General features: G+C 56.1%; 188 protein-coding genes and 7 tRNA genes (2 of these 195 running past the window's edge). 82 read left to right on the forward strand and 113 right to left on the reverse strand.

Annotated elements, in window-relative coordinates; all coding sequences use genetic code 11:
* From nuoE to NIZ92_RS13900, 10 genes are all read right to left on the reverse strand, one after another.
* On the reverse strand, window positions 1–31 hold the start of the coding sequence (gene nuoE / locus NIZ92_RS13855; RefSeq protein ID WP_026483139.1) for an NADH-quinone oxidoreductase subunit NuoE. The gene continues 464 nt to the left of window position 1, outside the view; 31 of the gene's 495 nt are visible here — the first part of the coding sequence; the start codon lies at window positions 29–31; the stop codon falls past the left edge of the window.
* A gap of 29 nt (window positions 32–60) precedes the next feature.
* On the reverse strand, window positions 61–1,314 hold the full coding sequence (locus NIZ92_RS13860) for an NADH-quinone oxidoreductase subunit D (RefSeq protein ID WP_003801056.1): 1,254 nt from the start codon (window positions 1,312–1,314) through the stop codon (window positions 61–63).
* Between the two features lie 5 nt (window positions 1,315–1,319).
* The gene (locus NIZ92_RS13865) at window positions 1,320–1,931 is read right to left on the reverse strand and encodes an NADH-quinone oxidoreductase subunit C (protein WP_009456690.1); all 612 of its coding nucleotides are present in this window, start codon (window positions 1,929–1,931) and stop codon (window positions 1,320–1,322) included.
* Window positions 1,932–1,957: 26 nt separating this feature from the next.
* Complete coding sequence (locus tag NIZ92_RS13870; protein WP_003801059.1) at window positions 1,958–2,434, reverse strand: NADH-quinone oxidoreductase subunit B family protein; 477 nt, start codon at window positions 2,432–2,434, stop codon at window positions 1,958–1,960.
* A 147-nt stretch (window positions 2,435–2,581) separates the two neighbouring features.
* Window positions 2,582–2,941, reverse strand: coding sequence for an NADH-quinone oxidoreductase subunit A (locus NIZ92_RS13875; RefSeq protein WP_003801061.1), 360 nt, complete (start codon window positions 2,939–2,941; stop codon window positions 2,582–2,584).
* Between the two features lie 604 nt (window positions 2,942–3,545).
* Window positions 3,546–4,754, reverse strand: coding sequence for a porin (locus tag NIZ92_RS13880; protein ID WP_254002114.1), 1,209 nt, complete (start codon window positions 4,752–4,754; stop codon window positions 3,546–3,548).
* 622 nt (window positions 4,755–5,376) lie between these two features.
* Window positions 5,377–5,461 (reverse strand) — tRNA-Leu (locus NIZ92_RS13885).
* Between the two features lie 226 nt (window positions 5,462–5,687).
* On the reverse strand, window positions 5,688–6,095 hold the full coding sequence (gene secG, locus NIZ92_RS13890; RefSeq protein WP_009456694.1) for a preprotein translocase subunit SecG: 408 nt from the start codon (window positions 6,093–6,095) through the stop codon (window positions 5,688–5,690).
* 18 nt (window positions 6,096–6,113) lie between these two features.
* A complete protein-coding gene (gene tpiA, locus NIZ92_RS13895; RefSeq protein ID WP_060186464.1) occupies window positions 6,114–6,854 on the reverse strand; it encodes a triose-phosphate isomerase in 741 nt (246 codons plus the stop codon).
* A gap of 158 nt (window positions 6,855–7,012) precedes the next feature.
* Complete coding sequence (locus NIZ92_RS13900; RefSeq protein ID WP_035272457.1) at window positions 7,013–7,987, reverse strand: NAD(P)H-quinone oxidoreductase; 975 nt, start codon at window positions 7,985–7,987, stop codon at window positions 7,013–7,015.
* A gap of 233 nt (window positions 7,988–8,220) precedes the next feature.
* Here NIZ92_RS13900 and NIZ92_RS13905 point away from each other — a divergent pair.
* Window positions 8,221–8,310 (forward strand) — tRNA-Ser (locus tag NIZ92_RS13905).
* Window positions 8,311–8,322: 12 nt separating this feature from the next.
* Window positions 8,323–8,408: transfer RNA gene (locus NIZ92_RS13910), tRNA-Leu, on the forward strand.
* A gap of 226 nt (window positions 8,409–8,634) precedes the next feature.
* Here NIZ92_RS13910 and NIZ92_RS13915 read toward each other — a convergent pair.
* The 7 genes from NIZ92_RS13915 to ilvB form a co-directional block, all read right to left on the reverse strand.
* Complete coding sequence (locus tag NIZ92_RS13915) at window positions 8,635–10,350, reverse strand: amidohydrolase (protein ID WP_254002115.1); 1,716 nt, start codon at window positions 10,348–10,350, stop codon at window positions 8,635–8,637.
* A gap of 377 nt (window positions 10,351–10,727) precedes the next feature.
* Window positions 10,728–12,866, reverse strand: a complete 2,139-nt coding sequence (pnp, locus tag NIZ92_RS13920; protein ID WP_035272454.1) for a polyribonucleotide nucleotidyltransferase — start codon at window positions 12,864–12,866, stop codon at window positions 10,728–10,730.
* A gap of 89 nt (window positions 12,867–12,955) precedes the next feature.
* Window positions 12,956–13,225: a 30S ribosomal protein S15 gene (gene rpsO, locus NIZ92_RS13925; protein ID WP_003801068.1), complete on the reverse strand. Its 270-nt coding sequence runs from the start codon at window positions 13,223–13,225 to the stop codon at window positions 12,956–12,958.
* Between the two features lie 166 nt (window positions 13,226–13,391).
* Window positions 13,392–14,159: a CDP-diacylglycerol--serine O-phosphatidyltransferase gene (gene pssA / locus NIZ92_RS13930; RefSeq protein ID WP_035272453.1), complete on the reverse strand. Its 768-nt coding sequence runs from the start codon at window positions 14,157–14,159 to the stop codon at window positions 13,392–13,394.
* 406 nt (window positions 14,160–14,565) lie between these two features.
* Window positions 14,566–15,582: a ketol-acid reductoisomerase gene (gene ilvC, locus NIZ92_RS13935; protein ID WP_009456705.1), complete on the reverse strand. Its 1,017-nt coding sequence runs from the start codon at window positions 15,580–15,582 to the stop codon at window positions 14,566–14,568.
* 215 nt (window positions 15,583–15,797) lie between these two features.
* Entirely contained in the window at window positions 15,798–16,289 is a 492-nt protein-coding gene (ilvN, locus tag NIZ92_RS13940; protein ID WP_003801075.1) for an acetolactate synthase small subunit, read from the reverse strand.
* 10 nt (window positions 16,290–16,299) lie between these two features.
* Window positions 16,300–18,021 (reverse strand): biosynthetic-type acetolactate synthase large subunit, encoded by a 1,722-nt coding sequence (gene ilvB / locus NIZ92_RS13945; RefSeq protein ID WP_254002116.1) that lies wholly within the window; start codon window positions 18,019–18,021, stop codon window positions 16,300–16,302.
* Between the two features lie 440 nt (window positions 18,022–18,461).
* Here ilvB and NIZ92_RS13950 point away from each other — a divergent pair, with 440 nt between their 5' ends.
* The gene (locus tag NIZ92_RS13950) at window positions 18,462–20,747 is read left to right on the forward strand and encodes an FUSC family membrane protein (protein WP_254002117.1); all 2,286 of its coding nucleotides are present in this window, start codon (window positions 18,462–18,464) and stop codon (window positions 20,745–20,747) included.
* 273 nt (window positions 20,748–21,020) lie between these two features.
* Here NIZ92_RS13950 and yaaA read toward each other — a convergent pair whose 3' ends face one another.
* The 3 genes from yaaA to NIZ92_RS13965 form a co-directional block, all read right to left on the reverse strand.
* On the reverse strand, window positions 21,021–21,806 hold the full coding sequence (yaaA, locus tag NIZ92_RS13955; RefSeq protein WP_009456706.1) for a peroxide stress protein YaaA: 786 nt from the start codon (window positions 21,804–21,806) through the stop codon (window positions 21,021–21,023).
* 79 nt (window positions 21,807–21,885) lie between these two features.
* Complete coding sequence (locus tag NIZ92_RS13960; RefSeq protein ID WP_060186460.1) at window positions 21,886–22,668, reverse strand: 3-hydroxybutyrate dehydrogenase; 783 nt, start codon at window positions 22,666–22,668, stop codon at window positions 21,886–21,888.
* Between the two features lie 360 nt (window positions 22,669–23,028).
* Window positions 23,029–23,118 (reverse strand) — tRNA-Ser (locus tag NIZ92_RS13965).
* 299 nt (window positions 23,119–23,417) lie between these two features.
* On the opposite strand from NIZ92_RS13965, the gene NIZ92_RS13970 reads away from it, so the two are divergent.
* Window positions 23,418–23,828 carry a hypothetical protein gene (locus NIZ92_RS13970; RefSeq protein ID WP_026483205.1) on the forward strand — a complete coding sequence of 137 codons (411 nt, stop codon included), beginning with the start codon at window positions 23,418–23,420 and terminating at the stop codon, window positions 23,826–23,828.
* A gap of 176 nt (window positions 23,829–24,004) precedes the next feature.
* On the forward strand, window positions 24,005–24,313 hold the full coding sequence (locus tag NIZ92_RS13975; protein WP_026483206.1) for a hypothetical protein: 309 nt from the start codon (window positions 24,005–24,007) through the stop codon (window positions 24,311–24,313).
* An 80-nt stretch (window positions 24,314–24,393) separates the two neighbouring features.
* On the opposite strand, the gene serS is transcribed toward NIZ92_RS13975, so the two are convergent.
* From serS to NIZ92_RS13995, 4 genes are all read right to left on the reverse strand, one after another.
* Window positions 24,394–25,740: a serine--tRNA ligase gene (gene serS, locus NIZ92_RS13980; RefSeq protein WP_083053253.1), complete on the reverse strand. Its 1,347-nt coding sequence runs from the start codon at window positions 25,738–25,740 to the stop codon at window positions 24,394–24,396.
* A 141-nt stretch (window positions 25,741–25,881) separates the two neighbouring features.
* Entirely contained in the window at window positions 25,882–27,195 is a 1,314-nt protein-coding gene (locus tag NIZ92_RS13985) for a replication-associated recombination protein A (protein ID WP_009456739.1), read from the reverse strand.
* Between the two features lie 123 nt (window positions 27,196–27,318).
* Window positions 27,319–27,945 carry an outer membrane lipoprotein chaperone LolA gene (lolA, locus tag NIZ92_RS13990; RefSeq protein ID WP_060186456.1) on the reverse strand — a complete coding sequence of 209 codons (627 nt, stop codon included), beginning with the start codon at window positions 27,943–27,945 and terminating at the stop codon, window positions 27,319–27,321.
* Entirely contained in the window at window positions 27,935–30,310 is a 2,376-nt protein-coding gene (locus NIZ92_RS13995) for a DNA translocase FtsK (protein WP_254002118.1), read from the reverse strand. The genes lolA and NIZ92_RS13995 overlap by 11 nt, the downstream gene beginning before the upstream one ends.
* 43 nt (window positions 30,311–30,353) lie before the next feature.
* Between NIZ92_RS13995 and trxB the strand changes: the two genes are divergently transcribed.
* Entirely contained in the window at window positions 30,354–31,310 is a 957-nt protein-coding gene (gene trxB, locus NIZ92_RS14000) for a thioredoxin-disulfide reductase (RefSeq protein ID WP_009456742.1), read from the forward strand.
* Entirely contained in the window at window positions 31,297–32,064 is a 768-nt protein-coding gene (locus NIZ92_RS14005; protein ID WP_247966588.1) for a Smr/MutS family protein, read from the forward strand. Before trxB ends, NIZ92_RS14005 begins: the two co-directional genes overlap by 14 nt.
* Before the next feature lie 249 nt (window positions 32,065–32,313).
* Here NIZ92_RS14005 and NIZ92_RS14010 read toward each other — a convergent pair whose 3' ends face one another.
* From NIZ92_RS14010 to NIZ92_RS14025, 4 genes are all read right to left on the reverse strand, one after another.
* Window positions 32,314–32,640 (reverse strand): tetratricopeptide repeat protein, encoded by a 327-nt coding sequence (locus NIZ92_RS14010; RefSeq protein WP_009456744.1) that lies wholly within the window; start codon window positions 32,638–32,640, stop codon window positions 32,314–32,316.
* Window positions 32,641–32,855: 215 nt separating this feature from the next.
* On the reverse strand, window positions 32,856–33,902 hold the full coding sequence (locus NIZ92_RS14015) for a peptidase M29 (RefSeq protein WP_254002119.1): 1,047 nt from the start codon (window positions 33,900–33,902) through the stop codon (window positions 32,856–32,858).
* 68 nt (window positions 33,903–33,970) lie between these two features.
* Window positions 33,971–35,302: an MFS transporter gene (locus tag NIZ92_RS14020; RefSeq protein WP_247966587.1), complete on the reverse strand. Its 1,332-nt coding sequence runs from the start codon at window positions 35,300–35,302 to the stop codon at window positions 33,971–33,973.
* 59 nt (window positions 35,303–35,361) lie between these two features.
* A complete protein-coding gene (locus NIZ92_RS14025) occupies window positions 35,362–35,859 on the reverse strand; it encodes a flavin reductase family protein (protein WP_009456753.1) in 498 nt (165 codons plus the stop codon).
* Window positions 35,860–36,150: 291 nt separating this feature from the next.
* Between NIZ92_RS14025 and NIZ92_RS14030 the strand changes: the two genes are divergently transcribed.
* Together NIZ92_RS14030 and NIZ92_RS14035 are read left to right on the forward strand one after the other, a co-directional pair.
* The gene (locus tag NIZ92_RS14030) at window positions 36,151–36,456 is read left to right on the forward strand and encodes a Dabb family protein (RefSeq protein WP_083053248.1); all 306 of its coding nucleotides are present in this window, start codon (window positions 36,151–36,153) and stop codon (window positions 36,454–36,456) included.
* A 147-nt stretch (window positions 36,457–36,603) separates the two neighbouring features.
* Window positions 36,604–37,500, forward strand: a complete 897-nt coding sequence (locus tag NIZ92_RS14035) for a PaaX family transcriptional regulator C-terminal domain-containing protein (protein ID WP_083053247.1) — start codon at window positions 36,604–36,606, stop codon at window positions 37,498–37,500.
* 14 nt (window positions 37,501–37,514) lie between these two features.
* Here NIZ92_RS14035 and NIZ92_RS14040 read toward each other — a convergent pair whose 3' ends face one another.
* The 3 genes from NIZ92_RS14040 to icd form a co-directional block, all read right to left on the reverse strand.
* Window positions 37,515–38,849, reverse strand: a complete 1,335-nt coding sequence (locus NIZ92_RS14040; RefSeq protein WP_254002120.1) for a carboxylesterase family protein — start codon at window positions 38,847–38,849, stop codon at window positions 37,515–37,517.
* 3 nt (window positions 38,850–38,852) lie between these two features.
* On the reverse strand, window positions 38,853–40,088 hold the full coding sequence (locus NIZ92_RS14045) for an acyl-CoA dehydrogenase (RefSeq protein WP_035274528.1): 1,236 nt from the start codon (window positions 40,086–40,088) through the stop codon (window positions 38,853–38,855).
* Between the two features lie 308 nt (window positions 40,089–40,396).
* Window positions 40,397–41,653, reverse strand: coding sequence for an NADP-dependent isocitrate dehydrogenase (gene icd / locus NIZ92_RS14050; protein ID WP_026483219.1), 1,257 nt, complete (start codon window positions 41,651–41,653; stop codon window positions 40,397–40,399).
* A 267-nt stretch (window positions 41,654–41,920) separates the two neighbouring features.
* Here icd and NIZ92_RS14055 point away from each other — a divergent pair, with 267 nt between their 5' ends.
* Window positions 41,921–42,349 carry a DUF1841 family protein gene (locus NIZ92_RS14055; protein WP_009456762.1) on the forward strand — a complete coding sequence of 143 codons (429 nt, stop codon included), beginning with the start codon at window positions 41,921–41,923 and terminating at the stop codon, window positions 42,347–42,349.
* Between the two features lie 14 nt (window positions 42,350–42,363).
* Here NIZ92_RS14055 and NIZ92_RS14060 read toward each other — a convergent pair whose 3' ends face one another.
* Window positions 42,364–42,732, reverse strand: a complete 369-nt coding sequence (locus tag NIZ92_RS14060) for a c-type cytochrome (RefSeq protein WP_254002121.1) — start codon at window positions 42,730–42,732, stop codon at window positions 42,364–42,366.
* Between the two features lie 16 nt (window positions 42,733–42,748).
* Window positions 42,749–43,090 (reverse strand): c-type cytochrome, encoded by a 342-nt coding sequence (locus tag NIZ92_RS14065; protein WP_031232637.1) that lies wholly within the window; start codon window positions 43,088–43,090, stop codon window positions 42,749–42,751.
* A gap of 231 nt (window positions 43,091–43,321) precedes the next feature.
* On the opposite strand from NIZ92_RS14065, the gene NIZ92_RS14070 reads away from it, so the two are divergent.
* From NIZ92_RS14070 to NIZ92_RS14080, 3 genes are read left to right on the forward strand one after another with little or no spacing between them, the layout of a single operon-like run.
* Window positions 43,322–44,179, forward strand: a complete 858-nt coding sequence (locus tag NIZ92_RS14070) for a MoxR family ATPase (protein WP_009456767.1) — start codon at window positions 43,322–43,324, stop codon at window positions 44,177–44,179.
* Window position 44,180: 1 nt separating this feature from the next.
* Window positions 44,181–44,801: a GNAT family N-acetyltransferase gene (locus tag NIZ92_RS14075; RefSeq protein ID WP_254002122.1), complete on the forward strand. Its 621-nt coding sequence runs from the start codon at window positions 44,181–44,183 to the stop codon at window positions 44,799–44,801.
* Complete coding sequence (locus NIZ92_RS14080; protein ID WP_009456769.1) at window positions 44,791–45,963, forward strand: VWA domain-containing protein; 1,173 nt, start codon at window positions 44,791–44,793, stop codon at window positions 45,961–45,963. Before NIZ92_RS14075 ends, NIZ92_RS14080 begins: the two co-directional genes overlap by 11 nt.
* Window positions 45,964–46,089: 126 nt before the next feature.
* Here the strand turns inward: NIZ92_RS14080 and NIZ92_RS14085 are convergent, their stop codons facing one another.
* The 15 genes from NIZ92_RS14085 to NIZ92_RS14155 all read right to left on the reverse strand — a co-directional run bounded on the left by NIZ92_RS14085 (window position 46,090) and on the right by NIZ92_RS14155 (window position 60,639).
* Window positions 46,090–46,803, reverse strand: a complete 714-nt coding sequence (locus tag NIZ92_RS14085; protein ID WP_235332504.1) for a DUF2968 domain-containing protein — start codon at window positions 46,801–46,803, stop codon at window positions 46,090–46,092.
* 61 nt (window positions 46,804–46,864) lie between these two features.
* Window positions 46,865–48,268, reverse strand: coding sequence for a sigma 54-interacting transcriptional regulator (locus NIZ92_RS14090; protein WP_009456771.1), 1,404 nt, complete (start codon window positions 48,266–48,268; stop codon window positions 46,865–46,867).
* Between the two features lie 20 nt (window positions 48,269–48,288).
* On the reverse strand, window positions 48,289–50,361 hold the full coding sequence (locus NIZ92_RS14095; protein WP_083053243.1) for a pilus assembly protein TadG-related protein: 2,073 nt from the start codon (window positions 50,359–50,361) through the stop codon (window positions 48,289–48,291).
* A gap of 34 nt (window positions 50,362–50,395) precedes the next feature.
* The gene (locus NIZ92_RS14100) at window positions 50,396–50,884 is read right to left on the reverse strand and encodes a DUF3613 domain-containing protein (protein WP_254002123.1); all 489 of its coding nucleotides are present in this window, start codon (window positions 50,882–50,884) and stop codon (window positions 50,396–50,398) included.
* 25 nt (window positions 50,885–50,909) lie between these two features.
* Window positions 50,910–51,908 carry a tetratricopeptide repeat protein gene (locus NIZ92_RS14105; RefSeq protein WP_254002124.1) on the reverse strand — a complete coding sequence of 333 codons (999 nt, stop codon included), beginning with the start codon at window positions 51,906–51,908 and terminating at the stop codon, window positions 50,910–50,912.
* A 5-nt stretch (window positions 51,909–51,913) separates the two neighbouring features.
* Window positions 51,914–52,894 (reverse strand): type II secretion system F family protein, encoded by a 981-nt coding sequence (locus NIZ92_RS14110; protein ID WP_009456782.1) that lies wholly within the window; start codon window positions 52,892–52,894, stop codon window positions 51,914–51,916.
* A 9-nt stretch (window positions 52,895–52,903) separates the two neighbouring features.
* Window positions 52,904–53,827 carry a type II secretion system F family protein gene (locus NIZ92_RS14115; protein WP_060186403.1) on the reverse strand — a complete coding sequence of 308 codons (924 nt, stop codon included), beginning with the start codon at window positions 53,825–53,827 and terminating at the stop codon, window positions 52,904–52,906.
* Window positions 53,828–55,162 (reverse strand): CpaF family protein, encoded by a 1,335-nt coding sequence (locus NIZ92_RS14120; RefSeq protein ID WP_051316243.1) that lies wholly within the window; start codon window positions 55,160–55,162, stop codon window positions 53,828–53,830.
* Window positions 55,163–55,189: 27 nt separating this feature from the next.
* Window positions 55,190–56,467: a pilus assembly protein CpaF gene (locus NIZ92_RS14125; protein ID WP_230940642.1), complete on the reverse strand. Its 1,278-nt coding sequence runs from the start codon at window positions 56,465–56,467 to the stop codon at window positions 55,190–55,192.
* A 17-nt stretch (window positions 56,468–56,484) separates the two neighbouring features.
* Window positions 56,485–57,819 (reverse strand): type II and III secretion system protein family protein, encoded by a 1,335-nt coding sequence (locus tag NIZ92_RS14130; protein WP_009459514.1) that lies wholly within the window; start codon window positions 57,817–57,819, stop codon window positions 56,485–56,487.
* 84 nt (window positions 57,820–57,903) lie between these two features.
* A complete protein-coding gene (gene cpaB / locus NIZ92_RS14135) occupies window positions 57,904–58,857 on the reverse strand; it encodes a Flp pilus assembly protein CpaB (protein ID WP_203145587.1) in 954 nt (317 codons plus the stop codon).
* On the reverse strand, window positions 58,857–59,345 hold the full coding sequence (locus tag NIZ92_RS14140) for a TadE/TadG family type IV pilus assembly protein (RefSeq protein ID WP_247966580.1): 489 nt from the start codon (window positions 59,343–59,345) through the stop codon (window positions 58,857–58,859). Before NIZ92_RS14140 ends, cpaB begins: the two co-directional genes overlap by 1 nt.
* Entirely contained in the window at window positions 59,342–59,881 is a 540-nt protein-coding gene (locus NIZ92_RS14145) for a TadE family protein (protein WP_080748068.1), read from the reverse strand. The genes NIZ92_RS14140 and NIZ92_RS14145 overlap by 4 nt, the downstream gene beginning before the upstream one ends.
* Window positions 59,863–60,372: a prepilin peptidase gene (locus tag NIZ92_RS14150; RefSeq protein ID WP_321217347.1), complete on the reverse strand. Its 510-nt coding sequence runs from the start codon at window positions 60,370–60,372 to the stop codon at window positions 59,863–59,865. The genes NIZ92_RS14145 and NIZ92_RS14150 overlap by 19 nt, the downstream gene beginning before the upstream one ends.
* A gap of 66 nt (window positions 60,373–60,438) precedes the next feature.
* Window positions 60,439–60,639, reverse strand: a complete 201-nt coding sequence (locus tag NIZ92_RS14155) for a Flp family type IVb pilin (RefSeq protein WP_254002125.1) — start codon at window positions 60,637–60,639, stop codon at window positions 60,439–60,441.
* A gap of 683 nt (window positions 60,640–61,322) precedes the next feature.
* On the opposite strand from NIZ92_RS14155, the gene NIZ92_RS14160 reads away from it, so the two are divergent.
* The 7 genes from NIZ92_RS14160 (at window position 61,323) to NIZ92_RS14190 (ending at window position 72,303) form a co-directional block, all read left to right on the forward strand.
* Window positions 61,323–63,074 carry a ShlB/FhaC/HecB family hemolysin secretion/activation protein gene (locus NIZ92_RS14160; RefSeq protein WP_238441761.1) on the forward strand — a complete coding sequence of 584 codons (1,752 nt, stop codon included), beginning with the start codon at window positions 61,323–61,325 and terminating at the stop codon, window positions 63,072–63,074.
* A gap of 338 nt (window positions 63,075–63,412) precedes the next feature.
* Window positions 63,413–65,137: a collagen-like triple helix repeat-containing protein gene (locus NIZ92_RS14165; protein WP_254002126.1), complete on the forward strand. Its 1,725-nt coding sequence runs from the start codon at window positions 63,413–63,415 to the stop codon at window positions 65,135–65,137.
* On the forward strand, window positions 65,134–65,724 hold the full coding sequence (locus NIZ92_RS14170) for a MarR family winged helix-turn-helix transcriptional regulator (protein ID WP_254002127.1): 591 nt from the start codon (window positions 65,134–65,136) through the stop codon (window positions 65,722–65,724). Before NIZ92_RS14165 ends, NIZ92_RS14170 begins: the two co-directional genes overlap by 4 nt.
* A 232-nt stretch (window positions 65,725–65,956) precedes the next feature.
* Window positions 65,957–67,768, forward strand: a complete 1,812-nt coding sequence (locus NIZ92_RS14175) for a collagen-like triple helix repeat-containing protein (RefSeq protein ID WP_254002128.1) — start codon at window positions 65,957–65,959, stop codon at window positions 67,766–67,768.
* A 103-nt stretch (window positions 67,769–67,871) separates the two neighbouring features.
* On the forward strand, window positions 67,872–68,750 hold the full coding sequence (locus NIZ92_RS14180) for a hypothetical protein (protein ID WP_254002129.1): 879 nt from the start codon (window positions 67,872–67,874) through the stop codon (window positions 68,748–68,750).
* A gap of 12 nt (window positions 68,751–68,762) precedes the next feature.
* Entirely contained in the window at window positions 68,763–69,287 is a 525-nt protein-coding gene (locus NIZ92_RS14185) for a MarR family winged helix-turn-helix transcriptional regulator (protein ID WP_254002130.1), read from the forward strand.
* Between the two features lie 175 nt (window positions 69,288–69,462).
* Entirely contained in the window at window positions 69,463–72,303 is a 2,841-nt protein-coding gene (locus NIZ92_RS14190) for a pitrilysin family protein (protein ID WP_254002131.1), read from the forward strand.
* A 115-nt stretch (window positions 72,304–72,418) separates the two neighbouring features.
* Here NIZ92_RS14190 and dnaJ read toward each other — a convergent pair whose 3' ends face one another.
* From dnaJ to hrcA, 5 genes are all read right to left on the reverse strand, one after another.
* Window positions 72,419–73,552, reverse strand: coding sequence for a molecular chaperone DnaJ (gene dnaJ, locus NIZ92_RS14195; RefSeq protein WP_009459542.1), 1,134 nt, complete (start codon window positions 73,550–73,552; stop codon window positions 72,419–72,421).
* 102 nt (window positions 73,553–73,654) lie between these two features.
* The gene (gene dnaK / locus NIZ92_RS14200) at window positions 73,655–75,580 is read right to left on the reverse strand and encodes a molecular chaperone DnaK (RefSeq protein ID WP_035272098.1); all 1,926 of its coding nucleotides are present in this window, start codon (window positions 75,578–75,580) and stop codon (window positions 73,655–73,657) included.
* 185 nt (window positions 75,581–75,765) lie between these two features.
* On the reverse strand, window positions 75,766–76,356 hold the full coding sequence (gene grpE / locus NIZ92_RS14205; protein ID WP_009459546.1) for a nucleotide exchange factor GrpE: 591 nt from the start codon (window positions 76,354–76,356) through the stop codon (window positions 75,766–75,768).
* 116 nt (window positions 76,357–76,472) lie between these two features.
* Window positions 76,473–77,558, reverse strand: a complete 1,086-nt coding sequence (hemH, locus tag NIZ92_RS14210) for a ferrochelatase (protein ID WP_254002132.1) — start codon at window positions 77,556–77,558, stop codon at window positions 76,473–76,475.
* A gap of 63 nt (window positions 77,559–77,621) precedes the next feature.
* Window positions 77,622–78,635, reverse strand: coding sequence for a heat-inducible transcriptional repressor HrcA (gene hrcA / locus NIZ92_RS14215; protein WP_009459549.1), 1,014 nt, complete (start codon window positions 78,633–78,635; stop codon window positions 77,622–77,624).
* A 127-nt stretch (window positions 78,636–78,762) separates the two neighbouring features.
* On the opposite strand from hrcA, the gene NIZ92_RS14220 reads away from it, so the two are divergent.
* Window positions 78,763–79,662: an NAD kinase gene (locus NIZ92_RS14220; protein ID WP_254002133.1), complete on the forward strand. Its 900-nt coding sequence runs from the start codon at window positions 78,763–78,765 to the stop codon at window positions 79,660–79,662.
* Between the two features lie 6 nt (window positions 79,663–79,668).
* Window positions 79,669–81,318, forward strand: a complete 1,650-nt coding sequence (gene recN / locus NIZ92_RS14225) for a DNA repair protein RecN (RefSeq protein ID WP_254002134.1) — start codon at window positions 79,669–79,671, stop codon at window positions 81,316–81,318.
* A 175-nt stretch (window positions 81,319–81,493) separates the two neighbouring features.
* On the opposite strand, the gene fur is transcribed toward recN, so the two are convergent.
* A complete protein-coding gene (fur, locus tag NIZ92_RS14230) occupies window positions 81,494–81,949 on the reverse strand; it encodes a ferric iron uptake transcriptional regulator (protein WP_035272094.1) in 456 nt (151 codons plus the stop codon).
* A 146-nt stretch (window positions 81,950–82,095) separates the two neighbouring features.
* Here fur and NIZ92_RS14235 point away from each other — a divergent pair, with 146 nt between their 5' ends.
* The 3 genes from NIZ92_RS14235 (at window position 82,096) to NIZ92_RS14245 (ending at window position 84,667) form a co-directional block, all read left to right on the forward strand.
* A complete protein-coding gene (locus NIZ92_RS14235) occupies window positions 82,096–82,563 on the forward strand; it encodes an outer membrane protein assembly factor BamE (protein ID WP_226348990.1) in 468 nt (155 codons plus the stop codon).
* 25 nt (window positions 82,564–82,588) lie between these two features.
* A complete protein-coding gene (gene dapB / locus NIZ92_RS14240) occupies window positions 82,589–83,380 on the forward strand; it encodes a 4-hydroxy-tetrahydrodipicolinate reductase (protein ID WP_026483245.1) in 792 nt (263 codons plus the stop codon).
* A 468-nt stretch (window positions 83,381–83,848) separates the two neighbouring features.
* Window positions 83,849–84,667 carry a sterol desaturase family protein gene (locus NIZ92_RS14245; RefSeq protein WP_009459555.1) on the forward strand — a complete coding sequence of 273 codons (819 nt, stop codon included), beginning with the start codon at window positions 83,849–83,851 and terminating at the stop codon, window positions 84,665–84,667.
* A gap of 14 nt (window positions 84,668–84,681) precedes the next feature.
* On the opposite strand, the gene NIZ92_RS14250 is transcribed toward NIZ92_RS14245, so the two are convergent.
* Window positions 84,682–85,404, reverse strand: a complete 723-nt coding sequence (locus NIZ92_RS14250) for a GntR family transcriptional regulator (protein WP_026483247.1) — start codon at window positions 85,402–85,404, stop codon at window positions 84,682–84,684.
* A gap of 136 nt (window positions 85,405–85,540) precedes the next feature.
* On the opposite strand from NIZ92_RS14250, the gene NIZ92_RS14255 reads away from it, so the two are divergent.
* The 3 genes from NIZ92_RS14255 to NIZ92_RS14265 all read left to right on the forward strand — a co-directional run bounded on the left by NIZ92_RS14255 (window position 85,541) and on the right by NIZ92_RS14265 (window position 89,026).
* Entirely contained in the window at window positions 85,541–86,266 is a 726-nt protein-coding gene (locus NIZ92_RS14255) for an alpha/beta fold hydrolase (RefSeq protein ID WP_254002135.1), read from the forward strand.
* A complete protein-coding gene (locus tag NIZ92_RS14260) occupies window positions 86,263–87,510 on the forward strand; it encodes an iron-containing alcohol dehydrogenase (protein WP_254002136.1) in 1,248 nt (415 codons plus the stop codon). The genes NIZ92_RS14255 and NIZ92_RS14260 overlap by 4 nt, the downstream gene beginning before the upstream one ends.
* 154 nt (window positions 87,511–87,664) lie before the next feature.
* A complete protein-coding gene (locus tag NIZ92_RS14265; protein WP_254002137.1) occupies window positions 87,665–89,026 on the forward strand; it encodes an MFS transporter in 1,362 nt (453 codons plus the stop codon).
* Window positions 89,027–89,126: 100 nt separating this feature from the next.
* On the opposite strand, the gene NIZ92_RS14270 is transcribed toward NIZ92_RS14265, so the two are convergent.
* Complete coding sequence (locus tag NIZ92_RS14270; protein WP_088450611.1) at window positions 89,127–90,416, reverse strand: C4-dicarboxylate transporter DctA; 1,290 nt, start codon at window positions 90,414–90,416, stop codon at window positions 89,127–89,129.
* Between the two features lie 172 nt (window positions 90,417–90,588).
* Between NIZ92_RS14270 and NIZ92_RS14275 the strand changes: the two genes are divergently transcribed.
* Window positions 90,589–91,260 (forward strand): GntR family transcriptional regulator, encoded by a 672-nt coding sequence (locus tag NIZ92_RS14275; RefSeq protein ID WP_247966566.1) that lies wholly within the window; start codon window positions 90,589–90,591, stop codon window positions 91,258–91,260.
* Here the strand turns inward: NIZ92_RS14275 and murB are convergent.
* Window positions 91,257–92,267: a UDP-N-acetylmuramate dehydrogenase gene (gene murB, locus NIZ92_RS14280; RefSeq protein WP_254002138.1), complete on the reverse strand. Its 1,011-nt coding sequence runs from the start codon at window positions 92,265–92,267 to the stop codon at window positions 91,257–91,259. The two genes, NIZ92_RS14275 and murB, sit on opposite strands and share 4 nt — an antisense overlap.
* Window positions 92,268–92,582: 315 nt before the next feature.
* Here murB and NIZ92_RS14285 point away from each other — a divergent pair.
* The 4 genes from NIZ92_RS14285 to NIZ92_RS14300 all read left to right on the forward strand — a co-directional run bounded on the left by NIZ92_RS14285 (window position 92,583) and on the right by NIZ92_RS14300 (window position 95,299).
* A tRNA-Gly gene (locus NIZ92_RS14285) sits at window positions 92,583–92,658 on the forward strand.
* Between the two features lie 42 nt (window positions 92,659–92,700).
* A tRNA-Cys gene (locus NIZ92_RS14290) sits at window positions 92,701–92,774 on the forward strand.
* Window positions 92,775–92,811: 37 nt separating this feature from the next.
* Window positions 92,812–92,887 (forward strand) — tRNA-Gly (locus NIZ92_RS14295).
* Between the two features lie 444 nt (window positions 92,888–93,331).
* Window positions 93,332–95,299, forward strand: coding sequence for a triacylglycerol lipase (locus NIZ92_RS14300; RefSeq protein ID WP_254002139.1), 1,968 nt, complete (start codon window positions 93,332–93,334; stop codon window positions 95,297–95,299).
* A gap of 51 nt (window positions 95,300–95,350) precedes the next feature.
* On the opposite strand, the gene NIZ92_RS14305 is transcribed toward NIZ92_RS14300, so the two are convergent.
* From NIZ92_RS14305 to NIZ92_RS14335, 7 genes are all read right to left on the reverse strand, one after another.
* A complete protein-coding gene (locus NIZ92_RS14305; RefSeq protein ID WP_254002140.1) occupies window positions 95,351–96,757 on the reverse strand; it encodes an efflux transporter outer membrane subunit in 1,407 nt (468 codons plus the stop codon).
* Complete coding sequence (locus tag NIZ92_RS14310; RefSeq protein WP_238441756.1) at window positions 96,754–97,938, reverse strand: HlyD family secretion protein; 1,185 nt, start codon at window positions 97,936–97,938, stop codon at window positions 96,754–96,756. The genes NIZ92_RS14305 and NIZ92_RS14310 overlap by 4 nt, the downstream gene beginning before the upstream one ends.
* A gap of 15 nt (window positions 97,939–97,953) precedes the next feature.
* A complete protein-coding gene (locus tag NIZ92_RS14315; protein WP_254002141.1) occupies window positions 97,954–99,606 on the reverse strand; it encodes an MFS transporter in 1,653 nt (550 codons plus the stop codon).
* Window positions 99,603–100,202, reverse strand: coding sequence for a TetR/AcrR family transcriptional regulator (locus NIZ92_RS14320; protein ID WP_254002142.1), 600 nt, complete (start codon window positions 100,200–100,202; stop codon window positions 99,603–99,605). The genes NIZ92_RS14315 and NIZ92_RS14320 overlap by 4 nt, the downstream gene beginning before the upstream one ends.
* 216 nt (window positions 100,203–100,418) lie before the next feature.
* Window positions 100,419–101,003: a hypothetical protein gene (locus NIZ92_RS14325; RefSeq protein ID WP_254002143.1), complete on the reverse strand. Its 585-nt coding sequence runs from the start codon at window positions 101,001–101,003 to the stop codon at window positions 100,419–100,421.
* 120 nt (window positions 101,004–101,123) lie between these two features.
* The gene (locus NIZ92_RS14330) at window positions 101,124–102,290 is read right to left on the reverse strand and encodes an MFS transporter (protein ID WP_254002144.1); all 1,167 of its coding nucleotides are present in this window, start codon (window positions 102,288–102,290) and stop codon (window positions 101,124–101,126) included.
* A gap of 62 nt (window positions 102,291–102,352) precedes the next feature.
* Complete coding sequence (locus tag NIZ92_RS14335; RefSeq protein WP_254002145.1) at window positions 102,353–102,868, reverse strand: MarR family winged helix-turn-helix transcriptional regulator; 516 nt, start codon at window positions 102,866–102,868, stop codon at window positions 102,353–102,355.
* A 158-nt stretch (window positions 102,869–103,026) separates the two neighbouring features.
* Here NIZ92_RS14335 and NIZ92_RS14340 point away from each other — a divergent pair, with 158 nt between their 5' ends.
* A complete protein-coding gene (locus NIZ92_RS14340; RefSeq protein ID WP_254002146.1) occupies window positions 103,027–103,551 on the forward strand; it encodes a DinB family protein in 525 nt (174 codons plus the stop codon).
* A 175-nt stretch (window positions 103,552–103,726) separates the two neighbouring features.
* Here the strand turns inward: NIZ92_RS14340 and NIZ92_RS14345 are convergent, their stop codons facing one another.
* The 3 genes from NIZ92_RS14345 to NIZ92_RS14355 all read right to left on the reverse strand — a co-directional run bounded on the left by NIZ92_RS14345 (window position 103,727) and on the right by NIZ92_RS14355 (window position 108,299).
* Window positions 103,727–105,925 (reverse strand): TonB-dependent siderophore receptor, encoded by a 2,199-nt coding sequence (locus NIZ92_RS14345; RefSeq protein WP_254002147.1) that lies wholly within the window; start codon window positions 105,923–105,925, stop codon window positions 103,727–103,729.
* A gap of 106 nt (window positions 105,926–106,031) precedes the next feature.
* The gene (locus NIZ92_RS14350; RefSeq protein WP_254003223.1) at window positions 106,032–107,207 is read right to left on the reverse strand and encodes a Bcr/CflA family efflux MFS transporter; all 1,176 of its coding nucleotides are present in this window, start codon (window positions 107,205–107,207) and stop codon (window positions 106,032–106,034) included.
* Between the two features lie 147 nt (window positions 107,208–107,354).
* Window positions 107,355–108,299: a helix-turn-helix transcriptional regulator gene (locus NIZ92_RS14355; protein WP_083053909.1), complete on the reverse strand. Its 945-nt coding sequence runs from the start codon at window positions 108,297–108,299 to the stop codon at window positions 107,355–107,357.
* A gap of 481 nt (window positions 108,300–108,780) precedes the next feature.
* Between NIZ92_RS14355 and NIZ92_RS14360 the strand changes: the two genes are divergently transcribed.
* Window positions 108,781–109,683, forward strand: coding sequence for an alpha/beta hydrolase (locus tag NIZ92_RS14360; RefSeq protein WP_254002148.1), 903 nt, complete (start codon window positions 108,781–108,783; stop codon window positions 109,681–109,683).
* A gap of 51 nt (window positions 109,684–109,734) precedes the next feature.
* Here NIZ92_RS14360 and NIZ92_RS14365 read toward each other — a convergent pair whose 3' ends face one another.
* The 11 genes from NIZ92_RS14365 to NIZ92_RS14415 all read right to left on the reverse strand — a co-directional run bounded on the left by NIZ92_RS14365 (window position 109,735) and on the right by NIZ92_RS14415 (window position 122,015).
* On the reverse strand, window positions 109,735–111,522 hold the full coding sequence (locus NIZ92_RS14365) for a DUF4153 domain-containing protein (RefSeq protein WP_254002149.1): 1,788 nt from the start codon (window positions 111,520–111,522) through the stop codon (window positions 109,735–109,737).
* A gap of 156 nt (window positions 111,523–111,678) precedes the next feature.
* A complete protein-coding gene (locus NIZ92_RS14370; RefSeq protein WP_254002150.1) occupies window positions 111,679–112,374 on the reverse strand; it encodes an RES family NAD+ phosphorylase in 696 nt (231 codons plus the stop codon).
* Window positions 112,367–113,041: a hypothetical protein gene (locus tag NIZ92_RS14375; protein WP_254002151.1), complete on the reverse strand. Its 675-nt coding sequence runs from the start codon at window positions 113,039–113,041 to the stop codon at window positions 112,367–112,369. Before NIZ92_RS14375 ends, NIZ92_RS14370 begins: the two co-directional genes overlap by 8 nt.
* Window positions 113,042–113,120: 79 nt before the next feature.
* Window positions 113,121–114,188, reverse strand: a complete 1,068-nt coding sequence (locus NIZ92_RS14380) for an HNH endonuclease (RefSeq protein WP_254002152.1) — start codon at window positions 114,186–114,188, stop codon at window positions 113,121–113,123.
* 255 nt (window positions 114,189–114,443) lie between these two features.
* The gene (locus NIZ92_RS14385) at window positions 114,444–115,598 is read right to left on the reverse strand and encodes an iron-containing alcohol dehydrogenase (RefSeq protein WP_088450643.1); all 1,155 of its coding nucleotides are present in this window, start codon (window positions 115,596–115,598) and stop codon (window positions 114,444–114,446) included.
* Window positions 115,599–115,609: 11 nt separating this feature from the next.
* Entirely contained in the window at window positions 115,610–116,272 is a 663-nt protein-coding gene (locus NIZ92_RS14390; protein ID WP_009459228.1) for an ABC transporter ATP-binding protein, read from the reverse strand.
* Window positions 116,262–117,011, reverse strand: coding sequence for an ABC transporter ATP-binding protein (locus tag NIZ92_RS14395; protein WP_009459230.1), 750 nt, complete (start codon window positions 117,009–117,011; stop codon window positions 116,262–116,264). Before NIZ92_RS14395 ends, NIZ92_RS14390 begins: the two co-directional genes overlap by 11 nt.
* A complete protein-coding gene (locus NIZ92_RS14400) occupies window positions 117,008–117,994 on the reverse strand; it encodes a branched-chain amino acid ABC transporter permease (RefSeq protein ID WP_021446921.1) in 987 nt (328 codons plus the stop codon). The genes NIZ92_RS14395 and NIZ92_RS14400 overlap by 4 nt, the downstream gene beginning before the upstream one ends.
* A complete protein-coding gene (locus tag NIZ92_RS14405) occupies window positions 117,991–118,887 on the reverse strand; it encodes a branched-chain amino acid ABC transporter permease (RefSeq protein ID WP_035272061.1) in 897 nt (298 codons plus the stop codon). The genes NIZ92_RS14400 and NIZ92_RS14405 overlap by 4 nt, the downstream gene beginning before the upstream one ends.
* 253 nt (window positions 118,888–119,140) lie before the next feature.
* Entirely contained in the window at window positions 119,141–120,439 is a 1,299-nt protein-coding gene (locus tag NIZ92_RS14410; RefSeq protein WP_254002153.1) for an ABC transporter substrate-binding protein, read from the reverse strand.
* Window positions 120,440–120,539: 100 nt separating this feature from the next.
* The gene (locus tag NIZ92_RS14415; RefSeq protein WP_009459235.1) at window positions 120,540–122,015 is read right to left on the reverse strand and encodes an NAD-dependent succinate-semialdehyde dehydrogenase; all 1,476 of its coding nucleotides are present in this window, start codon (window positions 122,013–122,015) and stop codon (window positions 120,540–120,542) included.
* 325 nt (window positions 122,016–122,340) lie between these two features.
* Between NIZ92_RS14415 and NIZ92_RS14420 the strand changes: the two genes are divergently transcribed.
* The 3 genes from NIZ92_RS14420 (at window position 122,341) to NIZ92_RS14430 (ending at window position 125,636) form a co-directional block, all read left to right on the forward strand.
* On the forward strand, window positions 122,341–123,114 hold the full coding sequence (locus NIZ92_RS14420) for an IclR family transcriptional regulator (protein WP_009459238.1): 774 nt from the start codon (window positions 122,341–122,343) through the stop codon (window positions 123,112–123,114).
* 376 nt (window positions 123,115–123,490) lie between these two features.
* Complete coding sequence (gene dbpA / locus NIZ92_RS14425) at window positions 123,491–124,879, forward strand: ATP-dependent RNA helicase DbpA (RefSeq protein ID WP_031232692.1); 1,389 nt, start codon at window positions 123,491–123,493, stop codon at window positions 124,877–124,879.
* A 310-nt stretch (window positions 124,880–125,189) separates the two neighbouring features.
* Entirely contained in the window at window positions 125,190–125,636 is a 447-nt protein-coding gene (locus tag NIZ92_RS14430; RefSeq protein ID WP_254002154.1) for an OsmC family protein, read from the forward strand.
* A gap of 45 nt (window positions 125,637–125,681) precedes the next feature.
* On the opposite strand, the gene NIZ92_RS14435 is transcribed toward NIZ92_RS14430, so the two are convergent.
* Entirely contained in the window at window positions 125,682–126,635 is a 954-nt protein-coding gene (locus NIZ92_RS14435; protein ID WP_009459251.1) for a LysR substrate-binding domain-containing protein, read from the reverse strand.
* A gap of 385 nt (window positions 126,636–127,020) precedes the next feature.
* On the opposite strand from NIZ92_RS14435, the gene hcaE reads away from it, so the two are divergent.
* The 18 genes from hcaE (at window position 127,021) to NIZ92_RS14525 (ending at window position 149,939) form a co-directional block, all read left to right on the forward strand.
* Window positions 127,021–128,379, forward strand: a complete 1,359-nt coding sequence (gene hcaE / locus NIZ92_RS14440) for a 3-phenylpropionate/cinnamic acid dioxygenase subunit alpha (RefSeq protein WP_009459253.1) — start codon at window positions 127,021–127,023, stop codon at window positions 128,377–128,379.
* On the forward strand, window positions 128,376–128,924 hold the full coding sequence (gene hcaF, locus NIZ92_RS14445; RefSeq protein WP_035272051.1) for a 3-phenylpropionate/cinnamic acid dioxygenase subunit beta: 549 nt from the start codon (window positions 128,376–128,378) through the stop codon (window positions 128,922–128,924). The genes hcaE and hcaF overlap by 4 nt, the downstream gene beginning before the upstream one ends.
* Before the next feature lie 28 nt (window positions 128,925–128,952).
* Window positions 128,953–129,273, forward strand: a complete 321-nt coding sequence (gene hcaC, locus NIZ92_RS14450) for a 3-phenylpropionate/cinnamic acid dioxygenase ferredoxin subunit (RefSeq protein ID WP_060186504.1) — start codon at window positions 128,953–128,955, stop codon at window positions 129,271–129,273.
* Window positions 129,270–130,085, forward strand: coding sequence for a 3-phenylpropionate-dihydrodiol/cinnamic acid-dihydrodiol dehydrogenase (gene hcaB / locus NIZ92_RS14455; RefSeq protein WP_115633969.1), 816 nt, complete (start codon window positions 129,270–129,272; stop codon window positions 130,083–130,085). The genes hcaC and hcaB overlap by 4 nt, the downstream gene beginning before the upstream one ends.
* The gene (gene hcaD / locus NIZ92_RS14460; protein ID WP_021446923.1) at window positions 130,085–131,371 is read left to right on the forward strand and encodes a 3-phenylpropionate/cinnamic acid dioxygenase ferredoxin--NAD(+) reductase subunit; all 1,287 of its coding nucleotides are present in this window, start codon (window positions 130,085–130,087) and stop codon (window positions 131,369–131,371) included. Before hcaB ends, hcaD begins: the two co-directional genes overlap by 1 nt.
* 14 nt (window positions 131,372–131,385) lie before the next feature.
* A complete protein-coding gene (locus tag NIZ92_RS14465) occupies window positions 131,386–132,333 on the forward strand; it encodes a 3-carboxyethylcatechol 2,3-dioxygenase (protein ID WP_254002155.1) in 948 nt (315 codons plus the stop codon).
* A gap of 32 nt (window positions 132,334–132,365) precedes the next feature.
* Entirely contained in the window at window positions 132,366–133,220 is an 855-nt protein-coding gene (locus NIZ92_RS14470; RefSeq protein ID WP_060186368.1) for an alpha/beta fold hydrolase, read from the forward strand.
* Between the two features lies 1 nt (window position 133,221).
* A complete protein-coding gene (gene mhpD / locus NIZ92_RS14475; RefSeq protein ID WP_115633973.1) occupies window positions 133,222–134,019 on the forward strand; it encodes a 2-keto-4-pentenoate hydratase in 798 nt (265 codons plus the stop codon).
* A gap of 25 nt (window positions 134,020–134,044) precedes the next feature.
* Complete coding sequence (locus NIZ92_RS14480; protein ID WP_254002156.1) at window positions 134,045–134,989, forward strand: acetaldehyde dehydrogenase (acetylating); 945 nt, start codon at window positions 134,045–134,047, stop codon at window positions 134,987–134,989.
* Between the two features lie 17 nt (window positions 134,990–135,006).
* Window positions 135,007–136,041: a 4-hydroxy-2-oxovalerate aldolase gene (gene dmpG / locus NIZ92_RS14485; protein ID WP_045930316.1), complete on the forward strand. Its 1,035-nt coding sequence runs from the start codon at window positions 135,007–135,009 to the stop codon at window positions 136,039–136,041.
* Between the two features lie 139 nt (window positions 136,042–136,180).
* Window positions 136,181–137,425: a 3-(3-hydroxy-phenyl)propionate transporter MhpT gene (mhpT, locus tag NIZ92_RS14490; protein ID WP_254002157.1), complete on the forward strand. Its 1,245-nt coding sequence runs from the start codon at window positions 136,181–136,183 to the stop codon at window positions 137,423–137,425.
* Window positions 137,426–137,790: 365 nt separating this feature from the next.
* On the forward strand, window positions 137,791–138,408 hold the full coding sequence (locus NIZ92_RS14495; protein ID WP_207875516.1) for a hypothetical protein: 618 nt from the start codon (window positions 137,791–137,793) through the stop codon (window positions 138,406–138,408).
* Window positions 138,409–139,035: 627 nt separating this feature from the next.
* Window positions 139,036–139,599 carry a fimbrial protein gene (locus tag NIZ92_RS14500; protein ID WP_207875517.1) on the forward strand — a complete coding sequence of 188 codons (564 nt, stop codon included), beginning with the start codon at window positions 139,036–139,038 and terminating at the stop codon, window positions 139,597–139,599.
* Between the two features lie 65 nt (window positions 139,600–139,664).
* Complete coding sequence (locus NIZ92_RS14505; RefSeq protein WP_254002158.1) at window positions 139,665–140,417, forward strand: molecular chaperone; 753 nt, start codon at window positions 139,665–139,667, stop codon at window positions 140,415–140,417.
* 133 nt (window positions 140,418–140,550) lie between these two features.
* Window positions 140,551–143,226, forward strand: coding sequence for a fimbria/pilus outer membrane usher protein (locus NIZ92_RS14510; protein WP_254002159.1), 2,676 nt, complete (start codon window positions 140,551–140,553; stop codon window positions 143,224–143,226).
* The gene (locus NIZ92_RS14515) at window positions 143,223–146,021 is read left to right on the forward strand and encodes an ATP-binding protein (protein ID WP_254002160.1); all 2,799 of its coding nucleotides are present in this window, start codon (window positions 143,223–143,225) and stop codon (window positions 146,019–146,021) included. Before NIZ92_RS14510 ends, NIZ92_RS14515 begins: the two co-directional genes overlap by 4 nt.
* Before the next feature lie 96 nt (window positions 146,022–146,117).
* A complete protein-coding gene (locus tag NIZ92_RS14520; RefSeq protein ID WP_254002161.1) occupies window positions 146,118–149,255 on the forward strand; it encodes a hybrid sensor histidine kinase/response regulator in 3,138 nt (1,045 codons plus the stop codon).
* Between the two features lie 24 nt (window positions 149,256–149,279).
* Window positions 149,280–149,939 (forward strand): response regulator, encoded by a 660-nt coding sequence (locus NIZ92_RS14525; protein WP_207875522.1) that lies wholly within the window; start codon window positions 149,280–149,282, stop codon window positions 149,937–149,939.
* Here the strand turns inward: NIZ92_RS14525 and NIZ92_RS14530 are convergent.
* Window positions 149,936–150,820, reverse strand: coding sequence for an EAL domain-containing protein (locus NIZ92_RS14530; protein WP_254002162.1), 885 nt, complete (start codon window positions 150,818–150,820; stop codon window positions 149,936–149,938). The two genes, NIZ92_RS14525 and NIZ92_RS14530, sit on opposite strands and share 4 nt — an antisense overlap.
* A gap of 298 nt (window positions 150,821–151,118) precedes the next feature.
* The gene (locus NIZ92_RS14535; protein ID WP_254002163.1) at window positions 151,119–152,246 is read right to left on the reverse strand and encodes a fimbrial protein; all 1,128 of its coding nucleotides are present in this window, start codon (window positions 152,244–152,246) and stop codon (window positions 151,119–151,121) included.
* Between the two features lie 385 nt (window positions 152,247–152,631).
* On the opposite strand from NIZ92_RS14535, the gene NIZ92_RS14540 reads away from it, so the two are divergent.
* Both NIZ92_RS14540 and NIZ92_RS14545 read left to right on the forward strand, forming a co-directional pair.
* Window positions 152,632–152,814, forward strand: a complete 183-nt coding sequence (locus NIZ92_RS14540) for a hypothetical protein (RefSeq protein ID WP_026484623.1) — start codon at window positions 152,632–152,634, stop codon at window positions 152,812–152,814.
* Window positions 152,807–154,219, forward strand: a complete 1,413-nt coding sequence (locus NIZ92_RS14545) for an amidase (protein ID WP_207875525.1) — start codon at window positions 152,807–152,809, stop codon at window positions 154,217–154,219. Before NIZ92_RS14540 ends, NIZ92_RS14545 begins: the two co-directional genes overlap by 8 nt.
* A 592-nt stretch (window positions 154,220–154,811) precedes the next feature.
* On the opposite strand, the gene NIZ92_RS14550 is transcribed toward NIZ92_RS14545, so the two are convergent.
* Window positions 154,812–156,149 carry a PLP-dependent aminotransferase family protein gene (locus tag NIZ92_RS14550; protein WP_254002164.1) on the reverse strand — a complete coding sequence of 446 codons (1,338 nt, stop codon included), beginning with the start codon at window positions 156,147–156,149 and terminating at the stop codon, window positions 154,812–154,814.
* Between the two features lie 200 nt (window positions 156,150–156,349).
* Between NIZ92_RS14550 and NIZ92_RS14555 the strand changes: the two genes are divergently transcribed.
* The 3 genes from NIZ92_RS14555 (at window position 156,350) to NIZ92_RS14565 (ending at window position 159,464) form a co-directional block, all read left to right on the forward strand.
* Entirely contained in the window at window positions 156,350–157,546 is a 1,197-nt protein-coding gene (locus tag NIZ92_RS14555) for an MFS transporter (RefSeq protein ID WP_254002165.1), read from the forward strand.
* A gap of 308 nt (window positions 157,547–157,854) precedes the next feature.
* On the forward strand, window positions 157,855–158,217 hold the full coding sequence (locus NIZ92_RS14560; RefSeq protein ID WP_207875528.1) for a hypothetical protein: 363 nt from the start codon (window positions 157,855–157,857) through the stop codon (window positions 158,215–158,217).
* Window positions 158,214–159,464 carry an FKBP-type peptidyl-prolyl cis-trans isomerase N-terminal domain-containing protein gene (locus tag NIZ92_RS14565; protein ID WP_207875529.1) on the forward strand — a complete coding sequence of 417 codons (1,251 nt, stop codon included), beginning with the start codon at window positions 158,214–158,216 and terminating at the stop codon, window positions 159,462–159,464. Before NIZ92_RS14560 ends, NIZ92_RS14565 begins: the two co-directional genes overlap by 4 nt.
* Window positions 159,465–159,577: 113 nt before the next feature.
* Here NIZ92_RS14565 and NIZ92_RS14570 read toward each other — a convergent pair whose 3' ends face one another.
* The 10 genes from NIZ92_RS14570 to NIZ92_RS14615 all read right to left on the reverse strand — a co-directional run bounded on the left by NIZ92_RS14570 (window position 159,578) and on the right by NIZ92_RS14615 (window position 174,088).
* Complete coding sequence (locus tag NIZ92_RS14570; protein ID WP_207875530.1) at window positions 159,578–160,330, reverse strand: SDR family NAD(P)-dependent oxidoreductase; 753 nt, start codon at window positions 160,328–160,330, stop codon at window positions 159,578–159,580.
* Between the two features lie 37 nt (window positions 160,331–160,367).
* Window positions 160,368–163,172, reverse strand: coding sequence for a DUF3141 domain-containing protein (locus tag NIZ92_RS14575; protein ID WP_367881694.1), 2,805 nt, complete (start codon window positions 163,170–163,172; stop codon window positions 160,368–160,370).
* Between the two features lie 73 nt (window positions 163,173–163,245).
* Window positions 163,246–164,430: an acetyl-CoA C-acetyltransferase gene (locus NIZ92_RS14580; protein ID WP_254002166.1), complete on the reverse strand. Its 1,185-nt coding sequence runs from the start codon at window positions 164,428–164,430 to the stop codon at window positions 163,246–163,248.
* A 70-nt stretch (window positions 164,431–164,500) separates the two neighbouring features.
* Window positions 164,501–165,247, reverse strand: a complete 747-nt coding sequence (gene phbB, locus NIZ92_RS14585) for an acetoacetyl-CoA reductase (RefSeq protein WP_026484632.1) — start codon at window positions 165,245–165,247, stop codon at window positions 164,501–164,503.
* Between the two features lie 5 nt (window positions 165,248–165,252).
* A complete protein-coding gene (locus NIZ92_RS14590) occupies window positions 165,253–165,693 on the reverse strand; it encodes a phasin family protein (protein ID WP_230940634.1) in 441 nt (146 codons plus the stop codon).
* Between the two features lie 54 nt (window positions 165,694–165,747).
* A complete protein-coding gene (locus NIZ92_RS14595) occupies window positions 165,748–166,872 on the reverse strand; it encodes an ABC transporter permease (RefSeq protein WP_021446932.1) in 1,125 nt (374 codons plus the stop codon).
* 1 nt (window position 166,873) lies between these two features.
* Window positions 166,874–169,612 carry a ribosome-associated ATPase/putative transporter RbbA gene (rbbA, locus tag NIZ92_RS14600; protein ID WP_035272018.1) on the reverse strand — a complete coding sequence of 913 codons (2,739 nt, stop codon included), beginning with the start codon at window positions 169,610–169,612 and terminating at the stop codon, window positions 166,874–166,876.
* A gap of 3 nt (window positions 169,613–169,615) precedes the next feature.
* The gene (locus NIZ92_RS14605; RefSeq protein ID WP_009459316.1) at window positions 169,616–170,695 is read right to left on the reverse strand and encodes an HlyD family secretion protein; all 1,080 of its coding nucleotides are present in this window, start codon (window positions 170,693–170,695) and stop codon (window positions 169,616–169,618) included.
* Window positions 170,692–172,197 (reverse strand): efflux transporter outer membrane subunit, encoded by a 1,506-nt coding sequence (locus tag NIZ92_RS14610; RefSeq protein ID WP_254002167.1) that lies wholly within the window; start codon window positions 172,195–172,197, stop codon window positions 170,692–170,694. Before NIZ92_RS14610 ends, NIZ92_RS14605 begins: the two co-directional genes overlap by 4 nt.
* Before the next feature lie 136 nt (window positions 172,198–172,333).
* On the reverse strand, window positions 172,334–174,088 hold the full coding sequence (locus NIZ92_RS14615; RefSeq protein WP_254002168.1) for an alpha/beta hydrolase: 1,755 nt from the start codon (window positions 174,086–174,088) through the stop codon (window positions 172,334–172,336).
* Between the two features lie 465 nt (window positions 174,089–174,553).
* On the opposite strand from NIZ92_RS14615, the gene NIZ92_RS14620 reads away from it, so the two are divergent.
* The 3 genes from NIZ92_RS14620 (at window position 174,554) to queC (ending at window position 176,854) form a co-directional block, all read left to right on the forward strand.
* A complete protein-coding gene (locus NIZ92_RS14620; protein WP_035272014.1) occupies window positions 174,554–175,219 on the forward strand; it encodes a TetR/AcrR family transcriptional regulator in 666 nt (221 codons plus the stop codon).
* Between the two features lie 250 nt (window positions 175,220–175,469).
* A complete protein-coding gene (locus NIZ92_RS14625) occupies window positions 175,470–176,144 on the forward strand; it encodes a 7-cyano-7-deazaguanine/7-aminomethyl-7-deazaguanine transporter (RefSeq protein ID WP_022983354.1) in 675 nt (224 codons plus the stop codon).
* Entirely contained in the window at window positions 176,141–176,854 is a 714-nt protein-coding gene (gene queC / locus NIZ92_RS14630) for a 7-cyano-7-deazaguanine synthase QueC (protein ID WP_060186348.1), read from the forward strand. Before NIZ92_RS14625 ends, queC begins: the two co-directional genes overlap by 4 nt.
* Window positions 176,855–177,017: 163 nt before the next feature.
* Here the strand turns inward: queC and NIZ92_RS14635 are convergent, their stop codons facing one another.
* The 3 genes from NIZ92_RS14635 to serC form a co-directional block, all read right to left on the reverse strand.
* Window positions 177,018–177,662, reverse strand: coding sequence for a DUF6216 family protein (locus NIZ92_RS14635; RefSeq protein ID WP_254002169.1), 645 nt, complete (start codon window positions 177,660–177,662; stop codon window positions 177,018–177,020).
* Window positions 177,663–177,715: 53 nt separating this feature from the next.
* Window positions 177,716–179,005 carry a serine hydroxymethyltransferase gene (gene glyA / locus NIZ92_RS14640; RefSeq protein ID WP_203145541.1) on the reverse strand — a complete coding sequence of 430 codons (1,290 nt, stop codon included), beginning with the start codon at window positions 179,003–179,005 and terminating at the stop codon, window positions 177,716–177,718.
* 73 nt (window positions 179,006–179,078) lie between these two features.
* Window positions 179,079–180,161: a 3-phosphoserine/phosphohydroxythreonine transaminase gene (serC, locus tag NIZ92_RS14645; protein ID WP_254002170.1), complete on the reverse strand. Its 1,083-nt coding sequence runs from the start codon at window positions 180,159–180,161 to the stop codon at window positions 179,079–179,081.
* 126 nt (window positions 180,162–180,287) lie between these two features.
* Here serC and NIZ92_RS14650 point away from each other — a divergent pair, with 126 nt between their 5' ends.
* Window positions 180,288–181,793, forward strand: coding sequence for a PLP-dependent aminotransferase family protein (locus tag NIZ92_RS14650; RefSeq protein ID WP_021446938.1), 1,506 nt, complete (start codon window positions 180,288–180,290; stop codon window positions 181,791–181,793).
* 11 nt (window positions 181,794–181,804) lie between these two features.
* Here NIZ92_RS14650 and glyA (NIZ92_RS14655) read toward each other — a convergent pair whose 3' ends face one another.
* Window positions 181,805–183,100, reverse strand: coding sequence for a serine hydroxymethyltransferase (gene glyA / locus NIZ92_RS14655; RefSeq protein WP_052159405.1), 1,296 nt, complete (start codon window positions 183,098–183,100; stop codon window positions 181,805–181,807).
* 666 nt (window positions 183,101–183,766) lie between these two features.
* Here glyA (NIZ92_RS14655) and NIZ92_RS14660 point away from each other — a divergent pair.
* The 5 genes from NIZ92_RS14660 to NIZ92_RS14680 all read left to right on the forward strand — a co-directional run bounded on the left by NIZ92_RS14660 (window position 183,767) and on the right by NIZ92_RS14680 (window position 189,466).
* Complete coding sequence (locus NIZ92_RS14660; RefSeq protein ID WP_035272004.1) at window positions 183,767–184,720, forward strand: diiron oxygenase; 954 nt, start codon at window positions 183,767–183,769, stop codon at window positions 184,718–184,720.
* Complete coding sequence (locus tag NIZ92_RS14665; protein WP_254002171.1) at window positions 184,717–185,769, forward strand: 2Fe-2S iron-sulfur cluster-binding protein; 1,053 nt, start codon at window positions 184,717–184,719, stop codon at window positions 185,767–185,769. Before NIZ92_RS14660 ends, NIZ92_RS14665 begins: the two co-directional genes overlap by 4 nt.
* Before the next feature lie 32 nt (window positions 185,770–185,801).
* Window positions 185,802–186,524: a glutamine amidotransferase gene (locus NIZ92_RS14670; RefSeq protein WP_083053174.1), complete on the forward strand. Its 723-nt coding sequence runs from the start codon at window positions 185,802–185,804 to the stop codon at window positions 186,522–186,524.
* Window positions 186,521–187,390: a pyridoxine/pyridoxal/pyridoxamine kinase gene (gene pdxK / locus NIZ92_RS14675; protein WP_035271999.1), complete on the forward strand. Its 870-nt coding sequence runs from the start codon at window positions 186,521–186,523 to the stop codon at window positions 187,388–187,390. The genes NIZ92_RS14670 and pdxK overlap by 4 nt, the downstream gene beginning before the upstream one ends.
* Before the next feature lie 84 nt (window positions 187,391–187,474).
* On the forward strand, window positions 187,475–189,466 hold the full coding sequence (locus tag NIZ92_RS14680) for a choline BCCT transporter BetT (protein WP_035271998.1): 1,992 nt from the start codon (window positions 187,475–187,477) through the stop codon (window positions 189,464–189,466).
* Here the strand turns inward: NIZ92_RS14680 and soxR are convergent.
* Window positions 189,463–189,939, reverse strand: a complete 477-nt coding sequence (gene soxR, locus NIZ92_RS14685; protein WP_009459330.1) for a redox-sensitive transcriptional activator SoxR — start codon at window positions 189,937–189,939, stop codon at window positions 189,463–189,465. The two genes, NIZ92_RS14680 and soxR, sit on opposite strands and share 4 nt — an antisense overlap.
* A 281-nt stretch (window positions 189,940–190,220) precedes the next feature.
* Between soxR and NIZ92_RS14690 the strand changes: the two genes are divergently transcribed.
* The 3 genes from NIZ92_RS14690 to NIZ92_RS14700 are packed head-to-tail and all read left to right on the forward strand — an operon-like array spanning window position 190,221 to window position 195,837.
* Window positions 190,221–191,294, forward strand: a complete 1,074-nt coding sequence (locus NIZ92_RS14690; RefSeq protein ID WP_009459332.1) for an efflux RND transporter periplasmic adaptor subunit — start codon at window positions 190,221–190,223, stop codon at window positions 191,292–191,294.
* Window positions 191,291–194,407, forward strand: coding sequence for a MexW/MexI family multidrug efflux RND transporter permease subunit (locus NIZ92_RS14695; protein WP_254002172.1), 3,117 nt, complete (start codon window positions 191,291–191,293; stop codon window positions 194,405–194,407). Before NIZ92_RS14690 ends, NIZ92_RS14695 begins: the two co-directional genes overlap by 4 nt.
* Window positions 194,404–195,837 (forward strand): efflux transporter outer membrane subunit, encoded by a 1,434-nt coding sequence (locus NIZ92_RS14700; RefSeq protein ID WP_083053172.1) that lies wholly within the window; start codon window positions 194,404–194,406, stop codon window positions 195,835–195,837. The genes NIZ92_RS14695 and NIZ92_RS14700 overlap by 4 nt, the downstream gene beginning before the upstream one ends.
* A gap of 2 nt (window positions 195,838–195,839) precedes the next feature.
* Here NIZ92_RS14700 and NIZ92_RS14705 read toward each other — a convergent pair whose 3' ends face one another.
* From NIZ92_RS14705 to NIZ92_RS14720, 4 genes are all read right to left on the reverse strand, one after another.
* On the reverse strand, window positions 195,840–196,268 hold the full coding sequence (locus tag NIZ92_RS14705) for a hypothetical protein (protein ID WP_254002173.1): 429 nt from the start codon (window positions 196,266–196,268) through the stop codon (window positions 195,840–195,842).
* A 170-nt stretch (window positions 196,269–196,438) separates the two neighbouring features.
* A complete protein-coding gene (locus tag NIZ92_RS14710; RefSeq protein WP_026484656.1) occupies window positions 196,439–197,128 on the reverse strand; it encodes an ANTAR domain-containing response regulator in 690 nt (229 codons plus the stop codon).
* 3 nt (window positions 197,129–197,131) lie between these two features.
* Entirely contained in the window at window positions 197,132–198,286 is a 1,155-nt protein-coding gene (locus NIZ92_RS14715) for a transporter substrate-binding domain-containing protein (protein WP_035271988.1), read from the reverse strand.
* Between the two features lie 132 nt (window positions 198,287–198,418).
* A complete protein-coding gene (locus NIZ92_RS14720) occupies window positions 198,419–198,901 on the reverse strand; it encodes an AmiS/UreI family transporter (RefSeq protein WP_060186338.1) in 483 nt (160 codons plus the stop codon).
* Window positions 198,902–199,578: 677 nt separating this feature from the next.
* Here NIZ92_RS14720 and NIZ92_RS14725 point away from each other — a divergent pair.
* Complete coding sequence (locus NIZ92_RS14725; protein WP_009459353.1) at window positions 199,579–200,439, forward strand: DMT family transporter; 861 nt, start codon at window positions 199,579–199,581, stop codon at window positions 200,437–200,439.
* 1,092 nt (window positions 200,440–201,531) lie between these two features.
* Here NIZ92_RS14725 and NIZ92_RS14730 read toward each other — a convergent pair.
* The 3 genes from NIZ92_RS14730 to NIZ92_RS14740 are packed head-to-tail and all read right to left on the reverse strand — an operon-like array spanning window position 201,532 to window position 204,384.
* A complete protein-coding gene (locus tag NIZ92_RS14730; protein WP_254002174.1) occupies window positions 201,532–202,122 on the reverse strand; it encodes a cytochrome c in 591 nt (196 codons plus the stop codon).
* Window positions 202,119–202,727 carry a cbb3-type cytochrome c oxidase subunit II gene (locus tag NIZ92_RS14735; RefSeq protein WP_254002175.1) on the reverse strand — a complete coding sequence of 203 codons (609 nt, stop codon included), beginning with the start codon at window positions 202,725–202,727 and terminating at the stop codon, window positions 202,119–202,121. The genes NIZ92_RS14730 and NIZ92_RS14735 overlap by 4 nt, the downstream gene beginning before the upstream one ends.
* Window positions 202,728–202,731: 4 nt before the next feature.
* Window positions 202,732–204,384, reverse strand: coding sequence for a cbb3-type cytochrome c oxidase subunit I (locus NIZ92_RS14740; RefSeq protein WP_026484662.1), 1,653 nt, complete (start codon window positions 204,382–204,384; stop codon window positions 202,732–202,734).
* A 233-nt stretch (window positions 204,385–204,617) separates the two neighbouring features.
* Here NIZ92_RS14740 and NIZ92_RS14745 point away from each other — a divergent pair, with 233 nt between their 5' ends.
* The gene (locus NIZ92_RS14745; RefSeq protein ID WP_226349819.1) at window positions 204,618–206,045 is read left to right on the forward strand and encodes a PLP-dependent aminotransferase family protein; all 1,428 of its coding nucleotides are present in this window, start codon (window positions 204,618–204,620) and stop codon (window positions 206,043–206,045) included.
* Window positions 206,046–206,161: 116 nt separating this feature from the next.
* The gene (locus NIZ92_RS14750; protein ID WP_035271977.1) at window positions 206,162–206,578 is read left to right on the forward strand and encodes a lipocalin-like domain-containing protein; all 417 of its coding nucleotides are present in this window, start codon (window positions 206,162–206,164) and stop codon (window positions 206,576–206,578) included.
* A gap of 50 nt (window positions 206,579–206,628) precedes the next feature.
* On the opposite strand, the gene NIZ92_RS14755 is transcribed toward NIZ92_RS14750, so the two are convergent.
* Complete coding sequence (locus NIZ92_RS14755; RefSeq protein ID WP_088450695.1) at window positions 206,629–207,552, reverse strand: LysR family transcriptional regulator; 924 nt, start codon at window positions 207,550–207,552, stop codon at window positions 206,629–206,631.
* Between the two features lie 100 nt (window positions 207,553–207,652).
* Between NIZ92_RS14755 and NIZ92_RS14760 the strand changes: the two genes are divergently transcribed.
* The 5 genes from NIZ92_RS14760 (at window position 207,653) to NIZ92_RS14780 (ending at window position 215,424) form a co-directional block, all read left to right on the forward strand.
* Complete coding sequence (locus tag NIZ92_RS14760) at window positions 207,653–208,999, forward strand: aspartate aminotransferase family protein (protein WP_035271971.1); 1,347 nt, start codon at window positions 207,653–207,655, stop codon at window positions 208,997–208,999.
* A 163-nt stretch (window positions 209,000–209,162) separates the two neighbouring features.
* Window positions 209,163–209,999 (forward strand): glutamate racemase, encoded by an 837-nt coding sequence (gene murI, locus NIZ92_RS14765; protein WP_035271969.1) that lies wholly within the window; start codon window positions 209,163–209,165, stop codon window positions 209,997–209,999.
* A 932-nt stretch (window positions 210,000–210,931) separates the two neighbouring features.
* Window positions 210,932–213,010: a LamG domain-containing protein gene (locus NIZ92_RS14770; RefSeq protein ID WP_254002176.1), complete on the forward strand. Its 2,079-nt coding sequence runs from the start codon at window positions 210,932–210,934 to the stop codon at window positions 213,008–213,010.
* A 20-nt stretch (window positions 213,011–213,030) separates the two neighbouring features.
* Complete coding sequence (locus tag NIZ92_RS14775) at window positions 213,031–213,225, forward strand: hypothetical protein (RefSeq protein ID WP_035271967.1); 195 nt, start codon at window positions 213,031–213,033, stop codon at window positions 213,223–213,225.
* Between the two features lie 21 nt (window positions 213,226–213,246).
* On the forward strand, window positions 213,247–215,424 hold the full coding sequence (locus NIZ92_RS14780; protein ID WP_254002177.1) for a phosphocholine-specific phospholipase C: 2,178 nt from the start codon (window positions 213,247–213,249) through the stop codon (window positions 215,422–215,424).
* Window positions 215,425–215,584: 160 nt separating this feature from the next.
* Here NIZ92_RS14780 and NIZ92_RS14785 read toward each other — a convergent pair whose 3' ends face one another.
* From NIZ92_RS14785 to NIZ92_RS14805, 5 genes are all read right to left on the reverse strand, one after another.
* Window positions 215,585–216,061 carry a hypothetical protein gene (locus NIZ92_RS14785; RefSeq protein WP_035271962.1) on the reverse strand — a complete coding sequence of 159 codons (477 nt, stop codon included), beginning with the start codon at window positions 216,059–216,061 and terminating at the stop codon, window positions 215,585–215,587.
* Window positions 216,062–216,085: 24 nt separating this feature from the next.
* Window positions 216,086–216,634, reverse strand: coding sequence for a hypothetical protein (locus tag NIZ92_RS14790; RefSeq protein WP_035272160.1), 549 nt, complete (start codon window positions 216,632–216,634; stop codon window positions 216,086–216,088).
* Between the two features lie 63 nt (window positions 216,635–216,697).
* Entirely contained in the window at window positions 216,698–217,471 is a 774-nt protein-coding gene (locus NIZ92_RS14795; RefSeq protein ID WP_254002178.1) for an OmpA family protein, read from the reverse strand.
* Between the two features lie 74 nt (window positions 217,472–217,545).
* Window positions 217,546–224,865: a YadA-like family protein gene (locus NIZ92_RS14800; RefSeq protein ID WP_254002179.1), complete on the reverse strand. Its 7,320-nt coding sequence runs from the start codon at window positions 224,863–224,865 to the stop codon at window positions 217,546–217,548.
* The gene (locus NIZ92_RS14805) at window positions 224,862–226,058 is read right to left on the reverse strand and encodes an EAL domain-containing protein (RefSeq protein ID WP_254002180.1); all 1,197 of its coding nucleotides are present in this window, start codon (window positions 226,056–226,058) and stop codon (window positions 224,862–224,864) included. The genes NIZ92_RS14800 and NIZ92_RS14805 overlap by 4 nt, the downstream gene beginning before the upstream one ends.
* Before the next feature lie 664 nt (window positions 226,059–226,722).
* Here NIZ92_RS14805 and NIZ92_RS14810 point away from each other — a divergent pair.
* A complete protein-coding gene (locus NIZ92_RS14810; RefSeq protein WP_035271953.1) occupies window positions 226,723–227,286 on the forward strand; it encodes a recombinase family protein in 564 nt (187 codons plus the stop codon).
* A 99-nt stretch (window positions 227,287–227,385) separates the two neighbouring features.
* On the opposite strand, the gene gspF is transcribed toward NIZ92_RS14810, so the two are convergent.
* The 3 genes in view from gspF to gspD are tightly spaced (at most 14 nt apart) and all read right to left on the reverse strand, a layout consistent with a single transcriptional unit that may run on beyond the window.
* Window positions 227,386–228,588: a type II secretion system inner membrane protein GspF gene (gspF, locus tag NIZ92_RS14815; protein WP_254002181.1), complete on the reverse strand. Its 1,203-nt coding sequence runs from the start codon at window positions 228,586–228,588 to the stop codon at window positions 227,386–227,388.
* Between the two features lie 14 nt (window positions 228,589–228,602).
* Window positions 228,603–230,021 (reverse strand): type II secretion system ATPase GspE, encoded by a 1,419-nt coding sequence (gene gspE, locus NIZ92_RS14820; protein ID WP_042487051.1) that lies wholly within the window; start codon window positions 230,019–230,021, stop codon window positions 228,603–228,605.
* Window positions 230,018–230,686 carry the 3' end of a type II secretion system secretin GspD gene (gspD, locus tag NIZ92_RS14825; protein ID WP_254002182.1) on the reverse strand. Its footprint extends 1,644 nt past the window's final position, so 669 of the gene's 2,313 nt are visible here — the last part of the coding sequence; its start codon lies beyond the right edge, outside the window — the gene reads right to left on this strand; its stop codon occupies window positions 230,018–230,020. The genes gspE and gspD overlap by 4 nt, the downstream gene beginning before the upstream one ends.

A 230,686-nucleotide genomic window follows, 5' to 3' on the forward strand; every position in this document is an offset into this window, starting at 1 on the left:
TCTGTTGGTAGGCTTTTTCGGAAAGCAACATAATTCGGTTCCGTTTTTCCAGGCGCGACCTTAGCGGTCGATCTCGCCAAACACAATGTCCTGCGTGCCGATGATCGTTACCGCGTCGGCAATCATGTGACCGCGGCTCATTTCATCGAGGGCCTGCAAGTGGACGAAGCCCGGAGCACGGATCTTCATGCGGTAAGGCTTGTTACCGCCGTCAGATACCAGATAAATGCCAAACTCGCCCTTGGGATGCTCCACACCGGCATACACTTCGCCAGTAGGCACGTGCATACCTTCGGAGAACAGTTTGAAATGGTGGATCAAGTCCTCCATCCCGGTTTTCATGCGTTCGCGCGATGGCGGCGCCACTTTGTGGTTATCCGTGATGACAGGACCGGGGTTGTTACGCAGCCACTGTACACACTGACGGATGATGCGGTTGCTCTCGCGCATTTCTGCGATACGAACCAGATAGCGGTCGTAAGAGTCACCGTTGCGACCCACAGGAATATCAAATTCGACGCGATCATAGACTTCGTAGGGCTGCATCTTGCGCAGATCCCACTCCACGCCCGAACCACGCAGCATGGGGCCGGTAAAGCCCAACGCCTTGGCGCGATCGGGATCAACCACGCCCACGCCCACCAAACGCTGCTTCCAGATACGGTTATCGGTCAGCAAGGTTTCGTACTCGTCGACACAAGCGGGGAAACGGTTGGTGAAGTCTTCGATGAAATCCAGCAAAGAACCCGAACGCGCTTCGTTCATGGCTTTCAGTTCTTTGTCGGAACGGTATTTGTTGGCCTTGTACTGAGGCATGGTGCCGGGCAGATCGCGGTAAACGCCACCAGGACGGTAGTAGGCCGCGTGCAAACGGGCGCCGGAGACCGCTTCGTAGCAGTCCATCAGGTCTTCACGTTCACGGAAGGCGTACAGGAACACGGCCATGGCACCCACGTCCAGCGCATGCGAACCGACCGACATCAGGTGGTTCAGGATGCGGGTGATCTCGTCAAACATGACGCGGATGTATTGAGCACGCAACGGCACCTCAACACCGACCAGACGCTCCACGGCCATACAGTAAGCGTGCTCGTTGACCATCATGGACACATAGTCCAGACGATCCATGTATGGCAGGGTTTGCAGGAAAGTGCGGTGCTCGGCCAGCTTTTCGGTGGCGCGATGCAACAGACCAATATGGGGGTCAGCACGCTGAATGACTTCGCCGTCCAGCTCAAGCACCAAACGCAACACACCGTGTGCGGCTGGATGCTGAGGACCAAAGTTCAGGGTGTAGTTTTGAATTTCTGCCATGATGCTTATCGCCCAATTCCGTAATCGTCCTCGCGCACCACTCGTGGCGTGATTTCACGCGGTTCGATGGTGACGGGCTGGTAAATGACCCGCTTCTGCTCGGTGTCATAGCGCATTTCGACGTAGCCGGAGATGGGGAAGTCTTTGCGGAACGGATGACCGATGAAACCATAGTCGGTCAGGATGCGACGCAGATCAGGGTGGTTCTCGAAAATAATGCCGTACAGGTCAAACGCCTCGCGCTCGAACCAGTTCACCGACGGCCAGACCTCGAACAGGGTTGGCAAAGCGGGGAAATCGTCGTTGGGCACAAAGCAGCGCACACGCAGGCGCCAGTTGTGCTTCAAGGACATCAGGTGCAGCACAACGGCAAAGCGATGGGGGAACTGAGCCGAGGCAGCCTGATAGGTGGGCGCTTTCCAGGCGGAATAATCAATCCCGCACAAGTCGATACAGGTCTCAAAGCGCAGATCAGCGTGGTCGCGAAGCAATGTGCAAGTGTCGACCCATGCATCAGCGGGCACTTCCAAAGTGAGTTCATTGCGCGCTTGCGTCAACGCAGCCTGCTCGCCAAGGATAGAGAGCAAGTTGGTTTTTAAAGTTTCTAGCCGTGTCATAGTCTTGTTTAGCCTGTTCTAACCGTTCAGCGTGCGATGGTATTGGTCAAGCGGATCTTGTTCTGCATTTGCAGCAAGCCGTAAACCAAAGCCTCAGCAGTCGGAGGGCAGCCTGGCACGTACACATCTACCGGCACGATGCGATCACAGCCGCGAACGACCGAGTAGGAGTAGTGGTAGTAACCGCCACCGTTGGCACAGGAGCCCATGGAGACGACCCAGCGTGGCTCGGCCATCTGGTCGTACACCTTACGCAAGGCGGGTGCCATCTTGTTGCACAGGGTGCCCGCCACAATCATCAAGTCAGATTGACGTGGGCTGGGACGGAAAATAATGCCGAATTGGTCCAGGTCATAACGAGCTGCACCAGCGTGCATCATTTCCACTGCACAACAGGCCAGACCAAATGTCATGGGCCACATGGACCCTGTTTTTGCCCAGTTCAGAAACTTGTCTGCACTGGTCGTCACAAAACCTTCTTTGAGAATGCCGTCGATAGCCATAGTAGTTGCCTTTTGCCGGATCAGACCCTGGGAAGCCCCGGCCTATCCTGTTGCTGACCAAACCCGCTGTCATCAAGACGCATCCTCGTGCCCCTTATGCCCAGCAGCAGACGCGAAAACCCCTAGCAGGGTTCTCTATGGATGGGTTTACTCCCAGTCCAGAGCGCCTTTTTTCCATTCGTAGATAAAACCGACCGTCAAAACGGCCAGAAACGCCATAACGGTCCAGAAACCGACCAGGCCTACTGTTCCATTGGCCATGGCCCAGGGAAACAGAAAAGCGATTTCCAGATCGAACATGATGAACAGAATCGCGATCAGGTAGTAACGAATGTCCACCTTCATGCGCGAATCGCCGAATGCTTCAAAACCGCATTCGTAAGGAGAGAGCTTTTCAGCATCGGGCCGGTTTGGACCGAGCACTCGACCGACTAAAAGTAGAGCCAGGCCAATCCCAGTGGCGACGATGATAAATAGCAAAACGGGAAAGTACTCTTGCAGGTTCATGCAAAGCATCCAATCGCAGTAAATAAACTCTTGGATTGTAGCATTTTGAGAGCACAGTTTTGGGGGATAACCCCAAACCATTACATCTATGCACGGGTGTTGCACCCATGCCGCAAAAACTGTCAGCTACCTGACCAAAAACCCTTCAACTATTGATTATTTACTTTATTAAGGGTTGCGATTTCAGGCAACGGTTAATTATCTTACCCGCTTTTGTAAGGAAAATGTCAGCGACAACAGCCAGGAAAACGATTTTTCGCGCTTATTTTGTAAGCAAGACAAACAAGACCGAGTAGTCGGAATAGTAGATAGGCAGGCACAACACACAAGCGATTCGGACGCCAGGCACAAGTGCGCCATCGCACCGCCCTACTCAACAGATCTGCACACAAAACCGCAAGAGCGAGGGCAAGCACATACCAACAACCCTAGAAGCAACAGCTTCAAAACAGCCCAAGAGCGGCAATCCAAACAGACTAATCTGAACACCCCAAATAGCGGGCAATAAAAAAGCCATCCCGAAGGATGGCTTTTTATACTTCTTCAGCTCAAGCAAGTCCGAAGACTTGCTCATCGCGATGCGTAGACATGCTACGCAAAACGATTAGAACTGGTGACGCAGACCAACGCCGATCAGAGTCGACTTAGCGTCAGGCATGAAGTACACGTTCTTGACGTAGGAGCCAATTGCGTACACGTTCGTGCGCTTGCTCAGTGGGTGGCTGTAACCCAGGCTGAAAGTGTGCTGTTTCTTCATTTCCCAAGAGTCGTTAGCGAAGTCTTGGTAGAACGAATCAGGAGCCTTGTCCGGATCAGCCATTGTCCAAGAACCCATCACAGTGCCAGCACCAACAGGAGCAGACAGACCGACCAGGTAGGAATTAACCTTCAGACCTTTACCCAGCAAAGATTGCTGGTTCAGCTCACCGAAGGTTTGACCTTCGAACAGGCCGTTACGAGTTTGACCAAAAGCCAAGTAAGCTTTCACAACTTCAAAGTCGTAGCTACCACCAATGTTCCAGGACTTGATAGTGGTATCGTCGCCTTGGGTGTAGTACTGCACACCACCAACAGGGCTACCGTCAGCACGCACACCGCGGTCACGGATCTGATCATATGTCAGAGCAATACCGATAGGACCGTTAGCGTAACGCAGACCGGTAGTGATAGCTTGCTTGTTCAGGTCTTTAGCGTTAACAGTGCCACCAAGCTTGGTATCCAGATCTTTGTCCCAGTGCTGGTTACCGTCAGCATTGAACGAGTAGCCAACGCCGAACTGGAAGCCGGAGAAGTTAGGGGTTTGGTACATGACCATGTTGTCGTAACGAACGGTGTTAGCAGCTGTGAAAGCGCCACCGATGTTAGCTTGGTCAAAGCCACCGCCGAAAGGATCAGCAACAGCGCTCAGGTACTTGGAAGCGATATTGGTTTGACGACCGAAGTCCAGTTGACCCCAGCTGTCGCCAGCCAGACCCAGAGTAGCTTGACGACCGAACAGACGATCACCTTGCTTGGACTTACCGGTGCCCATATCAAAGCCGCTTTCCAGAACGAACACAGCGCGCAGGCCATCGCCCAGATCTTCAGAGCCTTTCAGGCCCCAGCGGTTGCCGGACTGAATACCGTTGATCAGACCAGTGCGCTTGGAGTTGATTTCAGTTTGTGGACCGCTGGTAACGTAACCTTCGGAACCTTTAACTTTTTGGTAACCAATACCAGCGTCCAGAATACCGTACAGGGTGACAGACGTTTCTGCGTGTGCGACGCCAGCGAAGCCGGCCATCAGAGCAGCAGCGAGCAGAGTCTTTTTCATGTAAGAAATCTCCGTAGATTTGAGTAAATCAGAGCAGCCCAACTACAACAGTGCTGCTGCTCTTTCTAACTCCGCGATGGGAAGTTAACGCTATTGCATCAAAATTCCCGTCGCTTGACTACGAAACCCTTCGGAAACGTGAATCTTTGTGCACAGCTTGTTGGCTATACACAACAAAAACCCACTTGAAGCCGCTTTCCATGCCGCCTTGAGCAAGCACGACAATTAGCAGGCTAAAGCCGGAATCTTCTTAAGAAGTTGCTTTAAGTGATCCGAGCAATCGGTTGCCAATGCTGGTTTTCTGCAAACAAGGCAAAAAATGAAATCGGCACCGAAAAAGACAAGATCGCCGACCCCAGCCTATCGAGAGCCAAAGCTGGCTACTCAATCCACCTGATAAATTCTCACATTATGAGAACTAACACCAACATAGGATTCAGCATGCACTGACCCGGTTCAATCACTTTCCTGGCAATCAAGAACGGATTCCGGAAACCACAACGCAAGCAACTTACACAAGAAGGCAAAACACCCAAAAATTGGCGAAAAAAAAACCTGCCCTTGCCAGGATCAGGTTTTATTTCCAGGCTCCGCAATCGCAGAACTTTTCAACTTTTTTGTTTGGTGCCGACGACGAGACTCGAACTCGTACAGCTTTCGCCACTACCCCCTCAAGATAGCGTGTCTACCAATTCCACCACGTCGGCAAGCAATCAAGACAGCGATATTAGCATGACAAAAGTAAAGCTGTCAGTACAAAACAGCCCAAAACACCTAAAAAAGCACGTACTCAGGCATATTCCACACAAACAACGCCAAATAGACAAAGCCCGCCATTAGAGGCGGGCTTTGATATCGTATTTTCCGATCCTGCTTTTGATCCTTACCGTCTTCTATATATAGAGCAGCATTGAATCCCCAAGCAGATCGAACTTACTCAGCAGCAGGAACCGCAGGAGCGCTTTGCTCAGGAGTTGCTGAAGGCACAGCAGCTGGCACAGAAGCGTCAGGGGCCGGAACCGAAGCTGCACCCGATGGAGCTGCGCCAGGAACAGACGATTCGTAACCTTGCATCACGCCCGCATCCACTTTCTGCGCAGGATGGTGAGCAACCCAAGCCAAGCCACCGGTGGACACAAAAAAGACGATTGCCGCCCATTTGGTCATGCGCGACAAAAAGTTCGCCGCACCTGCCGCACCAAACACACTCCCTGCCGAGCCGCCACCAAAGGCCGAGCCCATATCAGCGCCCTTGCCTTGCTGCAGCAGAACCAGACCAATAATCAACAGCGAGGAGATAACCTGCACCGCCATCAGAACGGAAGACATCCAATCTTGCATTTAAAGACTCCAGACCCTTTAAGCGGCCACAATACGTAAAAATTCTTGCGCATCCAAAGATGCACCACCCACCAAGGCACCATCAATATCCGGCATCGCAAACAGCTCGGCGGCATTATCTGCCTTCACGCTGCCACCGTACAAAATACGCAACTGATCCGACTCCATATAGGCGCGAATCTGTTGATGCATTTGCTGCGCTTGCTCCGGCGTTGCAGTCAGGCCCGTACCAATAGCCCAAACCGGCTCATACGCCAGGACCAGTTTGGATACCACTTCAGCCCCAAGAGCTTTGATGGGTTCAAGCTGATCTTGCACCACACAGGTTTCCTGCCCCGCCTCACGATCAGCCAACTGCTCGCCAATACAGACAATGGGCGTCAAGCCCGCATCCAGTGCCGCAACCACTTTGGCGGCAACCTGAGCGCTACTTTCCTGGTGATACTGACGGCGCTCGGAATGCCCGACAATCACCCAGCGACAGCCGATATCAGCCAGCATTGCCGCCGAGATTTCCCCCGTGTATGCACCCTTGGCGTGGACACTGACATCTTGAGCGCCGACCGCTATGGTCGAATCTTTCAAGATACCTGCCACCTGAGGCAAATACACATAAGGAACGCATACAAGCACATCACAATCTGCCTGCGCACCAGGCTGAACGAGCAGTTCTTGCAGCAGACGGCTGTTGCCATCAAGCGAGCCATTTAATTTCCAATTACCCGCAACCAGTCGTTTACGCGAAGAATGTACGCTCATTGCTCCCTTGATGCCAGTCAAAAAGTTACACCAACGCCCACAATCAAGGCGCAGCTAACCGGCTATTGTAGCGCGTGCTAATCCATTTCGCGCATATTTGACAGAAAATTCGTTTCAGAACGGCAAGAAAAAGGGTGGCTATGCCACCCTTGCTGCTTTTATGGAACAAGAATGATCTTGCCCACCTGCTCACCAGCCTCCATCATGGCATGCGCTTCGCTCGCCTTTTCCAAGGGGAAAGTGGCATGAATCAAGGGACGTACCTGCCCTGCTTCCAGCAAAGGCCAGACACGCTCTTTTAGAGCCTGCGCCAACTGCGCCTTGAACTCGACAGAGCGGGACCGCAAGGTTGAGCCAGTGATAGTCAGGCGACGACGCAGGATCTCCCCACAATTAATCGTGGCCTTCACCCCACCCAGCAAAGCAATAATGACGATACGACCGTCATCAGCCAGACACGTCAAATCCCGGTTGATGTAGTCGCCAGAGACCATATCCAGAATCACATCAACGCCACGGCCGCCTGTTTTGCTTTTGATGACGTCTTCGTAAACCTCGGTTTTATAGTTGATGCCGATCCCTCCCAAGCGATTAATGGCCTCCACGCGCTCATCACTGCCTGCCGTGGCATATACCGTATGCCCCAGAGCCACTGCCAACTGGATAGCTGTTGTCCCAATTCCACTGGCACCGCCATGAACCAGCAGGGTTTCACCTTTGCTCAACTGACCACGGTCGAACACATTGCTCCAGACAGTAAAGAAAGTTTCTGGCAGCCCCGCCGCCTCCAGCAAGCTGAAACCCGCAGGAATAGGCAAGCATTGCTGTACTGGCACCACACAATATTCGGCATAGCCACCACCAGTGACCAACGCACAGACCTGATCCCCAATCTTGAACTCACTGCCCTGCACATCGCCCGATACGATTTCACCGGCCAGTTCCAGGCCGGGAATATCAGAGGCACCAGCCGGCGGCGGGTAAGCGCCTGCTCGTTGCAAGACGTCCGGACGGTTCACGCCCGCCGCCAGCACCTTGACCAGCACTTCACCCGGACCTGTTTGTGGCATGGGGCGCTCGCCCACTTGCAACACTTCCGGCTTTCCAAACTCGGTAATTTCAACAGCTCGCATACCTACTCCCTGATATCTAGACTATTTTTCCAGCGCGGCTGCAAGTACAAACCATAAGCAGCCGCCTTACCTGCTGCAATCTATCACAGGCACTGGCATCAACGCCCTATTCCAGCCATGAAAACAGATTATTTCGATGACGCTGGCAAATTTATACGTTACACTTTAAGGCTTTCCTGGCCTCCGTGCTTTTTTGCGTATGTGACTTGTCAGGAAGAAAAGCCCAACAGACAGGAAGCGTGCCAGAGCGGTTGAATGGACCGGTCTTGAAAACCGGCGATGGGGTAACCCATCCGTGAGTTCGAATCTCACCGCTTCCGCCATCATCTCCCGCTGCATCCATGGCGGAATTGGTAGACGCAAGGGACTTAAAATCCCTCGATCTTTGATCGTGCCGGTTCGATTCCGGCTGGATGCACCATAGACCTGAAGCGGTCTGCACTGATACATAAGCCTTGAATTTGCCCAAACCTGCGTTGGTTTTGCAGCAAAAACCAGGCGACAAAAAGCCCACTACGCATAGTGGGCTTTTTTGTTTCACCAACCATCGAATGGGGCAGTAACCATCTGCCGCTATATAAGCCGCATACGGCATACACACTGCCTGTTCAAACCCTGTCAATCAGAAAAACACTGCCAGGCTCCTTCTACGGAGCTGCGCCGTAGACCTGCCGACCGGCAAAGTAAGTCGCCAGAACCTGAGTGTCTTTCAAAGCCTCTACATCTACCTCCAGCACATCGCGATCCAGCACGATAAAGTCTGCCTGCTTACCCACCTCCAGAGAGCCAATTTCCCTCTCCATTCGGATAGCCCTGGCCGCGTTGATGGTATAGGCCCTAAACATACTGTCTTTACCCATACGCTCGCCTGCATTCAAACCGCCATCCGGCCCAGAGCGTGTCATTGCATGATGCATGGCTTCCCACGGATTCGCCGTAGAAATAGGCCAATCACTGGCACCCACAATCACCGCTCCATGCTGCTGCAGCGACCGAGCTGGATACTGACCCTGAAACTCCGAATCAGGAATATAAGGCTTGACCAGATCAAGCAGATAGTTATCAAGCTCGGCCCAGTGCAACTGCATGACAGCCATCACATCGAGCTGTTTAAAGCGGGGGTAATCAGCCGGACTTACCAACTGCAGATGCGTAATGGAATGCGGTACACCACTGCTACGCTTTTTGCGCGCCGACTCAATAGCATCCAAAGATACACGCACAGCCCGATCACCCAAGGCGTGGATATGCACCAGCCAGCCACGCTGATCAATAGCATCAACCAGCTGCGTCATTTTGCACTGCTCCAGCAGCAGCTCGCCCTGCTTGCCAGAATTTTCATAGCGGCCCAGCAAGGCTGCGCTTTGAGCCGGATACTCCAACACCCCATCAGCAAACACCTTGATACCCGGCAAACTCAGGTTAGGGATGTGCGCAAAGCGCTTTCGGACACCATCAAGCTGCTCCAGATCCGCAGCATCACTCTCCGGACTGGCCACCAGCAAGGCAGCAACATGAGCAGTTAATAAACCCGCTTCTGATAAAACCCGGTAAGCCGGCAATATGCCCTCTCCAACACTGCCAAGAGATCGAGAAAACAACGCTTCCCCCGGTCCGGCGTTGGCCGCCGGGTCCATCCAGGCCGTAATGCCATAGCGATTATTGGTTTCAACAGCGATTTTTGCAGCTGCCAGTAGCTGCTTTTCAGCTGGTTTGGGCAAGATCACCGTTACCTTATCCAGGCCAGCATCCACCAACACCCCATCAGGCTGTCCATTACTGGCCACACCGATGGTGTGTTGAGACTTCGCAGGCAATGACTGCACGTAAGCAGCGTCAATTCCTGCCTTTTCACGCATTGCCTGATTCGCCCAGGCCGTATGATAGTCAGCCCCCATCAGCAACACAGCCTGATGCTGCCAAGCCCCAGCATCCAGCAAATCGCTCAATGACTCGGGCGCAGACCACACCGCTGGATTCACCCCAAACACCACCATAGGCACATCTGGTCCGGACTCTTTTTCCACCAGCCAGGTTTGCAATCGCTGAGCGAGTTCAAGCGGACTGAGCTCTTGATCCTCCAGGTTTGGCGCCAAGGCAGCCAGGCCCGCAAAAATAGCGTGGGAGTGCGCATCAATCAGGCCAGGCATAACGCGTCGACCCTCAAGGCTTAGCATGCGAGTTTTCGCTCCCTGATAGTGCAAGATCTGTTCGCTCTTGCCTATGGCCAGAATTCGGCCGTGGCTCACGGCCATCGCCTCGGCATCAGGTGAATTGGCATTAGCGGTATAGATCTTCGCGTCCAGAAAGATCGTATCAGCGACTTCATTAGCGCCAACGCTCCCCGTAGACCCAACTAGCATCACAGCACACAAGCACCTTAATAGCCTGTTTATCCCCATCATTGACTGTCTCCTGCCTCAGCTTTTGATCATGCTCGGCCAGTACCCACCCAAGCGACAACTCAAACTTGGATCAGCATGACATCGCATCACTCTCTGTTTATGGATTTTATGATCTCGACATCCAGACAGCGCTTAATAAAGCCCTGCTAACCCAAGACAAGCGCTACCAAAACCCACGACAGATTTCCTCTCAAGCACGAAGACCAAGGCTTTAGCCAGAATGTACAACGTTTAAACAAGGCGCATTCAAACCAGTCCCCTCCAACCCCGGGCAATGCCAAACGCAAAAAACCCGCCTTGCAGCGGGTTTTTCTTCAAGCAGACTACAAGCGCTATCAGGAAGCAGCAGGAGCAGCTGGGCCGCCTTGAGCTTCGATACCACCAATAGCCTTGATCGACAGACGCAGACGACCTTTCTCGTCAGCTTCAATGACCTTGACCTTAACAACCTGACCTACTTTCAGCACGTCATTGATGTTGGCGATACGGTAGTTAGCAATCTCGGAGATATGCAGCAAGCCGTCACGGCCTGGCAGCACTTGCACAATCGCGCCAAAGTCCAGCAAACGCATCACAGGACCTTCGTATTCCTGACCCACTTCCACTTCAGCGGTCAGTTCCTTAATACGGCGCTCGGCTTCGCGGGCCTTGTCCAGATCAGCACTGGCGATCGTGATGGTGCCGTCATCCGAAATATCGATCTGTGTACCGGTTTCTTCGGTCAGGGCACGGATGGTTGCACCACCCTTACCAATCACGTCACGAATCTTCTCGGGGTTGATCTTCACGGTCAGCATGCGAGGTGCAAATTCGGACATCTCGGTACGGGAACCGTCGATGGACTCTTTCATCTTGCCCAGGATGTGCATACGGCCTTCGTGAGCCTGAGCCAATGCAACCTGCATGATTTCCTTGGTGATGCCCTGGATCTTGATGTCCATCTGCAAAGCAGTAATACCTTTCTCGGTACCGGCAACCTTGAAGTCCATATCGCCCAGGTGATCTTCGTCACCCAGAATGTCGGTCAGCACAGCAAACTTGTTGCCTTCCTTGATCAGACCCATGGCCACACCAGCCACGTGATCCTGCACAGGCACACCAGCGTCCATCATGGACAGGGAGCCACCACACACGGATGCCATGGAGGACGAACCGTTGGATTCAGTGATCTCGGACACCACGCGGATGGAGTACTGGAAGTCTTCAGCGGCTGGCAGCAAGGGAGTCAAAGCACGCTTGGCCAGACGACCGTGACCGATTTCACGACGCTTGGGAGCGCCGAAACGGCCAGCTTCACCAGTGGCGAATGGAGGCATGTTGTAGTGCATCATGAAGCGATCACGGTACTCGCCCATGATCGAATCAATGATCTGCTCGTCTTGCTTGGTACCCAGAGTGGTGACCACCAAGGCCTGAGTTTCGCCACGCGTGAACAAGGCGCTACCGTGAGCACGGGGCAGAACGCCCAAACGGATGCTGATAGGACGAACGGTACGGGTGTCGCGACCATCAATACGGGACTCGCCGCTCAAGATGCGCGAACGCACGATCTTGCTTTCCAGGTCGAACATCATGTTTTCGACGGCAACCATATCAGGCTGATCCTGACCGGCGGCTTCAGCTTGAGCCTTGACCGTTTCTTTAACCTGAGCGTAGACAGCGCGCACTTGCTCGGTACGAGCTTGTTTTTCGCGAGTCTGGTAGGCCTGTGTCAGACCTTCTTCAGCAGCAGCGGTTACCGCAGCCAACAGGCTTTCGTTAACAGCAGCAGGCTGCCAATCCCACTCGGGCTTGCCAGCTTCTTCAACCAGTTCGTGAATGCAGTTGATGGCTGCTTGCATTTGCTCGTGAGCAAACACCACACCACCCAGCATGACTTCTTCGGACAATTGCTTGGCTTCGGACTCAACCATCAGCACAGCCTGCTCGGTACCAGCCACAACCAGATCCAGAGCCGAAGATTTCAGCTGAGTAGCGGATGGGTTCAGCACGTACTGACCATCAACGTAACCCACACGGGCAGCGCCCACAGGACCGTTGAAAGGAATGCCGGAAATAGCCAGGGCAGCCGAGGCGCCGATCATGGCAGCGATATCAGGATCAATTTCAGGGTTGACCGATACCGTGTGAATGATGACCTGAACTTCGTTGTAGAAGCCTTCAGGAAACAGAGGACGCAGTGGGCGGTCGATCAGGCGGGAGATCAGGATCTCGCGCTCGGATTGACGGCCTTCACGCTTGAAGAAACCACCAGGGATCTTGCCAGCGGAGTAGGTTTTTTCGACGTAATCAACGGTCAGAGGGAAAAAATCCTGACCCGCTTTCGCTTCGCTTTTGCCAACAACAGTGGCCAACACAACAGTGTCTTCAATCGAAACCAGCACGGCACCTGACGCCTGACGTGCGATTTCGCCGGTTTCCAGAACGACGGTATGCTCGCCGTACTGGAAAGACTTGGTGACTTTATTGAACATTAGGAGAATCCTTACAATAAAAAAACCGTGCACACAGCGAAACCAGTTCGCCGAATGCACGGTTGTTTAGCGGGGAGCCAGCCCCGGTATCACTTACGCAGACCGAGTTTTTCGATCAAAGCACGGTAAGCGTCTGGATTACGACCTTTCAGGTAATCCAGCAATTTGCGACGACGGCTAACCATGCGCAACAGACCACGACGGGAGTGGTGATCTTTGTTGTGAGCCTTGAAGTGGCCGGTCAATTCGTTGATGCGAGCGGTCAGCAAAGCCACTTGCACTTCTGGGGAGCCTGTATCGCCTTGTTTACGCTGAAACTCGGAAACGATATCGACTTTTTTGATATCTGCAACTGCCATTTTATTTAGCCTCTAAGACTTGCGTTAGGACCGAGGTGCCCTAACGTGTTGAAAATGAGATTGAGTGCACCGGGCCCATCAGGCCAAGTGCAAGCAAACGATTATAACGAAAAACCGGACAAGGCGTTAAGCATTTCGGCCAGCTGGCCTGCCAAAGCCGGGGATTTTAGTTGTTTCCACGCCGAAGTCGTGCCAAAGCACGGGCTCGACGCCAGCGCCAGGCCATCACAAACCAGCCCGACAAGCCATACAGGCAGAACAGGCCAAACAGGAAGACTGGCGGATCTGTAGAGACAAACACGAAGACCAGCACAAAAAGCAGCATGACCCAAAATGGCACGCTACGGCTGATCGCAAAGGACTTACCGCTGTAGAACGGCGCATTGGAGACCATGGCCAGGCCGGCATAAATGGTTAAACCAAAGGCAACCCAGGGAATCACATTCACTTGCAAGGACAGTTTGTTGTCCACCGCCAGCCAGACAAAGCCAGCGACCAGAGCAGCGGCCGCCGGGCTGGGCAAGCCCTGGAAAAAACGCTTGTCGACCACTTCAATATTGGTATTGAAGCGGGCCAGGCGCAGCGCACCACCGGCTACGTAAATAAAGGAAGCCAACCAGCCCCAGCGTCCCAGGCCCTGCATGGCCCAGACGTACATGACCAGCGCGGGCGCCGCACCAAAGGAAATCATGTCTGCCATGGAGTCGTATTGCTCACCAAAGGCGGACTGAGTATTGGTCAAACGAGCAACTCGCCCGTCCATACCATCAAACACCAGCGCCAGGAAAATGGCGATGGCTGCCGCCTCAAAGCGGCCATTCATGGCCTGCACAACAGCATAAAACCCCGCGAACAAATTGGCGGTCGTAAATGCGTTGGGCAGAAGATAGATGCTACGCCGACGACGGGTTTCATCATTGAGCAAATTGGGCATAATTTATGCTTTAAGAGTTGTTGCTAAGGACTGAACACTCGAATGTAGCATTGTCCCCAAGGCTACAGAGTGCAAATAATTCCAGCATATATGAGCCAGAGCGAACAGAAATGGCCAAGAGGCCTGCGGCCAGGGAGTTCATGGATAAACAGTGGATTTTATCGAACCCGCTTGCGCACCACCCCAACAGGGGCACGATGGTCAAACCAAGCACTGCATTTTATCGCGCCCTCACCAATACGGCTATAAGACGAGAACAAGGCGCTTCCATCCTTTTCTCAGCCCAAGTAGAGGCGGCACTGAAAGCCAAATTCTTGCAGCAATAAAAAACCGGCTGACGCCGCAAGACGTCAGCCGGTTCAGGCTCAAGACCAGGGCAGCCTATGAGGTTGCCCCGATATCAAACTTAGTTCTTGGACTTGTCGACCAGCTTGTTAGCGGCGATCCAAGGCATCATGGAGCGCAGCTTGCTACCCACTTGCTCGATCTGCGATTCGGCGTTGATACGACGACGCGAGATCAGGGTAGGAGCGCCTGCGGCGTTTTCCAGGATGAAGTTCTTGGCGTACACACCAGTCTGGATGTCTTCCAGGCACTGACGCATGGCTTTGCGGGTTTCGTCGGTAACAATCTTCGGACCGGTCTCGTATTCGCCGTATTCGGCGTTGTTGGAGATCGAGTAGTTCATGTTGGCGATACCGCCTTCGTAGATCAGGTCCACGATCAGCTTCAGTTCGTGCAAGCACTCGAAGTAAGCCATTTCAGGAGCGTAACCAGCCTCAACCAGCGTGTCGAAACCAGCCTTGATCAGCTCAACGGCACCACCGCACAGAACAGCCTGTTCGCCGAACAAGTCGGTTTCGGTTTCTTCGCGGAAGTTGGTTTCGATGATACCGGCACGGCCACCGCCGTTAGCCGATGCGTAAGACAGAGCCACGTCGCGAGCAGCGCCGGTCTTGTCCTGGTAAACAGCGATCAGGTGAGGAACGCCGCCGCCTTGGCTGTAGGTGCCACGCACAGTGTGACCAGGAGCCTTGGGAGCAATCATGATGACGTCGATATCGTCACGTGGCACAACTTGGCCGTAGTGAACGTTAAAGCCGTGAGCAAATGCCAGAGCGGCGCCGGGCTTGATGTTCTCGGCAACCTGGTTGCGGTAAACCTCGGCAATGTTTTCGTCAGGCAACAAGATCATGACGACGTCAGCGCTCTTGACGGCTTCAGCCACTTCCTGAACTTTCAGGCCAGCGTTCTCGGCTTTGCTCCAGGAAGCGCCGCCTTTACGCAGACCAACAACCACGTTCACGCCGGACTCGTGCAGGTTCAGGGCGTGGGCGTGGCCTTGCGAGCCGTAACCGATGATGGCAACGGTCTTGCCTTTGATCAGGGAAAGATCACAATCCTTGTCGTAGAAAACTTTCATTTCAGGTGCTCCAAATTTAATAATTTCGCTTAAACAGCAATTCGAGAATGGCCGCTCATGCAGCAGCGGCACAAAAAGGACCTTGACTCATTACTTTCAGAACAGGGCCACCGCGGTCTACACAGCGTCAGGCCGTGTTTACCCTTTATAAGGAGCTGCCTTGAAAAGCAGCTCCTTGAATAAAAGCGGTAATTATGTCCTGAAAAAGCCTTGGCTTACAGCTTTAAGACACGTTCGCCACGGCTGACACCAGAGACCCCGGTGCGCACTGTTTCAAGAATGGCCGTACGATCCAGCGCATTGATGAAAGCAGCAATTTTGTCTTGAACACCGGTCAATTCGATGGTGTATGTCTTGTCCGTAACATCAATGATGCGACCGCGGAAAATATCCGCCATGCGCTTCATCTCTTCACGTTCCTTGCCCACCGCCCGCACTTTGATCAGCATGAGTTCACGCTCGATGTGTGGGCCTTCGGACAGATCCACCACCTTGACCACGTCAACCAGACGGTTCAAGTGCTTGGTGATCTGCTCGATGACGTCGTCCGCCCCTCGGGTAACGATAGTCATGCGAGACAGGGTGTCGTCCTCGGTTGGAGCGACCGTCAAGGTCTCGATGTTATAGCCACGGGCCGAAAACAGACCGACCACACGGGACAGTGCGCCGGGCTCGTTTTCCAGAAGGATAGAAATGACGTGTTTCATGATTCTCTCCTTACAGATCGTCCGGGCCCAAGAGCATTTCTGTCAGGCCGCGGCCTGCTTTCACCATCGGGAACACGTTTTCGGTTTGGTCCGTGATGAAGTTCAGAAATACCAGGCGGTCTTTGTGCGTGGTGAAGGCTTCGCGAATAGCGGGGACCACATCGGCTGGCTTGTCGATCTCCAGACCCACATGACCATAGCTTTCCACCAGTTTGACAAAGTCAGGCAGTGCATCCACGTAAGACTCGGAATAACGCGAGCCGTAGTCGATTTGCTGCCACTGGCGCACCATGCCCAAATAACGATTGTTCAGGCAAAGAACCTTGGGGCTCAAGCGGTACTGTTTACACGTAGACAGTTCCTGGATGTTCATCTGAATGGAGCCTTCACCCGTTATGACGGCAACATCCTGGCCAGGGTTGGCCATTTGCACACCCATTGCGTAAGGCAAGCCCACGCCCATCGTGCCCAGGCCACCGGAATTGATCCAGCGACGAGGCTTATTGAATTTGTAGTACTGAGCCGCCCACATCTGGTGCTGGCCCACATCAGAAGTCACGAAAGCGTTGCCGCCCGTCACTTCCCACAGGGATTCCACCACGTATTGCGGCTTGATCAGCTCGTCCGACTTGGCGTAGGCCAAGGAGTTCTTGCCCCGCCAGACATTGATCTGTTTCCACCAATCATTCAGGGAGGGCTGGTTCTGCGATTCCTGACGGCTTTGCGCATACAGCTCATTGAACTCGGTCAGCACGTCTTTGACACAGCCCACGATAGGCACATCAACTTTCACGCGCTTGGAAATTACCGAAGGATCAATATCAATATGAATGATCTTGCGTGGGTTCTGACCGAAGTGGCGGGTATTACCAATCACTCGATCATCAAACCGTGCACCCACTGCGATCAGAACGTCGCAATGCTGCATGGTCATATTGGCTTCGTAAGTACCGTGCATGCCGGGCATGCCGATGTACTGATCCGCCGTACCTGGATAGGCACCCAGACTCATCAAGGTAGTCGTGCAAGGAGCACCGCTTAACTTGACCAGCTCATTGAGCTCACTGTCAGCATTACCCAGCACCACACCACCACCAACATAAATCAGCGGGCGCTCGGCGCTATTGAGAATCTGGACGGCTTTCTTGATCTGCCCCTGATGGCCTTTGGTCACAGGTGCGTAGGAACGCATCTTGACCTCGCCACGCTTGGGCGTGTATTTGCACGTTGCAGTCGTAATATCTTTGGGGATATCAATCAGCACAGGACCTGGACGGCCCGTCGTGGCAATAAAAAATGCCTTGCGAATGGTATCGGCCAAATCACGAACATCGCGCACCAAGAAGTTGTGCTTGACGCAAGGACGGGTGATACCGATGGCATCACATTCCTGGAAAGCATCTTCACCAATTGCCTGGGTGCTGACCTGCCCACTGATGATGACCATCGGAATGGAGTCCAGGTAAGCGGTCGCAATACCGGTGACGGCATTGGTGACGCCCGGGCCACTGGTTACCAGTGCCACGCCAACTTTTTGGGACGAACGGGAATAGGCATCCGCAGCATGAACAGCAGCCTGTTCATGACGCACAAGAATGTGCTGGAAGCGGTCCTGCTTGAAGATTGCGTCGTAGATATAGAGAACGGCACCACCCGGATAACCGAAAACGTGTTCCACGCCTTCGTCCGCGAGCGTGCGCACAACAATATCTGCGCCATTTAATTCAGACATGAGTTTTCCTTTCAGTCTTGCTCTGCAATATCGACTGACCACGACGGTCCGAGCTTGAACCGATGTCAGCAACATGATCTGGCGCTTCATGGCCCACAGGACCACACCACCCAGACACATTACCGTCCGGCCTGCACTCTTCGACACCCAGTGCGTGCATACAAAAACGTATGCGTTAGCTTGAAACGGAAGTCCTGGCATCCCACGCTTGTGACGCGGCCAGCAACAAAGTTTTTAGGCGCAAAAAACCGGGCGGATGGCCCGGTTAACAGTGCCTCGCTACAATTTGCTCGGATAAGGAGCAAAAACACCTGGTTACTTTACCTTGACTGCACAAAGCGAGCAACTGTGATTGTTGGTAAAGTGCAAAAAAACAGGCTTAAAGCTTGCATACGTAAAACGATATACTGTCTACCTATGACGAGCTGTCCGGGTATTTTATGGCATCGCCCATCCCACAATTAAAACAATTCCTGTATAGCCACTATTTTTTCGGCGGACTGCGCCAGTCCATCGGTGTGCTGTTGCCGGTCATTATTTTGGGCCGCTTCTTTGGTCACTATGACATTGGCGTCATTGCGTCCATGGGTGCCACCTGCGTTGCCATCATTGACCAACCCGGCGGCCCACGCCGCTATCGCAACAATGAAATGCTGGGCGGTATTGCGCTGGGCACGGTCACCGTTGGCCTGACAGGTCTGGCCTCCAGCTCTCCCCTGCTGCTGGTCCTGTGTGTACCGTTTCTGTGCTTTCTGTACAGCATGTTCTCCGTCTTTGGTCGTCGCGGCGGGCTGATCGGCTTTGCCGCCCTGCTGCTGATGACCTTGACGATGCGCTTTCCCATGCAGCCTCACGAGGTATTGGCGCACACGCTGTATTCCTTTGCCGGTGGTCTGTCCTATTACTTGTTCAGCACCCTGTTCCGACGCTTGTTCTGGTATCGGGAAGAGCGCCAGACACTGGCGGTAGCCCTGTTTGCCACGGCTGAATACATGGAAGCGCGCTCGCAATTCTATGACTCCACCTCGGATCTGGACGCCTGCTATAGACGGCTGATCAATCTTCAATCCAATATGACCGAAAAGCACCAGGCCGCCCGCGACGTGGTACTGCGTGAATTGCCGCGCGGTTATGGACGAGGCGATCACCACCGCAAGGCACTGCTGACAATCTTCTTGAATATGGTCAGCATTCTGGACTCGCTGGTCGCGACCTATACCGACTACACCGTCCTGCGCCGTCAGCTTTCCGACAGCGATTTCATGGTTTTTGCGCGTGATGGCTTGCACAAGCTTTCGTTGGATATTGGCCGCATTGCCATGAATGTTTCACGAAGCGCTCGCACCACCCGTCGCTCCAGCGTCAAAGCGGAAATCCGTGCCATGGAATACGAGCTGGAGAAATACAAACGCCAGGGCATGTCGCAAACAGACCCGGAAACCTACGCCCTGCTAGTCCAGGTCTTGCGCCGACTGCGTAACCTGAACCGTATTGTGGACAGCATGGCAAGCCTGTCACATCGTGCCAGCCAGAACCTGCCAGTCGATCAGTACCTGAATAAATCGCTAAGCCGCATGCTCTCGCGTGAAGAACTGCGTTTGGGCATGCTCAGCAGCAATATGAAGCTGAAGTCCTCGCACTTCCGCTATGCGGCACGTGTCAGCATTGCGTCCATGGTGGCCCTGGGAGTTGGCGCACTCAGCGCCCATTTCCAAAGCGAACTGGGCCTGGTCAGCGCCCTGACAGCACACAGTTACTGGATCATCCTGACGATTCTGGTCATTATGAAGCCAGGCTTTGCCATCACACGCCAACGCAATGGCTGGCGCCTTTTTGGCACGGTACTGGGCTGCGGGGCGGCCTTCCTGCTCCTGAAGCTAACGGACAACCGCGAGCTGTATCTGATCGCCATGTTGCTGGCCTACCTGCTGGGTAACAGCCTGGTTCAACTGAACTTCCTGCTATCGGCCCTGTTCAACACAATCTTTGTGATTTTGTCCTTCCAATTCCTGTCCACGGGCGGCTCCTTCATTATTGGAGAACGTCTGGTGGATACGCTGATTGGTTGCGGTATTGCCATGGCCGCCAGTTATTTGCTCCCCAACTGGGAATCCAGCGCCATGACAGGCCTGGCCCGAGCAGCCTTGGCCGCCAACAAAGAATTCTGGCGTGCAGGGCTGGAATTCGCTCGCTTGAGCCGCCTGCATAACCAGATCCTTAAAAGCGGTCAGGAAGGCGAACCCACTATGACAGAGGCCCAGAAAAACCAGGTGGATCTGGACTTGATGGAAGCCGACACCGCCTGGCAAGTGGCAAACAAGAACGTACACATTGCCTTCAGCAACTTTGCCTCGGCCTTTTATCGCATGATGGATGAACCAGTTAGCCGACAAGCCAATGTATCCCTGCTGAATAATCTGCTGATTCAGAACCACGTGCTGGCCTCGCAGATCAGTGCCGCTGCCCCGCTTCTGGCTAATTTGAGTCAGATTCCGCCAGGCATCCAGAATTCCCTGGATGCCATTGGCGCACTGATTAACGACCAGGATGCCGACCCGCCTGCCTCCATCGAAACCGAAGGTGAGCTGGCCATGCTGGCCTACCCTATCCGTCAGATGGTCAAGGCCGCCCAACTGATACGTCAGGATATGAGAGGCCTGGAATACAGCGCTGGCCCGCAACTGCCGCCTGAGCGCAAGCAGGAACTGAAGCAGCAAGGGGCCTGATGGCCATGCCATGTCCTGTATACATGTGGAGCTCGTTGTCGGGACCAAATAAACAAGAACTCAAAGCACAAAGCACAAAGCACAAAGCACAAAGCACAAAGCACAAAGCACAAAGCAAAAGAGCATAAGGTGCCAAGCCCTCCTCAGTTCGCAGGACCAAAAATAAAAAGGCAAGGCGCAAATACATGGCCTTGCCTTTCCTTTTTTACCTGCAAGACCGCAGATCAGCTAAAGAGCTGTTCTTACGGCGCAAGCAACAACGCTAACTACTTATCAAGCCTTGGCATCCTGCTCGGAGCGACGGAACACCAGCTTGTCCTCGCTGGAGAGCTCAGGCTGGAATACATACCCCTCGCGATCAAACGCCTTCAAGCCTTCCACTGTTTGCACACGCTTGTCGATGACAAAGCGGGCCATCAAACCACGGGCTTTCTTGGCGTAGAAACTGATAATCTTCCAGACACCGTTTTTCTCGTCCTGGAAAACGCACTGAACCACACGGGCACGCAAGGCTTTTTGATCGACCGCCTTGAAATACTCTTCGGAGGCCAAGTTCAAGACAACGGGCTTGGCTTCGCCTTCCTGACGCTCGTTCAAATAATTGGCAATCCGGCTGCCCCAGTAAGCGTACAAATTGGCACCTTCGGGATTCTTCAAGCGAGTGCCCATTTCCAGACGGTAAGGACGCATCAAATCCAAAGGACGCAAAGCACCGTACAAACCGCTAAGAATCACAATGTGGTCCTGCGCCCACTTCAGCTCCTTGTCCGACAAATCCGTTGCAGCCATGCCCTCATATACATCACCATTAAAAGCCAGAATGGCCTGACGGGCATTGGAGCGGTCAAACTTGGGCTCCCACTCCTGGTAACGCTGGACATTCAAGCGCGCCAGGTCGTCGCTCAGCTTCATCAAGCCGGCAATATCCTCTTCGGACTGAGTGCGCAAAATATCAATCAAGCCTTGCGCCTGCTCCACAAACAGAGGCTGGGTTTCCAGCTGCGTGCGTACAGGGGAATCGTAATCCAGCTTTTTCGCTGGCGAGAGCAATAACAACATGCGCCTATATCCTTTCTATCCAAACAGATAAAGGGCCATGCCCTTTATCTGCCATCTACAAAACACGCTTTGACAGCAATTAGCGAGCCGTCCAGCCACCATCCAGACTTAGCGTCGTACCCGTCATTTGGTCTGCGGCGGCAGACGACAGGAACACAGCAGCACCGCCCAATTGCTCAGGAGTCACAAACTGCAGGGAAGGTTGTTTCTCAGCCAGCAGCTCGCGTGCGGCAGCTTCAATATCAATCCCTTTTTGCTGGCTGATAGCTTCGATCTGCTTTTCCACCAAGGGAGTCCGTACCCAGCCCGGGCAGATTGCGTTGCACGTAATACCCTTGCCAGCATTTTCCAGTGCGGTCACTTTGGTCAGACCCACGACACCATGCTTGGCAGCCACATAAGCCGATTTATTTACCGATGCCACCAGACCATGTGCCGAGGCGATATTGATAATGCGCCCCCAACCCTGCTTTTGCATGATGGGCAAGGCAGCCGCTGTGCCGTGGAAGACGGCTGACAGGTTCAAGGCAATGATGGCGTTCCATTTGTCGACAGGGAACTCTTCGATAGGCGCGGTGTACTGAATACCAGCATTATTGACCAGAATATCCAAACCGCCCAAGGCCTCTGCCGCCTTGGCAATAAAGTCACGCGTGGCCTGTGCGTCGCTCAAATCAGCATTCAGATAATAGGCTTTGACACCAAACTTGGACTCCAGCGTGCTGCGCTCGCGCTCGATATCTTCAGGCTGACCAAAACCATTGATCACCACATCTGCACCGGCTTTCGCCAACTCGGTGGCCATGGCCAGACCGATACCACTGGTCGATCCTGTTACGACCGCTTTTTTACCTTTCAGCATAGATACCTCGTGAGTATGGACAACAGGGAACTGAAACCCCAAGTGTACTCGCCGCCCCGCACTGCCGGGAAATGCAATGGGCTCGTTTTGTCCGCAATCATGAAGGCTTGCAAAACAAGGCCAAACACCATCGGACCACGTACTAGCGCATTACCCCCTAGAACTTCGGCCTGTGCGGGGAAAAGTCGGCCATACACAATGTTGCGGATGAGTTTTCCGAACATCGGCCGCGACTGACACTTTTACCTTAACGTTCTTATGTGACAAAACAGCAAATAAACCATGCTGAGGGAGCAGGACGATCAAACCAGCAGAAAACAAAAAAGCCCTTGAATAATCAAGGGCTTTCAAAATTCCAGGTGGCGGACAGGGTGGGATTCGAACCCACGGTACGCTTGCACGTACGCCTGATTTCGAGTCAGGTACATTCGACCACTCTGCCACCTGTCCGCGATTGCTTATATGGTTACAAGCAAGCCCATAAATATAGATCAAAGAACACTCTTTGACAAGCACTAAAGAGACATAGCACTTGCATCAAAGAGCGGAGTTTCCTGATAAGACCAGCCACTCAAACCAAAGAGCTCTTTCCAATCAAGGGTTTACCCTCTATTTTGGCCTAATTCACTTGTTCACCCTGAGCCGCAGGCCTATATTGGAAACACACATTGATGCATCGCAGCCCTGCCTCTCCAAGGCAGTCCTTGTAATTCCGGCGCAGCTTGCTGGACTTGATAAAAGGAATTGTCATGCAAACCTTCCAATGGATTATCGACGCCAACGGCGACGGCATATACAGCCTGAATGAGGTTCTCCAGACTCTGCGCTGGGCTTTTCGGATACCAGGCAGCCTGGTAGTTGAAACCTTGGGCTCCATCCCGGTTCTGTCTGATCTACTGCGTATCCAGGCTTCAGAAGCGACAGGCTACGCTTCTTTGAGAGGCGGACTGGTCAATATCCTGTCGTTATTCTTCTGGGCCGCACTCTGTCTCTGGTTTCTGGAAGTCAACTCCAAGCCACGTGCAGAGCCTGCGCAGCGCAACGTACGCCATGCGCCACACTTGAACAAGCAACTGGATTCTGTGCACGGTCGGCAACTACACGCGAACTACAACCGGCGCCCTGTCCGCCATCGTCAGGTTGAACGCCATACCTTCTAGATGCACTCATGCCCTCCTGCCGAAAAAGGAGAAACATGTGTTAAGAAAGGTAAACCCCTGGCATAGCGCATACGAGCCGTGTTGCGTTTGGAAGTGCTTTGCCAGGATTACCTAACGTTTGGACTACAGGTTTTAGGCAACAATCGCTGCAGCTAGTGTCATTAGAGGTGCAGCTTATGAAAAAACTACTATTAGCCGGTTTAATGGCCTTGAGCACCAGCGCCGCCTCTGCGGGCGGTGTAAATGTCGATATCAATGTCGGTATTCCGGGTATCGGTTACGGGCCGATCTACTACCCACCCGCTCATGTTGTGGAACGCCCGGTTTATGTCGCCCCACCCCCAGTGGTTTACCACCCGCCACGTTACGTCTATCGTCCCGGCTACGTGGAATATGGTCGCTCCAACAAGGAATGGCGCAAGGAGCAGCGACGCGCTCACAAGCGCTGGCGCAAACAGCAGGAGCGCTACTGGGATGATGACTAATCCATCACTACGGAACCATGAATGAAAAAGGGCTGAGGACCACACAGGTCATCAGCCCTTTTTCCATTCGGACAGATACTTTATTTGGCCGGCACCAGACGTTCCAGTCCGCCCATATAAGGACGCAGAACCTTGGGCACAATCACGCTGCCATCTTCTTGCTGGTGGTTTTCCAACACAGCCACCAAGGCGCGGCCTACGGCCAGGCCAGAGCCGTTCAGCGTATGCACAAACTCCGGACGTGCCTTGCTGTCGGCGCGGAAACGCGCCTGCAGACGACGAGCCTGGAAAGCCTCGCAGTTCGACACCGAGGAGATCTCGCGGAATGTGTCCTGGGCAGGCAACCACACTTCCAGATCGTAGGTTTTGGCAGCAGAAAAGCCCATATCGCCAGTGCACAGTTGCACTACACGGTATGGCAGTTCAAGAGCCTGCAGAACGTGCTCGGCATGACCGACCATGGACTCCAGCGCCTCGTAGGATTTTTCAGGATGAACGATCTGCACCATTTCAACTTTGTCGAACTGGTGCTGACGGATCACGCCACGGGTGTCTCGGCCACCGCTACCGGCTTCCGAACGGAAACAAGGCGAGTGAGCAGTCAGGCGGATAGGCAGATCGTCACCGGCCAGAATCTCGTCACGCACAGTACCGGTCAGGCTGATTTCGGAGGTCGAGATCAGGTACAGGTCTTCAGGCTTGGATTCGGTCGGATCGGCTGGCTCGTTGTCCTGACCACCTTTAGTGACCCAGAACATATCGTCCTTGAACTTGGGCAATTGTCCGGTGCCATACAGCGTGGACGCGTTCACGATGTATGGGGTGTAGCACTCGGTATAGCCGTGCTCTTCTACTTGGGTATCCAGCATGAACTGGGCCAGAGCACGGTGCAAGCGAGCCAGAGGACCACGCAGAACCATGAAACGGGCGCCAGCTAGCTTGCGAGCGGCTTCAAAATCCAGACCAAACTGCTCACCCAGATCCACGTGATCACGCGGCTCAAAGGTGATGTGCGCAGGCTTGCCCTGATCATCTTTAGGACCCGGGATCCAGCGACGTACTTCGACGTTGTCTTCTTCGGACTCGCCTACCGGCACGCTTTCGTGCGGCAGGTTAGGAATCGTGGCGAACCAGGAGGACAGCTCGGCCTGCACTTGGGACAAGTCCTGCTCCAGCTGCTTCAGGCGCACCGGAATTTGCTGGGATTGAGCCAATGCTTCGCTGGCGTCTTCGCCCTTGGACTTGAGCTGGCCGATGCGTTTGGCCAATGCATTGCGCTCGGCCTGCAAGGTTTCCGTTTCCACCTGTACCGCTTTGCGGCGGGCTTCCAGCTGCTGGAAACGCTCGGTGTCAAATTGCACGCCACGTTTCGCCAGGCCCTGTACCAGCGGCTCCAAGTCTTTGCGTAATTGGTTCAGATCTAACATTTAATAGCCATATAGGTGATGGTTCAATCCCGATTGATCTGGTGATTTTAACCACAAGCCACCGCAAGCGCAGCACAGCGCAAGCAGTACTGAGGTATCGGGAAATACGGGGGTGACAGGTCAGGCAACGCCTGTCCTGTCTTAGGTGTCTTTTTTACCGGCCTGCTCATCCAGCTGACGCAGGCGCTCCATTTTTTCAGCAATCTTGATTTCCAGACCACGAGGCACAGGCTGATACCAGTGGGGATCGGGAATACCGTCCGGCAAGTAGGTCTCACCCGCCGCATAAGCATTAGGCTCGTCATGCGCATAGCGATACGCATGACCGTGGCCCAGCTCTTTCATCAGCTTGGTGGGCGCGTTGCGCAAATGCACTGGCACTTCGCGGCTTTTATCCTGCTTCACAAAGGCGCGGGCCTGGTTGTATGCCATATAACCGGCATTGCTCTTGGCCGCGATCGCCAGATAAATCACGGCCTGCCCCAGCGCCAGTTCTCCTTCGGGGCTGCCCAGGCGCTCGAAGGTCAAGGCAGCATCGTTGGCAATTTGCATGGCGCGCGGATCGGCCAGACCGATATCTTCCCAAGCCATACGTATGATACGGCGCGACAAATAGCGGGCATCTGCTCCGCCGTCCAGCATCCGGGTCAGCCAATACAAGGCAGCGTCCGGGTTGGAACCACGTACCGACTTATGCAAAGCAGAAATCTGGTCGTAGAAGTTGTCGCCCCCCTTGTCAAAACGCCGGGAGTTCAGGGTCAGCGCATTTTGCAGGAAGTCTGTCGTGACCAGCTCGGTGCCGGAAGTCTTGGCGGCCGTATTGGTCTGCTCCAGCAGGTTCAAAAAGCGTCGGGCATCGCCGTCGGCATAACCGATCAAGGTGTCGACGGCTTGATCCTCAAACTCCAGGCCATCCAGGGCATTTTGTTCCTGTACACGGCGTAGCAGGAGTTTGAGCTCATCATCCGTCAGGGACTTGAGCACATAGACTTGCGCCCGCGACAGCAAGGCCGAATTAACCTCGAACGACGGGTTTTCCGTGGTGGCACCAATAAAGGTCACCAAGCCGCTTTCAGCATAAGGGAGCAGCGCGTCTTGCTGAGACTTGTTAAAGCGGTGTATCTCGTCCACAAACAGGATGGTGTGCTTGCCCATGGCCAGATTCTGCTGGGCCTGCTCCATGGCCGCTCGGATATCTTTCACGCCTGAAAAGACGGCGGACAAGGCGATGAACTCGCATTCGAATGCACTGGCCGTCAAACGTGCCAGCGTGGTTTTACCCACGCCGGGAGGCCCCCAGAAAATCATGGAGTGTGGTTTGCCGGACTGAAAAGCCAAACGTAGTGGCTTGCCCTCGCCCAGCAGGTGAGACTGCCCCACCACCTGGTCCAGGGTTTTGGGGCGTAGTGCTTCGGCTAAGGGTGCGGCGGGTTCCTGAGCGAACAAATCACGCATGGCGATCGCCCTTCCTAAAATGGCAAGACCTGGCCAAGCGGACCAGGTCTGTATTGAAAACTTGTTTTGTCAGAGCCAGCCAACACTGACCCTGACGATAGCTGCACAAAAACAGAATGTGCATCAAGGCATGGAGACGACATCCACTCCCGCAGGAGCCTTGAACGTGAAGGTACCCAAGGTAATCCGAGGGTTCGGTTCCAAGCCGGTGAAGTCGATATACGTGGTTTGCCCGAACGAGTCCTGCAATTCCAGACGACGTGGCTCACGATCCTTGAAGCCGATGTCTACGTAGGAAAAGCCGGCATCGCTTTGCAGAGGCGTGGCTCGGATCCACTCCAGCCCATCCCGTGCATCTTGCTCGACCAGACGGAAGGAGTCTTCCAGATTGCCAGTACCAAACAAGATCGCAGCAGGCGAAGCGCCGATGGACTGGTCCACCCCACGCTCGGTGACCTGGGCCAGATCCGGGTCGTATTGATAAAGCAGCTTGCCGTCAGACACGATCAACTGTTCATAAGGGCGTTGCACATGCCATTTGAACTGGCCAGGGCGCTGAAACACGAATTGCCCAGATTGCGGCGCACCTTTGGACTGGCCGTTGCTATCGACCGTACGCTGGGAAAACTCGCCTTTCGCAGCACGCACATCTTGTACAAAAGAGCGCAATTGCTCGCTGGCCGAAGCGGCCATGGTCAAGGCAGGTGTAGCGGCCAGCAACATGCTGACCAGCAGTGTCTTAATCTTCATCTTTGGCACCTCCTGCGGGGACCAGAATTTCACGGTTACCGTTAGGCTGCATAGCCGATACCAGACCGGCTTGTTCCATTTGTTCCAGCAGTCGGGCTGCCCGGTTGTAACCGATACGCAAATGACGCTGCACCGACGAAATCGAAGCGCGACGATTCTTGATAATGACTTGAACAGCCTGGTCGTACAGCGGGTCCGCTTCAGCATCGACCATGCCAGTAGCGGGGTTGACCCCCTCACCCGATTCGCCTTCGACAGCACCTTCCAGCAGGCCTTCGATGTAATCAGGTTCGCCGTGTTCTTTCAAGTGTTCAACCACGCGGTGAACTTCCTCGTCGCTGACAAAAGCGCCGTGCACTCGTTTAGGCAAACCTGTACCGGGCGGCAAATAGAGCATATCGCCCATGCCCAGCAAGGTTTCCGCACCCATCTGATCCAGAATGGTGCGCGAGTCGATTTTGGAGGACACCTGGAAAGCGATACGGGTAGGAATGTTCGCTTTGATCAGACCTGTAATCACGTCCACGCTAGGGCGCTGAGTAGCCAAAATCAGGTGAATACCAGCCGCACGGGCCTTCTGGGCCAAACGAGCAATCAACTCTTCGATCTTCTTGCCCTGCACCATCATCAAGTCTGCCAACTCGTCAATAATGACGACAATCATGGGCAGAACAGACAGCGGCTCGGGAGCGTCCGGCGTCAAAGAGAAAGGATTGGGGATAGGCTCTTCACGCTTTTGCGCCTCGCGTATCTTGGCGTTGTAACCAGCCAGATTGCGCACGCCCAGCTTGCTCATCAAGCGGTAGCGTTTTTCCATTTCGGCCACACACCAGTTCAAGGCGTTGGACGCCAGACGCATATCCGTGACCACCGGTGCCAGCAAATGAGGAATGCCTTCATAGACACTCATTTCCAGCATCTTGGGGTCGATCAGGATCAGGCGCACGTCTGCCGGGTCTGCCTTGTACAGCAGCGACAGAATCATGGCGTTAATCCCCACGGACTTACCGGAGCCGGTTGTACCGGCCACCAGCAAGTGAGGCATCTTGGCCAGATCCGCCACCACAGGCTTGCCGGCAATATCCTTGCCCAAAGCCATGGTCAGCAAGGAAGCGCTGCTGTGATAGGTTTGCGAGCCTACGATTTCCTCCAGACGCACCATTTGGCGGCGGGGGTTGGGCAGTTCCAGGCCCATCAGGTTTTTTCCGGGAATGGTTTCCACCACCCGTATGCTGACCAGACTCAAGGCACGGGCCAGGTCTTTGGCCAGATTCACGATCTGGCTGCCCTTCACGCCGGTGGCAGGCTCAATCTCGTAGCGCGTAATGACCGGCCCCGCCTGGGCGGTCACTACCGTCACCGCAACACCGAAGTCCGACAATTTCTTTTCAATCAGGCGCGAGGTGAACTCAATGGTTTCCGGCGACACCGTTTCTACATTGTCAGAGGCGGGGTCCAGCAGGGACAGCGGAGGCAAATCGCCCGCTTCGCCAGCCTGACGAGGCGCCTTGAACAAGGTCTGCTGCTTTTCTTTCTCGACGCGCTCCGATTTGGGCACAGCCACAAAAGCAGGTTCGATACGCACAGGCTGTTCGTGTACCAATTGCTCCTGCTTGGCGACCACGCTTTCCGTACGCTCGGCACGTTTGACCTCGCCCACGCGACGATCCTGACGGGCCGACCACAAAGTCATCACACGGCGAATCGCCCCTTCGATGAAGCCGCCCAGACGTTCTGCCAACGTCAGCCAGGAGAAACCGAAAAACAAACTGGCCCCACCGGCGAGCAGGCCCATCAGCACCAGAGAGGCTCCACCAAAGCCTATCGAAGTTACTAATAGTTGCGATAATAATTGGCCCAACTGCCCGCCAGCCCCCGCAGGGAGCTGCCATTGGTGGCCCAGGTCTTTAAAAAACAGCGATTCCAGGCCCATGCTGCCCAGAAACAAAAAGAAAAAGCCTATGCCAATTTCCCAGCGCACCCGAGGCAGAACATCCTCGTTTTTTGTGCTGGGCAAGAGCAAAGCAGTCAGACGGTAAAAGCCCACGGCCACGCGCTGCACCAGCAGCACCACCCAAAGCCAGGCCGTCAGACCAAATAGAAACAGGAGGAAATCGGCGATGTGGGCACCAAAGATGCCCCCGCCGTTTTGAGTCAGACCCGAGTGCACGGAATGCGACCAGCCGGGATCGCCCGGATCCCAGGTTGCCAGTACTAGGCCCAGCCAGGCTGCCAGAGCAGCGAAGATAATCCACCGTGCTTCGCGCAGCAGTCCTGTCAGGCGCTGTTGCAGAGCTGAAGGCCCATTACGCACATTTTTGGATGACCGGGACGAACGAGGGGATGTTGCAGGTATTCTTGCCATGGACTCATTATAATTGGAGATCGTCTTTTTCGGATTTTCTGTGATGTCGACTACTAAGCACGCAAAAGTACTCATTCTGGGCTCAGGCCCGGCCGGCTATACCGCAGCGATCTACGCAGCCCGCGCCAACCTCAACCCCGTCTTGGTCACTGGCATGGAGCAAGGTGGCCAACTGATGACCACCACGGATGTAGATAACTGGCCAGCCGATGCCCAAGGCGTCCAGGGACCTGATCTTATGGCACGTTTCCAGGCTCATGCGGAACGATTCGAAACAGAATTAATCTTTGACATGGTGTCCTCGGTTGATCTGTCCACCCGTCCCCTGACCCTGAATGGTGATAGTGGCACAGTCTACACCTGCGATTCGCTGATTATTGCGACAGGCGCCTCGGCCCAATACCTGGGCCTGCCAACCGAGCAGGAATTCATGGGCCGTGGCGTGTCCGGTTGCGCAACATGTGATGGTTTCTTCTACAAGAACCAGGACGTGGTCGTGGTCGGTGGTGGCAATACCGCCGTGGAAGAAGCTCTGTACCTGTCCAATATTTGCAAGACCGTGACCTTGATTCACCGTCGCGATACCTTCCGTTCCGAACCCATCCTGACCGACAAGCTGATGGACCGCGTCCAGAATGGCAATATCCAGCTGAAACTGCACAGCGAACTGCAAGAAGTGCTGGGCGATGCTTCGGGCGTGACAGGTGTGCGCATCATCAATAACCAGACCCAGGCCACTGAAGACCTGGCTGTGACAGGTGCCTTTATCGCCATCGGCCACAAGCCCAACACCGGGATCTTTGAAGGCAAACTGGAGATGCACGACGGCTACATCACGACTCGCAGCGGTCTGAAAGGCATGGCCACCATGACTTCCGTTCCTGGCGTTTTTGCCGCGGGCGATGTGCAAGACAATATCTATCGTCAGGCCATTACCAGTGCAGCCAGCGGTTGCATGGCCGCCCTGGACGCACAGCGCTGGTTGGATGAAAACAAATAAGCCCAAAGCCGTAGGGCGTAGTCTGGCAGACCTGAAGAAGTTACAAGGTCAGGTCCGCCAGGATCTCAATCCGCCCCCGGCCCCCGCCCGTCCCCAGGCTCGCAAGCGCCCCCGCCCACCGGATCCGGGTGGCAAGCCAGCCAAACTGGCTCCTGCCAGTAATGCTACAGCGGCCCAAGACCCCGTTTCCTTATTGGACCCCAGCGACAGGGCCTGGCTACGCCAGTCCATGCGGGACGTCGCCCCCTTGAAAAAACGTGGTCAAAGCGTAGTCATGAGCCGTCCTGCGGCTAGCCCGGAACAGTTGGAGCAACGTCGTCGCCACGCGGTAGGTGCGCCCACCAGTACGCCCGCCCTGCCCCAGGCCTCTGACCAATATGTCAGCGTGCAAGGTGAAAGCAACGATATACGACATTTGCGTGCTGGCTGTGGCACCGATGTCTTGCGCGATCTGGAACGCAACCGTTGGCCGATTGAGTCCAGCCTGGATTTGCATGGCTCGGATCTGGAACAGGCCCGCGAGCGACTGGACAACTTTCTGCGCTCCTGTCTGGAGCACGGCGTGCGCTGTGTACGAATTGTCCATGGCACGGGCTACGGCTCGCGCAATGGCGAACCCGTTTTGCGTCATGCCGTGCGTCGCTGGTTAACCCAGCTGCCCAGCGTTCTGGCTTATATGGAATGCGCGCCCAACGAAGGTGGGCAAGGTGCCGTCAAACTGGTGCTGCAAGCCATGTCCGAACCCGGCGTTTGATTTTTTCCATTAGGTACAGACGTAAAAAAGGCCAGCTTTCGCTGGCCTTTTTTTTGTTGTTGTTATGTTGTACTGCCTATTGCTTTTATAATAGTGACCGTTTTATTTCGGTCTTTATTGCCCAGCGTTGCGGGGCTATGTCTCCTCACCTGCATGAAACGTATTGTGCCCCATTTATAAAGCTGTCACACTTAGGGAATGCACTGATACCCGCATGGTAAGAAAATATCAGTCGCCCATTCGCAGTCTTTATTCTGCTGCCTGGTCCAAAGCCTTCACGGCCCGCTTCAAAAACACCTGCATTTCTTTCTCAGCCTGCTTGTCGCCCTGCTCTTGGGCAATCACCAAGCCCTGCTCCAGAATTTCCCTGGCCTGTTTGAATTGCTCCAGGTTCACCAGCACCCGGCCCAACAGCTTCCAGGCTGCGGTGTAACGCGGATTCATTTCCACGGCTTTGGACAAATGTTCGCGAGCCGCTTCCAAATCGCCCTCGCCCATACATGCATTGCCCAGGCCAAAGCGCAACAAAGCATTATCCTTGCCTGCCGCCAGTAGCTTCTCCAATCCTTCGCGCATAATCCGTACCCTTGAAAACAAAGCAAGGCTGGGTCGCGCCGCCTTCACACAAAACAAAATAGCAGCAACGACACGCCTGCACAGCTTGATGACTATTGAACCATCTAGCCATAAACCATTGAGCTTGGTTTTGTACCACGGAATATCAAAGGGCGGCCTCAGCCGGCCGGGCTCTGTAGGTCCATTCTCCTGCTGGTACCGCCCTGACTAGCGCTTTAGGCCAGATCGCCTTGCAACACCCCCTTGCTGACAACTTCACGGCCATCCAGGCTAACCGTGCAATTGCGCATTGGGTAGTCGAAGTGGCAATCGGAGAAACGACCCGCCGCTGGATTTGCGCCCGTAGAGAAAAGGAAGTTACCGGCAAAGGCGCGCAGCTCGGTTCCGTTGGTATCGCGCTTGTCATACATGGCCATGGAGTCCCAGCGTGCCGCCGGCGCCATGCCCCAGCCCACATGACTGACCGCATAGGCATCCTTGTCATTCCAACTGGCGTAATAGGAGCGGATCAAATCGGCATCCACGCCCTTGCCCTCAATAGCCACGACATAATCGTTTTCGATGCGCAGGGTCACCGCCGATTCCAGATAGCGCTTGAAGGTCAGGTTCACATCTCCACTATCCAGCACCAGCGTGCCATTCACACTGCCATTGCTGGGGTAGCAAATGCACAGGCCAGCAGGCCAATACCCAAAGCTGCCCGGCTTGTCGGCTATCCCGGCACTGCCGCGCCCGATCACACCCGCCAGGCTGACCGTCAGGTCCGTGCCGGCTTCGGAGCTAATATGCATGACACTGGCATCGGTAATCCGCTTGCCGCCAATATCGCACTTGCTTTGCAAATCAGGGCTGGGTTTGACCCGTTCCAGAATCTCGGGATGCTCGTCGCTAATCATCATGATGCGGGCACCTTTGGCCAGCAGTGCGGCACGCTCGGGCGAATGCAGCAGCCCTTCTACGGTGCAGTCCACAATGAACTGGCTGCCTGCCAAAGCCTGGACAATCGGATCCATACCTTCCAGCGCCAAAGACGTCCCGGTCGAGCGCAGGGCAATATTGCTTTTCAGACGTGGCGAGACCAGTTTCACATGGCAAACCCGTGCCCCCATTTGCGTCAGGGCCAACTCAGCCAGCTCGGCCAGCACGGAGCGCGATTGCGTCTCGGACAGCACGACAGCCATTTCGCCGGGTTGTACTTTGCATAGTCCAAACACTTCTACAAAATCAGCAATCCACTTACCTTCAATATGCTCACGCAACATCTCACTACTCCTAGAAAATTCAAAAAAGGCGCTGCGCGGCTCTTTCAGCCGGGCAGCGCCTATACACATCAGTCGTGCAAATCCTTGCCCTTGGTCTCGGGCGAGGCAATGGTGGCCCACAGGGCCAGAACGCACAGGCCAATCAGGTACCAGTCAAAAACCTGCTTTTGATTGATGGAATGCAGCCAGGCTTGCAAATAGGGAGCGGTCCCGCCCGTCAGGGCACCAGCGACCGAATAGGGCAAGCCCATGGCAACCGCACGGATACGAGTCGGAAACTGCTCGGGGAAAAAGGCCGGCATGATGGCGGTGGGTGCCGAGATCAACAGCATGCCGCCCGCCATGAACACCACCAGACGCCAGATCTCGCCCTGGCCGCCGGTCAGCACCATGGTCAGCGGGATGATGCTGATGATTGAACCGATGGAGAAGAAATACCAGTTCGCCTTGCGACCAAAACGATCCGAAAATGCGCCCCAGAAAATCAGGCACAGAATCAGAAAAAGATTGGCCCCTACCCCCACCCACATCACTTTGGCGGCAGGCATGCCCAGGGAGGTAATGGCAAAGGTGGGCGCCATGATGGCCCAGACGTAATACAGCACGGTGCCGCCGGCCGACAAGGCAAATACGCGCAAGCAGGCACTGCGATACTTCCAGACCTCCGACCAGAACACGCGTGCGCCCGGGCGCGCCGTTTTGCCTGCCGCTCGCGCTGCGGCCTGACGGGCTTTGAACATGGGAGTTTCATCCAGCTTTCTACGCAGATACAGCGCATATACCCCCAAGGCCCCACCCAAGACAAAAGGCACACGCCATGCCCAGGCCCGAACAACATCCTCACCCAGCAGACTGGTCAGGCAGGCACTGAGCAACACAGCCGCCAATACCCCGATCGTGACAAACACAAACACGGAGGAAGACCACAGCCCACGTTTATGAGCAGGTGCCATTTCGGTGACATAGGTGAAGGAAGAAACCACCTCCCCACCGTGGCCAATCCCTTGCAACAAACGGCCCATCAACAAAAACAAGGCGGCAATCGGCCCCACCATGTCATACGTAGGAGCAATACCAATCACCAAACTGCCCAAGGCTGTCACCAGCATGGACAGGGTCATGGTGAAACGCCGCCCCTTGCGATCGGCCAGCCAGCCAAAAAAGATGCCTCCCAGCGGGCGCATGAAAAAACCCACAGCAAATACCGCCAGTGTGCCCAGCAAAGCCGCCAGCGGGTCCTCACTATGGAAAAACTGCTTGGCAAAATAGGCGGCAAAAATCGAATAAGCCGTCCAGTCGTACCACTCCAGGGCGTTACCCGCCCCAACCCCCAAAATAACGCGTCGACGCTGCGCGGCAGTCATGGGCTGCTCGCGCAAAGATGGTGTATGTGCGTCCAAGAGATGTCCCCTTCACTGTGATAGTTATGCTTCTTGTTTATTGTTTTTGATCCGGTGGCTCAGGCCACCAACTGCGTGAAACGAGAACGATGAAAGATCAGTGGCGAGATTTCGCGCTCGATCTGCACATCGTGGATAAGCAATTGCACGGCATCGTGGTCCCCGGCGGGATGCACTTGAAAAACACTGCAGTCAAACCAGACTGATGCCCCTTGTATATGGACGGCCCCCTCCTCGGTCAGCTCGACCTCGATATCGCTGAATCGGCTGTCCTTGTCCGGTCCGGCCAGCTGACGGCAAATAGCCGCATGTTCAGCACTCAAAATTGACACCCCCAGACGCGAGGCGCGAGACAGCAGCGCCCAGGTCGAGGAACTTTTCTGCACAAAAAAGGCGGCCAAAGGCGGATCCAGCGAAACCCCTACGGAAAAACTGGACGCAACAATGACTTGCGGCTTGCCATCGAGTACGGCGGCAATGGCCGCTACCCCGGATGGAAAATGTCCGAAGGCTTCGCGCACCACCCTGGCTCCCAACCCACTTATGTTTTCTTTCATGACGATGACTCTGCTCAGGCGTTAAAGACCCAAAACCCAAAATGAGGCGAGCTCTACGACAACAAACTCGCTTGGCCTCAATTCTGTTTCGATCGTCATTTATTTGCAATAACAAAATAGGCAAACAAGGATGGTTTTTGTTGAATTTAGGTATTAACCCTATGAAAATTCGTCGCTTTAAAAGCTATAGGCCTATACAATTCAACCGAATATTATTGCGTATTATCTTTCATCATTATTTATTTGCAATAAGCAATGAGCTTAAAACCTCTCGGAATCCACAAGGACAGCATGTATCTACATATCGTTTTGATGGCACCCCACACCCCTGTCAGCCCGGAACTCGCACCCAAACTGGACCAGGCCTTTATCCGCATACATCAGGAATGCTCCGGCATAGAACGCTTTGAATGGGTGCCGAACCTGTCACGCAGCTCGGCGCGCTACAGCCATGCCCTGCTTTCTGTATTCCGCACTCAAGAAGCACTGGACGCCTACAGACAGAGTGATGCTCACCAGGCCATGCTGGATGCCATCGCCCCGCACATTCAGGACATCGTCGTGCTGGACAGCGTGCTGGAGAAAAGCCTGCCCTAAGAAGCTCAAGCTGGCGCCCTGGCAAACAGGACGCAAGCAGCCCCAGTGCGGCTACGCTAGCGCCGCCGGGGCACGCACGGTAAAATGGCCCGCTACAAACCTACTATCAAAAATGGGTAGCAATCAGCCCCACCACCGGAAAACAGAATGAAAGCAAGCGTCGCGATTGATGAGTTCATCGCTAGCCGAGACCATGGCGAGCACGAGCAACTTGCCCCGCACCACTACATTCTGACGCTCTACGGTCTGTTCGCCCGCCCCACCGGCGTCATCATTCCCGTGGCCAGCGTGGTTCAACTACTGGCCGACCTGGGTGCTGAACCGTCCAGCGTGCGCTCCGCCATTTCCCGGCTCAAGAAAAAAGGCGTACTAGTTAGCCAACAAGCCGCCTCGGGCAAAGGTTATGCCTTGGCGGCCGAACTGGAGCCGCATATGCAGGCCGGTGACGAGCGGATTTTTTCCTCCCCCTCCATGAACATTCGGGACCCCTGGCTGCTGGTCTCCTTCTCCGTTCCGGAAAGCGAACGCCAGAACCGTCACAAGATTCGTACAGGCTTGGCTCGCATGGGGTTTGGCACTGTAAATGCGGGCCTGTATATAGGTCCGGCGCGCTTGCAGGCAGAGGCTGTCGAGTACATACGCGAGCACCAGCTCTGGCCCTATATTGAGCTGTTCACCTGCGAACCCAGCGGCCTGAGCGATATTCAGGAAAAGATCTCCCGCTGGTGGAATTGGGACAAGCTGGCCAATGAGTACCAGTCCTTCTTGAACTCATATCAACACGAAGTTGAGGCGTGGCAAACCGCTTTACGCCAAGGCACGGCCGACCCTTTGGAAGCCTTCCGACTCTATATGCCTATGGTGACACGCTGGCGCAGGCTGCCCTTTCTGGACCCAGGCCTGGCACCCGAGCTATTGCCAGACAACTGGGTAGGCAATACGGCCCGCAAATTGTTCGGTGACTTGCATCGACTGCTTAGTCCCTTGAGCTCGCAACACGTGCAGCAGGCCATTCCAAACTGGAAGGCCCGCGGCACGGAGTAAACCTGCTCCTTTAGTCAGGCCCCCGCAAAGCGTGCGATGTCGCCCATCAAATCCTGGGCGACGCGCTCAAACCGCTCCGGCGTCACCCCCTGCATCATGGGTGCATCCTGCCAGGCCCGGAAGTTGCCAAACTGGAAAGGCAAATCAAAACAGTGCCCGCTGAACACCGCTTCAAGCGGACTTTGTTCCATGAAGTCACTCCAAACCACCGAGCGCCCCGCTGCTTTCAGACTAGCCGCATACTGCGTGGGAAAACGCTGAAACTGCAACCAGGACGATGCGGCCACCACTTGCTGATACGGCGTCAGACCCGATCCTGCTCCCTGATACACCCCATTTCGCAGCAGGCTGTCTGGCAAGTCTCCCACAGGCCATACACCCAAAGCCTGATCGACCTGCTCTTGCGTCGCCTGCCGATGAAAAGGCACATCAAAAAAGAACACCGAGGACTCTTGGGCAGTACAACGCAGATACACCGTCTGCGCATGGCAGGCTTGTGCCGCCCAGTCAGGATTCAAGAAGTCGGGCGGCATCCCGGCGCTGGCCACAGGCAAGAATGCCGAAGGAGCATGAGCCAAACGTGGCGGCTCTTTGTCCAAGGCCATCATGCCGTGCTGCATCAAGGTATCCACGTTCGCCGTCAGCCACTGATCACCCAGGCTTTGTCGCAGGCGCTCTGTGGTTTTTCTTTGTTGCTCGGGTGACCACGGCGTGCGCGTTCCCATGCTGAGCAAAGCAACACGATCAATCCAACCTCGTGTGGACTCCAGCACGCTGAGCAAATGCGCATACCAGCCGCCCGCCGATTGCCCCATCAAGGTAATCTTGTCCGGGTCTCCGCCAAAGGCATGGATACGATCTTTCACCCACTGCAGTGCCAAGAGCAGGTCGGCTGCCGGCAAAGGCAAATCGTCAGCTTGTGCATCGCCCAGGTGCCCCAAGGCACCCAGACGGTAATTCACATTGACCACCACCATGCCCTGCGCTGCCAGGCGGTTGCCGTCATACCAATCCAAAGAAGCGCCGCCACTCATCCAGGCTCCACCGTGGATAAAGAACAGCACAGGCAGACCTTGCGCTTGGGCGGGAGCCCACACATTCAGAAAATAAGCATCTTCAGATTGCGGATTGGCACTGCCTGCGCCCATCACCGCCGCAAGGCGGCTGGGGCGCTGCGGGAATAAGGGCACCTGATCCAGAGAGGTCGCTGCCACTCGCCCCGTCACCGCCTGCGCCGCTTCAAAACGACGCGCCCCCTGGGCGTAACGTAGGCCATACCAGGCCTGCACCTCTACGCCATCGGCATGACAACGTCGCGAGGGAGCATTGACCAGCAATGTCGCCGTCATGGTTTAAAGCTTGTTGGAAATGTAAGGCGTACCGGTCATGCCGTTACCGTGTAGCTCATAACCCATAGGGGCGGTAATCGAAGCATGGCGAGTACCTGTATTAATATCCCGCCACATGCGGCCCAGCAAACTGTTTTCCGCAAAAGAGGCCGTGCCATGTAACCAGCACAGATTGTTCACCGCATCCACCAGTTCGTGTCCGGCATGGCCGATTCCGGCGCGGTGACGAGCACGTAGCTCCAAAGGCATGGGCACGGTGCCAGAGGCAGCAGCATCAATTTGAGCCGCAGCGCGTTCCAGCAATAAGCGGGCACCATCAATCTGAATACTGGCCGTTCCCAGGTTCTGCACAAACGCCCCCGAATCCGACTGCTTCTTGTAATGGGTATAGGTAATGCCGCGCTTGCCACTGACACCAGTAGTGAAATCCACGGCGGCTTGCGCGGCCCCTAAAGATGGCGCTTGAATGCAGGTGGACATGGTCAGGTGCGGCGTCAAACGACGACCAAATGTAGCCAAGGGATCTTGCTCCTGCACATCGCCCATCAGTTGCTGAAACGTAATCAGGCGCTCTTTGGGGACCCACAGGTTTTCTGCCACCATGGTGTTGGAGCCCGAACCGCGCATACCGATGGTGTACCAGGTATCCTGAATTTCAAACTCATCACGACGCATCAGCACAAAGCCCACGGTAGGCTCGACCTGCTCGTTTTCCTTGATGAACAAAATCCCCAGTGCCCAGTCCGAGTGATTGCTGTTCGAGGCAAAAGGCCACTTGCCCGTAATGCGCCAGCCATCGCCATCCGGCGTTGCCGTGCCTTGGGGTTGGGCAAAAATGGACGCCGCACGGATTGGACCGTCTGCAAACACCTCATCGAGCATGGCATCGCTAAAGCGGTTGGCCAGCATGACCGAACCATTAGAGATCACCACACACCAGGCTGCTGCCGGATCGTAATAGCCCACGGCGCTGGCACATTGCAAGAGCATCTCCGCCCCACCCTCATAACCGCCGTAGCGCTTCAAGGCCGAAATGCGCCAGGCCCCGGTGGACTCCAAAGCCTGAACCGCCTCGTCTGACAACATGCGATTACGGTCAGCCTGCGGGGCCAACTCACGTAGCAGCGGGCCGATCTCATGGATGCGCTCCAGAATCTCCTCTGTCTCCTGACGGGATGGTGCCTGGGTAACGGTGATCCGCTCGCGCTCGGCGACCAATGTAGCTCCTGTGATAGTCATAACAGCTCCTTAGAATTATTTGATATGGCAAATTTATAGCTATCGTCAGTTAATCGCAATATCAATAATCATGGAAACCGCTAAACACGCTTGTTTTATTGAGTTTATTCGGGTTTTCACCTAGTAAAAATCATGCGCCAAGCTTATTTTTAATTGCATAAAACTAACGATCAAAAATATTTTGAGCATAAGCAAAGCAGAAAAAAGAGAAAAAAAATGGCCTGCGCCAGCATGAGACGAAAAAAAACCGCCGACCCGAAGGTCGGCGGTTTCTCATGTAGAAAACCGGCTTTAACAGCCTGCATTCATTACATGTTTTCGATCATGACATCGCCAAAGCCGGAGCAGGACACTTGAGTCGCGCCTTCCATCAGACGGGCAAAGTCATAAGTCACTTTACGCGAGGTGATGGATTTTTCCATGCTGGAGATGATCAGGTCAGCAGCTTCGGTCCAGCCCATGTGACGCAGCATCATTTCGGCAGACAGGATCAGCGAACCTGGGTTCACGTAGTCCTTGCCAGCGTACTTGGGAGCAGTACCGTGGGTAGCTTCGAACATGGCCACGGAGTCGGACAGGTTGGCACCGGGGGCGATACCAATACCACCCACTTGAGCAGCCAGAGCGTCGGAGATGTAGTCGCCGTTCAGGTTCAGTGTGGCAATGACGTCGTACTCGGCAGGACGCAGCAGAATCTGTTGCAGGAAGGCGTCAGCAATCGAATCCTTGACGATGATCTCGCGACCAGTCTTGGGATTCTTGAATTTGCACCATGGGCCGCCGTCGATCAATTCAGCGCCAAATTCCTTTTGAGCCAGTTCGTAAGCCCAATCACGGAAGCCACCTTCGGTGAACTTCATGATGTTGCCCTTGTGAACGATGGTCACGGAAGAGCGATCGTTGTCGATGGCGTACTGGATGGCCTTGCGCACCAGGCGCTCGGTACCTTCGCGGGACACAGGCTTGACACCGATACCGGAGGTATTGGGGAAGCGAATCTTGTTCACGCCCAGGGTGTTTTGCAGGAAGTCGATCAGCTTCTTGGCGCTTTCGGACTCGGCAGCAAATTCAATACCGGCGTAAATGTCTTCGGAGTTCTCGCGGAAAATGACCATTTCGGTCTTTTCTGGCTCACGCACAGGCGAAGGAACACCCTTGAAGTAGCGCACTGGGCGCAGGCAGACGTACAGGTCCAGTTGCTGACGCAGGGCCACGTTCAGGGAACGGATGCCGCCGCCAACGGGAGTGGTCAGAGGGCCTTTGATGGACACGACGTAGTCTTTAACGGCATCCAGAGTTTCTTCTGGCAGCCAGACGTCGGAACCGTACACCTTGGTGGATTTTTCACCGGCGAACACTTCCATCCATTCGATCTTGCGCTTGCCGCCATAAGCCTTGGCAACAGCAGCGTCGACCACTTTGATCATGACTGGCGAAATATCCACGCCCGTACCATCACCCTCGATGTAAGGAATAATGGGTTGATCGGGAACATTCAGGGAAAAATCCGCGTTAACTGTAATTTTCTGCCCCGACGCGGGGATCTTGATATGCTGATAGGACATGGATGCTCCAGTTGTGCTCCAATATTAGGGATAGCTAAACACGGAACGCTTTCGCGTTTCCGAAGTCTTATATAAGAGTTTAACTTAATTCGCGCGTATTCAGGCACCTGTAAACTCAAAGCTTGCCAAAAATGCTTGCATTCTTGGCAACTTATCCATTCTACACGGCCCCGATTGCAGCTTGTGCCGGCCTTGCGCCCCCACCATTTCACGCAAAACGCGCGCCGAAGATTCGCATTTTCTGACTATTTTTATCTCGATTCCACCATGTTCAACCCCTCTCGCGAGCAGGTTCGCCAATTTTTCATTGAAGCTTGGGACAAGCACCAAAGTGGTCATCTGCTGACCGCTCTGGAGACCATGGCGGTGGATCTGGTGCAACAGCACCCTGAATACCACGACGACTTGCGCAACGCCGACGCCGTCAACCAGGACTATTCCGTGGAGCAAGGACGCAGCAATCCCTTCCTACATCTGTCCATGCACCTGGCTATCAATGAACAACTGTCCATTGACCAGCCTCCAGGCATCAAGGCAGCGTATCAGCGCCTATTGACCCGGCACGATCAGCACGCCGCAGCGCACATCATTATGGAAGCGCTGGGCGAGGTGATCTGGGAAGCACAACGTCTGGGCACACCGCTGAACAACGAGCGCTATATCGAATTGATTTTGCGCCACAGCACGCGCGACTAAAGTCGCAGGCTGCCTTACTTTCTATTGCTCAAGGGGCCGGGCTGACGCGACAGCCATACGGAGATACTGTCGATATCCGCCTGGCTCATGGTATTGGCCATAGCCCCCATAACGGCATTCTTGCGGATATTGGACGTTGCCGGTGCTCCGGCCTGCCCACGCTTGTAAGCCATCAAGGCCTGCCGCAAATAATCGGCATGCTGACCGGCCAGAATGGGATATTCCGGGTTCAAGGGCGTTTTCGCGTCGTCACCATGACAGGATGCGCAATTCAGATTCTTCCAGGCTTCCCCGCCTGCCTTGGCCAGATCTTCGGCGGCCATCACCTGACCGGCCACCCCGGCCATCAGCCCCATTGCCACCAGCAAGACTGCTTTTCTCATACGTGCCTCCCCGTCCTTAAGGTTTGTTGCCCGCGTAGTACGCGGCAATATCCGCCATGTCCTGCTCGGACAAGCTCAGCGCAATGGCTTGCATGGTGGGGAAGGTTCGAGCGCCGCTGGCATACTCCTTGAGTGCTGCTTCTATATAAGCAGCGCCCTGCCCGGCAATCATGGGGACGTGATAGACCTCGGGAAAGCTGGCCTTGTAACCGGGCAAGCCATGACAGCCTATACACATGGAGATCTTGTCGCGCGCCGCCTCGGGATTGGCCTTGATCGGCTCGGAATCCTGCGCCTGGGCTGCCCAGGGCAGACAGGAGCTTGAGGCCAGAAGAAAGAAAGAGACATACCGCTTCATTTGCAACTTCATCATCGCTATTCGCTTTGTCGTGGAGTTGAAAACGGTCCGGGTCAGGCTCTGCGTCTATTGCAGCAAAAAGGAATCAACGCGACACCTGGCTCTGTGATGCTGACCGACGAGTACTGAGTCGATTGTATGATAATTGCCAAGGATGACTGATACTAGTATTTATACCCGAGTTTCTATTCTTGACAGATCAACATTTTAAGTACAAGTTTGAGCCGATTTATGACTACTACGACCCGTTTTGAAGGCACCGATCAGTACGTTGCCACTGATGATTTGAAGCTGGCCGTCAACGCCGCTTTGACGCTACAACGTCCTTTGTTGATCAAAGGCGAGCCCGGCACTGGCAAGACACTGCTAGCCCTGGAAGTAGCCCGTGCCCTGGGACGCCCCCTGCTGCAATGGCACATCAAGTCCACCACCAAGGCCCATCAGGGCCTGTATGAATACGATGCGGTGTCGCGTCTGCGTGACTCCCAGTTGGGCGATGAAAAAGTTCGCGACATTGGCAACTACATTGTGCAAGGCACATTGTGGCAAGCGTTTGAGTCCGAGGAACCCACGGTTGTTCTGATCGACGAGATCGACAAGGCCGACATCGAGTTCCCCAACGACTTGCTGCAGGAACTGGACCGCATGGAGTTTCATGTTTATGAGACTCGCCAGACCGTCAAGGCGCGCCATCGTCCCTTGATCATCATTACCTCCAATAATGAAAAAGATCTGCCCGACGCCTTCCTGCGCCGCTGTTTCTTCCATTACATCCGCTTCCCCGAGCGCGAAACCATGGAACAGATTGTGGCGGTGCATTACCCCAATCTGCGCAGCGACATTCTGTCCAGCGCCCTGGATACCTTCTTTGCCCTGCGAGATGTCCCCGGTCTGAAGAAAAAGCCGTCTACCTCGGAATTCCTGGACTGGCTGCGTCTGCTCCTGGCCAACGACATTCCTGCCGATGCCCTGCACGAGCTGGATGAAGGCTTGCCCCCTATGGCCGGTGCCTTGCTGAAAAACGAACAGGACTTGTCCTTGATGCAGCGTCTGGCCGCCATGAGCCAACGCAGCCAGCGCCGGAGCTGATATGCACACAAGCGCTTTTTCCCAGCCATTGGCCCCCGTGACACTGGAAGGATGGGACGTGCGTCTGGAGCCTTTGCAATTGGCGCACGTGGAGTTACTGGAAGCCGCCGCTGCCGATGGCGAACTTTGGAATGTACGTGTAACCAGCGTGCCCGCCCCCGGCCAGGCCCAGGACTATGTAAAAAAGGCGCTGGACGGCCTGGAGCAAGGCCATATGCTGCCCTTTCTGGTGCGTGACCTGAGAACAGACCGGGCTGTCGGCACTACGCGCTATCACGACATTATTGCGCCAGTGGCCCGCCTGGAAATCGGCTATACCTGGTACGCCCGCAGCGCCCAGCGCAGCCACGTCAATACCGCGGCCAAACTGCTCCTGCTGCAACATGCGTTCGAGACCTTGGGAGCCGGAGTCGTGGGCTGGCGTACCGACCACCTGAATTTCAAATCTCAGCAAGCCATCACCCGGCTGGGAGCGCGTTTCGATGGTCGTGTCCGCCACCATGCCATCCGCCGCGATGGCACGATACGCGACACCATGTTCTACAGCTTGATGGCAGGCGAGTGGCCCGATACCCGCGCCCACTTGCTGGACAAACTAAGGCAGCACAGCCATGTTGCTTGATTTCTTCTACCACCTGCGTGAACGTGGCCTGCCAGTGTCCATTCAGGAACACCTGACGCTGTTGGACGCCTTGTGCAAAGGCATCATGCCGCCCACGCTGGACGATTTTTATCATCTATCCAGACTGGTTCTTATCAAAGACGAAACGCTTTACGACCGCTTTGATCTGGCCTTTGGGGAGTTCTATCAGCCGCAGCTGGAAGCGCTGGCCAAAGATAAAACCCTGCCCGAGGACTGGCTGCGCAAAACCCTGACGCGCAACCTGACTCCGGAACAGAAAGCCGCACTGGAAAAGCATGGCTTGGAAAAGCTGCTGGAGATGTTCAAGGAACGTCTGAAAGAGCAGCAAGGGCGTCATGCAGGCGGCAACAAGTGGATTGGAACCGGCGGCTCCTCGCCGTTTGGACATGGTGGCTATCATCCCGAAGGTATCCGCATTGGTGGCCCTTCGGCAGGAAACCGTACCGCCATCAAGGTCTGGGAAAAGCGCGAGTTCGTGGACTACGACGACCAGCAAGAGCTGGGCACACGCAACTTCAAGATGGCGCTACGTCGCCTGCGACGCTTTGCACGCCAAGGTGCCCCTACCGAGCTGGATCTGGACAGCACCATACGCGAGACGGCTCGCAATGCGGGCATGCTGGATTTGCAAATGCAGGCCGAGCGACAAAACCGCGTCAATGTGCTGATGCTGCTGGATATAGGCGGCAGCATGGATGACCACATCGCCCAGGTTGAGTCCCTGTTCTCGGCCGCACGTTCCGAATTCAAACACCTGGAGGCCTACTACTTCCATAACTGCGTGTATGAATCGGTATGGCGGAACAATTCACGCCGCCAAAGCGAACGACTGGAAACCTGGGATTTGCTGCGCAAGTACAACGAGGACTGGCGCGTCATTATCGTGGGCGATGCCACCATGAGTCCTTACGAGATCATGGCCCCAGGTGGTTCTGTCGAGCACTACAACAAGGAAACCGGCGCAGCCTGGCTGCAAAGACTGAACGACCACTGGCCACGTATTGCCTGGCTCAACCCCGAGCCGCAGGCTTACTGGCCGTACCGCCAGTCCATTGCCATCATTCAGAATCTGATGTCCGACCATATGTACCCCGTCACCAGCGCAGGGCTGGAAGAGGCAATGCGGTACTTGTCGCGGTAGCATCAGACCTTTATCAAGCAGCAAGTTAAAAGACCCGAATTTCGGGTCTTTTTTTATTTACGATTAAAAAACCCGCAGAGTCTTGCGACTGTGCGGGCTTTCAATCAGGCTTTGCTATTGCAGCGATCAGCGACCTCGTTGACGCTGCAACATCCCGGCACGCTGTCGCTCCAGATCCTTGATCTGACTCTGCAATTCACGCAACTGCTCTCGGGCTTCACGCTCTTGTTCGGCCAGCGCCTGGGCTTCGCGACGGGACTCCTCGCGCTGAGCAATGGCCAAGGCCTCTTGCTGACGCTGCAACGCCAAGTCGTTCTGCAGCACGGTCAGTTGATCGGCGCTTTCATTCAATTGCTTTTCAGCCTTGGCAACTTCAGCCTGCAGCTTGATGCGCTCCAGATCGGCGGCGGCATAGTCCACCGTGTCCTGACGGTACTGGGTGTACATGCGCTCGGCCAGGGATTCGTCGGTGGTCTTGAAGACGCGCCAGAACTCACGCTGCTGGAACAGGGCCACGTAGTAGGTCATGCTTTCGGCAGAGAACAACAGACTGGCACCGAAGCGACCGTTATAGGCGGTACGCAGCTCTTGCACGGCACGGGCCTGAATCAGCTGCTGCAACTGAGCCACAGTGGTGTTTTGATAAGCCGGGGCCGCTGCGGGCGCTGGAGCAGCGGCTGGAGCCGCAACCGGGGCTACCTCTTCAACCTCTTGTTCCTGGGTTTGCGCGACCACCGGCCGCTCAGGCTCCTGCACCAAAGACACCGAGCTGCACGCTGACAAGAAAAGAAGTCCCCCCAAGGACAGCAACACCGCCGTCTTCTGACTAAGGTTCACCATACCCATCCCTTGATAAACAATTTTTTTGTGTTTAGCTTGATACACAGAATCAGCCCGTATTCTAAACGCGGCTTGTCGCATCTTGTGCCTTTATGTTGAATTTGCGCATCTTTTCCCACAAAACTTTACGAGAAATCCCTAATACGGCAGCGGTATCCTGCCGTCGCCAGTTCTGGGTATCCAGAACCGAAATAATACGTGCACGCTCTTCCTGCTCCTGTGCGCTCAGGCTGATGACGGGCTCGGGCCGCTCCAGAATGGGCGCACCTTCAGGCAAAGCCAGAGCCGGGGCCATAACGGGGGCGTTGAAACGCTCCAGCACTTGCCGCAACTGCACCGACTCCCAGGCCCCAAACTGCTTGCTCATGACAGCAACGCGCTCCACCAGATTAGCCAGCTCGCGCACATTGCCGTTAAAGCGCATGCTGCCCACCGCATCCAGAACCCATTGAGGGATGTCCTCGACGTCACACTCCAGGGCCTGTTCCAGCAAGGCGCAGAAAATGGCGATTTTTTCCTGGGAGCCACGCTGCTCCAGATTCGGAATCAGCAGCTCCACCACGGCCAGGCGGTAATACAGGTCTGCACGGAACTGGCCTTGTTGCACCAGCCCCAACAGGTTTTTGTTGGTGGCAGCCACCATACGAAAATCTACTGGGATCTGTTGTGTCGATCCCAGGCGCGTTACCGAACGCTGCTCCAGCACCCGCAGCAGCTTGACCTGCTGGTGCAAGGGCAAGTCCCCGATCTCATCCAGAAACAAGGTGCCTTGATCCGCCTGCTCGAAATAGCCTTTATGAGCACCAATCGCACCAGTAAAAGCCCCTTTCGCGTGGCCGAAGAAGTGGGCTTCAAACAGGCCCTCAGGCACCGCCCCGCAATTCACCGGAACAAAGGGCCCTTGCGCTCGTGAAGAACGCTCGTGCAGCAATTGAGCGATGCGTTCTTTGCCCACACCTGTTTCACCATGAATCAAAACACTGGCCCCGCTATCGGCGTACATATCCGCTTCAGCAATCAAGGCCCGCATCACAGGCGATACGGCTACTAATGGTTGAGGACCACCTTGCCCTTCGCGCTCGACCTGTGCGGTCAGCCCGGCCAGCTTGGCCACCAGAGTACGCAGCTCGGCCTGACTGAAAGACAGCGGCAAGGTATAGGAGTAGGCCGAGGGGTAAAAACGCGGGTCGTAGCCTCGGTCCTCCGAGGCCACCCAGATCACTGGAATGGCGTGCTCAACCAGCCACTGGTGCTGTTCAAAACGTCCCTGGGCCATCACACTGACGGACACCAATGCAACCGCATGGCGCGTGGGATGACGCTCGGCGTCCAGCACCAGGGAAGGCTCTACGCGCATGACCGCTACCGAACTGGGTTCCATGGCGCGCTCGGCACGCGTCACCAGATCGGAACTACCCTCCCAGACGTATAAAACGGGTTCATTACCCATAAAGCTGACGCTCATTGCTGTATTCGCCTCCCGCCCTATTGCACCAGATAGGCAGTACCGCACTGCACATCATGAAGTTTCACATCCGCCTCGACCAGGCTCAGGCCCAGCAGCTTCAGCAGTTCTTCCAGCAGCGCGCTCAAACCTTGCAATACAGGGTCTAACAAAGCGACAACCAGACTTAGAACGGCACCAACCAGGTTGGAGTCTTTAAAGACCAGCACCTCTACCGCGCCTGTCCGGCACTCGCGCATGGCTTTCTGGCCACCTATACCGCCAATCACACAAGCCAGATCGCTCAAGGGAGCACCCAGCAGGGTTGTCAGCAAATTATCGACAAAGCCCAGAGTTCCGCCCAACACACCAATCAAACCGTTCTGGCTCATGGTGCGGGACAGTTGCTCCATGCGTTCCTTGGACCAGTTCATCTCGTTCACAACGGCAGAAATTGAGCGGCCCGCCCCATCACCGACCAGACTTTCTGCCATCTGACGTTTACCGGAAGCGCCACTCCAGGGCGTGTTCAGCAAGTCGCCCAGAATTCCCGACAGAACCGCATCGGAGAGCAGGCGCACACTGCGGGACAAGTCCAGCTGAGTTGCGTTCACGGTTGCTTCCGAAGGCTCGCCCGGAGGCGCGGTCAGCGTCACATGAACCGGGTTTTTGGTATCAATCAGGGGCAAGGTGACTTTGGCAGTCAACGGCAAGATACCCAGCACATTGATGACACGATGGCGCTGAATCTGCCCGAAGGATTCGTCCTTGCAGCTATTGCTGGTCGAGAAGAAATCCGAATGCGGGAACTTGCCCAGACACACATTCACCAAGGAGGATTTGACCGCAATCGTGGCCTGATTCTCGGCAATCGGGGCACGGCAGATATTGACGAGCTCCCCAGTGGCTTGGGACAACTCGATAATGACCGGCAAGCTGACTTCGGTTCCCAGCACCTTCAGGATCGGGCCGGCCAATGGAATCTTGGAAGTATCCAGATTCAGATAGACTCGCACACCTGCCGAGTTCGCTTTAGTGCCTATCCCGCCCATGGCGATGCTGGGCGGCTCCACAACCCGCACTCGCAAATCCAGGGCGTTATTGAACATATTGGTCAAACCGGAAGGCAGCGCAGTCAGGTTCAAATCAATCAGATTCTTGCCATTGGCCACCACCAGTCCCGTGTTGACCAGTTGCAGCACGTCCAGGTTCACATTCAAGGCCGACAAGGGATCCACACCATCGATCAAGGCCAGAATACCGCCCTCACCCAGCAGTTTGACGGGCAAATCCAGAGGACCGACGCCCAGCAACAAGCGGATGTATTCCTGCAAGGCCCCAACGTCCAGACCCAGTGTTTTTTGCTGGTCCAGCAAGGCCAGACTGGCACTTAGCAAATCGGCCAAAGTCAGCTGCTCCAGCCGGGCCAATTCTTCAGGTGTGCCCACTCCTGCGATAACCGTGGCGGGCAATCCCAAGGCTTTCAACAAACCGGAAGGCGTAATCTTGGCATTGACCAAACCGGCCGAGTCCAGCACCGTCAACTGGTCCGGGCGCAGGCCCACGCCGCGCAGCAGGTTATAGACCAGACCATTGCGCTTCAAGGACAAAAGACGACTGCCCACGGAGAAGGTCGCAACCGGCTCACTGTTCTTGGCGGTGGCAACCGCCTCAATCACCGAGGAAGTAAAGAAAGGGAACAGGGAAGGCGGCTGATAGCTCAAATGCACGCGCACGGAATCAGCGGGCAAGGAAGAAACAAAACGCTGGGCCGGATCACTGTGGCTGCTATTCCATTTACCGCAAAAGACTTTGGCACCATCGCCCGTCAAACCCGCAGCAGGCGAATCGGGCTGGCTATTCAGGCTGAACCTGGCCATGCTTTCACCTTGCTGGCAGCCCAGCGCATCCCCGGAACCCAAGGCCTGCGCCCCCGCCAGTGCAGCCAGGTCAGCCGCGTTTTGCAGCCCCCGCTTTACATGGAAGTTATGCCCCAGGTGCGCTGCCCCCAGCAACACCAGCCCCACCAGCAACGCGGCGGCTGCAGGCACAATAATGGAACCTTGCTGCTTATGTGCCTGCTCGCTCTGGGTTCGAGTTCTTCCCCATTTCATCTCGCTCTCCTGACCCACTCCAGCCCTGTGGGCTTTAATCACTACCGTTTGTTTTGATGCGCTCTTTCATGTACTCAGGAATGGGATGCTTGAAGCTCTCCAAATAGCGCTCCCAGGCCAGATTGGCTGCTGCACCATGCACCGGCAAGACCTTGCCTTCTCGGTCCGGGTCGGCCTGCATGCTGAGCAGGCTGCGGGTATCAGGCCCCACCTCGATACGCGGCGGAATATGGCGGCGCTCGTTCTGTACATGCACAGGCAGGCCTTCCACTTCAGGCCAAGGGTGTACTTCCTCATTACTCAAGCGGTACTTCTCGTAAGGCTGACGCTCAGCGGGCGCTGTTTCTGCCGCCGGAGCGGCCGGTGTGTGCACACCCTGATTGCTGGCCGCTGCCGGGCTGGTGCTGACCGGGTAGGTGCTGGTGCCTGAAACCATGGTTCCAGTCAGCGGAGCTTGTGTCTGCGCCCAGGCACTACTGGCCATCAACAAGGTGCAGCAGGCCAAAATGCGGGATCGGTTCATTGCGATATCCTTGAAAAAACGGCAATCAATTCATTGACGAAGACACAGGGCCCAGGCTTTCCAGCAAGGGACGGTTCAAGCCCGCTTGCGTAGAAGAAACCACAACCGCAGCAGGACGAGCCACGGCCGGGTTTGGTGCCTGGGCGGATCGGTTCAAGACGACCTGGCCCATCGCCGTCGGAGTAGCCGGACTCAATGCCACCGCCTGGGCTCTGGCCTGCTCATCCTTTGCAGCCGCTGCCATGCGCAGCTCGTGTTGTTTCTGCATTTGCTGACGGGCGTGCAATTGCTCCAGATCCTGTCCAATCTGTTCGGCCATCTGCACAATAGCTTGCTGGGTTGCGGCGTCCATACCTGCTTGCTGCATCACAAAGCCAGCCCGTTGCGTTTCCTGGCTGACCAGCAAATACAAGGCCATATTGCTCAGTATCTTGGGGTTATCCGGGGCCAGTTCGGCCGCCTTGCCCAGGGCCAGACGTGCTTCGTGAGGGCGACCGGAACGCAAGTAGGCATAAGCCAGATCGCTTTGCACAATCGCATTCGTGGGGTCTTGCCCAGCCGCCTGCTTAAGGAAATGAGCAGCCTGATCAAAGTGTTCTTGCGAGCCAGCAATCAAACCCAAACCTTGATAAGCCCGTCCGGCCACGGGCGTATTCAACAGGGCCTTGAAGGTGTGCGCTGCCTGCTCCAGCTGTCCGGTTTGACGCTGTGCTTCAGCCCGCAACACCATGACCTCCGGGTCTGCGCCATATTCCTTTTCCATGGCTTCGGCATAGGCCAGGGACGCAAAGTAGCGGCCCTGTTTTTGCGTCTCTTCCAGCATGCGTACCGCCATCTGCTTGTCAGTCGGTCTGCGCTTTTCCCAATGCTCAATTTCCTTGCTCTGCAAGAAGGCTTCCTGTTCCTGTTGCTGACGCACCAGCTCGTAGGCGGAGTCCGTGGTGGAACACGCCACCAGCAAAGTACTCCCCAAACCCAGCGCAGCCCAGCGCATCAAGGGACGAGTCCATGTCGACATTTTCATCAAAGTCACCCTCCGGCCACTTGGCTCAAGCCACGGAACAAGGCCAGAAAACCTGACCCCGCAGTAATAATCAACAAGGCAGGCAGCAAAGTCAGCACCATGACGCCCGTCATCTTTACGGTCAATTTGCCTACCTTGGCTTTCAGCTCCAGGCGACGCTGCTCGCGCAAGCGCACACCGAAGCGGTGCAGGGGTTCCTGCATCGCACCACCATGCTGGTCCACCTGCACAATCAGGCGACAGATCACGGCCAGATCCTCGTTGGTAAAGCCGCTGGCAATCCGCTCTAACGACTGTTCACGAGTACGACCACGGGCATATTGCTCGACCGCAATGGTCAGCTCTGAGCCCATGACGGGAATCACGTCATGGAACTCGCGCTCGATAGTGTGCAAGGTCTGGTCCATGGACAGGCCCACGCCTTGCAGCAAACGCAGCAAATCCACAAACAGGGGCAGCTCCGCAGCGATACGCAGACGACGTTGCGAGACCCGGCGCGCCAGCCACCATTTGGGCAGCATCCAGCCCAGGGCAAAGCCAATGAACACAGACACAAACGGCACATACTCATTCAGCCTGCGAGTCATGGGCAGCAAGCTGAACAGGACAATCAGAACGATGCTCAGGCCGACTCGACTCAGGACGAAATACTGCCGCGCCACATCAATGTGCTTGAAGCCCGCATTCATGATGAGTACGCGATCTTCCTCGCTAAGCAGACTGGACCCGAAACGCCCTTTCAGCCAGCGCTCGCCCAGACTGCCTGCCTGCATCTTGATCTGTTCCACCGTCTGGCGAGACTGGCTGGGCGCCTGCGTCATGTGCGGCGCGCCTTTCAGGCGTTCATCCACCGCCTGGCTCAAACGCATGGCTTGCTGACGCTGCTGCCAATGGTTGTGAAACCACAAGGCAAACAGAATCAGGCCAGCCAGAGCGCAAGCCACAGCTCCCCAGACCAGAACGGTTTGTGCTTCCAAGGCCATCATGTCTTGCTCCTAGACATTGCGTGCCATCCAATACAGCCAATAACAGCCCACACACTGCAAGACTGCTGCGAACAGCAGCATGCGAAACCCCACGGGGTCGTTCCACATGGTCAGGAACAGCTCGTTATTGAAAATCAGAATGTAGACACCGATCAGGATCGGCAATAACGCCAGAATCCAGGCGGACAGGCGCACCTCGGCAGACAAGGCCACCAACTCGCTGCGGGCGTTTTCCCGGTCTCGCATGAAACCAGCCATACGTTCCATGGTCTGATCACTACGACCGCCAAAGCGCATCGCCACACTGATTACAGCGGCGACCAGAAAGAGCTCGTGCAGGCCGTGCTGACGTGAAACGGCACGCAAGGCCACATCCAGATCCTGCCCGGAACGATGCAGAGAATTTGCATCCTGCAATACCTGACCCAAGGGTTGTGGCGTGTTGTCAGCCGCATTCAAAAAGGCCGCCCCCATGCTGTTGCCAATGGTGATCAGGCGTACCATCAGATCCAGAAAATCCGGAATCTGCGAGACGATTTTGCGGTGACGCTTATCACTGCGAAACCACAGAAAGGTATAGGCGCCCAGTACGGTGGCAAGCAGCATGGCCCCACCTGCAACCGGCCCGACAAAAGCCAGCAACAAAGCAGGCGGCACCAGCGTACCCAACAGAAGAATCAGATAAAAACGGCGTGAAGGCTGAATGCCGGTGCGCAGCATGAACTCCCGCCAGCCTTTGGGTGCTCCCAACCAGGCATCCTGCGTACTAGGCTGGGCTCGTACGCTACTTTGCACCGCCGGGCGCAAAGCCAGCTGCTGCTCGAGCACCTGTGCCGAACGCTGGGCCTGCTGACGCTGAGCACCCTTGGCCCAGAGCAGCACCGCGCCCAGCATCAGAATCACAGCCGCCAAAGCGATATACAAAGCCATCATTTAGCGTCTCCAATCCCAGAAACCACCGCCTTCTTTAGGCGTGTTGTCCTGAGCCTGAACCTGCTCATTAGCCAGTTGATCGCGGTACTGCATCAGCTTGCGGGTATGCGGATGAATGCCCAGGCTGACCCAGCGATCCTGCTCGGTGCCATCATCCAGCACATAGGATTCGTGGCGATACAGCTCTTGCATGGCAATCACACCATCGCCCATGCCGGTAATTTCTGTAATGGACAGCACCCGGCGCTTGCCATTGGGCAGGCGGCCAATCTGAATAATGAAGTCCAGCGCGCTGGCGATCTGTCTGCGCAAGCTGTCCTCGCTGCCCTGAAAGCCCGCAAACCCGGCCAGCATTTCTACGCGATACACACATTCGCGCGGCGAGTTGGCGTGGATCGTGGCCATGGAGCCTTCGTGACCAGTATTCATGGCTTGCAGCATGTCGATGACCTCGGCGCCCCGCACTTCCCCCACGACCACCCGGTCCGGACGCATACGCAAGCTGTTGCGCAGGAGTTCGCGAATCGAGATTTCGCCGCTGCCGTCATACCCGGCCTGACGTGCTTCCAGGCGCACCACATGCGGGTGATTCAAGGCCAGTTCGGCGGTATCCTCCACCGTTACGACACGCTCGGTTTTGGGGATGTAAAAAGCCAGGGCATTGAGCAAAGACGTCTTGCCGGAGCTGGTCCCGCCAGAAATCAGAATATTGCAACGCGATTTCACTGCGGCTTGCAGCAGCCGGTCCACCGGCTCGTCAAACGCGCCCAAACGCATCAAGTCTTCAGGCTTTAGCGGGTCCTTGCGGAACTTACGGATAGAGACCATGGGGCCGTCCACCGCCAGGGGGTGAATGACCACGTTCAGGCGGCCACCATCGGGCAAGCGGGCATCCACCATCGGAACCGACTCGTCCAGTCTGCGTCCCAACGGAGCCAGAATACGGCGCACGATACGCAACACGTGCTGATCATCCGTAAACCCACTGGGCTCCTGGCCCAACACGCCACCGCGCGACACAAACAGCTTGTCGTAGCCATTGATCAGAATGTCTTCAACCGCCGGATCCTCCAGCAGGTCTTCCAAAGGCCCCAGGCCCGCCAGTTCGCGGGTCAGCGCCTGCACGATCTCTCGTACTTCCTGTTCGTTGACGGGCACCCGTTTCAAACGAACAAAGCTGGCCAATTCAATGCCAACAAAATCCTGTATGGCCTGCCGTGTCCAGCGACCAAACTCGGCTCCCAACTCTTCGATGCGAGCCAGCAAATGTTCATGGGCCTGTTCCCGGACCTGAATCAGGTCGGGACGCCCACCGAGCAATGAAGTATTGTTCATGCCTTACTTTTCCATGCTTGGGCCTGTTCAGCCCCCGAACCTGAATTTCAACCGTCCCAAAACCGTACTGACCTTGTTTTGTGACAGCCCCTGCCTGCGCCCCGTCAAACCCGATGCCAAACTTTGCAAGGCACGGGTATAGGGGTCCTTCTCATCTACTTGCACCAGAATCTTGCCCAGACCGGCGCTGCGCATATGCCCAAGACGCCGATCCGGCAGCACGGCGGCCAACTCCAGATCAAAGCGCTCGGCAATGGCCTGCCCAGAAAAACCGTAAGCTGGATCAAACTGATTCACCACCAGACGCACATTGGCCAGCGCATCGAACTGCGCACGCAAGGCCATGAACTCGGCCAGAGACACCAGCGCCCCCATGCTTTGGTCTGTGACCACCAGCACCTCGTCCACCAGCGATTCCAGTTCCACCAGAAAACGCGGATTGGGAAAACCGCCAGCATCAATCACCAGGCAGCCCATGCGTTCACGCAAATAACTGCACAAACCCAGCGAATCTTCCAGACTGATTTGATTCAAGGTATTCACATCGGCGGGCAAAGACAGCAGGTTCAAGCCGCTGCTGTGTTGTGCCAGTGCCGAATGCAACATGGTGTCGTCCATTCGATGACGCTGTGATGCCGCCTGAATGAAGTCAAATTCCGAACCCAGGCCCATGTACAAGGCACAGTCCCCGGTAGGTGCTCCCAGATCCAGCAAACCGACTCGCTCGGACAGCGGCACCAGTTCAACCGGCAAGGGCTTGGCCGACGTCAAACCTCGTACTTCCTTGCCCATGCGGTTCATCTCTTGTTGCAAGAGCCAGGCCAGACTGCTGGCAGCGGTACTGCAACCGACACCAATACGCGCGCCCATCAACAGCACACTGCGAAAAGGCTTGTCCAGCAAAGGGCTGTGCTGGGTCTGACCCAGCTTTTCAATCAATACCTGCAACTGATGATGCAGATCTTCATTCGTGTCCAGGTTCAGGAACTCGTTGGCACCCGCCCGCAAGGCATTGACGGGGCCTTGGGGCACGGATGCCCGCCCTACCGCCACACGCTGCACACTGGCATCAAGCCGCGCCAGACTGCGTACCAAACTTACTACCTGTCCGTTCTCTTCCCCATGCTGTCCATGAACAAAGTCAAAAAACACCAAAGGTTCCGCTTGCTTGGCCAGCTCCCGGCGCAAACTCTCGGTCGTGGGCTCAATCGCCCTTACCGTCAGGAGCCCGGCAGCTGCCGTGTTGATCATCACAGCCAGCTCGGGGTGCTCTGTACACAAGAGGTATTCCCGATATCGTTGCACGTCACCACTCCACGCGCTTAGCGCGAAAACCCTGGCATCTGCTCGTAACCATGGCGGCCCAGCAAGAAATAGCCCCAGGCATTGGGTGCGTCATCCAGTTTTTCCTGACGACCACCCGGCAAGGCAATCGTGGCGCCTTTCTGGATAGGTTTGATCAGACGGGGAGTGACGACAATGACCAGTTCCAGCTCTTTCTGGCTGTACTGCACGTTGCGGAAAAAACTACCCAGAATCGGCAAATCCCCCAGGAAGGGAATCTTTTTGACGGCAGCGGCGGTTTGGCGCGACACCAGCCCGCTGATGATGTAGCTTTGGCCATCACCCAGCTCAATAGTTGTATCGGCTCGACGGGTACGCAAAGAAGGCATCACACCGCCACCGGGCATTTGCACCACATTCGAGTAATCCAGATCACTGGCTTCAGGGGCAACCTTCAGGGCAATACGCTCGGGAGACAGCACCGTTGGCGTTACCGTCAGACCGATCCCGAAAGGTTTGTATTCCACCGTCGTTGTTCCCAAACCGCCCGAACTGGGGATAGGAATTTCGCCACCGGACAAAAAGCTGGCGCTATGACCTGACATGGCCACCAAAGTCGGCTCGGCCAGCACACGGGCCAGGCCATTTTGCTCCAGCAGATTCAAGGTCGCACTGAAGTTGCTCGAGTTGTACCCCAGGCTCAATCCACCCGTTAGAGCCTTGGGCAACAAGTTCACCCCGCCCGACCAGGGCTTGCCGCCAATGGCATTGGCACTCAGGCCAATGTCTTTCATGACTTCGCGGGAAACTTCCACCACTTTGACTTCCACCTGCACCATGCCACTGGTGCTGACCTCGGACAGGTCCAGCACCGGCGCATCCGGACCAGCGCCGGAGCGTGCGGCGGCCATGGCATCCTGGTGATCCAGCAAAGAGGGGCTGCTACCCGTAATCAAGGACTGCTGCCCGGCGCTGGACACCTGCGCCGACATAGGGCGACCCGCCTGTGCCAGTTGCTGTTGCACTTGACTGGTCACCTCAATCGTCCAGCGATCCGGATTCGTGCGACCAGGCATCCAGACACGCAAATCAGCCGTACCCGCGCGTTTGCCGATCAGGAGCACCTCGCCGCGCTGCCCAGCCGATGCAGACAGAATTTGCACATCCGCCACGCTTTCATCGCTGATCGCCACACGCTGCGGAACTTGCGACAAACGCAAAATATCCTGATCGTTGGCCACCAGACGTATCACCTTCTGACTGGCGCTGGTTTGGGCCGTTTGCGCCATCACCGGCACCGGTGCCAAACCCGACAAGCAGAGCGCATACCAGCACCCCAAACCCAGACCTGCTTTTTTGATTTTCTGTCTCATGTGTTTAATCCATGCTGCCTTGCGTCGCGTCTCGTCAGCCCTCACAGGCAGGCTGACCCGTCCCCACAACAAGCTCTGTATTGCTTAATACTGAATGACCTCTAAACGGCCCCCGCGAATAACTTCCGTGCGGCGCGGCGGCGCAGCATGCGGTTCTCCGCTGGCCAGGGCTCGTGCCTGCACCTGTTCTTTTTCGGTCTGGCTGATTGCAAATTCACGCAAGCCCAAACCGGCCATGGCGCGGTTATCCGGCAGTTTCAAGGCATCGCGCTGATCCGCATCCAGACCAGCACGCGCGGGAATCAGACCCGCAAATTCAGGGAACAAGGAGGCGTCCGGCAAGCTCTCGTCCTTGGGAGCACGCAAGACCAGTTGCAGGCTGCCGCTACGGCTGGCCAGCAGGAGTTCGTTCACCGACTCCAGGGGGACGGCCAGCATGGCGTGGCGCGCCTGAGTCTCGGCACGATTCGTCGCATTGGCCTCTGCCGGATCTGGCCCGGACAGCGAAGCGCCGCCATAGGCCAGCACGCGCACACGCGACATCAACAGGCGGGCCTGGGTGTCATTGACTTCGTTGTTGCTGTTAAAGGTAATGAAGATATCGACCAGATCGCCCGGCTCTACCCTGTGGCTGGCGCCAGTAATCACATCAATGGGAATGCTGACGGCGCGCTCACCCTCTTCCAGATAGCTGGCCAGACTTTTGGCGATGAAGCTGCTTAACACTGGCTGCCCTTGGCCCAAGTCAAAACGCAGGGTTTTCCCGCTCAAGGCTTCCAGCGTGTTGAAAGACTGGGCAGGGGCCGCAGGCCACTGCGCCAATTCCAGGGCATCAGCCTGCAAGGTTTCCCCCGCTTTCACATCCCGTTTGAGCACGACCACCGCCTGCAAGTTGGCTGCTGGCTCTACGCTTTGCGTGCTGAGCACAGGCTGGACCACCTCGGGTTTGGGCTTCATGCCCAGGTACAAGGCAAACGCAACCAATACGGCTGCGATCAGCAATAAAAGGACTGCCGCCCCCTTCATAATGCCGCTCATTAATGTGGTCTCCTGAGTACGAGTAGTGTCTTGGCGCTTAAGCTGCGCAATTGATCTGCCTGACCCTCTTCAGGCCTGAACAGATCCAGGGTTTGAGAAAGAATTCCGGGTTCAAGCTCCAGCTTCAGGGAAAGCTGGGCGCAGTCATACTGAGGCTCCGAGGCACAAGCCTGGGATTGAACATCCGCACTCAGGTCGCCAAACCAATGCAAGAACGCGTCGCTCTTGGCTTGGCCCCTGCCATAGTTCTTGGCCAGTTCCTGATTTATAAAAGGCGCGATCTCATCGGCGTTCTTGACCTGCATCGTCGCTTGGCGAGAAAGATCGCCGACCAGATGGTCCATTTTTTGCTTGGCCAGAAACAAGGAACTGAAGGTGATGATGCCGCTGAAGATCAACAACAGAATCCCCACCATCAAGGCAAACTCGATGGCAGCAACGCCTTGCTGACGTTGTGCAGCAGGAAGGAAACAGGCGGCACGTGTCATGGCGTGTCTCCCGCTGTGCCCACTTCACCGGCAACCAGCAGATTGATCTGCGCATTGCCCTTTAACTGTTCGGGCACAACCAGCGCAAACAAGGTATCGGGAGCAAAACGAGGAATCAGGGGGGCTTGGAGGTAGTCGTACACAATCCCCACACGCAGCTCATCACTGAGCAAATCTGTGGTGATGCGCACATGCTCACTACCTACCCAAGTGCTTAGCCACTGAACCTGATCGGCGGCCACTTCCTTGGCCCGATTTACTCGTGCTTGCAGGCGATCCGGACTGAGCATGGGGCCACCCGGACCTGCGCCTGGCTCCAGCAAAGCAGCGCGGGCACCGGATTCGGCCGCAAAATTAAGAGACTGCTGGGCGGTCATGATCAGACCGAACGTCAGCAAGCCATACATGAAGAGAAACAACAATGGAAAAACCAATGCAAATTCCAGTGCGTAGGCTCCGTATTGGTATTTTTTATCTACGCCACGCCGTTTTGCTAATTGGCCCTCTCGTGGGGGCTTTATTGATTTTGCATCCATACCCACCCCATTGTTGCAAGGGATAACCAGGCCCCTAAAGGCACACTACGCGCCTTGACGCGGGTTCCCGGCAAAGCAAATCCGTACTTACGTTCCAAGGATGGAATCAGCACCAGCACCAAGGCATGCAAACCCGCCAGTACCGTGCCAAACAACACCACCATGCCTGCTTCCTTCCACCCCAGGGCCAGGCCCAGCACGGCCATCAGCTTCACATCGGCCGCACCCATCAAACGCAATAACCAGATTGGATAAAACACGATCAAGGCGGCGGCAAAACCGATCAGGGAGTCCCCCCAGCCCGCCACCCATCCCCAGGGAAGGCCATAGGACACACTGACAAAAACCTTGTGCAACAGAACCGCCAAACCATAAAAAACTAATAAGGCATTAGGGATTTTCCGGAGCTTCAGATCGCTATAGATAATCTGAGCGGAAAAGAAAAGCAGAATAAAAATAAAGGAAAGCTTAATTAAAACGGGCATAAGCATCAGCCATTCAAGCTAAAAGGCACAGCCAGGATTGAAGTGGCTGATGCTCAAACAGATTAAATGAAATCAATCAGTACCAGCAGCTGCCCCGTCTGTTGTGCCCTTCTTAATGGCTTTAGAAACAGCACCAAACATTGCCTTTAGGTCTGTTCCTACAGCCGTGAGCGTAGCAATAATCGCCACAGCGATCAGCCCTGCGATCAGGCCGTACTCAATAGCCGTTGCACCGTCTTCATCGTTCCAGAATTGCTGAAGTTGAGTCTTCATGACTGTCCCCATTCAAAAAGAAAAAATTACCCTCAACAGCGAGGATTCAAGGCCCCTTGGGGCACAACACTTTGCCAACTTTGGCAACTTCCACTGCTAACTGTTATCAATTTTTGTATTTTTCAGTTGAAATCATCTTAAACCCATGTATGTATCTGTTTTTACTAGGGTTTACGTGTAACAAACATCAAATACACAAACGAATTCTAGCCCAAAGATACGAAAAACGCATGATTGTGTATTTACAACAGCCAATTTCCCATAGAAAAAGGCCAAAAAACAGCTAATTTGAAACCTTTACTTACCTGTATTGTGTCGAAGTTTGTTAATGTTACTGTTTTTATCATTTCAGAATGCAACAGAAAAACTGACCGGCTACTGCTGCAAGACGTCTGCAAGCCAGCTTTAATTACTTGAAAGAAAGTAGCTTTTTTTCAATTTATTGCTGTTAGCAAGGGAAAACCCGCGCAGCCTCAACTAAGCATGAATACAGACATACAAGACTGTTTGCTAACGAGCTAAATCAGGGCTATTTTTTTTACGTTTCAAAATGTAATAGTTAAAGTATTTTAAAGCACTAAGAGGAAATACCCTGCTTTCAAACAGCAAAAAGTGACAGCGAAGTTAAACTACGGCACAGTAGAAAAAAGCGCCCGATTTACAGCGAATAATGATTAATGAATATGAATCCCAAGCATCACTTGTCACTGGCCTTCCTTAGAAAAAAAAATCCCAGCCTGATTGTGAGCTTGGGATTATTTATGGGGCTGGCCGCTACTGGTTCAGTAAGTTGGGCGGACGCCCCCTTGCGGGGGAACCCGGTCGACTCTTTGCCGCCCATTAATGCACCGGCCCCCAGCACGCGTGCGCCATCTCTAAACATTCCGCCCGCTGCCGCCCAGACTCAATTGCAGCAGCAACTACAGCTGCAAGTGGTGGTGCGCAGCTTTGATGTCAGCGGCAGTCGCAGCATTCCTTTTGAACAGATCACCGCGATTCTGGAACCGCTGGCCGGTAAAACGCTTAGCATTGCCCAGCTGATCAACGAGGTGAACAAGATCACCGCCCTGTATCAGCAGCAGGGCTACCCCCTGTCTTTTGCCATCTTGCAGCAACAGGACTTTGCGCAAGGACACATCAAAGTCACGGTGGTGGAAGGGCATGTAGGCAGTGTTCGTATTGAAGGCGATCCAGGTCGCAGCCAGGCTCGCATCGAGCGTATCGCCAAAGCCATGGTGGATGAAAAGCCGCTTACCCAGCGCACGCTGGAGCGCACCATGAATCTGCTGCGCACCGTTCCGGGCCTGAAAATAGATCCCAAGCTGGACATGCCCGTACGTACTGATGGCGCCTCCGAGCTGGTCATCAATGCACAGCACAAATCTTTCAGCGCAAATGCCAGCGTGGCGGAAATGGGCTCCAGCAAACAGGCTCTGGTGCAGTTAAGCGCCAATAGCCTGACGCCTTTGGGCGAAGAGCTGAAGCTGACTGCCGCCATCCCCACCAGCTCTGAGGACGTGAAGTACGTCAGCGGCAACCTGACCATTCCCCTGACCGGTAATGGCTTGAATCTGGAGATTGATGGCTATCACTACCGTTCCAAGCCGCGTGATGAAGTTCTGGAAAGCCAGGGCTGGAACCGCAAGGTCATCAACGAACGTATCGGGGCGGCGATCAGCTATCCCTTTATTTTGAACAATCAACGCAGTCTGAAAGGCACGGCAGGTTTTTATGCCAGTCGCTCCCTGGACGACTACACCCACAAGACGCTGGACAATGTCTGGATCGAGAACACCACCGACGTGCGCGCCCTGAAGGCTGAGTTGCGCTATACCGATGCCTCGCAGCGTCAATCTCGCGAGGTCAATCTGGGGGTGTACAAGGGTCTGGATGCCATGGGCGCCCGCAAGTCTCTGAACACCTACTTGCAACGTGACGCCGAGTCCGATCTGGACTTGGACTTCACCCGCTGGACCGCCTCTTTCAAGCAGAATCTGGCCTTGCCAGGGCAGTTTGGCATGAGCTTTTCGGCCAGCGGCCAGTACAGCTCAAACGTCCTGCCAAACTCCGAACAGGTTTCTTTTGGTGCCTGGCGACATGGCTATGGCTATCCGCAAGGCGAGCTGGCTGGCGATAAAGGCATAGGCGCCACGCTGGAAATCAATCGACGCTTTACGAACTCCTCCACCTGGCTCAACAACATTCAGCCCTATATTGCCTATGACTGGGCACGCGCCTGGTACAACCTGGAGCGACTGAACAGCTATAACAATCGACGCCTGCGTTCCGCTGCCATTGGTGTACGGCTGTCCAATAACAAACACTATCTGTTTGACATCAACGTCGCCAAACCGCTGGGCGATTTGCCGGTTAACTCCGACAAACGCAAAGTGCGCTTGAACACCAACTTTCTGTTCTTCTACGACGGTTTTTAGCAGGCATCCTGCCGGTACCCTTACTGCCGATTTTTCCCCAAGGCCATCGCAAGATGGCCTTTTTTGTTTTCCATTTCGGCAGATTCCGGCCTCAGGTGTTACGAAAAACGTTACGTAACAGGAACGGAACACCCCACAAAAACAGCCCTAAACACGCTCACACCGACCCTGTTTTTTGATGAAATCCTGATCCACAAAAACCAGAAAAACTCACAACACACTGATTAACAACAACAAAAATAAAACACAACAACAAAAACAGAACTTGGCACGCTACTTGCTTCATGTCTATCAACAGCCCTTGAAGGGCGTGCTTACACTTCAAATCGGAGTCAGACATGAAAGCAAGGAATTCAGCAAGAAACGCCTCGGTACAACGCAACTTGCAACGTGCCGTTGTCGCTACATTGGTCATCAGCGCCGCCGTTCTGGCCGGTTGCTCCTCGCGCGGCGGTGTTCGCGACGGCCTGGATGTGTCGGTTCGCCCCCCTGTTGTTGACCCTAACCTGCCCAAGCCCGGTGACGGCGGTACCGGCGGTGGCGACAACGGCGGCGGCAATAACGGCGGAAACAACGGCGGTGGCAAGGACACTAGCCTGACCCAAAATGCACTGGGCAATCTGGGCCAGGCTGTCGACAACGTAGTGCCTTTGAACCTGAGCAAAACAGGCAATCAACTGGGCAAAACGCTGGATGGCGCGCTCAAGCCCGTTACCAATATCGTGACGGATGCCACACGCACCGTCGGTGGTGTGACCGGACTGGGGCAGCCCGTCAACGGCTTGACTACTCAAGTCGGCGGTGTAGTGACCAATCTGGGCGATCAACTGGGCAAAACCGGCCTGCCCCTGAACCTGGGTGAGGGTGCGGGCGGTCTACTGTCCCACTTGGGTCAAGCCGTGGGTTCGGTCGGCGGCTTGCTGGTCAACGATCCCAAGAATCCCAATCCACTGGGCAACACCTTGCACCACGCCACCAAAGGCATAGAAGTGCTGACCGGCTCCTTGCTGGGAGAAGGCAGCCTGCTGCATCCATTGACAGCGCAGCTAGGCCTGGGGGGTATCTTGTTGGCAGAGGGGGGAGAGCCTGTCCTGCAGCCTGCACTGGGCAATATCGGACAAACCGTAGATAACATTCTGCCACTGGGGCTGAACCCTATTCTGGGTGATGTGGGCGGTGCTTTGGACAACACGGTAGCGCCTGTGGTTGCCACCGTCACTAATGTGACCCAACAAGTGGGGGATGGCCTGGGTGTTGGCCGACCCATCAACGCCTTGCTCGGTGGTGTTGGCAGCGCTTTGGGTAATGTGGGCAGCCAACTGGACAATGCAGCACCTCTGGGGCTGGGCGGTGTGGTAGGCCATTTGGGTCAGGCCGTCGCCTCGGTGGGTGGTGTACTGCACAAGACTGATGCAAATACCAACCCCCTGGGTAATACCTTGAATCACGCCACCCAGGCCGTCGCCTCCCTGACGGGCGGACTGGGCGGTATCACAGGTGGAGAAGGTGGTGGCTTGCTGGCACCCGTTACCGGACTGTTAGGTGGTGTAGGTGGCGGCGATGGTGCTAGCGGTGGATTGCTGGCCCCTGTCACCAGCTTGGTCGGTGGACTAACTGGTGGCTTGGCTGGCGGCGACGGCGCGAGCGGCGGCTTGCTCTCCCCTGTCACCAATCTGGTCGGTGGATTAACTGGTGGCTTGAGTGGCGGTGACGGCGCGGCCGGCGGCTTGCTCTCTCCCGTCACCAATCTGGTGGGCGGTTTGACTGGTGGCCTGACGGGTGGTGATGCCTCCAACGGTGGCTTGCTGGCTCCTGTCACGGGTCTTTTGGGTGGCATCACAGGCAGTGTTTCGATCGGTGGTGGCGCAGCAGCAGAAGGTCAGGCTGGTGGTGGATTGCTGGCACCCGTTACCGGTTTGGTCGGTGGTCTCGTCGGTGGCCTGACAGGTGGCGTCAACGTACAGGCAAACGCTGGCGCAGCCGGCGGCGAACAAGCCAATGGTGGTTTGCTGTCCCCGGTAACTGGTCTGCTCGGTGGCTTGCTGGGAGGTGGCCGGAAATGATGAATAAAGTCATGAACCCGGTCAGTTTGCCAGTGAGCTTTCATCCTGGCGCCCAAGGCGCCGGGGCTCGCTCCAGCTGGTCCTCACACAGCGATGAGCAAAGCATGTTGTCAGAAAAGATGTTGATGGATCTGGGCAAAATGCTGGGCCGTCAGTTCACCATCTACGCAGAAGCCCTGAAAGCCAGCTTGGCCGAAGAAGCGAATATCCCCTTGAATGATTTCAAAGCACTGGAATACATCATGGAATTCGATGCATTGCCTACAGGTCAGTTGGCTCATTTGATGGACTTGAGTGCCAGCGGTGTCAGCGCCCTGATCAACCGTCTGGAACACAGGGGCTACATTACCCGCGGCCGCCACCCCCTGGACAAGCGTGTGATTGCCTTGCATCCGGTAATGGACAAATGCCGTGAAGTCCTGGCTGTGAAGGAACGTGCTATCAACCAGGCAATCAACACGGCGGCGAATCAAAACCCTGCCCAGCTGATTGCCATGTACGACTTTCTGGTCGACAGCATGAGCACCTTCAGGCAAAACACCAAAGCCTGGCTGGATGCCAAGGCCCTGGTGCCACGAGCCTCCTGAGCACCCTGCTCAGCCTCTACGGAACCGCTGCTTGTCAGCGGTTCTTTTTTTGTTACGTAACACGTTCCGCCCAGCCCCTAAAACCCGTAACAAATAGCCCTCTTTTTTTCCTCTACTTTTCGCCAAACCCAGCTTACATGCGGCCTGCAGGCAAGCCAATAAATTGGCACGTGAATTGCTTAACTAGACTCAGGAAGCAAGCAAGTCCCCCGATCATTTATTGGAGCAAGCAATGCATAAAAATACAGACAGCAAGAAACCAGGCCTGCGCCTGACACTCCTGGCCACCCTTATGGCCAGCACTTTAGCGCTGACTGCCTGCGGCAGTTTATCCGGTGGTGGTGGCAGTAGTGGCAGCGGTGGCGGCGGATCGGAAACCCCCACCAATCCAGGCCCAGGCACTGGTGGCGGCGACAACGGCGGCGGCGATAACGGCGGCGGCGACAACGGCGGTGGTGACAACGGCGGTGGCGATAACGGCGGTGGCGATAACGGCGGTGGTGACAACGGCGGTGGCGATAACGGCGGTGGCGACAACGGCGGCGGTGACAACGGCGGTGGCGATAACGGCGGTGGCGATAACGGCGGTGGCGATAACGGCGGTGGTGACAACGGCGGCAATCCCCCCACGCGTACACCGGGCCCACTGGAAACCACTCTGAATAATGTAGGTGAAGCCGTCGACAACGTCCTGCCAGTCGGCTTGCAAGATACCGGCGGCAAACTGGGCAAAACACTGGATACCGTAGTCGCTCCTGTCGTGGACACGGCAACAGGCCTGACTCAACAAATTGGTGGCGCAACCGGCTTGGGCCAACCCATCAATGGTCTGACACAGCAAGTTGGCGGCGTCGTCACCAACTTGGGCGAGCAATTGGGTAACAGCGGCCTGCCCCTGAATCTGGGCCAGGGTGTTGGAGGCTTGCTGAGCGGTCTGGGCAATGCCGTGGGTAGCGCAGGCGGCCTGCTTCACGCTGATGCAAACAATCCTAAGCCGCTGACAGCCGTACTGGGCCATGCAACCAGCGGTGTTGCTGCACTGACAGGCTCCCTGCTGGGTGAAGGCAGTCTGCTGTATCCCCTGACAGGACAATTGGGGCTGGGCGACTTGCTCAATGGTGCTGATGCTGCCCCTATCCTGGAACCTGCCTTGGCAAATGTAGGCCAGACAGTCGACAACATTTTGCCCATTGGCTTGAACCCCATCCTGGGCAATGTCGGCGAGACCCTGGACACCGTAGTCGCTCCTGTTGGTGCAACGGTCACTCATGTCACCCAACAAGTGGGTGACGGTCTGGGTGTTGGTCAGCCTATCAATGCTTTGCTGGGTGGCGTAGGCAGCGCCCTGAGCAATGTGGGTACGCAGATTGATGGCGCAACCCCTCTGGGTCTGGGCGGCACCGTTAACCACTTGGGTCAGGCTGTTGCCTCGGTCGGTGGCCTCTTGCATAAAACAGATACCAACACGAACCCGCTGGGCAACACCCTGAATCACGCCACACAAGCTGTCGCCTCCTTGACTGGCGGGCTGACAGGTAATGGGGAAGGCGGGCTGCTCTCGCCAGTAACCGGCTTGCTCGGCGGACTGACTGGGGGTTTGGGCGGTGGTGATGCTGGCAACGGTGGCTTGCTGGCCCCTGTGACCGGCCTGCTCGGTGGTTTGACGGGTGGTCTGGGTGGCGGCGACACAGCCAACGGTGGCTTGCTGTCTCCCGTGACGGGCCTGGTCGGTGGTTTGGTAGGCGGCCTGGGCGGCGGTGATGCAGCCAATGGCGGTTTGCTGGCGCCCGTGACGGGCCTGGTCGGTGGTTTGACTGGCGGCCTGGCAGGCGGTGATTCAGCCAATGGCGGTTTGCTGGCTCCCGTGACAGGCCTGGTCGGTGGTTTGGTGGGCGGCCTGGGCGGCGGTGCAACTGTTTCCGTAGATACCAGCGCCTCGGGCAGCGTCAACGCTGGTGGTGGAGCCGCTGCAGGCACCAACAATGGCGGCTTGCTGGCACCGGTAACCGGACTGCTCGGTGGACTGCTGGGCGGCCCTCGCTAAGCACGGGGGATGGGGCGTACCCCGCCCCATTCCTATCCCCCAGGAACTCACTATTTCACTTCTGAAATGTCTGAGCAACCCTGATCTTCAAATGGAGTAAGTCATGATCACAAAGACACGTTTTACATCCAGCAGGATCGTTGTGCTCAGCCTGACAGCCAGTCTCTTTTCCATGACTGCACAGGCCGATGTTATAGGAGCAAATACTCTGGCCATTCCCGCGGGTCTAGCCTCGAATCAAAATCTACTTACCAGTAACCTTCTATCCGCTCCACCGTCTGGCACATTCGCAACGAGCTTAGGCAATGTCGGTCAAGCAGTCGATAACGTTACTCCTTTTAGGTTACGACCTGTAGCTATAGACATTGGGGCGACGCTTGATTCAGAAGTAAACATGCAAGATATACAACGTTGGTCGGATCGCGTTATGGAGGCAATCGACCTTAGACGAGTCACGGACGACACAGGCAAAGCCCTAGATCTTGCAGGAAACAACGTTGATTTACTAGGTGAACTCCTCGCACAATCCTCACTTCCTCTAGAGATTGGGCCCGCTGCAGGAAAGCTGCTATATGGCGTCGGTGGCACTGTCAGCAGCGTAGGCGATTTTCTCCGTAACCCCCCAGATAACCCTTACTTCATTACGAACACGTTAAATCACTTAACCAGCAGCCTCGCCAATGCAACCGATGCTCTAGCCCAAGGTGGATTTCCACTGCAAGCTGGTGATGGGCTACTCAATGGCTTGGTCGGCAGCAATGCAACCAACACCAACTTACTCGCCCCAGTTACCAATCTGGTCAGTGGTTTAACAGGTGGATTAGGCAGCAATGACGTTGCCAACACAGGCCTACTCGCACCCGTTACCAACGTGGTCAGCGGCTTAACTGGCGGACTAGGCAACAATGACACTGCCAACGCAGGCGTACTCGCACCGGTTACCAACTTAGTAAACGGACTACTAAGTGGTGGAGCACATTAAGGATTAGTGCGTATGCCGCATAAACTGCCCCTGACGACACGCTGGACCGAAACCAAGAGTCAGGAGGAGATCCTGTCAGGGCATATGCAAGGCGACATTGTGCGCATGATGGTGCGTCAGTTCGATGTCTATATGGAAGCCAACAAGCACGAACTGGCACAAGAAGCGGGCCTGAGCCTGAACGAATACAAGGCACTGGAATTTGTACTGGAGCTCAAACACTTGTCACCGGGCAGGCTGGCTCAGCTCCTGCACCTTAGCCCTAGTGGCAACCACGCCCTGATTACCCGGCTGGAGCACGCTGGTTATCTGACTCGCAAGCCACACCCTCGCGATGGACGCATGACTTGCCTCTACCCCAATCAGGAACGATGTAAACGCCTGATCGCCAATATGGAACACGCTGCGCAGCACATTATCAAGGCCACTGCTCAGCACAATCCGGGCCAACTGGCCGCCTTGCACGAGTTTTTGACCGGCAGCATCGGCCATCTCCGTCATGATGCGCTGCACAGACTCAAGCGCAAACCTGACTGAAGATCAGGGACCGGTTTCTTGCTGTTTTGCCCACCAGTACCCCTGGTGGGCTTTTTTTCGATGGTGCAGGACATTTGCAAGAGAAGTCGCCTACCCAGCCAAACGGCCCCATGCTACAAAAGACACTGGTCGGCTTGGCTGGCTTTTTCATCGCTAAAACCGTAAGGATGTGTTCATGAAACTCTCTGTACTGATTGCCGCCCTGCGCCTGCGCCATCTTGCAGGGGCTGCGCTGCTGTCCACTTCGCTGGCAGCCTATGCCCTACCCGCAGGTCTGGCCCAAGGCCCCTCTGTCGAAGGCGTCACTCAATACACGCTGGACAATGGCTTGCGCCTTGTTCTGGCCCCAGACGATTCCAAACCTACGACCACCGTCAACATGACCTACCTGGTCGGCTCGCGACACGAGAACTATGGGCAAACCGGCATGGCTCACCTTCTGGAGCATATGCTGTTTCGCGGCACCCCCACCTTGCGCAATGCGCTGGGAGAATTTTCCAAACGTGGTCTGGAAGCCAACGGCACCACCTCCAGCGACCGTACCAATTACTTTGCCAGCTTCGCCGCTGATCCCGAGACCCTGAAATGGTATCTGGACTGGCAAGCCGACGTGATGGTCAACGCTCTAATCGACAAGCAGGATCTGGAAGCGGAAATGCCCGTGGTACGCAATGAAATGGAAAGCGGTGAAAACAGCCCTTTCCGTGTTCTGATGCAAAAGCTGACAGCCGCTGCGTACCAATGGCATAGCTACGGCAAGACCACGATTGGCGCCCGCTCCGACGTCGAAAACGTGGATATTGAACAACTGCGCAAGTTCTACCACGACTACTATCAGCCCGATAATGCGGTGCTGTTTGTGACCGGGCAGTTCGACACCGATCAGACTCTGGAGCACATTGCCAAGGCCTTTGGCTCCATACCAAAACCGACTCGCACGCTGCGCCCCGAATACACGGTTGAACCCGTGCAAGACGGTACCCGCACAGTCACCTTGCGCCGTCACGGTGGTGCGCCCTTGATCATGTCGCTGTACCACCTGCCCAGCGCTGCCAGCCCGGAATACATGGACTTGAGCCTGGGGATCAGCGCCTTGGGCGACACGCCCAGCGGACAGTTGTACAAGAATCTGGTCAACAAGAACCTGGCCACCAGCGTATTCAGCTTTGATTCCGAAAGCCACGACCCAGGCTACGCCCTGTTTGGTGCGGAGCTGAAACCTGATATGGATCAGCAAAAGGCCTTGAAGGTCATGAATGACACGCTGGAAGGCCTGGCCAAATCCCCGTTGAAAGATACGGACCTGGAACGCATCCGCAGCCAGTGGATGACGGGCTGGACACAAACTTATGCCAACCCCTCCAGTCTGGCCAGCGCGTTATCCGAAGCCGCGGCCAGCGGCGACTGGCGTTTGTTTTTCCTGCAGCGCGACCGGGTCGAAGCTGCCAAGCTGCCCCAAGTTCAAAAGGCGCTGGAAACCTGGTTAGTCGCCAGCAACCGCAGCAATGGCTTGTACATCCCCACAGAAAAACCGCTGCGAGCTCCTGAAGCCAGCACCGTTGATGTGGCCAAGCTGGTCCAGGACTACACCGGCAAGGATGGCGGCAAAACGGTAGAAGCCTTTGATCCTAGCCCTGCCAACATCATGGCTCGCACCGATCTGCAGCCCTTGTCCTTGGGTAAGAATCTGGGCGAAGTGAAAATGGCCCTGCTGCCCAAGGGAACTCGCGCGGAACGCGTGGAGGCTCGCTTGTCCTTCAAGTTTGGTTCACCTGATCAGCTCAAGAACCAGACCGCTACCGCTGCTGCCGTCGCCAGCCTGCTGAGCACCGGTACCAAGAAACTGAACCGCGAACAGATTTCTGATCAGTTCACCGCCATGCAAACCCAGTTCAGCACCAGCGGCTCCAATGGTCGTCTGTACCTGAGCTTGTCCTCCAACCGCGAGAACCTGCCCAAAGCCATTGCTCTGGCGCTGGACGTGCTGCGCAACGCAAACTTCCCCGAGGACGAGCTGAAGAAATATCAGCAAGCCGTGGTCACCGATCTGAAATCGGCCAGCACTGAACCTGCTGCTTTGGCCAGCCAAGCGATTGAACGCTACACCAACCCATGGCCCAAAGACGATATCCGCTACACGCCCAGCTTTGAAGAAGGCATAGAGCGAGTCCAGGCGATTAACATCAAACAGGTGCGGGATTTCCATCAAAAATTCTACGGTACGGGTGATGTCGCCTTTAGCGCCGTGGGTGACTTTGACAAGGACGAGGTTCGCAAGGCGTTGGCCGATGGTTTGAAAGGCTGGCGCAAAGCCCCGACCTACCAGCGTCCGGACGATCCACTGCAGACCGTGGCTCCCAAGGTCTTTGACATCAACACGCCGGACAAGGCAAATGCCTTCTATCTGGCGGACCTGGGCCTGAAACTGCAAGACAGCGATGCGGACTTTCCAGCTGTCTACCTGGCAAACTACTTGCTGGGCCTATCTGAAACCTCGCGCTTGTGGAACCGTGTGCGCGTAGAGGATGGCTTGTCCTACAACGTACGCAGCCAGGTGGATGCGTCCAGCTATGAACCCAAGGGTTCGTGGACGGTCTATGCCATTCACGCTCCCAGCAATAGCGATAAGTTGAGCAAGACTATCGACGAGGTCCTGGCCCAAACACTGAAAGATGGCTTTAGCGAGCAAGAGGTCAAGGAAGGTGTGAATGCCTTGCTGAACTACCGCCGCTTGTCGCGCAGCCAGGACACCGTGGTCAGCAGTGCGTGGTTGAATTACCTGGACCTGGGCCGCAGCTTTGAATGGTCCGAGAAAATGGACCAGGATCTGCAAAAGCTCAATGCGGAGCAAGTCAATGCGGTTTTGCGCAAATACCTGAAACCCAAGGAAATGGTCGTAGCGATTGCCGCTGACCATGAGCGTCAAAAGCAAGGTGCCGCCACGCCAGCACCTGAAACCGCAGAACAGGCTCCGGTGACAGCGCCGGCTCCAGAGCCACTGGATGCCCAACCTTGATCAAGCCAGCAACCCCGCTTGCCTGAACTTTGAGCAGGCGTAAAAAAGCCCGGTACAAAAGTACCGGGCTTTTTACTTTCTACTTGGCGACTCCTTGCTGGAGCCCTGCCAGGATTCAGGAGAAGAAACCCTTCACCTTGTCCGTCCAGGATTCGCTTTTTGGCGAGTGCTTGACGCCACCATCGCTCAAGGCCTGTTCAAACTGACGCAGCAATTTCTTTTGCTCTTCGTTCAGACGTACAGGTGTCTCGATTTGAATGTGGCAGTACAAGTCACCGGGGTAGCTGGAACGCAAACCCTTGATACCCTTGCCACGCAAGCGGAAGGTCTTGCCCACTTGGGTGCCTTCAGGGATGGTGATTTCGCCACGCCCTGTCAGGGTAGGCACTTCCACCGTTCCGCCCAAGGCCGCCGTGGTAAAGGGGATGGTCAGTTCGCAATGCAGGTCCTCGCCATCACGCTGGAAAATACCGTGCGGCTTGATGCGGATTTCCACATACAAGTCACCGGCAGGACCACCGTTAACGCCAGGCTCACCATTGCCACTGGAGCGGATGCGCATGCCATCATCAATACCGGCTGGAATCTTGACCTGCAAAGTCTTGGTCTTCTTGACCTTGCCTTCGCCGTGACACACCACGCAGGGATCAGGAATTTCCTTGCCGCTACCGTGACAGGTCGGGCAGGTTTGCTGCATGCTGAAAATACCCTGCTGCATACGGACCGCGCCACTACCTTGGCAAGTGCGGCAAGTCTGTGCAGAGGTACCGGGCTTGGCACCCGAACCCGAGCAGGTTTCGCAGTTTTCCCAGCTTGGTACACGAATTTCAGTATCAAAACCGGCTGCTGCCTGCTCCAGGCTGATATCCAGCGAATAGCGCAAGTCCGCGCCACGGTAAACCTGAGGGCCACCGCCACGACGTCCGCCGCCACCACCAAAGATTTCGCCAAATATATCGCCAAAGGCGTCTGCAAATCCGGCCCCGCCCATGCCGCCACCCATACCGCCCATGCCGGCATTGGGATCGACTCCGGCATGACCATAGCGGTCATAGGCTTCGCGTTTCTGTTCGTCGGACAGGATCTCGTACGCTTCCTTGGCTTCCTTGAACTTTTCCTCGGCGTCCTTGCTATCCGGATTACGGTCAGGGTGGAACTTCATGGCCAGCTTGCGATACGCCTTGCGGATTTCATCCTGCGTCGCATTTTTGGCCACACCGAGAATTTCGTATAAATCGCGTTTTGCCATGTTTGATTAACGACGTCCAAACGCCGCTGTTTGAATAATAATGCCCGATCTCCAGCGTATGCCGCCAAAGATCGGGCCAGGGAACCTTATTCAGGCTCGCAATTACTGATCGCGTTTGACTTCTTTAAAGTCAGCGTCGACCACGTTCTCGTCGGCGGGCTGCTGGGCTGTGCCTTCAGCACCTTCCTGTGCTGCGGCTTGAGCCTGCATGTCGGCGTACATCTTCTCGCCCAGTTTCTGCGAGGCCACACCCAGTGCTTCCACCTTGGCGTCGATGGCTTCCTTATCGCCTTCTTTCAGAGTTTCCTCCAGATCAGCGATGGCCTTCTCGATGGCTTCTTTCTCTTCCGCTTCCAGCTTGTCGCCGTAGTCCGTCATGGACTTGCGGGTAGAGTGAATCAAAGCCTCGGCCTGGTTGCGTGCAACAGCCAGCTCAGCGATGCGGTGGTCTTCTGCTGCGTTGACCTCGGCATCTTTCACCATGCGCTCGATCTCCTCGTCGGACAAACCGGAGTTTGCCTTGATGGTGATCTTGTTCTCTTTGCCTGTGCCCTTGTCTTTGGCGGACACGTGCAAGATACCGTTGGCGTCGATGTCGAAGGTCACTTCAATCTGTGGCAGGCCACGTGCTGCTGGTGGAATGCCTTCCAGGTTGAACTCGCCCAGAGCCTTGTTACCGGCAGCGATTTCACGCTCGCCCTGGAACACCTTGATGGTCACAGCAGGCTGGTTATCGTCAGCCGTGGAGAACACTTGCGAGTGACGCGTAGGAATCGTGGTGTTCTTCTGGATCATCTTGGTCATGACGCCACCCAGGGTTTCAATACCCAGGGACAGAGGAGTCACGTCCAGCAACAAGACGTCAGTACGATCGCCGGACAACACGGAACCTTGAATGGCTGCACCAGCGGCAACAGCTTCGTCAGGGTTGATGTCTTTACGTGGGTCACGGCCAAAGAACTCTTTAACGCGCTCTTGCACCTTGGGCATACGGCTCATGCCGCCGACCAGGATCACGTCGTCGATTTCCGAAACCTTCACGCCAGCATCCTTGATGGCAACACGGCAAGGCTCGATCGTGCGTTCGATCAGGTCTTCAACCAGCGCTTCCAGCTTGGAGCGAGTGATCTTCAGGTTCAAGTGCTTGGGACCGGAAGCGTCTGCCGTGATGTAAGGCAGGTTGATTTCGGTCTGCTGCGTGGAAGACAGTTCGATCTTGGCTTTTTCAGCGGACTCTTTCAGGCGCTGCAAGGCCAGCACGTCTTTGGACAGATCAACGCCGCTTTCTTTCTTGAACTCGTCAATGATGTAGTCGATGATGCGCTTGTCAAAGTCTTCGCCGCCCAGGAAGGTGTCACCGTTGGTGGAGAGCACTTCGAATTGCTTCTCACCGTCGATGTCGGCGATTTCGATGATGGACACGTCAAACGTGCCGCCACCCAAGTCGTACACAGCGATCTTGCGATCACCCTTGTCAGCCTTGTCCAGACCGAAAGCCAAAGCTGCGGCGGTAGGCTCGTTGATGATGCGCTTGACTTCCAGACCGGCAATTCGGCCTGCGTCCTTGGTTGCCTGACGCTGGCTGTCGTTAAAGTAAGCAGGCACGGTAATCACGGCCTCGGTTACTTCTTCGCCCAGGTAGTCTTCGGCGGTTTTCTTCATTTTGCGCAAGATGTCGGCGGACACTTGCTGAGGTGCCATCTTCTTGCCTTGAGCTTCCACCCATGCGTCGCCATTGTCGGCGGCAGTGATGGTGTAAGGCACGTGCTCGATGTCTGTCTGAACTGCCTTTTCAGTGAACTTACGACCGATCAAGCGCTTGACAGCGAAGATAGTGTTGGTGGGGTTGGTGACCGCCTGGCGTTTGGCAGGAGCGCCAACCAGGATTTCGCCATCCTGCATGTAAGCCACGATGGAAGGGGTCGTACGACCGCCTTCGGCATTTTCGATAATACGAACCTGGTCGCCATCCAACACCGATACACAGCTATTGGTGGTTCCAAGGTCAATACCAATGATTTTGCCCATGATTTTTTACCTGACTAAAAGATTGATTGCGAAAGCAAATTATTTGATGAAATGCATATGGGGAACTCTGCGTGCATTTCAAGAGCAATGGCCTTATTTTTTTACTGTGCCAGCGGCTGATCCGAAAAAGCAGTCAAAAACGCCTTAATTCCGGACAGCCTGCGCGCACAGACAGGCTGGCTCTATTACTTGGGGGCCGACACCATCACCAAGGCCGGACGCAACACGCGATCCGAAATGGTGTAGCCCTTTTGCAGCAACTGAGCCACTGCGCCTTCTTCAAACTCCGAAGGCACGGCCGAAATGGCTTGGTGCAGGTGCGGATCAAACTTGTCACCGGCTTGGGGAGCCACTTCTTTCAGGTTGTTGCGCTCAAAAGCCTTGTTCAGTTGACGCAAGGTAGTTTCCACGCCTTCTTTCCAGGCGTCCGTGCTTTGCTCGGTCTGGGCCAGAGCCGCTTCCAGGCTGTCACGCACGGGAATCAGGCTTTCAGCAAAGGACTCGGTGCCGAACTTGCGGGCTTTAGAGACATCATCCTCCGCACGGCGGCGAATGTTTTCCACTTCGGCCTTGGCACGCAGCAGTTGGTCGTAGTACTGCGACACTTTTTCCTGGGCCTGGGCCAACTCGGTGGCCAGATCAGCCGAACTTTCTTCGGGCTGCTGAGCCAAAATCTCTGGCTGTTCGTGCTCGGGGGTGCCCTGTTGTGCCTGTTCAGGCGTGTTTTCCGTCACTTCCCCGTCCAGAGGCTTATTGGGATCGGCATGTGTAGCCATTCGATGTATCTCCACTACAGAATTCGTTGATCGCATAAAAATGGGGGCATCTGCCCCCAGTTCAAGACCCACCTGCATATTTTGCTGGCCAGTCCCTTGGAAAACGTCCAATACCGCTATCCGGCTGGCACCAGACGACTGGGCAACCAGCCTCCCAGATGCTGCACGGCCAGCCGTCCCAGACCCTCAATCCATTGCGGATCGTCATTCAGGCAAGGTATGTAATGGAACTCGCGGCCACCTTCTTCCAGGAAAGCGTCGCGGCATTCCACCTGGATTTCTTCCAGCGTCTCCAGACAATCGGCCAGAAAACCGGGGCAGACGGCATCCACACGCCCCACGCCCTGCTTGCCCCATTCGCGCAAGGTGGGCTCGGTATAGGGTTCCAGCCAGCGCTGCGCACCAAAGCGACTTTGAAATGCCATATGCACTTCTACAGCAGGCTCATCCAGCGCCGCACGCAAGGCATCCGCCGTTTCACGGCAGTCACGGTAATAAGGGTCGCCCAGCTCCACGCAGCGGCGCGGCAAGCCGTGAAAGCTCAATAGCAGACGCTCTGGCTTGCCATGTTCATCCCAGTAGCGGCGTATCTGTGCCGCCAGCGGGCCAATGTAGTCCGGGTGCGTATGGTAACGCTTGAGGAAGCGCAGCTCAGGTTGATTGCGCTGTTTTCCAAGGTGCTCCGCCACGCAATCCACCGCCGTAGCCGTGGTGCTGGCTGCATACTGCGGGTACAGGGGCAAGCTCAAGATTCGTTCGCAACCCGCTGCTTTCAATTTATCCAGACCACTGGCAATGGACGGGTTGCCATAACGCATACCCAGCTCCACCTTCACATCATGGCCTTGCGATTGCAGCAGCTCTTGCAGGCCATCGGCCTGTGCCTGGCTGTAGACCAGCAAGGGCGCGCCTTGTGGCAACCAGATATCCTTGTAACGCGGTGCCAGCTTGCTGGGGCGGCGAGGCAAGATGAACAGACGCAGAATAATCTGCCAGAGCGGCTGAGAGATTTCAATGACACGGGGATCTGACAGGAATTCCCCCAGGTAGCGGCGAATGGACGCAGCATCGGGCTGGTCCGGCGTGCCCAGATTGACCAGCAAAATACCGATGGGCCCGGCCTCGCGTACCGGAGCCTGATCATTGAACATATCGGCGTCCTGCGCTTCGGGCAAATAAGGAGAAGCAAACAACTTGGGCATGATGATTAGTACGTTAGACAGCCAGATTGCCTTCAGCCCAACAACAGACTGAAGGTCCAAACCTTAACTGGCAGAGTGATGGCTCAAGGCATTGGACAATAGCCGGGCCGTAATGTCCACGATAGGAATCACACGATCATACGCCATCCGCGATGGCCCAATCACACCCAGCGTCCCCACGACCTTGCCATCCACGCCATACGGCGCGGTAATGACGGACACATCATCCAAAGGTAAAAGCTGCGAATCTCCGCCTATATAAATTTGCACGCCATCGGCCTGACTGGAGACATCGAGCAAGTGCAGCAGATCGGTTTTCTTCTCGAACAAGGAAAACAGACGGCGCAAACGGTCCATGTCCGCCACCATCTCGGTCACGTTCAACAGCTTGCTTTCACCGGCGATGACCACCGCTTCTTCGCTATCGGGCTGATGGCTGCCCACATCCACCGCCTGTTGCATCAGGCGCGAAATGTCCGCCTGCAAGGAGCTGAGCTCCTGCGACAAGGCCAGCTTGACCGACTCGAAGGACATGCCCGAGAAATGCTGATTGAAAAAGTTGCTGGCCTCGACCAGCTCCTGCTCCAGATAGTCGCGCGGGACAAACAGGATGCGGTTTTGCACATCACCATCCGGCGTGACGATAATCAGCAACACCCGTTTGTCAGACAGGCGAATAAATTCAATCTGCCTGAAGGTCTGGGCTTTTTTCGGCGCCAGCACCACACCGGCAAACTGCGACAGATTCGACAGCAAGGAAGCGGCAGAACTGACCGCCCGGTTGGGCTCGTCAAAAGGCAGGTACTGGCTAAGGTTGCGTGCATCGGGCCGCTCGAAACGCTCGGCAGCCAGGAGGCGATCCACAAACAGGCGATAGCCTTTGGGCGTAGGAATGCGCCCCGCCGAGGTGTGGGGGCTATGAATCAGGCCCAGGCCTTCCAGCTCGGCCATCACATTACGAATCGTGGCCGGGGAAAAATCAAAAATGGTCGATAAGGTACGGGACCCTACCGGCTGACCATCGGCGATGTAACGCTCGATCAGCACCTTCAACAAGGCATTTGCTCTGTCATCCATGTCGCGTACGTCACTTAAAAACACCAGCTCTGCATGATAAAGGGGAGAATCTTACAGCCAAGCCTAGAGTGGCAACTCTATAATCCACTGATCGCCATTATTTCATCAATCATAAGGTTTTCGCCCCATGCATTTCAAAACGGTTGCCATTGTTGGCAGATACCAGGACTCCGGCTTGGATGCGCCCATCCGATCGCTGGCTAAAACCCTGGTCAACACTGGTTGCTCGGTGCTGCTTGAGGCCACAACCGCCCAGAATGCCGGTATTACCGGATTCCCCATCGGCGATTATGCCCAAATTGGCGAGCGCGCCGATCTGGCTATCGTGATGGGCGGGGATGGCACCATGATAGGCGCTGCGCGCGAATTAGCCCACAGCAAGGTTCCCCTGATCGGGATCAACCACGGCCGCCTGGGCTTCATTACCGACATTCCCCTGGATGACGCCAACGACGCCTTGCTGCGCGTGCTGAAAGGCGAATACGACATTGAAGAGCGCTCCATGCTGGAAGGCCGCGTGGTGCGTGACGGGCAAGTGCTGTATTCAGGTGTGGCCCTGAACGATGTGGTCATCAACCGTGCCGGGCGCGGCGGCATGATCGAGCTGCGTGTCGAGCTTGACGGCGTATTCATGTACCGCCAGCGCTCCGACGGCCTGATCATCTCCACCCCCACGGGCTCCACGGCCTATGCGCTGGCGGCTAGTGGTCCCTTGCTGCACCCTTCCCTGAAGGCATTTTTGCTGGTCCCCGTTGCTCCGCAAACCCTGTCGCACCGCCCTATCGTGCTACCCGACACAGGCACCCTGAACTTGACCATTACGGCCCTGGGCCGGGTGGAGTCGGGTGGCAGCGTGCACTTTGACATGCAAACCTGGTCGGACTGTCAGCAGGGAGACCGCATTGACGTGCGTCGCTCCCAGGACACCATTCGCTTTATCCATCCCAAGGGCTACAGCTTTTTTTCCACCCTGCGTCAGAAGCTGGGCTGGAATCACATCCCTTTGCCTAACGACGAAAACGAATAAACCCCTATGCTCCGTACCCTGCACGTTCGAGACTTTGTGATCGTGGATCAAGCCACGATTGATTTCGACTCCGGCTTCACGGTTTTTTCCGGAGAGACCGGCGCTGGTAAATCCATTCTGATTGACGCGCTCTCCCTGGTGCTGGGGGCACGCGGCGATGCCAAAGCCATCCGCGAGGGCTGTCCGCGCACTGAAGTCAGCGCGCACTTCGATTGTGAACAAGACATTCAAAGCTGGCTGAGCGAGCGTGACTTCGATGTCGCGGACGAGTTGATCTTGCGTCGACTGATCGACCAGCAAGGTCGCAACCGCAGCTACATCAATGGCAGCGCTGCAACCCTGACTCAATTGCGCGAGCTGGGTGAATTGCTGGTGGAGATTCACGGTCAGCACGCTCATCAAAGTCTGATGAACCCTCAAAGCCAATACGATCTGCTCGACAGCCAAGGCGGCCATTTACCCCTGGCGCGCCAAGTGGCGCAGTCCTGGCAGCAATTGAGCCAGGCACGCAAAGCCGTCGAACAGGCCAGTCAAAGTGCTGAGCAGGGCAAACGAGAGCAGGAGCGTCTGGAGTGGCAGATCAACGAGCTGTCCAGCCTGAATCTGCGTGCTGGTGAATGGGACCAGTTGCAACAAGAACACACCCGCCTGTCCCATGCCCAGGCCTTGATTGACGGCAGTGCCTTGGCCCTGACAGCTCTGGATGGCGAGGAAACCTCGGTACAGCAACTGCTGGGCAAAGCGAGCCACGAAATGAGCGCCCTGCTTCGTCATGACCCAGGCCTGCAAGCGATTGTGGACGCCTTGGAGTCGGCACAAATTGCCGTCACCGAAGCAGCTTCGGACTTGAACAGTTATCTAAGCGATATGGAGCTGGACCCCGAACGTCTGGCGCAGGCAGAAGAACGGGTTTCTGCCATTTTCAGTGCCGCACGCAAGCTGAAAGTGGAGCCCGAAGAACTGCCCAGCCTGCTGGAAACCTGGCAGGAACAGCTGGCACAGCTGCAACAGTCTTTTGATCTGGAAGCCTTGCAAGCCAAGGCTCAGCAGGCTGAAAAACAGTACCAGGAGCTAAGTAGCAAGCTAAGTGCCGCAAGACGCAAAACCAGTGTGCAACTGAGCAAACAAGTCAGCCAGGCGATGCAGTCCATGGCCATGCAAGGCGGTCGCTTCGAGGTCGCCCTGACCGCTTGCGCGCCCCAGGTTCACGGCGCAGAGCAGGTAGAGTTTCTGGTGGCTGGTCACGAAGGGGTAACACCACGTCCGCTGGCCAAGGTGGCCTCGGGTGGTGAGCTGGCCCGAATTTCCCTGGCACTGTCTGTTATCGCCAGCCAGGCAGCCCGCGTGCCTACCTTGATTTTTGACGAGGTGGATACGGGTGTCGGTGGCGCGGTGGCCGAAGTGGTGGGACGCTTGCTGCAAGAGTTGGGGGCACGTCATCAGGTCTTGTGTGTGACCCACCTGCCCCAAGTGGCCGCCTGCGGCAACCATCATTTGAAGGTCGAGAAAACGACCGAGCAAGGTCAGACCTTTTCCTCTATCCGTCCTTTGACGCAAGACGAACGCGTGGACGAAATCGCCCGCATGCTGGGTGGTCTGGAAATTACACAAACAACGCGTGAACATGCGCGGGAAATGCTGGCACGTCAGCGTTAAGCAATTTTGAAACGCAAGCTAAACCACCAGCGCCGAGGCAGCTGGTGGTTTTTTTGTATCCAATCGTGAGGCCCTGTGATCCGGATCTGATTGTTCTTTGAATTTTCAGGATGCCGCCCTGGCTATCCTGCCCCCAATCATCAGATCCCGCACCGGCGGACCCTCTACAAAGGGATTAACTGCGCAAGGTAGGCTTGGCCTGCTTGCCCGCTTCCGAGCACTTGGGGCAAATGCCGTACAGCAGCATGGTATGGCTCTCCAGCACAAAACCGTGGTCTTTGGCGACCTGGTGCTGGCGGGCTTCGATATTGCTGTCGGTAAACTCTTCCACAACGCCACAATTGGTGCAGATCAGGTGATCGTGGTGATCGCCATCATTCAGTTCAAAGACGGCTTTGCCGCCGTCAAACTGGCTGCGCACCAAAATGCCGGCTTGCTCGAACTGGGTCAACACACGGTAAACCGTGGCCAAACCAATATCGACTTCTTCGGCAATAAGCAGGCGGTATACGTCTTCAGCGCTCAGGTGGCGTTGACCGTCCTGGTCGGAGCGGCGAAAAATATCCAGAATCTTCAGGCGCGGAAAAGTCGCCTTAAGCCCCATGTTCTTCAGTTCATTTTGATCGTTCATGGCTAAATTATCGCATCTTGATGGGGATGGATCTCAAGTCCGTCCTGGTTGAAAACCAGCTCGTCTTGAGGCGGTTCAATGCGCAATTCATGCGCTTTTTCCTAAACCCTTATATGATAACGATTTTATTCCTACTGGGGCATTTCGTGCAGAAGAAGGCCAATTCATTCACTCCTGTCATCCGCGCCATACTCGCAGCCAGCCTGGCTGCCGCCGCCCTGAGCGCTTGCGGATCCTCTAAATGGGGCTTCCCATACCGCGCCGACATTCAGCAGGGGAACTGGATCACTGCCGAGCAAGTGGCCCGCCTGCAATCGGGGATGACACGCGAACAGGTTCGTTACCTGCTGGGTTCGCCCACCTTGCAGGACATTTTCCACGCCGACCGTTGGGACTACCCTTACCTGAACAAGCCTGGCTACGGCAAGAGCGAGCAGCGCACCTTTACCGTCTGGTTTGAAGGCGACACTCTGGTTCGCTGGGAAGGCGACGAGCAACCTGACCGCCAGCCCTTCGAGCGCAGCGACACAGGCAAGAAACACACCCCGCCCCCCGCTGATGCCGACCAAGCCGCCCCAACGCCCAGCGTGAGCGGCAACCAGCCCACGCTTTAAGCTTTACGTTAAGGACACAGGATACATGCGCATTGCCATTGCTGGCGCAGACGGCCGTATGGGCCGTATGCTGATTGAAGCTGTTTTGAACAGTACCGACCTGACACTGGCCGCGGCCTTGGACCACAGCGGCTCCAAAGCCATTGGTCAGGACGCAGGAGCCTTTCTGGGTAAAGACACAGGTATCAAAGTCACGGACGACCTGAACGCCCTGGCCCAGGCAGATTGCCTGATCGACTTCACCCGCCCTGAAGGCACCATGGCCCATCTGGACGCCTGCATGCAGCACGGCACCCGTCTGGTCATTGGCACTACCGGTTTTTCCGAAGCAGAGAAACAACAGATTCTGGCGGCTGGTCGCGAGATTGCCATTGTCTTCGCCCCGAACATGAGCGTAGGCGTCAATGCCACCCTGAAGTTGATTGAAATGGCGGCTGCCTTGCTGAACCAGGGCTACGACGCCGAGGTGTTTGAGGCCCACCACCGCAACAAGGTGGATGCGCCATCGGGGACAGCTCTGGCCATGGGCGAAGCCATTGCCAAAACCTGGGGTGAATCCCTGAATGATGTAGCCGACTGGGCCCGTCACGGCCACACCGGTGCCCGTCAGGATGGCCGCATTGGTTTCTCCGTCGTCCGTGGTGGCGATATTGTGGGCGACCACACCGTGTTTTTCTGCGGCGAAGGCGAGCGCATCGAAATCTCGCACCGCTCCAGCAGCCGTGCTGGCTATGCCAACGGCAGCCTGCGTGCAGCCCGTTTCCTGGGCGATAAAAACACTGGCCTGTACAACATGCAAGACGTGCTGGGCCTGTAAGTTCCTGACTTGCAAACGCTCTGACCAAAAGCCGGCTTTCGAGCCGGCTTTTTTTATCTTCGCTTAACAGAGCCTCCTCCTGTTGGCTACTTTCCGAAAGTGGCCACGCTGGATTGATCTGACCAGCACCTATCCCTTTGCCTTTGTCCCTACTCTTTACCTTGCTTTGTCCTTCACTCGTCCTTTCCTCTCCTGCTCCAGCCTTGATCCAGTGTGTCCCGTCCTGTCCCTTCCCAACTCGCCTCATCACAAAAAAGCAGCTCCAAGCTCGCCAGTAAAACGGCAAAACCAGCCCTGAGCCCAGCCTGAAAAACTGCTCCACCAAACGCTGTGGCGGGTTCTCCCCTTAAGTCGCCCCCTTGTCACATTCCCTCCCCCCTGTTTTCCCTGCTTGACGCAGAAAAAAATATCACTAATATGTTAGTTGGATATTCAAAGAATAAACCTTTTCCGCAGGAGACAACCGACATGATGAGCGAACGCCAACGCAAGTTCCGAGAGGACTACAAATCCAACATCAGCCCCGCCTACAACGGCATTGTTCACGTGGTAGTGACCTACATCGTGGGCTTGGCAGCGATTTACTACAGCATCACCCAGCTAGGCCCGGTAGGTTGGGAATGGCTGATTGTGATCCCCGTTTTTCTGGCGGGTAATTTTGTTGAATGGGCCATGCACCGTTATGTGATGCACCGACGCATCAACATCATTGGATTGCGGGAAATCTACGAACGCCACACCCGCCAGCATCACCAGTACTTCACCGACAACGAAGCCACAATTGATTCCAGCAAGGAGTTCCGGATTGTGTTTTTCCCCTGGCGCGTTCTGGCCACGTTGGGGGTAGGCGGCGGGATTCTGGGCTGGCTGGCCGCAACCATCATCAACCCCAATGCAGGCTATTTTGTATTCATGACCATGGTGGCGCAGTACCTGGTGTACGAGGCCTTTCACTACTGCTGTCATGTGCATGAGAACAGCTTTGTACGCAATATGCCCTTCATCAACACCATTCGCCGCCACCATACCGCCCACCACAATCAGGGCATCATGATGAAGTACAACATGAACCTGACGTTCCCGATCGCCGACTGGGCCATGGGCACTACGGATCTGCGTCGCGGTCTGCTTGGCCACCTGTTCAATGGCTACAGCGAAAAGCACGTCAAGGAAGAGCTCAAGCCCATTATTCGCCGTTTCCGTTTTGAAGATACTGGCGACACCACGGACGGCCCGGCCTTGAAAAAAGAAGAGGCCCACGCCCTTGAGCGTGGTCTGGCCAGCTAAGACCCTGCCTGTCCTTACAAGCTGGAAATCAGGGTCGTGCGGGCGAGTTCTTCGATGTAGTCCATCAAGAGATCCAGGCTTTGACCGGCCTGGTCCATATCGCCCCCGGCAATGGACATCGCCAAGTTGGCATGCAGTCTGCCCATCTCCGTTAAATCCGGATTTTGCTGATAGTGGCAAAACCAGAAACGACGGGATAGCCCATGTGTCAGACGCATCGCTGCCTCGGCAAACTCATTGCGAGCCGCCTCGATTTCCAGCTCATTCAACCGTCGATCTGCCCGGATAAAACTGACTTCATCGTTCTGGGTGGCTGCTTCCAGGAAAGCATCATGCAAGCTCTTGAATTGCTCGCGTTGATCGCGTGTCGCCCGTTTGGCCGCACTACGGCAGATCAGACGCTCGATCTCCCGTCGCGTCTCGATCAGGCGCAGTTGCTTGGGCATGTCCAGCTCTGGAATCAACAGCCCACGCTGCGGCAAGACCAGCATCAAATGTTCGCGTGCCAGACGTTGAATGGCCTCCCGAATCGGCGTGCGGCCAATCTCGAACATCTGGCTCAAGGTCAGCTCGGACACGATGCTGCCCGGCGGCAGCTTCAGGGTAATGATGGCTTCTTCCAAACGCTCATAAGCAATGTCTGTGAGCTTGGGCTTGGGTTCCGTCAAGGCCTTGATGTCCAGCACCTCATCTTGAGCCTGCCCTTTTCCCGCTACCTTCCGCTTGCTTGTAACCATGCTGACCCTGCCTTTAAAACGCAGCGTTTGCTGCTGACACCCAAACTCTGACGCCTGCTCTGGCCCTGCAAGTACAAGGCCGGAACTGGGCAACAGCCTCATATCTTAGTTGTATTTATCTACTCCAGGAAGCCACATGAGCATTGCCTGCGATTCAAAGCAAACCACCATCATTGCCGTGCATGGGATTCAGGGCACCCATCGCAGCTGGCTGCCAGTGGTCAACGCCAGCTCGAATTTGATGTCCTGGCACACCCCGGACTTGCGAGGCCGAGGCGATGCCTTTCGTGGCTCCAGCCAGGAAGATTACGGGCTGGACGGCTTTGTGCAGGATCTACGCGCCAGCATTCAAGCCTTGCCTGAACACACGCCCTATGTCCTGGCAGGCTGGAGCCTGGGTGTCTCGGTGGTGCTGCAAACCTGTCTGACTTTACTGGACAAACAGGCCCCACTGCCTCAAGCCCTGCTGTTGTTATCGGGCACAGCCAGCCTGAACCGGACTCAATGGTTCAAGGCCCAAGACACGACTGCCTTGCTGCAAGAAATTGCAGAACGGGAACAGCGCCTGGGCCTGCTGGAGGCCGCCGGTCATCAAGATGTGGCCTGGACCTGGCTGGCTAATCGGCACCACGACCTGTATGCGCAACTTCCCCGTATTTCCATCCCCTCTTTGATCATCCATGGCGAACAGGATCAGGACTGTCCCATTGAGCACGCCCACCGGTTGGCGCAGGCACTGCCACAAGCCACCTTGCACAGCCTGCCTGATGCGGGCCACAGCATCCTGGGCTCACACACTGAACTGATCGCCTCATTGATAGACCCCTTCTGCTCTCTACACACCGCAAGGACTGCCGTATGAACACACACGTTTTCTTTTGCCCACCACCCCGCACCCTGATGGGACGCGGCTGCCGCCATGAACTACCTGCCTTGATTGCCCACCTGGGCTGGCGTCGCGGCTTATTGATTACCGACCGTTTTTTCACCATTCAAACCACCTGGGTTCAGGACCACATCGCCGCCTGTAGAGAACAGGGAATTGAACTTGTGGTTTTTGATGGGGGCGAGCCAGATCCTTCCACTACCTTATGTGATCAGGCCACGCTGCAAGTACGTGCCCACCTGGCCGATCACCCTATCGATTTCGTATTAGCGTTGGGCGGCGGCAGCAATATAGATCTGGCTAAAGCCCTGTGTCTGACCGTCCCCACCGGGGAGCCCATACGCACCTACAGCGGGACCTGGCCCGCCCACACCAAGCCCTTGCCCTTGATCGCCCTGCCCACCACCTCCGGCACGGGATCAGAAGCAACACCGGGAGCCATTTTGGTCGACCCTGACAATGCCACCAAAATTGCCGTCATGGGCAATGCGCTGCGTCCCGCCATTGCGGTCATCGACCCGGAACTCAGCGATAGCTGCCCACCCCGAGTCACTGCCGACGCCGGTATTGATGCCCTGACCCACGCAATTGAATCCTTCGTGACTCAGGACGCCAGCTTGTTTGACCGTGGCGGTAGCCCCGACCCTGGCTATAGTGGCCGATCCAGCCTGACCATGATGTTCGCACGCGAGTCCATACGCCTGTGCGGCCAGTACATGCTGCGAACCTATCGCGACGGCACCGACACTGAAGCCCGTGATGGCATGGCCAGCGCCAGCTACTATGCCGCCCTGTCCTACGGCACGGCAGGTCTGAATGCGGTGCACGGCATTGCCTACGCACTGGCAGGTTTGACGCATCAATCTCACGGCACCACCAATGCCGTGCTGCTGCCCTACGTTCTGGACGAACTGCGTGAAACCCGCGCCTCGGAATTGCTGGAAGTCGCCCAACTACTGGGCATGCCAACCGGCAAGCCGGAAGATACCTTACTGGCCCTGCCTGCCTTTGTGCGGTCGCTGGTCGAACAACTGGACATCCCCTCGGACCTGAGCCAATGCGGCGTACAGGAGCATCAGCTGGAGCGCCTGTTGAGCGACGCACTGCAAGTGACTCGTCTTGCCAAAGCCTTCCCGGTTGCTGACTGCACCAGCGCCTATCAACGCATTATTCAACACGCTTTTGAGGGCTCTTTAGCCGGAGCACTGACCCACAATTAATTAGCCAGCTAAGTACATACCATTATTTAATCTTAAAATAGATACCACTAGTATTCATGTAATATATCAGTAGAAGAAAAAAGGCCTGCCATGGCCTGACGGCAGGTCACCTATACATAAACCCGCCACAAGAGCGGACCTACAGGAGACACCTATGACAGCCGTATCCCCCAATGTGGCCAATCGCCTGGAGCGATTGCCCATGACACGCTATCAACGCATGCTGTTCGGTATTATCGCGACCGCCTGGTTCTTTGACTCCATGGACCTGGGCATCATGACTTTTGTTTTAGGTTCCATCAAAGCAGAAATGGGGCTCAGCACCGCGCAGGCGGGGATGCTGGCCAGCTCCAGCTTTTTAGGCATGTTTTTGGGTGCTGCCATTGCGGGCATGCTGGCAGACAAGTACGGGCGCAAACCTGTCTTTCAATGGAGCATGATTTTTTGGGGTGTAGGAAGCCTGGCCTGTGGCCTGTCCCAAAACGTCGAGCAGTTGATGGCGTTCCGGGTGCTGCTGGGGTTTGGCATGGGAATGGAATTTCCCATCGGCCTGGCCATGGTTTCGGAGATCGTGCCCGCTAAAAGTCGCGGTCGGTACATCGCGATTCTGGAAGGCTTCTGGCCGCTGGGCTTTATCAGCGCCGGGATTCTGACCTACCTGAGCCTGGACTATATAGGCTGGCGCGGGATCTTCATTGCCCTGTCTATCCCCGCCCTGTTTGTGTTTGTGATCCGCCGTTGGGTTCCTGAGTCCCCCCGCTGGCTGGAAGAAGCAGGCCATAACGACCGCGCCGAACAAGTCACCACGGCCTTTGAACATAAAGTTATTCAGGCCAACGGCGGCCAGGCCCTGCCCTCTCCCCTGCCTCCCACCCCTTGCGAGAAGTTGAAACGTGGCGCGCTGTTTGCCCAACTTTGGCAAGGCCAATACGCCCGCCGCACCTTGATGCTGTGGATGCTGTGGTTCTTCTCCTTGCTGGGCTACTACGGTCTGACTACCTGGCTGGGCGCACTGCTACAACAAGCCGGGTATGAAGTCACCAAGTCCGTTACCTACACCATCTATATTTCCCTGGCCGGTATTCCAGGCTTCATCTTCTCGGCCTGGTTGCTGGAGAAATGGGGACGCAAGGCAACCATGATCTTGATGCTGTTCGGTAGCGCAGGCTGTGCCTTTATTTATGGCCACGTCGCCACCAGTCAGGCGCCTGTGGCTCAACTGATTGGCGCTGGTTTGTGCATGCAGTTCTTCATGTTTGGCATGTGGTCGGTTTTGTATGCCTACACCCCCGAGCTGTACCCCACACGGACACGCAGCACAGGCGCGGGCTTTGCCTCTTCCATTGGCCGACTGGGCTCCTTGTTCGGACCGCTGCTGGTGGGCTTTATCCTGCCCTGGACCGGTCATGCAGGCGTTTTCACCTTGGGGGCTATTTCCTTCTCCATTGCAGCGTTGGTGGTGATCGCTCTGGGCGTGGAAACCAAGGGGCGTTCGCTGGAAGAAGTTTCAGCTTAATGCTCTGATTTAATTGATGATTAGTAGACTTAAGGCTCAATAAAAAACCCGTTTCAGCCGATTTGGCTGACACGGGTTTTAAGCTCATGAACGGCTCGGCTTAATTGCCATTACTGTCCTGGCTCAGATCAACGTGAACACGCCCATCCAAAACAGCATGAGCCCGCTCTCGGTCCACGTCACCTTCCCAGGCGCCCACCACCACGGTTCCTACGCAATTACCAATCAAGTTGGTCAAGGCCCGCGCCATACCCATGAACCAGTCAACGGACAAAACCAGCACCAGACCAATGGCCGGAATAGCAGGAACCGCACTCAAGGTCGCTGCCAGAATCACAATGGCAGACCCCGGCACACCGTGCGCCCCTTTGGAGGTCAACATGGAAATGGCCAAAATGGTCATCAAATCGATAAAGGATAAGGGGGTATTGGTTGCCTGTGCAATAAACACGGCGGCCAAGGTCAGGTAGATCGAAAAACCATCCAGGTTAAAGGAATAACCTGTTGGCACCACCAAACCCACAGTGGATTGCTTGATACCCATACGCTCGAGCTTGCGCATCACTTGGGGCAAGACCGCATCAGACGACGCTGTGCCCAGCACAACCAGCAATTCCTCGCGCAGATACTTCAACAGCTTGATGATGCTAAAGCCGGTCATGCGCAAGATCAGCCCCAAGACGCCCAGCACAAAAATGGCGCACGTCACATAAAACAGTACAACCAGCAGGCCCAGCTTGCCCAAGGTGCCAAGCCCGTATTCGCCAACCGTAAAAGCGACGGCTCCCAGCACACCCAAGGGAGCCAAACGGACGATGAAACCAATAATTTTGAAGAACACATGGGACAGCGTCTCTACCGCCGATGCTACCGGACGACCCCGCTCACCCAGCAAGGCAACCGCCAAACCAAACAAAATTGCAATCAGCAGCACCTGCAAAATATCGCCTGACGCAAAGGCATCCACAAACGTCGTCGGAATAATCTTCATTAAAAACCCGACGGTATCTGTGCTTTGCTCCACTCGCGAGGTATATGCAGCCATGGCACTGGCGTCCAGAGTACTGGGGTCTACATTCATCCCATGCCCAGGCGTAAAGAAGTAGCCCAGCAAAATGCCCAAGGCCAAGGCAAAGGTGGTGACAACCTCAAAGTAAATCAAGGCCTTCACCCCAACACGCCCCACCTTCTTCAAATCGCTGCTGCCACAAATTCCGTGCACCACGACACAAAACACCAAGGGAGCCACGATCATTTTGATCAGCTTGATAAAACCATCACCAAAGGGTTTGAGCGAGGCGGCGAAATCCGGCCAGATCACACCCGCCAGGACTCCCAGTATCAAGGCCACAATGACCTGTCCAAACAAGGTTCTGTACAAAAAACGCATCGTTGTCTCCTGTTGTTTTGTAAGCGCTGCCGTGTCGCTACCAGCAATCCATCAATCTAAAATCTCATCTGACATGTCAGCATATATTCAATATGAAATACCGAATATAATTAAAATCGAATATGCACAAGCAGTCGTAAAAACCCCTACAAGTACAAACCGGAGACGCTAAATGAGTATTCCCTCCTCCTCTGATGACACTTTGCTGGCCACCCAGGCGTTTCAGGCATTTCGTCATTTATTGGCTACAGGGCAGGTACGCGCGGGGCAGATGGTGTCGATGGCGGAGCTGATGAAATTAAGCGACTTCCCTCTGGCCCCAGTGCGTGAAGCGGTCAAGCGCGCGGCGGCTGCCGGGCTGGTGTCCATCCTGCCCAAGCGGGGAGTGCTGGTTCTGGAGGCAACCACGGAAGCGCTGCGGGAATGCTTCCAGCTGCGCTGTGTCTTTGATCAGGAGGGGGCCAGGATACTGGCTGGCTGTGCCAAGCAGCCCGCATTGGAGAGCTTGCGGGACAAACACGAGAAGATTCTGGAGCAGGCACAAAGCGGCCTTGTTACCACCGCTTTGCAGATTCAGGCCATGGAAGTGGACTGGGCCTTGCATCGCTATCTGGCTCAAGCACTACAGAACCGCTCGGCCATGACGATCTACGAAGAGAACTGTGATCGCATCAATGTGCTGCAGCACTCGCGCCGCCCATTACCCGAGCGCATTGTGCCCGCCATGAAGGAGCATTTACAGATTCTGGATACGCTACAGGCAGGAAACCCCGAAGCGGCCATGCAAGCCGTGCGCCACCATCTGGCACAAACTCTGCGATGGTGGGGCGCGGTCGATGTTTAATTGACAATAACGGGCTCTTGTTCCAACTCCACGCCGAAGCGTTCCCGAACAGAACCCCGAATCGCCTGGGCCAGGCGTTCAATATCATGCGCAGTTCCGCCACCATGATTCACCAGCACCAAAGCCTGGCGATCGTGCACGCCCACGGCACCATCACGCTTGCCTTTCCAGCCACACTGGTCAATCAACCAGCCCGCCGCTAGTTTGCATTGGCCCTGTCCAACTTCATAAGAAACCAGATTGGGCCATTGCTGCTTCAAGGCATCACGCTGCTCGGTCTGCACAAGGGGATTCTTGAAGAAACTGCCCGCATTACCCAAGACACGAGGGTCAGGCAATTTTTGACGGCGAATCTGGCAAACCGCATCAAAAATACGTTGAGGGTCTGGCTCCCCCGCCAAATGAGCTTGCTTATTAAGATCGGGGTACTCCAGCACCGGCTTCCACTGACGCGGCAAGGCAAAGCGCACCGCCAGAATCAACCAGCTCCCGGCCGGGTCGTGCTTGAAGCGACTGTCTCTATAAGCAAAGCCACACTCGGCCGCAGACAGTTCCACCTCTTTGCCTTCCTTAAAACTCCAGGCCAGTACACTGTGCACCCGCTGCTCCAGCTCCAAGCCATAAGCACCAATATTTTGTACAGGCGCAGCACCTACCGTACCGGGAATCAAAGCCAGGTTCTCCAGACCGGGCCAGCCTTGATTCAAGCAATGCTGCACAAAATCATGCCAGCATTCACCCGCCTGCGCCTCCACAATATAGGCATCGTCCCGCTCTTGCAGTAAACAGATCCCTTTGCTTTCTACCTTGATCACCAGGGCATCAACGTGCTCGGCCAGCACCACATTGCTGCCACCGCCCAGCACAAAGATACGCTCCCCCTGCTCCACCAGCGCTTGCAAGGCAGGCAGCTGGGTAACATTGTCATACACCACCAGGTCGCGCGCGCGGCTGCCCAAACCCAAGGTATTAAAAGAGCTCAAATCCACATTACGCTGCCTGTCCACGGCCCTGTCCCACGATCAAAGAAAGCAGTAAGCATAGCTCGGACAGACAATTTTCCGGAAAAATTTACAGAATCTATTGACAAGCTTCTTTGCTGCAGTCTATAGTTACGTTCTTGCTTAGCGCAGCGTCGGTTTCGCAGCAAAAAGCAGTTTGAAGGCAGGCTAGTTCGTTAGGCAGTACTGATAAAAAGCTTAAGCAAAATATCAAAAACGCTTGACAAACAAAGATAGCCACTCTAAACTAGCTTTCTTTACTTAATAAGCAATAGCTAATAAGTAAAACGCTGAAAACAGATTCAATCTGCACAGCAAAATGCGGGAGTAGCTCAGTTGGTAGAGCGCAACCTTGCCAAGGTTGAGGTCGCGAGTTCGAGACTCGTCTCCCGCTCCAGATTCCTAAGGGAAGCCTAGGCTTCCCTTTTTAATCGACCACGGCGCAATGGCAGAGTGGTTATGCAGCGGATTGCAAATCCGTCTAGGTCGGTTCGATTCCGGCTTGCGCCTCCAGTAATTCTGGTCACAAGTCGGTAGTGCAGTAAAAAATGCGGGAGTAGCTCAGTTGGTAGAGCGCAACCTTGCCAAGGTTGAGGTCGCGAGTTCGAGACTCGTCTCCCGCTCCAAATTCAAAAAGCCCAAACTTCGGTTTGGGCTTTTTTCTTTTCTGCTGCAGGCAAGCGTTAGAGCAGCTAAAACACCATAAGAGCAAACCGATAGTTCCACCACGCTCTGATGTGGGTCCACCCTACACGCTTAAAGCTAGCCCCTCATCAAGAATTAGCACTCTACATTGCAGCGATGCCTGGAACGCTGCGCCTACGAACGCAGTGCCTCCATACAGACTGAATACACCAGCCACCTACCGCGCCCGCAGCAAAGAAAACCAAGCACGCTTTGCACAGCCCAGATCCGGCTGCTGCCAGTACCAGGCCTTTAGGTTAATATCGCATTTCGCACACGGATACATTCCGCAAATCTGCCGATTTGACGCCGCTGGACAGCTGCTTGAGTCCGTATCACGGCACCAAGCTCCTCTAAACCCGTCAACGAACCCACTGTAGAACGTGATGGCCTTGATTAATCCTGTACGGAACACGCTGCTTGACCTGGCACCGGTACAAGCCGTCGCGACCAGCTTGAAGCGGCTTGTATCTGGCAAGCATAGGAGCGGGCTACACAAGGCTGGGGCCATCACAGTTCTGGCCATACTGCTGAGCGGCTGCGCCGGCGTCAAAATCGCCACCGTCAGCACCGAGGATTACATTGCCCAACGCCGTGGCGACATTCTTACCACTAATAAACTCAGCGCCTCCGCACGCGATACGCTGACCAGTCTGGCTATCGCGCCCGAGCAATGTGCTAAAGATATTCCCCACTGCTCTTCCAGGCTGACAGAGCTGTGGAATCTGGACACCGAGCAGCGCATGGCCACCTTGGCCGAGATCTGGACGCAAGAGGCCTTGCGTTTGCAGGGGCGTCGCAATGCCCGGCCAGACTTCTCGACCGAGCTGTTCGATGCCTATCTGCAAAGCGCCCGCTATGCCTACGCCTATCTGTTCTTCACGGATCGCAGGCCTGGAGACCGGGCATTTGAAGACCGCCAGACCCAGGTGCGTGACTACTACAACTACGCGGTGCAGCAAGCGACCATGCTGCTGTTTGCCAAGTATCACGACACCAGCTACGCCTTCCAGAAAACTATCGAGATTGGTCGGTGGCGTATTCGTGGTGATCTGTCCCAGGTACGCGATGCCACCGCCCCTCAGCCCCATGAGTTGATTCCGGCCTCCCAATTAACATTCCGCGGGGTGCGCAGCATTTATCGGCGCGACGGTTTTGGAGCCGAGATGGTGGTCGTGAACGAGTCAAAGGATGTCACGCCGAACAGCTTTCAAAGCACCTACAGCGAACCGCCTTTCCAGGCTGTCACGGGGATTATTACTTTCCCCGGCGAAACCCTGTCCCAGGTTCTGCAAACTCGCGACGCTACCATTATTGGCTACGATCCGTACCAGCAAACCAGCGTCAAGCTGAAAGACGTGCAAGTACCCTTGGCGGCCAATTACACCTCTGCCTACGGTCTATGGCTGGCACGCTCGGACTTCTCGACCCAGGCATTGCGCACCGTTCTGGGACGGGAGGGGGGTATTGAAGCCCCGCATGTGTTTTTGCTACAGCCCTATGACCCGAATCGCCGCGTCATCATCATGCTACACGGCCTGGCCAGCAGCCCGGAAGCGTGGATTAACGTCGCCAATGAGGTGCTGGGCGATGAAGAATTACGGGATCGCTATCAGATCTGGCAGGTCTACTATCCGACCAACCTGCCCCTGCCCTACAACAATGCCGAAATTCGCAAAGCTCTGACGGAAACCTTCCGGCATTTTGATCCGGACAGGAAAGCCGTTGCCTCGAACAATATCGTGGTGATCGGCCATAGCATGGGCGGTGTGCTGGGACGTTTGCTGGTGTCCTCGTCCGACAATCTGCTGGAAGACGCAGCCCGCGACCGTTATCAAATGGATGATGTCAGCATCGCCAAAATGAATCAGGAGTTTGGCAATGTGGTGCACTTCTCTCCCCTGCCCGGTGTGACGACAGCGATCTTTATTGCTGCGCCTCACAAGGGCACACCGTTTGCGGGAAATCGTATTTCACGCTTGGCGGCAGCACTGATTACCTTACCGGTTACGGTGGTGACTCAACTCAACAAACTTAGCCAGGTGGCGGTTGGCAATACGCCCGCCAAAGACGAGATGCTGATCCTGCCCAATGGCGTGGAAAGCCTGCGCGACAGCGATCCATTCATGCAGATCACCTCCAAAATGCCGATCTCCACACAAGTGCGTTATCACAGCATTATCGCCAACGACACGCCCAAAAAAGACCTGCTGTATTCGGACGACGGGCTGGTGCCTTATCAAAGCTCTCATCTGCCCGGCGCGACGTCGGAGCTGGTGATTCCGTTCTCCCACAGCGTGCAGGAGACGCCCGAGGCGATTCTGGAAATTCGGCGGATTTTGCGGGAGCAGTAGCAGCAAAACACATGCTCCACCTGACAGGGCCCCTCTACCGACTCTTTCAAGTTACTCCCGCTTCATCGCCTTTTCATAATCCCAGCCGCCACCCAGCGCCTTGTACAGATCCACCATATTCTGCAACTGGTTTTCCCGCACGGCGATGACCTGGTTTTCTGCCTCGTACAGATTCCGCTGCGCATCTAGTTGTTCCAGATAAGACGCATAGCCAGCCTCATAGCGATTGCGGGCGTGTTCCAAAGAGCGCTTCAAGACGTCCCGACGCGCGGTCACGTGGCTTAACTCTTCCGCAAAACGACGCTGGCCCGCCAAGGCGTTTTCCACTTCGGAAAAGGCCGTCAAAACAACGCCGCGGTACGCAAAGGCCGCCTCATCGCGCTGGGCTGTTGCAGAATCAAACTGCGCCTGCAAACGACCACGGTCAAAAATTGGTGCCAGAATGCTGCCACCCAAACTCCAGATCTTGGTCGGGTCATAACTCAAGGCGCTGACGTACAAAGCCCCTGCCCGTGCCGACAAGGAAACCTGCGGCAAAAAGGCAGCCCGGCTGGCTGCCATGGACGCGTCCTTGGAAGCCAAACCGAGCTCTGCTCGCGCAATATCAGGACGGCGGCGTAGCAGCTCGGACGGCAAGCCAGAGCCCGGTGCAGGCAGCTCTAAAGCCGACAAGGTGGAACTGGCGTTCTGTTCATAAGCCGCAGGCAACTCCCCGGACAAGAGGCGCAAAGCATTGTGATGACGGCTAATCGCCAATTCCAGCTGTGGAATATGCTGCGCTACCGCTTCCAGCTCGGACTGGGCCTGGGTCAACTCCAGCTGGGAGATATAGCCCGCATCAAACTTTTCCTGCGCCAGGCGCAAGGCTTCTGTCCGGGAGGTAGAGGTGGCCTTGGCCTGCTGCAACTGTGCATCCAGACCCAGCAAGGCAATATAGGTACGTGCTGTCTCGGAGGCGACGCTCAAGGCAATGGCAGCATAATCCGCCTGCGTAGCAGACAGTTTGAGTTCAGCCGCTTTCGCCTGCGAACTCAAGCGCCCCCATAGATCCAGCTCCCAATTCAATTGCACGGCAGGCTGTACCGCACGGCTGATTGCCATACCGCCAGGCCCCAGGGCCCGCTCTGCATGCGCGCCTGTGTCAAAGGACAAGGAAGGGCCCAAGGACGAATCCGCCAGCTGCACGGCCGCCCTTGCCTGTTCGATGCGGGTAGCGGCACTCAAGATATCGTTATTACGTGCCAAGGCAGCTTCTACAAGTGCACTCAAGCCAGGATCGTTAAAGGCTTTCCACCAGGCCGAATCAACGACTGTGCCTTCAGAGGATGCTCCTATCCACCCGGATGGCACGGTTACCTGCGCCTGCTCGGGTGCGACCCGGTAAGCAGGCATACAGCCGGACAACAGCGCCGCAGCACTTAACAAGGCCATGCCATACGTTCTTGCAGACAGGATCATTGTTCATGCTCCTGTTTTGTTTGATCAGGCTTATCGGAAATATCCACCTTGGCAATCACGGACATGCCGGGTCGCAAACGCTCCATACCGGGCTGATCCGCATCGATAGCAATGCGTACCGGCAAGCGCTGAACAACCTTGGTGAAGTTGCCACTGGCATTATCCGCGCGCAGCACAGAAAACTCGGAGCCCGTGGCCGGGGCAATACGCTCTACATGACCTTGAAACTCTGTGCCATCCAGACCATCAACGGTGAATCGGGCCAACTGCCCCACATGAATACCCGCCGTCTGCGTTTCCTTGAAGTTCGCCACTACCCAACGGGTATCCGGCACCAGAAACAGCAGTTGCGAACCTGCCGTCACATACTGCCCCTGACGCACAGACGCTTCGCTGATCTGACCGGCTGCGGGCGCGGTCACCACGGTGTTATCCATATCGATGCGAGCCAAACCCAAGGCGGCTTCAGCGGATTTCACCTTGGCCTGCAAGGTCGCCCGAGCCACCTCGGTGGACTTGATGGTTTCTTCGGCAATCGCAATGTTTGCCTTGGCTTGCAGCATATTGCCGCGCCCCAGCTCGGCAGTCGCTACAGCCTGATCTCGCTCTCGCACCGAGATCGAACCTTTGTTTGCCAATTCCCTGGCACGATTACGATCCGCCTCGGAGCGACGGGCTTCAGCCTGAGCCGACACCAAGGCCGCCTTGCGAGCATCCAGGCTGGCGCGGTTCTGTGCTTGGGCTTGATCCAGATTCGCCAACTCAGCCAAAGCCGCATCCAGTTGAGCCTGCGCCTGATGCAGTTTTTCTTTATAAATGCGCTCATCAATGCGCACCAAAGGCTGGCCCGCCTGGACTCGCTCAAAGTCCTGCACCAGTACCTCGGACACATAACCGCTTACCTGCGGTGCCAGCACCGTCATCTGCCCACGTACATAGGCGTTGTCGGTAGTGACGCGAGTGGTGTTGAACGGCCCCAGGTTCCAAGCCCACAAGATCAACAGCAAACCTCCCAACAATACAAAGGCCATCGCAATGACACTGCGTTTGCTGGGTTTGATGATCTTGGGCGGCAGAGAAGGTTCAGTATTCGGACCCAGCTTGCCATCGTTATCCGAGTCTGTCGGCGCGGCAAGCTCACTATTGCGATCCTGATTTTCAGATGAAGTGTCTTGACTCATAAATACGGACCAGGTTTAAGAATTCGAAGAAGTGCCAGCAGCGGCTTGCGCTCGTCTGGACTGAATAGCGGGGCCAGCGGCCAGCAACACGGGCCACAGCAAAAAGCCCGTCGCCAGAATGCCAATCAACAGAAAAACATCGTTGTACGCCCTGACACTGGCCTCGCGGCGGGCAATCTGTGCCAACTGAGCCGTGCCCGTCGCCGCCCTCAACATCGGATCGGTCACCGTTGGCCCTACAGCCTGTTGCTGCTGTTTCAGACGATTGGCCACCAAAGGCTCAGCCACATTCACATGGCTGACAATTGCCGCGTAATGATGCTGCTGTCTCTGCTGCTGAAACGTGCTCAACGTGGCAGTGCCCATCAATCCGCCCAAGGTCTGGGTAACATTGAGCAGCACAATAAAAGTCACGATATGGTCGGGGCCATACTTGAAGGCTTGTTTGAAGCCAATCATCACCAAGGGCCCCATGAACATGCCCGCGCCAATGGACAGCACAAACTGGCTATAGAAAAAATCCTGCGGGCGGTCCAGACTGGTACGCCCAAAATCCATGAAGCTGGACACGCCAATCAGCAAAATCGCGGCAAACACCTGTACCAGAATCGTCTTGGGCCCAAAGGTGACGGCGCTGAGCACAATGCCGCACACAATGCCCACAAACACCACCCAGAACAAAGGCTGCATCTGCTCCGAGCCCATGCCCAAACTGCGCAGCATATTGACCATGCCGTAGTTCTGCTCGGTCGTGATGAAGCGCAAAATCATGGCCCCGACGGCAAAGTAAATGGTGGAACCCTGCGCCAACCACCGCACTTTCAGCAAAGGATTGACGCGGTGATATTCCAGAAACGAACAGACGGTGAACAGGAACAAGGACGCCATCGCCATCCAGGCCAGGCTTGTGTCGTTGAACCACCAGCGGATATAGCCTTGCGTCAAGAATGCGATCAGCAAACCGGCAGCCGGAGCAAACAAGGCAAAAGCCAGGAAGTCCAGTTTTTCAAACGCCTTGATCTGATAGCCGGGGGGCAACTTCAACAGCACTACTGCCGCAAAGGAGCACAAGGCCATGCCCGCCTCAAAGCTATACAGGCCGTGCCAATTCCCCAGCTCTATCAAGGACGGCGACAGCACCCAGGCCAAGGGCGTCGCCATTTGCGTGATACTCACTCCCAGCACCAAAGCCTTACCTAGCAGGCGTCTGGGGAAAGCTTGCAGCATGTACAAGACGCCCAGGGTGCTGGCCGCCGCACCAGAAAACCCGCTGGCACCACGCAGAAAAATCAGCGATTCAGCACTATTAATGGATAAATGAAGCAAAGCCAGAACGGCATACAAACCCAGGCCTATCTCGGCAAACAGGCGCATGCCATATTGCTGCCTGAACTTGAACACCAGCAGATTGGCGGTGATATTGACCATGGCATAGGCTGCGGGCAACCAGGCTGCCTCGGAGGGCGTCAACCCCAGCTCCCCTTGCAGCGTCGGCAAATTCACCGACACCAGGGCATTACCCAAACCACCTGTCAAACCAACCAGAATCGCAACCAGACCATAAGCCATACGGATATGCGATTCATGATGAGGTGCCGATGGCGAGCCCGGCATAAAGGGCTTTTCATGCTCTTCCCAATGTGGATGCGGCTTGATGTACTGACTCATTCAGGCTCCCAATCGGGAGCATTACGGTCCACCTGCAACAACACGCCTTCACACAAGAACTTCAGCGAGCGTTTTACGAACAGCAGCCTTTCCTTGTCCGTGCGCCCCCGCAAGCTGGCGGCCAGCATACCAATCAACAAGGGAATATCGGTGGGCTGCAAGGCCGGGTTGCACTGCCCAGCAGCCTGCCCCATTGCCAAGGGTTCGCGCGCCAGCTCAACCAAACGTGCGCGCACCCCCACAATAGTGGGGTGATTGGGGTCAATCGCCTTCCAGTAATCCGACATGGGAGCCGACTCCAGCGCGAACCCTGCCAGCACCTGCATCAAGACCTTGAAGTCCTGGGCATTGCCTTTGCGCTTGCTTAAGAAGCGCTCTTCAATCCGGTCTGCTGCCCGTATCAGCAACGCCTCCATCAAGGCAGCCCGATCAGGGAAATTACGATAGAGCGTCGCCCGTCCTACCCCTGCCTGCGACACAACCTGATCCAAAGGGGCCGTGACACCACACTTGCTAAAGACCGTGTTAGCCGCATCCAGCAACAGTTCCCGGCGTTCCAAGGCATCAGAACGATTAGGTAAATTCCGGTTTTTCATTCCGAAATTATACGGACAGTTTTGTCCGCTTAAAAAGGCATCAAGCTAAAAAAGCTGTAAGAAACGATATTCCATATATGAAATAAAAGCTGAGGAAGGCTTGAATCCAACACGCGCAGTCTTGGCCTGAACGGCTAAAACTGCGCTTGCACAAAGGCTTTCCAAACCGGAACCGGGGCCTTGTCAACGTAGCGTCAAATACTCCCTGGAAGCAGCTTAAACACCTTTGGTGCCCTTAGCAAAATCCGTCTTTTGCTGCTTCAGCCAACCATCATGCAGCCACTTCTCTGTCTTGCGATGGCCAGGGAAAGTAACCCAGGTAATGTCGCGCTCGAACACCATGGGCTGCTCATCCGGCCCAACAATGACCCAGAACCACAGGCGATCCTCCAGGTTGCGCGCCTTCACTTTCATACCGGTCAAGGCCACTGTTTCGGTACGACCATTCCGCTCTACACGGATAGGCTCATCATGGGTATCGACCCAATGAATCTCCATTTCTGGCAACAGGTCAGGGGCATGCTCCTTCAAGAAAGCACGAGCGATCGCCTCACTACGTTCAGCGCTGGGCAAGGGCCGATCCACCAGGTCCAAAGAGATATGCGCAAAGCCCTTCAGCCGCCCGGACTCAGACACTACAGAGCTGAAGTGCTCACCTTCCAAACCTGAATTTCGACCATCTTCACGCTCATAACGAGTCAATACAACGGCTTCACCATCCACGCTGACAGCCCGCTGGGCCACTTGAACGTAAGCCTCAGGAACAAAGGCGGCAGCCGGATTGTTGATTGTGGTACTCATGACATTCTCCGTAGTAGAAAGACTGTTCTGTGTCTGCACAGGAAAAGCCCAGGCAGCTTGCAACGTCGCAACAGCAAGCACAGCAGAAAGGGGAAGACGAACTCGCATCGTTGTGAACTCCTAGTTGGAAAAAACGGCGTAGATCGCGCAGATGGCCAATACACCGGCAAGCAGCAAATAGGTGCTGGCCAAAGTCATATCCGCAGTCTGTTGAGCCAGCCATGGCCCCAGACTTGCGCCAATAAACAGCACAAAGGTGTAGAGCGACACGGCCAATCCCCGCACCGAGATATCGCTGACTGCTGCCACTCGGGCAATCAGGCTAGGAACGCTGATGCCCAGCCCAGCCACAAACAGGAAACTGGCACCCAGCAAAGCCATCAGATGCTCTTCCCCAGCCCATGCACTCAAGCCCAAGCCAGCAGCGGCACACGCTAATCCAGAGCATAAGGTTCGCTGAGGCCCTAGCTTCGGCATCACGACAGCCACCAGCAGGGGCATCAAAAAAGCAGGCGCCACCACAGCCCGTGTCATCAAAGGAGACATTCCCAACTGCGCAAATTGCATCCCGAGCTTGCTATCCAAAGTCATGTAGAAAGCAACGAAACACATCAGCAGGAAGAATGCAGGCAGGTAAACACGACGCAGTCGTGCATCAGCCAACAAGCCACCTATGGCTTTGTAATTGCTGAAAAATCCGCTTAAGCCTTGGCCCGCCTGCATATCAGCGGGTTTCTTCCACAGGCACCAGGCCGTCAAGGCGAATACAAGACACAGCGGCCCAAAGGCAGCCGCCAGCCCCCAAGGTCCAGCAACCAGTCCGCCATAAATCTGCCCCAGCAAACCAGCGGAAAGAAATGCCGTACTCATCCAGGCCACACTCCACACCCTTTGACGTGGGCTACCCCGCTCTGCCAGATAGGCAATCGCTACGGGAGGGAAAGAAGAAGCCGCCAAGCCCTGCAACACACGGCCGACCATTAGGGACCAGGAGGTACTTGCTACGGCCAGCACCACCGTCGCGCTCACCAGGGCCAGCAGGCCTGCGACCATGACATTGCGACGCCCCACTCGATCGGACAGGGGACCAAAGATCAGAAACCCGGCTGCGTAGGCAAACCCAAAACTGCTCACCATGCCCGTCGCATCAATGCCATGGCTTTGCTTCAAGACTCCAAGAATGGGCAAAGGCAGGTAAAGCAGCGAAACAACCGCTAAAGCGCAGACAACCATCAAGGCACGCAAACCTGTCCCGACAGCTTGCGGATCACTAGCAGATACTTTCACGATAAATGTTCCTAGCTGTTATACAGCAAGCTACATATTTATTTAAAAAAAACGGCCGACAATCAGCCGCTGCTTGTCTTGGGCAAGATGCCTTGTTGATTGAGCTTGAGCATCAAGCGCACAAGCACATCGCGTTCTTGCGCGTCGAAATGACTCATCAGCTCAGCAACCCACACATAGTGAGCCGGCAAGGCTTTACCCAAAACCTGGGCCCCATGCTCTGTCAGGCGAACCAACCAGGCACGACGATCCTGAGGGTGCTGCTCCCGATCACATAAACCGGCAACTTCCATGCGATCAATAATGCGAGTCATCGTCTGCGACGTAACCGACACCCCATCTGCCAGCGTGCCTATGCTCAAGCCATCCGGATTGCGTTTGAGCAGAATCAGCACAAAAAACTGTGTCTGCGACAAACCGGAAGTGCGATCAAGATTGGCCTCAAAAGCCGACAACATTTCACTGGTAGCCGAAGCCCAGATAAGCCAAGCCTGCAACCCATCCACATCCGGGTTGCGATACTCGACGCCCATCTTTACCAGAGTGTCGTAGCTAGGAAGGTCTTTGAGTTCAAACATCACGCTGCCACATAATTATCATGGCTGAAATGTAGCTGACTACTTATATTTGGGTCAAGTGAATTAATGAGGCACAAGTCTGAAGAAGCAGATCCGTCTTGATCCATACTTCCTTTTAATCAAATAATCCTTGTACTGAACCTTGGCCTGGAAAAAACATGACACCCCAAACCGCCATCCGCATGGCTTCATATAACAGCCAAATGAACCGCCGTCTTTACGATGCGGCGGCCAGTCTTTCAGCGCAGGACTTGTATCAGGAACGCGGGGCTTTCTTCGGTTCGCTGTTCAAGACCATGATGCACATTGCGGTGGGGGACACCGTCTGGCTGCACCGCTTTGCCGAGCATCCTGATGCTCACGCCTTGCGCGAGCAAATCGGCGTATTTGCCAAGCCACGTGCACTGGACCAGCAGTTGTTCGACACCTTGGCGGAACTGGATCAGTACCGTCACAAGCTGGACCGGATCATTATTGATTGGGCCGCCACGCTGACACCGGAGCAACTGGGCCAAACGCTACGCTACAGCAATATGGCGGGCCAGAGTATGGAGAAGGATTTTGCGCTTTTAGTGACGCACTTTTTTAATCACCAGACTCACCATCGCGGTCAGGCCAGCACCTTGTTGTATCAGGCAGGTGTCGATATTGGGGTGACTGATTTATTGGCTTTGGTGTCCTGAGTTTGTAGCCCGCAGGCCTCAAAGCAGACCGATAGCGTTGTTCTTGTAGCTCAAGGGCTACAAGATCTCGGTGTCCGAGATACAGCAAGCAACCTATCCGCTTCCAATAAAAAAGCCTGCTTGGCGATGGCAAGCAGGCTTTTGCATCAGGCTCTACTGCCTGCACCTTTCTCTCTTAATACTGCGCCCGCAAGGACAGCATCACGTTCTGGGGCGCCCCATACCAGCCCTGGTTATAAAACCCGATCTGCGAGTAGTACTTCTTGTCGAACAGGTTATTCACGTTCAGCGTGGCGGACATGCGCTTGTTGAAGTCATAGCGCGCCATTAGATTGACGATGGCATAGCTGCCCTGCTCTACCTTGACCACTTTACGGCCCGGTGCGGTCGCATCCTGGTACATGCGGTTTTGCCAGTCGATGCCGCCACCCACGGTCAGCCCTTGCCAATCGCCCTGCAAGCGATAGGTGGTGTAGAGCTTGAACAAAGTACGTGGCTTGCTGGTATTGATGGGTTTACCTTGTGCATCCTTGGCTGTGAAGGTCGTCAAGCTACTGGCCAGATTCCAGCCAGGCATCAACTCCCCGCCCAGCTCCAGCTCGATACCTTCTACCTTGGCTCCCGACACGGGGCGATAAGCGGGGGTATTGGGCGGCGCGCCGATCACGTTATTGCCAGTGGCTTCGGCCAGATTGTCCTGGCGGGTCTGGAACAAGGATACCGCCCCATTCAAGCGGCCATCCAGCCAAGCGGCCTTCAAGCCCAGTTCGTAGCTTTTACCCGTGATGGGAGCCAGAAGATCACCCTGTTCGTTGCGGGCGTTCTGCGGTTTGAAGATTTCCGTATAGCTGGCGTAAGCCGTGTAGGTGTCGTCAAAGTCATAGATCAGGCCGGCATAAGGGATGAACTCATTGCGGTTGCGATACTGGCGTTTGGCACCAAAGTAGGTCTGGTCCGTCTCCCAGTTACTCAAGCGTCCACCTACCATCAAGCGCAGATTATCCATCAAGGAAAAACGCCCTACGGCATAGGCACCAGACTGTCTGTTGCTCATGTCATCCGCCTGGGAGGGCTCGCCTGACCACACGGGCTCGGGCACGCGACCCGGCTGATAGAAACTGCCCGCATCCGGCAAAGGTGCCAGGGCGCGATACTGCGGGAAGGAGACGCGGTCCTGGGACATCATCCAGCCCACAGAGAACTCATGCTCTTTACCGAACAACTCGAAGGGGCCCGACAAAGAGGCATTGAATGCCTTGCGACGCACATCCCCCTTGTAATAGGAATAGGAGTTAGCGGTACCCAAGCCGGTTTCCCGATCCGGGTAGCCGCCCCGGAAAATCTGTTTCATGGATGCATCGGTGTGCGACTGGTTATAAGTCAGGCGTAGCTTCAAGTCATTGGCAAACTGATGGCTCAAATCCAGAAAGCCCGTGGTGGTGTCATTCTCGATACGCGACCAGTCCGTATTGTTGGAAACAGAGCGCTTGAAGTCTGTACGCGAACCATCGCTATAGAACAGCGGAAAACCACTGCCAAAGCCATTGTTCGAGCTGGACTGATAGGCCACTCCACCGGTCAATTCCATGCCGGGCATCAGGTCAGCCGTAATCACGCCATACAAGGTGCGCGTCTTGGTGTCCTGCAAACTGGTGTAGCTGTTGGCCTTGCCATAAGCACCCACAATACGCCCGCGAATACGGCCATCTTCGGTAATGGGTGTGGAAACATCGGCATAGCCACGGGCAAAGTCCCAACTGCCTACGTCCACGCCCCCCGATGCTGCAAAATCACGCAAGGGACGCTTGCGTACATAGTTGACCGAGGCCGAGGGGCTGCCCGCCCCCGTCATCAAACCTGTCGCACCGCGTACCACTTCAACCCGGTCGAATACCACCAGGTCCAGATTGCTTTCACCGAAGGCCCAAGGCGAGAGCACAGGCTGGGTCCAGCCATCAAACTGATAGTTATCGATACCAAAACCACGCGAAGAAAAGGAATAACGGTTGGTATCGCTGCGCGTCACGGAAATACCCGGGGCGCTTTGCAGGGCATCGGCCGTTGTCTGCATACCGCGATCTTCCATCATCTGGCGGGTCACCACGCTGACCGACTGCGGTGTTTCACGAATGGACAGTGACAAACCCGTGGCTGTGCTCATTGCCTTGGTGGTGTAGGACTGGCTGGTTTCGGTCACCCCCAGATCTCGATTGCCTTTAACCGTAATTGTGGACAGCTCTACGGGGGATTGATCAGGAGCCTTGTCCTGTGCCCAGGCTGGGCTGCCCGCGGCCGCCAGCAGCATGGCGGAGCGAGTAAGAGGTGTCAGCAAACGCACTCGCAGGCGAGCAGAGCTGGAAGAAACGGCAAACATGAAGGTGGATCTCAGCAAAGGTTTTAGATGCGAACAATTATCATCTTCATGTTTAAGAGCGATGTATTCATAAACGCAAAAACGCTATGCCAAACATCAGTCCTGCCTATGACACGGCCCGATCTGCACGCTTTTGCAGCCAAAGCCAGGCTGCAAGGCTGGCAACTACGGCCAACAGCATCGCGGCCGCCATGCGCACAGGCTGCCCGTAAACCCAGGGCACGCACCAGCCACTGACCAGGGAAAAGGTAGCCATCTGACAAAACCCCAGCAAGGAGGCCGCCAGCCCCGCGCGTGCGGGAACCTGCGCCAAGACCTGCATGGTCATCACCGGAAACAGCATAGCCAGCCCGGCGGCAAAGAATGCCGGCAACCCCACCGCCCACAGCAACGCGGGTTCTGCAGCACGTGCCAGGTAGGCGACATAGGCCAGGCAGCTCCCCAGCATCAAGCCATAGGCACAAGTAATCAGCTTGCGCGCTTCCCAACGGCGAGCGAGCTGGGCCGAGGCCAAGGCTCCCGCGCTGGCCCCAATCACCAAGGGCACGAACAAGGCAGCAAACGCGGTCTCGGGCAGCTTCAAGGTATGGGTGATGAAATCAGGCGCGGCACCAATCAAAAATGCCTGCGCACCGATCAACAAGCTCAAAGCCAGGCTCATCCCCATAAAAGGGATATTGCGCAACAAAAGCCATAGCTCGACCCGCAACTGCGCCCAGACCAAAGGCTGACGTCTGGACGTCGGCAAGGTCTCTGGCAGGCGCAGCGCGCACAAGCAAGCCGCCAGCGCGGCCAATACGGCCAGCATCCAGAACACCGAGCGCCAGCCCAGATGGGCGATCAACTGCCCGCCCACAATCGGCGCCAGCGCGGGCGAGACATTGAACACCAGCACGATATAAGAAAATGTGCGCTGCGCTTGCTGCCCCTGATAGCAATCACGCACCATGGCCTGCCCAATGACCAAGCCAGCTCCGGCGGACAAGCCCTGCAAGACACGGCCCGCCAACAAAAACGAGAAGCTGGGCGCCACAGCGGCCATCACAGAACCTGCCACATAAACCAGCAAGGAAACCAGCACCACTGGCTTGCGTCCCCAGGCATCGGAGAAGGTACCGTGCAAGAGCAACATGGCCGCGTACGCAGACATGTAAACACCCAGGGTCTGCTGCACGCTGTGTGGCGGCACATTGAATTCCTGTTCCAGAGCGCTGAATGCAGGTAAATAGGCATCAATGGTGGCCGGTGCCACGCAGGCCAGCAGGCCCAACATCAAAACCATCAAGGGATACGGAGGAAGCAGGAAAGGCGGCACAGTCACATACAAAAAGAAGCGGCCCACAAGGGGCAGGGTCTTTCAGCATGAGCGATGCAAGCACCGTCGGGGAATGCGCAATGCTTGAAGAGCTTTGGGCAATGACGGGACAGCCTAGTTCAATTCGCTGGGTGAGATGCCATAGCGCTCACGGAATGCCGTGGCGAAGTTGGTGGCATGGCGATAGCCTACATAGTGCGCTGCCTGCTGTACGCTCCAGCCTTGTGCCAGATACTCTCGCGCCAGTTCCAGCCTGCGCTCACGCAGCCAGCCAAATACCGAGCATTGATAGACCGCCTGAAACTTCACCCGCAAAGTGCTGGGACTCATGCAGGCCAGTTTGGCCAGATCTGCCAAGGTGTAGTCCTCGCCAGGCGAATGGTAGAGGCGCTCTCTGACACGTTCGAGCAATTGCCGGTCGCGCGCGGAGACGGGAGAATCTTTTTCTGTTTCTCGGGCCAGGCCATCCAGCGCATGCGCCAGCACTTGCAGGCTGACACCCTCCAGCAGCAGATTGTGCAAGGTGCCCTGCCAGGGACTGTCTATCAACTGATCGATCGCGGTCAACAAATGCGGGGGCACCGCCCAGCGTTGCAATCGTATCCGCGAAGAACCCATGACGTTGGCCAGCATCTCTCCCAAGGGTGAGTCAGCCAAGCTGTCAGGCGTATGTAAAGTGATGTTCAAGCCACGCAGACGCTGCCCAGCAGGATGAGTTCCTGTCATGGCCACCGCATCCGCATGTGCAATGGTGGCCCCACTTTGAGCCATCATGCTGACCGTGTTCTGGCTGGCGAGCTGAGTCTGCGCCCGACCCTGCAACATGACAATGGCCGAGAACTGCGGCGCGGCCAAAGAGGTCGCCTGGTATTGGTGGTGAGTGATGATGTCTGAAAGCACCATCTTCATGCCGGGCCGGACCTCGTATTCCTGCACGCGCCCTTCGGCAATACAAACCTGCTCCATGTCCTGCTTGGGACCGTTGTAATCCGGCAAGCAATAGCGAAAACCCGTCGGACTACCGAGTCGGTCAAAGTCCGATACCGTAAATCTGATCATAGGAGTGTGGGAGCAAGCAGCCCGAGCCAGGCCCGCAAATAATTCTTTAATGGCGCGGATGGCGGGAAAGGGTGAAATAGGCCACATGAGAATAGCACACATTCTCAATTATATGGCGGCTTTATATTTCTACCCTTGCCGTCATGAAACCTGCGCTATCGGGATAGACTGGCAGGCAAGCCTGTCTCTGTACGCTGAACCAGCATGAAATTTATAATCCATACCATCGCTGCTCTCTTTTTCTGGTGGCTATTTTACGAACGCTATTACCAGTATCGCGACTGCATTCAAGCCGCTTCTTCAAGCTGCTATGGGCCTGAAGGTAATAACCTGATCAGTGGGGGAGCAGTCTGGTCTGTCCCCGCTTTGTTCTTTAGCAGCATCGCGGCTTACCAGCTGTATAAATTGATTCGTCACTACAGAGGCCGCGGGATGTAATAATAATCATTATCAACTTACCTTATCGCCCTACACTTTGATAATGACCTCCCTGCCCCGCTTTCTGATCAGTGCCGCCACGCTCTGCCTGGCGTTCACACTTCCCTCCCACGCCCAGCAAACCCAGCGCCCCTGGAACGAGGCAGCCGGCCCCTCCATCGTGGACCAGCAACAAAGTCTGTACCGTTTTGAGACGCTGATCATGTCCTCGGAAGACGGCAAGCGGCACTACAAAATACAGATAGGCACGCCCAACCGTCCCGCCCCCGCACGCGGTCATCCGGTGATTTATATGGTGGATGGCAATGCCGCCATGGCCAGTATTGATGTGGACGACCTGAAAGCCATCAGCGCCTTGTCTGCCCCGGTCCTGGTTGCCATTGGCTACGACACCGAAGCGCGCCACGATGTGATTGCCCGCGCCTTCGACTACACGCCTCCCGTTACGGAAAACGGCGTCAGCAAACCTGTGGAAGTACGGGGCCGTTCAGGCGGCGGTGCAGATATTTTCCTGGACTACATCGAAACGCATATCAAGCCGGCGGTAGAAGAACGCGAACCTATTGATCGCTCCCGCCAGACCCTGTGGGGTCACTCCTATGGCGGCCTGTTCACCTTGCATACCCTATTCACCCACCCTGATCTGTACCAGCGTTACGTCGCGGGAGATCCTTCCCTGTGGTGGCATGACGGGATTCTGGTCAAGACGGCTCAGGCTTTTGATACAACGCTGGCCAAGGACAAGCGCATTGCCATCATGGTGGGCGGGCAGCGCCGCAGTACCTCCATGAGCAATGCTGCGGCTCAATGGTCCGCACAGGATGTGGCCAAGCATTTGCAGGATGCAGGGCTGAACGTCAGCTACGAAAACTTCAGCGACTTGAACCACGGGCAGATGCTGGCCGCCTCCTTGAAGCCTGCTCTGCGACTTGCGGCCCAGCCGTGATGCCTTCAACCCAAAGGCATCACCACTGATCGCTCTATCAGCGCCCTGCCCTCAAGGGCGCTGAGCTGCACCTATAAAGCCGCCGTCCGGCAACTTCAAGACACTGAAAGGCGCGGGCTCAATGACCGCTCCCTTGGCGTGAATGCCATCAATGACGGCGCCCATATTATCCAGCGACAAACCGGGCGTGAAAGCGGTCGCCTTCTCCCATTCCCCATTAGCGGTCTGCACAAAGACAGCACCATTATTCATGGGGTTGTTGACCGACAGAACAATCGCTTCGTCTCCCGCTTCGCCCGGCAACAAATCCACAAATACCAGCAAGCAACCGGCGTGGTTACCCTGAGTTCGAGTCTCGCAAGCCTTGGCCAGATAGGCGATGTCCCAACCTGGATAGGTTTCGATAAAGGACTGACGTAAAGGATGGTCAGCCGGAGAGCTGGGCAAAGAGCCCAAGAGCATCTGCCGCGCCTTGTCCTCACCGATGTCCCAGACTTCGAGCTCTTGATCCGGCACAGCCTCCTCAGGCTTATCCTCGGACTTCCCGACCAGCAAGTTCTTCTCAACCACATAGTCCACGGCCTTTTGCCCTGGCAGTCCCCAATACATTCTCATTTCCGTATCCGGGAACTCATCCGCGCTTAAGGTACCGGCCTCCAGCCGAGCCACTTGCGAAGCCGCCGAAATCGCTTCGGGAGAGCCAATGCGCAGCAGCCAGATAATGGCCAGCACAATCAGAACCAACGCCATCCCCACATTGGAGCGACGTACTCGCGCCATCCAGTGTTGAGGGTGGCAGGAAGCCCAGAAGTAGCTCAAACCATAGCCCGCCGCCACCAGCGCTGCCGTCGTTACCAGAACACGAATTGGGGTCCAACCATATTGAGCAACTCGCTCCCCTATCGCCCACAAGGCAACGCCTGCCAGCACGGGCATGACAAAGCCCAACAAACGGGCCGAAGCGCGCAACAAAGGTGTGGCGCTGGCATTCGTGTCCTCGTCCGCAACAACAGAAGACACCAGAGTCGACGCCCCCAGAACAGCCGCCACGCACAGGGCGGCCAGTGGCAAGCCCTCACCCGTACGCCAGGGCAAGGCGACGATGAACACCACCATCACCACCAGCAAAACAGGGGTCAGCAAACGCAGCAGTTTCAGCAACAGAATGGGGGACAGATAGCCACCATCCGAGTCCGAGGCCAGAGCCAGACCGGCTCCCACCAAAGCACCAGACACCACAGCCGCAACCGTGGGTTCCAGCAGAACATCCCCTAACAGGGTGATGCCGACAAAGCTGAGCAACATATGGCACGCCATCAGCACGCCCCAGGCCAGGCCGCAGAAGAACAAGGCCACCGCCCAGGAACACACCATGGACCAACTCAGCTCGAACAGGCGACGGTAATCAGCCCAATCGCGTGGACGCTCTACCAGAATGGCAAGAAATGGCAGAGTAATAGTCGCCAGCAGCCCCATTGCCACCCACATCTGCGGGGCTCGCCAAAAAAGGGCGACCTCAGCATATCCCCCTTGCGCCTGCAAGATCAGCGCCGCGCTGGCCACTCCCAGCCCCAGGGACACCAGCAAGGCCTTGCGCACAGCGACGTGCATCAGCAAGGTGAAAGAGGCCACCCCAAAGATTCCCACCGCCAACAGCAAGGACACCCAGATATGCTCACGCGGCGCGGGCGCCATCATCAGATTGCTGAAGGCCACCCATTCAAGCAGGCCCAGCACTGCACCGGCCAGACATAAAGTCAGCGTCCGCCGGTTTTGTAAGGAAGAAAATGAGATCGCAATCATGGTGAGTAAAAACAGTCGATTCAACAATGACAGCATATGGAAAGCACCATTGCTGACGACATCAGGCCATAAAAGGAAAGCCCAGACTATGCCCTGCAAACCTGGGCTAGTTTAGTACGGTGAAGAGCCGTCTCTCAGTACCGGATAGAGCCGCTCTTGTAAGCAGACGTTAGGCCTGAAGATATCGATTACTTAGGCACTACCTGGAACGATCAGCACCCCAATCCGTTCGGCCAGATCCAGCACGGCATCGTAGCTGGCCGGATCTTCGCTCAAGCTGTGCGATGGGCCCTGAGCTTTCAAGGCGCTTTTGACGATGCGATTCCCAAAGAGCATCACGGCTCGCGCCGAATCGTCCTGCCGGGACACCCAGCACAAGCCTTGGGCTTGAGGGCATTGCTGATAAATCGCGGCAGCCCACAGGCGGGTTGCCGGATATTGATCTTTCTCAGTGTCGATCAGTTGCTTGCGTGTCACACCCAGTTTCCTTAGCGGAACGCTGGCCAGATCCACTAACACCAAAGGCGCGTTCAGCAGCACGGTGGAATGCACCTGCCCCAACAGCTTTTTCTTGTCATAGCTTTTAAAGCCTGCGGCGTGCGGAACGTCATGAAAGACGGTCTCCATCATGGCGCAATCGCGGCTGGTGCCACCGTACAAGGTGGGAATCGGCTTGCCCTGCTCATCCTGAATCGGACTGAAACGCGCATTGCCCTGCATGCCCGGATTGAACTGAGTCGCCAAATATTTATCTTGATGAACGCGATGCAGTAACTGCCCTTTGGGCCAATCCATCAAGGTCAGGCGCAGCTCACCGTCCGGAACGGGGATTACCGTTACCCCCTCCACCGGGATGTGCTTTTTATCCAGAGCCGCAGGCTTAGCCATGAGCCACGGCTTGCACTTCGTCTTGTGCAGCGGCGATGACCTTTTCCGGAGCAGAAATCAACAAGTCCTGCGGGCGCTTACCACCCAAGAAGCTGTTGTTGGACATGAACCAGTAGGCCATGCCCCAGCTGTCTTTATGCCCGGCCAGAATGTCGACCACTTGCGCCAAGGGTTTGGCGGGACGAAAGCTGGTGTCCGGGTCCAGACCGTAGCCGGGGAAATAATCCACACCACCATGATTGATGGCAAATATCTGCCCCTGCTTCTTCCACTTGTTGGGCTGGGCACTGGGATTGCGCGTGCTCAACCCTGCCAGTTGCGCCACTTCTGCGGCACTGAGCCAGTCCCCACTTTCCAGTACGGCCTTGCGGGCCTGTACCAGCATGGCAGCTTCTTTCAGCAAACGAGGCGATGGCGGCGTGCGCGGCACCAGCACTTCGGCCAGGCGCTCCAGCGACTCCTTGTCCTGACGCTCTTGCAAAACCTCGAACATGGACGAGGCTACATTGGTGAAGTTCTCTGCCAAAGCCTTGAAAGCGGCGGGTTTGATGTGATCGAAAGCCAGCACCAGCACTTGTTCTGCCTTGGATTTGCCCAAACTTACCTTAACCTCCTTGGGTGTTCCCACCAAGGCCGAAACACTGGGACTGCTTGCCAAGACGCTCATGGATGCACCCCTCAAAGGTTATTTAAGATTACTCATCATAGCATAACCTTGATAACCCAAAAATCCATGAAAGCGTACGCTAAATGCCTGCGAACTGTCCCCGATGCCAATCTAAAGACTGCACACTAGCTTGTTCAATCTCATTTTTAGGTTTCCGCAACTGAACTCCTTGCAACACCTCATAATCAGTGCCCATTAGCTCCGTCGCGACCTGCACCGTCATACTTTGGGAATCAATAACGATCAAACCCAGATCAAATAAGGTGTGAATATCGGTACGTAACAAAAGACCGTTAGACACCACATTCGTGTGCTCCCCTTTATAGGGATAAATATGAGCAGCTTCTAATAGAGCACTCACTGAACAAGCGGTAATAGCACAGCGCCCCTCATAAGCCTTTAACAAAGCTCGACGAAAAGCGGGCTGTCCCCTTCGACGAACTATCTCTGTTACCACCTTTTTTCTGGCATCAGTACTGTCGGCTGGATCAAAATAGGAAGTCTGTGCAATCTCTAACTCGACTTGCCTCAATTCCTCGTCAACAAAACTACTTACCTTACGAACTGACACGCCAAGCCGACTACCTGAAGCTGGGTCCCGGTAAATTTCCCATACGCCATGCTTCTCAGGTTCATACAATTCAAACCGTCCTCCCCCCAACATAAACAGGCAATCACACGCATAGCCTTCGTCTGTTCTACGTGGTTTCTTGTTCCGTTCATAGCCTGTGCGCGCTTTAGAGTTAACGGACATCATGTACAAATCTGATAGATTTTTGGGGTTGTAGTCGCTGTCACGCTCAACAATCCAGTTTCCTACTTCTTTTCGGCTAGCTCTTCCTCCTAGCTCGATTACTGCCTGCAGGGCTTTTTGCCAATATGGGCTTTCTTTTGTGCCAACTTTTGATTGAGCCGGTGTAGGAGGCTCCCCTGTCATTAAATGAATTAACCTGGACCGCACGCCAGATCCTACGTTTGCCAACGGTGCCAGTCCTGCAAGCCACGGCATACCTAACTCTTGGCGCACGGCCGAAATATTGCTCATGCGGTACTCAAAGGCTTTCGGACTACGGCCAAACTGTAGCGACAATTCTTTATAAATTTCCGTCTTTAAATAACTAATACCGTCACGATCGTTATCTAACATTTTTTGATAACTGTGTATCGACGCTGCTAACTCCGCATCACTCCAAACTGTGGACACTCCCCTTCCCCCTCGATAAACACGCACAAATAATGAGTTCACTTGATGTCGATGCAACCTTAAGCAAAAACATAGACTTCAATTATGCAAAATGTAACATTCGAGGTATATAAGCTAAAGACCTAAAATTGAACAAAAAAAACCTGAGCCGGCACAGCACCAGACTCAGGCAAAAAGGTTTCCGCTGTTAGCGGTCTATCAGAACGCGGCGCTGTAAATAGCGAATGCGTCGTCTTCAGTCACGTCGCGGGGGTTGTTGCCCAGCAGACGGGTTTGTTTCATGGCTTCCTGGGCCATACGGCGCAGGTCGCTTTCCTTGATGCCGACTTCGCGCAATTGGCGCTCGATGCCGGTATCAATGGCGATCTGTTCCATAAAATTGATGAAGGCTTCGGTCTTGGAGGCCTCATCACCCTGGATGCCGGGGATCAGCACTTCCGCCAGTTCGGCATACAGCGGGGCTGCGGCCGGGGCGTTAAAGCGCAGAACGTGTGGCAGGACCAGCGAGTTCGACAAGCCGTGTGGCACGTGGAAAATTCCACCGATCGGGTAAGCCAATGCGTGTACGGCACCCACGGGAGCGTTCGCAAAAGCCTGACCAGCCAGCGTGGCGCCCAGCAGGATGTCCTGGCGAGCCTCGGCATCCTGGCCGTTGCGACAAACGTGCACCAGCTTGCCGCCAATCAGACGCAAGGCCTGTTTGGCCAGATTGTCCGAGAGCGGGTTTTTCAAAATACGGCTGGTGTAGGCCTCGATGGCGTGCACCATGGCGTCGATACCCGTCGCCGCAGTGATGCGCGGTGGCAAGCCCAATGTCAGTTGCGAGTCCAGAATGGCCAGATCAGCGTACAGCTCGGGCGCCACCACACCGGATTTGGTGGTTTCGCCGGTGGTCACGATGGAAATAGGCGTCACTTCCGAGCCTGTTCCCGCCGTGGTCGGGATCTGCACCAAGGGCAGGCGCGAGCCGCGCACATTATCAATGCCGTACATCTCTTGCAGGGGCTGGTCTGACGCCAGCAGGACGGCCAGCAATTTGGCCACGTCCATGGACGAACCGCCACCCAGGCCAACAACGATTTCCGTTTTGGCCTGGCGAGCGCGCTCCGTTGCCTGCAAAACAATGTGCTCTGGAGGATCGGCAATAACATCGTCAATCACTTGCACGGTCCAGCCGTTGGCTTTCAGATCAGCCAGGGCAGGATCCAGCAAGCCGCTTTCGTGCAGGAAACGGTCAGTCACCAGACAAACGCGCTCTTGCGAGTAGCGCTTGCGCAGGATCTGACCGAGCCGGGCAGCGGCTCCGCTTTCAACATAAATAGCGGGGGTGGTTCTGAACTCGAATGCCGACATGGGCTTTCTCCTTATGGTATGGCGGGCTGCGGTACTTCGATACGGCCGCGGTCCATCCGGTAGGTGTAATCAATCACATTGCCTGCGTGCTGCAAGTCAGCACCGGACAACAAGGCACTGAAGCCCTCTTTGCTCAACTCGCCCACCACTTCTGCAATACGCTTGGACAGCGCAGGAGCAACGCCTTCAAAAGGCTCGTCCAGCAAAAGCAACTTGTCAGCCGTCATCAAGGCTCGGCCAATGGCGACCAGCTTTTGTTGACCGCCCGACAATTGCAGGGCGCGGCGTGGGCCAAACACTTTCAACTCGGGAATGATGCGCCAGACGCGATCCAGGCGCTCTTCAATGTCCTGGGATTTCAAGGCCCAGGCGGGCAGGCGGATGTTCTCTTCCACGCTCAGTTCGGGGATCAGTTTGCGATCCTCGGGGGCAAAACCCATGCCCAGGCTGGTGCGACGGTAAGCGGGCATCTTGGCCAGTTCCTGACCATCAAACATGACCGAGCCACTGTCCACGGCCAGCAAGCCCATCACGGTACGCATCAGCGTGGTTTTACCCGCGCCGTTGCGGCCGGCCAGACCCACGATCTGGCCTTGGCGCACTTGCAGGTTCACCTGGCGCAAGATGCTGGTGGGGCCAATACGTACATCCAGATTTTTGACATCAAGCAGCATTATCGGCCTCCTGTTTATTGCGTCCCACCGGCTCGCCGATGATGTATTCACGGACCTGCTCATGGGCCAGCACTTCGTCTGGCGTGCCATTGGCCAAAATGGTGCCGTCGTAGAAAGCCAGCACGCGATCGCTGTAGCGACGCACGATTTCCATATCGTGCTCCACAAACAGAACCGTCACGCCAGCATCACGAACCACTTTCATGACGCGGTCCATCACTTCAAATTTCTCGTCACTGGCCACACCACTGGTGGGCTCGTCCAGCAACAGCACTTTAGGCTGGGCCACCATGGCCAAAGCAATGTCCAGCAACTTGCGAATCCCTTCAGGCAAGGTGCCTGCCTGGGACTGGGCGAAGGCGCTCAGGCCAAAACGCTCCAGAATCGCACTGGCTTCGGACAAGGGCTGCTTGGCCACCCCCAGGGCAATTTCCACGTTTTCCAAGGCGTTCAAGGAGGTGAACAGCTGAGGAATCTGGAAAGAGCGGGCGATCCCCATGCGGGTCACTTCCCGGGGTGGCAAACCCGTGATCTCGCGACCGGCAAAAAAGATATTGCCGGAGTCCGGCTTCATGTAGCCGGTCAACATGTTCACGAAGGTGGTTTTACCTGCGCCATTGGTACCGATCAGGCCCGTAATGGTTTGCGCATGGATATCAACGGTCATATCGCGTGCAGCGTGGACAGCGCCAAACTGCTTGCACAAACCTTTAGCGGAAATCAAGGGTGACTGACTCATGAGCGGGCCCCTGTCGGTGAAGAAGAATCGTTGGAGGTAGCCGCTGCATTGCGACGGTTCAGAATACTGATCAGGCCACCGGGCAAGAACACAATCAGGGCCAACATGCTGACACCCATGACAATCTGCCAGGTGTTAGGCGCATATTGGTAAGCCAGTGTGCGGATCAGTTCCAGGCTCAGCGCACCCAGGAAAGGCGCGTAAGCGTTACGAGTACCGCCCAGCACAGCAATAAAGATGAACTCGCCCGAGGTGGTCCAGAACGCCAGTTCAGGGTCCACGTGACCGATGCTCAGCGAGGACAAGGCACCGCCCAGACCAGCCAGAGCCGCCGCCAGCACGTAGCTCAGGTGAATATTGCGGTAAGCCGAAGCACCCAGGTATTCAACACGGATTTCATTGTCCTTGATGGCTGGTCCCAGACGACCGGCACGGCTGCGCAGAAAACCTTGCATGGCCCACAGCACAAAACCCACCAGCACCACGGTCAGGACGAACACGCCTGGACGCGAGAGGGTTTCAGCAAAGGCACCCCACATGAAGGAAGGCGCGTGCACGTTAAAGCCGTCACTGCCACCCAGGCTGGGGTTACGCACCAGCAAGCCGTACATGATCATGGACAGGGCCAGGCTCAGCATGGCGAAGAAAATATCGCGGTAGCGAGCCAGCAGAAAACCCAGAACCCAGGCCAGCAGCGCAGCGCAAGCAGCGGCAAATGGCAGCAGGATCACGGCTTCACGCCAGTCCAGGTAGTTCATGGCCATACCGACACCATAGGCGCCGATGCAGTAGTACAAGCCTTGACCAAAAGAGGCCAGGCCGGAGCGCAGCAAGAGCACCACGCCCAGGGCAACCAGGCCCTTGGCCAGCGCCACCGTGATCAGAAACTGCCAGGATGGCAGGCCAAAGCCCACAATCAGGGCGGCCACCGTAATGACCAGGGCAATCATGCCCTGCTTAAGCGTAATGTTGGTCTTGTTCATATCTTTCGGGCCTCGGCGGCAGCAAACAATCCTTTAGGACGGACGGCCAACACCAGTGCCATTACCGCGTAGATGGAGAAGAGTTCGATTTCAGGCCAGTAATGCACGGCAAAAGAGCGCACCAGGCCAACAATCACAGCGCCCAGAGCAGCACCAGGCAAGGAGCCCAGACCACCGATCACGACCACGGCGAAAGCCATCACGATGACTTCCACGCCCATGCCGGGAGCGACAGAGATGGTAGGAGCCGTCAGCGCACCACCCAGGGCGGCCAGCGTGGCACCAGCAATAAACGTCAGCAGGAAGTAACGTTGCACGTTAATGCCCATGGCCTGGCTGACTTCGCGGTCATGAATCACGGCCAGCAAAATGCGGCCTTGACGCGAATACTTCAGGAACAAGGTCAGGAACAGGCCAGCCAGAATGGCAGCCACAACAATCACAAAGCTGTAGGTGGGGTAGAACAGGTCGCCGAATTCGACGTTACCCAGCAAACCATAAGGTTCGGCGATCACATAAGGATCCACGCCCCAGACCAGCTTGACGGTATCTTCCAGGATCAGGAAGACCGCGTAGGTAATCAGCAAAGAGACAACAGGTTCTTCCTGGTAGAAGAAGCGCAGCAGGCCATATTCAATGACCAGCCCCAGCACCAGACCGGCAATAACCGCAGCCAGGATCAGCATCAAATAGCTGCCGTATGGGCTTTGATCGGTAGAGAGCCACTGCGTCACCATGGTGACAGCGGTATAGGCGCCAATGGTATAGAGGCTGCCGTGGGCCATGTTCAGGATCTTCATCACACCATAGATCAGCGTGAGTCCGACCGCGACCAGAAACAGCCAGGCGGCGTACATGATGCCATCTATTAGGGCAGCAGAAAGAAGAGACATAGTCGGTTTCTGTGGAAAGGGAATAAAAAATGCCACCACGCCGCAAGCTCGGTGTACTTCTCCTTATGGGAGAAGCCTTTACCTGGCAAGCAACTGGGCGGTAATGCACATACCACTGGCGACGCCTTCGGTGTCCCCCTTACAGGGAGCCTTAACCTTGGGAGCGGCCCGGCGGTAAAAACCGGACATGCAAAAAACGGTCTTGCATGCCCGGATTGTCAGGGCAGCGTCCTTTTCAGGACGTCTGCTCGGATCAGTACTTCAGACCACCCTTGATCCAGTCGATGGACTTCACGCCTTCGGGTGGAGTGACTTCTTCAGGTTTGAAGTGACGCAAGTCGGTGTAGCTGATCACGCCTTTATCGTTTTTCACCACGCCCAAGGTCGTACCTTGAACAGCCTGGTGACCTTTACCCAAAGACATGGTCACGTCGCCCGATGGGCTCTCGAAGGTCAGGTGCTCGAATGCAGTAACCACTTGTTCGGTGGAAGGGGTTTTGCCTTCGTTGGCAGCCTGGGCTTTTTCGTAAGCCGCTTTCAGACCCAGCAGAGTTTGCGTCATCTTGTAGGACGGGTAGCTAGGATCTGCATTGAACTGTTCGCGGTAGCTGGCACGCAACCAACGGTTCAATTCATTGTCAGGAGCGAAAGCAGCATGTGGGCCACGAGCACCGATGATGGTGCCGGTCGGGATCTGGTTGTTGGCACGGTGTGTTGCCGTTTCACCGGCGGTCAGCACGGTCAGGGTGTTGCGGAACAGACCGCGTGGCAGAGCCTGCACCACGAAGCCTTCCAGATCACCACCCCAGAAGCTGGAGTGAATCACTTCAGGACGGGCAGCCATCAAGGACGAGATTTCGGCGTTGTACTGACCTGCGCCCAGCTTGGGCATTTGCGAGGTCTTGGCTTCTACACCGGGCTTGAGGGCTTGCACTGTGCCTTCAAAGTCGTGCCAGGCGTCCTGACCCCAGGCGTAGTTCTGGTTGATACCGGCGTAGCTCTTCAACTCGGGGTTGCGCTCCAGCACAAAGCGGGCAGCTGCCACGTTGTCCATGGTGGCGTGGGCCACAGGACGGAAGACGTACTGGTAGCTGGCATCTTCAAACAGGCGAGGTGTACCGCAGTCAAAAATCAGCGTCAGTTTTTTCAGCTCTTCAGCAACGGGGGCCACGGCCAGGCAATCACCCGAGGAGATGTAGCCAACTACGATGTCCACGTTCTGTTGCTGAACCAGGTTGCGGTATTCGCTGACCTGTTTGGCGGTGCCGCCGTTCTCGTCAATGAAAACCAGTTCAATCGGTGCGCCACCCAGACCCTTGGTGTTGTAAGGGGCAGGAACTTTACCTTCATTCAATTGGGCAGCCGTCAGTTCAGCGGCATTTTTGGCTGGAACGCCAAACGGGCCGGAGGCAGCGCCGGACAAGAAAGTCACCACACCAATCTTGATGGGTTTGACATCATCAGCGTTGGCAGTCGTGCTGGCCATCAGGCCAGCGGTGGCCAGTGTCAGGGCCAAAGTCAATTTTCGTGGGGTTGCAGACAGGATAGACATAGCGTCTCCTTTATTTAGCTTATTGTGGGGTTCTGCTGATGGGGCGCTCTATATATAAGAGCGGCCCCCTTCGCTGCGCTGGGCGCGGGCATGTATCAACTTACAGCTGCTGGCACATGTATTTGATTTCCAGGTACTCGTCGATTCCGTAACGGGAGCCTTCGCGACCCAGACCGGATTGCTTGACGCCACCAAAGGGAGCCACTTCGTTGGAAATCAAACCGGTATTGACGCCAACCATGCCGTACTCCAGCGCTTCGCCCATGCGCCAGGCACGTGCGTTGTCGCGGGTGAACAGGTAGGCAGCAAGACCATATTCGGTGTCATTGGCCATCGCGATCGCTTCAGCTTCGTCTTTGAAGCGGAACAACGGCGCCACAGGGCCAAACAATTCTTCACGGGCCACGCGCATGGCCGGTGTTGCATCACCCAGCACGGTGGGCGAGAAGTAGGTACCGCCCAGAGGATGAGGCTGGCCACCTTGCAGAACGCTGGCGCCATTTTCAACGGCGTCATCAATCAATTCGCGCAAACGATTGACGGCTTTTTGCTCGATCAGCGGACCTTGCTCCACGCCCTCTTCCATACCGTTGCCCACTTTCAGGGCAGCAACCCGTTCGCTCAGGGCTTTGGCAAAGCGATCGTAAATACCGTCTTGCACCAGGAAGCGGTTGGCACACACACAAGTCTGACCGCTGTTGCGGTACTTGGAGGCCATGGCGCCTTCGATGGCGGCGTCCAGATCCGCATCGTCAAACACGATGAACGGGGCATTACCACCCAGTTCCAGCGACAGACGCTTGATGGTTGGAGCACACTGCGCCATCAACAAACGACCCACTTCGGTGGAGCCGGTAAAGGACAGCTTGCGCACAATAGGGCTTTCCGTCAGAGCGGCGCCCACCACACGGGATTGACCGGTGACCAACTGGAACACACCAGCAGGGATACCCACGCGCTCGGCCAGTACGGCCAGCGCCAGGGCGGTCAGGGGAGTCAGGTCGGCAGGACGAACAATAATGCTGCAACCCGCAGCCAGAGCTGGCGCTACCTTGCGGGTAATCATGGCCGCAGGGAAGTTCCAGGGAGTGATGGCAGCGCACACACCGACGGGCTGCTTGACCACCACAATGCGTTTGTCCGCTTGGGGGTGGCCGACCACGTCGCCATATACACGCTTGGCTTCTTCGCTGAACCATTCCACAAAGGAAGCGGCGTACAGCACTTCACCACGAGCCTCGGCCCAGGGCTTGCCCTGTTCCATGGTCATGATGGTGGCCAGGTCGTCCGCGTTGGCAACCAGCGCATCGAACCAGGCGCGCAACAGCTTGGCACGCTCGTGCCCGCTACGTGCCTTCCACTCGCGCTGGGCCACTTCAGCATCGCTGATGACCGCTTCGATTTCCGCTGTGGCCAGGCTGGCGACATTGGCCAGGCACTCACCCGTAGCAGGATTAAGAACGGCGAAGGTATTGCCATCGCCTGCCGAGACCCAACCCTGAGCGGTCCAGGACTGATCTTTTGCCAGGCTGGGATCCTTCAGTTTGCTAATCAATGATGCCGCGATATTGTTCATTATGCTGAACCTGTTTCTCTTATAGTGAACTTGGTAGAATTATAGGAGCCGAAAAATCGCGACGTCAACGAATCGGCTTACGGGTTTACCCGTAGAACATCAGTCACCGTATTTTTTGTTTTGGGGCATTTGAAGGCACAATGTAGAGTTGGCATCCCGACAGCAAATCTGGCCTAATTCAGGGCCTGTACGCCTGGTCTGTGGGCTGATTGCCCTATGAGATGCTTCTGGCTGTGCTGACAGAACCCTGCCCCTGTTCCCAGAGTTCAGCCCTGTCCATCCGGGCTTATTGGACTTCCTGTGTGTCGTTATGGAGTTAGTCGTAGTGGAAGAGAAGAAACTGGTTCCGGCTGTAGTACGTGCAGTCACCGTGCTGGACGAATTGGCGGCCTCGCCGGAGCCCCTGTCATTTACGGACCTGGTCAAACGCCTGGGTATGCCCAAAAGTTCCTTGTATGGTCTGTGCACCACCTTGCTGGATCTGCACCTGATCCGTAAGCTGGAAAATGGCAGTTTCACCCTGGGTACACACGTGATGGGCTGGGCCAATGCCTTCCTGTCTCAGCTGGATCTGACGCAGGAGTTTTTTGCCGCTTGGGACGATATGCGCGTTTTGCCTGAAGAGACCATCACCCTGTCCATTCTGGATGGCGAAGACGTGGTCTACATTGCCTGCCGCAACGGAACCCGCCCGCTGGGTTTCACCTTCCGTGCCGGGATGCGCTTGCCTGCGGTCTATACCGCTACCGGCAAGGCCATGCTCAGCACCTTGCCGGGATCGGAGCTGGAGCAGGCCTTGAATCACCCCTGGCCCGAACCGCTTACCGTGCATGGCCCGCGCAGCAAGGAAGACTTGATGGTGGAATTGAACGATGTGCAGCGCCTGGGATACTCCGTGGACGCCTGTGGCGTACGCGACGGTATGCACTGCTTTGGAGCTGCCGTGTTTGATTCCAATAACCGCGCTGCCGTGGCCGGAGTAGCCGTCAGCTTGCTGACCCAGGAAGCCGATGAAGCAGCCCAGCGCCGTGCCGGTGAAGCCATGCGCAAGCTGGCTAATCGCCTGTCAGAACGCCTGGGGGCGTCGCGCAAGGCATAAGCTTTTTCCAGCCTGCACAGCACGTTATAAAAACAAGGGGCGGCATCAGCAGCCCCTTTTTGTTTGAATTATTTCTTGATCCAGAAGGCGGTAGCGGCATCTACCCTGAAGTTTGTTTATAAAGCGCAGGCCTATAAACCCTGGCCTGGACTGTCACCCCCGCCAGGCCTTGCAAGAAAACCAGTGAATCGCAGGAGCTGCGCTACCTTCCTGCCTGCTTGCCTGCTTGCCTGCTTGCCTGCCTGCTTGCTTACTTGCTTACTTGCTTGCCAACATCCAACCATCTTCCCTGCTTTCTATTTCCCAGCGATCGGCCCGCAAACGGTAAACTGTCGCTAAATCCTTTATTTTGCAGTCCTTTTTGATGTCACCCATCGTGCCCCATACCTCTTTCAGTACCCTTCCCCTTCTGCCCGCCTTGCTTGAAACCCTGGATAGCCTGGGTTTTGAAAAAATGACGGCCATTCAGGAACAAAGCCTGCCCTTGATTCTGCAAGGCCGCGACCTGATCGCCCAAGCCAAGACCGGCAGCGGCAAAACCGCCGCGTTTGGCCTGGGTCTGTTGCAAACCCTCAACCCCAGCAAGCTGACTCCGCAAGCCCTGGTGATCTGCCCCACGCGCGAGCTGGCCGATCAGGTCACCACGGAACTGCGTCGTCTGGCCCGCCAGATTCCTAACGTGCGCATGCTGACTTTGTGCGGTGGTGTGCCTTCACGTCCGCAAACCGAAGCCTTGCGCAATGGTGCGCACGTGGTGGTGGGAACGCCGGGCCGTATTCAGGACCATCTGGAGCGCGGCAATCTGGACTTGTCCGCCCTGAAAACATTGGTCCTGGACGAAGCCGACCGCATGGTAGATATGGGCTTTCACGATGACATCGTGGCCATTGCCTCGCACTGCCCACCCCGCCGTCAAACCCTGCTGTTCTCCGCCACTTATCCGGAAAATATCCGCAAGCTCAGCGCCCGCTTTCTGAAAAACCCTGCAGAAGTCAAAGTGGAAGCGCTGCACGATGCCAGCCAGATCGAACAGATCTTTTATGAAGTTCACCCTGAGCAACGTCTATCTGCCGTGGTGACCCTGCTGGAGCACTTCCGCCCCGCCTCTACCCTAATTTTCTGCAACACCAAGATGCGTTGCCAGGAAGTGGTGGAAGAACTGCAATCCGAAGGCATCCAGGCCCTGGCTCTGACCGGCGACCTGGAACAACGTGATCGCGACGAGATTCTGGTGCAGTTCTCCAACCAGAGCTGTGCCGTGCTGGTCGCGACCGATGTGGCGTCACGCGGTTTGGACATTCAGAATCTGGGGGCCGTCATCAACGTAGACGTCACCAAAGACAGCGAAGTGCATATCCATCGCGTGGGTCGGGTCGGCCGGGGTGATCAGAAAGGCCTGGCCCTGAATCTGGTCTCGCGCAGCGAGCAGCGCTGGGTGAAGTTGATCGAGGAGTTCCAGGGCAGCGAAGTGAAATGGAGCAATCTGAAAGGCTTGCGCCCTCAGTCCAAAGAGCCGCTGCGCGCCCCCATGATGACGCTGGAAATTCAGGGTGGCAAAAAAGACAAGCTGCGCCCCGGCGACCTGCTTGGTGCCCTGACCCGCGATGTGGGCCTGAAAGGCGAGCAAGTCGGCAAGATTGCGATTACCGACGCCCGTTCCTACGTGGCGCTGGACCGCAAGATTGCACGTCAATATTTTGACCGCATTGCCAACGCCAACATCAAAGGCCGACGCTTTCGCATGCGCTTTGTAGAAGATAAATAAATAGGGCAGCGACAGTCCCTGAACCAAGGACCGGCAACGCCAGCACCATAACCTATTGGAAGCAATAGCCAGTGCCGTTGCCGAGTCTGCAAGCAGCAGCTCGTGCCATACCAGGCAGTTATTAGCTTAGGCAGCTAATTTTCAAAATAAATGCCGCAGCCAAAAAAAATATATAAACTACCTTTCAAGCCCAAAAGCGCCGCACGCTCCCACCGGAGCACACTAAAGCACACCCTTATCCAATTTTAAAAAAGGGACAGAAGCCTGGAATCATTAGCCAATTAACAAGCTATAAGCAAAAGGAACAGCCATGAGCAACCACGTTTTTTCTGCAACCGCAACGTTAATAGACCAACTAAAGATTGAATGCACTTCCAGGGATTTTTCCATTGTTCTGGATGAACCCGGCAAGAGAGATAATGGCAGCGGCGGGATGACTCCCCTGGAGGCCCTGCTTTCAGCAATTGGCGCCTGTAAATGCATTGCTGCAAAAAGCTTTGCAAAGAGTCAAAAAATTGACTTAATCGACATCAAAATCGAGATGGACGGTGAAATAGACACAGATGGCTTCTACGGGATCAATAAAGAGGCCAAAATGGGATTTCATAAAATTACGTGCAAATACTATATCCAGGCCAATAACAATGATGAAGAAATAGAAGAATTCGTCAAATTCATTGAAAGAACCTGCCCAGTTCTGGACACAATAATAAATACGCCTGAACTGTCAAACGAGATCCACATTATCAAACAGTAAGATAGAGCCCGTATTTTTGAAAAACGCCCTCGCCTGTATGTGCAACTACATACAGGCGATTTTGCTGGGGGCCAGTTTCAAATGACTGGCAGCCGAGGGGCCCGAACCGTGCCAGCGAGCCAGCTCCCGTATACGTTCAATCAGGCTGACCGCGGCCTCGCTCATGCAGCCTGTATCTCGTGGATAGGCCATCAATAATTCACAGCGCGGGCCGCCACCGATCAAGGGGCGCGACACCACATTCTTGGGCATGAAGTATTCCGCGTAGGTAGGCAGCAAGGTATAGCCCAGGCCAGCAGCGACCAGATTAATACTCATCAGGGGGTTGGCCGAGTTATAGGTGTGCTCGGGCACCACTTTATGATGAGCCAGATAGCGGGCCAGCACATCGTGCATGGAGCGGCCATAGGAGCGATCCACCGCAATCATGGGCAAGCGATTCAGGCGCGCCGGCGGGATCAGACTATAAGCCTCCAGGCTATGCCCCTGAGGCAGATACACTCGCAAGGGCTCATCCAGCACCACTTCGCTGAACACATTGGTGGCGCGCACCGGGCCGCGCATGAATCCCAGGTCCAGCTCGCCACGCGCCAGGGCTCCCTCCTGCTCATTGGAAGTCAGGCTGCGCAACACTACATCGACCTGAGGAAAGGCTGCACGAAAAGCGGGCAGCACTGCTGGAAAGATACGCACCTCGGCCGCGGGCACAAAGCCTATCGTCAGCACTTCCCGCGCCTGCGAGGCCGCCTTGCCGGCCCGCTGTACGGCCTCCTCCACCTTGTGCAGGATCTCGCGCGCGTCATCCAGAAAAATCACACCTGCTTCGGTCAATTCGACTTTACGGCGCGTGCGGTTCAGCAAGGGATAACCGATCTCTTCTTCCAGATTTCGGATCTGCTCGCTCAAGGAGGGTTGAGAGGTATACAGCCGCTCGGCAGCACGGGTGAAATTCAACTCTTCCGCGACTGCAACGAAGTAACGCAAGTGTCGCAACTCCAAGTTTGTCTCCTGTCAAATTGATCGTTCCCTGCCCGGAACGTACCTGCACAGCGTTGGACGCAGCCTGCTGTGAGGACCAAAACAAGCCTTTCTTTTAGGCACTATTGTCGCCGCTCCCACGCCCTGAAAAGCAGACCCAATCTTCAATGCTGCAGCGCAGCAATCATAGCTAGCGTAAACCCTAGGTGTCGCCAAAGCCGCGTCAATACTGGCCTGAAACCGAAACCCACATGCAAGCAAGGGGTTTTAGAGAGACTTATCGGGTTTGCCGATCACCCGATCTAAAGCAAGTATTGGTCGGATTCATTTCAAGCTTCTACATTTTGCCGCTAGCGACAAAAACCTGTTTTGCAAAAGCACGCATTGCAATAGCGAGGAGCAAACGATGGGAATCAACCCTGAAAAAATCGAAGCCTTGGTCGATGCACGTAATGGACGCGTCACCCCCTCCATTTACACCGACCCGGATATTTATGAGCTGGAGCTGGAGCGCATCTTTGGCCGCACCTGGCTGTTCTTGTGCCACACCAGCCAGATTCCCAAAGCGGGAGACTTCTTCAATACCTATATGGGCGAGGACCCGATCATCGTGGTTCGTCAGAAAGACGGCTCGATCAAGGCCTTCCTGAACCAATGCCGACACCGCTCCATGCGCGTCTCTTATGCAGACTCGGGCAACACCAAAGCCTTTACCTGTCCCTACCACGGCTGGAGCTACGGCACCAACGGCGATCTGGTGGATGTACCGCTGGAGCCGCGCGCTTATCCGCAAGGCTTGTGCAAGGAAAAGTGGGGCCTGCAGGAAGTAACCCGCGTCAAAGTATACAAAGGCCTGGTCTTTGGCAATTGGGACGCCACAGCGCCTGATCTGGAAGAGTACATGGGCGACATTGCCTGGTACCTGGACGGTGTGCTGGACCGACGCGAAGGCGGCACTGAAATCATCGGTGGTGTTCAGAAATGGACCATCGAATGCAACTGGAAATTCCCCGCCGAACAGTTTGCCTCCGACCAGTATCACGCCCTGTTCTCGCACGCCTCTGCCGTGCAAGTGCTGGGCCAGAAACCCGGTGACGAGGACAAGGCTCTGGGCGCCGGACAAACCGCACGCCCGGTTTGGGAAACCGCCAAGGACGCCGTCCAGTACGGCCAGCGCGGCCATGGCAGTGGCTTCTTCTTTACCGAGCAGCCTGACGCCAACGTGTGGGTGGACGGTGAAGTCTCCCAGTACTTCCGCGACACCTATGCCGAAGCCCACGAACGCCTGGGTGAAGTCCGCGCCCTGCGCCTGGCCGGTCACAACAATATGTTCCCTACCCTGAGCTGGTTGAACGGCACCGCCACACTACGCGTCTGGCATCCCCGTGGTCCTAATCAGGTAGAAGTCTGGGCCTTTTGCATTGCCGATGCAGCCGCTCCCGACGATGTAAAAGCCGCCTTCGAGCGCAGCGCTACCCGCGCCTTCGGTCCCGCCGGTTTCCTGGAACAGGACGACTCCGAGAACTGGGCTGAAATCCAGAAAATCCTGCGTGGCAAACGCGCTCGCGGCACGCAACTGTGCATGGAAATGGGCTTGGGTAACGAAGGGCTGCGCAGCGATGGCGTACCCGGGGTGACCAATTACATCTTCTCCGAGACCGCCGCCCGTGGCCTGTACAAGTACTGGGCCGACCTGATGGTGTCCGAAACCTGGGATGAAGTACTGGAACGCAGCCGTGCCTACGAAGAGGAGCTGGTGAAATGAGCGCCGTCATTCAAGAGCCAAGCCAAGCTGCCATCGTCGACATGCAGCTGCATCACGAGATTGCCGACTTTTTGTACCAGGAAGCCGAACTGCTGGATGACTGGCAGTTCCGTGACTGGCTGGACCTGCTGTCCGAGGATGTGCACTACCACATGCGCAGCACGACCAATGCGCAAACCCGCGATCGTCGGCGCAGTGTGCAGCCACCGAGCACCTGGATCTTCAACGACAACAAGTTCCAGCTGGAGCGCCGCGTCGCACGTCTGGAAACCGGCATGGCCTGGGCGGAAGAGCCACCCTCCCGCACCCGTCACTTTGTGAGCAATCTGCGTATCCGCCCAACGAGCGATGGCCAGGGCTACGAGATCCGCAGCAACTACATCCTGTACCGCGCTCAGAAAGAACGGGATGAGACCTGGTATGCCGGCAAACGCATTGATTGCGTGCGCCGCAGCGACAACCGCTTTGGTTGGGAGCTGTATGAACGCGAAATCGTTCTGGATCAGGTCGTCATTACCTCCCACAACTTAAGCGTTCTGTTCTGAACCCGCTTATTTTCCGATGTTGATTGATATGACCCGCATTACTGCATGTGAAACCGGTGCGCTGGCCGATGGCGAAGCACTGAAGATAGACACCCCCGAGCGCCAGATCGCCTTGTTCAATATCGCTGGCACCTTCTACGCCACGGACGACCGCTGTACCCACGGCAACGCGTCCATGTCCGAAGGCTATGTCGAGGACGACGGCACCGTGGAGTGCCCCTTGCACGCTGCCCGCTTCTGTCTGAAAACGGGCGCGGCGCTGTGCCAGCCCGCCACGGAAGCGCTGCGTACCTATCCGGTCATCATCAGCGAAGGCATGGTCTATATCGATCTGGAGGCCCAGGCATGAAAGGCTGGCTTGAAAACGAAGTCGCACTGATCACCGGAGGCGGCTCCGGCCTGGGCCTGGCTCTGGTGGAACGCTTTTTGAAAGAAGGGGCCAAGGTGGCCGTGCTGGAACGCTCGGCAGAAAAATGCGCCCAGCTGGAGCAGCACTTTGAAGGCAAGGTGCTGGCCATCCAGGGCGATGTGTGCAGCGCGGCCGACAATCAAAAGGCCGTGGATGCCACAGTGGCCCGCTTTGGCAAGCTGGACTGCTTTATTGGCAATGCGGCCGTCTGGGATCACGGCGCACGCCTGATCAACACCAGCATGGAGCAATTGGACAAAGGCTTTGATGAGCTGTTTGCCATCAACGTCAAAGGCTATCTGCTTGGGGCCAAAGCGGCCGCCGCCGAACTGGTGAAATCCTGCGGCAGCATGATCTTTACCTTGAGCAACTCCGCCTTCTACGCCGAAGGCGGTGGCCCTTTGTACACCGCCAGCAAGCACGCGGCGGTCGGTCTGATTCGTGAACTGGCATTCGAGCTGGCCCCCAAGGTACGCGTCAATGGCGTGGGCCCTTGCGGCATGAAAACCGATCTGCGCGGACCGCAGGCTTTGGGTCAGCAAGACACCCGCATCATGGACTCACGCTCGCCCGATGCAATCAAGGCCATCCTGCCCCTGCAGTTCTTCCCCGAACCAGAAGAATTTACCGGCCCCTTTGTGCTGCTGGCATCACGCCAGAACAACCAGACGCTGACCGGCGTCATGATCAATGCTGATGCGGGCCTGGGTATCCGGGGCATCCGCAATGTGGCTGGCGGTCTGGAGCTGTGATGCAAGCACCACATATCCTCATTATTGGAGCTGGGCAGGCCGGTACCACAGCAGCCGCTGAACTGCGCAGCCGTGGCTTTCAAGGCTCGATCACGCTGGTCGGTGATGAGCCTCATCTGCCCTATGAGCGTCCGCCGCTGTCCAAGGACGCCTTGCTCAACCCCGAACAGGCCCAACTGACACTGCACCCCGCAAGTTTCTACCAGGAACAGAATATCGATCTGAGACTGGGCGTACGTGCTGTGGCCATTGATGCTCAAGCTCGTCAGGTCAGTCTGTCCAATGGTGACAGCCTGAACTACGACTCGCTGCTGCTGGCCACCGGTGCGCAGGCCCGACGCCTGCCCGAACTGGATGTCTTGGGTTCTGTATCGCATGTGCTGCGCACCCTGGACGATGCCCATCGCATTCGCGCCCAGATCAAACCCGGTAGTCATGCACTGCTGGTAGGGGCTGGCGTGATTGGTCTGGAGCTGGCCTCCAGCCTGGTCGCCATGGGCGCAACTGTCGAGCTGATCGACCCGGCCACCCGCATCATGTCGCGCAATGCTCCCGAAGTCTTGAGCGATTACTTGCTCGGCGTCCATCAAGCGCGCGGCGTCCACGTTCATCTGGGCACCCATGTCGAGCATGCAAGCCTTGAAGCTGAACAAAAAATTGCTTTGACACTCAGCAACGGCAAGACACTGCGAGGTGATCTGCTGATTTACGGCGTAGGCGTCACCATAGACACCTGCCTGGCTGACAGTGCCGGGCTAAATACCGAGCAAGGCGCCGTGGTCATTGATGAGCATGGCCGCAGTTCCTGCCCAGGCATTTATGCCGCCGGCGACACCACCGTTCAGATCGGACTGGATGGCCGCTGGCAGCGGCAGGAAACCTGGGAGAACGCCAACCGCCAGGCCGTGATGGCTGTGTGCCACATGCTGAACCAGGAACCCGCCAAAGCCACTCCCTCCTGGTTCTGGACCGACCAATGCGACCTGAATATTCAATTCGCCGGGGAGATGCAGGCGGCTCATTGGGTCCTGCGTGGCTCACTGCAGCAAACGCCATTTGTGCTGATCGGCCTGGACCCGGAAGGTGCCATCTGTGGCGCCATCACCGTCAACCAAGGTCGCGACATGCGTCCCTTGAAGGAATTGATTGAACAAAGAGCCATCTTGCCATTGGAGGTCTGGGCCGATACCACCCAGGCCCTGCGCAATCTGGCCAAACAGGGGGCGAGCCTTGCGCTTGCCGCACAAGCCGCGGCTCCATGCGTCGCGGCCCCTTCACACTCATAAAACAGGAGACCGGGATGCAGGCACATCTGGAGTGCTTATCGCACACCCCCTTGCTGGGTCATCACGACCCGGCACAGGCCGTGCTGGACGAAGTCTTTGCAGTACAAAAAGCCGCCCGCGAGCGCATTGCCGCCTTCAAACCGGATTTGATCGTGCTGTTCACGCCCGATCACTTCAATGGTTTTTTCTATAACGTCATGCCCAGCTTTTGCATCGGCACAGGCGGCCATGCGATTGGGGATTTTGGCAGTCTGGCCGGGCGCTTGAACGTGCCCTTTGAGCTGGCTACCGACTGCGCCACCCATGTCATCAATAGCGGTGTGGATGTGGCGATTTCGCACGATATGCAGGTCGATCACGGTGCTGCCTATCCGCTGGAGCATCTGGTAGGCAGTCTGGATCAGTACCCGGTTATTCCGGTGTTCATCAACTCGGTAGCGGCCCCCCTGCCCACGTTCAAGCGTGCACGCCTGCTGGGTGAAGCCATCGGTCAATGGGCCCGTTCTACCGGAAAACGCGTGCTGTGGCTGGGTTCCGGCGGGCTGTCCCATCAGCCCCCCGTGCCCGTTTACGCCGAAGCGCCCGAGCCCGTGCGCCGCTCTCTGGATGGCGAAGGCTACACCCTGTCGCCCGAAGCCCGTGCCGCTCGCACCCAGCGCACGATTGATGCTGGCAAGGCTTTCACCCAGGACCCCTCGGTGTTGCATCCGCTTAACCCCGAGTGGGACCAGAACTTTCTGGATCTGCTGCAAACGCAGCGCTATGCCCAGCTCGATGAGGTCGCCAACGACGAGGTCTCCGCCCTGGCAGGCCGCAGCGCCCACGAAGTCAAAACCTGGGTAGCCACCTTTGCCGGGCTGTCGGCCTATGGCCCTTACGAAGCAGGCCATCGCTACTACCGCGAAATTCCCGAGTGGATTGCCGGTTTTGGCGGTTTGTCCGCCCATCCCAGCAAGAACTGAAATCCACCACAACAAAACATCAGGAGATTGTCATGAGTCTTAATGAAGCTGATTACAGCCGTTTCGCGACCGTGGTCGAGGAAGGCAAGGAACTGCGCATTCACTACAACGATCTGGGCCAGGGCGAACAGACCGTCGTCATGCTGCACGGCTCGGGCCCCGGTGCAACCGGTTGGGCCAACTTCAACCGCAATATCGAACCCCTGACCCAGGCTGGCTATCGCGTCTTGCTGATTGACTGCCCCGGCTGGGGCAAGAGCGACTCCATCGTCAACAGCGGTTCGCGCTCGGATTTGAATGCCCGTGTCGTCAAAAGCATCATCGACCAGTTGGGCATAGCCAAGATTCACATGCTGGGCAACTCCATGGGCGGACATAGCTCGGTGGCCTTTGCCCTGACCTGGCCCGAACGCGTGGCCAAACTGGTTCTGATGGGCGGCGGCACAGGTGGCATGAGCCTGTTCACCCCCATGCCCAGCGAAGGCATCAAGCTGCTGAACGGCCTGTACCGCGAACCTACGCTGGAAAACCTGAAGCGCTTTAACAATGTCTTTGTGTTCGATGCCAGCGTTCTGACCGAAGAGCTGCTGCAAGCCCGTCTGAACAATATGCTCAGCCGCAAGGATCACCTGGAAAACTTCCTGAAATCCCTGGAAGCCAACCCGCGCCAGTTCCCCGACTTCAGCCCGCGCCTGCCCGGCATCACCGCCCCCACCCTGATCATCTGGGGCCGTCAGGACCGTGTCGTTCCTTTTGACACCGGCCTGCGCTTGCTGGCGGGTATCCCGAACTCCGAGCTGCACGTCTACAACCAATGCGGCCACTGGGCGCAATGGGAACACGCCGAGAAGTTCAACCAGCTGGTGCTGGACTTCCTGGAGCGTTGAGATGAGCGAATCATCCATTGAACTGCTGGACACGCTGGCTGCCCGCCTGCGCCAGGCCGAACACAGCGGTCAGGCCATTGAACCGATTCGCGCTCTGATCGGTGAAGACAATGCCCAGGCCGCTTACGACATCCAGCGTATCAATATTGCTCGTGGCGTAGCGCAGGGACGCCGCCTGACGGGCCGCAAGATCGGTCTGACCAACCCCAAGGTGCAAAAGCAGTTGGGCGTGGACCAGCCCGACTTCGGCGCCCTGTTTGCCGACATGGCCTATGGCGATGGCGACACCGTCCCCTTCGAACGTGTATTGCAGCCCAAGATCGAGGCCGAAATCGCCCTGATTCTGGAGCGCGACCTGCCCCACGCCGACACCAGCTTTGCGGATGTCGCCACCGCCGTAGGCTGGGTCATGCCTTCTTTGGAAATTGTGGGCAGCCGCATCGAAAACTGGGACATCCGCTTTGTCGATACCGTGGCCGACAACGCCTCCAGCGGCCTGTATGTGCTGGGCGGACCCGCCCGTCGCCTGGATGGTCTGGACCTGCGCGCCGCCCGCATGACTCTGCTGCGTAACGGCGAAGCGGCCTCCAGCGGCAGTGGTGCCGAGTGCCTGGGCCACCCCTTTAATGCAGCCGCCTGGCTGGCCCGCACCCTGGCCAAACTGGGTGATCCGCTCAAGGCCGGGGATGTCATTCTGACCGGCGCTCTGGGCCCCATGGCGCCGGTGGCCAGCGGCGATCACTTTGAAGCCGTGATCGAGGGCATAGGCTCGGTATCGGTCACCTTCAGCGCAGGCTAAGTCCTCTTTGTTCGGAGTAACACACATGACAAACCCCAAAATTGCCGTCGCCATTATTGGCTCGGGCAATATCGGCACCGACCTGATGATCAAGGTACTGCGCCAAAGCAAATACCTGAGCATGGGTGCCATGGTCGGTATCGACCCCAGCTCGGACGGCCTGGCCCGTGCGGCACGGCTGGGCGTGCCCACCACCCATGAAGGTATTGAAGGGCTGTTGAAGCTGCCCAACTTCCAGGACATTCGTATTGTGTTCGATGCCACCAGTGCTGGAGCCCATGCCCGCCACAATGCGCTGCTGCAAGAACACGGCATCAAGGTGATTGACCTGACGCCTGCCGCCATTGGCCCGTACACCGTGCCCGTGGTGAACCTGGAAGACAATCTGGACGCGCCCAACATCAATATGGTGACCTGCGGCGGACAGGCCACCGTGCCCATCATCGCGGCCATCTCGCAAGTCACCCCCGTGCACTATGCCGAAATCATTGCCTCGATCTCGTCCAAATCCGCCGGTCCGGGCACCCGCGCCAATATTGACGAGTTCACTGAAACTACCAGTAAAGCCATGCAGGTCGTAGGCGGTGCCACCGTGGGCAAGGCCATTATTGTGCTCAACCCGGCCGAGCCGCCCTTGCTGATGCGCGATACCGTCTACACCCTCAGCGATCCGGGCAAGGAAGCGGAAATCGAGCAGTCCATCCAGCGCATGGCCGACAAGGTTCAGGCCTACGTGCCCGGTTATCGTCTGAAACAAAAAGTGCAGTTCGATGTAATCCCCGAGGACAAGCCCATCAATGTGCCGGGTCTGGGATGGTGCTCCGGCCTGAAAACTACGGTGTTTATCGAGGTGGAAGGCGCCGCACATTATCTACCTGCCTATGCTGGCAACTTGGACATCATGACTAGTGCTGCGCTGGCCTGCGCCGAGCGACTGGCCCAAACCCGCCTGCTCACGCAAACCGCATGACACGCAAGGACATCACAATGGCACACGATCCCAACAAGAAGCTCTTTATTTCCGACGTGACCCTGCGCGACGGCAGCCACGCGGTGCGTCATCAATACAGCCTGCAAAACGCCATGGATATTGCCCGTGCCCTGGACCAGGCCAAGGTCGATTCCATCGAAGTGGCCCACGGCGACGGGCTGTGTGGCTCCAGCTTCAACTACGGTTTTGGCGCACACACCGACCTGGAATGGATTGAGGCCGTAGCCTCGGTCATTACCCATGCCAGGATTGCCACCTTGCTGCTGCCAGGCATTGGCACCATTCACGATCTGAAAGCCGCTTATGACGCCGGTGCCCGCATTGTGCGGGTGGCCACGCACTGTACCGAGGCCGACGTCAGCAAACAGTACATCGAATATGCCCGCAATCTGGGCATGGACACGGTGGGCTTTCTGATGATGAGCCACATGACTACGCCGCAACATTTGGCCGAACAAGCCAAGCTGATGGAAAGCTACGGGGCGACCTGCTGCTATGTGGTCGACTCGGGCGGGGCCTTGAACATGAACGATGTGCGCGACCGTTTCCGCGCCTTCAAGGATGTGCTCAAACCCGAAACCGAAACCGGCATTCACGCCCACCACAACCTGTCCCTGGGTGTGGCCAACAGCATTGTGGCCGTGGAGGAAGGCTGCGACCGCATTGATGCCAGCCTGGCAGGCATGGGGGCCGGAGCCGGCAATGCCCCGCTGGAAGTGTTTATTGCTGCCGCCGCACGCATGGGCTGGAACCATGGCACGGATCTGTACACCCTGATGGACGCAGCAGACGACATTGTGCGCCCCTTGCAGGATCGCCCAGTGCGCGTAGACCGCGAGACTCTGGCCCTGGGCTATGCAGGCGTATACAGCAGCTTCTTGCGTCACAGCGAAGTAGCCGCCCAGAAATACGGCCTGAAAACCGTGGACATTCTGGTCGAGCTGGGCAAGCGCCGCATGGTTGGCGGCCAGGAAGACATGATTGTGGACGTGGCTCTGGACTTGCTGCAACGACAAGCCGCGACGGCCTGACTCCGGAACTCTAAAAAAGCTCTACCCCGACTCACCGCCGCTTTAACTCGCGGTGAGCGGATTTCTGCGCCCTGAATTCGGGGCGGGCAGGTCGCAGAAGCAATAAAAAAACGTCCCGGTCAACCGAGGAGACATTGCAATGACACAAACCCACGGCCGCAGGCACGCGGTCATCACGGTGGCGATCTGCTTTCTGATCGCCGTTATCGAAGGCATGGATATTCAAGCTGCTGGCATTGCCGTTAAAGGCGTGGCAGCCGAGTTTGGACTGGATAAAACTTATCAGGGCTATTTTCTAAGTGCAGGCATTCTGGGCCTGCTGCCCGGTTCACTGATGGGCGGGCGCTGGGCAGATAAATACGGTCGCAAGGCCGTGCTGATTGCCTCAGTCGCCATCTTTGCCCTGTTTACCTTGTTCACCGCTTGGGTCAACAGCCTGGCCATCCTCTTGATGGTGCGTTTTCTGGCTGGTGCAGGTCTGGGCGCAGCCATGCCCAACCTGATTACCCTGGCCGCCGAATCGGTCAAACCCGAACACCGTGCCCGCGCTGTAGGCATGATGTATGCGGGCATGCCTGTGGGTGCAGCCATCCTGTCGCTGGTGGCCGCCTCCAACTTTGGCGAGAACTGGAAAAACATCTTCTATCTGGGCGGCTTGCTGCCTCTGCTGGTCATTCCTGTGATGGTGTGGCTGCTACCCGAATCGCGCGAGTTTTTGCAAGCACGCCAGAGCCGCACCATCGTGCAAGGGCGCTTCAAAGACCTATTCAGCAATGGGCTGGCCGCTCGTACCCTGCTTTTGTGGGTCAGCTATTTCTTTACATTGATGGTGGTGTATCTGATGCTGAGCTGGCTGCCCTCCCTGTTCCAGGAGCTGGGCTTTAGCCGCAAGCAAGGCAGCACCGCACAGTTCTGGTTCATGGTCAGCGCAACCGTGGGCACCGTCTTGCTGGGCTATCTGACCGACCGCTGGCACAAGGCTGTAGTCATCGCGCTGATGTATGGCGGGATCCTGGCCGGTTTGCTCAGTTTGAACGGCGCTTCCGGGCTGGAGCAGATGTATTGGGCCGCCGCCTTGACGGGTGCTTTTGTCATCGGTTGCCAAGGCGTCTTGTATGCTTTTGGCGGCATTGTCTACCCCACCGCCGTGCGTGCCACAGGTGTAGGCACCGCCGCTGCAGTAGGCCGCATTGGTGCCACCTTAGGCCCGACCATTGCAGGCATGTTGCTTAGCCAGGGCTATGGTGCTGCCGGTGTGATCAGCTCGGCCATTCCCTGCATTATTGTCTCGGCGCTGTGCATGTTCCTGGTGGTGCGTCAGATCAGTCAAGAACGAGCATTGGCCTCCAGCAATCCTGCCCTGTCAGCAGCAGGCAAAGCATAAGAACAGAGCAGATTGCAGATCAAAACCGGGCTGCAATCTGCACACCAGCCATCCTATAGCCAGCCCTTGTACCTAAGGGCTGCTGCCAAGCCAAAGTAGCACTGCCTGCATGGCTGGCTCCCCAAGGTTGACCGTATTCGACCTTGGGGGCCACTCGCAATGGCAGCCCCCCATTCAGCGTTGCAGACCTACGCGATCTATGCGGGGTCACTTGTGGCAATCCCTGAGGAGAATGGAAACAAGAATAAAGAATGGCAGGATACAATGGCCGGCTGCTATTTTGGCAGCAGTTTTTTATGGTCGGGCGTAACCCTGCAGCGGGGAAACAAGAACAAGGTGCCTGACCCAGCACGGAAACACGAGTGATGGACACAGTCATACTTCTTCTGATCGCCGCTATTGCCTTGCATTTTGTGCGAGCACGCTATCAACGCGGGCGCATTATCTTGCTGGGCCGCCACCTGAGCAGCTTCCAGCTAGAGCGCCATATGGAAACGCTGACAGAAGGCTATACCCGCGCCATTGGAGAACAGGATCCCTCGCGTCAGCTACAGGTTCTGGAGATGTTTGCCCAAACTGAACATGCCGTGGCCACCCAGATTCAATCCTTGGCCGATCTGCTGCAAAAAGAACCGGCAGAAAATACCCGCGTGGGCATGCTGCCTTTCTGCGTTCCTTATGCAGAACGAATCATCCCGTCCATGACACGAGACTTTCGTCAGCTTTTGCAGATTCATGCTGCCGGTTTGCGCCATGTTGTAGATAATCCCGAACAACTGGACCCAAAGAACCGGGCCTATCATTTGTCAGCCGAACTTTATCTGTTCCAACATAGCTGTCACTGGTTTTGCAAGTCCAAAACCGTGGCCGATGCACGCTTGCTAGCACGCCATAAAGTCACTCATCAAAAAGTGTTGGAGTCCGTGTCTGCCCAGACTCGCAGCGCCTATTTGCGCTGGCAGCAAGGCCAGGACAAGCAGTAAAAAAAGGAGCCAGCACGGCTCCTTTTTTTATACATCAATATCATGACTACCCAACCATCAGCACAGCAAAAGCCTCTGAAAAGTCTGGTATGAATTGTTCACGACGTTGCCGTTGGAACAGAACAGTTGCTACGCCTGCACTTCCCCCCCAGAACAAACTTGTGCAAGTGGCAAGAGCCAAACCTTAGCCCATATGGTTCGTTGAAAGGGCAAAGTCGGTTTCTTGATTTGCCTGCTCCTCACATCACACTCCTTATTCATCAACAATTAATTCCTGCCTATATGCAAACCGGCTTGAAATTAATTTTAAGGTCGTGACTTCTTTATTTATATCAGACCATTCTTATTTTTACTTTTCAACGACTTATATACAATCAAACCTTACATGGGTTAATTGTCAATAATTGCAAACTCGCTTCGAACACTTCTTGACATACGATTAATTATAAAACCAACCCTGCCAATCAATTAATTTCATTTTTAAGAATAGTCCTAAATCTTTTCACCGATTGATTTCCTAAACTTCAATTGTGCTCTAAACCAAGCACATACCTGGGAACCTTCGAGCGCCCCAAGGCGTACAACAAGGTTGCTTCGTTTGTCCAACAATCGGAAGTCAAATCAATCATGAAAAAGATCCTTTTAGGCCTCACCATCCTTTCCGCTTTCGCCGCTGCCGGTGCTCAAGCCGAACCTGTTCTTGGTGCTCGTGGCAACATCAGCTTTGTCGGTAGCATCAACGCTGACAGCTGCACCGTGCGCACCCCTGGTGCATCCAGTTCCGGTGCCAACATGCTGGTAGACATGGGCCCCGTCTCGGCCAAAACCCTGGGTACCGAAGCCGTACCTGCCACCTCCGAAGGCGGCCTGACCTCCATCGCCAAAAACATCGACATGCAAGTTGAATGTGCAAGCGGCACCAAAGTTGAACTGAAACTGGCTCCTACCGCCACGTCCGGCAAGGGTATTGCTGTTACTGGCGGCGCCCAGAACGTGCAGATCATGCTGGTCAGCAACGAAAGCGTTCTGGACTTTACCGGCGGCACCGCCAAGCTGGAAGCTCCTTACGCTGAAGGCGCCATCAATATCCCTCTGACCGCTTACTACACCCGTAAAGCCGGCGCTGATATTGCTGATGTGGTTGGCGGCCAAGCCAATGCCACCGTTGCTTACGAGCTGTCTTACGAATAAGACTGCCTAAGCTGCTGGCGAGGGGAGCCCTCCTCGCCAGAGTCACCCCTCAAGGAGAATGAACCATGTCCATCTTAACTTTCAAGAAACTGGCTTTGGGATGTCTAACCCTTGGCGCTGCACTGTTGGGCAGCCATGCACAGGCATCGATCTCCTTGAGTGGTACCCGCCTGATCCTGCCCGAAAAACAACAAGAAGCATCCATCGTAGTTCGCAACGAAAATTCGCCGGTACTGGTTCAGTCCTGGTTGGAAACGAATACCGACCACGACCAAGCGGAACTGCCTTTTGCCATCACCCCCGCACTGGTCAAAGTTGCCCCAAATGCACAGCAAGTGATGCGCGTCCTGTATGCCGGTGGCGAACAAGGTATGCCCCGCGACCGTGAAACCGTACTGTGGCTGAACGTTCAAGAAATCCCCCAACAAGGCCCTGGCGACAATCAATTGCAGATTGCTATCCGCCAACGCATCAAATTATTTTTCCGCCCTGACGGCCTGCCCGGTTCGGCAGAGCAGGCTCCTGCTCAATTGCAGTGGTCTGTAGTGAACAATCAAGGCAAACCCATGCTGGAAATTCACAACCCCAGCGCTTACCACGTGTCCATGTCCACCCTGAGCACCGCCAGAGGTCAGGCAATGGAAGACCCTGGCATGATTGCCCCTGGCCAGACTCGTCTGCTGCCACTGGGCCGCTCGGGCGCCCAAGACACCTTGCAGTTTCGCGCTATCAGCGACTATGGCAGTGCCGATCCCTATGAAGTTCGCCTCAACGGGCAGAACAAGGTCCAAGGCCGCGCCTTGACTCCGGATAAGTAAAAAAAAAACGGCGGCCTCGACCGCCCAGCCTCCCCCGCCTCACGTCTGACCCTTTCGGCTACTGGCTCTTGGCCAGTAGCAGGAGCCCTTGCACGTCCTCGAATCGTCCAACACGCCCCCTGGGTGCAGAGTCATGTCTAAAAAAAATCACCTGTTCTGCCATAGCATTCGCCCCGTCAGCCGCCAGCCTCTGGCCACGCTGCGACTGGCTTTGCTGCCCTGCCTGGTCATCATGGCCTGCACGGTCCAGGCCCAGACAGACTCCTCCATCCAAGTGCCTGCCCCTGAAGAAAACAAGGCGGAGCCCGTTCAAGTTGCCGCCCTGAGCACGACTGACTCCCTGGGCTTTAACATGGCCTTCCTTCAAGGCAATGCCTCCACAGCGGATCTGCGCACCTTGCTCTCGAACAGCAACGTGTCCGAAGGCGTGCAGCGTGTGGACCTGTATGTGAACCAACAGCGCACCGGACGGCGAGACATCACCTTCAAGCGCAACCCGCGCACTGATGACAACGAACCCTGCTTTAACCAGGAGATGCTGGAACAAGCCGGTGTTGACCTGAGCAAACTGCCTGCCCCCTTGCCAGCCGAGGCGAGCTGCCTGCGCCTGCCAGAGATTGTGCCCGAAGCCACTGTGACGTATGAAAGCGCCCAGTTGCGCCTGCAACTGAACATTCCACAAATTTACTTGAGCCCCAGCAAGCGCGGCTATGTAGACCCATCGCTGTGGGATTCGGGGCAGATGGCTGCTTTTGTGAACTACGGATTGAACGTGCGCCGGGATCAAAGCAAGGGCATGTCCGCTACCAATGACCTTAGCGCAGACCTGCGCATGGGCGTGAATATCGGACCCTGGCGTCTACGTAACAACTCCTACTACAGCTCGGGTACCAACCGCCCCAGCTCTTTTACCAGCCAGAACACCTATGCTCAACGCGACATCGTCGCCCTGAAAAGCCAACTGCTGGCCGGGCAAACTTATACCCGTTCGCCACTTTTTGACAGCGTGCGCTTTATGGGTGTGCAAATGCTCTCGGACGAGGCCATGCGCCCCGATAGCGAGCAAGGCTATGCACCGGTTATCCGCGGCACGGCCGAGAGCAACGCCACCGTGGAAGTGCGCCAGAACGGCTATGTCATCTACACCACCAACGTGGCACCGGGCCCCTTTGCAATCAGCGATCTGTCTCCATCAGGCTCCAATGGCGATCTGGAAATCACCATTATCGAAGCTGATGGTTCGCGCCGTATTTTGCGTCAAGCTTTTTCTGCTCCGCCCCTGATGGTACGCGAGGGCCGTCTGAGCTATGACATCGCTGCTGGCCAGTTGCGCCTGAACGACAATATGCAAGAACGCCCCCACTTTGTCAGCGGCTCCATGCTGTATGGCGTTAGCGCCAATACGACGCTGGCCGCCGGGGTACAGGCATCCAAAAACTTCAGCGCCTACTCCCTGGGCGTAGGCATGAATACCCAGTTAGGTGCAGTGTCACTGGATGCAACCCGTTCCACCAGCCATATCCAGGGTCAGCAATCCCAGGGCACCAGCATGAACCTGCGCTACAACAAGTTCATCGAAACCACCGGCTCGAACGTGTCCGTCAATCTGCGTCACGACCTGAGCCGTGGCTATCGCACCCTGTCCGATCATGTCCAGGCAATGGAAGCCCCCGCGCACCTTCGCATGTATGGTTCGCGCGACTCTCGTCAGCGCATTGATGCCAACATCAGCCAGCCTGTGGGCGACGGCAACCTCTATCTGAATGCCTCCTACAACAAACATTGGGAGAACACCTCCTCCAATAGCCTATCGGTGGGCTATAGCAACAATATCGGTAAGGTGAGCTACAACCTGGCCTACACCCGAACCCGGAATTTGCAGTCCTCCTTTAGCTCCTCGCGCTCCCACGACAATGCCATCATGCTGACGCTGAGCATGCCCTTGGGCAGTGGCTCCCATGCTCCACAAAGCTTTACCAGCATCAATCACGACAATAATGGCAACTCGGTCCAAGCCGGTGCCAGTGGATTGCTACCTACCGACCGCGAGATCAGCTACGCCGTCGCAGGTGGACGCACAGTTGCCGGCGAAAGCAATGCATCGGTCAACGTCGGCACGACCACTTCCTTTGCCCGTATGAATGCTGGCTACTCCTACGGCAACCGTCACAACTCCGGCAACTTCTCGGCCAACGGTTCAATTGTGGCGCACGGTGGCGGCGTCAACCTGGGTCAGGCTCTGGGCGAGACCATCATGCTGGCCAAAGTAGAACCCGCCGTAGCCGGTGTAGGAATCTCCAGCCATGTCGGTGTCGAAACCGGGTCAAACGGCTACGCCATCATCCCGAATGCCACGCCGTACCGCAGCAATCACGTCAGTCTGGATACACGCAAGGCTCCAAAAAACGCCGAATTCGACAACGCCGTACAACAGATTGTCCCTACACGCGGTGCGGTTGCGCTGGCGACCTTCAAGGCCGAGGTGGGCTACCGCGTACAGTTTGAACTGCGTGACGAGCAAGGGCTAGCTCTGCCCTTTGGTGCCATGGTGCGCAATGCCGCCGGTGAACAACTAGGCATGACAGACCCGCGTGGCCGTGTCCTGACCATGGTGTCCCCCGAGCAGATGCGTGGTCACCTGGACATCAGCCGTGACGGCCAACTGTGCCGCGCTCGCTACGAACTGTCCGAAAATACGGACGAGCTGAACTACCAACTGGTCCGCCTGAATTGTGTTCAGCGCGATCCTGACCCCATGCTGCCGGGCGATCTGGCCAAGCAAGGCAAGGATCAAGACGGCACGGTATGAACGGGCGCATCCACAAGCTAAATAGCGGCCCCCTGCGTGAGAACCTGCCCGCCATGCAGGTTCCCCGCTTTCCCAGCGTGTTGCTGGGTGCCTTGTCCCTGATTCTGATTCTGTGCGCCTCGCTGGGTACCGGTGCTTATTTGTATGCTTCGGCCACACATCTGGTTTCCGAATATCGTCGGCAGCTCAATAGCGCAGCAGACCACGCACAACTGTTCTTTGACCAGCGTGAAGTGCTGCTGCGTGCCGTGGCCGCCAGCGCGGTTTCCCCAGACTCCCTGAGTCTGGCAGCCAACACCCACAATCTGGAAGCAATCGACACGCCAGACAGTGGTCCCCTGGATCACTACACCTTGTTGCTGACACGTCGCCACTGGAACGCCATCCACCGCACGGGCAACCTGCGTTACAGCAAACTCAGTCCTACCCAAGACTTTCGTCTGGAGCGCGACGGCCAGGATCTGCTGTGGGTGCCTCAAATCGATGCCCTGACCACACGCCTGAAAACAATCAATCAAGATCCTCATGCCCGTCAAGTTCCCGTGATCTGGCTGCATCAGAATATTGACTCTGTATCGCGTCTGGTGGCCTACACGCCTATCGATCGGGAAAATCGCCAGGGTGCCTGGCTAGGCCTGGAATTAAGAGACATAGATCGCGCCCTGACCTTGAGTCCTCCCCCGCCCAGTACCGAATACATTCTGTTCGATATACGCGGACAGGCTGTCTTATACAGCAGCGCCCCGCCGGATTCGTCCGAGTTGCGCTGGGTACAACAAGACTATTTTGGTTTCGACGGCAAAGGCTGGCCGCAACACATCATCCTGAGCAAGTCCATCGGGACAGGCGGCTTGCGGGTGCTCTATGCCTTGCCAACCCGGCAACTGCTGCACGATGGTCGCAGCACCCTGATCACTGCCTTGCTGACCCTTACGGTCTTTACCACTGTTGTCCTTGTCGGTGCCAGCCTGATCCGACGCCGTTTGCTGCTGCCAGCCCGCCAGCAACAGCAAAGCCTGGTCGATAGTGTGTCCTTGAATCGCAAGCTGATTGCCATGGCGCCCGTGGGCCTGACTCTGGTCGATGCCCAGGGCGACGTGATCTTTCAAGAAAACCTGCAAGCCCGCAGTTGGATGCAAGGCGATGATCAATGGCGCACGCGTCTGCCCGGCGAGCAGGATCAAAGTGCCTGCACCGACGTCACCTTGAGAGATGGCCGCAGCGTGCGCGTGCATGCCATCAGCCTGAGTTACCGGGGCAATCGGGCGGCCTTGTGTTCCATCATTGACATTACGAGCGAGAAAGCCGAAGAAGCGGCGCTGCGTCACTCCCGCCAACTGGCGGAAAATGCCAATATTGCCAAGACCCAGTTCCTGACCACGATGAGTCACGAGATCCGCACGCCCTTGTACGGCATTCTGGGCACGCTGGAACTGCTGTCGCTGTCCGAGAAAAACCGACATCCCTCGCCCTATCTGGACACCTTGCGCCGCTCGGCCGAAACCCTGTTCCGGGTGGTGGGTGAGTCGCTGGACCTGTCCCGCATTGAAGCCGGCCACGTCAGCCTGGAGCCACGCGAATTTACGGCACAGGAGCAAGTCGATGAAGTGATTGCCTCCTTTGCCGCCACAGCACAGAACAAGGGCTTGCTGCTTTACTCTGTCACCCCGGTGCGGGCCCTGGTCCCCACTATTGGTGACCCCTTGAAAATCCGCCAGATTCTGAGCAATCTGGTCAGCAATGCCATCAAGTTCACCACCTCCGGCCATGTGGTGCTGCGCCTGCATACCGAGCCTCAACCCGGCAACCGCCTGGCCCTGCGTTTTCAGGTAACGGACTCGGGCCAAGGCATCAGTGCCGACATCCTGCCCAAGCTGTTTTTACCGTATTTCAGCGCAAACAAAGGCGGGGTCAGCAAGCAAGCTGGCACAGGTCTGGGTTTACCGATTTGCCAGCGTCTGGCCAGCCTGATGGGCGGCTCCCTGTCTGTAGTCAGCGAGCCCGGACTGGGGACCAGCATTAGCTTTGAAGTGATTTTGCCAGTGGCCGCCCCGCCAGGTACTCCTCCGGCACCCGAGTCCTTGCTGGCATTCCACCCCGTCTATGTTGCCGGAGACATCCCCGAGATCGTCTCCAACGTCAGCAAATGGCTGCGACACTGGGGCGCCTACGCCCTGCCCTACACCGGGCAGGCCGCCAAACCCGGCACGGTCCTGGTGCATAGTTGGCCCGCTTTTGCCACCAGCACGCCAGAATGGACTGGCCGCCAGGTGATGGTTCGACCCAATACCCAAACCACAGCCATACAAGCAGACAATCCGGACTACTTCTACACTGCCTCAACCGCGATGGAGCACATCATGCATGCGGTACAGCAGGCTCAGGCCCTGGACTGTACGCCCCAGCGAGACGAAGAGCCTTTTAATCCACCCAGACGCACACAGCGAGTCCTGGTGGTAGACGACAACCCGGTGAACCGGCAAATTCTTCAGGAGCAATTGACTGTGTTGGGCTGCACCACCCATCTGGAGGCCAATGGCGAAGCCGCCCTGGACCTGCCAGACAAAGACCGTTTTGATATTGTCTTTACCGACCTGTTCATGCCCGGCATGGACGGCTACTCCCTGGCCCGCGCCTTGCGTGCCGAGGGCTATCAGGGGCGCATCATCGGCATTACGGCCAATGCGATTCTGGACAAAGACAAGGAATGGTCTGCCGCAGGCATGGATGCCCTGCTGATCAAGCCTTTGCCTATGGCCGCCTTGCGCGACAGTCTGCAGCCTCCGACACCCTAAGCCTGCCCCATCATGCACGACTCCTGCGTCGCCATCGCCGCGCGGGACGGTATGATATGGCAGGACTTGCCCTGCACGGCGATCCCACGGAGAACCATGGCCAACTCACCTTTTAATCGCATGACGCGACGCTCGCATGGACACACGCGACTGTTGCTCAGTGTTATCCCTGTTTCATTCATGCTGCTAGGCGCACTAGTCGTCGGTGGCCAGCATTTCTTCAGTAATGAGCGCCATCGCCTGAAATCAGATTTCACGGTGACCTTGGCGTACATCCACGAGCAGGAACGCTTTTTAGCCCAATTAAAAGCCGATGCTGCCAAACTGGAAGCCGGGCTGGAACCCGAACCCCCGCCAGTAGAAAGCGGCCACTCCGTCAGCATCTGGCGACCCACTGCCAGTGTGTCCTTTTCCATGATCTGCGAACATCACTGTCGTGCCCCTAAAGAGGATTACGGCACGCTGGGCGCCGATCTGGCCGACAGTTTTGCCTCCTTCTGGGCGCTATCCTATTTTCCGTCCGGCTACTTGTTCCTGTTTCATCCCGAGATGGAAGACAGTTTGAGCATTCCGGAACTGGAGTCTTCCCGCACGGATACCGTTCTGCCCATTGCCTCTCACAAAGAGGCACGCCAGCATATTCAGGCACCCAGCAAACCTGTATCCGGGCCACCAACCGTAAAATGGGTCTCCTTGCCCGGCCACCCTTTGCATATGCTGGGAATTATCCCGATTTCCCTGCCCGGCCTGCCCGTGCCTGGAGCAGACCCCACGCTGTTCCAGGCCATGAGTCTGTTTGACAAGGGCCGGCTGCGCGAATTTTTCAATCAGTCCGAAGCTCCGCTGGGCTATCGCTTCTGGCTGCACCATGCCGAACAGGGCCTGTTAATCGGGAAGAACGATTCCCCTGATCTGAAACACGATGGCTTTACCTTCAGCCTGCAAGGGCTGGCCTTCCAGATGCGCGACCCTTCGGGAACCTGGACGGGCCGCTATCTGATCAGCCCCAGTCAATTGCTCAACACCACCTGGGTGCCATTGGGCACAGTCGTATTTTTATTGTTGAGTCTGTTAGGCGGCATGGCCTATGCACGCTGGTATGGACGCCGTGTGGTGGAACCGGCCCGGCAAGCTCAAAGCGCCCTGCTGGAAAGCCAGGACTTTAACCGCAGCATTATTGATACTTCGCCGGTGGCCTTGTGCGTCATCAGCAAGGACAAGCGCCAGATTATTTTTGGCAATGCCCAGGCGCTGGAATGGCTGGAACTGGATGCAGGGGATAGCTTGCCCGAGCAGTCCCCTCTGTCCCTGGCATTGAACGAATTGCAGCAGCAAGGGCCAGAGGCCAACGAAGGCAAAGTGGACCTGGCCGATGGCCGCAGCCTGCATCTTGCCTGCGCTCCCAGCCGCTATCACGAACAGGATGTCTTGCTGTGCGTCCTGATGGACCTGACTGCCCAAGAAGAAATCCAGCGTGAGCTGGAGCGAGCCCGTGCGGCAGCGGACGAGGCCAGCACCGCCAAGTCCGCCTTCCTGGCCACCATGAGCCATGAAATTCGCACGCCTTTGTACGGAGTCTTGGGGTCTTTGGAGCTGCTGTCCTTGACCGAGCTGGATGCCCAGCAACATCAGCAAGTGGACCGGATACAGGGTGCATCGCGCCAGCTTCTGCAAATTATCAGCGACATTCTGGACATCAGCCGAATTGAAGCAGGCCAGACGCATGTGCAGTCCGTGCCGCTGGATCCGGTAGCTCTGGTGCAGGACTGCATCGCCACCTACACCGCCATGGCCCAGCAGAAAAACCTGCTCTTGTTCTGCCATGTAGCCCCGGATGTGCCCCGCAGCGTTTTGGGCGACCCACTGCATATACGCCAGATTCTGAGCAATCTGATCAGCAATGCCGTCAAGTTCACGCAGGCTGGCCATATTATTGTGCGGCTGCACCAGGAACAACAGGACAAAGGCAAGGCGCAACTGCTGTTTCAGGTAGCGGACAGTGGCGTAGGCATTGAACATGAACGCCAGGAGCAGTTGTTTACTCCGTTTTATGTGGCCCATTCGGGAGAACACACCATACGCGGGGCGGGCCTGGGCCTATCCATTTGCGCCCGTCTGGCCGATCTGATGGGCAGCCAGATTCAACTGACCAGCGAACCTGGTCTAGGCAGCAGTTTCTCTTTTATTCTGAATCTGGATATAGAGCCCGCAGGCGCGGAAATTCGCCCAGCCCCGGATCTGCAAGGCATGAGGCTGCATGTACGCACGCCGCACGCCGAGCTGTCAGAGTCAATTTGCACTTGGTTAAATCGCTGGAATGCGCAAGCACAGGCCATGCTGCCCAACTACCCGCTAAAGGGGAATGCCGAAGATATCTTGCTGGATGTGATGATGCCCGGCAGCAAGCCTGCCCCGAACTGGCCTGGCCCTTACATCAGCGTATCGGCACGCGACGGCAGCGCCACCTTGCCCGAGGCCGATGGCACCAACCCGGAAAGCATTGCACGCGCCCTGGAGCGCTGGCAGGCACAACAAGACGCCACATCCGAACAAACTGTCTCCCCGCCCGTCAAAGCAGCCATCAAGCCCCCCTGCCGCCCCGGTCTGCATGTACTCGTGGCTGAAGACAATCCGCTTAACCAGGCCACTTTACGCGAGCAGTTGGAGCGTTTGGGATGTCAGGTCACTCTGGCCCAGGACGGTGAAGAGGCCCTTAGCCTGTGGGATGGCAATAACCACGATCTGCTGCTAACGGACGTCAATATGCCCAATATGACGGGCTACGAACTGGCCCGACGCTTGCGCGACCAAGGCATGAGTGCCCCTATTGTGGGCATTACAGCCAACGCCATGCGTGACGAAGCCCAGCGCTGTACACAAAGTGGCATGAACGCCTGCCTGGTCAAACCCATGAATCTGGCCACCTTGGGCAATTTGCTGGAATCCTTGGTCAGTTCACCCGTACCACGACGCTACAGAGAGATTTTCCGCAGCACCATGAGCAAGGATCTGGAAGTGCTGGAACAGGCCCTGCAAGAACAAGACACCGCCCAGAGCCAGGCCGTTTTGCATCGTATGGCTGGTGCACTGGTAGTAATGGGCTTGCAGGAAATCGCTGACAAGGTGAAAGAATTGGAACAGAATTTCAGGCAGAATACTCAACAAACTGAAACACAAGCTCAAACAGCAGTCGCAGTTTGCAATGCATTACGCAAGCTGATCGAACAAGCTTAGCAAAACAGGCAAGGAAACCCCGGTATGCCCGCCATTCAAAAACTGCGCGTCATCATTGCAGACGATCACCCATTGATCCTGATGGGCATACGCGAGCTGCTGGGACGTGATATCAATCTGAGTGTCGAGGCCGTAGCAGCCAGCCCCTCGGAGCTGGTCCAGCACCTGCAGAAAAGCCAGCCCGATGCCATCATTACCGACTACTCCATGCCGGGCGATGAGCAATATGGCGATGGAATGCGCTTCATTTCCTATCTGCGACGCCACTTCCCAGAGGTCAAGCTGATTGTGCTGACCATGGTGTCCAACCCCATGATTATTTCTTCTTTGTACGACGCGGGCGTACAAGGGGTGGTACTCAAACAGGACGAACTGTCCGAAGCCCTGGTCGCCTTGCATTTGTTGCGCCAAGGCGTGAAATATTACCCGGCCAATTTCAAACAGGACACACCCAAAGATGTGCTGGAAAGCTCGGTACCCGATCGTCTGGCATCACTGAGCCCACGTGAATTTGAAGTGCTGCGTCTGTTTGCCATGGGCGACTCCATCAGCAGCATTGCTGAGCAATTAAATCGCAGCATCAAAACAATCAGCGCGCAAAAAGCCTCGGCCATGCGCAAGTTGAACGTGCAGAACAACCAGGACCTGATTGTTTTTTGCACTCAGCACAATTTGTTTTCCTAAGCGGCCCAACGCTGACGCATCCACATATCCAGCTCGAAAGCGGGAGTGGGTTTGGCAAACAAATACCCTTGCGCGTAATCGCAGCCCATTTGCTGCAAGATATCCAGATCAGCCTGGGCTTCCACCCCCTCTGCCGTCACTCGCAAGCCACGTTCCTTGGCGGTCGCAATCCAGCCCAGAACCTGATTGGCCTGCTGACGATTGTCCGACAAACCATGCACAAAACGCCGATCCAGTTTCAACTCTGAAAACGGCGCACAGGCCAGCCGCTCCATGGAGCTGTAATCCACACCCACATCATCCTGAGCCAGGCCAAAACCCATCGCCACCAAGCGACATGCCCCCATGAACAAGGCACAAGGCGTCTTGGTGTCGGAGTTCTCCAACAGTTCAAAAGTGATGTCACGCGCGCGCCCCTGCTTGGCCTGCACACAGGCCATCAAACGATCCGGCAAGCCAGCATCATCAAGCAAATGTGTGGGCAAATTCACGGACACCGGCATCACCGTCCCTTGACGCCGCCAGTAAGCCTGCAACCCCAAGGCCTCTTGCAAAATGTGCATCAGCAAGGCCTCGTCCAGGCCGTGCTCACTGAACCAGGGCAGAAAAACATTAGGTGACAACAAACCCAATTGCGGATGACGCCACCGCGCCAGGGCTTCCAAAGCCACCAGCTTTTGGGACTGCACCGATACCTTGGGCTGCAACCAGGCCTGAATCTGATCCTTGTGCAAAGCATTCAGCAAGCCAGCCCGGCTGATGATGGCCCCGCCTGCCTGAGCACCCGGCAAGGCAGCCGCAGGCCTTGGCACCCACAAGCCCGACTCGCAGCGAGCACGACGGGTAGGCCGCGCCAGCGTTCTGGACGGGCGGTAGGTCAAGCATCCGGACGGTTGTTTAAAAACAGAAGGTGCAAACATGAAGAGCCCCGGCAACAAGAGATGCGCATCACAAACCGCCTTACGGTTCAGCTGCTATCATCGATGCTTTAAATCTTAAGATTTCAGCAGCTTGACGGGTCTAGGAATAATCCGAAAAAACTTGTCAACTACAAAACAGCCTAGGAAAACCGGAGCCTCAGTTGATCTTTTGAACAGTCAATCAACAATAAAAAAAGCCCTGCTCCAAACTCAAGGAACAGGGCTTTAAACGATACAAGAGGCTCAAACCATTGGGCCATTAGTCATACATAAAAGTGACCACTGCCTCTGCATTCATACTACCGGGTGTCACCGCCGTTTTAGTCACACCTGGCATCATCACATACTGAGCAGTAATTGGCATGTACATATCACTTGTAGTACTGGCGGATGGCCCCTCAACGACAGCCTGGCGTTCTGGCAACGTCGAACCAACTGGAGCAGGCCCTAGCTTAATCGCTGTCTGGCTATCGCGGTGATACAGCCGCACTCCTACTTCCGGGTGTGACGATGTGACATAAGCATTGGAAGCAGACGGTGCACGTGCGTCAGTAAAGAACGCTTTGATCGTCGTGCCCACTGGACACTGCTTGCCGACCAGATCAAAATTGTATTGCCCGATAATACCCTCGCTCCGATGGCTGCCTGCTGAAGCCAATTCAGAGGCCATTACAGGCGACATTGTGGCCACCACATTCAAATCGGCCGAGGCACAAGTCGATACGGAGGGGCGTGGCAACTCAGGAACAGTCGTATCCTGGGACAACATTCCCAGTAAATCGAAGGAACCATCTCTGCACAAAGATCGGTTTCCTTGAAGAGGACCTCCAAATACCCGACCGTTACCAATTCCCGACCGTTTAAAATCCGGCTTTCCTCCCTGATATGCTTTGGCATCAATAACCACCACTTCGTACTGAAAGGTATAGGAAATACCAAAACTTGCAGGTGCAGATCCAACCAGCAAAGTGAACTCATAGGGGTTAGTTACCGTGGTCCCACTCGGGGCTGCATGACTAGGAACAAAATTGTAGCTCCCCTGAGCGTAATGCCCCATCCAGCGTATACGCACACCTACCCCAGGCATTTCGCGCATGGGGACAACCTCATCAGGATATAAAGCATCCGCTCCCCCCCTCATTTCCACGTACGCCTTAGGTAAATTGGCTGGATAACTAAAAAGAAAAGTGGTAGAGGCAGTGGCAAGAATCTGTCTATTGTAGACCTCACCCTTGATTGGGTAAGTGACCCAATTATATAGATGCCCGCCGCTTGCCCTGTAGCATTGTGACGTCTGGGCATGTGCGTTGGGATTTATAAAAAACATAAAAATACAAAAACACATGAAGATAATTTTATTCATGTTTCTATTTAATTTTTTCGTCATTTTTATTCACCTATTACCGGTACTTGATCATTTAATCATTCACAAGAAAGCATATAAATAAGACTATTCCTATAAGTCCCCTTGTGTCCTTTCATGTACTTATTGGCAGGGCACGACAGATAAACCCCACTGACTTCTTGCTGTTGCATGCACCCGGCACACGTCGTCGCCTACAGCACTGGAAAACCCTAGTATTTTTCAAGCAACAGATTTTGTAGATTAAATAAGCAGACATCTTCGTCTGCCAAAAACAGATGCATGCGCTGCCAGAGTTGCCAGTGACATGCAGGCAATTAAGCCTCATTCCCTTTCACAAGGGGTGGGGCTTTTTTTGTGCGCGCGATTTATGCATGCCTGTTTTATGACCACCACAAGGAGAAGACAAATGACGGTAAGTGTGAAAGACGCCTTGGCCGCAAAAGGGATACATCCCAGCCCCCAGCATCTGGAGAAACTGGAGGTCAAATGGCGCGAAATCCAGGCCATGAAAGGCAATCTGGAAGGCATTGCCATTGACGATGCAGACGTTGCGATCAAACACCTGGCCGGAGGCGACCACCATGAATAAAGATCTACTTGAACTGAGCGTTATCGACCTGGCCGACAAGCTGCGCAGCAAAGCCGTCTCCCCCGTTGAAGTCACCGACAACCTGCTGGCCTATATCGACCAGTCCAACAAGCAGACCAACGCCTACATCTCTGTGACGGCTGATCAGGCCCGCAAGAGCGCCAAACAAGCCGAGCAGGACATCATGGCCGGGAAGTACAAGGGCGTCTTTCACGGCGTGCCCCTGGGACTGAAAGACAATATTTACTTTGCGAACGAGGTCACCACCATGGCCTCCAAAATCCACAAAGACTTTGTCTCCAAAGACGATGCCACCGTTGCCACCAAGCTGCGCGATGCCGGGGTGATCTTCACAGGCAAGCTGAACATGCACGAGTACGCCTGGGGCATCGACAACAACAACCCGCACTTCGGTGCCGTCCATAACCCCTGGAATGCGGACCGCGTCCCCGGTGGCTCCAGCGGTGGCTCGGGTGCGGCTGTCGCCTCCCATAGCTCCTACAACACCCTGGGCACCGACACGGCCGGTTCCATCCGTATCCCATCGGCCGCATGCGGCATCGTCGGTCTGAAACCCACCCATGGCCGCGTCAGCAAATTCGGCGTCTACCCCCTGGCCTGGACCCTGGACCACGTAGGCCCCATGTCCAAAACCGTCGCTGACGCTGCTGCGATGCTGGAAGTCATTGCTGGCTTTGATGGTCGCGACCCCACTTGCGCCAACGTCCCCGTCGGCTCCTACCTGAGCGCGCTGAACGGTAATGTCAAAGGGCTGCGCATCGGCATCATCGAAGACTACTTCTTCAAGAACGTGGACGCCGGTATCGAAAAAGTGATCCGTGACCGCCTGGCCGACCTGGAAAAACAGGGCGCCAAAGTCATCCCGCTGAAAGTCCCTGCCCTGCGCTACTCCGAATGGGCCGAGCTGGCCGTCAGCCTGACCGAAGCTGCCACCATCCACCATCAGGACCTGATCAAACGCCCCGACGACTTCGGCGGCGACATCCGCTTCCTGTTTGAACTGGGCGAGCTGTTCAGCGGCATCGACTACCTGCAAGCCCAGCAAGTGCGCCGTGCGCTGAAACAGCAATTCACCGCCACCTTCAAAGACGTAGACGTCATCATCGCCCCCACCCTGCCTTGCCAGGTCCCCAATATCGGCACTGATACCGTCAACATCAACGGCAAGACCCTGGACTTCATCGACGAAGGCATCCGCTTTACCGGCCCCAGCAACCTGACCGGCCTGCCCGCCGTCACCGTGCCAGCCGGCATCTCCGAAGGCATGCCCGTGGGCCTGCAAATCATCGGCCCCGCCTTTGAAGAAGCCCGCATCCTGAACGTTGCCTACGCCGTGGAAAACATGAAACCCCTGGCAGGACACCACCCCGTCCTGAAACCATAAGCTCAACAAAGCACCACAGAAACAAGCCCCTGTCCGCTAACAGCAGACAGGGGCTTTCTTTAGAAAAGCGGAGAAAAGAAGCAATCTCTACAGCTCGGACCCCGCTACCGAAAACAACAAAATTAAGTGGACTCAGACAGTTTGCCCCCACCCGAACTGGCCCGATACCCCACACCCGACCAAACCAAGCAAAGGCAAAGACCAAGACAAGCAATCCCCAACCAGGCCAAAGCCATCAGAATCGTAAACACAGAGGGACTCTATTTTCTTTCAATAAGCCATTCAGGTTCGCCCCAGGGCTGAGCGGCGAGTCAGAGTTCTTGCCGCGGGCGATTGCAGGATACGGGGTGCAAGCGCCCTTCTGTTCGCGCCCGACGCTTGTGATGTGTCCGGGGGACACATCACCGGGCAAGTTAAGGGCGCGCCCGTATCCTGCCATTGCCAAGGGAACCGACGCGTAGCGTCGGCAAGGACTCAGCCGCTCAGCCGTGGGGCGAACCTGAATGGCGTCTTTCAGAACGAGCCCCCCTGCTACCAACCCGAGGCGCTTCAGACAAGAAAGCAATCTAAACGAAGTCAAACAGCGCAGACGTTACACCCACCCCAAGCAAGGCATCACCTCCTGCGTCAAATGCGCCACATTCAAGCGCATCCTGTCCTTGTAATCCTTGCCCACAGCAAACGACGCCCCCGGCATCAGCAAGATCCCCTGCTGTTCCAGCCTCTCTATATAAGCCGTCAAATCCGGCATCTCCGGGTGCCCGACCCACAAGAACATCCCGCCCTGCGCCGGTACATCAAACACCCAGCCGTACTCCCTCAGCACTTTCTGGGCAATTTGCTGATGCGTCATCAACTGCCGCTGAATCGACTGCGTATGTTTCGCATACGTGCCATCCGCCAGAATCGTATTGACGAAACGCTCGCAAAACCCCGGCACGGCCACGCTGGTTAAAAGCTTCAAACGAATCAAAGACTCCAGCAACTGCGGCCCGCAGGCGATATAGCCAATCCGCAAGGACGCCGACAAGGACTTGGAAAAACTGCCTATATAAACCACATGCTCCAAATCCCCCAGCCCCGCAAAAGTCTGCCGCACGCCGGGAAAGAAATCCCCATACACATCGTCCTCAACAATCAGGAAGTCATGCTCTACGGCCAGCTTGACCACGGCAAAAGCCACCTTGGGACTCAAGCCCGCCCCGGTCGGATTATGAAAAGTGCTATTGCAGAAAAACGCCCGTACCTTATGCGTCTGCAAAATCTGCTCCAACGCTGCCACATCCGGCCCATCCGCCAGGCGCGGCACACCAATAGGCACACCGCCACACAAGCGAATCAGCTTGATCAAGTTGCCATTACACGGCTCATCCACCAAAACATGATCACCCTGACGAATCACAGTCCGCGCGATCAGATCCAGCGCTTGCGTCGCCCCCAATGTCGTCACAATCTGCTGGGGAGAAACCTCGATCAAGGTCGACTGCCGCAACAACAGCGACAACTGTTTACGCAAGGGCAAATAGCCCTGAATATCGCCGTACTCCACCAAACCGCTACGCCCTGAACGTGCCGTCTTGCGTATGGCTTTAGCCAAAGCATCCGTATCCCGCCAAGGCATGGGTAACCAGCCGCAGCCTAATTTGCATTGATCTGGCTTGGCCTGCAGCAACTTGAACAAAGGGTCCATCGGGGCCTCGGACGGCAAAATGGACAAGTGCTCATTCAGGGCGGACCAGCGCGCCACAAAATAACCACGCCCTTGCAGAGCCTCCAGCATCCCCTCGCCCACCAGGCGAGTGTAGGCACTGACCACAGTGTGATGGCTCAGGCTTTCTTTGGCCCTCATCTGCCGGATCGACGGCAATTGCTGCCCTATTGCCCATTCCCCCTTGAGAATACGAGCCTTCAAACCTTCATAAAAATCCATGCCTGCCTCCCCAGACACTGTTAGAAGAAAATAGCTAACAGTTTTCAGAATAGTACACCTACTGTTCGAGACAAGCCCGCCAGGAGAATACAAAATCACCCCCATCTTTCTGACGTGCCAGTAGAGGTTTGCCTCGCTCTCAAGATCGGGGCATTTGTCATTTCATCCATGCACACCGACGCCCACCACAACGCAGCATCATGACCACCACCCAACTCCCTTTCAAAACCTACATCTACTTCCTGGCCCAATCCATTAACCTGACCACCGCCGTCATGTCCGTCACCATGGCGGCCCTGGTTGGCGGTAGTCTGGCCCCCGAGCCCTGGCTATCCACTGTGCCCTATGGTTTCCAGTTCCTGTTTGTGATGCTATTCACCCTTCCCGCATCCAGGCTGATGGCCGCCATAGGCCGGAAAAAATCCTTTTTACTGGCCTGTCTGCCCTTGGCCGCCTCGGGTGTCGTCGGGTCTTGGGCAATCGAGATGAAGCAGTTCTCCTGGCTGGTGGTCTCGCATGCCTTGCTGGGTATGTATATTGCCTTTGCCAACTTCAACCGCTTTGCCGCCACCGACGGACTTGGCAGCAACTTGATACCGCGTGCTATCTCTTTGGTTGTGGCCGGAGGGGTGATTGCCGCCGTATCAGGCCCCTTGCTGATACGGGGCTTGAAAACCAGCAGCTTCGGGGCAGAGTTTGCCGCCTGCTATGCCGCCTTCATCTTGCTGGCTTTGATCTCGTTCATCCTGAATCTGTGCATCAAGGAAGTGCAGCCTGTTCAACAGGCTGCGCGCAAGAAAACAAATCGTGGCCAGACCTTGGGCCTGGTGCTGCATAACAAGACGCTGGCCATTGCCATCTGTATCGCCGCGATTGGCTACGGCATCATGAACCTGCTGATGATTCAGGCGTCCATGCATATGTCCCATCTTCATGTGCACTTTTCAGATATCAGCACAGCCATTCAATGGCATGTGCTGACCATGTTCGCCCCCTCTTTCTTTACCGGCATTCTGATCCAGAAGTTTGGCCTGAAAACTATTGCCATCACCGGCATTCTGCTTTTGCTCTTGAGCAGCCTGGTCAATATTGTTGGCCACAGCTATACGACTCTCAGCCTTTCCTTATTGATTCTGGGTTTGGGCTGGAACTTCACCTATGTAGGTGGCAGCGCCTTGCTGACAGAGACGCTGGAAGGCAAGCCGCAGTTTCTGGAAGTGCAGGGCCTGAATGATTTGGGCGTATCCATCTGCGCTACTCTGGGGGCGTTTGCCCCGGCCTTTCTGTTCAGCCTTGCAGGCTGGAGCGGCACCAATATTCTATCCGCCATGATCTGCCTGGTGCTGTTGCTCCTGTCGCTGCTCTATATTCAGCCAACAAAAACCGGCAAGCCGTAGAACCGCGTCTGCCCCGATCACCACAGCCACGTCATTCCCAATGAAATCGCCGCTGCCCTGCCTGGGGAGCGGCGATTTTTTACGTCTATCTCAATAATCGAAAGCCATGAAAATCAGATAGTTCTTAATTCTTGGCCTGGATCTGCATGTTCCAATTTCGGGACCCAACAAGCCCATGCAATCTGCTTTTGCTGATGGTTCAAAACAAGGAGTCTGGACCTCGTTTCCAAGGCTTGCGGCAACGCTCGAATTCAATACTCGTCCCCAAAATAATCTGAATAAAGCTAGTCGAACGTATCGAGGAGTTTATGCGATTCACCTTTCCCGGCGCAGCCATTGTGGCTGCCTTTGTTTTATCTGCCTGCCAAACGACCGCACCTGTTCACAACGCCCCGGAGACCAGCGCATCCAGCAAAGAGGACAAGTGCTTTCAGGAGTTCGCCGCACTCAAAGATCTGGACCCGGTCGCCTACGAAAAATACCGTCAGCAAATGCAGACTATTGATGAGAACTTTGGGATCTATAAAAGCAATGCGGCATTGATTGATGAAAACGCCTCTGAAATCATGCTGACTGAAGTCAACAAGATGCTGTCCCTGGTCTGTGTCCGGATTAACAACGCCGTCTACTCCAACATGATGGATCGCGTTCAAAGCCTGAACAAGCTATGAGAAAGTACTTCAACGCGGCACTTTGCTGCAGCTTGCTGCTGTTTTATGAAGCTTCTCATTCGGTGGGAACGGGCTTACTGGACCGCTTGGCTCACGAAAACATCATTGGTGATGGCCTTCCTAGACCACAAGGAAATGCGGGCTCTCCCCAAACCAGCCCCCTACCTCCCACTACAGCTCAGGCCGAGAACAATGCCCTGCTCAGAAACGAGCTGCATCAGGCCAACACGCAGTTGATTGCCTTGCAACAGCGTCTGTCAGATACCGAAAACCTGAACAGCCAACTACAACAACAATTGCAGCAGCTACAGGCAGAGCCGGACGGCTCTCTGGTTCTGGCACCCATCGCCATCGATCAGGAACAAAACCAGGCGCGGATCAGGGAATTAAGCCAACGTCTGGAAGAGGAGCTGAGTCAAAAACATGCTTTGGCATCAGAACTGGAAAGCCTGCAAAGTGCCCAGCGCCAGGACCTATCCAATGACCAGTTGCAAGACAGCAAACTTGCTGCGACCGCGACTGAGATCGCCACGCTCAAGAAAGAGATAGACGAGCTGAAAGAGGCAAAACAGGACTTGCAACACAGGTTGGTCGCGCAAGCGCTGAATTCAAACAAGGCCGAACCTGCAGGCGCGCCCCGACGCATGATTGTGAATGACGCCGCCTCGCCAGACATCCGCCTTAGCTATGCCATCGGGGCCTGGTATGCGGACAGTGCGCCGCACGAGACGCAGAAACTGGCATCCATTGGCAAGCAACTGGATTTGCAAGCCTTCTCCCAGGGTTTCAGCGACAAAATCGACCAGCGCCTGCAATTGTCCTCCAGCATCATTTCTGTGGAGCTGACCAACGTCGACAAGCTATTGGAACAGGCCATGCTGTCCAAGAACGAGAAGCTGGCCAAATCGGTTCTGGCGGCGGCAGGGGCAGAAAAAGGTGCCATCAAAATGGCGGATGGAGTGGTCTACAAGATCCTGAACAAGGGCAAGGCACCGATGGTGACCGCCAGCAGCGATATCCTGTTTGAGCTTGATGAAGAACTGGGAACAGGGGAAATACTGGCTGCCAGAGACACCAAAACCAGTCTGACTGCGGACTTACCGCCCCTTTTCCAAGAGATCGTCAAACAACTGGGTATTGGTGGTTCTGCACGCATCCATGTCCCCATCACCGAGGCCCATGCCGCCACCGGCGTGCCGCCAGGCTCGGTTTCGATTACCACGATCAAGATTATTGGCGTGAAATAAAACAAATGCCGGTACTCGCATAAAAATCGAGCACCGGCATTAGGACTGTTTTAAACCCAAACCTGCGGTAATGGCTCCATCCACCAAATCAACAGAGCCCCCCCTGCTATCACTTACTTGGCGGTATAGCCACCATCCGCAACCAAACAAGCGCCTGTCATGAAGCTGGCCCCTTCCGAGAGCAGAAAGGCAATAGCATGGGCAATTTCATCGGCATGACCCAAACGGCCAATCGGGTGTTGAGCCACCAAGGCTTCACGAGCAGCCGCATCCAGACCCGACAAAATCGGCGTATCGACATAACCGGGGTGGATGGTATTGATGCGCAGGCCCTGAGAGGAGTACTCCAGGGCTGCAGAACGGCTCAGGCCAATCACACCGTGCTTGGCGGCGTTGTAGCCGGGCAAAGTAGGATTGGCGACCAGGCCCATAATGGACGACATATTGACGATGGCACCACCGCCCGCCGCCAAAATGGCGGGAATCTGATAACGCAGGCCATAGGCTACGCCGTTCAGGTTGATGTCGATCAGGCGACGCCAGCCGTCCAGATCCATCTCGCCTGCCGGGCCGGAATCCCCGCCCACACCGGCGTTATTGACAGCGAAGTGCAAGGCACCGAAGTGTTCAATGGCGCAATCGACAGCGGCTTTCAATTGATCGGGCTGGGTGACATCCGCCACATTCGCCACCGCCTTGCCACCGGCCTGCTCAATTTCCTTGACCACGGCTTGAACCGCATCGGCCTGTACGTCAGACACAACAACCGACAGGCCATTGGCGGCCAGCAGGCGGGCTGTTGCAGCACCGATACCCGAGGCTGCGCCAGTTACCAAAACAGAGTGGCCGGAAAATGAATACTTCATGCTGAAAACTCCTTCAAAAATTCACTAGAACCAAGTCTCAAGACTTGCGCTGACGAGTCCTGGACGCTGCACCCGTGCTGGCAGGTTTAGCCGCAGCTTTGCCTTGCCCGGATGATGGCGTTGAGCTTGTTGCAGACTTGGCTGCCGATTTACTTGCTGGCGTGGTAGGCGCCGTTGCTGCCTTGGCGGCTGGCTTTGTTGCAGTAGTAGCCGAACCAGGCTTGGCCCCTGCGCTAACGGCCTTGGCAGGTGCGCTAACAGCAGGCTTACCTTTGGCTTTTTCTGCGGGGAACAGCGGTCCAGAAGCAAACGAAGTAGCAACTGGTTTATTAGCTGCGCCTGTAGCAGGCGTAGGTCGTGTCGCGGAGCTAGGCGTCGCAGACTTAGATGCGGCCTTACCCAAGGCTTGAGCCGGAATACCCGCCATGGTTTGAGCAAGCGGTTTTGTCGCTGGCTCGGCGGCTGGTTTCACTGGAGCAGATGTCGCTGTTTTAGCTGTCGTACCTACTGACGATGGCCCCGTTGATTTCGCTACCGTTTTTGTTACGGCCTGGGCTATTGGCTTTACTGGTGCAGGAGTGGCAGGCTTCTTGAGCGCTGCTGGCGTAGTTTTAGCGGCAGCTTTAGTTGCGGTCTTGCTTGCCGTTTTAACGACGGGCTTGGCGTCCGCCTCATCTGATTTCTTGCCCTGCTCTTGCTGCTGGGCAGCCATCTCGAACAAGCCGAGCACCTCTTCAGAAGCCTTCACCACCGCTTCAGGCGCAGCATCCTGCTCATCAATGGCGCTGATCAGCTTCTTGATCAGGGACGCGACCAAGCGGATTTCCTCTGGCGTCTGTTTGCTCAGCAGATGTGGAATCGCTTCTACAGCCTTGTGTCCGTGGTGCGCCAGAACCAGCGCCTGCTCACGAATTGCAGCACGCATTTTTTCAATATCAATCTTGCCGGTGTCGTACTGCTCGCGCAGACGCATGGCAGCATGGTGATAACGCTCATCCACACTGTTGCGCTGCTTGGCAATGTGGAACAAGGCGCGCAAAGCCGCTTCCAGCAAACCGCCTTCGTTCAGCAAACCGTCCAGTCTGTGCATTTGCTGACGCACAAAAGCCAGATGCTCGGGCGAGCTACCGGGATGGGGACGCGCCGGTACGGAGTCACCCGGTGCATGGCCCGCCAAAGCCATCAACAAGGGCGAGCCATAAACCGTGTCAAACCAGATCTGATAAATACTGTCGCGCCGGTCACGGTAATTGTTCAGGACCCGTTCCATAGCCTGGGAGAAATTCTCCTGCGCTTCCAGGAAAATATTGTCCTCGTCCACGGTCTGGCGCTGCTGGGCGATGTTTTCTGCCCACTGATGAATCGTGGCGGCCCAGGGATGGGCGCTGGTCCAGGACTCGTACGACAGACGCATGGGGTTAACGGCTTCCAGCAATGCCGCGGTATAGGGAGTAGACAGCGCTTTGACCCAAGGCTGCAAGGTGCTCTTGTAGAACGCCAGATTGATTTCCGATAGACGCGCCGCAGCAGCAAAACGTCGATCCGACTCAGGATCAGGCTGCACAATTTCGGCAATTTCAGCCAGATTGCTTTGCCGCACCGACATCAAATAGGGGTCATTCAGCAAGGTGTCGTCATCGGGCGTTTCTTCGACAGTCGCGCGGTAAATACCGGCAGGCAGCAAATCAATTTGATCAATGGTGCTGGCAAATTTGCGGTGCTCTTTGCTGCCCACACTACCGGACACAAAAATACCCAAATGTCCGATACGATCATGGGTCGTAAAGACGATGGTCTGGTCGTGACTGCGCACATCATCGTCATCCAGATACAGGTCAGTAATCCAGCCCAGTGCCTGTGCGGGCGGCGTAATGTTGTCGCCAAAAGAACTGAACACCACGATGGGCGAACGGATATTGCGCAGGTCGATGCGGATGCCGTCGGAGGTCATTAACTGTGCCGTAGACAGCTTGTTGCCAATGAACAGGTTATCCACGATGTACTGCATTTCCACATCGTTCAGAAATACATAACCGCCCCAGTATTTCTCGAAACCGATATAGCGTTCGGCTTCGGTGTCTGCATTGGCGTACACGTTGTACTGCTTGGACCACAAGGTATTGGCCGGGTCCAGATTCTCGAAATTCTTGACCAGCCACGCACCGTCAAAGCGACCATTGCCCAGATCGCTGGTCATCGCTGTTAACCAGCTACCACCCAGCAAGCCACCGGCATAGCGCATGGGGTTGCGGCCTGCCCAGTAAGACACGGGGGCTCCGGCCAGAATCAAGGGACCAAACAACTCCGGCCACACAGCCGCCGCCATCATGATCTGCCAGCCCGCCTGACAATTACCGATCACCACCGGCTTGCCCTGGCTTTCTGGATGCAGCTCGGCCGCTTTGCTGACAAAGGCTGCATGGGCACGCATCACATCCTCGACCGTCTGGCCAGGAACAGGGTCCGGTAAAAATCCGACAAAGTAGCAAGGGTGCCCCGCTTGCAGCGCGGCACCGATTTCACTATCCGACTTGAAACCACCGATGCCCGGCCCATGACCGGCACGGGGATCAACCACCAGAAACGGACGTTTGCTGGGGTCGGTAGGCTGATCTTCCGGTGCCAGAATACGCACCATCAGATAGTTGACGGGTCGGGGAAGAGTCAGACCCGACATGACCAGTTCGGCCGGGAAGTTCAGCACATTCGGCACTTCTACCTTGCGTTGGGCCTGGTACTGATCCCCGACCTGACGCTCGATATCGGCATACAGAATGGCGCGCTGCCAGGCGTCCACAAAGTACGAGGAGACGGTCTGACCCAGGTTCCAGGGATTCATCATCCAGGGGGACCAGGCCGTGCTGTCGTCACGAGACTTATCTGTCATCATCTTCTCCCTTCAATCAGCTAGCTGTTCAAGCGGCCTCAATGGCAATGGCTACGCCTTGACCGCCACCAATGCACAGGGTGGCCAGACCTTTCTGGCCACCACGGCGACGCAGTTCATGAACCAGGGTGACCAACACGCGCGCACCGGACGCACCAATGGGGTGACCCAAGGCAATCGCACCGCCGTTGACGTTGACCTTGCTCATGTCCCACTGCAAGTCTTTGGCCACAGCCAGCGATTGGGCGGCAAAGGCTTCGTTAGCTTCGATCAGATCCAGTTGATCAATTTCCCAACCCACTTTCTTCAAGACCTTGCGGCTGGCCGACACGGGGCCAATCCCCATGATGGCCGGGTCTACACCCGTGCTGGCCCAGCCACGAATCCACGCCAGAACGGGCAGACCCAATTCCTTGGCTTTCTCTGCGCTGGCCAGCAAAAGTACGGCTGCACCGTCGTTGATGGTGGACGCGTTGCCGGCGGTAACCGTGCCGTCTTTCTTGAAGGCAGGACGCAGCTTGGCCAAGGACTCCAGCGTGGTTTGGGCACGCGGCTGTTCGTCGGCCTCAACGCGCACAGGGTCTCCTTTACGCTGAGGTACGTCGATGGGGGTAATTTCGTCCTTGAAGCGTCCGGCTTCCATCGCGGCTACGGCTTTACGCTGGGACTCCACCGCAAAAGCATCTTGTTGTTCGCGGGTGATGCCGTAGCGCTCGGCCAGGTTTTCGGCTGTGATCCCCATGTGGTAGTTGTGGAAAGCGTCGGTCAAACCGTCACGCAACAAGGTGTCATCCATCATGGCGTGGCCCAGGCCCAAGCCGGTACGGGCTTTGTGTACAACAAAGGGAGCCAGGCTCATGCTTTCCTGACCACCGGCCAGCACCAGATCGGCATCGCCCAGGGCGATGGCCTGAGCCGCCAGATGCACCGCTTTCAAGCCTGAACCGCAAAGCTTGTTCAGGGACATGGAGGGAACTTCATAAGGCAGGCCAGCGTTCACCGCGGCCTGACGAGCCGGGTTCTGACCAGCGCCGGCGGTCAGAATCTGGCCCAGAATAACTTCATCAATCTGTTCGGCTGCAACGCCCGTGCTCTGGAGCACGGCACGAATCAGTTGTGCGCTCAAATCGTGGGCGGGCACCGTAGACAGCCCCCCTTGAAAACGGCCGATGGGACTACGAGTCGCAGCAACAATGGCGATATCTTTGTGCATATCCATTCCTTTCATAAGTCGCAGGCCCGACAAGCGGGCCCATACAGGCAGCAGCCGAACAGAGTCGGGCTTAGTACATATGCTGGCCGCCATTCATGGCGACATTACTACCTGTCATAAATCCGGCTGCTTCGCTGGCAATAAAGGTCACCAGAGCCGCAATTTCCTCGGGCTTGCCCAAACGGCCAACCGGGATGCCCGCGATAATGCTATTACGCACATCTTCAGGCACGGCCATGACCATTTTGGTGGCCAGATAACCGGGGGAAATTGTGTTTACGGTCACGCCCTTGCGCGCCACTTCCTGAGCCAAGGCCTTGGTGAAACCGTGCATCCCTGCCTTGGCGGCCGAGTAGTTGGTTTGACCGAACTGTCCCTTGCTGCCATTGATGGACGAGATATTGATCACTCGGCCCCAGGTACGCTCCAGCATGCCGTCAATAAAAGGCTTGGTGACGTTGAACACCGAGTCCAGATTGACGCGCAGCACATCGTCCCACTTGTCTTTGCTCAGCTTGCGGAACGTGCCATCGCGCGTAATACCGGCGTTATTGACCAGGATGTCGACTTGCAGACCGTCCTTCTCGATAGCTTGCGCCATTTGCTGGCACGATTCGAAATCGGCCACATCAACGTGATAGCCCTGAAACACATAACCTGCATCGGCCTGCTCTTTAAGCCAGACCTGGGCATCGGCCTCGCTGCGCGAGTGAGTCACCAGGACTTGATGGCCCGCATCATGCAGGGCACGGGCGATCTCTTGGCCCAGACCGCCCATCCCACCTGTCACCAACGCCGTGCGTTTAACCGTAGACATACCGCTTATGCTCCCTTTTTAGTGTCAGAGGCGCTGGCAGCGTTTGCCCAAGGTGCGCCCCACTGCTTGAAAATATCCATCATTGGCACGGCCGCACTGGTATTGCTGACCACCGCCATCACCGACTTCTGCCAGGCTTCCAGCGCTTCCTGCAAACCGGAGGTGAACTCGGTCTGGTTCTGAATCGCTAATTGATTGATGGTCTGGCTGTCGTTAACGCCGTGCTGGAACAAACGCCAGAACGTGTCGGCGGGCAAGGTGGCCAAGGACTGCCAGTTACCCGTTTGCAACAAGCCTTCAATCTCGGCCGTAGTCTGCTCCATGCTGCGCAAATTACTTTTCTGTACGGACTCCAGCCAACGATGGCCGCCCTCCTGCAGCAGGCGCGTGATACGCAGTTGCAACTCAACATTGGCCTTGTACAGATCCAGGGGAAGTGTTTCCATGCTCATCGAAATCTCCTTAAAGGAAAAAAGTGCCCCCTGACGGGGCCCAGTCCATCAAGCCATCTGAGAGATGGTGTTACGAAAACGCCGCAGTGACAGAAGGAACAACGCCGTCCCGATCACCAGCAGGGCTAAAAAGGGTTGCCATACGGTTTCAATGCCAGCCCCCCGGAACAAGATGGCCTGCCCCAGGGACACGAAGTGTGTAGTGGGAGCCAGTTGCATCAGGTTCTGAACAATTTCAGGCATGCTTTCGCGGGGGGTACGTCCGCCCGAGAGCAGGTTCATGGGCAGCAAGGTCAACATCAACAACAAGCCAAACTGCGGCATGCTGCGCGACAAGGTAGCCAGATAAATCCCCATGGAAGTCATGGCAAACAGACACAGAACGGCGCCGCACAGGAACAAGGGAATGGAACCCTCAATGGGCACGCCCAGCAGGCCTCGCACCACAAAATTCAGCGACGCCGCCGTCGCCACCAGGACCACCAGTCCCATGGCCGTGACCTTGGACGCCATGATCTCGCCCGGTGTCACCGGCATCACCAGCAAGTGTTCGATCGTGCCGTGCTCGCGCTCCCGGATCAGGGCGGCTCCGGTCAGGATGATGGACAGCATCGCCACCGAGTTGATGACCTCGGCAATACTGCCGAACCAGGCCTTTTCCAGTGTGGGGTTAAACCGCACCCGCAAGGCCAGATCCACCGGCAAGGTGTCAATGCTGCGATACCGTCGCACAAACTCGTTCACCTCGCCCATCACCACCTGCTGGATGTAGTTATTGCCGGTAAAGGCCTGACTCATGCGTGTGGCATCAATATTCAACTGCACTTCGGGGCTGCGTCCGGCCAGCACATCGCGCTGAAAGTTCGGTGGAATGTTCAGCACAAAGGTGAACTGCCCCGTATCCATGCCCGAGTCCATTTCCCCATACTCGATCATGTGCGGGTGGATGAATTCAGGCGGATAAAAAGCCGAAGTAATGCGCGCTGACAAGGGGCTCTGGTCCTGGTCCACAATCGCGATGGGCGCATTGTTCAGGGTTTCGGGCTGCGCGGTCGCGGAGGTGTAAATCGAGACCGAAAACACGTACACAATGAGCAGCAGCATCATGGGGTCACGCGCCAGACTCCACAGCTCCTTGCGGCCCAGCAACAGTACATTCTTGAGTTTTCTCATCTCACTTCTCCTGCTTTTTCAGCAGCATGACCGCCGCGCCCAACACCACCGGAATGGCCAGCAACAAGGCAAACAGGGCCCCGTGCAGATCCGAGAAGGTCAGTGCTTTGTTAAATACCCCGCGACTGATGTTGAACATATGCGTAGCCGGATAAATCTCGCCCGCCCAACGGCTGATCCCTTCCATGGAGGACACCGGGTTCAGCAAACCGGACAATTGCGTGGCTGGCAGCATGGTGCCGATCATGGCAAAGAACATGGCCGCGATCTGACTTTTCGTCACCGTGGAAGCCACCAACCCCATGCCGGTAGAAATCACGCAAAACATCAAGGTGGCCACGCTCAAGGTCAGGAAGCTGCCCTTGATGGGTACATCGAACACCGTGATGGCCAAGAGGCACATGCACAGAAAGTTGATCATCGCCAGGCCGATATAGGGAATCTGCTTGCCCAGCAAAAACTCCACTCGGGTGACCGGCGTAACGTACAGGTTGATGATGGAACCCAGTTCCTTTTCACGCACCACGGACAATGCCGTCAACATCGCAGGCAACATCAGCAGCAGCACCGGAATCACGGCAGGCACCATGGCCGGCAAGCTCTTGACGTCCGGGTTGTAGCGGTAACGGTCCTGAATACTGGCGGGTACGACCAAAGCCCCTGCCCCCAGACGCTCCTTGGCTTGAGTAATCAGCCATTGCTGATGCATGGCCTTCACGTAGCCTTGAATGGTTTCGGCACGGGTAGGCATGGAACCGTCCACCCAGGCGGCGATTTCCGGCTTGCTGCCGCGCAGCACATCACGTCCAAAACCGGGCGGAATTTCGATCGCCAGCGCAATCTTGCCGCGCCGCATTCTGTCGTCCAGATCCTGGTAATCCGTTAAGGGGGCCTGCTCCAGAAAATAGCGCGAGCCGGACAGGTTCAAAGCGTAGTTCTGGCTGATACTGGTCTGGTCGCGGTCCAGCACGGCGTAGCGCAAATCCTCTACGTCCAGGGTGATCCCGAACCCCATCACAAACAGCAAAATCAGGGAACCGGCCAAGGCCAAAGTGGCTCGCACCGGATCTCGACGCAGCTCCAGCGCTTCGCGCCAGGTGTAGCTCAGCAAACGCTGCAAGCTAAAGCGTTCGCGCTTTTCGCTATGAGCTTCGTTTGCCACCACCGCTTGTTCTGTCGCCGGTTCCACTTCAGGCTCGGGGCCACTGGCTTCCAGCAAATAACCAATGAAGGCTTCTTCCAGATCAGCGGCGCCACGCTTTTTCACCAGGTTCGCAGGCGTATCGCTATCGAGCACTTTACCGGCATGCATCATGGACATGCGGTCGCAACGCTCGGCCTCGTTCATGAAGTGGGTGGAAATGAAAATCGTGACCTTGTCGCGGCGGGACAACTCAATCAGCAAGCGCCAGAAATTGTCGCGAGCCACTGGGTCCACACCGGAAGTGGGTTCGTCCAGGATCAGCAGCTCTGGCTTATGCACCATGGCCACCGCCAAGGACAGTCGCTGGCGCATCCCCAAAGGAATGGCATCGGGCAAACGGTCCAGAATCTGGCCCAGCTCAAAACGCTCCACCATTTCCGCCACACGGCCTTCCACCTCGTCCTCGGGGACGTGGAACAACTGGGCGTGCAGCACCAGGTTTTGCCGGACCGTCAGCTCGCTGTACAGGGAAAAAGCCTGTGACATATAGCCCACACGACGGCGGGTATCGATGTCTTTGGGATCGACCTCGTGGCCAAACAACCAGGCCTGACCTTCGGAGGCAGGCAACAGCCCCGTCAGCATCTTCATGGTGGTGGATTTACCGCAGCCGTTCGAGCCCAGAAAGCCAAAAATTTCGCCACGACGTATCCGGAAGGACACATTGTCAACGGCGGTAAAGTCGCCAAAGCGAATCGTCAGCCCTTCGGCTTCAATGGCAATATCGTCCGCATCCACATCCAGTGGCGGGATTTCTACAGCCTTGTGGCCTTGACGCTTGTCCTCGGGCAAGAGGCGAATAAAGGCCTGCTCCAGACTCTTGCTTTCCGTGCGCTCCAGCAGTTCTTTGGGCGAACCTGTTGCCAGAATCTGGCCGTCGTCCATGGCGACCAGCCAATCAAAGCGCTGGGCCTCGTCCATATAAGCGGTGGCGACAATCACGCTCATGCTGGGACGTTCGATGCGAATACGCTCGATCAGATCCCAGAACTGCTTGCGGGCCAAGGGGTCCACGCCGGTGGTAGGCTCGTCCAGCAGCAAAAAGTCCGGGTCGTGAATCAATGCGCAGCACAGACCCAACTTTTGCTTCATACCGCCCGAAAGCTTGCCTGCTGGCCGTGTCAGAAAAGGATGCAGGCCCGTGCTGCGCGTCAAATCATCAATTCGGCGACGGCGCTCGGCAGCATCGTGCCCGAACAATCGACCAAAAAACTGCAGGTTTTCTTCCACCGACAAGGTGGGATACAGGTTCTTGCCCAAGCCTTGAGGCATGTAGGCAATGCGCGGGCAAATCTGGTCGCGATGGCTTTTTTCCGCCATATCGCCACCCAGCACTTCAATACGGCCTTCCTGAATCACACGGGCGCCCGCCAGCAAGGACAGCAAGCTGGACTTGCCCACGCCGTCAGGACCAATCAGTCCGACCATGCAAGCGGCAGGCACATCCAGGCTTAAACGATCCAGTGCGAGCGTGTCGCCATAACGCTGGCTAAGTTCAACAACGCGAGCAACCGCCGCCGCTTGCTGCTTGGGCATGGTTTACTCCGTCAAGGTGGAAGTCAGCGACTCAGGCCAGCTGGCATTGGGGTCCAGCTTTACCCAGGCCACACCGGGCAAGCCGGTCTTGACTTGCTCCAAGTGCTTTTTCAACAGCTCGGGGGCAATCTGGGCCTTGACGCGGAACATCAGTTTTTGGCGCTCCGAGGCCGTTTCCACACTCTTGGGAGTGAACTGGGCAGAGCTGGCCACGAAGGACACAGTAGCCGGAACCGGGATGTCCGGAATGGCATCCAGCACCAGACGCACCTCGGTACCCAACGCCACCTTGCCGGCCACTTCGCTGGGCAGGAAGAAAGTCATGTACACATCGGACAGGTCCAGCACGTTCAGTACACGGCCACCCGCACCCAGTACTTCACCGGGCTGGGCGACACGAAACTGCACGCGACCATCGCGGGGGCTGACCAGCTCACTGTCGCGCAAGTCAGCTTCGATACGGGCCACAGCAGCCTTGGCGGCCTCCACGGCAGATTGGGCACCGATCAGCTGAGCTTTGGCAGCATTAATGGCCGCTTCTGCGGCATTGGCCTGGGCCTTGGTAGCAGCTACCGCAGCCTGAGCACCACGCACGCGGGCACGGTCATCATCCAGTTCCTGCGCCGAAGCGGCACCTTCTTTGGACAAGGTGGTGGAACGCGCCAGACGACGTTGGGCTGCGTCCAGTTCCGACTCACGTTGACCAATCAAGGCTTTGGCAGCGATGGCATCGCTTTCACGCAAGGCCACCTGGGCCTGAGAGGCCGCCACATTGTTTTCAGCTTGACGCAAACCAGCCACAGCTTCATCGCGGGCCGCTTCCAGACTGTCTTGCTGCATGATGGCCAGCACTTCACCTTCTTTCACGAAATCGCCCTCGTGGGCGGCGATGCTTTGGATACGTCCGGCAAACTTGGTGGAGATATCAATCTCGGTCGCCTCGATACGGCCATTACCGCTGACAAAGCCAGCGCCAGGACCGGTATTGGACATTTTCTGCCATGCCCACCACCCCAGGCCCAGAACACCGGCAACGATTAGGACAGGAACAAGATTTTTTTTCAAAGAGGATTGTTTGCTCATAGCTGGCTCGAGGATGGATCCGAATTAGAGGAGTTATGGGTGTTGGTCAGGGGCTCGGAGGGGTCCAGCCCACCGCCCAAGGCGCTATACATGGCAATCTGGCTGGCCAGGAGCGCGCGGCGCGTTTGCACCACTTGCTGCTCTACATCCAGCAAATCACGCTGCGCATCCAGCACTTCCAGATAGGCAGCCGAACCGTTGTCGTAACGCATCTGCGCCAGACGGGCGCGCTCGGTCTGGGCGCTGCGGGCAACCAGCTGAACGTCCAACTGCTGGCTTAACCAGTGCCGTGTCGACAAGGCGTCCGACACTTCACGAAAGGCGGTTTGAATCGCTTTCTCGTATTCCGCAATGCGCATGTCGCGACGCACATAGGAAGCGTCCAGATTCGCGCTGCGGCGGCCACCATCAAAGATGGGCAGGGAGATGGTCGGAGCAAACATCCAGGCCTTGCTGCCGGAATCAAACAAACCATCCAGCTCGGCGCTGGCGGTGCCGAAATTGCCAGTCAAGGCAATGCGGGGGAAGAAAGCGGCACGGGCAGCCCCAATATTGGCATTGGCGGCACGCAACTTGTGTTCAGCCGCAATAATGTCGGGACGCCAGACCATCAGGTCCGAAGGCAAACCGGGGGACAGCTCGGCCAACATGATGTTTTCATTCAAAGGCGCACCGGTTGGAGACACGCCCGGATCGGCCCCCAGCAGCTGTTGCAAGGCATGTAGTTGCACCGCACGTTGCTGTTCCAGCTGGGCCAGCATGGACTGAGCCTGCGTCAGCAAGGTTTGCACCTGCGTCACATCCAATTTGGACGTTGCGCCAACTTCATAACGACGGGAGAAAATGCGGTAAGACTCCTGACGAGTCTCTACACTTTTGCGGGCGATCTGCACGCGTTCGTCCAGCTCACGCACCACAATATAGTTATTGGCCACTTGCGAGACCAAAGCGACATGCACGGCTTGTCGGCCTGCCTCGGTAGCCAGCCAGCCTTGCAAGGCAGCATCTTCCAGGCTACGTACGCGGCCCCATAAATCCAGCTCCCAACTGGTCAAACCGACCTGGGCGCGGTAATCACCACCTGTCACCGCCTGGCCGCTGGGGTTCATGTCTCCAGGCACACGCGAGCGAGCAGCTTGCCCCCCTACGGTAAATTCAGGAAAGCGTTCGCTGCGCTGCAAATTCAGCATGGCACGGGCTTCGTCCACCCGTAAAACAGCCACGCGCATATCGCGGTTATTTTCCAGCGCAGTCTCAATGAGCTTGCTCAGAACCGGGTCTTTAAAGTATTCGCGCCAACCCAGATCACGCGCTCGCACCGCATTGGCCGGGCCTGCGGACAGGTCCGAGTAAGCCTGTGGAACGGGGGAAGCGGGCTGATCGTAATCGGGTGCCATCGAGGCACAACCCGCCAGGGTGACCAGCAAGGCAGCCAGCGCGAAATGAGGGCGACGCGCAGCGCTTCGGTGCTTGAGACTCAAATCGTAGGTCTGTGGGGCCATTGGAAAAAATGCCTAATGAGAAAAAGGGAACTGCCGTCAAGGCAAAACAGCACGTCAGCGATGGGCTTTGCACCTATCGCCGACATCAAACAGAGCGACAAGCTCACCATTTAGCGAGCTTGTATGAACTGACTGCTTACTTCACTAATACGTATTGACCGGGAGCCGGGCCGATTGGGGCGTAGCCCTGTTTGGCGGCACCCATTTGCGGTGGTTTCACCTCCGCTCCCGAGCGCGCCTTGAGCCATTCCGTCCAGGCGGGCCACCAGGAGCCCTGATGCGAGGCGGCTTGTGCCTGCCATTCGTCCACCAGAACAGGCGCAGTGCCTGCTGCGCGGGTCTGAATCTGATATTTGCGACGCGGATGGCCCGGTTCGCTGACAATCCCGGCGTTATGCCCACCTGTGGTCAAGACAAAGGTGATTTCGGCAGGCACCAGATAATGCAACTTGTAAACAGAGCGCCAAGGGGCAACGTGATCGGAAACAGTACCGACACAAAAAATAGGCAAATTAACTTGCGCCAGAGAAACGATACGGCCTTCAACCGGATAACGGTTTTGACTTAAATCATTATTCAAATACATGCGGCGCAAATATTGCGAATGCATGGTCGCGGGCATACGCGTGGCGTCTGCATTCCAGGCCATTAAATCGTTCAAGGGGCGGCGTTCGCCCAATAAATATTTATTAACCATGGGCGCCCACAATAAATCAGCGGAGCGCAGCATTTGAAAAGCGGCTTCCATCTGATTGGCGCGTAAATAGCCCTCGTCGGCCATCTGAGCTTCCAGCAGGCTGACCTGACTTTCGTCAATGAACAGGGACAAATCGCCCGGCTCGGAAAAGTCGGTTTGGGCCGCAAAGAACGTCAGGGAGGCAAGCCTGTCGTCTCCATCGCGTGCCATGGCAGCCGCGGCAATCGCCAGCAAGGTGCCGCCCAGGCAATAGCCGGTGGCGTGGATTTTCTGGCCGGGAACAATGGCGTTGACAGCATCCAGGCTGGCCTTCCAGCCCAGGCGAATGTAGTCGTCCATCCCGAAGGCATGATCTTCGGCAAGCGGGTTTTTCCAGGACAGGCAAAACACCGTGTGGCCTTGATCCACCAGGTATTTGATCAGGGAATTTTGTTCGGACAGATCCAGGATGTAGTACTTCATGATCCAGGCCGGAACGATCAGCACAGGCTCTGGATGGACCTGCTTGGTAGAAGGCGTGTACTGGATCAGTTCGACCAGCTCGTTACGTAGTACCACCTTGCCCGGCGTGGCCGCCACATCCTTGCCGACCACAAAATCTTCGGTGCCTACGGGCGGTTCACCCGCGAACTGGGCCTGCATATCCTGCTGCCAGTTCTCCAGGCCACGGCTGAAGTTATCCCCCTGTTCTGCAAGGGTTTTATCCCACACCAAGGGGTTGGTCCAGGCAAAGTTGCTGGGGCTGAGCATGTTCAACCATTGCTCAGCACCAAAGGCAATCAGTTTTTGATGATGAGGCTCCACACCGGCTACGCCTTCCGTGGCACTTTGCCACCACTGCTGCTGCGCCTGATAGGTTTGTCGCAGCAAATTAAAAGGCCAACGATCCCAGGCGGGGTCCGAAAAGCGGCGGTCGGTATAGGCAGGCGCTGCAGCTTGCTCTGAGGTTTGCGAAGACGACTGGGCCGATGCGGCCAGCTCCTCGCTCCATTCACGAAATAGCTGTTCCCACTGGCTTTGCGCCAACTGCCGCAACTGTTCTTGTTTGCCAGGGCTAAGGGCCAGATGACGTATCCAGTCCATCCAGGCAAGAAACTGCGATTCGGGGGAGATGGAACTCCAGATACGAGCCCAGGCGGCTCGTGCGGATGCGTCTAACTGCTCAGTCTGATCAAGGGACTGCCTGCTAACCATTGCCACTCCGCAAAAAGTACATACAAAAAGCAGATACGACTGCTTAGTCTTTTTAATAATACACCAGTTTACATCTAAACTTTTTGTATGCAGGCCTTTTAATAAAGAGCCATAAAAAACCTTTGCGTTAGATCAAGTTCATGGCAGATAAAAAACGACCAGCCTCAGCCACATTTGTTGTTATACCGTGCCTGTTATGGAATAGGGAAATAAAAACAAGTGAAAAAACAAATAAAGCCTCACTAAAAAACTCAGGCTTTTAAAAAAAACAAAGGCGATGCAATCCAGTGAAACAAGCGGTAACCCAGACTCATGGCACAACTATTATTTCCACAGCAATGTGACAAAACAAGCACAGCCCCTCGTCAAGCCCTCAAGCCGCAGCCAGGCTGGCTTGCCATCGGCCTGGGACAAGTGGCCTGATATACTGCAAGCCCCATATCTTGCCCATCCCCACAGGATGACATGACAGACACGCACCAAAATAAACCTCCTAAAAACGAAAGCACAAACAAGCGACGTTACCTACCGTCAGCTGAGCGCAAACGCGAAATCCTGAAAGCCGCTTTTGAAGAGTTTTCTCATCGGGGATTTCTGGGTACTTCGCTGGAGCGCATCGCCGCGCGCGCCGGGATATCCAAGTCCGGCATCTACGCGCACTACAGCAGCAAAGATGAAGTGTTCGAGGACATGCTCCACAGCACTCTGCTGCCGCCTGATGGCAATACCTTTGAGTTATCCGATACCTCCGAGGCAGACACCCTGTCCTGTATCGTGGATGAGTACCTGCACCAGTTGTATGAACGCCTGTCCAACCCGGACGTGCAAGCCATGTTCAGGCTTTTGATGACAGAAAGTGGCCGCGTGCCGGATCTGGCCCATTACTGGGGCAAACAGCTCCTGAGCCAGAACTACACCGCCAATCAGGCGTTTTTTGAACTGGGCATCCAGCGAGGTCTCATCCGCCCCGACGTCAGTTCCTCCGACTACATCCTGGCCGCCTCTCCCTCCCTGATGTGGCTGATGGTTTTGCTGGTTCTGGGACCACAGAACTCGCCCGTGCCCTTTGAAGAAGTACACCAGTTGCACAAGCGCTTGCTGATAGAGTGCCTGCAACCTGCATCGGCCTAAGGGCTGCTCATCAAGAACGAGCCAAACAAGTTCGTTTGCTTTGGCAAGCGGGCTTGTTTGAGCCTCTGCAAGCCCCCTACCCTTTTTTTGTGCCATAAGCCTCATCAAGGCAGACGTATAAGCGCGTCTGATGCACACGCTACACTTGCGGGCAACAACCATTCCATCGAACCGCAACTGACCGTACAATAGTCGGTTGCAGTCCATTTCCAATGGGTTCCCTCACCCCATCCACCAAAAAGGTCCAGACATGACTCTGCCTACCGTGCCGTCTTCACGGCTGTCGTTCTACGTGCGACTTCTGATTGCCTTTCACATTTTTATTGTGATTGCCAGCAATTATCTGGTTCAACTTCCTATTGAACTATTCGGCTTTCATAGCACCTGGGGAGCCTTCAGCTTTCCCTTTGTTTTTCTGGCTACCGACCTGACCGTCCGCTTGATGGGCAAGTCCGAAGCGCGCCGCGTGATTACCCGCGCGATGTTTCCAGCCCTGATCGCCTCTTATGTGGTCTCGGTACTTTTTAATGAAGGCCAGTTCAACGGCTTGCAGGCACTGGGCGAATTCAACAGCTTTGTGTTCCGTATTGCCTTGGCCAGCTTTGCCGCCTATGTATTAGGGCAACTGCTGGATGTACAGGTCTTTGATCGCATCCGTCGCGACTACAAACAATGGTGGCTTGCTCCAGCGGCCGCCTCGATCTTTGGGCAGGCACTGGATACCTTGGCCTTTTTCGGCATCGCTTTCTGGCACAGCAGCAATCCCTTCATGGCCGAACACTGGGGCGAGATCGCCGTCGTCGATTACGTCATCAAACTGGGCGTCAGCCTGCTGCTGTTTGTACCCATGTATGGCGTACTGCTCAATTCCCTGATCAGCACCATGAAGCGCCGCGCCCTGAGCACCGCACAGGTCAAAGCATGAAGCCGCACACTCCCCGCCGCCGGGCACTGGTTCTCTTTTCGGGCGGACAGGATTCGGCCACCTGTCTGGCCTGGGCTTTGGACCGCTTTGCCTTTGTAGAAACCGTGGGCTTTGACTACGGCCAACGCAACCATGCGGAATTGCAGTGTCGACAGACACTAAGAGACAAGCTTTGCCAGCAGTTCCCGCACTGGGCAGAGCGCCTCGGGCAAGACCATGTGCTCGATGCCAGCGTCCTGGCTCAGATAGGCGGCAGCGCGATGACTGAATCCATGACGATTGCCATGCAGGAAGATGGTCTGCCCAATACCTTTGTGCCGGGTCGAAACCTGCTGTTCTTTACCCTGGCTGGCGCCCTGGCCTACCGTCGGGGACTGGATACGCTGGTTGGCGGTATGTCCGAAACCGATTATTCGGGCTACCCGGACTGCCGCGACAACACGCTGAAAGCACTGCAGGTGGCATTGAGCCTGGGGATCGAGCGCCCACTGACCGTGGAAACACCACTGATGTGGCTGGATAAAGCAGATACCTGGGAGCTAGCCCACCAGTTGGGCTCGGATGCTTTAGTGAAGCTAATTCAGGAAGACAGCCATACCTGCTACCAGAACGAGCGGGAAACCCTGCATGACTGGGGATATGGCTGCGGGCAATGCCCGGCTTGTGAGCTGCGGGCCAAGGGGTATGGGGATTGGAAGTTGCGGGGCTGATATTACGTAGTTACTCAATACGATAGGCGGCTGGGACCTCGCGATACAGGTTCACCGCCGCCTGTAAAGACAATAACTCTTTAATTACAAGCATGATAAAAAACAAGAAATAAATTAAAAATGGACCCGCGAAATATCTTTGAAGCTTCACCGTCGACTCCAACTAACTAAAATAGCTCCCAGACTCAACCGCCTCACAAACGCTTTCCAGATCACTCAAAGAAAGAGGCTTAATCTCATTAGAGACACCACTTGAACAGAGCGAAACATCGAAAAACCAGCGCTCATCGCCATCCTTCAAGAAAGATCTCAAACCCTGCTTCCCTTGCCACGCCCAAACATCACTTTCATCAAATTTAATTATTGCCTCAGAATTAAAAGTCAAAATAGCGAAAGGGGCAGAAAGAAACAACAAAAAAGCAAACCCTAGAGTGGTGAAAATCACACGATCAACACTAGGCTTTCTTACCTTACACGCACCCCACTTCACCCAACGCCCTGCTTTACCCATATTTTTCAATGGAATAGATAAAGCGTGTGACCATTTGACTGCTCTACTGGCATCCCTAGGGCAACTCACACTCTCGATAGAGTACATTGCCTTGAATCTTTCCAAGTCCAAGCAATTTTTTCTTTCAGAATCAAGAAGTGAATCATAAAACTCTTCCCTATGAAAAGAAGACCAAATTTTATTAAAGAAAACAAAATACGCCCCTTTATATTTAAGGTAAGCAACAGAAAACAAGAAAACAACAACAGCAAGCAAAGAAGAAATAGAAGCTAAAGAAGAAGAAATTAAATTAATCATAAGAAAAACCCAACCACCAAAGTGGCTGGGCCCTTATAAAAAAATTAATCAAATCACAGCTGAGCTGGTTCCGTCTGCACCTGATACACCGGGTAGCGTCGACACAAGGTCACGATTTTTTCCCGGATATCGTGCTTGATCGTATCCAGGGTGCCTGCCTCATAAGCATCAAGCACATCACACAAGTAATGCGCCAGTTGCTCGCAGTCCTCCACCGTAAAGCCACGTGTCGTTACAGCCGGCGTTCCGATACGAATACCCGAGGTCACCATGGGCGAACGGGGATCATTGGGCACCGAGTTCTTGTTCACGGTGATATAGGCATCTGCCAAGGCATCGCTGGCCTCTTGCCCGGTGTAGGGCTTGGTCGACAAGTTGATCAGCATCATGTGGTTATCTGTCCCCCCTGACACGATGTCGTGACCACGCTGCATCAGTACCGCCGCCATGGCGCGGGCATTACGCACCACGTTTTGCTGATAGGTACGGAATTCCGGCTGCAGAGCCTCTTTGAAAGCAATGGCTTTGGCCGCAATCAAGTGCATCAAGGGGCCGCCTTGCACGCCGGGGAATACAGCGGAATTCAGGCGTTTGTAGAAATCTTCGCTTTGCCCTTTAGCCATGATCACGCCACCACGTGGACCGCGCAGAGTTTTGTGCGTTGTGCTGGTGACCACATGGGCGTGTGGCAAGGGGCTGGGGTACTCACCCGCCGCCACCAGACCAGCTACGTGGGCCATATCCACCCAGAACCAGGCACCGACCTTGTCAGCAATCTGGCGCATACGCGCCCAATCCTTCACACGCGAATAGGCGGAGAAACCACCAATCAGCATTTTGGGCTTGGTCTCGATAGCAATGCGCTCCATTTCGTCGTAATCGATCAGCCCGGTTTGGGTATCAACTCCGTAAGGAACAATGTTGTAAAGACGCCCGGAAATATTGATGGGGTTGCCGTGGGTCAGGTGACCACCCTGAGCCAGGTTCATCCCCATCACCGTATCGCCCGGTTTGAGCAAAGCCAGGAACACAGCAGTATTAGCCTGCGCTCCAGCATGAGGCTGTACGTTGGCGTAATCACAATCGAACACCGCTTTCAGACGCTCGATAGCCAGACGTTCGGCTACATCTACAAATTCACAACCGGCGTAGTAACGCTTGTCCGGGTAACCCTCGGCGTATTTGTTGGTAAACACGGAGTTCTGAACCTGCATCACCAAAGGGCTGGCGTAGTTTTCCGAGGCAATCAGTTCTACGTGATCTTCCTGACGGCTTTCTTCGCCCTGAATGGCCTGAGCCAATTCCTTGTCGAATTCAGCCAGGCTGAGTGTGTTGTCGTACATCGCTTTTCCTTAAAAAAATTTCTACCCTCGTCGCGGCTACTTACTTGGCCGCCTTGCAAAGCAGGCGCACGCCCTAACCGTGCGTGCGCTTGAACTCGCGCATGAACTCTCCCAGCGCCTGTACCGCATCCAAGGTGACGGCGTTGTAGATGCTGGCGCGCAAGCCCCCCGTTGATTGATGGCCCTTCAAGCCGTGAAAACCATTCTTTTGCGCTTCTTCAACAAATAAAATATCTAAATCAGTTTCAGCAATATGAAATGGGACATTATTGAGGGATCGATAGTCAGGCAAAACATTGTTGATATAGAAACCATCACTGCTATCAATAAGCTCATAGAGCAGCTGCGATTTTTTCTTATTTATTTTGTGCAATACTTCTATTCCACCAACACGCTCTATCCATTCCAGCATCAAACCCAGCACATACCAGGAAAAGGTTGACGGTGTATTTAATAGCGATTTCTTTTTTGCTTGAATGGAAAAATCCAAAGCTTGTGGCGTATTTGCCAAAGGCCTGTCTAAAATAGCGGGATTAAGTAATACCAGCGTAACACCGGCAATTCCCATATTTTTCTGAGCCGAGGCATAAATCAAATCGTGAGCCGAGACATCAATCGGTTTTGACATCAAGCTGGAGCAAGCATCACACACCAAGGGAATAGGTGAAGCAGGTGGTTTTGAAAATTGCAAGCCCTGTGCAGTTTCGTTCTCTGTGTAATGCAAGTACGCTGCATCCCGATTAATATTAGATTCATTAATCTCGGGAATACGATCAAATCCAGTTTCATAAGAACTGGCTACGATTTCGACATTCCCATATTGCTTGGCGGCATTAGCCGCCTGTTCCGACCATAAACCCGTATGTATATAGTCCGCTGTGTTTGCTTGATGAAGCAAGTTCATCGGTATTTGAGAAAACTGCAGGTACGACCCTCCTTGCAGGAGCAAGACGTGATAGTCCGTTGGCACGGCCAGAACACGACGCACAGCGGCGTCGGTACGATGGGCAAAATCCATGAAAGGCTGGGAACGATGGCTGATTTCCATCACGGACACCCCTGTGCCCGCAAAATCAAGCAGCTCATCACGTATTTGCAATAGAACATCCATTGGCAAGGCGCTGGGCCCTGCGCTGAAATTAAAGGGTCGGGACATACTTGCTGAGATCCTGTACAAACCTGAACGCCGGAACAGGCCCCCCCTATTTCGGCAATGACAATCAAGTCTACGAGCACAATGGTCTGACTAGTCAGACCATTAATATTCTCTGGAGCAGACCGCATGACGCGTTCGTTTGAACTGGACACCTTGAAGATGCGTCTTAACGATGACGAACTTCAATCCCTGGATCTTCACCAGCGCATTCAGCGTGCCTTGCGGGCATTGATTCTGGATGGCGCCCTGGGTCCGGGGGTCAAGCTGCCTGCCACACGCTCCCTGGCCAAATCCTTGGGCATGGCCCGCGATACGGTTGAAAACGCCTATGTTCAACTGCATCGAGACGGCTTTATCGTGCGGCGCGAGGGCTCGGGCAGCTATGTTTCCGAGTCGGTCGGCACGGAGCTGCGCGGCAGTGCCTATCGCCGCATCAAAGCCCAGGATCTGAAACGCAGCGTAATGGAACCCGGTACGGGCTTAAGCCGTCGGGGTCGCGCCGTGTTTGAAAGTGGCGGCATTGCCGATCAACAGACCATCAAGGCCTTTGCCACTGGCCTGCCGGAAACCCGCAACTTCCCCACCGATGTGTGGGAACGCCTGCAACGTCAGGCCATGAAAGACTATCGAGCCAACATCCTGCTGCATGGCGATCCGCAAGGCACCGAGTCCCTGCGTAAAGCGATTGCCGTGTACCTGAATCTGGAGCGTGGTGCGAAGGTCTCCGCTGATCAGATTTTGATTCTGAGCAGCACGCGCCAGGCCTTGTTTCTGTGCGCACAATTACTGGTCGATGCTGGCAAACCTATTCTGGTTGAAAATCCTGGCTACTTCGGCGCCCGCAAAGCCTTTGAAGCAGCCGAGGCTCGTGTCGTACCAATTGGCGTGGACGAGCAAGGCTTGCGCACCGATCTGCTGAATGAAGATCGCAGCGGCGCGAACTGCATTTACGTGACACCCTCACACCAGTACCCCACCGGGGCCACCATGTCCCTGGAACGTCGTCTGGAGCTCATACACTGGGCGGCTGAAAATGGCCGCTGGATTATGGAAGACGACTACGACAGCGAATTTCATTACGACGGCTTACCCACGGCGTGTGTGCAAGGGCTGGATAAATACCAACGCACAATTTACTTGGGCACTTTCAGCAAAACCCTGTATCCAGGCCTGCGCATGGGCTATATGGCCCTGCCACCCGAGCTGGTCAAACCCTTCACCCAGGCACGCAGCATCATGGATGGTCACACACCGCAAATCCTGCAGCTGACGCTGGCGCGTTTTATGGAAGACGGACATTACAACTCGCATATTCGCGCTATGCGCAAGCTGTATGCCGGGCGGCGGGAGATCATGCTGGAAGCCATCGAGCAGCACTTGCAAGGAATCGTTCGTGCGGCCCGACCTGAAGGCGGTTTGCAGATTCCCTGCTTTCTGGAGCCGGGCTGGTCAGAAGAACACACGCTGCGCCGCGCCTTGAGTGCTGGCGTTCAACTGCCGGGTTTGAGCCGTCTGTACATTGGTGAAGAAAAACAACAGGGCTGGCTGCTGGGCTATGCCTCCCTGACCGCCTACGAGATCGAGTCCGCCATGTTGCGTCTGGCCAACGCTCTGCGTCAGGGCAAAGGCTGAGCCGGGAAAAATCAGTACATCAAGGGATATCGCCGGTTCAGGTCTGCGACCCCTTCCAAAATGGCATTCTCGGTGCGGGGATTGCGCGAACCACTGCGCACCCCGCCCAGCAAGGCCAGAATCATGTCGCCAATTTCCTTGAAATCATCTTCACCCAAACCGCGAGTCGTACAGGCGGCACTGCCGACCCGTACCCCCGAGTAGGCGCCAGAGGCTTGCTCATACGGCACACGGTGTTTACTCAAGCTAATGCCCAGCTGAGCCAGAACCTGCTCCACCAAAGGCCCGGACAGCCCCCAAGGGCGCAAATCCACCACACCAAAATGACAGTCTGTTCCCCCTGACACCACCGTCAGTCCACCTTCGGACAAGCGGCGACACAAGCTGCGCGCATTGATGATGACGGACTGGGCATAGGCTTTATAGGATGGGCTCATTGCTTCACCCAAAGCCACCGCCTTGGCGGCCAGAATGTTCAGCAAAGGTCCGCCTTGCAGCCCTGGATATACGGCTTGGCTCAAGCGCTCGGCCAGCTTGGGCTCATTGCTCAAGATAATCCCACCCCGCGGTCCGCGTAAGGTGCCATGTGTGGAAAAGGTCGTGACATGGGCATGTTTGACAGGTGATTCCATCAGACCGGCCGCCACCAGCCCCGCGCCGTGGGCCAAATCCACCATTAAATAAGCGTTGATTTCATTGGCGATATTTCTAAATTCGGCAAAATTTGGCGTACGTGAATAGGACGAACCTCCGGCAATGATCAACCGTGGCCGTTCCTTGTGGGCCAGGGCGCGAACCTCGTCCATATCGACCCATTGCGTCTGACGATCCACTCCATACGAGCAAGTCTGAAACCAGCGTCCGGACACATTGAAATGCGAACCGTGGCTAAGGTGCCCGCCCGCACTTTGATCCAGCGCCAGAATCGTGTCGCCCGGCGAGAGCAAGGCCAGATACACCGCCAGATTGGCCTGGCTGCCCGAGTGCGCCTGCACATTGGCGTAAGAGGCCCCAAAAACCGACTTGGCCCGCTCGATAGCCAGCTCTTCGGTTTGATCGGCTTGTTCGCACCCGCCGTAAATCCGTTGCCCAGGATAGCCTTGCGCCTGCTTGTTGCTGAGCAAGGAGCCCTGCACGTCCAAAACGGAGCGGCTCAGGTAATTCTCGGAAGCGATCAGCTCAATGGTGTGTTGTTGGCGACGCCGTTCGGCTTCGATGATGTCCCAAAGATTGCGATCACTTTGCTGTAGAAATTGCGAACCCGCCAGAGGCTGGTGGGGGGTGTCGCCACCGGCAAGACTCTTCATGGGAGTTCCTGTTTAGAGATTAGCCACGATAGGGTCGTGGCTCATTGCCCGATACCAGGCAAAAGTGCTGCCCTGGACGCACGGACTCCAAGGGCGAAAGATAAACATCCTATTCTGTTTATCGACCTATAAAACAGTCCATTAAAAATTAATTCACCAGACCACTTTTAATTATTGTTATTTGAATAAACATTCAAAGCATAAAGAATTCAAAATCCTCTGAAACACAGAGAGAACGCCAATCCCGATTATCCTGGTCAAGAATTAAAACAAGATTCAAATTTTTATTATTAAGTGGTCTGTCAAATGATCTTGAAATGGTCTGTCATTTATTGTCATAGGATCATTAGAATGCAGCCAACGAATACTCAACACCCATACTTCTAAACGCTCAAGCAGATTATCACCTTTCTCAATCTGTGCACGATAAAAAACATCCCCAGTTTTCCCACGACTACAGGAAACGCCATTGCTTTAACGGCAGTTCAACCACGCTGATCCCCACGGTTCAAGAAACCCGGCAACGGGATTTTTTTGGGCCTTGTCCATAAGAATCGGCAAATCCTTTTAAGCCTGCGATTTTCCATTTGGAAATAAAGATAGGTGGAATAAAGAAACGACCTGTTCATTTCGAACAGATCGCAATCAACAGCAAGGAAGTTTGAAATGACAATCAAAAGCTACGAAACTGATGACGCCGTACGTAATATGCTGCAAAAACTGTCGGTACTTTGGAAAAACCGGGCTGCCGTGAATCAGGAACTGCCTGACTACAACAATCTGGCTTTCGATCCCAACAAGGCCGATTTCAGCGAATGCCTGCTGCCTTTTCGCGAGCATCAGGCCTGGCTGGAAGCTCCTGAAGAATTGAAATCGCAGTGCTTGTCCTATGCCTGGGGCATTTACAACCTGAAGACCATTTACGTTGAGTGCAACGTGGTCACGCCTTCTTGCGAAGACATCATCAAGACCCCGCCCCCAAGCGCCAACCGCAATCTGCTGCAAGACGTGATGTCCCAGGCCTTGCTGGACGAGGCCCTGCACACTCGCATGTCCATCATGGCCTGCAACTACATCTACTCCATGCGTGGTCTGACGCCCCTGGATTTCACCAATTTCAACCTGGTGCAGTGGCGCAATGACATCCTGAGCCAATGCGGTTCCGAATCCGAGCGTCGTCTGACCCGCTTTGCCATTGCCTGCGCATCCGAGACCCTGATTACCGACTACCTGAAGACCATGGCCGAGGACAAGAGCATCCAGACCGTGTGCCATGAAGTTACCCGCACCCATGCCATGGACGAGTGGAGCCACTCCAGCGTGTTCAGCTTTGTGGCGTCGGACATCATTCACGGACTGAGCCAGAAAGAGCGCGAGCATATGCGCGCCGTTATTTTGCGCACCGTAGAAATGTTCGCCAACAATGAAATGGGCGCTTGGGAAAAAGTCTTCTCCATGGTGAATTTCCCCAATGCCCGCGACATTTTGCACGACACCGGCGACTCCAACGAAATTGGCGTGTACACCGGCTCGGTAGAAAGCCTGATCGAGCGCATTGGCCTGAACAGCAAGTCCGGCAAGGCTCCTGCCGAGGCCGAACAACAGGAGGCGCTGCAATGACAGCCATGATTCAGGCGCGCTGCGAGACCGTTCGCCCCGAGGCCGGAAACGTCAAAGTGTTTACCTTGCGGGTGCAGGGCGGCCATTTTGATTTTCTGCAAACCTTGCAGGCAGGCAAGCACGTCGCCCTGAGCTACCCCGATACCGGCGGCACCATTCAACAGCGTATGTATTCGATCACTCGTATGGCCGATCCAGACCTGATTGAAATTGCCGTAAAAGGGTCGGGGCGCAATAGTGTTTCCGATCACTTGCACGCCACCTTGCGCGAGGGCATGAGTGTGCCCCTGCAATATGTGGCGGGTGAAATCTCGGTGAACTCTATTGTGGGTTACGAGCGTATCGCCATGATCGCAGGCGGCATTGGCATTACCCTGCCCATTGCCTTGCTGCGTGAGTTGGCGGCGCGAGCCCAGGACGGCTTGCCTGTACCACAAGTACATTTGCTCCTCAGTATTGCCCGTATTGCCGACATTCCCTTCCTGCATGAACTGCTGCAACTGGATCTGGGCACCAGCTGGTTCACGCTGACCGTGTTTGTCACGCAGGAAAAGATTCGCGAAAGCGCTCATTTCAAAGTGGGTCGCCCCTCTTTTGAAAATATGGAGCAATTGAAAGACCCGCAGGCCGTGGTGATTTGCGGCAGCCATGGGTTTGCCCAGGCCTTGCGCGAATACACCATTCAGGCTCACCCCATCTCGCATATGTTGATTGAAGCCTTTTCCCCACCGGCCAAAGCGGGTGTGGAAATCCTGCCTGAAGCAGGCAGTCCCCCCTTGCAAATCAATGTGCGCAGCACCGGGCAAACGCTCAACCCTGAGCCGGGCAGCAGCCTGCTGGAAATGCTGGAAGCAGGCGATGTGCCTATTCGCAGCCAATGCCGTTCGGGCATTTGCGGCGCGTGCCGGGTACAGATTTCGGAGGGCGAGTACCGCTCTGAACCGGATTTTTGCCTGAGCGACCAGGACAAGGCCCAGGGCCATGCACTGGCATGTTGCACCTTCCCCTTATCGGGTGCCATTAATGTAGACATCGGTACCACGAGCTGACATCCTTACCATCTGGATTGAAAGAACCTCTTATGAAGAAAGTCATCGCACTGCGTCATATCCATTTTGAAGACTTGGGCACACTGGAACCTGTTCTGATCGAACAGGGCTACCAAGTTCAATACATTGACCCTTCCGTCGAGTCACTGCGTCACGTGGGTGAACAGGACGCTGACCTGCTGGTTGTATTGGGCGGGCCAATCGGCGCCTACGACGAAAAGATTTACCCCTTCCTGTCTGATGAGCTGGAACTGATCAACAAGTTCTTGCTGGCAGGCAAACCTTTGCTGGGCATTTGCCTGGGCGCACAACTGATTGCGCGCGCCCTGGGTGCCAATGTCTACCCCCTGGGTGTGAAAGAAATCGGTTTCTCTCCGTTGAAACTGAGCGAAGCGGGCAAAGAATCGCCCCTGGCCGCCGTTAGCGGCATTCCCGTCCTGCACTGGCACGGGGATCAGTTCGATATTCCTGACGGAGCCATTCACCTGGCCAGCACGGACGTAGGCCCCAATCAGGCCTTCTCCTTCGGAACCCAAGTACTGGGCCTGCAATTTCACCTGGAAGCCGACACCAGCAAGCTGGAACGCTGGTTGGTTGGTCATGCCAACGAACTGGGACAAGCTGATATCGATCCGCAAATGCTGCGTCTGGAAGCCATGGCGGTACAAAAACGCCTGCACGCCGCTGCCGCTACGGTCCTGACCAGCTGGCTCAGCCAACTTAAACAGGCCAGTTCCGCTGATTGCACTGCATGAACACTGCTGCTGTAACGTTTGTCGATCGTGAACGACATCCCTACCATGTGGATGTCGTTTCGATTCAGTCTCAAGTCGTCTACGGTCGGGTAGGCAACAATGTTGCCGGCCCGACTTTGCGTAGACATGGCTTTAAAGTGGCCGCCGTTCCCACCGTGTTGCTCAGCAACAACCCGCAATATCCCACGGTGCACGGCGGTGCTGTCCCCGATGAATGGCTGGAAGGCTTTCTGAATGATCTGGTCTTGCGCGGTGCGCTGGACAAGGTACGCGCTGTCCTGATCGGTTATCTGGGCAGCGCCAACCAGGCCGTCATCATTGCGCGCTGGTTAAAAGCGTTGCTGCAAGAGCACCCTGACACTCTGGTGATAGTGGACCCGGTCATCGGCGATCTGGATGTAGGCGTCTACGTAGACCCGGCGCTGATCCCCGCCTATCACGAAACCTTGCTGCCGCTGGCCACGGGCCTGACCCCCAATAATTACGAGCTGTCCTTGCTGTCCCAACAGCCTTGCGACACCATTCAGGGCAGTTCCAGTGCCGCGCACGCCTTGCTAAATGGCCGGACCGAATGGGTCATTGCCACCAGCGCCGCCCCCGACTCCTGGCAGGATGGTCAGATCAAATTATTGATGTCCCGCAAGGAGCCGCGTGCCGACACCCTGCTTAGCCATCCACGCGTGGATTGCGCCGCCAAAGGCACCGGAGACCTGTTTGCCTCCACCTTGCTGGCCCATCTGATTTTGGGTGCAGACCTGCATTCTGCGGTGCATACGGCCAGTGCCAGTGTGCTGCATCAATTGGAGTTGACCCGCCAGGCCGGACATCAGGAATTAATTTTGCCAATAGATCCTTTCCGAGCCTGAGCAAATATTTCCTAATCTAACAAACCTTTCAACCGGCAGTCGTTCTCGTTAAGCTGTGCCCTCTAGTTACAAACGGAGCATGACATGGGGCTGCCTTTTAAAAGCACGCTACATCCACGGGTGTTCTGGGGATCTACCTTTATCGTCCTGGTCTTTTTGCTGATCGGGATTATTTTCCCTAAAGACGCCGCACTTATTTTTGAGCAGTTACAAAACTGGGTCATCAAAAGTTTCGGCTGGTTCTATATCCTGGCTGTGGCCCTGTTTTTCTTTGCCGTCGTCTATCTGGCATTAAGCCGCTACGGCAATTTGAAATTAGGGCCGGACGACTCGGAGCCTGATTACCCCTATCTCACCTGGATGGCGATGCTATTTGCTGCCGGTATGGGGATTGGCCTGATGTTCTTTGCCGTGGCCGAGCCACTGCAACACTTCTCGGCCCCGCCCTCGGGCCTGGCCAGCACAGTGGAAGCCGCCCATCAGGCGCAGATCATCACCTTCTTTCACTGGGGCGTTCACGCCTGGGCCGTCTATGCGGTCGTTGGCTTGTCGCTGGCTTACTTCTGCTTTCGCTACAACCTGCCTTTAACCATTCGCTCGGGCCTGTATCCCTTGTTTGGCAAGCGTATCGAAGGCTGGATTGGCGATAGCGTGGATATTTTCGCTGTTTGCGGCACGCTATTTGGTATCGCTACCTCCATGGGTTTGGGCGTACTTCAAATCAATGCTGGTCTGGAGCATTTATTTGGCTGGCCGCAGGAAACCTGGCTACAAATTATTTTGATTGTGGTGGTTACTTCGCTGGCTACCCTATCTGTTGTCAGCGGATTGGATGTTGGCATTCGCCGCCTGTCCGAACTGAATTTGCTGGTTGCCATTGCCTTGATGCTGTTTGTGCTCGCCGTGGGCCCTACAGCCTTTTTGATGAATGCTTTTGTACAGAATATCGGCGGTTATCTCGATAACTTCTTTGCACGCTCATTTAGTACACAAGCATTCCGCGGGCAAAGCTGGATGAAAGCCTGGACCCTGTTTTACTGGGCCTGGTGGATCGCGTGGTCGCCCTTTGTCGGCATGTTCATCGCCCGCATCTCGCGTGGCCGCACCGTACGTGAATTCGTACTGGGCGTCTTGCTGGTGCCCACCGTCTTCACCTTCTTCTGGATGACCGTTTTTGGTAACACCGCCATCTTCCTGGATATGGGTGTGGCGGCGGGCCAACTGGCCCAGGATGCTGCCGCGAATGCATCCGTGGCCCTGTTCGAGTTCCTGGAATACCTGCCTTGGTCCAATGTAACCTCGACCTTGGCAATTATTCTGGTAGCCATTTTCTTTGTGACCTCGGCCGACTCGGGCTCTTTGGTTATCGATACCCTGGCCGCCGGTGGGGTGGAAGACGCTCCAGTCTGGCAACGCATTTACTGGTGCGCGCTGGAAGGCACCGCTGCCTCCCTGCTCTTGCTGGCCGGTGGTCTGACAGCCTTGCAAACCGTCACGCTGGTCAGTGCCCTGCCCTTTGCCATCATCATGTTCTTGTTGATCCTGGGGCTGTTCAAAGGCATGAAGGCAGATATGTCACGATTGCGTCGTCAAGGCCCCATGTCCGGCCCGGCTCCCGGCTCGGAAGTGTCCTGGCGTCGACGCCTCTCGACGATCCTGCACACGCCCAACCAGCGGGACGCCCGTCGCTTCATGGGTGAAACCGTGGTTCCCGCCTTGCAGGCCGTGGCCGACGAGCTGGGCAAACGCAACCTGAACGTCAGCCTGGAGACCAGCGAGCAGGATACGGCCCAACTGACCATTCAGGCCGACAACCAGCGCAACTTTGTCTATGGCGTCGAGTTGCGCGCTCGCCGGGTTGCCAGCTTTACCGCGGCAGCAGCACGCAACGAACAGGCTCGCCCTCAAGAATGGCAAGTGCGTACTGTCTTTGCCGATGGCAGTCGGGGTTATGACTTGATGGGCCTGTCCTCCAGTCAGGTCATCAACGACATCCTGAACCACTTCGAGCGCTATCAGTCCCTGGTCACTTCCGAAGCCACCGCGCTGTACGCGCAGTCGCCCGACCCGAGCTAAGCCTCTGTTCCGGTCTCCAGCTTTCTTTCCAGAATCTGGGGACCGGGCCCTTGCTGGCCCAGAATATCGGCCGGATTACGCAAGGGACACTCACTCATGGACAAGCACCCACAGCCAATACAGTGGGTCAGCTCATCGCGCAGTCGCGTCAACTGCTCAATACGATCATTCAAACTGGCCTGCCAACGGCTGGACATGGCTCGCCATTGCTTACTGGATGGCTTGCTGCCCGGTGGCAAACCACGCAAGGCCTCGTGGATTTCCTCCAGGGGAATCCCGGTACGCTGCGCCACTTTGATGATCGCAATATAGCGTAAAACCACCGAATCAAAACGACGCTGGTTCCCGCTATTCCGCGTACTGGCAATCAAGCCCTTGGCTTCATAAAAATGCACGGTCGAGACAGGGACACCACTGCGTTTGGCCACTTCCCCCACCGTCAAGGCACGACTGAAATCCACTGTTTTTGCCATCTTGACACCCCTTGACCTCAAGTTAACTTGAGGTTTTATAGTCCAGGTACCTAATTAAGGCAAGCCATGTTGGCTGCCTCTTTGTTGTCACAGGAACCTGCCATGCCTCCCCTCATTTGGATTCTGTTTGCCGGACCTCTGTCATGGTTACGGCAAGCCCAGCTTGTGTCAGCCACCTACTTCAAACCCGAAGACTGGTCGCAAAGTGATCAGCGATTCGGCTGGACTCTTCCCAACAAACAGCCTTTGTGGCCCTCTTCCCTGACAGGAGGGTCGGCAGCATGAGTTCGCGTCGTACTTGGATCATGATTCCCGTTCTGGCCGGCGTATTGGCCATAGGCTGGCGTTTGCTGCCAGCCTCGCAAGAAGCTCAAGCAGGGGGAGCCTATCCGCCTGCCGTCGTCGAACTATCCAGCGTCGAGTCCCAGACCGCTCCTCGTCTTTTGCATGCCGTCGGTGCACTGGAAGCCTGGCAGCAAGTGCTGCTCAGTGCAGAGACCAGCGGCCGTATTCGCAAGATTGATTTCACCTCCGGACAGCAAGTCAAGGCAGGCCAGCCACTGGTTTTGCTCAATGACGAACTGGAACAAGCCAGCGTGCGCCGCGAGCAGGCACAGGTCAAACAGGCCGCCATTCAGCTCACCCGTGTACGCAAGCTGAAGGAACAGCAAGCCGCTACCCAGGAGCAGTTGGATCAAGCCCAGGCCGATCACGCTGTGGCCCAGGCCCAACTGCAATATCAACGCGCTGAACTGGCCTTGAAACAGATTGCCGCCCCCTTCTCGGGTCGCATCGGTATCACCAGCTTGCATCAGGGCCACTACTTGCAACCCGGCCAAGCCATCGCCAGCCTGGTCGATGACAGTCAACTGCGTGTGAACCTGACCGTGCCAGAGCAAAGCCTGCCGGATCTGAAAGTGGGCCAGACCCTGCACGTACAGGTGGACGCCTGGCCAGGCGAGAACTTCCAGGCTGAAATCAGCGCCATCGATCCCTTGATTGGAGATTCGCGCACCGTGCGCCTGCAAGCGCTGCTGCCCAACCCGGACAATCGCCTGAAAGCGGGGATGTACGCCCGTGCTCAATTGAAGCGCCCCGCCGAAGCGCCCGTCCTGACCGTGCCCGAAACCGCATTGACCTACACCGCCTACGGCCAGACCGTGTTTGTGGCCTCCCCCACGGATCAGGGTCTGTGGCAGGTCAAGCGCGTGGCCGTACAAACTGGCGAGCAATGGGATGAACGTGTCGAAATCATTGATGGCTTGAAAGAAGGCGACAAGGTTGTGAGCGCCGGCCAGATCAAGATTCAAGACGGCTCCACAGTACAAACCGCCAAGGACAAGGAGCCAGTATGAACACCACCTCCCGTCCCGGCTTTACCGACTTGTTCGTTCGTCGGCCGGTACTTGCCCTGGTGGTCAGCGCTTTGCTCCTGATGTTGGGGCTGTTCTCCTTGGACAAGCTGCCCATCCGGCAGTATCCCCTGCTGGAGAACTCCACCATCACGATTACCACCGAGTACCCCGGCGCCTCTGCACAACTGATGCAAGGCTTTGTCACCCAGCCCATCGCCCAGGCTCTGGCCTCGGTGGAAGGGGTGGATTACCTGTCCTCCAACTCCGTGCAAAGCCGCAGTGTCGTGACCCTGCGCATGGAGCTGAACCGCGACTCTACCCAGGCCCTGACCGAAGTCATGAGCAAGGTCAGCCAGGTGCGCTACCGCCTGCCTGAAGGCGCCTATGACCCGGTTGTGGAACGTTCCTCCGGGGACTCCACTGCGGTGGCCTATGTGGGCTTTTCCACGACGTCAATCTCCATCCCGGAACTGAATGACTATCTGTCCCGCGTGGTGGAGCCCATGTTCTCCACCATTGATGGCGTGGCAAAAATCCAGACCTTTGGTGGTCAAAAACTGGCCATGCGACTGTGGCTGGATTCGGATCGCATGGCGGGCTATGGACTGACGGCTGCCGATATTGCCCAGGCTGTGCGTGCCAACAACTATCAGGCCGCCCCCGGCATGGTCAAAGGCCAGCATGTCTTGAGCAATATTCAGCTCAATTCGGACCTGACCAGCGTGGCCGAATTTCAGGACCTGATCGTGCGCGAAGACGGCACCTCGCTGGTTAGACTGCGCGACGTAGGCAAGGTAGAGCTGGGAGCAGCAGCGACGGAAACCAGCGCCCTGATGGATGGCCTGCCCGCGATTCACCTGGGCTTGTTCCCCACTCCCGGCGGCAACCCCTTGCGGATTGTGGAGGGCATTCGTGATCGCCTCCCAGCCATTGAGGCCACCTTGCCTCCCGGCGTGGAAGTGGCCCTGGCTTTTGAAACCGCCCGCTTCATCCAGGCCTCGATTGATGAGGTGCTCAAGACCCTGACCGAAGCCATGATTATCGTGGTGCTGGTGATTTATCTGTGTCTGGGTTCTTTCCGCAGCGTGCTGATTCCGCTGGCTACCATTCCCTTGTCCATGTTGGGAGCAGCCGCCTTGATGCTGGCCTTTGGTTTCAGCATCAATTTGCTGACCTTGCTGGCCATGGTGCTGGCTATCGGACTGGTGGTGGACGATGCGATTGTAGTGGTTGAAAACGTACACCGTCACATTGCCGCCGGACGCTCACCCGTGGTGGCGGCTTTATTGGGCGCACGTGAAGTGGCCGGCCCAGTGATCGCCATGACCCTGACCCTGGCCGCCGTCTATGCCCCGATTGGTCTGATGGGTGGCCTGACTGGAGCACTGTTCAAAGAGTTTGCCCTGACGCTGGCCGGTGCCGTGCTGGTATCCGGGGTCGTGGCCTTGACCTTGTCCCCAGTGATGAGTTCCTTGCTACTGCCCTCACAGCAAGATGAAGGTCGCATGGCGCACCTGGCAGAGAGCTTCTTTGGTGGTCTGTCGGCCCGCTACGGTCGATTGCTGGCCCGCTCCTTGCGCCATCGCTGGATCACGGGCGCCATGGCCTTGCTGGTCTTTATCAGCCTGCCCGTGCTCTATCAAATGACGCACAGCGAACTGGCTCCCATTGAAGATCAGGCCAGCGTGCTGACAGCCGTGAAAGCTCCGCAAAATGCCAACCTGGCCTATGCCGAGCGCGACGGCAAGCTGCTGGATGACACGTATCGTGAAGTGGCCGAAACCGAAAGCACCTGGTTGATTGTGGGGACAGACGGCCCGGCTGCCAGCTTTGGCGGGATCAACCTGAAGGACTGGAGCAAGCGCGAGCGCGATGCCAGCGCCGTACAGGGTGAGCTGCAAGGACGTGTCAGCGCGATTCCCGGCAGCAGTATCTTCGCCTTCCAGCTTGCCCCCTTGCCCGGTTCCAGCGGCGGTCTGCCGGTGCAACTGGTACTGCGCAGTCCCGGCGACTACCGCACGGTGTACGACACGATGGAATGGGTGAAGCAGCAAGCCCGTGACAGCGGATTGTTCGTCGTGGTAGACAGCGATCTGGACTACAACAAGCCCGTTTCCCGCGTGGAAATTGACCGCAGCAAAGCGGCCAGCATGGGTATTAGTCTGCGAGATATTGCTGATTCCCTGGCCGTGCTGGTGGGCGAGAATTACCTGAACCGCTTTTCGCTGGATGGTCGCTCGTATGACGTGATTCCACAAAGCCAGCGTGAACTGCGCCTGACGGCTCAAGCACTGACACGTCAGTTTGTACGCAGCGCCAATGGCGAGCTGGTGCCCTTGTCGGCCATGGTTCAAATCCACAGCGAAGTGGAACCCAACAGCCTGCGCCAATTCAACCAGCAAAACTCGGCCACGCTGCAAGCCATTCCAGCACCGGGCGTCACGCTGGGACAAGCGGTGGGCTATCTGGACGACATCGCCCGTCAATTGCCTGCAGGATTTACGCATGACTGGCAATCGGAGTCGCGCCAATTCACCCAGGAAAGTCAGTCTCTGGTGTGGGCCTTCCTGGCCGCACTGGTGGTGATTTACCTGGTACTGGCCGCGCAGTACGAAAGCCTGGTGGACCCCATCATCATTCTGGTGACGGTGCCCTTGTCCCTGTGCGGTGCCCTGCTGCCTTTGGCCCTGGGATTTGGCACGCTCAACATCTACACCCAGATAGGTCTGTTAACGCTGGTCGGCCTGATCAGCAAACACGGCATTCTGATGGTGGAGTTTGCCAATGAGCTGCAATTCAAAGAGGGCCTGAAAAAGCCCGAAGCCATCTTGCAAGCCGCCCGCATTCGTTTGCGCCCTGTGCTGATGACAACCGGGGCCATGGTCTTTGGTCTGGTGCCTCTTCTATTTGCCTCCGGTGCGGGTGCTAACAGCCGCTTTGGCCTGGGCGTAGTGCTGGTCTCGGGCATGTTGATCGGCACAGTATTCACCCTGTTTATCTTGCCGACTTTGTATACCTTGCTGGCGCGTGATCACGCCCATCAAGCAGACACCCCGCGGGCGCGCGATTTGGCGCAAGCCCTGCGCCCTTCGACTGGAGAACACTCATCATGACGCCACAACTATCAAACAGGCTAGCGCCTGTGGCGCGTGCTCTGCGACTGGTGATCCCCAGCCTGATCCTGAGCGGTTGCGCTGTGGGGCTGGACACCTCCATTCCCACCGCTCCAAGCTTGGCCGACACCAACTGGAACAGCCAGTTCGCTCAAGCCACCGAGCAACGCGAAAACTGGTGGACCTTGCTGCAAGACCCGCAACTGAACGCCTTGATTGCCAAGGCCCTGGACCACAACCTGGATATTGCCCAGGCACAGGCCCGCTGGCGGGCCTCCCGCGCCCTGATCGACGAGCGCCAACACGACCGTCTACCCGCCATCACGGCCCACGCCAGCTACAACCGTAGCGGTTCACAATTTGCCGCGCCCGATGGCTCCATTGATCACGGTATTACCGAGAACTGGCGCCTGGGCATGCAGGCCACTTGGGAGATCGATCTGTTCGGTCGTCTGGAGCAACTGGCCCGTTCTGCACAGGCTCGCAGCGAGGCCAGCGCAGACCAACTGGACCTGACTCGCCAGGCTATCGCGGCTGAACTGGCACGCCAATACGTGCAAGCCCAAGGTTTGCAACGGCAACTGGCTCTGGCTGAGGATGACGTACGCAGCTGGGAGCATACGATCAGGCTGGTGCAGGCTGGCGTCTCGCTGGGTCGGGAATTGCCGGAGAATCTGGACAATGCCCAGGCTGGTCTGGAGCGTGCCAAAACCCTGGTGCCCCAACTGCGCAGCGACCTGGAACTGGCTCGTTTGCGCATCCAGGTACTAAGCGGCGGGCAAGCCGGGAGCATTGATACGCCATTGCCCAGCGCCAAGGCACCCTTGGCCGCTTCCTTGCCCTTAGGCGATGTGAACGCCATGCTGTTCAACCGGCCTGACGTACGCGCCGCCCGGCAAGAAATCCTGGCCAGCTCGCACGAAGTGGCCGCCGCCACCGCCGAGCTGTACCCCCGCCTGGATCTGGCTGGCTTTATTGGCTTTTTTGCTTTGCGAGGTAGCGACCTGGGCCATGCTGCCCGTGCCTTTGATGTTTCACCTGCCATGCAATGGCCTGCCCTGCGCCTGGGCCATGCCAAAGCGCGCTTGCGTGGCATGGAGGCGGTGGCCGATGAATCACGCCTGCACTATCAACAAGTGCTGTTGCAAGCTCAGGAAGAAATTCAGGGCTCTTTGCAAAGGCTGACTCAACATCAGGAAAGCCTGCTTAGCCTGACTCGAGCGGCGTCACATCTGGAAAATGCCCATGAGCGTGCCTTGACGCGTTATGAAGTGGGAGCCGGTGCCTATCAGCAAGTGCTGGAAAATCAGCGCAGCCTGAACCAGACCCGGCAAGAACTGGCAATAGCGGAAACCGGCTCGTACCTGAATGTAATTGCCTTGTATCAGGCCTTGGGTTGGGGAGTGGCGACACCAAGCTCCACTGAGTAACTTCAAGCTTGATTGGATTGGGGGTGGTCTGTCTCGAAGATAGGCCGCCCCTTTTCTATTTGTGCATCCGTCTGTTGCAAAAACTCGGATAGATTCGCAATCTTGCTTTGCATTAGCCGATCCAGCAGCTTTCCGCCAAACCACAACAAGGCGCAGCAGAAAAACGTAATCGGCAATACATACCAACGCAGCCAGACCGATGCATCCAGCAACCAGCCAAGCGCGGTAAAAATCACCACTAAAGTGCAGGCAATCCAATTATTGCGCTTGGCCTTGAGCAAGAATTTCCTCAAATCCAGGTGGCCACGGTTCAGAGTCTCTAATTGCTCGTAAAGCTGATCGCGGTCTTTTTGCAGCTGCACCCAAGCAGCGCGCTGCTCTGATGTCACCGCAAGGGCAGACCGGGGCTGTTCATATTCCTGATGGCTCATTATCTCTACGCTGAGGCAGCGGCGTACTCTAGAAAATCGCTATTGTAGGAGGAATGAAAACGGGTAGTGTTTCTGCCTTTTTCTCTTTACCAAGCAAGCCTATGCCTACCACTTCAATCACGCGCCTGCTCTAGCCAGCCACCGCAGCTCAGCCTGGCCAGAACGCCTTGCTAGTTCCCCAGCAAGGACGAACCTTTTTGCCCCAGGGACAGCACTTCACTGGCATTCACAATGGCAATCGAAATATCCTCAATCGTGCTGCGCTTGTTCATGGCCTGCTCACGAATCAAATCGTAGGCCTGGTCCTCGGACACCTGATGGGTACGCATCAAGATCGTCTTGGCTTGCGCCACATGCCGCTGCCCCATCAGTTTGGTTTGCAGCTTGCTGATCAGCCGACGTTGCTGGCGCAGTTCTTTATGGTATTTACGCGCCAGCACCACCGTGGACAACAAGCCAAAAGAGCGTATGGGCGAAGGCAGGATCGCCTGAATATTCAAATCCAGCACGGCCGACACTATCGTGGGATTTTCATAATTGACCACGGCAATAATCGTGGGTGCTTCCTCCTCGCAGACCCAATCCAGGCGCAGGTGCAAAAGATCAGGCTGCACGGCCAGAAACACCAGATCCGTTCCTGAAGGCAGGTTTTGCGTGGGCGGCCAGATCGTCTGGACCGAACACCCGATACGCTGCAGTTGCTGGGTCAGCAAGCGGCCATCGCTATCGTCCGGATGCATGACCACCATCGTCAATTGCCGCAGTTCCTTGAGCTGCGGCGAGGTGGCATGCGGAAAACGATTCCGCACTCGCAAAGGCTTGTTTGCCGGCTCATCACCGTAGGAAGAGGAGTTGGCCACGCTTTATGTCTCCAAAGTATCCAGCTTGGCAGTCCAGTCGCCCAAGGAATGGGTAACCAGATACGGGTCGGGCGAGACCGGGCGCGTTGCCTGGCGCACAATCGCAAATTCGCCGTCGGCATTGATGCGGCCAATCCGTGGATAAAGCCAAGTATGGTGATTATTGGGATCGATCTTGATCCGCCCTTGAGGTGCATCCAGTTCACTGCCCAGCAGGTAGGGCAATAAATCTCCGATCGCATCACTGGCAGATTGTCGATACGCATTGGCGAACAAATGCATCTGTGAATAGGCGGCTTCCCAGCACAGATTAGGGTGGCAGTCGGCCCCAAAGCGCTTGCGTAAACTGGCCAGACAACGCGCATTGACCTCCGACTCGATGGACTGAAAATACGGTGCGGCGGTGAAGTGTCCACAGGCAATTTCCGCGCCCATCTGGGCAATCTCGGCCTCGGAGGTCGTTAAACTGGCAATGGGCATGGTTTGCGGATTAAAGCCCGCATTGGCATACGCGCGATACAGATTGGCAGTGGAGTCCCCCACCACGGTGGAGAAAATAAAGTCCGGCTGCTTCTGGCGTATGTCTTCCATGATCAGGCTGTAATCGCTCTCGCTGGCATCCAATGGCAGATAGTGTTCGCCCAGCACTTTGCTATCGGGATGCTGCATGACCAGCTCGCGCATGATGCGATTGGACTCATAGGGGTAGATATAGTCCGAGCCAATCATGTAGACCCGCGCGCCAAAATTGCTGGTCATGAAATGCGCCAGCTGCACACTGTTCTGATTGGGCGCAGCGCCGGTATAGATCACATTGCCCGAAAACTCGAAACCTTCGTACAGGGTGGGATAGAACAAGAGCTTGTTCCACTTCTCCACAATCGGGATCACGGCCTTGCGGCTGCTGGACATATAACAGCCAAAGATCACATTGACGCGGTCCTGCACAATCAGCCGCTCGGCCTGTTCAGCGTAGCAAGCGGGCCTGGACGCCGGGTCGTAGCACACCGCCACCAGTTCACGCCCCAGCAGGCCACCGGCCTCGTTGATTTCCTCAATCGCCAGTTTGGTGCCCTGCCATTGCGACTGACCAATGGTAGAGGTCATGCCGGTTGCGGAATAAAGAACGCCGACGCGTACGGGTTCGTTGTGAGCCAAAGTCCATCTCCTGTCTAGCATGGTAGGGGCGCAGGTCGACGGACCTGCCGGTAAACACTACGAGCGAGCATCAGGTTACTCCAAAAAACTGCATTACTCTGGCTCCCCACCACGCTTGCACTCCTATGAAAACTACCAGGCATCCATCATGATCAGGGTGCCGGGCAACCAGCAGGTCAAGGCCCCGATCAAGACGGTATACGCAGGCAAAATACGCAAGGACCGTCCCAATCCCAAGGCCAGGAAAAACAGAAACCACAGGCTGGACCACAAGAGCCACATGGCGATCAAACGCGGATCGCTGGCAGACCCGGCAAAGGCCAGTGCGCTGATGGCAACGAACAGGCAATACCAGCCAAAGCCCACTCCTTTCAACCCATACCACTGCACCACAGCCAGATACAGATAGGTGAAGGCAAACAGCAGCCCACCAGCAACGGCAAAGTAATCCGCCATTTGCTCGCCGCGCTGCAAGCCCAGCAAATTGATGAACAGGGCCAACAGCCCCACCAGCAAGTTAAAGGGGGCCAGGTCCCGACTTTCAATACGTCCAGTCAAACCCACGCCATTCACAATCAGCACAGCCCCAATAAAGAAAAGCGCAACACCCAACATGGCATAAGCCTCCAAAACAAGGTGACGATTCCGGCCTGGCTGGCGTCAGATCTTGCTGACGCTGCGTGAGCTCTGTGTATCGCGATGGCATCGTGCCGCGAAGCAAGGTTCCAGATAGTTCGCAACCTAACTACGAGGTCGGATTTATTTCAGGCAAACAAAAAGGCCCAGACCGGTTCAAGCATTGAACCGGTCTGGGCCTTTTTGCCCGGCATCGGCGCTGGCAGCATTGGCAGCGGATGTCGTATCTATTTGGAAATGTCGCAGCGATCTGAAATCGCGATCGGTGCAATTCTTACATAGCCCGGACTATCGCCTGTACTAGCGATTACCCTAGCGGCTGATGATTGGCGTCCTGAATATATTTTGTGCTACAGTACTTCATCGATTTAACGATCTGATTCTTATTTCATGAACCGCCCCGCATCCTCTTTGCCAAGCACTCTGCCCCTGTCGCGGGCCGCGTCGCTGCGGGCGGGCTCCCCTCCATCTGTCTTGCTGTTGACTGTCGTCGCCCCAGGCGTCGTCAATCAAGCCGCAGTCGTGTCCGACGTCGTCGTCGACACACGCGTCTACAGCGTCTGCTCCTAAGACCTCTTTTTCTTTTCCTGCGCCATTGATGCGCCTGGAATGTCTTTGCAGACAAACCTAATTTATTTAGACAGATAAAGAACATCATGATTTCTTCTTCTCGCGCCCAAGCGGGTGCTATTGCCTTGTTCGTGCTGCTTTGGGGCAGCGCGGGTATTTTCACGCGTATCGGTTTGGATCATGGCTCGGTTATGGCCATGCTGATCCTGCGTTTTGCCATCGCCCTACCTATGGTGATCATGCTGGGGCACTTCAATGGCGGCTGGCTGCCACCCAAAGGGCAACGTCTGCTGCCAGCTATCAGCGGTTTGCTGATGATCGGGCTGTATTCGTTTTTCTATTTTGAAACCCTGGCTCAAGGAATCACGCCGGGTCTGCTGGCGACGATCCTGGGTGTGCAGCCGATTCTGACCTTGGCTTTGACCGAGCGGCGTTTTTCTTTGAGCCGTGTGGCCGGTTTGGCACTATCGCTGACAGGACTGATTCTGGTGGTGTATCAAAGCCTGATTGTCAGCCGTTTGTCCGTGATGGGTCTGGTATTTGCAATTGCTGCTTTGTTGAGCATCACTGTGGGGACCATTGTTCAAAAGCGTCAGCCCGTGGGGGCTTTGCAAGGAATGCCTTTGCAGTATTCCTTGTCTCTGGGCTTGTTTATTCTTGCGTCCCTGGGTTTGGGACAAGAAATCCGCTGGGAGAACACATTGGGCTTTTGGGGACCGGTGGTCTGGCTTGGTCTGGTGATTTCCGTACTGGCCCAGTTACTGCTGTATCGCATGATTCGCAGCGGGAATCTGGTCAACGTTACTAGCCTGTTTTATCTGGTTCCTGTGGTGACAGCCGGGCTGGATTTCCTGATTCTAGGGAATACCTTGGCGGCTCGCGCTGGGTTGGGACTGGTGGCTATCTTGGCTGGTCTTTGGCTGACGTTACGGAAGAAAGCGGCGTAAGTCTGCCTGTATAGGTGGGGGTTCACGGAGAGTGAAATCGGTCTTTGAATGATGAGATCGGTCTCCGTGAAGCCACCACTTGGGTCCCTCTGCCGGGATCGGGCTGAGCACTTGCCGGTGCTGCGCACCGGTGCCCTAGTCAGGAGATAGCTACGGGCGCATCCTGAACTCGCGGGGTGGTTCGTCCCCCGGACGAACCACAAGCGCCCCGCTCAAACAGCAGGATGCTTGCACCCCTACGCTATCTCCTGCCCGCGGCAAGTACTCTGATCCGCCCAATCCCGGCAGAGGGACCCAAGTGGTTCACAGTGATACATATCCACGATTCAAGTCGGTTTGCTTCCCAAATCCAGGCACGGCATGGACAGATCTCAATGCCTAGATCTTTATTCTTAAGCGGCAACCCTCAAAGCGCCCTTCTAAAAACTACTGATTTACGAGCTCTCGCTACAGATAAATGCCTGTCATCAGTGTGTGAATACCGCAAGCATGCTGATCATCATTGATGAGTACTTGTGGGCTTTTTCAACTGGCCGCACTCCGCCCAATCGCAGTAGCCCTTCAACTCATCACAACAACTCGGCCAACCACAAGCCCTAGCCCCACCAAGCGCCAAACCCAAAAACACTAGACAGCCCCCCGTCCGCGCTACAACCAGCACTTCCTTCCGCCACAAATCGGTTTTTTATATTTCTCCGTTGTGAGCCGCTTGGGGGCCGGGTCCAGGGGAGCGGGCGATTCAGACTGCTTGCCGCAGGCGGTTCTGATATCCGGGATGCAAGCCCTGTGCTGTTTGAGCCCGACGCTTGTGATTGGTCCGGGGGACCAATCACCGGGCGAGTTCACAGGGCGCCCGGATATCAGAATCGACAAGGGTACCGATGCGCAGCATCGGCAAGTAGTCAAGCCCGCCCCCCTGGACCCGGCCCCCAAGCGGCGTCCCCACAGAGACACCAAACAAAAAAAACCGACATCTCCAACCCTGGGGTCGGGCGAGATATCGGTTCAAAAGCCGGGGGCCTGTTCCCGGCGTGCTACCGTTTCAAAACGTGCTTCTAATTATTAATTCCAGAAGAACTCATCGCAGCCACCTCAATGCGCCGCAATCCACTCCAACAGTTCCTTCTCCCCTTGCCAAGGCTGACTACGATCCCCACTGGCAGCCCGCGCCTCGGCAACAAACTCGGAGGTAATGGCATCCTCCTCATTCCCCCACTCATGGCGAATAAAGCTCAACACAGCCGCCAGCTCCGCATCACTGAACTGCTCTGCAAATGCAGGCATCGCCCCCTGATATTCCTGGCCTTTCACCGTGATAGCTCCCGTAACCCCGTGCAGCACCAATTGCGCCAGTACCTTGGGGTCACCCTTCACCCACTCTGAATCCACCAAAGGCGGGAACACCCCTGGCAAACCTTGCCCCGTCGCCTGATGACACGCCACACAGGCATTGGCATATAGCTGCTTGCCATCCGCAGATGCACTGCCAGGCGCAGGAGCCAGAACCGCCAAAGGACGCTGATCCCCCAAACGCGGAGAGCTGTTGGGCTGAGCCGAGACGATGTAATACACCGCCCAGGCCAGCAAGGCCAAAATCACCAGAATCACTATGCGCGGAATCGGGTTGTACTGCTCGTGGGGATCAGCATTCTCGCTTTGACGACTTTGAACAGGCCGGTTCATTCCACACTCCCCACCACATCAGCACTCAAGATCGGATACACATGCTTGAGTGACTGCAAATACACCACCAGATCCAAGGCCTCCGGACGGGCTACCACCACCTTGCCCTCCGGTGCCACACCCGGCGGCAGACTCACGACGCGCTCGTCAGGCTGCACCTGATCCGGGTTCTTGGCTTCAAACAAGAAACGATAGGGAGGCATATTGCTGCCCGGCGAGTAAGCGCGCGGATCGTACAAGTGCCCCAAATGCCAATCCTGACTAGGCTGACGCACACCAATATTGAACAGATCCGGCCCGGTACGCATGGTGCCCAGCAAAGGCGGATCGTCGTAGTGATAATCCCCCGCGACCGAAGCACGCCCCCAGCCACGGCTGGCATCCGCTACACCCGCGCCCGTTGTACTGGGCTGCTGCGTGTGACAAGTAATGCAGCCATTGCCCCGATACACCGCCCGCCCCCGCACTTCCTGACTGGTATAGGGCAACAAACCTTCAGGAGCAGGCTCATCCTTCAACTGCAAAAAAGGCACCACAATCATGGCGGCCGTTGCCAAGGACAAGGTCACCATGGACCCGATGATCAACTTCAGTTCGTTTTCCATGACCTTAAACCTCCAGCTCAGCGGTACGGCGCACTGCAGCCGAGCGGGACTCGGTCAAGGCAAACGCACCCGACTTCACAATCATCAGCAATACGTGCAGGGCGAAGACCAGATGGCCCAGCGTCATCATGGCGCCGCCAATAGAACGGCCTTGCAACCAGGGCATGGTGACTGCCACCGACTCCATAAAACCACGGGCAGGATCCAGCAAGGCCAAACCTTGCAGCACGCCACCAATGCTGAGCGTGATCATGTACACAGCAAAGCCAGCCACCACCAGCCAGAAGTGCCAGGAGATCAAGGCAGGACGGGGCCAGGCTGTGTTCAGAATGCGAGGCAAGGCAAAGTACACTCCGCCGAAAATCACCATGGTCACAAAGCCGTACATACCCAGATGAGCATGAGCCACCGTGAAGTGCGTGAAGTGTGTAATGGAATTCAGCGAACGCAAGGCCTCAGCAGAACCTTGCAAGGACGCAACGGTGTACATCATGGCGCCAAAGACAATAAAACGCAGAACGGGCGAGTGACGCAGCGCACTGAAATGCCCCTTCAACGTCAAATGCTGGTTAGCCGAGAAGGCCAGCACCGGGATCACCATCATCACGCTTTGCACGATGGACAAGGTAATCAGCCATTCAGGGATAGGACCACCAATCAAATGGTGCGCACCGACCTGTCCGTAGAAGAAGGCCAAGGTCCAGAAACCCAGCAGCGACAAGTTGTAGGAGCGCACAGGGCGTCCAATGACTTTGGGCAGGAAGTAGTAAATAGCGGCAATCGACATGGGGGTATAGAACAAGCCCAGCACGTTATGCCCGAACCACCAATTCATGGTGGCTTGTTCCACCCCGAAGTGCACGCCAGGAACCTTGGCGACCAAATACAGAATGGGGAACCAGAACAGCGCCGCGCCGATGTACCACACCGACACGTACAAGTGCTTGACCTTGCGTTGCGAGAGCATCAAGGCCAGCGGCATACCGATCATCATGCCGCCAAAGGCGAACAGCACACCGATTTGCCAGGGGATTTCCAACCACTCCAAACCCGCATTCAAGCCAATGGCCAAAGCACCAATCCCCGCCACCAGCGCAGCATTCCAGACCAGACCGCCCACCATCACCAAACGGCCACCCAGCAAAGGGGTCTGCAGCAAGCGCGGCAACATCCAGATCGTTAGCCCCAACAAGCCCATGGGTGCCCAGCCATATGCCACGCCATTCAGGTGAATCGTGCGCAGGCGGCCAAAGCTCAACCAGGAAACGTCACCCAGGAACTCGGGCCAGTGCAGTTTCAAGGAGCTGATCAAACCCGCAAACGAGGCCACCACCAGCCAGACCACCGCACAGACAATCAGTAAGAACGCAGGCATGGAACTGGAACGGTCGGCCTGTTCACGCGCCGCCATTTCAAGCGCGCTGGTTTGCTGACCATGGTTCTCTGCAATATGGTCGGCCGCCGCCAGGCTTAGCGCCTGCCGTTGGGCAGCATCGGCCGAGGGTTCTTCGGGCTGGCCGATTTCGCCCTTGTGAAAAATAGTGCGCGCACCACTGACGTCAGCATCGAACAGGCCCTTGCGCAAGGACCAGATAAAGGCAAAAAGCCCGGCAATCGACAGGATGAATGCGGCAAGCAAAAGCGCCGTCGGGTTCATGGTATTCCTCTGATTAGATAGGCCCGCAGCCCACACGGGTACGGACGAAAACACCCGGCAAGGCTACCTGTCGGCACAGAGCATTCCAAGAATCAGTTAAAGCTTAAAAAACCCTATCAGTTGTCCTGAAAGCCACGCAAATCGCCGTTTGCTTGTGCTTGAAGACATACCCATCAGATAATAAAAAAACCACATTTATTAAAATTACCGTATCAGATGGAGCGCAGAAGGACATGAAACTGTACGAGACTCTGGCCAAGGAACTAGCCCAGGCCATTCTTGACGGCACAGTTGCCGCAGGCGAGCGCATGCCCTCTGTACGTCAATTGATGGATAAGCACAAGATCAGTGCCTCGACGATTTTCCAGGCCTATTACCGCCTGGAAGCACAAGGCTTGATCAAGGCGCGTCCTCGTTCGGGCTACTACGTCTGCTCCAGCCTGGCGCCTCATACCTTGGAGGCGGACACGGCCTCCCAGCCACCGCTGCAAGCGACCAGCGTCAACAATAGCGACCTGATCATGGCGATCCTGCAATCCAGTTCAGAGCGTTCCGTAGCGCCTTTAGGCTCCGCTTTCCCCAGCCCTGTGCTCTTTCCTCTGGAACGCTTGGGCCGCTTCTTGTCTGCCAGTCTGAAACAGCAAGATCCCTGGGCCAGCGTGGACGATCTGACCCAAGGCCACGCTCCCCTGCGTCGCCAGATTGCCTTGCGCTATCTGGCTCAAGGCATGGCCATCAATGCCAACGATATTGTGATTACCAACGGAGCTCTGGAAGCGCTGAACCTATGTCTTGCAGCGGTAACTCAACCGGGTGACATCGTGCTGGTGGAATCGCCCACCTTTTATGCCGCGCTGCAATCGCTGGAACGCATGAAGCTGCAAGCACTGGAAGTGCCCACCCACCCGCGTGAAGGCATTGATCTGGAAGCGCTGGAACACGCGATCAAACATCACGCCCCCAAAGCCTGCTGGCTGATGACCAACTTCCAGAACCCGCTGGGCAGCCTGATGCCCGATGCCAAAAAAGCCCAATTGGTCGAGCTGCTGGCCCGCTATGAAATCCCCTTGATCGAGGACGATGTTTACGGCGAACTGTACTTCGACACGGAGCGCCCCCGCCCCGCCAAAGCCTTTGACCGTCAGGGACTGGTGATGCACTGCTCCTCTTTTTCCAAAACCCTGGCACCCGGCTATCGCATCGGCTGGGCTGTGCCGGGACGCTATATACGTGAAGTCGCCCAAGCCAAACTGACCACTACCCTGACGTCCCCCGTGCCCACCCAATTGGCACTGGCCAGCTACCTGGAAAAAGGTGCGTACGAGCAACACCTGCGCCGTTTACGCACTCAACTAAAAAACCAGTATGCGCAGTTCTCCAAAGCCTTGGGACGCTACTTCCCCGCAGGGACTCGGGCCACCCGCCCCGAGGGTGGCTACTTCCTGTGGGTAGAGCTGGAAAAAAGTGTGCAGACCTTGGAGCTGCATCGCCTGGCCCTGTCACAAGGCATCAGTCTGGCACCAGGCTCCATCTTTTCAACTACCCAAAATTACAGCCATTGCCTGCGTCTTAACTTTGGCCATCCGTGGACAGAACACAGCGATCACGCACTGGAAATACTGGGTAATTTATGCCGACCATTGCCACTTAAAAAGTCATGAAGCGTAGGGCCTGGCGATAGAAAATAAGAATAGGCAAGTCATTGAATAACAAACGAAAAGACAGCATGATGGCTCAGTTACATAACGCAACAACACTGTCTATTCAGGAGTTTTTGATGGCCCATACCTTACGTAGCAAGCTGATCGGTGTCTGGCAATTGGTGTCCTTTGATTTTGTCCCGGAAGATGGCTCGCCCAGCTATCCCGGACTGGGGCCTAATCCTATCGGTCAGCTGATCTATACAGAAACAGGTTATGTAGGGGCACAACTGGGCAGCAGCACCCGAACAGTACAAGACAGCTGTCAATCGCTATTGGATACGTATCTGGCCTACGCTGGGACGTTTGAAGTGGATGAGGCCACCCAGTGCGTTACCCACTTTGTTGATATGTCCCTGTACCCCGATTGGGTAGGGGTTCCCCAGCCACGACTGGCGCGCTTTACGCAAGGCGCTCTGGAACTGATCACCCGTGACCCCGTGGTAGTCGCCGGCAAATTGGGAGTGGGCACCTTGTTGTGGCACCGAGCCTGACCAGGCCAAGCAGACGCTCCCTCACTAGCGGCCAGCCCTTGCTGGCCGCCTCAGTTTTGAGCCTCGTTATCGAGCAGGCCCAGAAAATAATCCACAATCGCGTGTGCGCGCCTGTCCTTACGCATGGCCAAGGACAAGGGAATCGTGAACTGACGCTGCTGCGGGTCCACCGCAATCATCTGGCCCTTCTCTACCCAGCGAGCCGCCACGTGCTCGGGCAAGAAACCGATGTACTCCCCCGTCAAAATCAAAAAGGCGATCCCTTCCCGATCACTGGCCGTGGCAACACAATTCAGATCCTGGTGTTGTCCGATCGCCTCCGGGCTCATGCGATAAGCAGGCGCAATGGCCGCAGCCCGGCGCAAGGCTTCCTGAGACACTGTCCCTTTTTGCACCGCGGCAAACAAAGGATGCTCCCAGGAGCAATACAGAAAATAAGGTTCGGCATAAAGCGTGCGATATTCCAGCCCGCTCAAGGCATTGGTTTCAGGCAGCACGCCCATATGCAAGCGGCCATCCAGTAAACCACGCTCAATCTCACCCGGCGTACTCATGCTGATATGGACGCGCACCGCCTCACTGCTCTGGCGCAAGGCACGCAAGGCCGAGGTGATGTGCATATGAGGCTGCGAGATCAGGCTATTCATCAAGCCTATATTCAAGTCCCCCCGCAAACTGGAATGCAGCTGGTTCACCTCACTGCGGAAATTCTCCACCGCCGCCATCAAGGTTTCACTGGCCCGCAATACCTGTCGCCCTTCTTCCGTCAAGGCAAAACCCGCCCGGCCACGCTGACAAAGCCGGATTCCACCCAAACGTTTTTCCAGATCGCTCATATGCAAGCTAATGGCCGAACGTGTAATGCCCAGCACGCCTTCCGCGGCTGAAAAGCTGCCCACTTGCGCTACTGTTCTGAACACACGTAGTAGACGCAAATCAAAATCGGAAACCTGCAAGAGTCCTTTGAGTTGCATATAGGTGAGTAAAACAATAAGTGAAGTTGAATAAAAACGTATTTTACTCAACAACTTAGCTGCCTACACTGGGGGTATTCACCGCCTTGAGGAGACCACCATGAACTCACCCTACTTTGCGCCACAGCAGATTGCCAGTGAACTCAATCTCCAGTCCCACTGGATGCCCTTTACCGCGAACCGACACTTCCAGCAGGACCCGCGCCTTGTCGTCAAAGCCGAAGGCAACTGGCTGTACGATCAGGATGGCCGCCAGATTTTTGACAGCCTGTCCGGGCTTTGGACTTGTGGTGCCGGACATGCTCGCCATGAAATCCAGGCCGCCGTGCATCGTCAACTCGGGCAACTGGACTACTCTCCCGCCTTTCAGTTTGGACACCCCGCTGCTTTTCAGCTGGCCGACAAGCTGACGCAATACACCCCCGAGGGACTGGATCACGTTTTCTTTACCAACTCCGGCTCTGAATGTACCGACACGGTCGTCAAGATGGTGCGGGCCTACTGGCGCATCAAAGGCCAGGCGACCAAGACTCGTTTGATTGGCCGAGCTCGTGGCTACCACGGCGTGAACGTGGCCGGTACCAGCCTGGGAGGCATAGGCGGTAATCGCAAGATGTTCGGGCAACTGATGGATGCCGACCACCTGCCCCACGTACTGCAAGCAGACTGCGCCTTCACGCGCGGCCAGCCCGAAACAGGGGGCCTTGCCCTGGCCGACGAACTGCTGAAACTGATCGAACTGCACGATGCCAGCACCATCGCCGCCGTGTTTGTCGAACCCGTCTCCGGATCGGCAGGCGTACTGGTGCCACCTACCGGCTACCTGCAACGCCTGCGCCAGATTTGCGACCAGCACAACATTCTGCTGGTCTTTGATGAAGTCATCACCGGCCTGGGCCGCCTGGGAACCTATACCGGGGCCGAATACTTTGGCGTCACCCCCGACATCATGACCATGGCCAAGCAATTGACCAACGGTGCCATCCCCATGGGCGCGGTCGTTGCCAGCAAGGAAATCTACCAAACCTTCATGGGCCAGGACTTACCACTGCACGCCGTGGAATTCAGCCACGGGCACACCTACTCTGCCCACCCCGTCGCCTGCGCCGCCGGACTGGCTGCCCTGGAGTTGCTGGAACAGGACAATCTGCTGCAACGCTCCGCTGAACTGGCTCCGCATTTTGAACAAGCCCTGCACCAGCTGCGCGACAGCCCGAATGTCATCGACATCCGCAACTGCGGCCTGGCAGGTGCCATCCAGCTCGCCCCACGGAATGGCGACCCCGCCATCCGCCCCTTTGAAGCGGGACTACAACTGTGGAAACAGGGCTTTTACGTACGCTTTGGTGGCGACACTCTGCAATTTGGCCCCACCTTTACCTCTACCCCCGAGCAACTCAACTCACTCTTCGATGCAGTGGGAGGCGTCCTGAAGAACCTGGCTTGAACGCAGCAACAGGGCGGTCATGGAAAGACCGCCCCACACACCAACCAAGACCTGGAACAGGGCCCAAAGGAGACAGCCGCTGTAAACCAGGCTGTAGCCTCTGCTCCAAACACGACAAAAGCGCCATAATAGAATTTTTGCCCCACAAGCATCGTTCAGCGCCATGAGTCCATCCCGCCCCGCCGTTTTTGCACAAGCCCCTATTGGCGTGTTTGATTCGGGCGTGGGTGGATTGTCCATCTGGCGTGCCCTGCGCCAATCCCTGCCCAACGAGCATCTGCTCTACCTGGCCGATTCCCAATACGCTCCCTACGGAGACCGATCCCCCGAATGGATTGTGGAGCGTACCCTGCAAATGACTCAATTGCTGGTAGACCAGGGCTGCAAGGCGCTGGTCATCGCCTGCAACACCGCCACACTGGTAGCCGCCCCCGCCCTGCGCTCCAGGCTTTCCATCCCCATCATCGCCATCGAACCCGCCATCAAACCCGCTGCCACCTTGAGCCGTAGCCGTAGCGTCGCCCTGATGGCCACCAGCCGCACCCTGGACAGCAGCGGCCTGCAAAGCCTGATTGACCGCTATGCCAGCGATGTGGAAGTCATACGCATTCCCTGTCCAGGGCTGGCCGACCGGGTCGAGGCCCTGCAACTGTCAGGCCCGGAAATCGAAGCAGAACTCAAAGAACGATTGGCCCCCGCCCTGCAAAGCCAGGCCGATACCCTGGTCCTGGGCTGCACACACTACCCCTTTCTGCGTCCCACAATCGAAGCCATCAGCGGCTCGCGCTTCCATATCCTGGAACCGTCCTTTGCCGTCGCCGCCCAAGTGCACCGTCGCCTGGAGCAGGCCAACTGCCTGAACACACAAGCCCAAGCAGGCAACAGCGCCTTCATCAGCAGCGCCCCCGTGGACCAAGCCCAAAAAGTCATCCAAGCCCTGACAGGACTGAGCGAACCCACCATGCTGGCATTCCCCATACATTCGCTAAACGTGCTGTAAAAACGGCCTCTACTCAATCTCTCGCCATGTTCAATAAGAGCAGCTTGAATTGGCTGCTCCAGCTAATTGACCACTAGCTTTAGCGGTCCACCGCCCCCCATTCACCCTCTCCACTCGACTAGACTCAGCGTTCGAACTGACGTGATGACATGACGCCCCTCCCCCCGGACGGTTTTAAAGTCAGCCCGAACAACAAGCCTGCCCCATCGCAACTCAAACCAGCAACCCACCCAAACAAAGACTCCAGACCTCACTCTTGAAGCCATTGAGAGCTGCTCGGGGTGCTGGCACAGGGGCGCGGGGCGAGTCAGACCACTTGCCGCAGGCGGAGTGACGATCGGGGATGCAAGCAGCCTGCTGCTTGAGCCCGACGCTTGTGGTTTGTCCGGGGGACAAACCACCGGGCGAGTTCAGGCTGCGCCCCGATTGTCACTCTGCCAAGGGGACCGACGCGCAGCGTCGGCAAGTGGTCCGCCCCGCGCCCCTGTGCCAGCACCCCGAGTAGCGGCCTACGAAGAGTGCTCTGCCCCCCACTCTGCAGCAACCAACGCCCCCAAGCCTGCTCCACCTTCAAGCTCAGCAAACAACAACAACAACAACAACAACAACAACAACAACAACAACAACTTTGAGCCTAAAGCATAAAAAAACGCCTAAAACCCCGCCAAACCACGCCACCGTAACAAACCATCCATCAAGCCGCCATATGCCTGCCAAGCCGCAACCAGACAGCCCTTGAGCCCCCCTGCTCCCACCCCCACCCGACCCTTCGCATAAAACACAATCCAATCATCGGCGGATTTGCTGATCCGTTCACAGGGCAGTCATACGCCCTTCCTACACTGCCCGCAGTCCTGATCCGATGCCAACTGAGCAGCCCACCCCCACGCCCAGTCTGGCCTCTCTTTTCACTTTTCTACACGAGTGGCTGTATGACCTTCTCTCCCCGTCTTCCCAAGTCCCCGACATTGCAGCGCATGCAGCAAGCCGGGCTTACTCTGTCCATGGCCCTGCTGCTAAGTGCTTGTAGTGGTGGCTCCGGCGGCAATGATGGCTCCACCAGTCCTGGCGTGGACCCGGAACCCCCTACCGTTGAACCCGGCGACAAACCCCAGGCCCTGGGTGGCAAAAAAGCACTGATCGTCACCATCGACGGTTTGAGCTACGAAGCCTTGTTGCAAGCCCGTCAGGCCGGCCAGCACCCCGCCCTGAAATCACTGACCATCGCCCCCGCACAAACCGGCGGCTATGTCGGCACCAGCAGCGAACAGCGCACCCTGCCCGTCCCTGGCTGGGCCTCCCTGATCACCGGCGTTTGGGCAGACCAGCACGGCCTGCGTGGCGTAGGCACTGCCGCTCCCACACTGAGCGCCCCCACCCTGCTAGCCCTGGCTGACAAGCAGCCCCAGGCCGCCATGGCCCTGAGCGCCGCCGACTACCGCAAGCTGCTGGGTGAAGACCTGCAGGCCGGACGCATCGTCGAAGCGGCCAACTGCACCGATTCCGACAGCTGTGTCAGCGAGCAAACCGAAAAATACCTGCAGCAAGGCAAATCCCTGATCCTGGCCCAAATCCAGGCTCCCGCCCGTGCCGCATCCCAGGGTGGCCTGGGTGGCCAGGCCTACCAGCAAGCCGTGCAAGCCTCGCTGGCCTCCGTGGACAAACTGTTTGCCCTGATCGAAAAACGCAAGCAGGCAGACGCGTCGGAAGACTGGTTGGTCATCCTGACCACCAGCTATGGTCTGGACGAATTTGGCGGCACCACCGGCTCGCAATTCAACCGCAACAAGACCAGCTTCATCGCCACCAACAAGACACTGGCCTCCCTGCCAGCGGCTGACAGCCCCATCACCAGCACCACAGACATGAACACCCTGGCGGCTGTCATCGACATTGCCCCCACCGTGCTGTCCCACCTGGGCATCCAAAGCGAACAGTACCGCTTCCGTGGCTCACCACTGCAAGCTGAAACTCGTGTGCGCAACGTGTCCTTCAGCAAACCCGCCGACAAGAACATGGTGGACCTGAAATGGGTACTGGATGGTGACGCCTCACAGGAAATCCAGGTCATGCGCGACGGCAAGCTGATCGCTACCCTGCCTGCCGGCACAACCCAGTACTCCGACCCAATGCCCACCTCGGACACCGAGCAGATCTACTCGCTCTACTACTCGATCCAGACAGGCAAGGCAGCGTCCGCCCTGAAAGCAGAAGTAGGTTACAAGCCCCCACCCAAACTGGCTGACACCCTGAAAAACGGCCTGCAAAGCTACTACACCTTCAGCGCCCAGCCCTTTACCGATAGCAAAGGTGGCAGCAGCCTGCAAACCTCCACCCCATCCGTGCCCGCCGGTCAGCTGATTGCCGCCGACTTCCTGGACCCCAGCACCGCCAAAGGCGGCCTGCGCATCCTGGGCAGCAATGTTGATGCCAATGGCAACCGAGGCTACCGCCTGGCCATGAGCCGCGACCTGTTCTCCCTTAGCAGCGTGCCCAAAATGACCATCGGCTTCTGGTTCCGCACCCCCGACAACTGCCAGGGTTACGGCGCTTCCATCATGGCCAACAAGAACTACGACTCGGGCAACACCGCCGGTTTTGCACTGGGCCTGTTCAACTCCGGTGGCTGCGATATCCGCTTTAACACCGGCTACGGCGGTGGCCGTAATGAAAGCCAAGGCTACAACGTCACACCCAACGAGTGGGCTTATGTTGCCGTCGTGATCGACAAGACAGATGGCCGGATGCTGGGCCACGTATTCGACCCCAAGAAAGGGGCGCAATTTAGCTCCGTAGCCCTGGAAGCCCGCACGATCCAGGCCCTGGGCGGCACTGGCACGGGTGAACTGGGCTTGAACGAAGACGTTACCGGCCAGTACTACAAACGCTGGGGACGCAGCGACATCAACATGGACTTTGGCGAGCTGGCCATCTGGGATCGTGCCCTCAGCACGGACGAGCTGACCAGCATCTATGAATCTCGCCAACCTTTGTCCAGCCTCCAACCCTGATCGCCACGCAAGGACTTTTCATGACTCCCAAGAACACCTCACTTACCTTCGAGCGCCTCAAACGCGCATCTGTCTTGCTGATGTTCTGCGGGCTGCTGGCTGCCTGCGGTAGCGGCGGCGGTAGCGGTTCGGATGACACCGGCTCGCCGGAAGGACCGACCGAACCGGGCAAGCCCACTCCAGAACCTGCGCCGCAACTCAAATGCGCCCCTTGATTGATTAAGAGATTAAGCACAATGACTTCACGCCGCACATTCCTACGTAACATGACGGGTGCCAGCCTGGCAGCCGGCTCTCTGGCCGCCTTTCCTCCCAGCATCCGCAAGGCGCTCGCCATCCCGGCCAATAACAAGACGGGCACCATCAAGGACGTAGAGCACATTGTGGTTCTGATGCAAGAGAACCGCTCCTTTGATCACTACTTCGGCACCCTGAAAGGCGTACGTGGTTTTGGTGACCGCTTCACCATTCCACTGCCCAATGGCCGCAACGTCTGGCAGCAAAATGTCAGCTCGACCGAAACCGTGATGCCTTATCACCTGGACAGCACCAAAGGGAATGCCCAGCGTGTCAACGGCACCCCGCACTCCTGGTCGGACGGTCAGGCGGCCTGGGACCACGGCCGCATGGCTTTCTGGCCCAAGCACAAGAACCGCCACTCCATGGGCTTTTATCGCGAAGCCGAAGTACCCTTCCAGTTCGCCATGGCCAATGCTTTCACCCTGTGCGATGCCTACCACTGTTCCATGCACACGGGCACGAACTCGAACCGCATGTTCTTGTGGACCGGTACCAATGGGCCCTCGGGCAGCGGCGAATGTACGGTGAACAACGCCTGGGACAGCCTGGGCCCCTCGCTACTGGGTTACGAGTGGAAAACTTACCCCGAGCGTCTGGAAGAAGCCGGCATCAGTTGGAAGGTGTACCAGAACCTGCCTGACAACTTCACCGACAACTCCTTGGCAGGTTTCAAGCAATACCGTCGTGCCAACGAGAAGTCCGGTCACCCGCTGACTCACCCACCCTACGAACCCTCGGACAATATCGGTAATCCGCTGTACAAAGGCATCGCTAACACCATGCCCGATGGCGGTTTCTTTGGCCAGCTGCGTAAAGATGTAGAAGAAGGCAATCTGCCCCAGATCTCCTGGGTGGTGGCGCCCGCCAATTACTCCGAACACCCAGGCCCATCAAGCCCGGTGCAAGGTGCCTGGTACACCCAGGAACTGCTGGATGCTCTGACAGCCAACCCCGAGGTCTGGAGCAAGACCGTACTGCTGGTCAACTTTGACGAGAACGACGGCTTCTTTGACCACGTGCCTTCGCCCTCCGCGCCATCCATTGATCCGGTCACCGGCAAGCCCGCAGGCAAAACGTCCTTGAGCGAAGACGAAATCGCGTTCGAATACTACAACTACCCCAGCCCCAAAGGTCTGTTGGGCCAGCCCCCCCGTGACGGCAAGGTCTTTGGCCCCGGCGTGCGCGTGCCCATGTACGTGATCTCCCCCTGGAGCCGTGGCGGTTGGGTGAACTCGCAAGTGTTTGATCACACATCCGTCATCCGCTTCATGGAAGAACGCTTCGGTGTGATGGAGCCCAATATCAGCCCCTACCGCCGTGCCGTGTGTGGCGACCTGACTTCGGCCTTCAACTTTGCCAGCCCGAACGACGAGCCGCTGCCTACCTTGAACGGCCGTCGCAGCCGTCAGGAAGCCGACTCCATCCGCAGCGCACAAGAGCGCTTGTCCCAAGTGCCTCAGCCCGTGGACAACCAGCGTATTCCCGTACAGCAAACCGGTGTGCGTCCATCGCGTGCCCTGCCTTACGAACTGCACGTCAGCGCCCGTTGCGACAGTGAAAAAGGCGTACAACTGCTGTTCTCCAACACAGGTAAGGCCGCCGCTGTTTTCCACGTCTACGACAAGCTGAACCTGGACCGTATCCCACGCCGCTACATGGTCGCTCCCGACCAGATTCTGGACGATGTGTGGGACGTGCAGGCGAACAATCTGGGGCACTACGACCTGTGGGTACTGGGCCCGAATGGTTTCCACCGCCACTTCCGTGGTGATGTCAGCGTATTGAGCCAGCCCAAAGCCGCCCGTCCAGAAATTCGCGTTTGCTACGAAGTGACCAAGGGCGACATCTATCTGGAAATGATGAACGGCGGCCAGTCTGCCTGCACCTTCACCATCCAGTCCATGGCATACCGCGAAGACGGCCCATGGGAAGTCACCGTGGAACCAGGCAAGCAAGCCAAGCAATCCTGGGTTCTGAAATCCAGCGGTCACTGGTACGACTTTGTGGTGCGCAGCAACAGCGACCCAAGCTACTACCGTCGTTTCGCTGGCCGCGTGGAGTTTGGCGAGCACGGTGTCAGCGATCCGGCTCTGGGCATTCCGGCTTACCTGTAAGACTTAAACGCTGTGCATCTATAGTTCTCTATCGTCTGACTATGTGTGCGTGCGCACCACGCACACGTTTTGCCCCGATGCCTTTGCTTGGCATCGGGGCTTTTTTTATTGATTGTGAGTGATGTCAAACGGGACCTGAAAGCCCGCTGATCCAGCAAGCTTAGCGGGAAAAGCGCGACCGTAGATTCAAGCCAATGTAATGCCTTCTACGTTGCCGCTTTCTTTTCGTCGCCACTCTTTCCTCTTTGACCTGGACCGGTATCCGGGCGCTGCCCAACTCCACAACCGCGCGCAAAACAGCAGAGTAAGCAGTACGGGCAGGCAAGCAAACGTCAGCCCCTGCATACATAGCACGCTCACTGGACAAGGGGGACTCATCGGCCAGAAACAGAATGCCAACATTATCCAGCTGCCGCATCGCGGAAATAACGGCGTACACATCAAACGCGCTCTCGCCCTCCCCGTCAATAATCAGAATGCGCAAGCGCTTTCCGAAAGTGGCAAGGTCTGTAGGACTGGTTGCTACCGTCGTGCACACCCCGGAGCCGGCCAAATAATCATGCAGGGCCAGCATATCGCCCACACGCGATGATGCAGGCTGTGCAATCAGTAGAAAAACCACATCAAAATCATACATAGGGCGCGATACGCAGTCCTGTTATCACCGACCACCCTGCATCAATTTAATAATGGCCTGTGTATGCTGGGCGTTCTGGGTTCCGATCAGCAAACGCCCATCGGAAATCGTTTCACTGATACGAGCCACACTGACCAACTGCCCCTGCACACTCAAGAGCAGATAATGCCCTCGTGCCTGAGCCGTGACACTGCGCAGTTTGCTAATGCCGTTCTGGTTCATCTCCAGTAGCAAAAACGTACCTTGATCCTGAGTGGTCACAGGGGTGACGCGGTGCAGATCGGATTGCGTCAAAACAGGCTGGGGCAGCGCATACAGCGAGGTTCCCCCCACATCCACGGCCACCAAGGGCGCTTCTGCTTTCTCTTGCGCCAAATGCAAGGTAATAACAGTTTGAGCTTGGGCACGTGAGGCCGTCGGTGCCGCCGTGCTGGCATTGGTCGAACCACCCGCGCCTTGCATGACAGGCGGTGCTGGATCTACAGGTTCGGAAATATGACGAGGCATGGTTTGCTGACAAGCAGCCAGGCCACCAGCCAGAATCAACACCGCTAATTTGTGCAGAATATTCATTGTTTTCTCGATCACGGCACACACCCGGCCAAGACGGGTGCGTGCCTGGTTGCCGCATCCAACTTAACGTTGGCCTTGAACTTCGATATCGACCCGACGATTCGGTGCCAGGCAGGCAATCAAATCACTGCGATTGGGCTGATCACACTGCACAAGGGGGCGGTCCTGACCAAAGCCTTGCGTCACAATTGCGGCGGCTGGAATGCCCTGGGCGGACAAGGCCTGTCGCACCGTCTGGGCACGTTGTTGCGACAAGCGCTGATTCGATGCCGCACTTCCAATCCGATCTGTATGGCCGGAAACCGTCACCCGTTCGATGTCGGACATTTGCTTGAGCTGGCCTGCAATATCACGAATCGTGCTCAGACCGGCGCTGGTCAAGGTCGCACTGCCAAACGCAAAGGCCACGTCCCCGGAAAGCGAAAATGGCTGAATGGTTTTGGTTTTCGGCGCCGCATCCAGAACAGAAGCACACTCACTAGGCTTCCAGTAAAAGCTGCGACCCAGCTTGTCCTGATCAAACAGCACCTTGAACTGACAAGTCTTGATGCCCTGTGCCGTGTTGAAGTGGAACAGGTAATCCCACTCCCGAACCTTGAAGCCTTCGGCAAAGTGCGGACGACCCAGCAGGTCATACAGCTGATCGCGAGTCACGCCTTCCCGGACCTGACGCAGATTGTCGATATTCGGGTAAGAGCCCGTGTGAAAAGTCGCTTTATCCACTTCCGGAAACACCGGGTTTTCCGTGTGGCCCTCCGAGTCCACCTGACTCAAGGTTCCGCAACCAGCAAGCACCAGACTGCCTAGCAAAGCAGCCCCAAACCAATTTTTCTTCATGATCTGAATTCCTTCAAAAGTGTGTGCTGTGCATCGGCGCCAAGGCGCCGATGCACCATAGAGTCAGGGCCGACTTACCATTGATAACCAATACCCACGGCACCACCGTAATCACCGCGCGAGGTGGTATTGCCCGAGAGCTTGTAAACCCACTTACCGTTATCGGTAATACCGGAGAAACCAATGGCCATACCGGACTCTCCACGCCAGGTACCGCCGGCCATGGACATCATGTGCTTGCCCGGCAAGTAAGCCTGAGGCAGAGACGCTGTTGCCATCGCGGCCGCCACACCTGCACTTAAGCGGTTATCCAGACGATTGATATCGTGGCGAATATTGTTGATCTGGCCTTGCAGATTGCCCGCCACCTGATTCAACTGGCTTACGTTGACCGCATCGGTGTCATTCACGCCCGCCGCCACATTGGTGATGTGCTTGCCGGACATATTGATGCCGTTCTCGTTGATGATCGGACCACCGTTATTGATCTGAATTTCATCGGCCTGAACATTTACTGCCGTAATGGAATTGACCTTCAGATCCTGGGACACCGACACCTTGATATCAGCGCCAACGGTCTGGCCTGCATCATTGACCCGGTCCGTCTTGGAGATAACGATGTTGTCCCCTTCAACAAAGCCCACCGTGTTGCCATTGTGGATAGGCGTGCCGTCACCGGAACCATTATTGCCACCACCTGTGGAGCCGGAACCATTGCCGTTGGAACCACCGGTATTGCCGCCTTCCTTGCCATCCGTCGGTGCTTCAACATTCCAGTGCATGCTGTCCAGAACATCTTTCAAGGAGGAATGCTGGCCACCGTTGTAGGCAAACGAGCCGTTTCCATCCAGACCAATGAAGGACTCGATAGGCTGGAGCTGACCATAATTGACGGCATCCGTCGGATTGCGACCGGCGGCAACATTGGTGATGCGCATATCACCTGCGTTGATGCCAGCCAGGGTGATGCTCGGGCCATTATTGATGGTCAGGCCGGTGTTACCCAGGTGTACGTCGTTTCCTACCGCAACCCCTGCGTTGTTGATGACGGTATCGCCGGTCTTCAGGCTGCCATCAGCACCCAGATCAATGTCCTTGTTCAGCTTGACTTCAACTTGTCCGGAATCATCAGTGCCTGTCTGCTCAACTGTGACATTCTTGTCACCGACAAAGGCAACCTGGCCGTTCGGGCCAATATTGGCGCTGTTGCCATCCGCATCGGTCACATTCCAGCCAGCGCTGGCAACGTCATTGACTTGCTTGAGCTGATCTTCGGTGGCCGCCTGACCGCTGGTGTAGTTGTCCGGATCCCAAGTCAGATTGGTCAGTCCGCCGATTCGGCCGGTATCACCATTGATCGTGACCGGGTTTGCTCCGCCCACCACGACCTGCGTGCTGCCGATAGCCGTGCTGTTACCGGCCGCATCTGCCACCGTGATCGAACCTGCGCCTACGGTAGTCGTGTCACCGGCGGCATTGCTGACCGTGGTGCCTGCCGCAGTCGTGGAGGTCTTGTTACCTGCCCCATCATCCACAGTCAGACCGTCGTTGTTCACGACCGTGTTTCCTGTCTTCAGGCTACCGTCTGCGCCCAGATCAATATCCTTGTTCAGGTTGAAGGCCAGGTCCGTGCCATCACGAGAAATGTTGATGTTGCCGTCCGTGTTACTGAAGTCCACCGAGGCGCCAGGCTTCACGTTTTCAGTAGCACCACCATTAGCGCTGATATTCCAGCCTGCGTTGGCAACCTCTGAAACTTCTTTCAGCTGCGATACGTTCACCGCATCGGTGTCATCCGTACCTTCGGCAAGATTGGTGATCTTCTTGCCGTTCATATTGATGCCGGCACCGTTAATCACCGGTCCACCGTTATTGATGGTGATGCTGTTCAGATCCGTCAGATCCTTAGCCATGACCAGGTTCAGCTTGTTGCCGTCGCTATCAACACGCAGGTTCTCACCCGTGGACTCTGCGCCCTCAGCCAACTCACCTGAAATAGTCAATGGCGTGTTATCGCCCAAGGTCTTGGCGATGGTACTGCCAGTGTTACCCGCAAAACTCAAGCCATCGGCCTGGGTGGCGATTTCGTTACCCTTGTAAGTAACATCGCCGCCGTTATTGACCACAAAGTTGTCGCCCAAACGGGTTTCGCCCGTAACAGTCAGGTTGTTAGTGGTGATGCTATCGCCATTGACGACCGTATCACCCACAGTGACGCTGTCACCGTTGATCACGGTGTCGCCCACCGTAATGCTGTTGCCTACGGTCAGATCATCAGCCAGATTGAAAGCCAGATCAGTGCCGGTGCGCGTGACGGTGATGTTGCCATCGTCATTGCTGAAGTCCACCGATGCTCCGGGTTTGACGTTCTCAGCAGCAGCACCATTGGCGCTGATATTCCAGCCCGCATTGGCAACGTCCGAGACCTCTTTCAACTGCGACACATTCACCGCATCGGTATCATCCGTGCCAGCATCCAGATTGGTGATCTTCTTGCCACTCATATTGATGCCATCGCCGTTGATCACCGGGCCACCGTTATTGATGGTGATGCTGTTCAGATCCGTCAGGTTCTGGGCCATGACCAGGTTCAGCTTGTTGCCGTCACTATCAACACGCAGGTTCATACCCGTGGACTCTGCGCCCTCGGCCAGTTCACCCGAGATAGTCAACGGTGTGTTCTCACCCAAAGTCTTGGCAATGGTGCCGCCGGTGTTGCCCGCAAAGCTCAAGCCATCATTCAGGTTGGCGATCTCACCACCCTTGTAGATAACGTCGCCGTCGTTGTTGACTACAAAGTTGTCGCCCAGGCGGGTTTCACCCGTAACAGTCAGGTTGTTGGTGGTGATGCTATCGCCATTAACAACCGTGTCCCCAACCGTGACGCTGTCACCGTTGATCACGGTATCACCTACGGTAATGCTGTTACCCACGGTCAGATCATCGGCCAGATTGAAAGCCAGATCGGTGCCATCACGCGAGATGACGATGTTGTCATCATCATTGCTGAAGTCCACCGAAGCACCGGGTTTCACGTTTTCAGCTGCACTACCATTGGCACTGATGTTCCAGCCTGCGTTAGCAACGTCCGAGACCTCTTTTAACTGCGACACACTCACCGCATCGGTGTCATCCGTACCAGCGGCCAGATCGGTAATCTTCTTACCGTTCATATTGATGCCGTCACCGTTGATCACCGGACCACCGTTATTGATGGTGATGCTGTTGATGTCTGTCAGGTTTTGAGCCATCACCAGGTTCAACTTGTTGCCGTCACTATCGACACGCAAGTTCGCACCCGTGGACTCTGCGCCTTCGGCCAGTTCACCCGAAATGGTCAGCGGTGTGTCATCGCCCAGCGCCTTGGCAATGGTGCCGCCGGTGTTACCCGCAAAACTCAAGCCATCGGTCTGGGTCGCTACTTCGCTACCCTTGTAGATAACATCGCCCGCGTTGTTGACCTCGAAGTTGTCACCCAAGCGGGTGGCACCCTCAACAGTCAGGTTCGTGGTCGTGACACTATCGCCATTGACGATGGTGTCGCCTACGGTGACGCTGTCACCGTTGATCACGGTGTCGCCCACCGTAATGCTGTTGCCGATGGTCAAATCATCAGCCAGGTTGAAAGCCAGATCGGTGCCCGTGCGCGTGACGGTGATGTTGCCATCGTCATTGCTAAAGTCTACCGAGCCACCGGGTTTGACGTTCTCAGCAGCTGCACCATTGGCGCTGATGTTCCAGCCTGCGTTGGCAACCTCTTCAACATCCTTCAACTGCGACACGTTCACCGCATCGGTGTCATCCGTACCAGCGGCCAGATCGGTAATCTTCTTACCGTTCATATTGATGCCGTCACCGTTGATCACCGGACCACCGTTATTGATGGTGATGCTGTTGATGTCTGTCAGGTTTTGAGCCATCACCAGGTTCAACTTGTTGCCGTCACTATCGACACGCAAGTTCGCACCCGTGGACTCTGCGCCTTCGGCCAGTTCACCCGAAATGGTCAGCGGTGTGTCATCGCCCAGCGCCTTGGCAATGGTGCCGCCGGTGTTACCCGCAAAACTCAAGCCATCGGTCTGGGTCGCTACTTCGCTACCCTTGTAGATAACATCGCCCGCGTTGTTAACCTCGAAGTTGTCGCCCAAGCGGGTGGCACCCTCAACAGTCAGGTTCGTGGTCGTGACACTATCGCCATTGACGATGGTGTCGCCCACCGTAATGCTGTTGCCGATGGTCAAATCATCAGCCAGGTTGAAAGCCAGATCGGTGCCGGTACGCGTGACGGTGATGTTGCCATCGTCATTGCTGAAGTCCACCGAGCCACCCGGTTTCACGTTCTCCGTGGCAGCGCCATTAGCGCTCACATGCCAGCCCTGAGCTGCGTACTTGATCGCGTCGTGCACCGTGTTTTCACCGGTGTCACCGATATTGCTCATGCTCAGACTGCCATCAGAGGCCAGCGTGGCATTGCCGCCCAGGATGTTTTTCGTAGTGTTGGCCACATTACCCAGTACCGAATTCGTGGCATACAACTGGCTGCCATTGATCGCATCTGTGCTGCTGGCGCTGATCCGGCCCGCGGCCACATTCGTTAACGTACGTTTTTCCTCGTCCGTACCCACGCTGACGGTAGCAACAGGACGATCCCCGGCAAAGTTACCGTAAGTCAGCCCGTTCAAAGAGGCATTCGAGGTGCCAACCGCGCCTGCTGTCTCTGCACCATCGCCCAGCGCTACCGAACGTGCATTGCCAGCACGTGCGCCCTGACCAATAGCGACGGCACGGTCGGCCGTGCTGCGGGAACCGTCACCCAGCGCGATCGCCTGCCGCTCAAGAGCCCAAGCGTCCCGGCCTTGTGCAATCGATGCCTCGCCAAAGGCATGAGCGCCCTTGCCCTGTGCCTGCGCAAAGTCGGCCGTAGCCTCGGCCTCACGACCTACCGCGATGCTGCTATTGAACTGGGCAATGGAGTCCGTTCCCAGCGCAATCGAATCGCGGTTCTTGTCCTGATTTTCGACATCAGGATTAGATTGGCCGGAGCGAGCGTTAGTACCCATTGCAATACCGCGCGCCGCAAAGGCTTTGGCATCCGTACCGCTGGCTTGGGAATTACCGGCTGTTGCCTGTGACCGAGTACCAAACGCCATGGCGTCATTAGCCGTTGCCGTCGCGTTGCTACCCTGAGCGATACCGCGAGCCGCATTTACCACCGAATTTTTACCGATCACAATCCCTTCCACGGCTGTGGAACTGGATTCTGTACCGATCACAATCGAGTTCTCGACCGAGGGACCGTTTGCCTGACGATCTGTGTAGGAATCCCGGCCAATGACAATGGAGTTCTTGTCACGGCTGACAACGTGCGTACCAATTGCCACGCCGCTCTCGTCCCGCGCTTCAGATTGGGAGTTACCGATAGTCGTGGAGTTCAGCCCCAAGCCCTTGATGTTGTGGCCCAGCACAACAGATGACGCTCCCTCTGCCCCTGCCATATGCCCGATGGCAACGGAGTCCTTCTCCTTGGCGGTCGCATCCGGGCCGATGGCAATCGAATCAATGGCGGAGGCAGCAGCACCATTATTATTCTTGTTGCCCTTGTCCACACCACCATCATTGACGCTGAAGTAACCAGTCTTGCTATCGGCAATCTGCTGGCCCCAGTCCTCGCCAACCTTCTCGGCCAGCTTTTCATAATCCACAGTCGCACCCAGCGTCACCTGATCAACAGCCGACTGCAACTGGCGCACGTTGACAGCATCGGTGTCATTGGCACCGTCTTCCACGTTCACTATACGACGAGTGAACTCACTGCCCGACTGGCTGCTACCAACGGAAACGGCACTGCCATTGAAGCCTCTATTGGTGAACTTGCTCAAGCCAGACACATCGCTTTGTGCGGCATGCGAGTTCAAACCCAGGGCTACAAAATTGCTGTCTGCATGTGCATTAGGACCAATGGCTGTACCCGTTCCCAATGCCGTTGTCTGACGGCCCACCGCAACCCCGGTATTACCGGCAATCGCCTTGTACCCAATCGCCACGCCTTCTGTTTCAGCGCCGGAGTCCTCACCAATACCGATCGCACGGTTTGATGACAGCCCCCGATTCGCATTCTTGCCCAGGCTGACATTGCTATCGCCAATGATATTCTGGCCAGCATCTCGGCCAAGTGCCACGTTCTCGTTGCCATCCACGCCATTGCCGGTGCCATCACCTAGCGCCACATTGAACTGACCTTTGACGTTCTGACCACTGGCCTGACCGATGGCTATATTGTGCGAACGATCACCCGGCAGATGATTGCCAGTCGCCCGGCCAGCACCATTACCGATAGAGATATTGTTTTCTGCATCAGCCTGAGCATCCAGACCCAAGGCGATCCCGTTAGCCCCGCTGGCCTGTGCCTGCATACCCAAGGCAAGCGCATTATTTCCACTCGCCGCTGCTTCGCGGCCTACCGCAACGCTGGCCAGACCGCTGCTCTGACTATCCTTGCCAATCGCAATGGCCGCCTCCGGTTTGGGTCGACTGTCTGCGCTGGCGACACTGGCACCGTCACCCAATGCAATCGCGCTCTGGGCATCGGCCAAAGCGCCCTGCCCTGCAGCGATACTGCGATCACCCTCTGCCTTGGACTCAGGGCCAATTGCAATGGATTCTTCGCCGTTCGCCTCTGCGTCAGGCTGCTCTGAATTGGCACGGAAATACTTCACACCAGGATTGGTATCATCCACACCCAAGGCGGTCAGACGATCGTTGATCGTCACCAACCCTGCTTCAGCCGTTCCAATGCGGCTGCCATGATCAGCAATAAGCGTTTCATTGTCCGAGATTCGGGTGTCATGGGCCGTAATGGCCGTTTCATTATCCGTAATCCGGGTGTCATGACCCGTAATGGCCGTTTCATTATCCGTAATGCGAGTCCCATGATCCGTCAGAGTGGACTCATTGCTCGTGACCCGCCCTTCCAGCCCATCAATCTTGCCGGTATTGGTCTGCACCTCAGCGGACGTAGCATTGAGCTGCGCCTGGGTCGCCACAGACTCACCACCCACCGTAATCTGATCGGCACTCAAGGCGCCGGAGATCGTCAGGCTACTCAACCCCACGATGCTGCCACCACCCGTAAACCGGATGGTGCCGCCTGGGCTGGTGAAGTCAATGAGGTTGTTCTGACCATCGCCAGGAATCTCGACCGCGGCCCAGGCATTGCTCATCGCCAATGCGCTTGCTGTCAACAAGGCACCCCATCCCATGCGTGCGGAAAAAGACGCACGCTTTCCTCCTTTGACGCACGAGGAACTGCGCTTGCCTTTGGCTTTCTTGTGCTCAGAAACGGCAACAAATGTTCCCGTTTGCTCATTCCAGATGGTTTTGTAGACGTGATTCATCTCTGTTCCTGATCCTTTAAGGAATACGTGTTGAGTGCTACGTGTGTGTGAGTAGGGTTGAAACTGTCTCGAACGCACAAAGGCTCCGCCCCCTCCCAGGGGGGCAGTAGGCAGGGAGGTTCTATGAAGTAGCCTTGGACGGCGTGCACGCCGGCATCGACGCTCAACTGGAAATCCAGGGCAGTCTCAATTCCTTCGGCGATGACGTATTGGCTGATGCCACGCGAGGCATGAACCCAAGAATGAAGGGCAGCAATGCCGTCCCTGTCCCGTGCCTGATGCACCAGGGACTTATCAATTTTTATGACCTGGGGACGGATCTGCCGAGCCAGATCCAAGGTATTGAATCCGGTCCCAATATCATCAATGGCAACTTTGCAGCCCAGGCCGCGCAAGGTGCGCAGCAGGCTAATGGCGGCTTTCTGATCAAAGACAGAAGCCGTTTCGGTAATTTCCAGGGTCAAACGGCTGGCCAGCTGTGGCGCATCGCGCAGCACCGCAATCAGCAGCCGCCACCACGGCCCCTGCTGCAAAGACAAGGGGGAAATATTGCAGGCAAGGTGAACATCCGGATAACGCTCCAGCACCTGTACCACCGACCACAGAACGCTGGCATCCAGGCGTTCGGTCACATGCAAGCGCTCTATGGCCTGAACGACCTGCGCACAAGAAACGGGCTCAGTACTGTTCTGCGCATCATCCCAGCGCAACAGCACTTCGTAGTACAGAACCTGCTCGCGATCCTGCACAAAGACCACAGGCTGAAATGACAGGGCTACCTTCTCGTCCCGCATATCTGCAAAGAAACGAGTCGCCAGAGCCATGTCGCGCCGAGTCTGCTCGCAAACAGGAGGCTCAAGCTCGGAGAAGGCAATAGTGCTGGCCAGAGACTGCAAATGAGACAGGCAAACCGGACGGTCGCCCGATGCTTCAACCCAGGCCGGAACAACATTGACCAGGATACGGTCCGAGCCGCAGCGAACGGGCTCGTAGCACAGCGCCGCTTTGACTCGTTCCAGAAACAGGTCCTTGTCAAACTGGGTGGGCAGACGACAATTCGTCAAGCCAATCAACACCACTTGATCAAGCACCAGGATGTCGCTGCGTGCTATGCCGTAGGGACGCAGACGCGCCGAAATGGCGGACAAAAAGGCTTGCTGGAACAGGCGCGCATCATAGGCCTGGGCAAGCATTGCCAGTCTTCGCAAGCCTAAAAGCAAATAGCTGCTTGAAGGAGTAACTTGCTGCAACCAGCAGGACAATGACTCTAGCGACTGGACGCCCATTACGCGCCCCGCATTGTCAGTTGGCACTGTGGACGCTGAGCGTGAATCAGCGTCTGGCTTTCAACCTGGCAGCGGTCAAAAAGCCTCCTTTATGTCAACATCCATTCCATAACAAATAGACACGTTTGTACGTGAAAATTACGCTGAAAAGGATCATTTCGATGCGCTATTCGGTTGGGACTAAAAGGAGGCTTCTTGTCAAAATCGCAAGCCTATTTACGCCTTTTCTTAACCATTGTTGACGCTTGCCTATGGCTGGCTGCAACGTTCTTCAGAAAGTGCATCGGCCAGACCTGCTTCGTGTTGACACACATGTGGCCGCCGCTAACACTTAATCAGTATCTGCATCTGAAACACAGCGTTAATAAAAAATTACGTAATAGTTTTTATTGCAGTACGAGCTACCTCAATCGCCGTTTACGTGGCAGCAGGTTTGCATGCGGTTAGTAAAACTTGACATCGCGTGGCCAACATTCCACTGGACCATCTTGGGTTTACTAACATCGATTGCACTGAGATGTAGTCGAGTGGGAGGGGGGAGGCTGCGCTTTGCGCTAGGAAGATGGGTACTATGAGTAAGAAATATGGATATGCACGCGTTTCAACACAGGATCAAAACCTGGACCTACAGATCGCGGCTTTAAAAAAGGTGAATTGTGATCATATCTATACGGATAGAGGGATATCCGGGGCTAAAGCAACACGTCCAGGATTGAATCATCTGCAGCGAAAACTGAAATCGGGTGACACGCTTATTGTCTGGCGTCTGGATAGGCTGGGCCGATCACTACGCTATTTGGTCGACACGATCGATCGTTTAGGCAAAGAGAATATCCATTTCATTTCCTTGACGGAAAATATAGACACAACAACATCGGGTGGTAGATTGCTGTTTCATATGATGGCCGCCCTGGCTGAGTTTGAACGCTCGCTGATTAGCGAACGCACTCGCGCAGGAATGGCAGCAGCGCGTGCCAATGGCAGGCCACTAGGCAGACGTCCTGCCTTATCACCCGCCCAACATAAAGAAGCCCTTATTGCGTTGACCAATCAAGTTCCGCTGGACATCGTTGCCAAAAAATATGACGTACATCCCAGGACGATACGCCGCATCAAGGCCATGGCCTCGACATAGCGGGCTCAACGCAAGTGACTTTATTAGTCAGCATTGCCGCCAGACAACTAGGTGGCGGCAATGATCTGTAGGGGAACAGGGCAAGCACCCTACCGCCTTTTACTGCACCAGCTGATTCATCTCGATAATTGGTAGCATCACGGCCAGAACAATCAACAGCACCAAACCACCCATCAGCAAAATCATCAAAGGTTCCAGCAAGGCGGTCATGGTCAGGGCTTTGCGCTCCAGCTCGGTTGATAAGGTCGTCGCGGCCCGATCCAGCATGGGTGCCAGTTCGCCGGTTTTTTCACCGCTGGCAATCAGTTGGACTAATAGCGGCGGGAACAAGGCACTGCGCTGCAAGGCGGTCGCCAAAGGCAGACCCTCGCGCACATGAATAGCGGCCTGATTCACGGCCTCGCGCAAGGCCAGATTGGACACAGTACGCCCGGCCGCTTCCAGAGCATTCAGCAAGGCAACATTGCTGCCAGCCAGAATGGCCAGCGTGGCAGCGAAGCGAGCGGTATCCACACCCAGCAAGTAGCCCCCCAGAACGGGTACGCTTAACAGACGCCGATGAAAGGCCAGCTTCAAGGTCGGCTGTCGCAGCAAAAAAGCCACCAGGCCAGCCGCCAGTAAGAGCACAACAAATAACACCAGGCCCCATTCACGCAGCAGATCACTGGCGCTGATCATGACCCGAGTCAGCATGGGCAGTTGCTGTTTGGCTTGGGTGAAGGCCCCTACCACTTGCGGGACGACGTAGCTCAGCAAAAACACCACCATCGCCACCGAAATCAGACTGACAATGGCAGGGTAAATAAAGGCCGTCAGCACCTTGCCACGAAGGGCGCCGCTATCCTCGATAAAGCTGGCCAAACGATCCAGCACTTGCTCCAGCTCGCCCGACTGCTCCCCTGCTCGTACCAATGCCCGATAGATTTCCGGGAAGTCGCGCGGGTGATTCGCCAAGGCATCACTCAAGCTTTGCCCTGCCCGAATATCCGCACGCAGGGCTGCCAGCAATTGCACCAGAGGCCGACGCGTCGCCTGCTCGATCACCACTCCCAGGCTGGCCTCCAGAGACAAGCCCGCCGCCACCAGACTGGCTAACTGACGAGTCAGCCAGGATAACTCGGTACGACGCAGACCCGCACTGCGAGCACGGGCAGCGGCTCGGCTACGGCCAGCCTTCAAGGAAACCGTCAGCAGACCTCGGGACAGTAATTGCTGACGCGCCAGCCGTTCACTCTCGGCCTCCAGCACACCCCGCTCGCTGCGTCCGGCCTGATCCACCGCCTCATAGTGATAGGTACCCATGCTGTTTCACCCCTCTATAACTCGCGCGTGACGCGCAATACTTCTTCAGGGGTACTGATGCCCTGCTCTACCCAACGCTGGGCGTCCTCGCGCAAGCTGCGCATGCCCGACTCACGCGCGGCCTGACGCAAGGCAGGTTCGGCCCCGGCAGCATTCAACAAGTGCTGGGCACGTTCATCGATGCGATACAGCTCGTGAATCCCGGTACGGCCTTGATAACCCGTGTGAGCGCAATGCTCGCAACCATCAGGACTGGCCCGATACTGCCCGTGCTCGGCAGGCTGACGACAATGTCGGCACAGCTTGCGTATCAGCCGCTGGGCCAGCACCCCACGCAAGGTAGACGCCAGCAAGAAAGGTTCCACACCCATATCGACCAAGCGAGTCGCGGCGGACACGGCATCGTTGGTGTGCAAGGTGGCCAGAACCAGGTGGCCTGTCAGAGAAGCCTGCACCGCAATCTGTGCGGTTTCCAGATCCCGAATTTCCCCGATCATGATGATGTCCGGGTCCTGTCGCAATATGGCACGCAAGGCACGTGCAAAGCTCAACTCAATACGGGGATTGACCTGCGTCTGGCCTACGCCGGGCAAGTCATATTCAATCGGATCTTCCACCGTCAGCACATTGCTGCGGGCTGTATCGACACGGCCCAGAGCAGCATACAAGGTGGTGGTCTTGCCACTGCCGGTAGGCCCGGTAACCAGCACAATGCCGTGTGGTTGATGAATCAGCTCATCGAGCTGAGCCAGGATGTCCGGGGCCATGCCCAGACGCTCCAGCTCCAGTTGCCCGGCGGACTTGTCCAGCAAACGCATTACGGCGCGTTCGCCATGCCCGGTAGGCAAAATCGAGACACGCAGATCCAAGGCCCTGCCCCCCACTTTCAGGGCAATCCGGCCATCCTGGGGCAGGCGTTTTTCGGCAATATCCAGGCTGGCCATAATCTTGATACGGGACACTAAAGCACCATGCAAGGCTCGACGCGGGCTGACGATATCGCGCAAACGGCCATCCACCCGGTACCGCACGACCGAATGGGTTTCATAAGGCTCCAGGTGTATATCACTGGCACCGTCCCGCACCGCCTGGGTGAACAAGGCGTTGATCATGCGGATGACCGGCGCATCGTCCTGATTTTCCAGCAAGTCGGTGACAGCGGGCAGTTCCTGCATCAGACGATCCAGGTCTACCTCGTTGGCGGCCGCATCCACCACGCTGGCGGCATCGTCGCCCTGTGCGTAACTGGCATCAATCAAGGTATCCAGTTCCGCATCAGGCACTTGGCGCTCGTCCAGCTCGGGGTAGCGTCGCCGCAATTCCACCAAGGCCCAATCCGGTGTGCGTTCGCTAATGACCAGCGTACCCACACCTTGCTGCTGCGTCAGCACCGCACGGTGCTGACGTGCCCAGGAGTACGGCAGGCGGGTCATAAGGTCTCTCGCAAGTCCACGGTTCCGGACGAGCCTGCGGCCTGCGGCAAGACCATGTGTCCCGCATCCGGGTGGAACCAGGTGGAGCGATCCGGCAAGCCTGTCTGCACGGCACGCATGTAGTTGTAGCGGTCCAAAGACAGGCTTTGGCTATCTTGGGCATTACGCACAATATGAGGGCGCAGGAACACCATCAAATTGGTTTTGGTACGCTTGCGTTTCTCGTATTTGAAGAGGTTGCCCACCAGCGGAATGTCGCCCAACAAAGGCACGGACTGCGTGCCGTCCTCAATCGAATCTTCCAGCAAACCACCCAGCACAATGATCTGACCATCGTCCACCAGCACATTGGTACTTAGCGCACGTTTACGCGTGACAGGCGAGTTGGCCGACACCGACATGGCGGTATCAATGCTGCTGACCTCCTGATACAGCGCCATCTTGACGGTGCCGCCTTCGGAAATCTGCGGGCGCACCTTCAGGGTCAAGCCCACGTCCTCACGCTGAATGGTCTGGAAAGGGTTACTGGCCCCGTCACCCGTGGTGGTGTATTGCCCTGTCACAAAGGGGACGGTGCGGCCCACCATGATGCTGGCCTCTTCGTTATCCAGTGTCATCAGGTTTGGCGTGGATAGAATATTGGTGCCCCCTTGGCGTTCCAGCGC

The sequence above is a fragment of the Alcaligenes sp. 1735tsa3 genome (genome assembly GCF_024134565.1).
Classification (GTDB): Bacteria; Pseudomonadota; Gammaproteobacteria; order Burkholderiales; family Burkholderiaceae_B; genus Alcaligenes; species Alcaligenes phenolicus.

What these genes read in the sequence shown, in the direction of transcription:
- NIZ92_RS13865 (WP_009456690.1), bottom strand. Translation starts at nt 1,931, where the DNA reads ATGACACGGCTAGAAACTTTAAAAACCAACTTGCTCTCTATCCTTGGC.
- NIZ92_RS14430 (WP_254002154.1), top strand. Translation starts at nt 125,190, where the DNA reads ATGAGCAACCACGTTTTTTCTGCAACCGCAACGTTAATAGACCAACTA.
- NIZ92_RS14700 (WP_083053172.1), top strand. Translation starts at nt 194,404, where the DNA reads ATGACGCCACAACTATCAAACAGGCTAGCGCCTGTGGCGCGTGCTCTG.
- NIZ92_RS13975 (WP_026483206.1), top strand. Translation starts at nt 24,005, where the DNA reads ATGAAAAAACTACTATTAGCCGGTTTAATGGCCTTGAGCACCAGCGCC.
- NIZ92_RS14380 (WP_254002152.1), bottom strand. Translation starts at nt 114,188, where the DNA reads ATGTTAGATAACGATCGTGACGGTATTAGTTATTTAAAGACGGAAATT.
- NIZ92_RS14760 (WP_035271971.1), top strand. Translation starts at nt 207,653, where the DNA reads ATGAACTCACCCTACTTTGCGCCACAGCAGATTGCCAGTGAACTCAAT.
- NIZ92_RS14180 (WP_254002129.1), top strand. Translation starts at nt 67,872, where the DNA reads ATGATCACAAAGACACGTTTTACATCCAGCAGGATCGTTGTGCTCAGC.
- NIZ92_RS14175 (WP_254002128.1), top strand. Translation starts at nt 65,957, where the DNA reads ATGCATAAAAATACAGACAGCAAGAAACCAGGCCTGCGCCTGACACTC.
- NIZ92_RS14690 (WP_009459332.1), top strand. Translation starts at nt 190,221, where the DNA reads ATGAGTTCGCGTCGTACTTGGATCATGATTCCCGTTCTGGCCGGCGTA.
- NIZ92_RS14465 (WP_254002155.1), top strand. Translation starts at nt 131,386, where the DNA reads ATGCAGGCACATCTGGAGTGCTTATCGCACACCCCCTTGCTGGGTCAT.
- NIZ92_RS14360 (WP_254002148.1), top strand. Translation starts at nt 108,781, where the DNA reads ATGACCTCCCTGCCCCGCTTTCTGATCAGTGCCGCCACGCTCTGCCTG.
- NIZ92_RS14275 (WP_247966566.1), top strand. Translation starts at nt 90,589, where the DNA reads ATGAGTATTCCCTCCTCCTCTGATGACACTTTGCTGGCCACCCAGGCG.
- NIZ92_RS14775 (WP_035271967.1), top strand. Translation starts at nt 213,031, where the DNA reads ATGACTCCCAAGAACACCTCACTTACCTTCGAGCGCCTCAAACGCGCA.
- mhpD (WP_115633973.1), top strand. Translation starts at nt 133,222, where the DNA reads ATGAGCGAATCATCCATTGAACTGCTGGACACGCTGGCTGCCCGCCTG.
- gspF (WP_254002181.1), bottom strand. Translation starts at nt 228,588, where the DNA reads ATGGGTACCTATCACTATGAGGCGGTGGATCAGGCCGGACGCAGCGAG.
- NIZ92_RS14120 (WP_051316243.1), bottom strand. Translation starts at nt 55,162, where the DNA reads ATGAACAATACTTCATTGCTCGGTGGGCGTCCCGACCTGATTCAGGTC.
- NIZ92_RS14495 (WP_207875516.1), top strand. Translation starts at nt 137,791, where the DNA reads ATGGACACAGTCATACTTCTTCTGATCGCCGCTATTGCCTTGCATTTT.
- NIZ92_RS14625 (WP_022983354.1), top strand. Translation starts at nt 175,470, where the DNA reads ATGACTCTGCCTACCGTGCCGTCTTCACGGCTGTCGTTCTACGTGCGA.
- NIZ92_RS14370 (WP_254002150.1), bottom strand. Translation starts at nt 112,374, where the DNA reads ATGGCTAAGCCTGCGGCTCTGGATAAAAAGCACATCCCGGTGGAGGGG.
- NIZ92_RS14100 (WP_254002123.1), bottom strand. Translation starts at nt 50,884, where the DNA reads ATGAACCGATCCCGCATTTTGGCCTGCTGCACCTTGTTGATGGCCAGT.
- NIZ92_RS14535 (WP_254002163.1), bottom strand. Translation starts at nt 152,246, where the DNA reads ATGACGAAAAAATTAAATAGAAACATGAATAAAATTATCTTCATGTGT.
- NIZ92_RS14525 (WP_207875522.1), top strand. Translation starts at nt 149,280, where the DNA reads ATGCCCGCCATTCAAAAACTGCGCGTCATCATTGCAGACGATCACCCA.
- NIZ92_RS14155 (WP_254002125.1), bottom strand. Translation starts at nt 60,639, where the DNA reads ATGAAGACTCAACTTCAGCAATTCTGGAACGATGAAGACGGTGCAACG.
- hcaF (WP_035272051.1), top strand. Translation starts at nt 128,376, where the DNA reads ATGAGCGCCGTCATTCAAGAGCCAAGCCAAGCTGCCATCGTCGACATG.
- dnaK (WP_035272098.1), bottom strand. Translation starts at nt 75,580, where the DNA reads ATGGGCAAAATCATTGGTATTGACCTTGGAACCACCAATAGCTGTGTA.
- NIZ92_RS13970 (WP_026483205.1), top strand. Translation starts at nt 23,418, where the DNA reads ATGCAAACCTTCCAATGGATTATCGACGCCAACGGCGACGGCATATAC.
- rbbA (WP_035272018.1), bottom strand. Translation starts at nt 169,612, where the DNA reads ATGCCCAAGCAGCAAGCGGCGGCGGTTGCTCGCGTTGTTGAACTTAGC.
- secG (WP_009456694.1), bottom strand. Translation starts at nt 6,095, where the DNA reads ATGCAAGATTGGATGTCTTCCGTTCTGATGGCGGTGCAGGTTATCTCC.
- NIZ92_RS14005 (WP_247966588.1), top strand. Translation starts at nt 31,297, where the DNA reads ATGAAAACAAATAAGCCCAAAGCCGTAGGGCGTAGTCTGGCAGACCTG.
- NIZ92_RS14090 (WP_009456771.1), bottom strand. Translation starts at nt 48,268, where the DNA reads ATGAGCGTCAGCTTTATGGGTAATGAACCCGTTTTATACGTCTGGGAG.
- ilvN (WP_003801075.1), bottom strand. Translation starts at nt 16,289, where the DNA reads ATGAAACACGTCATTTCTATCCTTCTGGAAAACGAGCCCGGCGCACTG.
- NIZ92_RS14025 (WP_009456753.1), bottom strand. Translation starts at nt 35,859, where the DNA reads ATGAAAGAAAACATAAGTGGGTTGGGAGCCAGGGTGGTGCGCGAAGCC.
- tpiA (WP_060186464.1), bottom strand. Translation starts at nt 6,854, where the DNA reads ATGAGCGTACATTCTTCGCGTAAACGACTGGTTGCGGGTAATTGGAAA.
- NIZ92_RS14320 (WP_254002142.1), bottom strand. Translation starts at nt 100,202, where the DNA reads ATGAAAAACCGGAATTTACCTAATCGTTCTGATGCCTTGGAACGCCGG.
- NIZ92_RS14080 (WP_009456769.1), top strand. Translation starts at nt 44,791, where the DNA reads ATGTTGCTTGATTTCTTCTACCACCTGCGTGAACGTGGCCTGCCAGTG.
- NIZ92_RS14650 (WP_021446938.1), top strand. Translation starts at nt 180,288, where the DNA reads ATGACGCGTTCGTTTGAACTGGACACCTTGAAGATGCGTCTTAACGAT.
- NIZ92_RS14145 (WP_080748068.1), bottom strand. Translation starts at nt 59,881, where the DNA reads ATGGATGCAAAATCAATAAAGCCCCCACGAGAGGGCCAATTAGCAAAA.
- NIZ92_RS14265 (WP_254002137.1), top strand. Translation starts at nt 87,665, where the DNA reads ATGACAGCCGTATCCCCCAATGTGGCCAATCGCCTGGAGCGATTGCCC.
- NIZ92_RS14725 (WP_009459353.1), top strand. Translation starts at nt 199,579, where the DNA reads ATGATTTCTTCTTCTCGCGCCCAAGCGGGTGCTATTGCCTTGTTCGTG.
- pssA (WP_035272453.1), bottom strand. Translation starts at nt 14,159, where the DNA reads ATGCCCAATTTGCTCAATGATGAAACCCGTCGTCGGCGTAGCATCTAT.
- NIZ92_RS14610 (WP_254002167.1), bottom strand. Translation starts at nt 172,197, where the DNA reads ATGGCCCCACAGACCTACGATTTGAGTCTCAAGCACCGAAGCGCTGCG.
- NIZ92_RS14130 (WP_009459514.1), bottom strand. Translation starts at nt 57,819, where the DNA reads ATGAGACAGAAAATCAAAAAAGCAGGTCTGGGTTTGGGGTGCTGGTAT.
- lolA (WP_060186456.1), bottom strand. Translation starts at nt 27,945, where the DNA reads ATGAAGATTAAGACACTGCTGGTCAGCATGTTGCTGGCCGCTACACCT.
- NIZ92_RS14375 (WP_254002151.1), bottom strand. Translation starts at nt 113,041, where the DNA reads ATGAGCGTCTTGGCAAGCAGTCCCAGTGTTTCGGCCTTGGTGGGAACA.
- NIZ92_RS14780 (WP_254002177.1), top strand. Translation starts at nt 213,247, where the DNA reads ATGACTTCACGCCGCACATTCCTACGTAACATGACGGGTGCCAGCCTG.
- ilvB (WP_254002116.1), bottom strand. Translation starts at nt 18,021, where the DNA reads ATGTCTGAATTAAATGGCGCAGATATTGTTGTGCGCACGCTCGCGGAC.
- NIZ92_RS14150 (WP_321217347.1), bottom strand. Translation starts at nt 60,372, where the DNA reads ATGCTTATGCCCGTTTTAATTAAGCTTTCCTTTATTTTTATTCTGCTT.
- NIZ92_RS14510 (WP_254002159.1), top strand. Translation starts at nt 140,551, where the DNA reads ATGTCTAAAAAAAATCACCTGTTCTGCCATAGCATTCGCCCCGTCAGC.
- NIZ92_RS14410 (WP_254002153.1), bottom strand. Translation starts at nt 120,439, where the DNA reads ATGTCTATCCTGTCTGCAACCCCACGAAAATTGACTTTGGCCCTGACA.
- NIZ92_RS14620 (WP_035272014.1), top strand. Translation starts at nt 174,554, where the DNA reads ATGACAGACACGCACCAAAATAAACCTCCTAAAAACGAAAGCACAAAC.
- recN (WP_254002134.1), top strand. Translation starts at nt 79,669, where the DNA reads ATGCTCCGTACCCTGCACGTTCGAGACTTTGTGATCGTGGATCAAGCC.
- NIZ92_RS14190 (WP_254002131.1), top strand. Translation starts at nt 69,463, where the DNA reads ATGAAACTCTCTGTACTGATTGCCGCCCTGCGCCTGCGCCATCTTGCA.
- NIZ92_RS14040 (WP_254002120.1), bottom strand. Translation starts at nt 38,849, where the DNA reads ATGACGGCGACATTGCTGGTCAATGCTCCCTCGCGACGTTGTCATGCC.
- NIZ92_RS14770 (WP_254002176.1), top strand. Translation starts at nt 210,932, where the DNA reads ATGACCTTCTCTCCCCGTCTTCCCAAGTCCCCGACATTGCAGCGCATG.
- NIZ92_RS14750 (WP_035271977.1), top strand. Translation starts at nt 206,162, where the DNA reads ATGGCCCATACCTTACGTAGCAAGCTGATCGGTGTCTGGCAATTGGTG.
- phbB (WP_026484632.1), bottom strand. Translation starts at nt 165,247, where the DNA reads ATGTCTACGGTTAAACGCACGGCGTTGGTGACAGGTGGGATGGGCGGT.
- NIZ92_RS14575 (WP_367881694.1), bottom strand. Translation starts at nt 163,172, where the DNA reads ATGATGAATCCCTGGAACCTGGGTCAGACCGTCTCCTCGTACTTTGTG.
- NIZ92_RS13915 (WP_254002115.1), bottom strand. Translation starts at nt 10,350, where the DNA reads ATGCTAGTTGGGTCTACGGGGAGCGTTGGCGCTAATGAAGTCGCTGAT.
- hcaE (WP_009459253.1), top strand. Translation starts at nt 127,021, where the DNA reads ATGGGAATCAACCCTGAAAAAATCGAAGCCTTGGTCGATGCACGTAAT.
- cpaB (WP_203145587.1), bottom strand. Translation starts at nt 58,857, where the DNA reads ATGAGCGGCATTATGAAGGGGGCGGCAGTCCTTTTATTGCTGATCGCA.
- NIZ92_RS14015 (WP_254002119.1), bottom strand. Translation starts at nt 33,902, where the DNA reads ATGTTGCGTGAGCATATTGAAGGTAAGTGGATTGCTGATTTTGTAGAA.
- NIZ92_RS14745 (WP_226349819.1), top strand. Translation starts at nt 204,618, where the DNA reads ATGAAACTGTACGAGACTCTGGCCAAGGAACTAGCCCAGGCCATTCTT.
- fur (WP_035272094.1), bottom strand. Translation starts at nt 81,949, where the DNA reads ATGAACGATCAAAATGAACTGAAGAACATGGGGCTTAAGGCGACTTTT.
- serC (WP_254002170.1), bottom strand. Translation starts at nt 180,161, where the DNA reads ATGTCCCGACCCTTTAATTTCAGCGCAGGGCCCAGCGCCTTGCCAATG.
- NIZ92_RS14085 (WP_235332504.1), bottom strand. Translation starts at nt 46,803, where the DNA reads ATGGTGAACCTTAGTCAGAAGACGGCGGTGTTGCTGTCCTTGGGGGGA.
- gspE (WP_042487051.1), bottom strand. Translation starts at nt 230,021, where the DNA reads ATGACCCGCCTGCCGTACTCCTGGGCACGTCAGCACCGTGCGGTGCTG.
- NIZ92_RS14270 (WP_088450611.1), bottom strand. Translation starts at nt 90,416, where the DNA reads ATGCGTTTTTTGTACAGAACCTTGTTTGGACAGGTCATTGTGGCCTTG.
- NIZ92_RS14010 (WP_009456744.1), bottom strand. Translation starts at nt 32,640, where the DNA reads ATGCGCGAAGGATTGGAGAAGCTACTGGCGGCAGGCAAGGATAATGCT.
- icd (WP_026483219.1), bottom strand. Translation starts at nt 41,653, where the DNA reads ATGTCCTATCAGCATATCAAGATCCCCGCGTCGGGGCAGAAAATTACA.
- NIZ92_RS14160 (WP_238441761.1), top strand. Translation starts at nt 61,323, where the DNA reads ATGAATCCCAAGCATCACTTGTCACTGGCCTTCCTTAGAAAAAAAAAT.
- NIZ92_RS14605 (WP_009459316.1), bottom strand. Translation starts at nt 170,695, where the DNA reads ATGAGCAAACAATCCTCTTTGAAAAAAAATCTTGTTCCTGTCCTAATC.
- NIZ92_RS14520 (WP_254002161.1), top strand. Translation starts at nt 146,118, where the DNA reads ATGGCCAACTCACCTTTTAATCGCATGACGCGACGCTCGCATGGACAC.
- NIZ92_RS14680 (WP_035271998.1), top strand. Translation starts at nt 187,475, where the DNA reads ATGGGGCTGCCTTTTAAAAGCACGCTACATCCACGGGTGTTCTGGGGA.
- NIZ92_RS14315 (WP_254002141.1), bottom strand. Translation starts at nt 99,606, where the DNA reads ATGAGTCAGTACATCAAGCCGCATCCACATTGGGAAGAGCATGAAAAG.
- NIZ92_RS14665 (WP_254002171.1), top strand. Translation starts at nt 184,717, where the DNA reads ATGACAGCCATGATTCAGGCGCGCTGCGAGACCGTTCGCCCCGAGGCC.
- NIZ92_RS14250 (WP_026483247.1), bottom strand. Translation starts at nt 85,404, where the DNA reads ATGGTTACAAGCAAGCGGAAGGTAGCGGGAAAAGGGCAGGCTCAAGAT.
- pdxK (WP_035271999.1), top strand. Translation starts at nt 186,521, where the DNA reads ATGAACACTGCTGCTGTAACGTTTGTCGATCGTGAACGACATCCCTAC.
- glyA (WP_052159405.1), bottom strand. Translation starts at nt 183,100, where the DNA reads ATGAAGAGTCTTGCCGGTGGCGACACCCCCCACCAGCCTCTGGCGGGT.
- NIZ92_RS13985 (WP_009456739.1), bottom strand. Translation starts at nt 27,195, where the DNA reads ATGCGTGATTTGTTCGCTCAGGAACCCGCCGCACCCTTAGCCGAAGCA.
- NIZ92_RS14695 (WP_254002172.1), top strand. Translation starts at nt 191,291, where the DNA reads ATGAACACCACCTCCCGTCCCGGCTTTACCGACTTGTTCGTTCGTCGG.
- NIZ92_RS14310 (WP_238441756.1), bottom strand. Translation starts at nt 97,938, where the DNA reads ATGAGTCAAGACACTTCATCTGAAAATCAGGATCGCAATAGTGAGCTT.
- NIZ92_RS14795 (WP_254002178.1), bottom strand. Translation starts at nt 217,471, where the DNA reads ATGAAGAAAAATTGGTTTGGGGCTGCTTTGCTAGGCAGTCTGGTGCTT.
- NIZ92_RS14300 (WP_254002139.1), top strand. Translation starts at nt 93,332, where the DNA reads ATGGCCTTGATTAATCCTGTACGGAACACGCTGCTTGACCTGGCACCG.
- NIZ92_RS14140 (WP_247966580.1), bottom strand. Translation starts at nt 59,345, where the DNA reads ATGACACGTGCCGCCTGTTTCCTTCCTGCTGCACAACGTCAGCAAGGC.
- NIZ92_RS14245 (WP_009459555.1), top strand. Translation starts at nt 83,849, where the DNA reads ATGATGAGCGAACGCCAACGCAAGTTCCGAGAGGACTACAAATCCAAC.
- hcaC (WP_060186504.1), top strand. Translation starts at nt 128,953, where the DNA reads ATGACCCGCATTACTGCATGTGAAACCGGTGCGCTGGCCGATGGCGAA.
- NIZ92_RS14345 (WP_254002147.1), bottom strand. Translation starts at nt 105,925, where the DNA reads ATGTTTGCCGTTTCTTCCAGCTCTGCTCGCCTGCGAGTGCGTTTGCTG.
- queC (WP_060186348.1), top strand. Translation starts at nt 176,141, where the DNA reads ATGAAGCCGCACACTCCCCGCCGCCGGGCACTGGTTCTCTTTTCGGGC.
- hcaD (WP_021446923.1), top strand. Translation starts at nt 130,085, where the DNA reads ATGCAAGCACCACATATCCTCATTATTGGAGCTGGGCAGGCCGGTACC.
- NIZ92_RS14405 (WP_035272061.1), bottom strand. Translation starts at nt 118,887, where the DNA reads ATGTCTCTTCTTTCTGCTGCCCTAATAGATGGCATCATGTACGCCGCC.
- NIZ92_RS14095 (WP_083053243.1), bottom strand. Translation starts at nt 50,361, where the DNA reads ATGAAATGGGGAAGAACTCGAACCCAGAGCGAGCAGGCACATAAGCAG.
- soxR (WP_009459330.1), bottom strand. Translation starts at nt 189,939, where the DNA reads ATGGCAAAAACAGTGGATTTCAGTCGTGCCTTGACGGTGGGGGAAGTG.
- NIZ92_RS13870 (WP_003801059.1), bottom strand. Translation starts at nt 2,434, where the DNA reads ATGGCTATCGACGGCATTCTCAAAGAAGGTTTTGTGACGACCAGTGCA.
- NIZ92_RS14365 (WP_254002149.1), bottom strand. Translation starts at nt 111,522, where the DNA reads ATGCTGTCATTGTTGAATCGACTGTTTTTACTCACCATGATTGCGATC.
- rpsO (WP_003801068.1), bottom strand. Translation starts at nt 13,225, where the DNA reads ATGGCAGTTGCAGATATCAAAAAAGTCGATATCGTTTCCGAGTTTCAG.
- NIZ92_RS14565 (WP_207875529.1), top strand. Translation starts at nt 158,214, where the DNA reads ATGAGAAAGTACTTCAACGCGGCACTTTGCTGCAGCTTGCTGCTGTTT.
- NIZ92_RS14615 (WP_254002168.1), bottom strand. Translation starts at nt 174,088, where the DNA reads ATGGTTAGCAGGCAGTCCCTTGATCAGACTGAGCAGTTAGACGCATCC.
- NIZ92_RS14670 (WP_083053174.1), top strand. Translation starts at nt 185,802, where the DNA reads ATGAAGAAAGTCATCGCACTGCGTCATATCCATTTTGAAGACTTGGGC.
- grpE (WP_009459546.1), bottom strand. Translation starts at nt 76,356, where the DNA reads ATGGCTACACATGCCGATCCCAATAAGCCTCTGGACGGGGAAGTGACG.
- NIZ92_RS14065 (WP_031232637.1), bottom strand. Translation starts at nt 43,090, where the DNA reads ATGAAGCGGTATGTCTCTTTCTTTCTTCTGGCCTCAAGCTCCTGTCTG.
- NIZ92_RS14350 (WP_254003223.1), bottom strand. Translation starts at nt 107,207, where the DNA reads ATGGTTTTGATGTTGGGCCTGCTGGCCTGCGTGGCACCGGCCACCATT.
- murI (WP_035271969.1), top strand. Translation starts at nt 209,163, where the DNA reads ATGAGTCCATCCCGCCCCGCCGTTTTTGCACAAGCCCCTATTGGCGTG.
- NIZ92_RS14515 (WP_254002160.1), top strand. Translation starts at nt 143,223, where the DNA reads ATGAACGGGCGCATCCACAAGCTAAATAGCGGCCCCCTGCGTGAGAAC.
- NIZ92_RS14400 (WP_021446921.1), bottom strand. Translation starts at nt 117,994, where the DNA reads ATGAACAAGACCAACATTACGCTTAAGCAGGGCATGATTGCCCTGGTC.
- glyA (WP_203145541.1), bottom strand. Translation starts at nt 179,005, where the DNA reads ATGTACGACAACACACTCAGCCTGGCTGAATTCGACAAGGAATTGGCT.
- NIZ92_RS14540 (WP_026484623.1), top strand. Translation starts at nt 152,632, where the DNA reads ATGACGGTAAGTGTGAAAGACGCCTTGGCCGCAAAAGGGATACATCCC.
- NIZ92_RS14395 (WP_009459230.1), bottom strand. Translation starts at nt 117,011, where the DNA reads ATGAGTCAGTCACCCTTGATTTCCGCTAAAGGTTTGTGCAAGCAGTTT.
- trxB (WP_009456742.1), top strand. Translation starts at nt 30,354, where the DNA reads ATGTCGACTACTAAGCACGCAAAAGTACTCATTCTGGGCTCAGGCCCG.
- hrcA (WP_009459549.1), bottom strand. Translation starts at nt 78,635, where the DNA reads ATGGATGACAGAGCAAATGCCTTGTTGAAGGTGCTGATCGAGCGTTAC.
- NIZ92_RS14115 (WP_060186403.1), bottom strand. Translation starts at nt 53,827, where the DNA reads ATGATGGCTTTGTATATCGCTTTGGCGGCTGTGATTCTGATGCTGGGC.
- ilvC (WP_009456705.1), bottom strand. Translation starts at nt 15,582, where the DNA reads ATGAAAGTTTTCTACGACAAGGATTGTGATCTTTCCCTGATCAAAGGC.
- yaaA (WP_009456706.1), bottom strand. Translation starts at nt 21,806, where the DNA reads ATGTTGTTATTGCTCTCGCCAGCGAAAAAGCTGGATTACGATTCCCCT.
- NIZ92_RS14305 (WP_254002140.1), bottom strand. Translation starts at nt 96,757, where the DNA reads ATGATCCTGTCTGCAAGAACGTATGGCATGGCCTTGTTAAGTGCTGCG.
- NIZ92_RS14385 (WP_088450643.1), bottom strand. Translation starts at nt 115,598, where the DNA reads ATGTCGGCATTCGAGTTCAGAACCACCCCCGCTATTTATGTTGAAAGC.
- NIZ92_RS14500 (WP_207875517.1), top strand. Translation starts at nt 139,036, where the DNA reads ATGAAAAAGATCCTTTTAGGCCTCACCATCCTTTCCGCTTTCGCCGCT.
- dnaJ (WP_009459542.1), bottom strand. Translation starts at nt 73,552, where the DNA reads ATGGCAAAACGCGATTTATACGAAATTCTCGGTGTGGCCAAAAATGCG.
- NIZ92_RS14325 (WP_254002143.1), bottom strand. Translation starts at nt 101,003, where the DNA reads ATGAGTACCACAATCAACAATCCGGCTGCCGCCTTTGTTCCTGAGGCT.
- NIZ92_RS14105 (WP_254002124.1), bottom strand. Translation starts at nt 51,908, where the DNA reads ATGAAAATGTCGACATGGACTCGTCCCTTGATGCGCTGGGCTGCGCTG.
- NIZ92_RS14560 (WP_207875528.1), top strand. Translation starts at nt 157,855, where the DNA reads ATGCGATTCACCTTTCCCGGCGCAGCCATTGTGGCTGCCTTTGTTTTA.
- NIZ92_RS14635 (WP_254002169.1), bottom strand. Translation starts at nt 177,662, where the DNA reads ATGATTAATTTAATTTCTTCTTCTTTAGCTTCTATTTCTTCTTTGCTT.
- NIZ92_RS14260 (WP_254002136.1), top strand. Translation starts at nt 86,263, where the DNA reads ATGAACACACACGTTTTCTTTTGCCCACCACCCCGCACCCTGATGGGA.
- NIZ92_RS13860 (WP_003801056.1), bottom strand. Translation starts at nt 1,314, where the DNA reads ATGGCAGAAATTCAAAACTACACCCTGAACTTTGGTCCTCAGCATCCA.
- NIZ92_RS14220 (WP_254002133.1), top strand. Translation starts at nt 78,763, where the DNA reads ATGCATTTCAAAACGGTTGCCATTGTTGGCAGATACCAGGACTCCGGC.
- NIZ92_RS14550 (WP_254002164.1), bottom strand. Translation starts at nt 156,149, where the DNA reads ATGGATTTTTATGAAGGTTTGAAGGCTCGTATTCTCAAGGGGGAATGG.
- NIZ92_RS14060 (WP_254002121.1), bottom strand. Translation starts at nt 42,732, where the DNA reads ATGAGAAAAGCAGTCTTGCTGGTGGCAATGGGGCTGATGGCCGGGGTG.
- serS (WP_083053253.1), bottom strand. Translation starts at nt 25,740, where the DNA reads ATGTTAGATCTGAACCAATTACGCAAAGACTTGGAGCCGCTGGTACAG.
- NIZ92_RS14470 (WP_060186368.1), top strand. Translation starts at nt 132,366, where the DNA reads ATGAGTCTTAATGAAGCTGATTACAGCCGTTTCGCGACCGTGGTCGAG.
- NIZ92_RS14790 (WP_035272160.1), bottom strand. Translation starts at nt 216,634, where the DNA reads ATGAATATTCTGCACAAATTAGCGGTGTTGATTCTGGCTGGTGGCCTG.
- NIZ92_RS14735 (WP_254002175.1), bottom strand. Translation starts at nt 202,727, where the DNA reads ATGGAAAACGAACTGAAGTTGATCATCGGGTCCATGGTGACCTTGTCC.
- NIZ92_RS14705 (WP_254002173.1), bottom strand. Translation starts at nt 196,268, where the DNA reads ATGAGCCATCAGGAATATGAACAGCCCCGGTCTGCCCTTGCGGTGACA.
- NIZ92_RS14730 (WP_254002174.1), bottom strand. Translation starts at nt 202,122, where the DNA reads ATGAACCGGCCTGTTCAAAGTCGTCAAAGCGAGAATGCTGATCCCCAC.
- NIZ92_RS13995 (WP_254002118.1), bottom strand. Translation starts at nt 30,310, where the DNA reads ATGGCAAGAATACCTGCAACATCCCCTCGTTCGTCCCGGTCATCCAAA.
- NIZ92_RS13960 (WP_060186460.1), bottom strand. Translation starts at nt 22,668, where the DNA reads ATGCTGAAAGGTAAAAAAGCGGTCGTAACAGGATCGACCAGTGGTATC.
- NIZ92_RS14800 (WP_254002179.1), bottom strand. Translation starts at nt 224,865, where the DNA reads ATGAATCACGTCTACAAAACCATCTGGAATGAGCAAACGGGAACATTT.
- hcaB (WP_115633969.1), top strand. Translation starts at nt 129,270, where the DNA reads ATGAAAGGCTGGCTTGAAAACGAAGTCGCACTGATCACCGGAGGCGGC.
- NIZ92_RS13900 (WP_035272457.1), bottom strand. Translation starts at nt 7,987, where the DNA reads ATGCGAGCTGTTGAAATTACCGAGTTTGGAAAGCCGGAAGTGTTGCAA.
- NIZ92_RS13950 (WP_254002117.1), top strand. Translation starts at nt 18,462, where the DNA reads ATGGCATCGCCCATCCCACAATTAAAACAATTCCTGTATAGCCACTAT.
- NIZ92_RS14340 (WP_254002146.1), top strand. Translation starts at nt 103,027, where the DNA reads ATGACACCCCAAACCGCCATCCGCATGGCTTCATATAACAGCCAAATG.
- NIZ92_RS14070 (WP_009456767.1), top strand. Translation starts at nt 43,322, where the DNA reads ATGACTACTACGACCCGTTTTGAAGGCACCGATCAGTACGTTGCCACT.
- NIZ92_RS14390 (WP_009459228.1), bottom strand. Translation starts at nt 116,272, where the DNA reads ATGCTGCTTGATGTCAAAAATCTGGATGTACGTATTGGCCCCACCAGC.
- NIZ92_RS14480 (WP_254002156.1), top strand. Translation starts at nt 134,045, where the DNA reads ATGACAAACCCCAAAATTGCCGTCGCCATTATTGGCTCGGGCAATATC.
- NIZ92_RS14805 (WP_254002180.1), bottom strand. Translation starts at nt 226,058, where the DNA reads ATGCTTGCCCAGGCCTATGATGCGCGCCTGTTCCAGCAAGCCTTTTTG.
- NIZ92_RS14355 (WP_083053909.1), bottom strand. Translation starts at nt 108,299, where the DNA reads ATGATCAGATTTACGGTATCGGACTTTGACCGACTCGGTAGTCCGACG.
- NIZ92_RS14720 (WP_060186338.1), bottom strand. Translation starts at nt 198,901, where the DNA reads ATGTTGGGTGTTGCGCTTTTCTTTATTGGGGCTGTGCTGATTGTGAAT.
- NIZ92_RS14810 (WP_035271953.1), top strand. Translation starts at nt 226,723, where the DNA reads ATGAGTAAGAAATATGGATATGCACGCGTTTCAACACAGGATCAAAAC.
- NIZ92_RS14415 (WP_009459235.1), bottom strand. Translation starts at nt 122,015, where the DNA reads ATGAACAATATCGCGGCATCATTGATTAGCAAACTGAAGGATCCCAGC.
- NIZ92_RS14255 (WP_254002135.1), top strand. Translation starts at nt 85,541, where the DNA reads ATGAGCATTGCCTGCGATTCAAAGCAAACCACCATCATTGCCGTGCAT.
- NIZ92_RS14785 (WP_035271962.1), bottom strand. Translation starts at nt 216,061, where the DNA reads ATGTATGATTTTGATGTGGTTTTTCTACTGATTGCACAGCCTGCATCA.
- NIZ92_RS14035 (WP_083053247.1), top strand. Translation starts at nt 36,604, where the DNA reads ATGAAAGCAAGCGTCGCGATTGATGAGTTCATCGCTAGCCGAGACCAT.
- NIZ92_RS14505 (WP_254002158.1), top strand. Translation starts at nt 139,665, where the DNA reads ATGTCCATCTTAACTTTCAAGAAACTGGCTTTGGGATGTCTAACCCTT.
- NIZ92_RS14555 (WP_254002165.1), top strand. Translation starts at nt 156,350, where the DNA reads ATGACCACCACCCAACTCCCTTTCAAAACCTACATCTACTTCCTGGCC.
- NIZ92_RS14055 (WP_009456762.1), top strand. Translation starts at nt 41,921, where the DNA reads ATGTTCAACCCCTCTCGCGAGCAGGTTCGCCAATTTTTCATTGAAGCT.
- NIZ92_RS14045 (WP_035274528.1), bottom strand. Translation starts at nt 40,088, where the DNA reads ATGACTATCACAGGAGCTACATTGGTCGCCGAGCGCGAGCGGATCACC.
- NIZ92_RS14170 (WP_254002127.1), top strand. Translation starts at nt 65,134, where the DNA reads ATGATGAATAAAGTCATGAACCCGGTCAGTTTGCCAGTGAGCTTTCAT.
- NIZ92_RS14595 (WP_021446932.1), bottom strand. Translation starts at nt 166,872, where the DNA reads ATGAGAAAACTCAAGAATGTACTGTTGCTGGGCCGCAAGGAGCTGTGG.
- pnp (WP_035272454.1), bottom strand. Translation starts at nt 12,866, where the DNA reads ATGTTCAATAAAGTCACCAAGTCTTTCCAGTACGGCGAGCATACCGTC.
- NIZ92_RS14075 (WP_254002122.1), top strand. Translation starts at nt 44,181, where the DNA reads ATGCACACAAGCGCTTTTTCCCAGCCATTGGCCCCCGTGACACTGGAA.
- NIZ92_RS14660 (WP_035272004.1), top strand. Translation starts at nt 183,767, where the DNA reads ATGACAATCAAAAGCTACGAAACTGATGACGCCGTACGTAATATGCTG.
- NIZ92_RS14755 (WP_088450695.1), bottom strand. Translation starts at nt 207,552, where the DNA reads ATGCAACTCAAAGGACTCTTGCAGGTTTCCGATTTTGATTTGCGTCTA.
- NIZ92_RS14740 (WP_026484662.1), bottom strand. Translation starts at nt 204,384, where the DNA reads ATGAACCCGACGGCGCTTTTGCTTGCCGCATTCATCCTGTCGATTGCC.
- dapB (WP_026483245.1), top strand. Translation starts at nt 82,589, where the DNA reads ATGCGCATTGCCATTGCTGGCGCAGACGGCCGTATGGGCCGTATGCTG.
- mhpT (WP_254002157.1), top strand. Translation starts at nt 136,181, where the DNA reads ATGACACAAACCCACGGCCGCAGGCACGCGGTCATCACGGTGGCGATC.
- NIZ92_RS14580 (WP_254002166.1), bottom strand. Translation starts at nt 164,430, where the DNA reads ATGCACAAAGATATCGCCATTGTTGCTGCGACTCGTAGTCCCATCGGC.
- NIZ92_RS14590 (WP_230940634.1), bottom strand. Translation starts at nt 165,693, where the DNA reads ATGGAAACACTTCCCCTGGATCTGTACAAGGCCAATGTTGAGTTGCAA.
- NIZ92_RS14545 (WP_207875525.1), top strand. Translation starts at nt 152,807, where the DNA reads ATGAATAAAGATCTACTTGAACTGAGCGTTATCGACCTGGCCGACAAG.
- NIZ92_RS14165 (WP_254002126.1), top strand. Translation starts at nt 63,413, where the DNA reads ATGAAAGCAAGGAATTCAGCAAGAAACGCCTCGGTACAACGCAACTTG.
- NIZ92_RS14030 (WP_083053248.1), top strand. Translation starts at nt 36,151, where the DNA reads ATGTATCTACATATCGTTTTGATGGCACCCCACACCCCTGTCAGCCCG.
- NIZ92_RS13875 (WP_003801061.1), bottom strand. Translation starts at nt 2,941, where the DNA reads ATGAACCTGCAAGAGTACTTTCCCGTTTTGCTATTTATCATCGTCGCC.
- NIZ92_RS14185 (WP_254002130.1), top strand. Translation starts at nt 68,763, where the DNA reads ATGCCGCATAAACTGCCCCTGACGACACGCTGGACCGAAACCAAGAGT.
- NIZ92_RS14110 (WP_009456782.1), bottom strand. Translation starts at nt 52,894, where the DNA reads ATGATGGCCTTGGAAGCACAAACCGTTCTGGTCTGGGGAGCTGTGGCT.
- NIZ92_RS14570 (WP_207875530.1), bottom strand. Translation starts at nt 160,330, where the DNA reads ATGAAGTATTCATTTTCCGGCCACTCTGTTTTGGTAACTGGCGCAGCC.
- hemH (WP_254002132.1), bottom strand. Translation starts at nt 77,558, where the DNA reads ATGCCCAAGTTGTTTGCTTCTCCTTATTTGCCCGAAGCGCAGGACGCC.
- NIZ92_RS14335 (WP_254002145.1), bottom strand. Translation starts at nt 102,868, where the DNA reads ATGTTTGAACTCAAAGACCTTCCTAGCTACGACACTCTGGTAAAGATG.
- NIZ92_RS13880 (WP_254002114.1), bottom strand. Translation starts at nt 4,754, where the DNA reads ATGAAAAAGACTCTGCTCGCTGCTGCTCTGATGGCCGGCTTCGCTGGC.
- dmpG (WP_045930316.1), top strand. Translation starts at nt 135,007, where the DNA reads ATGGCACACGATCCCAACAAGAAGCTCTTTATTTCCGACGTGACCCTG.